This window comes from Microbulbifer donghaiensis, from assembly GCF_900129095.1.
Taxonomy (GTDB): Bacteria; Pseudomonadota; Gammaproteobacteria; order Pseudomonadales; family Cellvibrionaceae; genus Microbulbifer; species Microbulbifer donghaiensis.
Map to the genome: position 1 here is coordinate 749728 of NZ_FQVA01000001.1, position 230686 is coordinate 980413.

At 59.9% G+C, this 230686-nt stretch carries 201 protein-coding genes and 1 pseudogene (1 of these 202 cut by a window edge); 88 read left to right on the top strand and 114 right to left on the bottom strand.

Annotated elements, in window-relative coordinates; translation table 11 throughout:
* The first annotated feature begins 107 nt into the window (after window positions 1-107).
* From BUC36_RS03125 to BUC36_RS03140, 4 genes are all read left to right on the top strand, one after another.
* Window positions 108-1433 carry a TRZ/ATZ family hydrolase gene (locus tag BUC36_RS03125; RefSeq protein WP_073274496.1) on the top strand — a complete coding sequence of 442 codons (1326 nt, stop codon included), beginning with the start codon at window positions 108-110 and terminating at the stop codon, window positions 1431-1433.
* Window positions 1434-1512: 79 nt separating this feature from the next.
* Complete coding sequence (gene ubiG / locus BUC36_RS03130; protein WP_073271342.1) at window positions 1513-2214, top strand: bifunctional 2-polyprenyl-6-hydroxyphenol methylase/3-demethylubiquinol 3-O-methyltransferase UbiG; 702 nt, start codon at window positions 1513-1515, stop codon at window positions 2212-2214.
* A gap of 14 nt (window positions 2215-2228) precedes the next feature.
* Window positions 2229-2891, top strand: a complete 663-nt coding sequence (locus BUC36_RS03135; RefSeq protein WP_084535542.1) for an HAD family hydrolase — start codon at window positions 2229-2231, stop codon at window positions 2889-2891.
* Between the two features lie 75 nt (window positions 2892-2966).
* Window positions 2967-3725 (top strand): YciK family oxidoreductase, encoded by a 759-nt coding sequence (locus BUC36_RS03140; RefSeq protein ID WP_073271346.1) that lies wholly within the window; start codon window positions 2967-2969, stop codon window positions 3723-3725.
* 95 nt (window positions 3726-3820) lie between these two features.
* On the opposite strand, the gene BUC36_RS03145 is transcribed toward BUC36_RS03140, so the two are convergent.
* Complete coding sequence (locus tag BUC36_RS03145) at window positions 3821-4144, bottom strand: hypothetical protein (RefSeq protein WP_073271350.1); 324 nt, start codon at window positions 4142-4144, stop codon at window positions 3821-3823.
* 155 nt (window positions 4145-4299) lie between these two features.
* On the opposite strand from BUC36_RS03145, the gene BUC36_RS03150 reads away from it, so the two are divergent.
* The 5 genes from BUC36_RS03150 (at window position 4300) to BUC36_RS03165 (ending at window position 8358) form a co-directional block, all read left to right on the top strand.
* Window positions 4300-4722 (top strand): hypothetical protein, encoded by a 423-nt coding sequence (locus tag BUC36_RS03150; protein ID WP_073271352.1) that lies wholly within the window; start codon window positions 4300-4302, stop codon window positions 4720-4722.
* Between the two features lie 97 nt (window positions 4723-4819).
* Complete coding sequence (locus BUC36_RS18705; RefSeq protein ID WP_143186867.1) at window positions 4820-5284, top strand: hypothetical protein; 465 nt, start codon at window positions 4820-4822, stop codon at window positions 5282-5284.
* On the top strand, window positions 5242-6396 hold the full coding sequence (locus tag BUC36_RS03155; RefSeq protein ID WP_073271354.1) for a sigma-70 family RNA polymerase sigma factor: 1155 nt from the start codon (window positions 5242-5244) through the stop codon (window positions 6394-6396). The genes BUC36_RS18705 and BUC36_RS03155 overlap by 43 nt, the downstream gene beginning before the upstream one ends.
* Window positions 6397-6494: 98 nt before the next feature.
* Complete coding sequence (locus BUC36_RS03160; RefSeq protein WP_073271356.1) at window positions 6495-7088, top strand: acyloxyacyl hydrolase; 594 nt, start codon at window positions 6495-6497, stop codon at window positions 7086-7088.
* 160 nt (window positions 7089-7248) lie between these two features.
* On the top strand, window positions 7249-8358 hold the full coding sequence (locus BUC36_RS03165) for a glycosyltransferase family 4 protein (RefSeq protein WP_084535544.1): 1110 nt from the start codon (window positions 7249-7251) through the stop codon (window positions 8356-8358).
* Between the two features lie 111 nt (window positions 8359-8469).
* Here the strand turns inward: BUC36_RS03165 and BUC36_RS03170 are convergent, their stop codons facing one another.
* The gene (locus BUC36_RS03170; protein WP_073271362.1) at window positions 8470-9573 is read right to left on the bottom strand and encodes a glycosyltransferase; all 1104 of its coding nucleotides are present in this window, start codon (window positions 9571-9573) and stop codon (window positions 8470-8472) included.
* Between the two features lie 239 nt (window positions 9574-9812).
* Between BUC36_RS03170 and BUC36_RS03175 the strand changes: the two genes are divergently transcribed.
* Together BUC36_RS03175 and BUC36_RS03180 are read left to right on the top strand one after the other, a co-directional pair.
* Entirely contained in the window at window positions 9813-10703 is an 891-nt protein-coding gene (locus BUC36_RS03175; protein WP_073271363.1) for a TraB/GumN family protein, read from the top strand.
* A gap of 147 nt (window positions 10704-10850) precedes the next feature.
* Window positions 10851-12125 carry an OprO/OprP family phosphate-selective porin gene (locus BUC36_RS03180; RefSeq protein WP_073271365.1) on the top strand — a complete coding sequence of 425 codons (1275 nt, stop codon included), beginning with the start codon at window positions 10851-10853 and terminating at the stop codon, window positions 12123-12125.
* Window positions 12126-12281: 156 nt separating this feature from the next.
* On the opposite strand, the gene BUC36_RS03185 is transcribed toward BUC36_RS03180, so the two are convergent.
* Window positions 12282-15848 (bottom strand): indolepyruvate ferredoxin oxidoreductase family protein, encoded by a 3567-nt coding sequence (locus tag BUC36_RS03185; RefSeq protein WP_084535546.1) that lies wholly within the window; start codon window positions 15846-15848, stop codon window positions 12282-12284.
* Between the two features lie 274 nt (window positions 15849-16122).
* Here BUC36_RS03185 and BUC36_RS03190 point away from each other — a divergent pair, with 274 nt between their 5' ends.
* Complete coding sequence (locus tag BUC36_RS03190; RefSeq protein ID WP_020413378.1) at window positions 16123-16593, top strand: Lrp/AsnC family transcriptional regulator; 471 nt, start codon at window positions 16123-16125, stop codon at window positions 16591-16593.
* Between the two features lie 61 nt (window positions 16594-16654).
* Here BUC36_RS03190 and BUC36_RS03195 read toward each other — a convergent pair whose 3' ends face one another.
* A complete protein-coding gene (locus BUC36_RS03195; RefSeq protein WP_073271367.1) occupies window positions 16655-17167 on the bottom strand; it encodes a shikimate kinase in 513 nt (170 codons plus the stop codon).
* 61 nt (window positions 17168-17228) lie between these two features.
* A complete protein-coding gene (locus BUC36_RS03200; protein ID WP_073271369.1) occupies window positions 17229-17951 on the bottom strand; it encodes an acyltransferase in 723 nt (240 codons plus the stop codon).
* Window positions 17952-18059: 108 nt separating this feature from the next.
* Between BUC36_RS03200 and BUC36_RS03205 the strand changes: the two genes are divergently transcribed.
* A complete protein-coding gene (locus BUC36_RS03205; RefSeq protein ID WP_073271371.1) occupies window positions 18060-18677 on the top strand; it encodes a class I SAM-dependent methyltransferase in 618 nt (205 codons plus the stop codon).
* Here the strand turns inward: BUC36_RS03205 and BUC36_RS03210 are convergent.
* The 16 genes from BUC36_RS03210 to BUC36_RS03285 all read right to left on the bottom strand — a co-directional run bounded on the left by BUC36_RS03210 (window position 18606) and on the right by BUC36_RS03285 (window position 39420).
* A complete protein-coding gene (locus BUC36_RS03210) occupies window positions 18606-19721 on the bottom strand; it encodes a prenyltransferase/squalene oxidase repeat-containing protein (RefSeq protein ID WP_073271373.1) in 1116 nt (371 codons plus the stop codon). The genes BUC36_RS03205 and BUC36_RS03210 overlap by 72 nt on opposite strands.
* Window positions 19718-20506, bottom strand: coding sequence for a class I SAM-dependent methyltransferase (locus BUC36_RS03215; RefSeq protein WP_073271375.1), 789 nt, complete (start codon window positions 20504-20506; stop codon window positions 19718-19720). Before BUC36_RS03215 ends, BUC36_RS03210 begins: the two co-directional genes overlap by 4 nt.
* Window positions 20506-21849, bottom strand: a complete 1344-nt coding sequence (locus tag BUC36_RS03220; protein ID WP_073271377.1) for a glycosyltransferase family 4 protein — start codon at window positions 21847-21849, stop codon at window positions 20506-20508. Before BUC36_RS03220 ends, BUC36_RS03215 begins: the two co-directional genes overlap by 1 nt.
* Before the next feature lie 282 nt (window positions 21850-22131).
* Entirely contained in the window at window positions 22132-22974 is an 843-nt protein-coding gene (locus tag BUC36_RS03225; RefSeq protein WP_159435971.1) for an OmpW/AlkL family protein, read from the bottom strand.
* Between the two features lie 322 nt (window positions 22975-23296).
* A complete protein-coding gene (locus BUC36_RS03230) occupies window positions 23297-24682 on the bottom strand; it encodes a glutamine synthetase family protein (RefSeq protein WP_073271381.1) in 1386 nt (461 codons plus the stop codon).
* Between the two features lie 81 nt (window positions 24683-24763).
* Entirely contained in the window at window positions 24764-26113 is a 1350-nt protein-coding gene (locus tag BUC36_RS03235) for an aspartate aminotransferase family protein (protein WP_073274501.1), read from the bottom strand.
* A 676-nt stretch (window positions 26114-26789) separates the two neighbouring features.
* Window positions 26790-28088 (bottom strand): cyanophycinase, encoded by a 1299-nt coding sequence (locus tag BUC36_RS03240; protein WP_073271384.1) that lies wholly within the window; start codon window positions 28086-28088, stop codon window positions 26790-26792.
* 2 nt (window positions 28089-28090) lie between these two features.
* Window positions 28091-29029 carry a GlxA family transcriptional regulator gene (locus tag BUC36_RS03245; RefSeq protein WP_084535550.1) on the bottom strand — a complete coding sequence of 313 codons (939 nt, stop codon included), beginning with the start codon at window positions 29027-29029 and terminating at the stop codon, window positions 28091-28093.
* Window positions 29026-30204 (bottom strand): beta-aspartyl-peptidase, encoded by a 1179-nt coding sequence (gene iadA, locus BUC36_RS03250; protein WP_073271388.1) that lies wholly within the window; start codon window positions 30202-30204, stop codon window positions 29026-29028. Before iadA ends, BUC36_RS03245 begins: the two co-directional genes overlap by 4 nt.
* A gap of 16 nt (window positions 30205-30220) precedes the next feature.
* Complete coding sequence (yfcC, locus tag BUC36_RS03255) at window positions 30221-31738, bottom strand: putative basic amino acid antiporter YfcC (protein ID WP_073274503.1); 1518 nt, start codon at window positions 31736-31738, stop codon at window positions 30221-30223.
* A 98-nt stretch (window positions 31739-31836) separates the two neighbouring features.
* Window positions 31837-34641, bottom strand: a complete 2805-nt coding sequence (locus BUC36_RS03260; RefSeq protein ID WP_073271390.1) for a TonB-dependent receptor plug domain-containing protein — start codon at window positions 34639-34641, stop codon at window positions 31837-31839.
* 617 nt (window positions 34642-35258) lie between these two features.
* Window positions 35259-36623, bottom strand: a complete 1365-nt coding sequence (locus BUC36_RS03265) for a Type 1 glutamine amidotransferase-like domain-containing protein (RefSeq protein ID WP_073271394.1) — start codon at window positions 36621-36623, stop codon at window positions 35259-35261.
* Window positions 36624-36796: 173 nt separating this feature from the next.
* Window positions 36797-37105, bottom strand: coding sequence for a DUF6122 family protein (locus BUC36_RS03270; protein WP_073271396.1), 309 nt, complete (start codon window positions 37103-37105; stop codon window positions 36797-36799).
* A 4-nt stretch (window positions 37106-37109) separates the two neighbouring features.
* The gene (locus BUC36_RS03275) at window positions 37110-37781 is read right to left on the bottom strand and encodes a GntR family transcriptional regulator (RefSeq protein WP_073271397.1); all 672 of its coding nucleotides are present in this window, start codon (window positions 37779-37781) and stop codon (window positions 37110-37112) included.
* Window positions 37778-38884, bottom strand: coding sequence for a patatin-like phospholipase family protein (locus BUC36_RS03280; protein WP_073271399.1), 1107 nt, complete (start codon window positions 38882-38884; stop codon window positions 37778-37780). The genes BUC36_RS03275 and BUC36_RS03280 overlap by 4 nt, the downstream gene beginning before the upstream one ends.
* Window positions 38885-38979: 95 nt before the next feature.
* Window positions 38980-39420, bottom strand: a complete 441-nt coding sequence (locus BUC36_RS03285) for a VOC family protein (protein ID WP_073271403.1) — start codon at window positions 39418-39420, stop codon at window positions 38980-38982.
* A 344-nt stretch (window positions 39421-39764) separates the two neighbouring features.
* Between BUC36_RS03285 and BUC36_RS03290 the strand changes: the two genes are divergently transcribed.
* Both BUC36_RS03290 and BUC36_RS03295 read left to right on the top strand, forming a co-directional pair.
* On the top strand, window positions 39765-40928 hold the full coding sequence (locus BUC36_RS03290; protein ID WP_073271405.1) for a hypothetical protein: 1164 nt from the start codon (window positions 39765-39767) through the stop codon (window positions 40926-40928).
* Between the two features lie 110 nt (window positions 40929-41038).
* Window positions 41039-41746 (top strand): SIMPL domain-containing protein, encoded by a 708-nt coding sequence (locus tag BUC36_RS03295; protein ID WP_073271407.1) that lies wholly within the window; start codon window positions 41039-41041, stop codon window positions 41744-41746.
* Window positions 41747-42017: 271 nt separating this feature from the next.
* Here the strand turns inward: BUC36_RS03295 and BUC36_RS03300 are convergent, their stop codons facing one another.
* Complete coding sequence (locus BUC36_RS03300) at window positions 42018-43340, bottom strand: metal-dependent hydrolase family protein (RefSeq protein ID WP_073271409.1); 1323 nt, start codon at window positions 43338-43340, stop codon at window positions 42018-42020.
* Between the two features lie 108 nt (window positions 43341-43448).
* Between BUC36_RS03300 and BUC36_RS03305 the strand changes: the two genes are divergently transcribed.
* Window positions 43449-44060 (top strand): glutathione S-transferase family protein, encoded by a 612-nt coding sequence (locus BUC36_RS03305; protein WP_073271412.1) that lies wholly within the window; start codon window positions 43449-43451, stop codon window positions 44058-44060.
* Window positions 44061-44116: 56 nt separating this feature from the next.
* Here BUC36_RS03305 and BUC36_RS03310 read toward each other — a convergent pair whose 3' ends face one another.
* From BUC36_RS03310 to BUC36_RS03325, 5 genes and pseudogenes are all read right to left on the bottom strand, one after another.
* Window positions 44117-45448, bottom strand: coding sequence for a mechanosensitive ion channel family protein (locus BUC36_RS03310; protein WP_073271414.1), 1332 nt, complete (start codon window positions 45446-45448; stop codon window positions 44117-44119).
* A gap of 74 nt (window positions 45449-45522) precedes the next feature.
* On the bottom strand, window positions 45523-45831 hold the full coding sequence (locus BUC36_RS19160) for a cation:proton antiporter regulatory subunit (RefSeq protein WP_407661771.1): 309 nt from the start codon (window positions 45829-45831) through the stop codon (window positions 45523-45525).
* A pseudogene (gene rimK, locus BUC36_RS03315) lies at window positions 45814-46737 on the bottom strand (30S ribosomal protein S6--L-glutamate ligase); the annotation flags it as partial. The gene BUC36_RS19160 and the pseudogene rimK, both read right to left, overlap by 18 nt.
* A gap of 250 nt (window positions 46738-46987) precedes the next feature.
* Window positions 46988-49804: a M16 family metallopeptidase gene (locus BUC36_RS03320; protein WP_084535553.1), complete on the bottom strand. Its 2817-nt coding sequence runs from the start codon at window positions 49802-49804 to the stop codon at window positions 46988-46990.
* A 218-nt stretch (window positions 49805-50022) separates the two neighbouring features.
* Window positions 50023-51099: a Glu/Leu/Phe/Val dehydrogenase dimerization domain-containing protein gene (locus tag BUC36_RS03325; protein ID WP_073271418.1), complete on the bottom strand. Its 1077-nt coding sequence runs from the start codon at window positions 51097-51099 to the stop codon at window positions 50023-50025.
* 371 nt (window positions 51100-51470) lie between these two features.
* Here BUC36_RS03325 and BUC36_RS03330 point away from each other — a divergent pair, with 371 nt between their 5' ends.
* From BUC36_RS03330 to ybaK, 4 genes are all read left to right on the top strand, one after another.
* Window positions 51471-53438 carry a VacB/RNase II family 3'-5' exoribonuclease gene (locus tag BUC36_RS03330; protein ID WP_073271420.1) on the top strand — a complete coding sequence of 656 codons (1968 nt, stop codon included), beginning with the start codon at window positions 51471-51473 and terminating at the stop codon, window positions 53436-53438.
* A 130-nt stretch (window positions 53439-53568) separates the two neighbouring features.
* Window positions 53569-55041, top strand: a complete 1473-nt coding sequence (locus tag BUC36_RS03335) for an aminoacyl-histidine dipeptidase (RefSeq protein ID WP_073271423.1) — start codon at window positions 53569-53571, stop codon at window positions 55039-55041.
* A gap of 485 nt (window positions 55042-55526) precedes the next feature.
* Entirely contained in the window at window positions 55527-55907 is a 381-nt protein-coding gene (locus BUC36_RS03340; protein WP_073271425.1) for a VOC family protein, read from the top strand.
* Window positions 55908-56173: 266 nt separating this feature from the next.
* Window positions 56174-56641 (top strand): Cys-tRNA(Pro) deacylase, encoded by a 468-nt coding sequence (gene ybaK / locus BUC36_RS03345; protein WP_073271427.1) that lies wholly within the window; start codon window positions 56174-56176, stop codon window positions 56639-56641.
* A 101-nt stretch (window positions 56642-56742) separates the two neighbouring features.
* Here the strand turns inward: ybaK and BUC36_RS03350 are convergent, their stop codons facing one another.
* Entirely contained in the window at window positions 56743-57645 is a 903-nt protein-coding gene (locus tag BUC36_RS03350; protein ID WP_159435972.1) for a WD40/YVTN/BNR-like repeat-containing protein, read from the bottom strand.
* 387 nt (window positions 57646-58032) lie between these two features.
* On the opposite strand from BUC36_RS03350, the gene BUC36_RS03355 reads away from it, so the two are divergent.
* The 5 genes from BUC36_RS03355 (at window position 58033) to BUC36_RS03375 (ending at window position 63675) form a co-directional block, all read left to right on the top strand.
* Complete coding sequence (locus BUC36_RS03355; protein ID WP_084535815.1) at window positions 58033-60390, top strand: TonB-dependent receptor domain-containing protein; 2358 nt, start codon at window positions 58033-58035, stop codon at window positions 60388-60390.
* Between the two features lie 295 nt (window positions 60391-60685).
* Window positions 60686-61351 (top strand): HAD family hydrolase, encoded by a 666-nt coding sequence (locus tag BUC36_RS03360; protein ID WP_073271433.1) that lies wholly within the window; start codon window positions 60686-60688, stop codon window positions 61349-61351.
* A 91-nt stretch (window positions 61352-61442) separates the two neighbouring features.
* Window positions 61443-62435: a recombination-associated protein RdgC gene (rdgC, locus tag BUC36_RS03365; protein WP_073271435.1), complete on the top strand. Its 993-nt coding sequence runs from the start codon at window positions 61443-61445 to the stop codon at window positions 62433-62435.
* Window positions 62436-62487: 52 nt separating this feature from the next.
* Window positions 62488-62961, top strand: a complete 474-nt coding sequence (locus tag BUC36_RS03370) for a GNAT family N-acetyltransferase (protein WP_084535555.1) — start codon at window positions 62488-62490, stop codon at window positions 62959-62961.
* 165 nt (window positions 62962-63126) lie between these two features.
* Entirely contained in the window at window positions 63127-63675 is a 549-nt protein-coding gene (locus BUC36_RS03375) for a DUF4136 domain-containing protein (RefSeq protein WP_073271436.1), read from the top strand.
* 66 nt (window positions 63676-63741) lie between these two features.
* Here the strand turns inward: BUC36_RS03375 and gndA are convergent, their stop codons facing one another.
* A complete protein-coding gene (gene gndA, locus BUC36_RS03380) occupies window positions 63742-65274 on the bottom strand; it encodes an NADP-dependent phosphogluconate dehydrogenase (RefSeq protein ID WP_073271438.1) in 1533 nt (510 codons plus the stop codon).
* Window positions 65275-65715: 441 nt separating this feature from the next.
* On the opposite strand from gndA, the gene BUC36_RS03385 reads away from it, so the two are divergent.
* The 10 genes from BUC36_RS03385 (at window position 65716) to BUC36_RS03430 (ending at window position 75297) form a co-directional block, all read left to right on the top strand.
* Window positions 65716-66324, top strand: coding sequence for an HAD family hydrolase (locus BUC36_RS03385; RefSeq protein ID WP_073271440.1), 609 nt, complete (start codon window positions 65716-65718; stop codon window positions 66322-66324).
* A gap of 12 nt (window positions 66325-66336) precedes the next feature.
* Window positions 66337-66897 (top strand): sugar O-acetyltransferase, encoded by a 561-nt coding sequence (locus BUC36_RS03390; protein WP_268778194.1) that lies wholly within the window; start codon window positions 66337-66339, stop codon window positions 66895-66897.
* Between the two features lie 85 nt (window positions 66898-66982).
* The gene (locus BUC36_RS03395) at window positions 66983-67444 is read left to right on the top strand and encodes a methyltransferase family protein (RefSeq protein WP_073271442.1); all 462 of its coding nucleotides are present in this window, start codon (window positions 66983-66985) and stop codon (window positions 67442-67444) included.
* A 318-nt stretch (window positions 67445-67762) separates the two neighbouring features.
* Window positions 67763-69496 carry a carbohydrate-binding module family 20 domain-containing protein gene (locus BUC36_RS03400; RefSeq protein ID WP_073271443.1) on the top strand — a complete coding sequence of 578 codons (1734 nt, stop codon included), beginning with the start codon at window positions 67763-67765 and terminating at the stop codon, window positions 69494-69496.
* A 186-nt stretch (window positions 69497-69682) separates the two neighbouring features.
* The gene (locus BUC36_RS03405; RefSeq protein WP_073271445.1) at window positions 69683-70777 is read left to right on the top strand and encodes a PaaI family thioesterase; all 1095 of its coding nucleotides are present in this window, start codon (window positions 69683-69685) and stop codon (window positions 70775-70777) included.
* Between the two features lie 217 nt (window positions 70778-70994).
* Window positions 70995-72596, top strand: coding sequence for an AbgT family transporter (locus BUC36_RS03410; RefSeq protein WP_073271447.1), 1602 nt, complete (start codon window positions 70995-70997; stop codon window positions 72594-72596).
* 115 nt (window positions 72597-72711) lie between these two features.
* A complete protein-coding gene (locus BUC36_RS03415) occupies window positions 72712-73248 on the top strand; it encodes a DUF2058 domain-containing protein (RefSeq protein ID WP_073271450.1) in 537 nt (178 codons plus the stop codon).
* A gap of 12 nt (window positions 73249-73260) precedes the next feature.
* Entirely contained in the window at window positions 73261-73806 is a 546-nt protein-coding gene (locus tag BUC36_RS03420) for a DUF1415 domain-containing protein (RefSeq protein ID WP_073274510.1), read from the top strand.
* An 81-nt stretch (window positions 73807-73887) separates the two neighbouring features.
* On the top strand, window positions 73888-74313 hold the full coding sequence (locus tag BUC36_RS03425; protein ID WP_073271452.1) for an MAPEG family protein: 426 nt from the start codon (window positions 73888-73890) through the stop codon (window positions 74311-74313).
* A gap of 228 nt (window positions 74314-74541) precedes the next feature.
* Entirely contained in the window at window positions 74542-75297 is a 756-nt protein-coding gene (locus BUC36_RS03430; RefSeq protein ID WP_073271454.1) for a transporter, read from the top strand.
* A gap of 88 nt (window positions 75298-75385) precedes the next feature.
* Here BUC36_RS03430 and BUC36_RS03435 read toward each other — a convergent pair whose 3' ends face one another.
* Entirely contained in the window at window positions 75386-76264 is an 879-nt protein-coding gene (locus BUC36_RS03435) for a patatin-like phospholipase family protein (RefSeq protein ID WP_200797175.1), read from the bottom strand.
* A gap of 195 nt (window positions 76265-76459) precedes the next feature.
* Here BUC36_RS03435 and BUC36_RS03440 point away from each other — a divergent pair, with 195 nt between their 5' ends.
* The 4 genes from BUC36_RS03440 (at window position 76460) to BUC36_RS03455 (ending at window position 79368) form a co-directional block, all read left to right on the top strand.
* Complete coding sequence (locus tag BUC36_RS03440; protein ID WP_234994876.1) at window positions 76460-76951, top strand: PH domain-containing protein; 492 nt, start codon at window positions 76460-76462, stop codon at window positions 76949-76951.
* Between the two features lie 87 nt (window positions 76952-77038).
* Window positions 77039-77470, top strand: coding sequence for a hypothetical protein (locus BUC36_RS03445; protein ID WP_143186868.1), 432 nt, complete (start codon window positions 77039-77041; stop codon window positions 77468-77470).
* Window positions 77471-77523: 53 nt separating this feature from the next.
* The gene (locus tag BUC36_RS03450) at window positions 77524-78039 is read left to right on the top strand and encodes a hypothetical protein (protein WP_073271462.1); all 516 of its coding nucleotides are present in this window, start codon (window positions 77524-77526) and stop codon (window positions 78037-78039) included.
* Window positions 78040-78042: 3 nt separating this feature from the next.
* Window positions 78043-79368 carry a tetratricopeptide repeat protein gene (locus BUC36_RS03455; RefSeq protein WP_073271464.1) on the top strand — a complete coding sequence of 442 codons (1326 nt, stop codon included), beginning with the start codon at window positions 78043-78045 and terminating at the stop codon, window positions 79366-79368.
* A 35-nt stretch (window positions 79369-79403) separates the two neighbouring features.
* Here BUC36_RS03455 and BUC36_RS03460 read toward each other — a convergent pair whose 3' ends face one another.
* The 3 genes from BUC36_RS03460 to BUC36_RS03470 are packed head-to-tail and all read right to left on the bottom strand — an operon-like array spanning window position 79404 to window position 82593.
* Window positions 79404-80837, bottom strand: coding sequence for an RtcB family protein (locus tag BUC36_RS03460; RefSeq protein ID WP_073274514.1), 1434 nt, complete (start codon window positions 80835-80837; stop codon window positions 79404-79406).
* 10 nt (window positions 80838-80847) lie between these two features.
* Entirely contained in the window at window positions 80848-81267 is a 420-nt protein-coding gene (locus BUC36_RS03465) for an archease (RefSeq protein ID WP_073271466.1), read from the bottom strand.
* A 27-nt stretch (window positions 81268-81294) separates the two neighbouring features.
* The gene (locus BUC36_RS03470; protein ID WP_073271468.1) at window positions 81295-82593 is read right to left on the bottom strand and encodes a hypothetical protein; all 1299 of its coding nucleotides are present in this window, start codon (window positions 82591-82593) and stop codon (window positions 81295-81297) included.
* A 281-nt stretch (window positions 82594-82874) separates the two neighbouring features.
* On the opposite strand from BUC36_RS03470, the gene BUC36_RS03475 reads away from it, so the two are divergent.
* The 3 genes from BUC36_RS03475 to BUC36_RS03485 all read left to right on the top strand — a co-directional run bounded on the left by BUC36_RS03475 (window position 82875) and on the right by BUC36_RS03485 (window position 85406).
* On the top strand, window positions 82875-83597 hold the full coding sequence (locus tag BUC36_RS03475) for an esterase/lipase family protein (RefSeq protein ID WP_143186869.1): 723 nt from the start codon (window positions 82875-82877) through the stop codon (window positions 83595-83597).
* Between the two features lie 250 nt (window positions 83598-83847).
* Window positions 83848-84852, top strand: a complete 1005-nt coding sequence (locus BUC36_RS03480; RefSeq protein WP_084535559.1) for a mechanosensitive ion channel family protein — start codon at window positions 83848-83850, stop codon at window positions 84850-84852.
* A gap of 86 nt (window positions 84853-84938) precedes the next feature.
* Window positions 84939-85406 carry a GNAT family N-acetyltransferase gene (locus BUC36_RS03485; RefSeq protein ID WP_073271472.1) on the top strand — a complete coding sequence of 156 codons (468 nt, stop codon included), beginning with the start codon at window positions 84939-84941 and terminating at the stop codon, window positions 85404-85406.
* 57 nt (window positions 85407-85463) lie between these two features.
* On the opposite strand, the gene BUC36_RS03490 is transcribed toward BUC36_RS03485, so the two are convergent.
* The 10 genes from BUC36_RS03490 to adk all read right to left on the bottom strand — a co-directional run bounded on the left by BUC36_RS03490 (window position 85464) and on the right by adk (window position 95361).
* Complete coding sequence (locus tag BUC36_RS03490; protein WP_073271474.1) at window positions 85464-85793, bottom strand: DMT family transporter; 330 nt, start codon at window positions 85791-85793, stop codon at window positions 85464-85466.
* Window positions 85794-86027: 234 nt separating this feature from the next.
* On the bottom strand, window positions 86028-87596 hold the full coding sequence (locus BUC36_RS03495; protein ID WP_073271476.1) for an AbgT family transporter: 1569 nt from the start codon (window positions 87594-87596) through the stop codon (window positions 86028-86030).
* An 89-nt stretch (window positions 87597-87685) separates the two neighbouring features.
* A complete protein-coding gene (locus tag BUC36_RS03500; RefSeq protein ID WP_073271478.1) occupies window positions 87686-88693 on the bottom strand; it encodes a tryptophan--tRNA ligase in 1008 nt (335 codons plus the stop codon).
* A gap of 84 nt (window positions 88694-88777) precedes the next feature.
* Complete coding sequence (locus BUC36_RS03505; protein WP_073271480.1) at window positions 88778-89902, bottom strand: tRNA-queuosine alpha-mannosyltransferase domain-containing protein; 1125 nt, start codon at window positions 89900-89902, stop codon at window positions 88778-88780.
* 25 nt (window positions 89903-89927) lie between these two features.
* Window positions 89928-90809 carry an NAD(P)-dependent oxidoreductase gene (locus BUC36_RS03510; RefSeq protein ID WP_073271482.1) on the bottom strand — a complete coding sequence of 294 codons (882 nt, stop codon included), beginning with the start codon at window positions 90807-90809 and terminating at the stop codon, window positions 89928-89930.
* Between the two features lie 6 nt (window positions 90810-90815).
* Entirely contained in the window at window positions 90816-91613 is a 798-nt protein-coding gene (locus BUC36_RS03515) for an undecaprenyl-diphosphate phosphatase (protein WP_073271484.1), read from the bottom strand.
* 3 nt (window positions 91614-91616) lie between these two features.
* The gene (tsaB, locus tag BUC36_RS03520; RefSeq protein WP_234994877.1) at window positions 91617-92303 is read right to left on the bottom strand and encodes a tRNA (adenosine(37)-N6)-threonylcarbamoyltransferase complex dimerization subunit type 1 TsaB; all 687 of its coding nucleotides are present in this window, start codon (window positions 92301-92303) and stop codon (window positions 91617-91619) included.
* A gap of 207 nt (window positions 92304-92510) precedes the next feature.
* Window positions 92511-93266, bottom strand: coding sequence for a hypothetical protein (locus tag BUC36_RS03525; RefSeq protein ID WP_073271487.1), 756 nt, complete (start codon window positions 93264-93266; stop codon window positions 92511-92513).
* 290 nt (window positions 93267-93556) lie between these two features.
* Complete coding sequence (gene hemH / locus BUC36_RS03530) at window positions 93557-94561, bottom strand: ferrochelatase (protein WP_073271489.1); 1005 nt, start codon at window positions 94559-94561, stop codon at window positions 93557-93559.
* Between the two features lie 146 nt (window positions 94562-94707).
* A complete protein-coding gene (gene adk, locus BUC36_RS03535) occupies window positions 94708-95361 on the bottom strand; it encodes an adenylate kinase (RefSeq protein WP_073271491.1) in 654 nt (217 codons plus the stop codon).
* A 262-nt stretch (window positions 95362-95623) separates the two neighbouring features.
* Here adk and BUC36_RS03540 point away from each other — a divergent pair, with 262 nt between their 5' ends.
* Window positions 95624-96619, top strand: coding sequence for a 2-hydroxyacid dehydrogenase (locus BUC36_RS03540; RefSeq protein ID WP_073271493.1), 996 nt, complete (start codon window positions 95624-95626; stop codon window positions 96617-96619).
* Between the two features lie 19 nt (window positions 96620-96638).
* On the opposite strand, the gene mazG is transcribed toward BUC36_RS03540, so the two are convergent.
* The 3 genes from mazG to cysM are packed head-to-tail and all read right to left on the bottom strand — an operon-like array spanning window position 96639 to window position 100654.
* The gene (gene mazG, locus BUC36_RS03545; protein WP_073271494.1) at window positions 96639-97451 is read right to left on the bottom strand and encodes a nucleoside triphosphate pyrophosphohydrolase; all 813 of its coding nucleotides are present in this window, start codon (window positions 97449-97451) and stop codon (window positions 96639-96641) included.
* Window positions 97452-97468: 17 nt separating this feature from the next.
* A complete protein-coding gene (gene relA, locus BUC36_RS03550; RefSeq protein ID WP_073271496.1) occupies window positions 97469-99712 on the bottom strand; it encodes a GTP diphosphokinase in 2244 nt (747 codons plus the stop codon).
* A gap of 48 nt (window positions 99713-99760) precedes the next feature.
* Window positions 99761-100654 (bottom strand): cysteine synthase CysM, encoded by an 894-nt coding sequence (gene cysM, locus BUC36_RS03555; RefSeq protein WP_073271499.1) that lies wholly within the window; start codon window positions 100652-100654, stop codon window positions 99761-99763.
* A 419-nt stretch (window positions 100655-101073) separates the two neighbouring features.
* Between cysM and BUC36_RS03560 the strand changes: the two genes are divergently transcribed.
* Window positions 101074-103932 carry a response regulator gene (locus BUC36_RS03560; RefSeq protein WP_073271501.1) on the top strand — a complete coding sequence of 953 codons (2859 nt, stop codon included), beginning with the start codon at window positions 101074-101076 and terminating at the stop codon, window positions 103930-103932.
* Between the two features lie 56 nt (window positions 103933-103988).
* Here BUC36_RS03560 and acpS read toward each other — a convergent pair whose 3' ends face one another.
* The 9 genes from acpS to BUC36_RS03605 all read right to left on the bottom strand — a co-directional run bounded on the left by acpS (window position 103989) and on the right by BUC36_RS03605 (window position 111863).
* A complete protein-coding gene (gene acpS / locus BUC36_RS03565; RefSeq protein WP_073271503.1) occupies window positions 103989-104372 on the bottom strand; it encodes a holo-ACP synthase in 384 nt (127 codons plus the stop codon).
* Window positions 104362-105120, bottom strand: a complete 759-nt coding sequence (gene recO, locus BUC36_RS03570) for a DNA repair protein RecO (RefSeq protein WP_073271505.1) — start codon at window positions 105118-105120, stop codon at window positions 104362-104364. Before recO ends, acpS begins: the two co-directional genes overlap by 11 nt.
* 6 nt (window positions 105121-105126) lie before the next feature.
* Window positions 105127-105522 (bottom strand): GFA family protein, encoded by a 396-nt coding sequence (locus tag BUC36_RS03575; RefSeq protein ID WP_073271508.1) that lies wholly within the window; start codon window positions 105520-105522, stop codon window positions 105127-105129.
* Between the two features lie 16 nt (window positions 105523-105538).
* Window positions 105539-106438: a GTPase Era gene (gene era, locus BUC36_RS03580; protein ID WP_073271510.1), complete on the bottom strand. Its 900-nt coding sequence runs from the start codon at window positions 106436-106438 to the stop codon at window positions 105539-105541.
* 94 nt (window positions 106439-106532) lie between these two features.
* Window positions 106533-107213 carry a ribonuclease III gene (gene rnc / locus BUC36_RS03585; protein ID WP_073271512.1) on the bottom strand — a complete coding sequence of 227 codons (681 nt, stop codon included), beginning with the start codon at window positions 107211-107213 and terminating at the stop codon, window positions 106533-106535.
* A complete protein-coding gene (locus tag BUC36_RS03590; protein ID WP_073274520.1) occupies window positions 107206-107646 on the bottom strand; it encodes a DUF4845 domain-containing protein in 441 nt (146 codons plus the stop codon). Before BUC36_RS03590 ends, rnc begins: the two co-directional genes overlap by 8 nt.
* A gap of 49 nt (window positions 107647-107695) precedes the next feature.
* Entirely contained in the window at window positions 107696-108463 is a 768-nt protein-coding gene (gene lepB / locus BUC36_RS03595; protein WP_073271514.1) for a signal peptidase I, read from the bottom strand.
* Between the two features lie 50 nt (window positions 108464-108513).
* On the bottom strand, window positions 108514-110319 hold the full coding sequence (gene lepA, locus BUC36_RS03600; RefSeq protein ID WP_073271517.1) for a translation elongation factor 4: 1806 nt from the start codon (window positions 110317-110319) through the stop codon (window positions 108514-108516).
* Window positions 110320-110465: 146 nt separating this feature from the next.
* Window positions 110466-111863, bottom strand: coding sequence for a Do family serine endopeptidase (locus BUC36_RS03605; protein WP_073271518.1), 1398 nt, complete (start codon window positions 111861-111863; stop codon window positions 110466-110468).
* Window positions 111864-112037: 174 nt separating this feature from the next.
* Here BUC36_RS03605 and mpaA point away from each other — a divergent pair, with 174 nt between their 5' ends.
* The gene (mpaA, locus tag BUC36_RS03610) at window positions 112038-112742 is read left to right on the top strand and encodes a murein tripeptide amidase MpaA (RefSeq protein WP_073271520.1); all 705 of its coding nucleotides are present in this window, start codon (window positions 112038-112040) and stop codon (window positions 112740-112742) included.
* Here the strand turns inward: mpaA and ycjG are convergent.
* The 5 genes from ycjG to rpoE form a co-directional block, all read right to left on the bottom strand.
* A complete protein-coding gene (gene ycjG, locus BUC36_RS03615; protein WP_073271521.1) occupies window positions 112730-113677 on the bottom strand; it encodes an L-Ala-D/L-Glu epimerase in 948 nt (315 codons plus the stop codon). The two genes, mpaA and ycjG, sit on opposite strands and share 13 nt — an antisense overlap.
* Window positions 113678-113715: 38 nt before the next feature.
* Window positions 113716-114165, bottom strand: coding sequence for a SoxR reducing system RseC family protein (locus BUC36_RS03620; RefSeq protein ID WP_073271523.1), 450 nt, complete (start codon window positions 114163-114165; stop codon window positions 113716-113718).
* A 14-nt stretch (window positions 114166-114179) separates the two neighbouring features.
* A complete protein-coding gene (locus tag BUC36_RS03625; RefSeq protein ID WP_073271532.1) occupies window positions 114180-115226 on the bottom strand; it encodes a MucB/RseB C-terminal domain-containing protein in 1047 nt (348 codons plus the stop codon).
* A 1-nt stretch (window position 115227) separates the two neighbouring features.
* A complete protein-coding gene (locus tag BUC36_RS03630) occupies window positions 115228-115935 on the bottom strand; it encodes a sigma-E factor negative regulatory protein (protein WP_073271534.1) in 708 nt (235 codons plus the stop codon).
* A gap of 119 nt (window positions 115936-116054) precedes the next feature.
* Window positions 116055-116669 carry an RNA polymerase sigma factor RpoE gene (gene rpoE / locus BUC36_RS03635; RefSeq protein ID WP_073271538.1) on the bottom strand — a complete coding sequence of 205 codons (615 nt, stop codon included), beginning with the start codon at window positions 116667-116669 and terminating at the stop codon, window positions 116055-116057.
* A 180-nt stretch (window positions 116670-116849) separates the two neighbouring features.
* Here rpoE and nadB point away from each other — a divergent pair, with 180 nt between their 5' ends.
* Entirely contained in the window at window positions 116850-118481 is a 1632-nt protein-coding gene (nadB, locus tag BUC36_RS03640; protein WP_073271541.1) for an L-aspartate oxidase, read from the top strand.
* A 33-nt stretch (window positions 118482-118514) separates the two neighbouring features.
* Here nadB and BUC36_RS03645 read toward each other — a convergent pair whose 3' ends face one another.
* Both BUC36_RS03645 and BUC36_RS03650 read right to left on the bottom strand, forming a co-directional pair.
* Window positions 118515-118967, bottom strand: a complete 453-nt coding sequence (locus tag BUC36_RS03645; RefSeq protein WP_143186870.1) for a protein YgfX — start codon at window positions 118965-118967, stop codon at window positions 118515-118517.
* A complete protein-coding gene (locus tag BUC36_RS03650) occupies window positions 118942-119187 on the bottom strand; it encodes an FAD assembly factor SdhE (protein ID WP_073274522.1) in 246 nt (81 codons plus the stop codon). The genes BUC36_RS03645 and BUC36_RS03650 overlap by 26 nt, the downstream gene beginning before the upstream one ends.
* A gap of 160 nt (window positions 119188-119347) precedes the next feature.
* On the opposite strand from BUC36_RS03650, the gene ygfZ reads away from it, so the two are divergent.
* Window positions 119348-120391: a CAF17-like 4Fe-4S cluster assembly/insertion protein YgfZ gene (ygfZ, locus tag BUC36_RS03655; RefSeq protein WP_084535566.1), complete on the top strand. Its 1044-nt coding sequence runs from the start codon at window positions 119348-119350 to the stop codon at window positions 120389-120391.
* Window positions 120392-120447: 56 nt separating this feature from the next.
* On the opposite strand, the gene ung is transcribed toward ygfZ, so the two are convergent.
* Genes ung through BUC36_RS03680 form a run of 5 tightly spaced genes read right to left on the bottom strand, consistent with a single transcriptional unit; the run spans window position 120448 to window position 123819 of the window.
* The gene (gene ung / locus BUC36_RS03660; protein WP_073271547.1) at window positions 120448-121170 is read right to left on the bottom strand and encodes a uracil-DNA glycosylase; all 723 of its coding nucleotides are present in this window, start codon (window positions 121168-121170) and stop codon (window positions 120448-120450) included.
* Window positions 121171-121190: 20 nt separating this feature from the next.
* Entirely contained in the window at window positions 121191-121781 is a 591-nt protein-coding gene (locus BUC36_RS03665) for a uracil-DNA glycosylase family protein (RefSeq protein ID WP_327049681.1), read from the bottom strand.
* A 19-nt stretch (window positions 121782-121800) separates the two neighbouring features.
* A complete protein-coding gene (locus BUC36_RS03670) occupies window positions 121801-122757 on the bottom strand; it encodes an SdiA-regulated/phytase-like domain-containing protein (RefSeq protein WP_073271550.1) in 957 nt (318 codons plus the stop codon).
* Window positions 122758-122767: 10 nt separating this feature from the next.
* Entirely contained in the window at window positions 122768-123250 is a 483-nt protein-coding gene (locus BUC36_RS03675) for a YajQ family cyclic di-GMP-binding protein (protein ID WP_073271555.1), read from the bottom strand.
* A gap of 32 nt (window positions 123251-123282) precedes the next feature.
* Entirely contained in the window at window positions 123283-123819 is a 537-nt protein-coding gene (locus tag BUC36_RS03680) for a YaeQ family protein (protein WP_073271559.1), read from the bottom strand.
* A 99-nt stretch (window positions 123820-123918) separates the two neighbouring features.
* Here BUC36_RS03680 and BUC36_RS03685 point away from each other — a divergent pair, with 99 nt between their 5' ends.
* The 4 genes from BUC36_RS03685 to BUC36_RS03700 are packed head-to-tail and all read left to right on the top strand — an operon-like array spanning window position 123919 to window position 126794.
* On the top strand, window positions 123919-124533 hold the full coding sequence (locus tag BUC36_RS03685; RefSeq protein WP_073271568.1) for a LemA family protein: 615 nt from the start codon (window positions 123919-123921) through the stop codon (window positions 124531-124533).
* A gap of 21 nt (window positions 124534-124554) precedes the next feature.
* Window positions 124555-125307: a TPM domain-containing protein gene (locus BUC36_RS03690; RefSeq protein ID WP_073271571.1), complete on the top strand. Its 753-nt coding sequence runs from the start codon at window positions 124555-124557 to the stop codon at window positions 125305-125307.
* Window positions 125307-125918, top strand: a complete 612-nt coding sequence (locus BUC36_RS03695; protein ID WP_234994879.1) for a TPM domain-containing protein — start codon at window positions 125307-125309, stop codon at window positions 125916-125918. The genes BUC36_RS03690 and BUC36_RS03695 overlap by 1 nt, the downstream gene beginning before the upstream one ends.
* Before the next feature lie 3 nt (window positions 125919-125921).
* Window positions 125922-126794 (top strand): PDZ domain-containing protein, encoded by an 873-nt coding sequence (locus BUC36_RS03700; protein WP_073271578.1) that lies wholly within the window; start codon window positions 125922-125924, stop codon window positions 126792-126794.
* Window positions 126795-126855: 61 nt separating this feature from the next.
* Here the strand turns inward: BUC36_RS03700 and lysS are convergent, their stop codons facing one another.
* From lysS to BUC36_RS03755, 11 genes are all read right to left on the bottom strand, one after another.
* Window positions 126856-128349: a lysine--tRNA ligase gene (gene lysS, locus BUC36_RS03705; RefSeq protein ID WP_073271582.1), complete on the bottom strand. Its 1494-nt coding sequence runs from the start codon at window positions 128347-128349 to the stop codon at window positions 126856-126858.
* Between the two features lie 120 nt (window positions 128350-128469).
* Window positions 128470-129565, bottom strand: a protein-coding gene (gene prfB, locus BUC36_RS03710; RefSeq protein ID WP_143186871.1) for a peptide chain release factor 2 whose coding sequence is annotated in 2 segments (ribosomal slippage) — window positions 128470-129492 and window positions 129494-129565 — 1095 coding nt in all. Because the reading frame shifts where the segments join, the coding sequence is not laid out codon by codon here.
* A gap of 520 nt (window positions 129566-130085) precedes the next feature.
* On the bottom strand, window positions 130086-131138 hold the full coding sequence (locus BUC36_RS03715; protein WP_073274528.1) for a permease: 1053 nt from the start codon (window positions 131136-131138) through the stop codon (window positions 130086-130088).
* A 40-nt stretch (window positions 131139-131178) separates the two neighbouring features.
* On the bottom strand, window positions 131179-131574 hold the full coding sequence (locus BUC36_RS03720; RefSeq protein WP_073271588.1) for a MerR family transcriptional regulator: 396 nt from the start codon (window positions 131572-131574) through the stop codon (window positions 131179-131181).
* A gap of 63 nt (window positions 131575-131637) precedes the next feature.
* Window positions 131638-132084 carry a hypothetical protein gene (locus BUC36_RS18560; RefSeq protein WP_143186872.1) on the bottom strand — a complete coding sequence of 149 codons (447 nt, stop codon included), beginning with the start codon at window positions 132082-132084 and terminating at the stop codon, window positions 131638-131640.
* Between the two features lie 147 nt (window positions 132085-132231).
* Entirely contained in the window at window positions 132232-132693 is a 462-nt protein-coding gene (locus tag BUC36_RS03730; RefSeq protein WP_073271591.1) for a hypothetical protein, read from the bottom strand.
* Between the two features lie 33 nt (window positions 132694-132726).
* Complete coding sequence (locus tag BUC36_RS03735; RefSeq protein WP_073271594.1) at window positions 132727-133365, bottom strand: LysE family translocator; 639 nt, start codon at window positions 133363-133365, stop codon at window positions 132727-132729.
* Window positions 133365-134294 carry a DMT family transporter gene (locus BUC36_RS03740; RefSeq protein WP_073271597.1) on the bottom strand — a complete coding sequence of 310 codons (930 nt, stop codon included), beginning with the start codon at window positions 134292-134294 and terminating at the stop codon, window positions 133365-133367. Before BUC36_RS03740 ends, BUC36_RS03735 begins: the two co-directional genes overlap by 1 nt.
* 174 nt (window positions 134295-134468) lie before the next feature.
* Window positions 134469-136196, bottom strand: a complete 1728-nt coding sequence (gene recJ / locus BUC36_RS03745) for a single-stranded-DNA-specific exonuclease RecJ (RefSeq protein WP_073271600.1) — start codon at window positions 136194-136196, stop codon at window positions 134469-134471.
* A 181-nt stretch (window positions 136197-136377) separates the two neighbouring features.
* Window positions 136378-137784, bottom strand: coding sequence for a threonine synthase (thrC, locus tag BUC36_RS03750; protein WP_073271606.1), 1407 nt, complete (start codon window positions 137782-137784; stop codon window positions 136378-136380).
* A 286-nt stretch (window positions 137785-138070) separates the two neighbouring features.
* Window positions 138071-139378 carry a homoserine dehydrogenase gene (locus BUC36_RS03755; RefSeq protein WP_073274531.1) on the bottom strand — a complete coding sequence of 436 codons (1308 nt, stop codon included), beginning with the start codon at window positions 139376-139378 and terminating at the stop codon, window positions 138071-138073.
* Between the two features lie 430 nt (window positions 139379-139808).
* On the opposite strand from BUC36_RS03755, the gene BUC36_RS03760 reads away from it, so the two are divergent.
* The 3 genes from BUC36_RS03760 to aspA all read left to right on the top strand — a co-directional run bounded on the left by BUC36_RS03760 (window position 139809) and on the right by aspA (window position 143249).
* A complete protein-coding gene (locus tag BUC36_RS03760) occupies window positions 139809-140822 on the top strand; it encodes a type I asparaginase (protein WP_073271610.1) in 1014 nt (337 codons plus the stop codon).
* Between the two features lie 51 nt (window positions 140823-140873).
* Complete coding sequence (locus tag BUC36_RS03765) at window positions 140874-141689, top strand: helix-turn-helix transcriptional regulator (protein WP_073271613.1); 816 nt, start codon at window positions 140874-140876, stop codon at window positions 141687-141689.
* A 93-nt stretch (window positions 141690-141782) separates the two neighbouring features.
* Window positions 141783-143249 carry an aspartate ammonia-lyase gene (aspA, locus tag BUC36_RS03770; protein ID WP_073271616.1) on the top strand — a complete coding sequence of 489 codons (1467 nt, stop codon included), beginning with the start codon at window positions 141783-141785 and terminating at the stop codon, window positions 143247-143249.
* A gap of 305 nt (window positions 143250-143554) precedes the next feature.
* On the opposite strand, the gene BUC36_RS03775 is transcribed toward aspA, so the two are convergent.
* From BUC36_RS03775 to ffh, 8 genes are all read right to left on the bottom strand, one after another.
* Complete coding sequence (locus BUC36_RS03775; protein ID WP_073271620.1) at window positions 143555-144307, bottom strand: DsbC family protein; 753 nt, start codon at window positions 144305-144307, stop codon at window positions 143555-143557.
* A 138-nt stretch (window positions 144308-144445) separates the two neighbouring features.
* Window positions 144446-145858 (bottom strand): serine hydrolase domain-containing protein, encoded by a 1413-nt coding sequence (locus BUC36_RS03780; protein WP_084535574.1) that lies wholly within the window; start codon window positions 145856-145858, stop codon window positions 144446-144448.
* 54 nt (window positions 145859-145912) lie between these two features.
* Entirely contained in the window at window positions 145913-146818 is a 906-nt protein-coding gene (gene xerD, locus BUC36_RS03785) for a site-specific tyrosine recombinase XerD (protein ID WP_073271623.1), read from the bottom strand.
* Window positions 146819-146894: 76 nt separating this feature from the next.
* The gene (gene rplS, locus BUC36_RS03790; RefSeq protein WP_073271626.1) at window positions 146895-147245 is read right to left on the bottom strand and encodes a 50S ribosomal protein L19; all 351 of its coding nucleotides are present in this window, start codon (window positions 147243-147245) and stop codon (window positions 146895-146897) included.
* A gap of 135 nt (window positions 147246-147380) precedes the next feature.
* Window positions 147381-148148 (bottom strand): tRNA (guanosine(37)-N1)-methyltransferase TrmD, encoded by a 768-nt coding sequence (gene trmD, locus BUC36_RS03795; RefSeq protein ID WP_200797177.1) that lies wholly within the window; start codon window positions 148146-148148, stop codon window positions 147381-147383.
* Between the two features lie 2 nt (window positions 148149-148150).
* Window positions 148151-148702 (bottom strand): ribosome maturation factor RimM, encoded by a 552-nt coding sequence (gene rimM, locus BUC36_RS03800; RefSeq protein WP_073271632.1) that lies wholly within the window; start codon window positions 148700-148702, stop codon window positions 148151-148153.
* Between the two features lie 24 nt (window positions 148703-148726).
* Complete coding sequence (gene rpsP, locus BUC36_RS03805; protein ID WP_073271637.1) at window positions 148727-148966, bottom strand: 30S ribosomal protein S16; 240 nt, start codon at window positions 148964-148966, stop codon at window positions 148727-148729.
* 157 nt (window positions 148967-149123) lie between these two features.
* On the bottom strand, window positions 149124-150539 hold the full coding sequence (gene ffh / locus BUC36_RS03810) for a signal recognition particle protein (RefSeq protein ID WP_073271640.1): 1416 nt from the start codon (window positions 150537-150539) through the stop codon (window positions 149124-149126).
* Between the two features lie 203 nt (window positions 150540-150742).
* Between ffh and BUC36_RS03815 the strand changes: the two genes are divergently transcribed.
* The 3 genes from BUC36_RS03815 (at window position 150743) to BUC36_RS03825 (ending at window position 154636) form a co-directional block, all read left to right on the top strand.
* A complete protein-coding gene (locus BUC36_RS03815) occupies window positions 150743-151543 on the top strand; it encodes a cytochrome C assembly family protein (protein WP_073271646.1) in 801 nt (266 codons plus the stop codon).
* An 88-nt stretch (window positions 151544-151631) separates the two neighbouring features.
* Window positions 151632-152915: an HlyC/CorC family transporter gene (locus tag BUC36_RS03820; RefSeq protein ID WP_073271649.1), complete on the top strand. Its 1284-nt coding sequence runs from the start codon at window positions 151632-151634 to the stop codon at window positions 152913-152915.
* Between the two features lie 314 nt (window positions 152916-153229).
* A complete protein-coding gene (locus tag BUC36_RS03825; protein WP_073271652.1) occupies window positions 153230-154636 on the top strand; it encodes an aminotransferase class III-fold pyridoxal phosphate-dependent enzyme in 1407 nt (468 codons plus the stop codon).
* 72 nt (window positions 154637-154708) lie between these two features.
* Here the strand turns inward: BUC36_RS03825 and rnhB are convergent, their stop codons facing one another.
* The 15 genes from rnhB to rpsB all read right to left on the bottom strand — a co-directional run bounded on the left by rnhB (window position 154709) and on the right by rpsB (window position 169975).
* Window positions 154709-155326, bottom strand: coding sequence for a ribonuclease HII (gene rnhB, locus BUC36_RS03830; RefSeq protein ID WP_073271655.1), 618 nt, complete (start codon window positions 155324-155326; stop codon window positions 154709-154711).
* Window positions 155323-156477 (bottom strand): lipid-A-disaccharide synthase, encoded by a 1155-nt coding sequence (gene lpxB, locus BUC36_RS03835; RefSeq protein WP_073274535.1) that lies wholly within the window; start codon window positions 156475-156477, stop codon window positions 155323-155325. The genes rnhB and lpxB overlap by 4 nt, the downstream gene beginning before the upstream one ends.
* A 124-nt stretch (window positions 156478-156601) precedes the next feature.
* The gene (gene lpxA / locus BUC36_RS03840) at window positions 156602-157381 is read right to left on the bottom strand and encodes an acyl-ACP--UDP-N-acetylglucosamine O-acyltransferase (RefSeq protein WP_073271658.1); all 780 of its coding nucleotides are present in this window, start codon (window positions 157379-157381) and stop codon (window positions 156602-156604) included.
* Between the two features lie 122 nt (window positions 157382-157503).
* Window positions 157504-157941 carry a 3-hydroxyacyl-ACP dehydratase FabZ gene (gene fabZ / locus BUC36_RS03845; protein WP_073271661.1) on the bottom strand — a complete coding sequence of 146 codons (438 nt, stop codon included), beginning with the start codon at window positions 157939-157941 and terminating at the stop codon, window positions 157504-157506.
* An 84-nt stretch (window positions 157942-158025) separates the two neighbouring features.
* A complete protein-coding gene (gene lpxD / locus BUC36_RS03850) occupies window positions 158026-159087 on the bottom strand; it encodes a UDP-3-O-(3-hydroxymyristoyl)glucosamine N-acyltransferase (RefSeq protein WP_073271667.1) in 1062 nt (353 codons plus the stop codon).
* 20 nt (window positions 159088-159107) lie between these two features.
* Window positions 159108-159644, bottom strand: coding sequence for an OmpH/Skp family outer membrane protein (locus tag BUC36_RS03855; RefSeq protein ID WP_073271670.1), 537 nt, complete (start codon window positions 159642-159644; stop codon window positions 159108-159110).
* A gap of 51 nt (window positions 159645-159695) precedes the next feature.
* On the bottom strand, window positions 159696-162251 hold the full coding sequence (bamA, locus tag BUC36_RS03860; RefSeq protein WP_073271672.1) for an outer membrane protein assembly factor BamA: 2556 nt from the start codon (window positions 162249-162251) through the stop codon (window positions 159696-159698).
* Window positions 162252-162378: 127 nt separating this feature from the next.
* Window positions 162379-163734, bottom strand: a complete 1356-nt coding sequence (gene rseP, locus BUC36_RS03865; protein ID WP_073271675.1) for an RIP metalloprotease RseP — start codon at window positions 163732-163734, stop codon at window positions 162379-162381.
* A gap of 58 nt (window positions 163735-163792) precedes the next feature.
* Window positions 163793-164980 carry a 1-deoxy-D-xylulose-5-phosphate reductoisomerase gene (gene ispC / locus BUC36_RS03870; protein WP_073271678.1) on the bottom strand — a complete coding sequence of 396 codons (1188 nt, stop codon included), beginning with the start codon at window positions 164978-164980 and terminating at the stop codon, window positions 163793-163795.
* Between the two features lie 73 nt (window positions 164981-165053).
* Entirely contained in the window at window positions 165054-165899 is an 846-nt protein-coding gene (locus tag BUC36_RS03875; RefSeq protein ID WP_073271682.1) for a phosphatidate cytidylyltransferase, read from the bottom strand.
* 141 nt (window positions 165900-166040) lie between these two features.
* Complete coding sequence (gene uppS / locus BUC36_RS03880) at window positions 166041-166793, bottom strand: polyprenyl diphosphate synthase (protein ID WP_073271685.1); 753 nt, start codon at window positions 166791-166793, stop codon at window positions 166041-166043.
* Entirely contained in the window at window positions 166793-167350 is a 558-nt protein-coding gene (gene frr / locus BUC36_RS03885) for a ribosome recycling factor (protein ID WP_073271688.1), read from the bottom strand. The genes uppS and frr overlap by 1 nt, the downstream gene beginning before the upstream one ends.
* Complete coding sequence (gene pyrH, locus BUC36_RS03890; RefSeq protein WP_073271693.1) at window positions 167347-168084, bottom strand: UMP kinase; 738 nt, start codon at window positions 168082-168084, stop codon at window positions 167347-167349. Before pyrH ends, frr begins: the two co-directional genes overlap by 4 nt.
* 167 nt (window positions 168085-168251) lie before the next feature.
* Complete coding sequence (gene tsf, locus BUC36_RS03895) at window positions 168252-169115, bottom strand: translation elongation factor Ts (protein ID WP_073271696.1); 864 nt, start codon at window positions 169113-169115, stop codon at window positions 168252-168254.
* Between the two features lie 113 nt (window positions 169116-169228).
* A complete protein-coding gene (rpsB, locus tag BUC36_RS03900) occupies window positions 169229-169975 on the bottom strand; it encodes a 30S ribosomal protein S2 (RefSeq protein WP_073271699.1) in 747 nt (248 codons plus the stop codon).
* A gap of 336 nt (window positions 169976-170311) precedes the next feature.
* Here rpsB and map point away from each other — a divergent pair, with 336 nt between their 5' ends.
* The 8 genes from map (at window position 170312) to BUC36_RS03940 (ending at window position 181101) form a co-directional block, all read left to right on the top strand.
* Window positions 170312-171082, top strand: a complete 771-nt coding sequence (map, locus tag BUC36_RS03905; protein WP_073271703.1) for a type I methionyl aminopeptidase — start codon at window positions 170312-170314, stop codon at window positions 171080-171082.
* 300 nt (window positions 171083-171382) lie between these two features.
* Window positions 171383-174103 (top strand): [protein-PII] uridylyltransferase, encoded by a 2721-nt coding sequence (locus BUC36_RS03910; RefSeq protein ID WP_073271706.1) that lies wholly within the window; start codon window positions 171383-171385, stop codon window positions 174101-174103.
* 31 nt (window positions 174104-174134) lie between these two features.
* On the top strand, window positions 174135-175313 hold the full coding sequence (gene dapC / locus BUC36_RS03915; protein ID WP_073271709.1) for a succinyldiaminopimelate transaminase: 1179 nt from the start codon (window positions 174135-174137) through the stop codon (window positions 175311-175313).
* A gap of 75 nt (window positions 175314-175388) precedes the next feature.
* Window positions 175389-176057, top strand: a complete 669-nt coding sequence (gene nth, locus BUC36_RS03920; RefSeq protein ID WP_073271712.1) for an endonuclease III — start codon at window positions 175389-175391, stop codon at window positions 176055-176057.
* Window positions 176058-176059: 2 nt separating this feature from the next.
* On the top strand, window positions 176060-176416 hold the full coding sequence (locus BUC36_RS03925) for an ArsC family reductase (RefSeq protein WP_073271716.1): 357 nt from the start codon (window positions 176060-176062) through the stop codon (window positions 176414-176416).
* Between the two features lie 75 nt (window positions 176417-176491).
* Window positions 176492-177523, top strand: a complete 1032-nt coding sequence (dapD, locus tag BUC36_RS03930) for a 2,3,4,5-tetrahydropyridine-2,6-dicarboxylate N-succinyltransferase (RefSeq protein ID WP_073271719.1) — start codon at window positions 176492-176494, stop codon at window positions 177521-177523.
* Between the two features lie 412 nt (window positions 177524-177935).
* Entirely contained in the window at window positions 177936-179066 is a 1131-nt protein-coding gene (dapE, locus tag BUC36_RS03935; RefSeq protein ID WP_073271722.1) for a succinyl-diaminopimelate desuccinylase, read from the top strand.
* A 151-nt stretch (window positions 179067-179217) separates the two neighbouring features.
* Window positions 179218-181101 carry an alpha/beta hydrolase family protein gene (locus tag BUC36_RS03940; RefSeq protein ID WP_073271725.1) on the top strand — a complete coding sequence of 628 codons (1884 nt, stop codon included), beginning with the start codon at window positions 179218-179220 and terminating at the stop codon, window positions 181099-181101.
* Between the two features lie 46 nt (window positions 181102-181147).
* Here the strand turns inward: BUC36_RS03940 and BUC36_RS03945 are convergent, their stop codons facing one another.
* The 3 genes from BUC36_RS03945 to BUC36_RS03955 form a co-directional block, all read right to left on the bottom strand.
* Window positions 181148-181525 carry a hypothetical protein gene (locus BUC36_RS03945; RefSeq protein WP_084535578.1) on the bottom strand — a complete coding sequence of 126 codons (378 nt, stop codon included), beginning with the start codon at window positions 181523-181525 and terminating at the stop codon, window positions 181148-181150.
* 7 nt (window positions 181526-181532) lie between these two features.
* Complete coding sequence (locus BUC36_RS03950) at window positions 181533-182084, bottom strand: flavodoxin (RefSeq protein WP_073274537.1); 552 nt, start codon at window positions 182082-182084, stop codon at window positions 181533-181535.
* A gap of 229 nt (window positions 182085-182313) precedes the next feature.
* Window positions 182314-182790, bottom strand: a complete 477-nt coding sequence (locus BUC36_RS03955; RefSeq protein ID WP_073271732.1) for a Spy/CpxP family protein refolding chaperone — start codon at window positions 182788-182790, stop codon at window positions 182314-182316.
* A 168-nt stretch (window positions 182791-182958) separates the two neighbouring features.
* Here BUC36_RS03955 and BUC36_RS03960 point away from each other — a divergent pair, with 168 nt between their 5' ends.
* The 3 genes from BUC36_RS03960 to BUC36_RS03970 all read left to right on the top strand — a co-directional run bounded on the left by BUC36_RS03960 (window position 182959) and on the right by BUC36_RS03970 (window position 185831).
* Complete coding sequence (locus BUC36_RS03960) at window positions 182959-183666, top strand: response regulator transcription factor (RefSeq protein WP_073271734.1); 708 nt, start codon at window positions 182959-182961, stop codon at window positions 183664-183666.
* 6 nt (window positions 183667-183672) lie between these two features.
* The gene (locus BUC36_RS03965; RefSeq protein ID WP_073271737.1) at window positions 183673-185046 is read left to right on the top strand and encodes an ATP-binding protein; all 1374 of its coding nucleotides are present in this window, start codon (window positions 183673-183675) and stop codon (window positions 185044-185046) included.
* Between the two features lie 101 nt (window positions 185047-185147).
* Window positions 185148-185831 (top strand): SRPBCC family protein, encoded by a 684-nt coding sequence (locus BUC36_RS03970; RefSeq protein ID WP_073271741.1) that lies wholly within the window; start codon window positions 185148-185150, stop codon window positions 185829-185831.
* Between the two features lie 275 nt (window positions 185832-186106).
* On the opposite strand, the gene rluB is transcribed toward BUC36_RS03970, so the two are convergent.
* The 5 genes from rluB to BUC36_RS03995 all read right to left on the bottom strand — a co-directional run bounded on the left by rluB (window position 186107) and on the right by BUC36_RS03995 (window position 190782).
* Window positions 186107-186964 carry a 23S rRNA pseudouridine(2605) synthase RluB gene (gene rluB / locus BUC36_RS03975; RefSeq protein ID WP_073271744.1) on the bottom strand — a complete coding sequence of 286 codons (858 nt, stop codon included), beginning with the start codon at window positions 186962-186964 and terminating at the stop codon, window positions 186107-186109.
* The gene (gene scpB, locus BUC36_RS18565) at window positions 186961-188115 is read right to left on the bottom strand and encodes an SMC-Scp complex subunit ScpB (protein ID WP_084535580.1); all 1155 of its coding nucleotides are present in this window, start codon (window positions 188113-188115) and stop codon (window positions 186961-186963) included. Before scpB ends, rluB begins: the two co-directional genes overlap by 4 nt.
* Before the next feature lie 69 nt (window positions 188116-188184).
* Window positions 188185-189156: a segregation and condensation protein A gene (locus BUC36_RS03985; protein WP_084535582.1), complete on the bottom strand. Its 972-nt coding sequence runs from the start codon at window positions 189154-189156 to the stop codon at window positions 188185-188187.
* Window positions 189157-189225: 69 nt separating this feature from the next.
* A complete protein-coding gene (locus BUC36_RS03990) occupies window positions 189226-189849 on the bottom strand; it encodes an L-threonylcarbamoyladenylate synthase (RefSeq protein WP_073271747.1) in 624 nt (207 codons plus the stop codon).
* Window positions 189850-189885: 36 nt separating this feature from the next.
* Entirely contained in the window at window positions 189886-190782 is an 897-nt protein-coding gene (locus BUC36_RS03995; RefSeq protein ID WP_234994880.1) for a PHP domain-containing protein, read from the bottom strand.
* Between the two features lie 259 nt (window positions 190783-191041).
* On the opposite strand from BUC36_RS03995, the gene BUC36_RS04000 reads away from it, so the two are divergent.
* From BUC36_RS04000 to BUC36_RS04065, 14 genes are all read left to right on the top strand, one after another.
* Window positions 191042-191764, top strand: coding sequence for a VC0807 family protein (locus BUC36_RS04000; RefSeq protein ID WP_073271749.1), 723 nt, complete (start codon window positions 191042-191044; stop codon window positions 191762-191764).
* A 41-nt stretch (window positions 191765-191805) separates the two neighbouring features.
* Window positions 191806-192105, top strand: coding sequence for a YciI family protein (locus tag BUC36_RS04005; protein WP_073271752.1), 300 nt, complete (start codon window positions 191806-191808; stop codon window positions 192103-192105).
* 41 nt (window positions 192106-192146) lie between these two features.
* On the top strand, window positions 192147-192827 hold the full coding sequence (locus BUC36_RS04010; protein WP_073271757.1) for a TIGR04211 family SH3 domain-containing protein: 681 nt from the start codon (window positions 192147-192149) through the stop codon (window positions 192825-192827).
* Between the two features lie 190 nt (window positions 192828-193017).
* Window positions 193018-193602, top strand: coding sequence for a peptidylprolyl isomerase (locus BUC36_RS04015; RefSeq protein ID WP_073271760.1), 585 nt, complete (start codon window positions 193018-193020; stop codon window positions 193600-193602).
* A gap of 3 nt (window positions 193603-193605) precedes the next feature.
* On the top strand, window positions 193606-194364 hold the full coding sequence (locus BUC36_RS04020) for a pyridoxine 5'-phosphate synthase (RefSeq protein ID WP_073274541.1): 759 nt from the start codon (window positions 193606-193608) through the stop codon (window positions 194362-194364).
* Window positions 194364-195233 (top strand): Rossmann-like and DUF2520 domain-containing protein, encoded by an 870-nt coding sequence (locus BUC36_RS04025; RefSeq protein WP_073271763.1) that lies wholly within the window; start codon window positions 194364-194366, stop codon window positions 195231-195233. The genes BUC36_RS04020 and BUC36_RS04025 overlap by 1 nt, the downstream gene beginning before the upstream one ends.
* Window positions 195230-196024 (top strand): 23S rRNA (guanosine(2251)-2'-O)-methyltransferase RlmB, encoded by a 795-nt coding sequence (rlmB, locus tag BUC36_RS04030; protein WP_073271766.1) that lies wholly within the window; start codon window positions 195230-195232, stop codon window positions 196022-196024. Before BUC36_RS04025 ends, rlmB begins: the two co-directional genes overlap by 4 nt.
* 118 nt (window positions 196025-196142) lie before the next feature.
* Window positions 196143-198710, top strand: coding sequence for a S8 family serine peptidase (locus BUC36_RS04035; RefSeq protein ID WP_073271769.1), 2568 nt, complete (start codon window positions 196143-196145; stop codon window positions 198708-198710).
* A 257-nt stretch (window positions 198711-198967) separates the two neighbouring features.
* Entirely contained in the window at window positions 198968-200032 is a 1065-nt protein-coding gene (locus BUC36_RS04040) for an OmpA family protein (protein ID WP_073271772.1), read from the top strand.
* A gap of 964 nt (window positions 200033-200996) precedes the next feature.
* Window positions 200997-202082, top strand: coding sequence for a linear amide C-N hydrolase (locus BUC36_RS04045; protein WP_073271774.1), 1086 nt, complete (start codon window positions 200997-200999; stop codon window positions 202080-202082).
* A 512-nt stretch (window positions 202083-202594) separates the two neighbouring features.
* Window positions 202595-203266 (top strand): TetR/AcrR family transcriptional regulator, encoded by a 672-nt coding sequence (locus BUC36_RS04050; RefSeq protein ID WP_159435973.1) that lies wholly within the window; start codon window positions 202595-202597, stop codon window positions 203264-203266.
* Window positions 203267-203326: 60 nt separating this feature from the next.
* Window positions 203327-206599, top strand: coding sequence for a carboxyl transferase domain-containing protein (locus BUC36_RS04055; protein WP_073271779.1), 3273 nt, complete (start codon window positions 203327-203329; stop codon window positions 206597-206599).
* A gap of 46 nt (window positions 206600-206645) precedes the next feature.
* Entirely contained in the window at window positions 206646-208364 is a 1719-nt protein-coding gene (locus tag BUC36_RS04060; protein WP_073271782.1) for a class I adenylate-forming enzyme family protein, read from the top strand.
* Window positions 208365-209145: 781 nt separating this feature from the next.
* Window positions 209146-211275 (top strand): type IV pilus assembly protein FimV, encoded by a 2130-nt coding sequence (locus BUC36_RS04065; RefSeq protein ID WP_143186874.1) that lies wholly within the window; start codon window positions 209146-209148, stop codon window positions 211273-211275.
* Window positions 211276-211423: 148 nt separating this feature from the next.
* On the opposite strand, the gene guaA is transcribed toward BUC36_RS04065, so the two are convergent.
* Both guaA and guaB read right to left on the bottom strand, forming a co-directional pair.
* Window positions 211424-213001: a glutamine-hydrolyzing GMP synthase gene (guaA, locus tag BUC36_RS04070; RefSeq protein ID WP_073271788.1), complete on the bottom strand. Its 1578-nt coding sequence runs from the start codon at window positions 212999-213001 to the stop codon at window positions 211424-211426.
* A gap of 143 nt (window positions 213002-213144) precedes the next feature.
* Entirely contained in the window at window positions 213145-214632 is a 1488-nt protein-coding gene (gene guaB, locus BUC36_RS04075) for an IMP dehydrogenase (RefSeq protein ID WP_073271790.1), read from the bottom strand.
* 181 nt (window positions 214633-214813) lie between these two features.
* Here guaB and xseA point away from each other — a divergent pair, with 181 nt between their 5' ends.
* The 4 genes from xseA (at window position 214814) to BUC36_RS04095 (ending at window position 223825) form a co-directional block, all read left to right on the top strand.
* The gene (xseA, locus tag BUC36_RS04080) at window positions 214814-216166 is read left to right on the top strand and encodes an exodeoxyribonuclease VII large subunit (protein WP_073271793.1); all 1353 of its coding nucleotides are present in this window, start codon (window positions 214814-214816) and stop codon (window positions 216164-216166) included.
* A gap of 135 nt (window positions 216167-216301) precedes the next feature.
* Window positions 216302-218584 (top strand): MltF family protein, encoded by a 2283-nt coding sequence (locus tag BUC36_RS04085; RefSeq protein WP_073271796.1) that lies wholly within the window; start codon window positions 216302-216304, stop codon window positions 218582-218584.
* 314 nt (window positions 218585-218898) lie between these two features.
* Window positions 218899-221280: an MltF family protein gene (locus BUC36_RS04090; protein WP_159435974.1), complete on the top strand. Its 2382-nt coding sequence runs from the start codon at window positions 218899-218901 to the stop codon at window positions 221278-221280.
* A 271-nt stretch (window positions 221281-221551) separates the two neighbouring features.
* Entirely contained in the window at window positions 221552-223825 is a 2274-nt protein-coding gene (locus BUC36_RS04095) for a transporter substrate-binding domain-containing protein (protein ID WP_084535586.1), read from the top strand.
* Window positions 223826-224031: 206 nt separating this feature from the next.
* Here the strand turns inward: BUC36_RS04095 and BUC36_RS04100 are convergent, their stop codons facing one another.
* The 3 genes from BUC36_RS04100 to BUC36_RS04110 form a co-directional block, all read right to left on the bottom strand.
* Window positions 224032-225012 carry an NAD(P)H-quinone oxidoreductase gene (locus tag BUC36_RS04100; protein ID WP_073271807.1) on the bottom strand — a complete coding sequence of 327 codons (981 nt, stop codon included), beginning with the start codon at window positions 225010-225012 and terminating at the stop codon, window positions 224032-224034.
* Window positions 225013-225069: 57 nt separating this feature from the next.
* Window positions 225070-227346 (bottom strand): aminotransferase class III-fold pyridoxal phosphate-dependent enzyme, encoded by a 2277-nt coding sequence (locus BUC36_RS04105; protein ID WP_159435975.1) that lies wholly within the window; start codon window positions 227344-227346, stop codon window positions 225070-225072.
* A gap of 187 nt (window positions 227347-227533) precedes the next feature.
* On the bottom strand, window positions 227534-228421 hold the full coding sequence (locus tag BUC36_RS04110; protein ID WP_143186875.1) for a LysR substrate-binding domain-containing protein: 888 nt from the start codon (window positions 228419-228421) through the stop codon (window positions 227534-227536).
* 118 nt (window positions 228422-228539) lie between these two features.
* Between BUC36_RS04110 and BUC36_RS04115 the strand changes: the two genes are divergently transcribed.
* A complete protein-coding gene (locus BUC36_RS04115; protein ID WP_073271815.1) occupies window positions 228540-229475 on the top strand; it encodes a dimethylarginine dimethylaminohydrolase family protein in 936 nt (311 codons plus the stop codon).
* Window positions 229468-230686 carry the 5' portion of a Zn-dependent hydrolase gene (locus BUC36_RS04120; protein ID WP_073271818.1) on the top strand. Its footprint extends 104 nt past the window's final position, so the window shows 1219 of its 1323 coding nt (coding positions 1-1219); the start codon lies at window positions 229468-229470; the stop codon falls past the right edge of the window. Before BUC36_RS04115 ends, BUC36_RS04120 begins: the two co-directional genes overlap by 8 nt.

Here is a 230686-nt window from a genome sequence, read left to right on the forward strand (position 1 = left end):
TTATATGCCGCAAACACTGGATCCACTCCCGCCAGGGCCGCCAGTTGCCGGCGGAGTGCTCCACCGCTAAAGTCTACCGCTTCGCAAACAGCCGCCAAGCCACCTCCATGCCCCAAGTCATCGACAAACTGATACGCGCGCGCTGGATAATTCCGGTCGTACCCGCACAAAAAGTGTACAGAAATTGTGCGCTCGCCATCGACGATGGCAGGATCGTCGCCCTGGTTCCAGCTGCCGAGGCGGCCGCACGTTTCGCGCCGCGCGAGGAAGTTCATCTCGACCAGCACGCACTGATTCCGGGGCTGATCAACACCCACAATCACGCGGCGATGACGCTGCTGCGCGGCATCGCCGATGATCGCCCGCTGATGGAGTGGCTGGAGCAGCATATCTGGCCGACAGAGAAGAAATGGGTGAGCCCGGAATTTGCCACAGATGGCAGCCGCCTGGCCGCCGCGGAAATGCTGCGTTCCGGCACTACGACATTCTCCGATCAATACTTTTTTCCCGAAGCCACCGCCCAGGTCGCCAGGGAATCCGGCATGCGCGCCCAGATCGCCTTCCCTGTGATCGACTTCCCCACCCCCTGGAGCCGCAACGGCGACGAGGCATTGCAGAAGGGTCTGGCACTGCGGGACGACTACCGCGCCCACGAGCGCGTCGAGGTAGTGTTCGCTCCCCACGCGCCCTACACGGTCGGCGATGCCACCCTGGAAAAGATTGCGGTCTACGCCGCCGAAGCCCAGGTTCCGGTGCAGATGCACCTGCATGAGACCAGCGGAGAGGTTGAACGCGCCCTCGCCGAAAGCGGTGAACGCCCTACCGAGCGACTACAGCGACTGGGCCTGCTAGGCCCGCAGACCCTGTGCGTGCACATGACCGAGGTAAACGAGCGCGATATAGAGCTGCTGCAGCAAAGCGGCGCCCATGTCGCCCACTGCCCCAAGTCCAACCTAAAGTTGGCATCCGGCTTCTGTCCGGCCGCCAGACTGCTGGATGCCGGCGTGAACGTGTCCCTGGGTACGGACGGTGCCGCCAGCAACAACAGCCTGGACCTGTTCGCCGAGGCCAATACCGCCGCCCTGCTTGCCAAGGCGATCAGCGGAAATGCCGCCGCCCTGCCCGCCCACCAGACACTGGCCATGGCGACGATCAACGGCGCCCGCGCACTGGGTATCGACGAAATTACCGGTAGTCTCGAGGTGGGCAAGAGTGCCGACCTCACCGCTGTCGATCTCGGCGGGCTCGAGCAGCAACCACTGCACGACCCGATCTCGCAACTGATCTACACCGGCGGCGGGCACAATGTTAGCGACGTCTGGGTCGCCGGCAGACAGCTGCTGAAAAGCCGCAAGCTGCAGACACTCAATGAAGCGGAGGTGATTCAGCGGGCCCAGCACTGGCGTGCTAGAATCGCCGGCCATTCTGAGTAATGGCAACAACTCCCGGCAGCAGTGCCGCCCTCAGCTTCCCGAGCTCGGGCAGGAAGCGAATGTAGTAACGGAAAAACACATGAGCAATGTCGATCCGGCGGAAATCGCCAAGTTTGAACAGCTCGCCAGCCGCTGGTGGGACCGCGAGGGCGAGTTCAAGCCGCTGCACGAAATTAACCCCCTGCGCGCCAACTACATCGACCAGCGGGCACCGGTCGCCGGCAAGAAGTTACTCGATGTGGGCTGCGGTGGCGGAATCCTGACCGAAGCCATGGCGCAGCGCGGTGCCGAAGTGACCGGCATCGATATGGGCGAGGCGCCGCTGAACGTCGCCAAGCTGCACGCGCTTGAGAGCGGCGTCAACGTGGAATATCGACGCATTGCCGTGGAGGAACTGGCACAGCAACAGCCCGCCAGCTTCGATATTGTCACCTGCCTGGAAATGCTCGAGCACGTACCCGATCCCGCCTCGGTAATCCGCGCTTGCGCGGAACTGGTTAAGCCGGGTGGCCAGCTGTTTTTCTCCACCATCAACCGCACCGCCAAAGGCTGGCTGCTTGCCGTCGTCGGCGCAGAATACGTGCTGCGACTGCTACCCAAGGGCACGCACGAGTACGGCAAATTTATCCGCCCGTCAGAAATGGGCACCTGGATCCGCCAGGCTGGACTGGATACTCGCGACATCACCGGCATGACCTACAACCCGCTAAGCCGCAGTTACAAACTGAATCCGCGGGACGTAGACGTGAACTACCTGATGCACGCCAGCAAACCGGAATAAGTGACTGCATACACATGAAAGCTGTTTTATTCGATCTGGATGGCACCCTCTTCGATACCGCTCCCGACTTTATCGTGGTCCTGAACCAGCTGCGCCACCAGGAGCTGTTGCCGCCCCTGCCCGACGAAACCATTCGCTCAGTAGTGTCCAACGGCGCGCGCGCGCTGGTAACGCTCGGCTTCGGCAAGGACGAGGGAGATGCGGCCTTTGAGGGGCTGCGGCAGCGACTGCTGGACCTGTATCTCGCGCACCTGGCCGAAAAAACCGTACCCTTCCCCGGCATTGAAACCTTGCTCGACAATCTCGCCGCACACGACATCGCCTGGGGTATCGTCACCAACAAACCGGAAGCCTATACGGTACCGCTGATGCAGGCTTTCACCCGCCTGCCGGCGCCGGGCGCGGTTATCTGCCCCGATCACGTAACCAATCGCAAACCCGACCCGGAACCGGTGCTGCTTGCCTGCAGCCAGATCGGCTGCAATCCGGAAGAAGCCGTATATGTCGGCGATCACGAGCGCGACATCGTTGCCGGCCGCGCCGCGGGCATGCCGACCATTGCCTGCCGCTACGGCTATATCGATGAGGGGGATGATCCAGCCAACTGGGGCGCTGATCACCTGGTGGATACTGCGCATGAAATCTGGCCGCTGCTGCTGAAACACTACCTGAATTAAGCGGACAAACTACTGGCAAAGCGGCCGCAATGCCGGTACGCACAGCGCCGCCCCACGACATCAATTGGAATTTTTATGTCTGAATCTATCGGCAACTACAAAGCCCCCCAGGACCTCCTCAAAGGCAAGGTCATTCTGGTCACCGGCGCCGGCGACGGTATCGGCAAGACTGCGGCCAAAACTTTTGCCGCCCATGGCGCTACCGTGATACTGCTGGGTCGCACCACCCCCAAACTGGAAATGGTCTACGACGAAATCGAGGCGGCCGGCGGCCCGCAACCGGCGATTTTCCCGATGGACCTGAACGAAGCGCGCATCGAAACTTTCGAGCACTTCGCCGAAGCGGTCGACCAGGAGTTCGGGCGCCTGGATGGCCTGCTGCACAATGCCAGTCTGCTCGGCCAGCGCACCCCCATCGCCAATTACCATTTCGGCACCTGGCAGCAGGTGATGCAGGTAAACGTCAACGCCGCATTCGGTCTGACCAAAACCCTGCTGCCACTGCTGGAAAAATCGGAAGCGGGCTCGGTCGTGTTTACCAGCTCCAGCGTGGGGCGCCAAGGCCGCGCCTACTGGGGCGCTTATGCCGTGTCAAAGTTTGCCACCGAAGGCCTGATGCAAGTGCTGGCCGATGAACTGGACGGCGTGTCCAATGTGCGCGCCAACAGCATCAATCCCGGCGCCACGCGTACCAGCATGCGCGCCGCCGCCTATCCCGCCGAGGACCCGCAAACCGTCACCGCGCCCGAAGCGATCATGCCTACCTACCTGTATCTGATGGGTGATGACAGCCGCGGGGTGAGCGGCAAACAATTTAATGCGCAAGGCAATTAGCCCCGCTGATAGCGGAAGCGCACACAGGCCGAATAAGGTAAAAAAATACCCGGAAAGTTTCCGGGTATTTTTCAATGAAGAAGCTGACCAGCGAATTATTCTTCCGCGTGATCGATCTCCTCTTCCACCATTTCCTCGGCTTCATCCGCGACGGCAGCCATGGAATCTGCCGCTTCTTCGGCAGTTTCCATCATTTGCTCCGGAGCATCGGCGAAAACATCACCCTCAACTTCCATCATTTCGTTGCTGGCAACAACGGCCTTGTCCGCAGCCTCTTCCATCACCTCACCGGCTTTTTCCACTGCGGATTCCACTTCCTCGGCGATGGCCGCCTCAGAAGTCACCGGCTCCATGTTTTGGTAATAGAAGTAGCCACCGATAGCGGCGATAACGATAGCGGGAATAATGAGTTTCTTCATTTTCCAACCCCTGAATAGTGTGAATTTATGATTATTGGCACAGGATATTGTTCCACGCTGGTCCGGCTAATAACGTGAGATGCTGCACGTTTTCGTTTGTCGACGCTCGGCTACTGAGGCAAAATCCACCTAACTTAACTAGCGAAACTGACAATATGCGAACTGTATTTTTCTTTTCCCTATTCTCACTCCTTGCAGCAACCGCGACCGCCGATACGGTAACCAGCCAAATCAAAGGCTGCTCAACCATCAAGGCAGATGCCGAACGCCTGCAATGCTACGACGCACTGAGCGACTCCCTGGAACAGCGTGCCAAAGCGAACTTTGGCCAGGAGCAGCAGCAAGTCGTCGAGGAGGCGCCCGAGTCCATCGAGGCGACCATTACCCAGATTGACAAAGCCGCCCACGGCAAGCTGTTGATTACCCTCGACAACGGCCAGGTGTGGCGCCAGAACGACAGCGGCCGCGTGAACTGGAAGAGCGGGGACACGGTCACCGTAGAGCGCGCGCTGTTTGGCTCCTTCCTGATGAAGCCCGTAGAAGGTGGTCGCAGCCTGCGTGTCAAACGGGTTCGGTAAGCCACCCCATATTGTCCCGCGCCGCCACACTCGCAATCGACTCGCAAGCCTCCCAGTTTGAACTGGTGAGAGCCACCGCTGCCCTGGCGGCGCGGTGGTGGCCACAGGCAAGCGCAAACAGAGCCGGGCTCTCGATACAACACTGGAACTGGTTGGTCGCTGGATTCGCTTGCGTCTGCCGGCCCAGCTGCAGTTCCGCGGAAGCGAACTGCGCACTCGCGGCAGCTCTACGCCAAGCCCCCGCCGGCTCGGTTTACAACCATTCAGTGCTGCCATCGGCGTCCTGCGAGCGGCCGAATACATCGACTTTACCTTCGACAGCCGCGCAGCAGCTGAAGCGGCTCGCGCCGCGTTCGCTGTAGACGGCTGGGCGAACAATAAAAACCCATCAGTCAGAGATAGTAAGGCGCAGCTTTCCACCCTCATCTATATTCAAAAAGGAATCAGGCGCCACGTGACTGCCGCCCGTCGAGGGGGCGATCGCGGGCCGTTCACACAGCCAACAAAAGGTTTACTCTCTTGTCCCGAGAAAATTTTTACTCAAGGGATGAAGCATGGCTGAAGGACACAGACGAACCCCTCTCCGGTGAAATTCCTGCGGAGGATGCTTCCGGGCGCGCCAGTGCCAGCGGTACTGAACCAGACGCCCCCGAAGCACCGGCAGCGGAAGAGCCGATGGCGGAAAGCGGCAGCACGCCGATGCAGAACTATCTCAAGCATCTGTATCGGCTGGAATTGCTGACCCCGGAAGAGGAACACACCACCACCTGTCTACTCAGGGACCTGGAAGACAAGCTGATTGCGCTCCTGCAGAAACGCGGCGTCGAACTGGTCGAGTTGCGCAGCGAGGGCGTGGAGCAGCGCGGCAGTACCGGGGCTTACGATCACGGCCTGATCATCGCCCGCGCCGAAGAGCTACTCGCCTCGGACAAACTCCCCCGGCGGGACCGCAGCTCCATGCAGAGCCTGCTGCGCCGCTTTCAGGCGCAGCGCAAGAAACTGATCCAGTGCAACCTGCGACTGGTCATCGCGATTGCCAAGCGCTTCCGCAATCCCTCGGTACCTTTCATTGATCTGATTCAGGAAGGCAACGTGGGATTGATGAAGGCCATAGAGCGCTTCAAGCCGCAAATGGGCTACCGTTTTTCCACCTACGCCTACTGGTGGATACAGCAGGAGATTCAGCTGGCGCTGCGGCGTAACGAGGATCTGGTGCGCCAGCCTGCCAATGTGCAGGACGACCTGCGCGCAATTTATCGCGCCATCGGTGACGTGCGCGCAGACGGGCTACCCGCCTCCGACGAAAACCTGGCGAAGCACACCGGCCTGGATCTGGAGCGTATTCAAAGCCTGTTGAAGCTGCCGGGGCCCACTGGTTCACTGGACGACCCCGTAGCAGACGACCAGAGCAGCACGCGACTGGATTATGCGCCGGCGGATGAGCTCTACAACACCGATGAACTGGTCACCAACCAGGAGCTGGCCCAGCGGCTGCGTGAAGCGGTAGCGCGCCTGCCAGCGCGCCAGCGAACGGTACTGAACCTGCGCTACGGCCTCCTCTCTGATCGCGACTGCTCTTTCCGGGTCATCGGCGAACAGCTCGGACTGAGCCAGGAGCGCGCGCGCCAGCTGCACTCGGACGCACTGCGCCAACTCAAGCGACAGTGGCGCTGATCTTCTCGCCGGTGACAGGCCGCAGGAATTGCGCTTGTCATCGGCAGATATCCCGCTAGGCTTATCCTCTGATTCAAGACTGGATTAAGCGATAAGTCATGGGCAGATTTTTTGCCGCAGCACCTGCTTCCAGGGCAGTCAGGACCGCCCTGCTCGTCCTCACGACGACTCTCTGTAATTTTTTTGTCATATCCGCAGCGCGCGCAGAGCACGAGCTGATTGTCAGTGCGGGCAAGGGCCTCGGTGATGCACTGATCCAGCAGAAATCCATTTCTGCAGCAGAAATGGTTGGCCTCAATTACTCGTATCTATTTTCGGATTTTCAGGGCGGACCCGGCTATTGGCAGTGGTGGGCGCAGGGCAGCTATTCGCGCATGCGCCTCGATTACCGCGGCGAGCAGCAACACCAAAATATATTCGAGCTGAAACCGCTACTGCGATGGTATCCGCAGCGGGATCCCTACGGACTTTTTGGTGAGGTCGGCGTCGGCGCAGCCTACCTGACCAACAAAAGCTTCGGCGACATTGAACTGACGACAAAGCCGAATTTTGCCCTGCACTTTGCCGGCGGCTATCACCTGCGCAACGGATACACCCTGTCTCTGCGCTACAGTCATTTCTCCAATGCCTATACCAACACGCCGAATCCTGGATTTGATTTCGCATCACTAAACGGGCACTTCAACTTCTAGCGACAGGTGCGTACAGTACCCATCGCCTGACTTTTCGCGGTAGTCACACCATCGCGCGCGATCATTTTTGGCATATCCCACATCGCCAAACAGTCACAATTCAATCAAATTTCTGTAACAGCCCCACGACAATATACCCCAATAAAAATATGGGGGTTATATGGACGCTAACCGTTCGGCGCCAGAAACGGACAGCCAGTCGAGCGCCTATTCATCCGCGTCTTCACGCGCGGAAATGAAGCAGTCGCGTGAACAGGATATACGCAGCATCTGCCACCTGGTCGCCAGTCGCGAACACGGTGAGATGGAGCAGCATGTGGCGGATCTTTCCCGCTGGCAGGCGCTCAATACCGACGCCCGGATCTCCGTCATCGCACATCCGCGATATCGGTACACGCTGCACGAACGGGTAAAGTTCATCCCGCTCAATACCGATCGCAGCCGCCATCACCCGACGCTGGTGTGGCGCCTCGCCAACCATATCCGTGCCGGCGAATACCAGATCGCCCATGGACACGGCAGCAAGTCTGCGCAACTACTCGCCGCGGTACAGAAATATACCGAGGCACAGCAGGTCATCACCCGCCACAATGTCCGCCACCCGCGGGACAAGCTGGCCAGCGCCTTTTCGGCGCGTATCGCTGTCAGCCGCTCAACTGTCGCCAACTCGCGGCTGGACTGGAATATCATTCCCAATGGAGTCGATGTCTCCGCAAAGGATAGTGAGGCGTCGCCGGAAGTCCGGTTGCATGCCGCCCCCCGCATTCTGGTCGCGACACGCCTACTGCGGCTAAAAGGCATGGATGCACTGCTGGGAGCACTGGCAAAACTGCCGGAGATTCATCTGACGGTAATCGGCGACGGGCCAGACAAGGTGGAATTGAAGCGCCTCAGCGAAAAACTTGGCCTCACTGATCGTGTCAATTTTGTCGGTTATACCGATGAGATTGCGGCATTTATCCGCGCTGCCGATCTTTTACTGATTCCGTCGCCCGGCGAAACCACGCTCTACACATTGATTGAGGCCTTGCTGAACCGCTGCCCGGTCGCCTCTGCCCACAGTACATACGCCGAGGAATATATTCCGCCCGACTACCTGCTGAATAATCTCGAGCCAGAGCACCTGGCAGAGAAACTGGCGTTCGCCCTTCGGGATGGGAACAAGTTACTGTGTGACTTCGCACCCGTGTTCGCACGTGCGGCAAACGAACTGACGCTGGAACAGATGGCCCGCTCGACCTGGCAGGTCTACCAAAAACTGCAGCCCTGATGGCGTCTTTCCGAAAAATACTTTAGCGCGAAAACCGGTATCGATGGCGGCTGCGCATTAACAGCATCAGATCGGATTGATAGAAGCATTCCGTCATATAGGCGTTTGAGGTCAGACCGTTTCGCACAGTTCGCGATAAACAGCCAGCGTCTTGGCCGCCGAATCCTCGTGGCTGAAACCACGAAAGGCGATCGGCTGGGGGCGCGCTAGAATCTGCAGGCTGGCCTGCACCAGGGCGTCCATATTGTTGCGTGCAACCAGTCCCTGAGGAAAGCACTGCTGCAGCACTTCCGCCGCGCCGCCATCTTCATAGGCGATTACCGGACAATTCATCGCCAGGGCTTCGGCAGCTATGATCGCGCTGCTATCGTTGTCCGCACTGAACTGGTAAGTGATCTGCGAGCTGGCGTACAACTCCCGCATATCGCGTCGCTCACCGAGAAACAGCACCTTGTCGCTCAGCCCCAGGTCCAGTGCCTGCTGCTCCAGTTTTCGCGCATATTTCTCGCCATCCTTACCCGCGGAGCCGACCACGAGCCCGAATACGTCCTCGCGCTGTCTGGACAGCGTTGCAAGCACCTGCAGGAAAGTAGCCTGTTCGTTCTCCGGCGACAGGGATGCCGGCATCAGCAACCAGTTCTTCCCCTCCAATTGCGGATAATGGTTAAGCAGGCGCAATTGCCAGTGACCGGAGATAGGGGCCTGGCGATCAAACTCTCTGGTATTCACACCGCGGTGAACGACCTGCGGCGAAGTGCGCAAATTATGCCCGCAGCGCTCCTGCAGTTGATCGGCCATCCGCCGCGAAGTCGCAATGACACGCTCACCGGAAGCGATGATTCCGTTGTGAGAGTTTCTCGGGTAAATATCCGCTGCACCGGTGACAAGCCGCGGGCGCAACTCTTCCGGCATACCGCGCCAGGCGCGCAGGGTTATCCGGGCGGGGATATACGAATTGACATGAACGACGTCAGCTTGCAGTTCCTGCAGGAGACGGCGCAGCCGCCCCGCCAGCCTCAGGGACCATACAGATTTTTTTTGGAAGGGCATCTGAATATGCTGGCTGCCGCGCAATGTCAGGCGCGCAACCAACTCACCACCACCGGAAATCACGATGGACTCATGCCCCAACCGGACCAACTCATGGGCAAAATCCACTGCCGCCTTGCCCGCAATATCCGCCTCAAGATCAGGCAATATTTGTACGATTTTCAATCAACCACCGTGAACTCAGTGAAATCTGAACTATTCTGCAACCCTTCCACACCCGCGCCCAGTGCATTTCGCACAAAACTCAATTCCGCCATGGGATTTAGCGGCCGAAGCACAGACTCAGTTGGCAACCAAGCTCCCTTTAAGCCCCCTTTAAGCTCCTTGCGGCGCGGCAGTCGGCAGGTAGCCTCGTCAGATGGGTGCTAAGATGATACGTCAGTCGCCACCTTCAGGAAATATGAATGCCAAACCGTTACCTTTTGCAGCCATTACTTGCCTTTTTCCTGTTGTTCGCCGCAGTCGCCAATGCGGCGGAAAACGATCGGGGTATTTTCTGGCGGGCGGACAAGGCGGGCCAAACCATTTTCCTTCTCGGCTCCGTGCACCTGGCCACCGCCGATTTCTACCCGCTGCGCTCGCAAATCGAACGCGCCTACGCCGAGAGTGATGCCCTCGTCGTGGAAGCCGATATCGTTGCCGCAGAGAGCGATATGGCACTTCAACAGCAGATAATGCTGGAATCGCTTTACCAGGGGGATCGCAGCCTGCGCGATGACCTGTCACCCGCCGTGTACCAGCAGCTTCGATCCTGGCTTCAGCAGCGCCGGCTACCGGAACCGGTGTTTGTTCGCCAACGCCCGGCCATCGCCATGATCTCTATCAGCATGGTGGAAATGCAGGCCCTGGGACTGGACCCCCGACTGGGCATCGATCGCCATTTCCTCAAGAAAGCCAAACGTGATGGCAAGCCGATCGTGGAACTCGAAGGTGTACTGCAGCAGTTACAGCTGTTGAATGACCTGGAAAATCCGAGCTTGTTACTGCAGCAGACACTGGAACAATTGGAGGATATGCAGACTTTTGTGCCGCGTATGACCAGCGCCTGGAAACGTGGCGATGGCGAAGCCCTGTACCAACTCATTATCGCCGACAGCCTGCAAGAACACCCCGAATACCGGCCGCTCTACGAGACGCTATTTTTTCGGCGCAACCGCGCAATGGCAGAAAAAATTGCGGGCAGCTCACCCACATACAAATCACTGTTTGTCGTCGTCGGCGCCGGCCATTTACTCGGTGATGAAAGTGTCATTGCCCTGCTGAGAAAGCAGGGGTACGAATTGCAACGGCTGTGATCCCCTTCTTGGCACGCCCCGCAACAAACTGATATTAATTATTTGTTGAATTGGCCGAGCGGCAAGGCGACGCCTCCTGTTATTGCTAAACTCGAAAAGCATCGTTTACCCAAGCAGTGGCAGGGTTGGCATACAGGGAGGTATTCAATGTGCCGCTTCGCTTTAATATGCGCCTTGGTCGGCGCGTCCATTATCCATCCAGCGCTGGCCGACGAGGCGGAAACCAAAGGCGGACTGAAAATCACCTCGGATGACGGCAACTTCTCCGCCGAGTTAGGCGGCCGCATCCACTTTGACACCTACCTATTCGACCGGGATATCGAAGACCCTGTCAGCACTACCGAATTTCGCCGCGCCCGGCTGGCCATGAAAGGCAAATTGTGGGAGTGGGAATACAAGCTGGAACGGGACTTCGCCTCCAGCGGCACCGGCGGAATGCGCGACGTCTATATCGCCACCGAGGTCCTGGGCGGCAAACTGACCATCGGCAACTTCAAGCCCTACCGCTCCATCAACGAGCTGACCAGCTCCAATGAAATCACAATGATGGAGCGTTCCTTCGCCTCAGCCAGCGGTATCTACGCCGATCGTGGACGGCAACAGGGTGTCGGCTGGCTCACGCACTGGGACTGCTATACCTTTGGCGCCATGGCGTTCAACTTGCGCGATCCCGGCGGGCCGCGCAATGAGGGCGTCGGCGCCGCCGGGCGCTTTACCTGGGCGCCGGTCAATGACGAAATCAGTACGCTGCACCTGGGGATTTACGGAAGCTACGAAAACGCCAACCGCAACTCGAATCCGCTGGTGGCAGATGTCAGTTACGCGGGGCGGCGCGGCCCCAGCCAGCTCATATCACTGACGCCGGGCGACCGGGAGTTTTTCTTTGATGATTTCGTCGATGATGAGTTTTTCTTCGGCGAACACGGCGGCAGCGTTGGCACCATAGGGCTGGAACTGGCCGGGACCTATGGTCCGCTGTACGGGCAGGCGGAGTATGTTTATGGGGATTTTGACGGGGACTACTTCCTGTCCGAAGAGGTCTTCGACGATTTCTTCGGCGCGCCACCAACCTTCGACTGCGACCCGGATTTTGGTTGCTTTATCGGCGGCCAGGATGTGCGCACCTGGTATGTCATGGGGAGCTGGGTGATTACCGGTGAACACAAGCCCTACGACAGCAAAAAAGGCGTGTTCAAGTCAGTAAAACCACACAGCGACTGGGGTGCCTGGGAACTCACTGCGCGCTACGAAACCATCGAGAACAAGGATATCCGCAAGCTGGAAGCGAGCAACCTGCGACTCGGGGTCAACTTCTACTTCAACCCGCGAGTGCGCTTTATGTTCAATATTGTATTGGGAGATGATGACTTTACCGGCGACGACACCAACCAAATGGCGTTTCGCGCCCAGGCAAGCTGGTGATGCGGAATGCGGAATGCAGAATGCGGAACAGCGTGTGGCACCCGGGCCTAACCGCCGAGCCGCCCCTTGCGAAACTTGGGCGCGGCCCCCGCTCCAGCGGAATACACGATGCTCATTCGCGTATTCCGCACTCGTCATTCCGCATTCCGCATTTCTTTACCCCACCTGCTGTGCCTTGGCCGGGTCGAAGACCTCTACCGGCGTCACCTCATCCAGGTCTGCCGCTGGATTCTCGAAACGCAGCAGCGCCGCATCGCGCACTTTCTTCACTTTTTCCAGGTTAGCGTCTTTGACCACGCCGTAACCGCGAATTTCATCGGGATAGCTGAGTAGATCAATCGCCGCCGCGTGGTTTTCGGCATTCAGCTCGCCGATTACCCGGTTTACCAGCTGCTCGTATTCACCGATAAGACCCCGCTCCATCTTGCGCTCCGCGGTGTAGCCGAAAATATCCAACGCGGTGCCGCGCAGGAATTTCAGTCGAGCCAGCAGGCCGAACGCCTTGTGCATCCAGCCGCCGAACTTCATCTTGCGCGGGCGCCCCAGGGCCTTGTCGAACGGCGCCAGCAACGGCGGTGCCAGATTGAACTCCAGCTCGAAGTCGCCGGCAAAGTTTTCCTCCAGTGCCTTGGTAAAGCGGCCATCGGTATACAGACGGGCCACCTCGTACTCGTCCTTGTAGGCCAGCAATTTCGCGTAGTAGCGCGCGACCACTTCAGCCAGCGCCTCGCTGCCGGGCACCTTGAGAATTTCCGCGGCCTTGACCTTATCCACCAGGGCGCGGTAGCGCTGCGCCAGCTCGACATTCTGGTAGCCGGTCAAATGCTCGCAACGGTGCGCAACGATCTCTTCCAGAGTGCGCGGCAGTTCAATCACTTCCTCGTCGCTCGCCAGCAGCGCATCCAATGCCACGCGATCAGCTGCCGCCAGACGGCCGGCGGCAAAGCCCTGCAGGTTACCCTCGATCGCCACCCCGTTCAGCTCGATGGCCTGCAGCAGGGATTCCTGCTGCAACGGCAGCAGCCCCTTCTGCCAGGCGTAGCCGAGCATGAAAATGTTTGCCGCCAGTGTATCGCCCAGGGCAGCACTGGTGAGCTTGTGGGCTTCCACCGCCTCCAGCTCTTTGACCGCACCGCTTAGAGTATCCAGTACCGCCTGCGGCGAATGCACATCTTCGCGACCGAGTACCGAAGCAGCCGTCGGGCTCAGGTGGGTGTTCACCACCGCGCGGCTGTGCGTCTCATCCAGCTTGGCCAGACAGGCAGCCAGGTTGCCCGCCGCGATCAGGTCACAGGCCATCAGGGCGTCGGCGCGGCCATCGGAAATGCGCACGGCCTGTAGCGCCTCCGGTTCGGCGGCAAAGCGCACGTGCGAATAGACCGCACCACCCTTCTGCGCCAGACCGGTCTGGTCGAGGGTGCTGCTGGCCTTGCCTTCGATGTGGGCGGCCATTGCCAGCAGCGCGCCGATGGTAACGACACCGGTGCCACCGACGCCGGTGACCAGCAGGTTGTACGGCTCGGCCAGCGCCGGCAGTTGCGGCACCGGCAACTTGTCCGCCTCGGTGCGCAGCACATCGCCAACACCAGCGCGCTTGGCCAGCTTGCCGCCCTTCACGGTAACGAAGGACGGACAGAAACCGTTAACACAGGACATATCCTGGTTGCAGCCGGTCTGGTTGATCCGGCGCTTGTCGCCAAGGGCCGTGTCGACTTTTTCCACCGCAATACAGCTCGACTGCTGCACACAGTCACCGCAGCCCTCACACACCAGCTCGTTGATAAACGGGCGCCCTTCCGCTTTCGGCAGCAGGCCGCGCTTGCGCTTGCGGCGCAGCTCGGTAGCGCAGGTCTGGTCGTAGATAATGACCGTAACGCCTTCGGTTTCGCGCAACTCCTTCATCACCACCGGCAAGTGGTCGCGATGACGAATCGTCACTTCGCTCGGGAAAGTCAGTGCGCCCTTGTACTTGTCCGGGTTATCCATGACCAGCACGACCTTGTTCACACCCTCCGCCAGCACCTGGCGACAGATCATGTCCGGTGCCAGCTCGCCGTCGTGGGGCTGGCCGCCGGTCATGGCCACGGCGTCGTTGAACAGGATCTTGTAGGTGATATTCACCTTCGCCGCGACGGACGCGCGGATGGCGAGAACGCCCGAATGGAAATAGGTGCCGTCACCCAGGTTCACAAAGACATGTTTTTCACGGGTAAATGGTGCCTGGCCAACCCAGTTAACGCCCTCGGCGCCCATCTGGGTAAAGGTATAGGTCTCGCGATCCAGCCATTGCGCCATATAGTGGCAGCCGATACCGGCCAGCGCGCGGCTGCCCTCCGGCACCTTGGTGGAGCGGTTGTGCGGACAGCCTGCACAGAACATCGGCAGGCGCGAAACGCTGGAACCCGCCTGCTGCGAAATGCGCTCCGCCAGCGCATTGAGACGCATCAGGCGGTGCTTGGCGCGCTCGCCCAGTTTGGCATCGCCCAGTACTTTGCCCAGTACCTGAGTCACGATGGCCGGCGACAGTTCGCCATACATCGGCATCAGCGCGCGATCGTGTTCGTCGACCTTGCCGAGAATGCGTGGGAAATGCGGGTCTTTCTGGTGCACGTTGTACAGCTCTTCTTTCAGCTGTACTTCCATCAGGCTGCGCTTCTCTTCCAATACCAGCAGCGTATCCAGCCCCCGGGCAAACTCCTGAATACCGGGCACATCCAGCGGATAGGTCATACCGACCTTGAGAATGCGGATACCGAGCGCTTTCGCCTTCTGTTCGTCGATGCCCATATCCTCGAAGGCCTGCATCAGGTCGAGGTGGGCCTTGCCAGTGGTGACGATCCCCAGAGTCGCGTCGGAGTTTTCCAGCACCACCTTGTTGAGGTTGTTGGCGCGAGCAAAAGCCAAGGCGGCCGGGCGCTTGTAGCGCCACAGGCGTTCTTCCTGCTCCAGGGGATTGTCCTGCTTGCGGATATTCAGGCCGCCCTCCGGGCGCTCAATCTCCGGATAGGCAAACTGTACCCGCTCGGGATCCACGTCGACGGTCGCGGAACTGTCCATATTTTCCGCCAGGGTAATCATCGCCACCCAGCAGCCGCTGAAGCGGGAAAGCTCGAAACCGTAGTGGCCGTAGTCCAGCACTTCCTGCACGGTGGCAGGGTTCAGCACCGGGATATGCATATCGACAAAGGCGAATTCGGACTGCCCCGGGTAGGAAGAGGACTTACAGCCGTGGTCGTCCCCGGCGACGATCAACGCACCGCCTTTCGGCGAGGAGCCGGCCGCATTGGCATGGCGGAAGGCATCACAGGAGCGGTCAACACCGGGGGTCTTGCCGTACCAGATACCGCAGACACCATCCACTTGCGCGCCTTCAAACAGGCCTACCTGCTGCGAGCCCCAGACGGCGGTTGCCGCCAGCTCTTCGTTAACGCCGGGCTGGAAGCGGATATTGTGCTGATCGAGAAGCTTTTTCGCGCGGGATAACTGCTGGTCGTAGCCACCAAGGGGAGATCCGCGGTAACCGGAAATGAACGTGGCAGTATTGAGACCGCGGGACTTATCCATGCGCATCTGGTCGATGGGCAGGCGCACCAGGGCCTGGATCCCGGACAGCAACACGCGGCCCTTCAGGGTGGTGAAGCGATCATCCAGGGAGATCCGCTTTGCCTGGCCGCCTTCCCGGGACTGGGCCGCGCCCTGCGGATTGTTTACTTTCTCACTCATACGCCTACTTCCGGTTGTCTATTCAGCTCGATTCCGAGATCGAGTTATTGGTCGTTATTCTTCCGGCCTGATCGCCATCAGCCGCCGACAGCTTCCGTACCCGGGCCCGCTGGAGCAGCTGGCGGGTAATCACAAGAAGTGTCCAGCCTGCGACGAGCTGGTCAGGTCATACTAGTGCGTTAAGCGCAATAGAGCATTGCTTTATTTACGCATTTGCGCGTAAAATTATGATAAACATCTCGAACAGATTATTTTTTGTAGGATAGGAGTTTATATGAAGCGTTCGACAGACCTGGATGATTTTGACCGCAAGATTCTGCGAGCGCTGCAGGAGAACGCCGATTATTCCATGGCGGAACTCGGAGACAAAGTGGGCCTTTCCCACACTCCCTGCTGGCGCCGGATCAAACGCCTGGAGGCCGAGGGAATTATCCGCGGACGCGTCACCCTGCTCGACCCCCGTAAACTCGACCTCGGGGTCACAGTATACTGCTACGTCACTATACACAACCACGACGAGGAGTCACTGAACAACTTCGAATCGGCAGTGCAGGATGTCCAGGAAGTCGTCGAGTGTTACTCCACCAGTGGCGACAAGGACTACGTACTGCGCGTGGTCGTGGACAGCGTCGAACACTATGAGCAACTGCTGAAGCGCTCGCTGGTACATCTGCCGAACGTGGCCTCGGTCAATTCCACCTTTGCCCTGAAACAGGTGAAGTACACCACCCAGTTGCCACTGTAAGTCCGCCCCTCCAATCACAGGGGCGAATCCCCGATTCGCCCCTGCCGAACCATTCGCCGCTTTAGTCCTGCTCCTGCAATTCCTGCAGTACACGATCCACCACCTGCTGCAGATCGCTGCCATCACAACTTACGGTAATATCCGCGTACTTGCGATACAGCGCCTGGCGCTCGGCGAACAACTCCTCGAACGACTGCCCCGGCGCCATGGCGATGCCGCGGCTTTCATAATTGTGAATGCGCCGGCGCAGCTCGTCCGCAGAACAATCCAGAAAGACGACGGGACCAAAACGCTGGAGATTTGCCATCCCCTCTTCGCTGTATACGGCGCTGCCGCCGGTGGCAATAACGTGATTGGGCAGCTCAGCGTTCGAGAGCACATCCCCCTCAATACGCCGCAGGTTCAGGTAATCGGTCTCGTCCATGATGTCCTGCAGAGTCTTGCCTTCACGCAACTGGATCATCACATCGGTATCGACAAAATCCAGCGCCAGCTCCTTTGCCAGCAATACCCCCAGCGTACTCTTGCCGGCGCCCGGCATACCGATCAGTACAATACTTTTGTTTTGTTTCATTGCGACAGTTTATTACGACAATTCACCGCAGTCAGTTACCGCTGAAACCTTTGTGGCCCTCTCAGTCTCCCCGCCGCGGCAATAGCAAAGCCCGCAGCCAGCCCCGCAGCGAATTGCCGTCCATTAACATGCGGTCCAGTTCATCCAGGTTGTGCGCCTGGCGAAAGGCATCGGCAAACAGCGCTTCGCGGGTGATCATTCTCCGCCCGGGATTGATTTTCTTAATTTCGTGCGCCGGATTCCCGGCCACCACCGTGTTTGCAGGCACATCTTTGGTCACCACACTGCCAGCGCCTACGACAGAATTGTCACCTATGCTGACGCCCTTGCAGATGATTGCACTATCGCCGATCCAGACGTTGTTACCCAGTTTCACCGGCGCCGTACAGCGGAAGGGTCGCGTGCGATTGTAGAGCCCGTGCCAGTCGGAATCGGAAATATAGACGTTGGCGGCAATCATGCAGGCATCACCGATGGTGATGGACTCCGCTGCAGAAATACGCACACCGGGCGAGATCAAGACATAATCACCAATGGTAATAAAGGCATCGCCCCCGCGGTGGCCGAGCGTGGTGAAACGGATGCAGTTATCCGGCGTGGAAATCAGGTGGGGATAATTTCCCAGGACAATGTTGCGACCGAAGACATGCACCGAGCCCGGATCCATAATTTCCGGCTCTACACCTATGGCATCGAACTGAGGCAACAGGAAATAGCGTGTACGCCATTTACGAAAGCGCACGAGCCAATGCTTAAGCCAGTAGGGTCGATGATCCTTGCGCATTTCTCAGATCCGATTTTTATGCAAATTTTCCGCCCTGAAATTCACAATTGCTTTTATCAATGTGGCGGTTTAGTGTTTGGGAAAACTACATATAACGAGCGGTAACATATGTCTATCAAGCTGCCCATCGACATCCACAGTATCAAGGGTTTTCTGGCCGCCCACGAAGGCGAAGCACTTTTTCACCTGGCAGCCGAAGCCAGCGAACTTGGCCCCTGCCTCGAGGTCGGAAGCTACTGCGGCAAATCGAGCATCTATCTCGCCTCCGCCTGCAAGCTGACCGACAACGTACTTTTCGCAGTTGACCACCACCGCGGCTCCGAAGAGCACCAACCCGGAGAGGAATACCACGATCCGGAACTCTTTGACGATAATGCCCAGCAGATGGACAGCTTTCGCACCTTCCGCACAAACATCCGCGCGGCGCAACTGGAAGAGTGGGTAGTACCCGTCGTCGCCCCCTCAGCGGTGGCAGCGCGCTGCTGGAATACGCCACTAGGCCTTGTCTTTATTGACGGCGGCCATTCACTGGAAGCAGCCATGACTGACTACCGCAGCTGGTCCCGCCATATCGTGCCCGGCGGATATCTGGCCATTCACGATATTTTTCCGGACCCGGAAGACGGCGGGCAGGCCCCCTACGACATTTACAAACTAGCCCTGGCTTCCGCTCAGTTCGAGCTGGTGGAGACAGTCGACACTCTCGGCGTCCTGCGCCGGGTCTGACACTAGTCGCACCGAGGTAAAGAGCCCTCTCGCCGGAGTCAAGCCGGCGAGCGCGTCAGCTGCCAGCAACATCGCCCCCACCGTCCAGGTGGTTTTCTCTTCCGGCCATATTGCCTTGTCACGGTACACGTAACCGGTCCAGTAACCGCCATCGCAGTCCTGCCAGCGATGCAATCCGCGGTACAGTTTCGCTGCGCGGCCCGATTCTCCCGCAGCGACCAGGGCCATCGTCAACTCACAGGATTCCGCCACCGTTACCCAGGGCTCGTCGTTGACACAGCGGCAACCAAGCCCCGCCACCACAAATTCATCCCATTTTTTCCGCAGCCGTGCCCGCGCAGCGCTGCCGGCAAACACTCCGGTCAGCACCGGATAGAACCAGTCCATCGAGAAGCGCGCCTTGCTCTCCCATGTGCGATCAAAGCGATGGGGTTTCTCCCTCAGTGCCGCGCCCAGGGCGACTCTTCCGCTAAGCCAATGTGGGCGGGAATACCCGAGAGTGCAGGCGATATTGATCGCACACTCCAGGCTCTTATAGATCGAAGAGCAGCCGGTAATCAGCGCATCTTCTCTCGCTACGTTGTCACTGTCGACTGCCCAGTGGATTTCCCCGTGCTCGGTCTGCAGGCCGAGTACAAACTCCACGGCCTTATCAACCGTCGGCCAGTACCGATGCAGGAAATTCACATCATCGGTAATCAGGTAGTGATGCCAGATACCGGTAGCGACATAGGCTACAAAATTGCTCTCGCGGCGCTCGCGATTGTGCACCGCACCATCCTTGTACGCCGCCCACCAGCTGCCGTCCTGCAGCTGGATATCTGCCAGCCACCGATAGGCCCTTTCTGCCGCGGCAAACTCACCGGCAATACTGAGCCCCATGGCCGCTTCCACATGATCCCAGGGATCTGCGTAGCCGCCTTCGAACCAGGGAATAGAACCATCTTCCAGCTGTTGCGAAAGAATATAATCCGCACTGTTTCGCACAAACCCCAGCGGAAACAGCGCCGCGTCGCCAGAGCGGGTTATCGCCAGATCGTTCAAGACTGCACCTCCACTGCAACCGCTGGAGTGTCGGTTTCGCCCATAACTTCTGTGATTATCTCCGCCGCAACCGGAGACGACTGCGGCTTAACGAAATAGAGCACGATGCTTTTGCCCAAAAATGGATTCAACAGCTTTTCCAGTGCCCGCGTTAAGAACGGCTTTTGCATCAGATCCCAAACCAGCATCCGGTGATAGGCGGCCAACACACGGGACTCCGGCCTGTCCCAGAGCCAGCACTTCAGCCACCAGTAAGGCGAGTGCAAAGCATGCGCCTTGTGTCGGGCAAAGAAGCTGTGGCCGAGTCGTTCAATACTGCTGCGCAATTCGCGCTCTCGGAAAATACGAATATGCCCCCCTTCGACCTGGTGGTACTCATCGCTGAGCTGCCAACAAATCCACTCGGGGAGAAACGTCGGTACGCTTGCGGCAAAAATGCCACCCGGCTTCAGGACGCGGTCGATCTCGGCAAGTACCGCCCGGTAATCCTCTATGTGCTCCAACACCTCGGAGCAGATCACCACATCAAAAGTGCCTTCCGCAAACGGCAGCTGCAACCCATTTGCCACGCTGAACAGCAAGCGCCCACGGGTCTGCTGCTGCTCGGCAAACGGCTGGGCGCGCTCGCAGGCAGTGCGCACATCGGCGATATTCAGGTCGACGGCGACGATATCTATCGCCTCCGAAATCAACAAGTGGATGGCGTGGCGACCCTCGCCACAGCCGAGATCCAGTACTTTCTGCCCCGGCTCCAGCTTCAGCTGCCGCGGATCGACCGTAATCATCAGGCCGCCTCCGCGCCGCTGGCGTCTGCCGTCCGCACAACGGACTTAGGCAGCGCCTTGACTTGCGGTTCGCCGAGAATCCGCCGGTAGTAATCCACCAGCCGCGACGCCGCCAGTCGCCAGGAAAACTGCTGCAGGATGCGCGCCCTGCCCTTTTCCGCCAACTGGGCACGCTGGGCCTCGTCGGTTAGGAGGGTCTGCAGCGCCCGGGCCAATGCCTTGCCGTCACCGGCAGGTACAACAATGCCGGCGTCACCAACGACTTCTGGCAGTGCACCGCCATCGCTGGAGATTACCGGTACCCCACACGCCATCGCCTCACCTGCCGGCAGACCGAAGCCCTCATACAGGGACGGGCATACCACCACACTGGCCTGCGCGTAGTATTCGACCAGTTGCTGGTTCGAAATGCCGGATACAAATTTGACCCGGTCCTGCAACTGCAGCCGACTCAGCAGCTGCTCGGTAGCACCGCCCTCCTGCAGGCGACCCACAACCAGTAATTCAAGGCCCGGGAATTGTTCGCGTAACTCAGCCATGGCGTTCAGCAGGAAACGCAATCCTTTCAGGGGCTGATCCGCCGAGGCGGTTGTCATGACGCGCAGCGGCAGGCGCTCGATATGCGGCTGCGGTCGGAAAACTTCGGTGTCGATGCCGTTGTAAATCAGGTGAATGTCCCGGGGGTCGACTCCGAACTGCTCGATGATATCCCGCTCGGACTGGCGGGATACCGTAACGATATGTCGCAGCTTCCGCGCCACTTTGGTCTGCATGCCCAGAAAGCTGTACCAGCGGCGCACAAGCAACCGGAAACGCCAGTCCGGGGCGGCGTCCAGAGCCAACTGGCGATCACGGGTTATCGGGTGGTGAATGGTTGCGACGACCGGCAGGCCGCTCCGCTCGATGTCCTGCAAGCCGTAACAAAGAGACTGGTTGTCGTGCACGATATCGTAGTGACGTCCGTGCCTGCGCAGGTATTTGGCCACACGGCGACCGAAGGTATAGGGTTCGGCAAACCCACCGGTCAACTTGCCCCACCACTCGATAAAATCTGTCCACGACAACAAGTGCCTGAGCGTCAGGGCTCGGGTTGGATGCTCCACCTCAAACAGGTTGAGCCCAGGCATCTTGATCAGCTTTACGCGGGGATCCAATTCCGGGTAGGGCTGTCCGGAAATCACGTCCACAGAGTGACCGGCATCCACCAGCGCCTTGCTCAGATAGTTAAGGTAGACGCCCTGCCCGCCACAATAAGGATGGCTGCGATAGCCCAGCAGGCATATTTTGAGAGGCCGCGAGCTCGCAACCGATGGACCGTCTGTACAATTCCCCAAGGCGGTCATAGCTTCCCCATTTGCATTGTTTTATCGGGTCCCGTGAATACAAAGTATCCAAACTGCGATGCCACACTTCACGTATTGAGGCGGCCGCGCAGCCACTTGTTTAACTACTCACAGAACCAGAGCTGGCGAAAGCGAAGAATACACTGGCGCGGAAATGACTGCTAGGCAGAATCTGTCCACTCACGGCTTCTTGTGCCGATCGCGACCGACTCACACCGGAAATACAAAAGGCAGGTGGATATCCAGGGTCATCCACCTGCCTCATTTTTTATACCGGACTGATCAAAAGCTGAACCGGTAACCTACGCCGAGATTGACAATCCAGGGATCCATGTCCAATTCGTCGCGGACGCGCACCGGGAGAATCACGCTGTCGCCAAAACCCGGCACAAATGTCTCGGTGTCGTAACCGATAGAAATATCCGGCCGCGCCCGCACATACATGGCGGCGAGATTTACCTGCCAGCCACTGTCGCGACCGAAATTGAAGTCCACGCCAACCTGAGCGGTCCAGTTGAAGTCGCTGCCGAAATCGACCAGCCCGAATCTTTCCCGGCCATCGCGGAATACCGGCCGCAGGAAATCCTCCTCGATATCCACGTAGCTGACACCAAGGCCGACATACGGCTGAATCAGGCAGGTCGGGTTCATCGGGTACCAGTTCGCATAGAGGCTGGTGGTATAGGTATCGAAGTCGCCGATACGTTCAGAGAATGACCCGATAAATTCGCCGCCCGTGCTTGCAGAAGAGAACAGCGTCGCTTCGAGGTTGGCGTCGACGCTGACATTGAGTTCTATCCCAAAATGCTCAATCGGTAGCCAGACACCACTGACATACCAGGTGGTGTCGTCATCCAAATCCACTTTGGTGAAGACGTCAACTGGCACCGCTTCCACTGGATCCGTCGTGGGATCGTCGGTAACGAATACCTGCCGGTGAGAAAGGACATCGTCATCCGGATCCACAAAGGACGCACCGATGCGCACCATAAAGGTACCGGCGGTGTAAATACCTTGAGGCGGGGGCGGTGCAGGGTATCCAGAGGGGCCGGCGAGGGCCGGGTGGGCGGCGAAGCCGGCGTAACCCGCCATTGCCAGAGGGATGAGCAGAGACTTCAATCTCATGGGGTAACTCCTTGTAACGCTGAAAAGCTCCTTCGCCGCAGTCGCGGTTACTTCAGTATAGGCAGGCATTCTCCGTATGCAGTAATGCGTACCAATTAGAGCGCGCAAATAAGGAAAGAATTTCTGACAGAAAGTGGAAGGACAAAAAAAATGCCCGCCATGTGGCGGGCCAGTTTTCTCGAACACACTTTCAGGAGGAGAGTATCAAGCGCGTCACGCGCTTAGATTAGGTATAGCAAAGGATTTCCCCACGCTATTCCCCCTGTCGCCAAAGGCTTCCAAGAGTGGAAGCAAATGGCGCCGAAGCGTTCACAATCAGACATCACACTCGGTGCAGATAGCTCTGGTACTCCACATCCGTCACCCGCGCACCGATCTCCGCCAATTCCTGGCGCTTCAATAACAAGAAGAGCGCGACGAAACGCGGATCCAGATAGTCTTGCCACAGCGGGCTTTGCTCGAAGCGCGCCAGCGCACCACTCCAGGTATTGATCAACTGTTCGCTTTCCACCTGGTAGGCATCACCTTCCACCGGCGCCGGCGGCTCCAGCTTGTTTTCGATACCGTGGCAGACACCGGCGAGTATCGCTGCCAGCACCAGGTAGGGGTTCACATCCGCGCCGGCAATACGGTGCTCGATACGGCGCGCCGCGGAGTCACTGGCCGGAATACGCAACGTCGTCGTGCGGTTGTCGTACCCCCAGCACAAGTTGAGCGGTGCATGCGAGCTTTCCTGGAAGCGGCGATAGGAATTGCTGTGCGGAGCAAACAGCGCCATCGCATCGTTGGCAGTAGCCAGCATGCCGGCGGCCGCGAAGCGCAGCAGGTCCGAACCCTCGTCACTGCCATCATCGAATACGTTCCGGCCACTTTCGTCAATCAGACTCAAGTGTACGTGCATGCCGTTGCCGGCCTGATCGCCAAAGGGCTTGGCCATGGTGCTGACACGCAGACCGTGACTGCGCGCCACCCCTTTCAGCAAGCGCTTGAACAACAGGGTCTGGTCGGCAACCTTGACCGGATCCGCGCTGTGCAGCAGGTTGATTTCGAACTGCCCCGGCGCACACTCGGACAGGACCGAGTCCGCGGGGATGCCCTGCGCCTCACAGGCGGCGCGCACATCGGCAAAGAAGTGCCGCTGTGCATCCAGCTCCGACAGGTCGTAGACGTCGGTGGACGGCACCAGCTCGGAGTCGTTGTCACTGACCGGGCGCGGGCGCGCCAGGTGATCCGCGTCTTCGCGCAGCAGATAGAATTCCAGCTCGGTGGCGCATACCGCCGTGTATCCCAACTCCTTGAGCCGCGCGACAACACGCTGAAGCTGGGTACGCGGATCGGCGTAGAGAGGCGATCCGTCCGGCTCGTGCAGCTGCATATGCAGTTGCGCAGTTTCCTCGCGATGCCAGGGGGCCAGGCAAATCGGCGAAACCGGGATGCAGACACCATCGCTGTCACCACTGGCATAGACCAGCGGACTGTCCACAATGTCCCGCCCCCAGATATCCAGGCTGGCGGCACTGCGCGGCATCTGCAGGCTGCCTTTCAGCAGCTTCTCCGCCGCTTCCGCCGGCAGCCATTTGCCGCGGGGAACGCCGTTGATATCGAACGAAAATCCCTCGATCCACTTGAGATCGGGGTGCTCGTGCAGAAACTTCCGCGATATCTCCAGAAGTTCTGGCTGCGGAATAAACTCATTTTCTTGAGACATAAATTGCCTGAATGTTTTTAGTTTTATGGCGGGAGCGACCAACGGCCGCCCCCGCACACGCGCTGTGCGGCGACTGCGATATTACGCCAATGCCTTGGCCGTGTCGTCCAGAGCGCGACGGGCCTTTTCGACCAGCTCATCCACCTGCTCGGTGGTAATGATCAGCGGCGGAGCGATGATCATAGTGTCGCCGGTAGCGCGCATAACCAGCCCGTTCTTGATACTCATATCGCGGCAGATACCACCGGCGGTGCACTTGTCGTCGAAGCGCGTGCGGCTGCCTTTGTCTTTCACCAGCTCCAGGGCGCCCACCAGGCCGAGGCTGCGGGCCTCACCCACAATCGGGTGTTCCGCCAGCTCCGCCCAGCGCTTGGCGAGATAAGGGCCGGTGTTATCGCGCACGTTCTCGATGATCTTCTCGTTGCGCAGGATATTGATGGTGGCCAGGCCCGCCATACAGGCGGCCGGGTGCGCGGAATAAGTGTAGCCGTGGGTGAATTCACCGCCCTTGGCTTTGATGACGTCGGCCACGCGATCACTGACCATGGTGCCGCCCAGCGGGAAGTATCCGTTGGTTACCGCCTTGGCGAAGGTCATCAGGTCCGGTTGCATGCCATAGTAGTCGGCACCGAACCAAGCACCGGTGCGGCCGAAGCCGAAGATCACTTCATCCATTACCAGCAGGATGTCGTACTGATCGAGGACCTTCTTGACTTCCGGCCAGTAGGTCTCCGGCGGAATGATCACGCCGCCGGCGCCCTGGATCGGCTCGGCGATAAAAGCCGCAACCTTGTCCGGGCCCAGTTCCTGGATCTTTTCATCCAGGCTGCGCGCAGCGTAAACGCCGAATTCTTCCGGCGACATATCAGCGCCTTCACCGAACCAGTAAGGCTGCTGAATGTGCTCGATGTAGTCCAGGGACTGGAACTGCTTGTGCATGCCGCTCATGCCACCGAGGCTGGCACCGCCGATGGTGGAGCCGTGGTAGGCGTTCTTGCGGGAAATAACGATGCGCTTTTCCGGCTGCTCTTTGAGGTCCCAGTAGCGGCGGATAATACGCAGGTTGGTGTCGTTGGCCTCGGAGCCGGAACCGGTGAAGAACACATTGTTCATACCGTCCGGGGTCACTTCCGCCAGCGCATCCGCCAGTTCGATGGAAGGAATGGTCGTGCACTGGAAGAAGCTGTTGTAGAACGGCAACGTGTTCAGCTGCTCATAGATCGCATCGCTGATCTCCTTGCGGCTGTAACCGAGGTTGCAGCACCAGAGACCGGACATGCCGTCGAGCATCTTGTGACCGTCAATGTCGGTGATGTAGGCGCCTTCAGCGCTGGTGATCACCCGGGTACCCTGTTTGCCCAGGTCATGAAAATCGGTAAACGGATGCAGCAGGTGCTCGCGGTCGTGTTGTTGCAGTTGACTCTTGTTCATATATCGCTCCTGGCTTGTAGATGAGATCCGCTCCACCGCACTGTGCGGCGCGCCACCCATGACGTGGGCCCAATCTCTCCAAATTCTGTTACTCGCCTGTCCCTGGCGCTCACCCTGCGGGCGCCTCTTGGCGCCCAAATTTGTATCCCTCAAATTTGTGATTCGCGCCATCCCTGGCGCTCACCCCGCGGGCGCCTTTTGGCGCCCAAATTTGTATCCCTCAAATTTGTGATCACATTTTAGAGGTGTCGGTGGCGAGAGCGCAAGATCTATCGATCCACAGCGACAACACTATAGTCAGGAGCCCTATTTCACCCCCAGATTGGGCCACGGCGCCCGGGCATGGGGGACTTGCGGGTCTACAGCGCAGTAGAGCCCTACTGCCGCACTCGCGGCGGCGCACCGTCGAGGGATGACTGACTAGGGCGGGATAGCACCGGAACTGGGGGGGAGCGGGAGGTGAGCGGACAAGAGTCGATGGGGCTGGCGGAGCCGGCCGGCATCTGGATGACCGCGGCAGCTCCATGAGATTTCCTATAGCGGCAGCACCGCCTGAGTGCGGGGCCGCCGACCACTGCAGGTGCCATGGCCCCGGGCGCGGAGCCAGTACCGGCAGATCGGCATCGACACTGCAGCGGATGGGAAGCGAGCGCGCGGGCGCGCACTCATCGCGGCTTTACGGCTCGACATGCACCTGCGGCTCGACGTGCACCTGTGGTTTGACGTATACCGCCACTGGCTCGACCGACAGGCGCACTTCGCCGATCGAATACTGGTCCTTGGTGCCCGAACCGTAACGCCAGAAACCGCGGCTGTCTTCGGCCTGTACGAAGCGGAAGCGCACGCCCTGGCCAGCCTCATCGAAGGCATAGCGGCGCAGTTCGCGCGATTCGCGGTTATCGAGCAGGGAAAAGCCCAGCAGCTGATCGAGGCGCTGGTTCGGCAGCGCAATGCCTGCTCCCTGCTGCGGCCGGTAACCGAACGCCTCGTTTCCAACGGTTGCGCCCCCGTCCGCCCGCAAGGCCTCTGTTTTCCAGTTGTAGCTGTCGCCGTTACTCAGCACAGACAATCGTATATCAGCGACCGCAAAGCGCGAGCCGTCCCCCGCGAAATCCGCTCCGCGCGCGTCCACCAGGACCAGATTGCCGCTCCCCAGCACCTGCATGTCGCCGCTCTCCCGATCGACCAATATCGCGGTGTCTTCGTCGATACCGAAACCGCGTCGCTCCGCCTCCGGCAACGGGGGCGCCAGTGCCCGCACAAGGCGACCGAGACGGCTCTTCCGATCGAAGTGCTGGTCGACAATACCGGTTTGCAAGAAGCCGAGCCCTGTGCTCAGCATCAACCGGCCGGACTCCTGCGAATGCATGCCCGCGTAGTCACCAGACTGAGGCTGCGTCAACGCGGAGAGGGAGTCCCCGGCGGCGATCATGGTGCGGCTCATGATTGCCGCACCTGCACTGGTTCCGCCTACAATCGCCCCCCGCTCCAGTTGCCGGCGGATTGCCGCCAACATCGGCGTATCCTTGCCATCGGGGCGCAAAAATGTGTCGGTGACACGCGTCTGGTCGCCACCGACAAACCAGATACCGCCAACCTTTGCCAGTCGCTCTGCCTGAATGCGGTCGTACGCACCGCGGGACCAGCGACTCTCATCGACAGAGGTATCCGGATCGTCCTTCACCGCCACCGGTAAAATGTGCACCTTGCCTGTAAAGCCGTACCGCTGCAGGTCTTGCCGAAACGCTTCGGCGTAGTACGCTGGCCGGCCCGAAGCGGCTGGCACTATAGCTACATCGGGGAGCGCCGCAGGTATCGACGCTATAAACCCGCGATACACAGCCGCATTGTCACTGCGCAATGCCCCGCCGACGATCATCAATTTTCCTCGCTCCGCCGCCTGTAGCTGGCTCGCTGCCAGAGCAATCAGAACACCAAAGAGAGCCCGGCCAAGCCCGGCAATACCAATGTGCATTGTTAACCTGCCAATAGATTAATGTTTGTTGGTCCGGATGCCGGGACAGCTTCCGGCACGGCCGTGAATCGCTGACGCTCGGCACGCGGAGGGCGGCCAAAGTGATTGCGAAAAGCGCGGCTGAAATGTGATGCGGAACTGAAGCCACAGCGGTTGCCGATCTCTTCAATACTGCAGTTGCTGTGATGCAGCAATTGCCTGGCTGCAGACAGGCGCAAATCGATATAGAAACGTGCCGGCAACTGCCCGGCGAAACGGCGGAAGATTCGTTCGAGCTTTTTGCTGGTCACGCCGAGGTAAAAAGCTATCTCCGCGGTGGTCAGCGGCTCTGTGAGATTGTTCCGCATCAGTATCTGCGCATCCAACAGTATCGAGCAGTCCTCTACTTCACCGCGCGACCTGCCACCACCGGCACGACCATTTTCGCAACGGTAAGAGAACAATGCATTCAGCATTACCCCCAACGCCGCTTCGTTACAACAGGTCCAGATCCGGCCATCGCCAGTAAATTGCGACGGACTGGGCAGGAGCTGCGGTTCCAGCCGTTGCAGCTCCGCGCCTAGTTCCGCCGGCGCACTGCAGTGGTGTCCCCCCAGTAGCCCGGCTTGCGCGAGCGCGATTACGCCGCTGCCAATGCCGATCAGTTGCCCGCTACGTACGCCGATACGTTGCAACAGAGCGCGCTGACTCGGCTCGAGTGGCGATCCCTGGCGCCCGCCACAGACGACCAGGGTGCGGTCTGTCGGTTCCACCTGCCGCGGCAGCATCTGCGCCCGAACCTGCACGCCATGTTCTGCGGGAACTGCTTCGTCATAGAAACTACAAATCAGCGGAGCTCTCCCCCTGTCTGCGGTAAACCGCTCGCTCAGTACTCCCAGACTGGCCACGGAAAAGCCAGGCAGCAACAGGATGACAACTGAGTCCGCGGGTCTCTGGCTCATGACCCGGCAAACGCCCCCGCATAGCGAAGTCCACCGTCAAAAAATCGCCATTCTCCCCGCGCCATGACGTGGCGAATAACAAAGCTCTGCGGGTCCACTACGGCAAGATCGGCGTCCATCCCGGCTGCGATGCGGCCCTTCTGCCGCAACCCGAGTACGCTGGCGGGATTGGCGGTGACCGCCTGTAACGCCTTGACGAAGTCGATATTTTCCACACTGACGGCCCGCTTGAACTCGCCGAACAAACTGGATACCGAGCCCACTTCGATATCCTGCAACCTGCCCTTCTCGCAGAAATTCGTCATGGAACCCTGGGCGTCCGAAGAGAACGTAATGCGTTCCGCAGGCACGCCGGCTTCCAGTGCCGCCTTCAGTGCAGCACTCGCGCGCAGCTCGCCAGTGGCGAGGATTTCCGGCGTTGTCGACGTGGTAAAATCTATATATCCGCCGGCGCGGGCAAATGCCACGCCGTGTTCCAACAGGGCGTCATTGCGATTGATATGAGTCGGGTAGAACTGACTGATGGGAATATCGGACGCCGCCACCGCGTCAAACAGCGGCTGCAGTCGCCCCTTGCAGGCACCCACGTGAATACTGACCACTCCACTCTTGCCGCTAAGAAGTCCCGCAACCCGCGCATCGGAAGCGACTCGCACCAGCTCATGGATTGAGGGCTGGGAAGAGCGATGATCGGAAATGGCCAGCTCGCCAACACCGATGATATTGTCGACCAGCATGATGTCGGTGCGTACACTGCCGGTCAGCGTATTTACCGGAAACTGGTAGGAACCGCTGTGCATGTAACAACTGAGCCCCTGTGCGTCCAGCGCCCTGGCCTTGCCGTAGAGTTCGTTCAACGTCCGCGTGGTGGCGTCGGTGCCGAGCACACCGACTAGCGTCGTGACAGCGGAGGCAATTGCCTCGCGGGAATCCAGCTCCGGGGTACGCGAAGCAAAACCACCTTCACCGCCCCCACCACTGATATGCGCCAGAGAATCCACCAATCCCGGTAGTAACCAGGCGCCGTCTGCATCGACGGTATCGCCAATATCCGCTGGCAGATCCAGCCCGTGGTCGATTCGGGCTATCTTGTCACCCGCCACCAGTACATCGCAGATACCGAAATCCCGCGGCGCAAAGACATGGGCGTTTTTTATCAGGATAATTTTCGACATAGAAAGCAATTACAACTCAGAAATTGGTAAAGGCGGCAATGACCACTGCCGTCGAGGCAATCAAAAAGAGTCCGGCCTGTAACGGCAATACAAATCTCACCCAAACGCCCCAGTCGAGTCGCGCGGCACCCAGGCACCCCATCAGTGCGGCAGAGGTGGGTACAATGATGTTGGTGAGGCCGTCCCCCAGCTGAAAAGCCAAAACCGCGGTCTGACGGGAGACGCCGACCACATCTGCCAGCGGTGCCATGATGGGCATCGTCAGCGCGGCCTGCCCGGAGCCGGAAGTTACGAAGAAATTGAAGACGGTCTGGAACGCCAGCATAAACCAGGCTGACACAACACCGGAGACACCGGAAAAAGACTCTCCAGCCCAGTGCAGAATAGTATTCAGAATGCTGGCGTCGCTGGGGTCGTCGCCGCCGAGCAACAGCACTATGCCCTTGGCAAAAGCCACCACCATCGCCGCCGGCAACAGTTGTTGAGCACCTTCCTTGAACGCAGCGGCAGCTTTGTTAGCGGTTAAACCGTTGAGGCCGAACAGGATCGCGACTACGGCAATGACGACACCCATGGTAAAAAACTGCGTGGCGATTTCCGGCAGGAAATAATTGCGTTGCACGACGCCCCAGATCATCCAGCCAATGCCAGCGGCGAACAGCAGCAATACCCATCCGTCGCCACGCACCATGGTCTGCAATGAATCAACCGGCATGCGCCTCTCACGAAATACGCCATCCGACATATAAGCGAGTGAGACTTGCGGTCTGCGCTGGACTCGACGCGCGTAGGAGACCGTGAAAACAGTGAGGAACCCGGTGCTGATAAGCCACAGCAGCATACGCGGGCCGCTGCCGGACATTAACGGTACTTCGGCAATTCCCTGGGCAATACTGACCCCAAAAGGATTCATCCAGGAAGTGGCAAAGCCAACCTGAGTGGCGACGTAGGTGACCAGCAACGCGGTAATGCTGTCGTAACCCATAGATACCAATAGCGGCACCAAGAGCAAGGTAAAGGGAATTACCTCCTCCCCCATGCCGAAGACTGCTCCGCCGATGGAAAACAGGCAGCACAGGATAACCAGGTAGAGCGAGCCTGCCCGTCGGTTGCGGGCGATCACCTGAAAAAGGCCGCGCTCTATCGAGCCGCTGGCGAAGATCAAACCAAAGGCACCGCCGGTCAGCAGGATAAAGGCAAAAACGCCGATGGAAGCTCCCCACTTTGTACCGGACACCATCCCCTCAAAAGGGAAGTTGAGCAAACCGATCTCCCCACCCTCGGCAAACAGCGCCATACCCCGGGGTGCCTCCGCTACCTGCCGGTAGGTGGTCGGGTCAATCACACTGCGTTCTACGTCGTTGACCGTATTGACGATGGTGTCGAAGCTGCCGGCGGGAATCAGGAAGTTGAGTGCAAAAGCGCAGATGGCCACACACAGCAGGATCAGGTAGGTGTCCGGCATCACCCATTTGGGTTCAGCGGCGACACCGCCGGCGTCCCGCGGGTCGGCGTTGGGAGTAGAGGATTGCATGGAAGATTCACCCATATTAGTTTTTATCGCCTTCGCAATCGTTCGCGACATCCACCGGGGCGGAAAGCCCCGGCGGATACCATCCTGACGCTACCGCATCAGAATGCATGGCCGTAACGGAGAGTCATGAAGCGCCCCATGGAGTTGTGGTTGAAGTGATCGACGTTGGCACTCGTACCCAGTACCAACGGCGGCTCCTCATCCAGCAGGTTATCGACGCGGAAGCTGAGCCAGCTGCCATTATCGAAGTCGCGACTTACACTCAGGTCAAACACTGTCCATGGATCCACCTCGACTAGCGAGTCGCCCGGCAAACCTACGGCTTCCAGAACCCGCGGGCTCGGATCGTCCATATAGCTGTGGGTGTACCTGGCACCCAGGGTTGCAGACCAGTTCTGGTAACTCCAGCGCAGGGAACTGTTGGCCAGCCAGCGCGGGTAAGTGTACTCACCGGCTTCACTGACAACACCCAGGGCCGCCGACGGCAGCTTGTCAAATTTCTCCAGATAGGTGCCATCCAGCGTAAAGCGGAAACGACCCCAGTTTTCGGTATCGAAATACTGTGTAAACGCCATATCCACGCCGCTGGTTTTCTGCCAGCCGAGGTTGGTCAGCTGGAAATGCGCATCAACGACGAACCCTCCGGCCATCTCCAGCCCAGGCATCCCGGTTGCCAATTCGCCCTCAGCCACTACCGGGAACTCCCCCGCCAGCGCCCGCAGGATAAAGTCGTCCTCCTCGACACCAATCAGGTTTTCGTGCTCGATATTCCAGTAGTCGATGGATATCTCGGTATCGTCAGTCGGTTTGAGCAGGAAGCCGACACCCCAGGTAGTTGCGGTTTCCGGCTTCAGGCCGTCGTTGCCCACCTCTTCGGACAGCAGCGCTTCGCCATCTTCGTCGGCAAGACCGTCACAAGCGGCCGGCGTCACGGAACAATCAACGGTGTAACTGCTCAGCAGAGTGCCGGCACCCACCTGGGCCAGGGACGGGGCGCGGAATGAGGTGGACCAGTTACTACGAAAAATAATCGCGTCGTTGAAGGCGTGGCGCAGCGCGACCTTCGGGTTGGCATCGCCGCCGAAGCTGTCGTAGTGATCGTAGCGCAACGCCAGCTGCAGCTCGGTGTTGGAAGCGAGCGGAACCATCTGCTCCATACATACTGCCCACTGATCGCGCTCGGCGTCGGCAGAGGTGGAGCTGAAGCCCAGAATCGGTTCCGGATTCAAAGTCGTGGAAATCGCATCGCCGGACGGCCTGTCCTGTACGGTTTCACGGCGGAACTCGCCACCGACGGCCACCTGGATGGTGCCGGCGGGCAGCTCGATCCAGCTGCCGGAAATATTGCCGTCGATTGCAATCAGCTCTGACACACCGTTGCGCCGCGCATCGGTGCGCACATACTGATCGACGACTTCCAGCTGATCTGCCTGGCCACCGAAGGGGTTGTACCAAGCGGTAGTCTGGCCGATGGATTCACAGGTCTCCCCGACATAATCCGCATCCGGACGCGCCAGATCCAGCTCCCAGCGATTGACCAGAGTGCCATCGGCACACAGGTTGCCCATACTGGCGTTATAGAAAGTTTCCGAACGGTACAGGCCGGACAGACCGCGCTGCTCCGATTCACTGCGTCCGATATTGGCAGCCAGCTCCCAGTCCCAGCCGGAGAGAGCGCCGCGCAGACCTGTCACCAGACGCACGGACTCGCTCTCGACTTCCACCGCGCGGGGATCCGGGAATTTACCCCAGGCGTAGATCGGATAGCCGTAGAAATCACTGAAAGAATCGGTGGGATAATCCTCGCTGAAAGCCCCCTCTTCGACGATATCCGCCTGCAGCGCTTCCGGCCACAGAGGGCTCTCCGGATCAAAAGGCGCGCGACTGAAATTGGCCGGGGCGCTAGTGCCGCGGGACTGGTTCATCTGCACCATCGCGGTGTTGAACCACTCCACGTTATCCGTCAGCTGGTAACTGAACGTCCCCACCAGACTCGCACTTTCATACTCGTCCTGGGTAGCGACATAGGCGTTGGTGTTGAATTCACAATACTCGCCGAAACTGCCAAAACCGAACTGGTCATCCGGACAGCCGCCGTCGAACGCCACTTCGGTCTGGTCGTAGTACATCGCGAACAGATCGTTGAAACTTGGGTAAATACCCTGCTGGCTGGGACGCACTGAGTTCGCCGAAATATCTCGGTCCCGGTCGTAGAGTGCATTACGGGTAAAAAAGTCGGCTACCAGCATCGTTCGGCTGCGCTCACCCTTATGGCCCCATACCCAGTTCAGGTTGTACTTGCCCTCATCGCTACCGGCAGTTGAGTTTCCGTGGGAGATGGAGATTTCGCTGCCCTCGAAATCCTCGCGCAGCACGAAGTTAACGACCCCGGCCACCGCGTCGGCGCCGTAGGTGGCCGCGGCACCGCTGGGTAGAACTTCCACCCGCTCGATGGCCGCCAACGGAATCGCATTGACGTCGACAAACGACTCCTGCCCCTTGGCAAAGGAACTCACGGACACCCGTCGCCCGTTTACCAGGACCAGGGTCGCCGAGGCCCCGAGCCCCCGCAGAGACACACCTGCAGCGCCTACTGGTGTGTCGCTCGACAGCGGCCCGCCAGTCGCCGTGGAAAAGGTCCCACTGCCGCCGCCAGTCTGGGTCAGCTGCTGCAGGATTTCGATCGGTGACGTCGCGCCAGATGCTTCGATATCTTCACGGCCGATTTGCACGACCTGCACCGCGCCCTCGGTATCCAGCCCCTTGATGTGGGTACCGGTGACCACGACCTGTTCAATAGCCTCCTCCGGCCCCTGCGCACTCTGAGCCACAGCGGCACTGCACACTAATGAGCAGCCAATAGCGAGACGAATCGCCTGGTACAGATGGGTTCTTTTATTCATTGTATTTCCCTTTGCTTTCCGGGTGTCGGACCCTGGCAAGTTGGTAATCAGTAATTACAGACACATCTCGGGTAAACGGACACACGACGGCCGGGCAATGCCACACAGATCAGCAGACTCTAGACATACCAATCCCGTGGAATATTGCAGAGGAAATAAGTGCGGGGAGATTCCGACTTATAGCTTCCTTTCCAATTCACTCAGCGGCTATCGAATATTGCTCATTACTGAGCAGCGCTCGATACCGTTAAGCCCCGGCTACGCCGAGAGAAGGAAGCTACTCGTCAAACCACTCACTGAGGTGGTAGTTGGCGGAGCAGCGCTCGATAGCAATAGTAGTCATTTTGCTTGAGTTCATAGCGCTTTCAGTTGGCTGGTTAAAATTCTTCTTAGCAAACTTCACGCAATTTTTATCACGCTGAAAAAATGCTGTAAAGCCTTTCATCGCATCGCGCAGGAGTCGATGGAAAACGACGGCCAATACCAAATGATCTGCGGCACAGCCAGCGGAACCTGTGACTCCGCGTCAGCATCCCGAGTGAAACCCTGTTCTGCATCCAGCCGCGAACCGGGGATACTGAACCCGGCCCACTCGCCGCCCGCCTGTGACTTCCCCATTACTGGTAGGGTTGATTAATGTAGAAGCTGCCATTTCGCCCATCGATGCCGATGCGCTTCGGCACTACACTGGTCGCGCCAGTGAAGATATTGAACTGCTCATACTCGGACAATTGGTAGCGCAGCACATCTTCATAGATGACCGGCTCACCACAGCTTGCCTGGGAGCGCGACGTCGCCCCATCCTCGGCGAGCACATAGACATGACCGCTGCCATCCACGATTCCGCCGCCGTCTGTCGAGAAGAAAATCGACGTCGCCTCATCCACACCGATACCGCGAATACCTGGCGGCAGGCCGGCCATGAAGACCATCAGCCGCCCCATGCGATCCCGCTCGGCAAAATGCGTATCAATGATCAGGTTCTGCATGGCGGGCGTACTGAGAAAACCCGTGGAAATATTGATGTATTCGTGACACAGATCGGTGACCGCCTCGGAGGAATAGATACCCAGCACGCCATCCGGATCATAGATATGCTCGGACTGCACCGCGGCGCCGGCAGAAGTACCACCGAGCACACCTCCTCGAGCCAGAACCTCGTCTAGCGCCTGCTGCAGCAGCGTGCCCTGCCACTGGTTCAGGTACTCGGACTGGTCCCCGCCGGCGATCCACACAAATTCCGCCGACCGCACCGCCCAGGCGACGTAATCGTCGTCCGCGTATTGCCGCCGGTCGACGATCAGCGTCTCCACCGAATCTGCACCCAGCAACTGTTGCAAATAGTCGTTGTAACCATCGCTGCCGGAGGTGCGCAGTACCACCACATCACCGCCAGCAAGCAGTGGCTTGACCCTGCGGGTAAAAGCCGCATCCACATCGCTGCCCCCGCCCATGACCAGCAGGCCACCCTCGCCCTGCTCCACACAGATATCCGCTTCGCTGCCAGTCAGGTAACGGGTAAGCCCGCCGGGCTTCGCCGGCCGCGCGCCCAGATTGCACAGACCGCCAGAACCGCCGCCGGGGATACCGCGTACATCGAGGCTGTACCAACCCTGGCCCCGATAGCGGATTATTTTTAGCGTGTAGAACCCCGTCCCCTCGACACTGACGGAAGCGCGCTCGGGCACCCTGCCGCTTTCCGCGCTATACAGTTGCCGCGAGGAGTCGTACAGATACCAGTCGAAGTCGTCGCCACCGTGATGATCCAGACTGATGTCCAGGGTGGCGGGCTGTTCGATGTTGAAGTAATACCAATCCTGGTCGCGGCGACTGCCGATAGCACCATCCACTAACTGGCCAGAACAGACCGGGCCATCGGCATCGGGTTCTGAATCATTGGATTCGGATTCCTCGGAGATACAGGCAAACGTAGAATGCCCTACCAGAAGACAGGAAAATACCAGGGCGATTCTAGTGAACATGAAACACTCCTTGATGGGGGCGGCCGCCCTGGACGACGGCCAGTTATTGTTATGTCATCAAAGAGTAACGCGGCGGCGGTTAATTGAATCGCCGCCAGACAACGAAGGGGAAAAATGGTCAAGTCCGCGGCGGAAATTGCACATTTTCAATGGATTCGGCGCAATGCCCCGCCTCAGAAAGCGCAGTCCGTTGCATCCAGCAACATATGAGTAATAAGCCCGATACCCAGATAGCGCAGTGGTGGCCAGGGCAGGAACATCATCGCGCCGTAGAGGGAAATGGGCAGCATCTTGTGCAGCGGATGGAAATTGATACTGCAGCGATTGGGATCATAGACCGGATTGGCAACCAGGTGATCCAGGTCCACCAGGTTGGCGGCCAGCATGATCAGCGCCGCCCTCTTCCAGTCAGAGCGAAAGAAAAACCAGGCAATGGCCACCGGCACCAGCCCGTGCAGGGCAAGATGAATATAACTGAACATTGATTTACAGAAGCTCTTCTGCGGAGATGGAGCCGAGGCCCTCTTCGATATCCTGGCGAATGGCGGTGCGCACGCGCTCCGGCTTGCCGGAGGCAATGGCCTCGAGCAGGTCCTGGTGGCGGTCGGGCAGCTCCTGCACGCCGAAGCGCTGGAACACCAGGTGCTGCAGCGGCGCTGTCTGCAGCCACAGGCTCTCGATCAGCGACAGGATGATATGCGGCTGGCCGAGACGATACAGGGTGAAATGGAATTCGAGGTTGGCGGTGACATACTCCTCGATGTCCTTGTCCGCCAGTGCCGAGGTCACCCGCTCGTCCAGCCTGCGCAGCTGTTCCAGCTGCTCCGCGCCGACAAAGGGCAACGCCTGCTCTGCCGCCTGGCATTCCAGCGCGACCCGGGCCGCACAGATCTCGGCGAGCTTCTCGGGCGTCATGGTCGGTACGGTCACCCGGCGGGTATCCGACAATTCCAGCGCGCGCTCCGAGGTCAGGCGACGCAGGGCTTCGCGCACCGGCATCGGGCTGCAATCCAGGTCCGCGGCCAGGCCGCGGATAGTGATAGCGTGGCCGGGCAGGAACTTTCCGCGCAGAATCGCATCGCGCACCTGGTAGTAGACCCGCTCCTGGGTGGTGCGGTACTCCTCCTGCGGCGTGTTGAATTCCTGTGCCGAACTCATGCGGCGGCCACCCGCTGCAGTTTGTGCGGCACATCATCGGAACCAACCTCGATCAGGTGATCGCCAACGGTACCGCTCTGCCACAACTCGTAGAAGTCTTCCGCGACGCGGCGGCTCATATCCACTACCTTGTTCCAGTACTTCAGGCGCTCGTCGTTACTGAGCCTGTAGAAGTCGTTGCGATCGGGAATCTTGCCGTAGGGCAGGCTCGCCACGAATGCGGGCGACGGCGCCACCAGCAGCGTGTTTTGCATGGCACCGCCCTTGACCCAGCGCCAGGACAGGCTCTTGTCGAACCAGCCGGGCACCATGTAGGGGAAGAAGTGCGGATAGAGCGCCAGCCCTTCCGGGTGCTGGAAGCGCAGGTCGAAGTGGTAATCGGTTATGCCGCCGTCCCGATAATTGCCCAGCGGCGCTCCCTGTGGGTTCTGCACCCCGGCCATGACGAGCGGTATCGAACCGCTGGCCAGTACCGCATCGCAGACATTTGCCGGCGACAATTGAGTATTGACCGTGCGCAGGTTGTCGAAGTGAACCGCCGCCCGCTCGCCGGAATGAAACACTACCCTGTCCCAGAAGGCGCTCAGACTGCGCCGCGTCAGGGCGTTGGCCAGCGCCGAGGCAAACAGGGCCGGCGCCAGCAGCGCGCGCTTTTCACTGGCGAGCGGCCCGCGGCCGCGCACTGTGACGAAATGGCTGTGCCAGACCGGGTTCTCCGCCACCTGGCGCGCACCGTCTTCGCCCAGTACGTCCAGCAGGATCTTCTCGCCGGCTGCGGTGATCTCCACCGGAGTGGGCCTGTCCGAGTCGTAAGACTGATTGATATAGCCGTATTCGAGCCGCTCCAGAGCCCCCAGTGAATCCTGCATCGCATAACACATATTGCGAAAACTGCCGATAGAAGACCCCAGAGTCACCACCGGCTCGCGGCGCTCGCGGAAGAACTCCCCCATCAGCACCCGGTCCAGCTGGCTGATCACCAACCACTTAGGGCCACCGGAAGCGCCGACCAGCGTGGAGAATTGCTCCGGGCGCAGTCCCTCGTCGCGGATGCGGCCGGCCGCGTTGGCGCCGGCCAGTAGAACACAATTGGTTTTTTTCACTGTTGCTCTCTAAACACTCTCAGGCGAGCACGGAGATCGCCCCTCAAATCGTCACTACCAGGTCAACTCTGTGCTCAACCCGCCGCCGGCGATCGCTACCACTCGCCAGTATTTTCCATCGACGCCCACGGCTCCTGCGGCTCCAGGGGCTCGCCCCGCTGCAGCAATTCGATGGAAATACCGTCCGGGGAGCGAACAAATGCCATATGGCCATCGCGGGGCGGGCGATTGATGGTGACGCCCTCGTCCATCAGCCGCTGGCAGATTGTATAGATATTATCCACGCGGTAGGCCAAATGACCAAAATTGCGCCCGCCGCTATAGGTTTCCGGATCCCAGTTGTAGGTCAGTTCCAGGCAGGGCGCCTTGTTTTCACGCGCGCTGTCGGCATCACCCGGCGCAGCGAGAAACACCAATGTAAAGCGCCCCTTGTCATAATCGTTGCGACTGATCTGCTGCAGACCCAGTTTTTCGCAATAAAACTTCAAAGACTCTTCCAGGTCCGCCACGCGAACCATTGTGTGCAGATATTCCACGCTACTACTCCTTCCTCTGGTCACCATCTACAATCGCGGCACAAATTAATTGATTAGCGTTACAGACGCCAGTGTCCTGTTACATACTAAATGCGGTTATCAGCGGGCCGCTAAGTAGCCAGGTGCAAGGCGCATTTGCGCAGGCATAGCCGGCTACGCCAAGTAAATGCAACGCCGCAGATGGCTGCTTAGCGGCCCGCCCGGAGGGAGCTCCCCAAATCGTCCACCGCTGCGTTGCCGCTCTTGAAAAGGGCGCGCCATTCCCTGCGAGCGGCGCCTAACTGTGAACTATTTGGGGTGCTCTGCTAACCGCATTTAGTATGTAACAGGACACAAATAACCAAATGTATCAAAAATACTATCGCCAATTCTTGCAGGCTCCCAGTGGCAGCCCTTCCTCGATGCTGCACATGGCGTGCCACTCCCACCACTACTGGCCGGACATCACCCTGGACGCTGTCCAGCAGTACTGGCGCGATTCGGCGCTGCTCGCCGATGACAAGTGGGGTCCAGTCTTCGAAGAAAAGATTCCCGCCTGGCAGGCAGCGGTGGCCCGCACGCTGAGTTTGCCGGATCCGGAGCGTATTGCTATCGCGCCCAATACTCACGAACTGGTCTATCGCGTAATCAGCGCCTTCGATCTCAATCGCCCGCTGCGAATCCTCACTACCGATGGGGAATTCTACAGTTTTGCCCGCCAGCTGCAGCGGCTGGAAGAACTGCCGAATATCGAAGTGACGCGTATTGCCAAAGAGCCCTATGGCACAATGGCCGAGCGATTCGAACAGGAGTTGCAGCGCAATGATTACCAGCTGGCCTACGCCAGCCTGGTCTTCTTTGACTCCGGCGTCGTGTTTCCAGAACTGCTGCAAATCGCCGAGCGAAAACCTGCGCGCACCGAATTCATCATCGATGGCTACCACGGTTTCTTCGCCCGCCCCATCGACCTTAGCAGGGTTGCCGGCAAGGTGTTCTTCACCGCCGGTTCCTACAAATATCTGGGCGCCGGCGAGGGCATGTGTTTTATGAGCATCCCCGCCAACTGCGACTTGCGACCGCTGAACACGGGCTGGTTTGCCGAAATGGCCGAACTCGAAAACCGTGTCGACCGTGTGGGCTTTGGCGACAACTGGCTGCGCTTCGCCGGCGCGACCATGGACTACTCGCCCCTCTACAAGGGGTTGGCCATTTTCGAACTCTTCGAGCAGGACGGTATTACCGTGGAGAAAATCCACGACTATGTACTGGCAGCCCAGCGGCGATTCCTGAACACCATGGATGAAGCCAACCACCCGCTGTTGAACCGGCACAACCTCATCTGTCACGATCTGGACGACGGTCACGGACACTTTTTCACCTTCGACTGCGGCACCGCGCAGAACGCCGAGAGACTGCAACAGGAACTGAAGTCCAGAGCTGTGCTGAGCGACCGGCGCCAGCAGCTATTGCGTCTCGGCTTTGCAATCTATCACGGTGAAAATGAAACTTATCGCCAGGTGTTCACCTAAGAGGTTGGTGAACTGCCCACTCAGCTGCCGTTCAGAAAGCGGCGGCTAGTATTCCGGCATCGGAGTCAGCGGAATACCCCAGACCCCAAACGACTTATAAGGAAAAAGTCATGAACGTTGTAAAAATTTCGACCATTGCCCTACTCGCCCTGCTGGCCACCGCCTGCGGCGGCGGCGCCCCCGCTGAACGCGGCACGCTGGTGTCCATCTCCGCCAGTGGCGAGGCCAGCAAGGTGCCAGACACTGCGAATATCTCCGCCGGCGTCGTGACCGAAGCGGAGGACAGCGAAAAGGCCATGCGCGATAACGCCGAGCAGATGGACAAACTGCTGAAAGCGATCAAGAAAGCCGGCATCGACGACAAGGACGTACAGACCAGCGGTATCAGCCTGTCCCCCCGCTACGACTATCAGCAGGGGCAGAAACCGCAGATCACCGGCTATATGGCGCGCAACACCGTGAACATCAAGGTGCGCGAAATGGAGAAGCTGGGTGACGTGCTGGACGATCTGGCCGCGGCCGGTGCCAACCAGATCCACGGGCCCAACCTGGAAATCGGCGAACCCGAACCGGTAATGGCAGAGGCGCGCAAACAGGCACTGGCAAAGGCCCAGGCCCGCGCCGAGGACTATGCAAAGTCGCTGGACATGAAGGTACGCCGCATCGTCAGCGTTTCGGAGAGTGGCAGCGTCGGCATACCGCGCCCGATGATGCGTGCCGAAATGGCGGCAGCCAAGGACAGCGTCAGCACGCCAGTCGCACCGGGTGAAACAACCCTGACGGTCAATCTGGACCTGGTTTTTGAACTGGAAGACTGATGGACCATTTCCAAGAAAAATACAAAGGGCCCGCATGCGGGCCCTCAGTTTACTGACAAAGTTATGCAGTCAAAATTTAAGGCAAAGTGCTAGGACGAGCATTTCGAACCGTCGGCGACAGGACGTCGCCGACGGAGCTTACAGGGATGTATTCACAGCGTTTCGAAATGCTCGTCCTAGTGCTTGGCCGCCACCGCACCAGCTCAGAACAGAATGCGGGGTTTATCAACAGTCTGAGGGCCCGCATGCGGGCCCTTTTTTACTGCGCGTATTATTGCGGCCGCTTGAAGACCTTGCCGTCCTTCATCACAAACTGAACCCGCTGCAACTCCGAAATATCCTCGAGCGGGTTGCCGGCTACGGCGATGATGTCCGCTTTCTTGCCCTCGGCAATACTGCCCAGTTCATCCTGCATCTTCAGCAGGCGTGCTGCATTCCAGGTCGCGCTGCGAATCGCGTCGGAAGGCGTCATGCCGCCCTGTACCATCAGTACAAATTCCCGCGCGTTGTCGCCGTGACGGCTCACGCCGGTGTCGGTACCGAAGGCAATATTCACTCCGCGCTTGTAGGCATTGGCAAAGGTCTGCTGGATCAGTGGGCCGATGGTAGCCGCCTTGCTGCGCACCATATCCGGGAAGAAACCTTCCACCGCAGATTTCTGGGTGACCCACTCGCCGGCCATCAGCGTCGGCACATACCAGGTGTTGTTGCGCTTCATCAGCTCCATGGTTTCACCATCCATGTAGGTACCGTGCTCGACGGAATCCACACCGGCGCGGATAGCGCGCTCCATGCCCTCTTTACCGTGGGCGTGGACCGCTACAGTGAAGCCGTAATCCTTTGCCGTGGCGACGATCGCTTCCAGCTCGTCTTTCATGAACTGCGGATTCTGGCCGCTCTTGGCCACGCTCAGCACGCCGCCGGTGGCGGTGATCTTGATCAGGTCCGCACCGTCCTTGTAGCGCTGCCGCACCGCCTGGCGCGCACTTGCCGGCCCATTGACCACGCCTTCGGCGGCACCGGGGCTGCCCATCAGGTCGTGGCGGTAACCGTTAGTGGGGTCGGCATGCCCGCCGGTGGTGGCGATGGACTTTCCCGCAGTGAAGACCCGCGGTCCCTCGACGGTGCCGGCCTCGATGGCATTGCGCAGGCTGATGGTCACATTGTCACTGTCACCGAGATCCCGCACCGTGGTAAACCCGGCCCGCAGGGTGCGGCGCGCGGTATCCACGCCGCGCAGGGTGTAGTCGGCGGGATTCCAGGTAAAGGTCTCGGTATAGGTGCGCGGGCCAAATTCGTAGGTCAGGTGGGTGTGCATGTCCATCAGTCCCGGCAGCACGGTGTAGTTGCGCAGATCCAGCAGCTTTTCCCGGTCCCGCTTGGCAAACCCCTTCTGCACCGACTCTATACGGCCATCGACCACGTGAATTGTACGATTCTCGAGCAACTTGCCACTTTCACTATCGAACATCTTGCCGGCATAAATGGCTGTGGCTTCGGCCAGCGCCTGTACGGAAGCGAGCCCCGCACAGACCGCCAGCAGCCCCGCTGCAGCGCGATTGAGGAAGTTGCCCCGATTGGCATTTGTTGTCATTGTCCCACCCCTGAATTCCAACATAGAGTCAATTCGTTTTTATAAGAAACGGCACAATCTACCGCAATCGCCCCCCAACCCCAAGGGAAGAGTCGAGAGGAAGCCCCGATGAAGATCTACGAATACGCCAGCGCCCCCAACTGCCGCCGGGTGCGTATGTTTTTGGCCGAAAAAGGCGTGGCAATGGACTACGTGCAAGTGGACATCGCCAAAGGCGAAAACCTGACAGCGGAATTCCGCACCAAGGATGTGAATGCAAAGGTGCCGGTACTGGCACTGGAGGATGGCAGCCATATCGCTGAATCCGTGGCCATCCAGCGCTATATTGAAGAGCTGCACCCGGAGCCGCCGCTATTCGGCCGCGACGCAAAGGAAAAAGCACTGGTGGAAATGTGGAACCGCCGCGCCGACTTCAACATGATGTCCAACGTCGGCATGTGCTTCCAGCACACCTCCGGCTTTTTCAGCGACCGCATGAATGTCTTCCCGGAGTTTGGCGAAGACGCCGGCAAGAAAGCGTTGAAGTTCTTCGATGTCCTTGACCAGCACCTGTCCGATCACGAGTTTCTCGCAGGCGACTATTTCTCCGTCGCCGATATCGGCATGCTGTGCTCGATGGACTTCGGCAAGGTGGTAAACCTGCGCCCGGACGCCGAAGAGCACCCGCACCTGACCCGCTGGCGCAAGCAGCTCAGCGCGCGCCCCAGCGCCAAGGCCTGACGACGCCACTTCGTTGCGGGGCGCCCTGCCCCGCTGTCACGAGAACTCCTCGGCGGCTAGGACTGGAGCTCAGGGGTTCGACGCTTTTCCGCGACACTGACCAGCCGCACATCCCTTTGCGGGAAGGGAATCTCGACACCGTGCTTCTGCAGTGTTTCGAGGATGATGAGCAGCAGGTCCCCGCCCACGCGGTTGCGACCATCGTCGATACCCTGCATCCAGAATTCGACAAACATGTTCACACCGTTGTCACCAAAGCTGTCGATCTCACAATCGGGCCGCTCCTCAATGGGGTAATCCTCACCACTCAGCACCTGGGGATGGCTCGCGACAGCTTCCTTGATAATCTCCACCACGGCGCGCACGTCGGTGCTGTAGCTGACAGAGAAATCGACGCGGTAACGCTGCTTCTCGTTCTTATGTGTCCAGTTGGTGAACGTGTTGGAGATAAATTTCTCATTGGGCACCACGATGTCCTTGCCATCGAAGGTCTCGAGCGTGGTGGAGCGCATGTTGAGCTCGGTCACCACGCCGCACTTGCCATCCTCCAATTCTATATAGTCCCCCACCGAGACCGAACGGTCCATCAGGATGATGATGCCGGAGATAAAATTAGAGGCTATGGCCTGCAATCCGAAGCCTATTCCGACACCCACCGCACCGCCAAACACAGCCAGGGCTGTGAGGTTGATACCCATCAACTGCAACATCAGCATGGCGACGATAAAAAACAGCATCACCTCGAATAGCTTCGCCAGCACCTCCTTGGTGCGGATATCCAGTGTTTCCTGCTTGCGGATAATCGTCTGGCCCGTTGAGTTAGACACGCGCCCCAGCCAGAAAAGCAGTGAACCGAAAATCAGGGTTCGAACGATGCCGTAGACAGAAAGCTTGATATTTCCCAATTGGATCGACATTCCGTCGAGCACCGCAACGATATTGTCGAGCACTCCGACAGCGTGGAGGAAAATAATCGGCATACCGACCCAGCGAAACAGCTTCGCCACCAGCTCGTTGGCAATAACCAGCCGCACAAACGAGTTGAACAACAGGATGATCGCAATGGCCACGGCTACCCGCATGACCAGGCCATCGCCGAGCAGTGCCGGCGCGAACGCCAGCGAAAGCTGTAGCAGCAGGATGGCGGTCAAGGGGAAAAGTAGCCGACCGCAGCGGAAGACCAGATGGCGAAGGGGCGTAATTTCCGGCTCGGCGGGAGGCTCGCAGAGCACCGGCACGTAGCGGCAAACCCGGGCTGACAGCACATAGGCCAAACAGTAAACCAGCGCGATCAAACCCAGCTGGCTATAGAATTCCACCCCGGACGCCGACGCCAGGGCCCTATCCGAAGCCGCATTCAATTCTGCAAGCAGGTTCTCGGTCGTCATATTCGCCACCGGCTGTCAGGGCCTCGTTACGACCGCCGGGTTCGTCGGCGGCGGCATGGACGATAGTGCAAGTTTCACTCGACAGTCTCCAGGCCCTGCGGATTCACCGCATCCGCCGGCAGGTTGCCAATATCCGGCTGGCGACGGCGCCGGGTCTTCGCCGGCACCATGCCGCGCATGGCCTCGAGTTTGCCGAAGCACAATAATTTGTCATTGGGCTCCAGTATGCGTTGTGGTTTCGGATTGGGAATTACCTTGGCGCCGCGATAAAGCGTCAGGACGTTGATATCATGTTCATCCGCCCGAATCTCAGCAATGGTGCGGCCCACGAACTTAGATCCTTCGGGAACATAAACTTCGGTGACACCGTAGCCTTTACTCACAGTAAGCCGCTGACGCACGTCGATCTCCGGGAAGTCCACCTGGGCGGCGATATACTCGATCACCGCACCTGCCACATCCAGACCAGTACAGGTTTCTATACCCTCGAGCCCAGGCGACGAGTTCACCTCCATGATCTGCGGACCAGATTTGCCCTCCAGCATATCCACACCGGCCACGCGCAACCCCATTATTTGTGTGGCACGCACCGCGGTATCGATGTATTCCTGCGGAAGATCCACCGGCTCGGCGATACCACCGCGGTGCACATTACTGCGAAATTCCTGTCCCTGGGCGACTCGGCGCATCGCAGCCACCACGCGATCGCCGACGACAAAGGCGCGAATATCTCTGCCCTTGCTCTCGGCAACAAATTTCTGAATCAGCACATTCTGCTTCTGGCTTTGCAGCAACTCGATAATCGCCTCGGCCTGCTTGACCGTCTCCGCCAGCAATACCCCTATGCCCTGGGTCCCTTCGATTAGCTTGATCACCACCGGCGCGCCCCCGACCCGCTCGATAGCGGGCAACACATCTTTCTTGTTATGCACGAACGTCGTGCGGGGAATGCCAATATGGTGGCGGCTCAGCAGCTGCAGGCTGCGCAGTTTGTCGCGGGAATTGTTGATACCGTGTGCGGTGTTTGCGCAGAACACATCCATTTCCTGAAACTGCCTGACGACTGCAGTTCCGTAGTACGTAATAGAGGCGCCGATTCGCGGTAATACGGCATCGAAGTCTTCGATCTGTTTCTGGCGGTAATACAGGTCCGGCGCAGCGCGCTGGAGATCGATTGCGAACTTGATCGTATCCAGCACCTGCACATCGTGACCACGACTTTGCGCAGCCTCCTGCAGTCGCAGTGTGCTGTAGCATTTGGGCGAACGGGAGAGAACGGCAAGTTTCATTGTGGTTACCTTTCCTTATGTATTCTGGCGGCGCACCGGCTGTAATTTTCGCGTCGATGGCGGCGGGACCGGCGCGAAAACCTCAATTTTTGTATTTGTGTTCGGTGTCCACCCGCACGAACGCAGTTGCACACTGCTACACGGGTGACAGCGGCAACACCCAGCCTAGTAGAAAGCGAAAAAAGTGCCAGTTTTAACTCCGGCAGGCATGGAGCGCGCCCCCTCGCGCGCTCACCCGAGGGGCGTCCGCCTATGACTCACTTGGCAAAACGGTGACCGGCCCTATATCCAGCGCCTCTATTTCACCCTGGATTTTGTCGAGATCCCCCACAATCACCCAGGTAAACTGCTCGGGCGCCAGGTATTCCCGCGCGGAGGCCTCCACAGTCTCCTTGGATAGCGCGGCAACCCGCTGCGGATATTCGGCGATATATTCCGGCGGCAACCCCTTCTCTACCTGCCAGGTGATACTGGAGAGCAACTGCCCCTTGGTCTGGAAGCGACCGCTCTGCTTGAGCACTTCGTCATCGCGATAGTCAGCCAGTTCCTTTTCCTGCACCGGCTGGTCGCCGAGATAGCTGCGGTACTCTTTCAGAAGCTCCTTTATCGCCGGCGCCGTTTTATCGGTCTGCACCGGCGCGAACAGGATATAGGGGCGCTGGCCCTCGGTATCCAGGGAAACTGCGCGGGCGCCATAGGACCAGTGCTTATCCTCGCGCAGGTTCATATTCACCCGCGAAGTAAACTTGCCGGCGATAATATCCGTCATCGCATCGAAGGCCTCGGCGCCCTCCGGCTGCCACGGCGGCATCACCAGGCCGGCCATAATGTAGCTCTGCTGTGCACCCGGACGATCGAGCAGATAGACCCTCGCTTTCTGCGGCCGCTCCACCGCCGGCACTTCGATTTTGGCCAGTTCTGTCTTGGGAGCCTTCCAGTCGCCGAGCGTCTGGTTCAGTAAAGACTTGATTTCATCCCTTTTGACATCTCCCACGATCGTTAGCGTGGCATTGTCCGGCCGCACCCAGGTGCTGTGGAACTGCACCAGGTCTGCGCGAGTGACTGCCTCGATACCCTCGACAGTGCCGGAGCCGGTCAGCGGCGATCCATACGGGTGCTCTTTCCCAAACAGCAGCGGCGGCAATTCGCGCAGGGCCAGTCCCTGGGGCTGCGCTTTTTCCTGAGCAATACTATCGATGCGGTTGGATTTCTCTCGCGCCAGGTCCGTTTCAGGAAAAGATGGCTCCATTACCACGCTGGCAAACAGTTTCAGCGACGGCTCCAGTTGCGACTTCAGCGCACTGAAAGTGATGTTGTTGTAATCCAGGCCACTGCCGGCACCAATACTCGCACCGAGCTCTTCCTCGCGGGCACTGAATTCGAGCCCATCCAGATCACCGGCTCCCTCGCTCAGCATTTGCGCCGCCACGGAAGCGAGACCCGGCTTGTCACCATCTGCCGCCGCACCGCTGCGAAACTGCAGGTTCATAAATACCACCGGTGTGTCGTGGCGCTCTGCCAGTACCACGCGCAGGCCATTATCCAGAGTGAACTCGCTCTGCTGGGGCAACTCGAGCTCCACCCTCTTATCGACTTCCGGTAATTTACTGCGGTCGACCCCCGCTGCCGCCGCCGAATATTTCTGTTTTGGTTTGACGATCAGCGTATATCTTTCCGGTTTTAGCCAGCGGCTGGCAACATCCTGCACCTCGAGCGCGGTAACCTTGGCATACTCCTCGAGGCCGCCGATCAGCGCCCCCGGGTCACCGTAGTAAAACTCGGAGCGCGCGAGAATATCGCTCTTGCCACCAAAGCCCCCGGTCTTCTCGAGGCCTTTGACGAGACCAGCAAACTCGCTCTGCTTGATACGGCGTATCTCCTCCGCGCTCACTCCATCCCGGGCAAACTGCCGCAATTCTTCATCCAGCAGCTTCTCGACCTTGTCCAGTGGCTGACCGGGCTTGACGTCCACGATGATGATCAACTGTCCGGCCAGCTGACGCCCGTAATAGAAGGCGCTCACTCCAGTAGCCACCTGCTCATCGCGCACCAGCCGCCGATAGAGCAGCGAATTCTGACGGTTGGCCAATAGCGAGGTGATAAGGTCCAGCGCATTCTCTTCCTCGCTGCCGAGCGCCGGCACGTTCCACACTTTATAGATGCGTGTCTGCGGTACCTGATCGAACATCACTTCGCGCTTGTTTACCTGGACGGGTAGTTCCCAGTTTTTAATGCGCGGTTGCACCTCCGTGCTCGGGATATCGCCGAAATACTGCCGCGCCTTGGCCATGGCCTCTTCAACAGTAATATCACCGGCGATCACCAGTATCGCATTGGCCGGCTGGTAGTAATCTGCAAACCATTTTTTTACGTCTTCGAGGCTGGCGTTGTCGAGGTCATCCATGGAACCGATCGGGGTCCATGAGTAGGGATGAAACGGCGGAAAGGTACTGCTGGCGATGGTGTCAAAGGCCTTACCGTAAGGTGCGTTTTCCCCCTGGCGCTTTTCGTTCTTCACCACGCCACGCTGTTCGTCCAGCACTTCCTGGGTAATAGCGCCACTGAAATGCCCCATGCGGTCCGACTCCATCCACAGCGCCATGTCCAGCGCGCCTTTCGGTACCGTTTCGAAATAATTGGTACGGTCGTTATTGGTGGTGCCGTTCATATCGGTGGCACCGGAGCGCTGGAAAGGCTCGAAATATTCGCCTGGATAGTTTTCCGAACCGTTGAACATGAGGTGCTCGAACAGGTGCGCGAAGCCGGTCTTGCCGGGGACCTCGTCTTTGGAGCCGACCTTGTACCAGATATTGATCGAGACCACCGGCGCCTTGCGGTCCTCGTGCACGATCACCGTAAGGCCGTTATCCAAGACCTCCCGGTGGAATGGAATCTCCAACTCGGGCGCGGGCACATAGGCCTGTTTGTCCGCTGCCGCCGCCCGGCTGCTGGCGGCGGCTTCCCTGTCCACCGACAGTGCTCGGTGAGTATCGTCGCCGGGCTTGCCACAACCGGCGAGCAATAATGAGGCGATAAGAAGAGCGAACGCGGATTGGCGGAGATCCATTTTTTTCCCTTATCAAGATCGGGTCTTAAGAAGGAAATTGTAGGCAACATTTGCCCGGACATGTCGGCTAATTCGCCGATCAAATCCATCGGCGCGACAATCGGGAGGCAAAAAAAATGGGCACCGGAGTGCCCAAATAAATACATCACAGAGAGAAGCGATGATGCGAATCGCTCAGGGGAGAAATACCTGCCAGGGCGTCACGCCCTGCTCAAAATTTATGCAGCTTCTGAGTCAGTTTTTTTTAGCGCGTCTTCGTGACCGAATCGTTCTTCGGCAATACGGTCTGCCACGTGAGCAGTGGTCTCACCGGTTTCGTCGGCACGCTGGAAAACTTCTTTCATGGTGGTTCCGATGGTCTCGATGTGCTCCTTGACCTGGGCCGGGTTGTAATCGCCCTGCTGCTGGTAATACACGTCGATAATGCCGCCGGCGTTAATCACGTAATCCGGAGAGTAGAGAATGCCCTTCTCACGCAATACCGCCGCGTGGCGCTCTTCCGCCAACTGGTTGTTGGCGGCACCGGCGATGGCGCCCACTTTCAGGCGGGAGATGGTGTCGTCGTTCAGAATCGCGCCCATGGCACAGGGGGCGAACAGGTCAACATCCAGGTCGAAAATTTCGTCCGCACCAACAGCGGTCGCACCCAGTTCATTCACGGCGCGGTCGATATTGTCCTGGAAGATATCGGTTACGAAGAGTTCTGCGCCCGCTTCCTTCAGCAGCTTGGCCAGGCGGAAGCCCACATTGCCCACGCCCTGCAGGGAAACCTTGAGGCCGTTCAGGTCGGTCTTGCCCCAGCGGTGTTCAACCGCGGCTTTCAGGCCGACAAAGACACCGTAGGCGGTGGACGGGGACGGGTCGCCACCGTGTTCGGAACCTTCGATCAGGCCGGAAACGAATTTGGTACGCTCGCCGATAATATGCATGTCGGCAACGCTGGTACCGGAATCCTCGGCGGTAATGTAGCGACCACCCAGGGTATTGATGAAGTCGCCCATCGCGCGCAGCAGCTCGGGCGTCTTGTCCTTGCGCGGGTCGCCGATGATCACGGCCTTACCGCCACCCAGCTTCAGGCCGGCCATGGCAGATTTGTAGGTCATACCGCGAGACAGGCGCAGCACGTCGTTCAGTGCCTCGCCATCGTCGGCGTAGGGCCACATGCGGCAGCCGCCCAATGAGGGTCCCAGATTGGTGTTGTGCACCGCAATAATCGCCTTCAGTCCGCTTTTGGCGTCCTGATAGAAAGCCACTTGCTCGTGCTTATCGTAGGCGGGATGGGAAAATATACTCATTTACTGTTCCTCTCCGGGAGACCGGTTCTACAGCTGGGGAACAACCACAGCCCTTATCTGTTTTTATCGGAAGCTAAGATTATATCGTCCCGCGGCAGATAAGGTTTGCATTTTTTGCACGCGAACATCCTAGAAGCGCTAAACCATCACTCAAATTGAGAAAAATTAGGATGCCGGGTCACGCAAGAACATGGCAGGCGGCACAGTCATCAAAAGAGAACAAGAGGACTTTTGCCTCGCCCGTTGTCGCCCGCCGTCCGCGGTGTCACCGTTCGTGACACCCGGTCCCGCAGCCCGTTACATCCAGCCAGATCCGTCTGGTAGAATCCGCGCCCACTATTGACCCTCAGACGACCCGCAGAGATAACTCGATGCTGAATGCCGACGCCCTCAAACAACTCTCTCAACTGAAAACCGATATTCGCTCCAACAAGGAGTTTGCCGAGGGCCGGGTGCGCGGCAGCAACGGCAAGTTCGGCTTCGTGGTACTGGACGACGGTCGCGAGGCCTTCTTGCCACCGGCAGAGATGGAGCGCGTCCTCCCTGGCGATCGCGTGCGCGTCAGTTTGAATGACGAGGAAAAGGGCAAGCTGTCTGCCGAGCTGGACGAGCTGCTGGAAAGCGAACTCAAATACCTGGTGGGCCAGTATGTACAGCGCGGTCAGGGTCACTTCGTACAGCCGAGCCAGAATGGCCTGTCGCGCTGGATCTTCCTGCCGCCCAAGGCCCGCGGCAAGGCGCAGCCGGGCGAGTTTATCGCCTGCAAGATTAACCGCCACCCGTTCAAAGACGGCAAAGCCCAGGCCAAGGTCGAAAGTGTAATCGGCAAGCCGGACATGCCCGGCATCGAGCACGCCTTTGTTGTCGCGCAGCACCAGCTGCCAGAGCAGTTCGGCGAGGCGGCTCTGAAACAAGCACAGGTAATAATGGAAAAGCTGGACGCGGTTACCGCCGAACGCAAAGACCTGTCCGAACTGGGCTTCGCCACTATCGATGCCGAAACCACCCGCGATATGGATGACGCCCTGGCCGTCACCGCCCGCGATGGCGGCTGGACCCTGCATATCGCCATTGCCGACCCGTCCAGCCTGATAGAAGAAGGCAGCGCACTGGACAAAGAGGCCTTCAAGCGCGCCCACAGCCAGTACCTGCCCGGCGAAACCCTGCCCATGCTGCCCCGCGACCTGTGCGAAAACCTCTTCTCCCTGATCGCCGGCGAACTGCGCCCGGTATTGGCAGTGCATGTCGATATCGATAGCGACGGCAGCATTGGCGACAGCCGCTACGAATTCGGCGCAATCCGCTCCCAGCACAAGCTGAGCTACCAACAGGTCGCTAAATTTATCGAGGGCGACGAAAACGCCGTGCCGGAAGAACAGAAGGCACACCTGCGCAACCTGGCCGCCCTCAGTGAAGCCCGCGCCGCCTACCGCGCGAGCCACTCACTGATTATGGAAGACAGGCCCGATTACGAGATCTGTCTCAATCGCCAGCGCAAGATCGAGCGCATCACCAAGCAGGAGCGCAACGCCGCGCAGCGCATGGTGGAAGAGGCCATGCTAGCCACCAATATCTGCATCGGCGGCAAGCTCGCCGAACTGCAGCAGGGCTGCTTCTCCGTACACCTCGGCTTCCGCGACGAGCGCATGGGCGAAGTGAAGAGCCTGCTCAAGGAAATGCTGCCGGAGCACGCGGAGAAAGACCTGCACCAGCTGGGCAACTACCTGGCACTGGTGAAATACCTGGAGACTCACCACGAGTCGCAGATGCAGAACCTCCTGGCAGTCCTGAAGCGCATGCTGCGTCCGGGCCAGCTGGCCAACAAGGCCGGTGCGCACCTCGGGCTCGGCCTCGAGGCCTACGCCACGGTTACCTCGCCGATCCGCAAATACAACGACCTACACAATCACCGCGTACTGCATGCCGCGGCAGAAGCACAACAGGCGCAGGCGCTCAGCGACGAGCAGATCGAAGCGTTACAGGACAGCCTGATCCGCGGCCGCCAGGCCAACCGCGCACTGGAGCAGTGGCTCTATGCCCAGTTTATGCAGGACAAGGTCGCTCAGGAATTTACCGGCAAGATTACCCTCGTTAACGGCGCAGGCCTCGGCGTGCGCCTGGACGACAACGGCATCGACGGCTTCGTGCGCCTGAACGGTGACAAGAAGAATCTGCCGGAATTCGACGGCAAGCACCTGATCCTGAAACACAACGAACGCAGCTATCAGCTGGAGCAGCCGGTCACCGTCAAGGTGGCCGCCGTGGACGTGGACAAACGCCGCATCGCGCTGGAACTGGTGAGCGATCAGGCACTGGCCGACACCGGCACTGCGGAATAGCCTGTACCTGGCCGGGGTGCGCAACGCGCTGCACCCCGGCCACTTCTGACGCTTTCGGCCGGCACCGGCCCGCGGCACAACCGCCACCGGTGACAAGCCACTCTCAAAAAGAACTAACTTGAGGCCCCCGATGAGCAATATCGCCGAACTGAACCCCTCCCCGCTGTGGAAGCACTTCGCCAAACTCTGCGAGATCCCCCGCCCGTCCAAGCACGAGGACAAGGTGGTGGAATATATCGTCGACTTTGCCAGAAACCGCGGCCTCGACGTACAGCTGGACAAAATCGGCAACGTGATCATTAAGAAGCCGGCCACTGCCGGTATGGAAGATCGCAAAATCCTCGCGATGCAAAGCCATGTGGATATGGTGCCGCAGAAGAATGCCGATTCCGACCACGACTTTTTGAACGACCCCATCCGCCCGCAGATCGACGGCGAATGGGTTACCGCCACCGGTACCACGCTCGGCGCCGATAACGGCATCGGCGTGGCTGCCATTCTGGCACTGCTGGAAAGCACCGATATCCCCCACCCGGCACTGGAAGCCCTGCTCACCATCGATGAAGAAGCGGGCATGACCGGTGCCAAGAATCTGCAGCCCGGTTATTTTGACGCTGACTTGCTGCTGAACCTGGACACCGAAGACGAGGGCGAGCTCTACGTGGGCTGTGCCGGCGGTGTGGACGTCAATGCCACCCTGCCCTATTCCGCCGAAACGGTTCCGGCAGATCACAAGGCATTCAAACTGAGTGTACGCGGCCTGCGCGGCGGCCATTCCGGCCTGGATATCGACAAGGGCCGCGGCAATGCCAACAAGATCGCAAATCGCATTATCGATGCGGCGAGCCGTGAAATTGCCGGACTGCGCATCGCCGCACTCGACGGCGGCAGCCTGCGCAATGCGATCCCCCGTGAATCCTTCAGCACCATTACCGTGCCGGCGGACGCGGAAACCAAGCTGGCGGAAATCGTCGCCACCGAGAGCGCGGTCATTGCACGCGAATTCGATAACGAAGCCAAGCTGGAAATCACCCTGGACGCAGCCGATACGCCGACCAGCGTAATGGACCAGTCCGCCCAGCAGAAACTGATCCGCGTGATCCGCTGCTGCCCCAACGGCGTGGAGCGCATGAGCACGGCGCTGGAGGGCATCGCCGACACTTCCAACAACCTGGCGCGCGTGGTCACCGAAGAAGTCGACGGCAAAAACCAGGTGCGCATCCAGTGCCTGGTGCGCAGCCTGTCCGACAGCGCCCGCGACCAGCACGGCCTGAATGTTGCCGCCACCTTCGAGCTGGCCGGCGCCGAAGCCTCCCTGGACAACGCCTACCCGGGCTGGACACCCAACATGCAGTCGCCGCTGCTGGCGCTGATGAAGGATGTGTACAAAGACATGATTGGAGAAGAACCGGAAGTAAAAGTGATCCACGCCGGCCTGGAATGCGGCCTGCTGGCCAAGCCCTACCCCAACTGGGATATGGTCTCGTTCGGCCCGACAATCCGTCGCGCGCACTCGCCGGAAGAGCGGGTACATATTGAGAGTGTCGGCAATTTCTGGGACTACTTTCTGAAGGTGGTTCAGGCGATTCCGGCCAGAACCTGATCCCTGCGCCACCGGCCCCGAGGCAAACACGCTCGGGGCCGCTCCTGTCTCAACGATTCTCCGCCGCGCAATCACACAGCACCAAAGCTCCCACCGCCAAATCCAGCAGAGATTTAATACGAGGTATTGCCGGAGCAGTTAATAAGACATGGGCAAATTGCGCTCCCTCCCCCCATCACTGACGGACTGCGTGCCGTACTACGACTTTATCGGCAAACTTACCTGGGCCATGCCCTCTACTCTGGCCCTTCTTTTCACGGCTTGCGGCCAGCCAGAGAAAAGGTATTTAATGATCGAGTGATGACAGAACAGGTTTCAGTTGAGACCTGTCTACTTCGTCCCAGCCACGCCGCAGGGTCGCTCGCAGCAACTGGAAGACGTACCGCCCTGATGGCGTAGGGATTAATTGAAAGTTCTCTGAAACAGAGCCTGACGATTCGAGAACTTATGTCCTATCAGGAATGATTTTAACGAGGAGAGCAAGCATGTTTAGCCATATTATGATCGGCGCCAATGACATCCACGAGTCCAAGGTTTTCTACGATGCCATCCTGGGAGCCATGGGCCATGAACCGGGTGTGATCGACGAGAAAGGCCGCTGCTTTTATTTCACCAGAAACGGCGTCTTTGCACTCACCAAGCCCATCAATAACGAGCCCGCAAGCCATGGCAATGGCAGCACCATCGGTTTCGCAGCCGAGAGCCCTGCGGCAGCCGACGCTTGGCATGCGGCGGGGCTCGCCAATGGGGGTACCGAATGCGAAGATCCCCCTGGCGTACGCGAGGGTGCCATTGGCAAGCTTTATCTCGCCTATTTGCGTGACCCATCCGGCAACAAGATCTGTGCTCTTCATCGCATAGGCTGACCTGTAATACCGCTGGCAGGCTCGCAAATAAAACTGTTTTACGAGCCTTCCAGCGGTTTCCCTACTAGAGGCCACATCGGAAAAATATACGCAGTCACATACTGGTCATCTTGCCCCTCACTATCTTCTACGCCAAACAGGTCCGATAGCCCGACGAAGTCGTGGCCTAAAGGAATTGAGTCTCTCGCATATCGAGGACGCTGCTCGGCAAACACTGAAATTCACCGGAAGATTCCGCTCAAGCCAATAGAACTAACGAACAAGTAATGACACCGGCAATCAACGTCGCCAGAAAGGCCAAAATCACGCACAAGGTCCACGAATACTCACACGATCCAGCGAGCGAATCTTACGGCTTGGAAGCCGCAGAAAAACTGGGTGTTGATGACGCCCGGGTATTCAAGACGCTGGTGGTACAACTCGACAACGAGGCGCTGGCTGTCGGAGTGGTTCCGGTCGCCGCGATGCTGAGCATGAAACTGATCGCCAAAGCCGCCGGCGCGAAAAAGGCGACCATGGCGAACAGAGCCGACGTGGAGCGGTCGACCGGCTACGTACTGGGCGGGGTCAGCCCAGTCGGGCAAAAGAAGCACCTCAAGACCTTTATCGATGCCTCCGCCAGGGAACACGACACCATTTTTGTCAGTGCTGGCCGCCGGGGTCTGGAACTCGAAATTTGCCCCACCGATCTACAAGCACTGACCAATGGCGACTTTGCCGAAATCGCGCAATAAATCGCGCAATAAAGTCGCGGAGTCCGGCTCCCAACTCTGAGACGTGCACCAAAGCCCTACCGAGAAGTGGGCCTTCGACAGGGATAATCTTTATAGGAAACTCAACGTTTAGGCGACACGCGAAGCACGCCGACCCGACCATCGGCCCCCGCGCCGAGAATCAACTGATCGCCGGCCGCCAGGGTATAAAAGCCCTCCCCGGGTAACGGCTGCCAGGTAACACCATCATTGAAGGAAATATCACTGGCAGTTTTGCCGCTGGCCACACAGGTGCTTTCGATACAGGCCATGGCCGTGCGCAGACCGTGCTGTCCATTGTCCGCTAATTGCCAGCCATCACCGTCGAACATGGCCAGATTGTTGTACCGGCCGGGGCGGTCCTGAAAATCCCCACCCAGTACAAACACGTCGCCGCGCCGGTTCAGGGCCAGCGCATAGCCGCCGGCAGTCTGCGTCTTCTGGTGCAGCGGCACCGAACTGCGCTGCCAGCTCTGACCATAGTCTTCACTCGCGTACACCGATGCCTGGAAACCGCCGGTGGTAAACCAGGCCCCGCCATTGGGGCCGGCGATCAGGGTGTTGCCACTCGCTGCAAAGGCGGCCTCCTTTTCCCGCAACGGCGGAACCCTGTCTCTGCCGATACGGTGCCAGCTACGCCCACCGTCTTTCGTTGCCATGATCACGTAATAGCCATCCACCGGATCTCCCAATATTAGGCCGCGGTTGCGGTCCCAGAAGGCGATGGAATCGAAGAATCCCTGTTCGTCCGGATTTGCGTACAGCAGCTGCCAGCTCTCGCCACCATCTTCGGTCAGGTAGAGGCGTGACTGCTGACCGGTACCGACACCCATGACGATCGCGGTCAGGTCATCGAACAGCTCGATATCGCGAAAATCCGTTAGCGGTTGTGCCTTGACGGAAACGTCCCGCCAGTTAACGCCGCCGTCGGTGCTCCTGAACACGGTATTGTCAGTGCCACTGACCCACAGGCTACTTTCTCCCACCGCACTTCCGCGCAGCGAGGCCTTCATTGATAACTGGGTGATTTGCCAATCAGGTAACGGCATGGCGTTGGCAGTAGACGAGAGCAAGCAAAGCAAAAGAAATAAGCGAAGCACGGCACACCCCTATTTGAATTTTATTGGCTTTATCGGTTGCCCATCATAGCAGGAATGCCAAAAGCAGATGTCCATACAAAACGCACTCCTAACTCAACCCGATTTCACTGGTTTCACCCCCAAGACCGCCCCATCCGCAAAGCCGGTCAATATATTTTCATCCGGCTGTAAAAAACTATTCATCAAATCGAGTCATTGTACGCGCGCAACGATAGAGAGCAGCCCGATGAAGCTGCCGAAACAAGACCATCACACGCAACCATGGACGACCCGATGACCATTACAAAAAAACATTTAGCCTCCGCCATTTCCCTCGCCACTGCCATGACAGCCAATCCGCTGCTCGCACAGCAGGCCACGGACGAAAAACTGGAGGAAGTGCTGGTACTGGGTAGCGGTACCGCATTCAACAGCAGTTCCGTCACCGAGCCGATGCGCAAGCAACAGTCCACCATGACCAGCGTCAATGCACTGATCGACAACCTGCCGGGCGTGTCGGTCAACGAGGGCGATACCTACGGCTTCGACGACTGGTCGACTAACATAACCGTGCGCGGTTTTACCACCAGTCTCGATGAGCAGCAGATAGGCACCACCATCGATGGTATTCCCAACGGCGGCTCCAATTACGGTGGCGGCTCCAAGGCCAATCGGTTTATCGACCCGGCAAATATCGGCGGTATCGAGGTATCCCAGGGCACCGCAGATATCGCCTCGCGCAGCCATGAGGCGCTGGGCGGTACCATTGATTACCGCACCGACGACCCGCTCGATGTGCGCCGCAGCCGTGCGGAGGTTTCAATGGGCGAGTTCGACGCGCAGCGTCTGTACTTCCGCTACGACACCGGTATCTTTGCCGGCAATACCAAGGCGTGGGTCTCCTACTCCACCCAGGAAGCGACCGACTGGATCACCGAAACCGCCGAGAACGAGCGCGAACATATCGCCGCGAAACTGGTCAGCACGTTGGAGCGCGGCACCATCAAGGCTTATGTCTCCTACGATGATATCCATGAGGACAATTACCAGCGCGTCTATACCGATGCCCAGTTCGAGCGCTTCCCGGAAGATGACTTCCTCACCGGCGAGTGGACCGGTATTCCCTACATCGACCAGCTGTACCGCCGCGGCTGGTCGACGCTGCGTGAAAACACCCTCGCCTACGCCCAGTTCGATTTCGACCTGACCGAGAGTTTCAACCTCGAGGGGGGTGTTTACTACCACGGCAACGAAGGCCGCGGAGACTGGGTACCGCCCTATCTGGTGGATGTCACCAATGACGGAACCGATGGCCAGTCGGAATTCCTCGGCGGTGCCACCGCAATGGGCGGCGCCGCCGCCGGCCAGTTCTTCTTTGTCGATGCCGATGGCAATGCGCTGGCACCAAGTACCGGCTGCGAATCCGACATAGTGACCATCTACGGCCAGGCCGAGCCGCAATACGATCCGGCCTGCTACCCGGCCGGTGCCATCCCGGTAATGTCTTACCGCCACACCCATTACGAAAAAGAGCGCAGCGGTTTGACCCTGGACTTCACCCACAATGGTGAAATCGCCGGCCTGCAGAACGAGCTGCGCGGCGGTATCTGGTATGAGGACGCGACCCGCGACGAGCACCGAGACTGGCATAAGATCACCGATGCGACCCGCGGCCACGGTTTCGACTCCAAGCCCTACTGGGTGCAGTACGACCGCAGCTATCCGCAGGAAACCACCAAGTGGTATCTGCAGGACTCACTGACCATCGACGCGGTGACCCTGAGCCTCGGCGCCAAGCAGTTCCTGGTCGATGTGGAGCGCGAAGACCTGTTCGGTGAATCGTCCAACGCGGCCATCGATTCCGACTCCGATGTGCTGCTGTCCGCCGGACTGGTGTGGGAGACGGCACTGGACGGCACGGAAGTGTTTGCCGGTTACGCCGAGAACTTCAAGGCGATCGGCGACAGCATCCTCGAGCGTCCGGATTCCGATCTGGACAATATCGAACCGGAGACGTCCGAATCCATCGAGCTGGGGCTGCGCTATTCCGGCGACACCCTGTCGGCGACGGCCACCTATTTCCAGAACGATTTCGACAACCGGATTATCTTCCTGGATAACAGCACTGCAGCCGGCCCCAACTACCTGATCGGCACCAACGGCTCCTATTTCAATGCCGGCGGTATCGAGTCCGACGGCATCGAACTGCTGGTCAATTACGACATCAACGCGGCATTCAGTCTCTACGCCTCCTATACGATGATCGATGCCACCTATATCGGTACCGGCGACAAGGCGGTGGACGCGGAGCAGGAGCTGGTACCGGGTAACGATGTGGTCGGTATTGCCGACCAGCTGTTCGTCGCCGGCCTCGACTGGAATGGCGAACTGCTCTACGGCGGCATCTCCGCGAAGCTGACCGGTGACCGCTACGTGGATCTGGCCAATACCTGGGTGGCGGATTCCTACGTGGTAGCCGATGCCTACCTGGGGCTGAACCTGGTCGACGTCAACCCGGCCCTGAGTGGTATCAACCTGAACCTGGTGGTGAACAACCTGTTCGATGAGGACTATCTCGGCACCGTCGTGTCCGGCGGCGCCTGGATAGGCGCACCGCGCACCGCTTCGCTGTCCGCGACCGTAGACTTCTAACAACCATTGCTAGGCCCAGTTAGGCAGGCAGGGTCACCCTGCCTGCCATTTTTTTGGCACGCCCCGCGATAAAAAAGCGTATTCCTATCCTCGCGCTGCCGATGCTATTCCCAGTGTCCAGGCGGCCGACAATCCAGCACTTGTGACCATCGACGGTCTGCATTGACGGTAAGTCTTCCCCGCTTACAACGAGATACGGACTGCCAGGGCCGACCACAAATTGATTCCGATGCCCCCCCACCCTTCGATTCGCTAGAATTGCAACAGCCGCTTCTCACGGAAACACAGGTGCAGTTTGCAAATTAAGGCCATTCTCTTCGATCACGACGGAACGCTGGTGGACTCGGATCCCGCTCACTTCAGGATATGGCGGCAGGTGCTCGCGAAGCATGGTGTAGACCTCAGCGAGCAGCAGTACATCGACCATTACGCCGGTTTGCCTACGCGGGCTAACGCGCAGGATATGATTGCCCGTTTCGCGATCCGCTGCACCGTGGAAGTCCTGACACGGGAAAAGACCATCGCCACTGACGATTATTTAACCAGATCTGCATTTCCGCCGATGCCGGACGCGCTGGAAACAGTGCGACACTTTCACGCACTCGGCCTGCGCCTGGCGATCGTTACCGGCTCCGGCCGTGAGGTGGTTGCAGCAACCACGCGGACCTACCGCCTGCAGCCGCTGTTCGACACACTGGTGTCGTCCGATAATGTCGAGCGCAACAAACCACACCCCGACGGCTACCTGCTGGCCACTCAGCGCCTGCGGCTGTCGCCGCAGGAGTGCCTCGCGATCGAGGACACGGAGCACGGCCTGAAGGCAGCGGCGGCGGCCGGCATCCCCTGTCTGGCGGTGCCCAACGCGATGTCCCGCAACCATGACTTCTCCCGCGCAGAGGGCATTTTCGCCGGGCTGGCCGAGTTACACGGCTGGGTGGAGGAGCGATGTTTCCGTCGCTAATTCCGGTTTCAGGCATTTTGCCTAGCCGTCTCCTCACGGATTCCGCATAATTACCGGCCGCTCACAAATAACAGAACAGATGACCTGATGTATGTGGTTTAAGAATCTTCGCGTCTACCGCCTCACCAAAGAATTCGCCCTCACTGCTGAAAAATTAAACGAATTGCTGGAACCGCACGCCTTTGTGCCCTGCGGCAGCCAGGATGCGGCCCGCTACGGCTGGGTGGCGCCGCTCGGACGTCACGGCAGCGAGCTGGTACACGCGGCCAATGGCTACTTCATGGTCTGTGCCAAGAAGCAGGAGAAGGTAATCCCGGCCGCCGTGGTGAACGAGAAGGTCGAGGAACTGGCCCAGGCCATCTCCGAGAAGGAGGCCCGCCAGGTGGGCCGCAAGGAGCGGCAGAACCTGAAGGACGAGGTGCTGTTGGAGATGCGCCCCAAGGCCTTCGCCCGCTCGCGCCTGCAGTACGCCTATATCGCCCCCAAAGACGGCTGGGTGGTGGTGGACGCCTCCTCGGCCTCGGCGGCAGAGGAACTGCTGGAGAACCTGCGCGAGGCGATCAGCAGCCTGGCGGTGGTGCCGCTGGCAGCCAAGAATCTGCCCCAGCAGACCATGACCCACTGGCTCACGGCTCCGGAGGCTCCGGCCCAGTTCGAGTTCGGACACGAGTGCGAACTGCGCGATCCGAAAGACAGCGGCAGCGTGATCCGCTGCAAGAACCAGGACCTGTGCGCGGAGGAGATCCACAACCACCTGGTGGCGGGACTGCAGGTGCATAAACTGGGACTGCTCTGGCGCGGCGGCGTCGAGTTTCTGGTCGACGATCAGCTGTCACTCAAGCGCATCAAGTTCAGCGACGAACTGGTCGAGAAGGCGGACAGCGCGGACGCGGAAAACGCCGCCCAGCGTTTCGACGCGGATTTCTCGGTAATGACGCTGGAAATCTCTGCCCTGCTAAAAGACCTGCTGGCCGCCTTTGGCGGCGCCAACATGGAATCGGCCAGCGTCGAGGAAATCGTCGCCCGCGCCTCCCGCGCCGAGGCCGAGCAGACGGCCAGGGAAGTGGAAGAAGTCGTGTTCTGAATCCGGGCGCCCTGTCCTGACAGAGGCTCCGCAACAATTATCGGTAGGGACAGTGTTCACCGTGAGAATCGAGAACCTGATCGAGCGCCCGGAGGCTATCGAACAGCTGGCGCAATGGCATTATCGCGAGTGGGCGCACCTCTACCCGGAGCAGGGCCTGCAGGACTTTATCGACGACCTGCAGCGCTCCCTGCGCAGCGAGCCGATACCCGCCACCTGGGTAGTGACCGACGGCACGGAGATATGGGGCTCGGCTTCGGTAATCGAGCAGGATATGACCACCAACCGGCACCTGAGCCCCTGGCTCGCCAACGTCTATATCCACCCGGACAAGCGCGGCCAGGGCCTGGGCGGCAAACTGATTGCCGCGGTCATGGAAGAGTGCCGGCAAAATGGACTGGCCGAGCTGTTCCTTTTTACGCCGGGCCAGGAATATTTCTACCAGACATTGGGATGGACCACCCTGAAAAGGGAGCGCTACCAGGGCGAGACCGTTTCCATCATGACCGCGCGCCTGCAGGATTAACGCCCCACCACCGCTCACTGCTGGCCATCACTGGGCGGCGCCCGGTCATCCTGAACTAAGCTCAATCATTGAAGCCATGGCGGGCGTACAGTTTTCCGCCCAGTCACAGGCTCCGCTGCCGCTCATTCGGGCGGCCGAAGACTCACAATGTGTGGAGCAACAAAGATGAGGATCTGGATCGCCACGGCGCTGTTTTTTTCCCTGCTGTTGAGCGCCTGCACTGGGTCGCCTGCATCCTCCGATGCGAGCGGCGGGGCGCGCTGGGGCGAATACCGGACGTTTGGTTTTGTACCGGGAGGCAGTAGCTCCGGTGAGGTGAATTCCATCCTGCGGGCAGAAATAACCCGGCAGCTCAATGCGCGCGGTTTTACCCGCAGCAACAACCCGGATCTCCTCGTAGGTCTGTCGGTGCAGACACAAGAACAGATGAAGATCCGCGGCGTCGCCGGCACAACCGGTGGCGCGGCCGCCCGCTACCAGTTTCTGGAAGACTATTATCGGCAAATGCCGGCCACTCACACGACGGACATCGACAAGTACACCGAGGGTCGCCTGACGATTGATCTTCTCGATGTGCAACAAAAAAGGATGGTATGGCGCGGCCGCACCCAGGGCAGGATTACTCAGGAGATGTACGCGCATCCGCAAAGAACGCTCGCAGCCGCCGTAGACGAGATCCTGAGAAAACTTCCCGCGGCCGCGCGGACCAACTAAGGCCCGGCAGTAGCAAAAACGAACATCCCGGAATTATTCCGGGATGCCGTCAATTTATAACGACAGTCAGATCTCCACCACCGGACGGCCCGGCTCACTCCACTGCACGTGGTATTTCTGCTGCTCGGGACGATCCACCCGCGAGAAAGTGTGCGCTCCGAAGAAGTCGCGCTGGCCCTGCAGCAGGTTGGCCGGCAGGGATTCCATGCGGAAGGCGTCGTAGTAGCTGAGTGCGGAAGACAGTGCCGGAACCGGAATACCGTTCAGCGTGGCGTCGGCCACGGCGCGGCGCCAGCTGCCCTGGTGTTCGGCGATCTGGCCAACGAAGAAGTCATCCAGCAGCAGGTTGGACAGCTTGACGTCGCGCTCATAGGCGTCGCTGATGGACTGCAGGAACACCGCGCGGATAATGCAGCCGGCGCGCCAGATTCGCGCGATCTCGGCAAAATTCAATTGCCAACCCTGTTCGCGCGCGGCCAGCTTCATCAGGTCGAAGCCCTGTGCGTAGACGCAGATCTTGGCGCAGTAGAGCGCGTCGTGCAGTTCGGCGATGGCCTCAGCGCGCTTGGCCGGCGCAACCGGTTCAACTACCGGGCCCTGCAGTTTCTTCGCCGCGCGGGTGCGCAATACCTTGCGGGTCGACAGTGCGCGGGCGTATACCGCTTCGGCGATACTCGGTGCCGGGCAGCCCACTTCCAGGCTGCTGACCGCGGTCCAGAGACCGGTACCCTTCTGGCCGGCGCGGTCGAGGATCACATCCACCAGCGGCTGGTCGGTTTCCGCGTCGACGGTGGCCAGCACTTCTGCACTGATACTGATCAGGTAGCTGTTCAGTGGCCCCTTGTTCCACTCGCGCAGCACCGCGGCGATATCTGCCGGTGACATATCCAGCGCACTGCGCATCACGTGGTAGGCCTCGCAGATCATCTGCATGTCGGCGTACTCGATACCGTTGTGCACCATCTTCACATAGTGGCCGGAGCCGATCGGGCCGATATAGGCCGCACAGGGCTCGCCTTCTTTTACCGGATTACCCGGCTCGAAACGCTCGATGGGCTGACCGCTGACCGGATCCACCTTGGCCGCTATCGCATGCCACACCGGCTCGATGCGGCTCCACGCGTAGCGGTCGCCACTCGGCATCAGGGACGGCCCGAAACGCGCACCGACCTCGCCACCGGAAACCGCGGTGGTAAAGAAGATCAGCTTGCCCTCGTAACGCTTGGCGCGCTCTACCGAGTCGGTCCACAGGCTGTTGCCGGTGTCCACGACGATATCGTCGGCCTTCAGGCCGGCGTCCAGGAGCTTGTTGCAGACATCGTCCACCGGCGCGCCGGCGGGCACGGAGAGAATGATCAGGTGCGGGGCTTTTACCTTGGCCAGCAGCTCAGTGTAGGAATTGCAGGTTTCCACCCGCGCCGGCTGCTCGCCGCGCTCTTTGGCGTCCTGCTCCAGCAGCGCATTCAGGCGGCCCTGATCCAGGTCGAAGGCACAGACCCTGTAGCCGTTGTCGGCCAGGTTCAGGATCAGGTTCTTGCCCATCACTCCGGTGCCGATAAAGCCGATATCGCATAAAGAGTCGCACAGTGAATCAGACATGGATCTCTCCGCAATTTAGTCGTGCTGCTGTCAGGGGGCGCGGAGTATAGCAATCGGGGCCCGAAGGCGGGAGTGCAAATATTCACCAGCTGCGATATTTGGCAGACGAAAGAAAAGTACTCAGGCGCGAAATTCAGGGAATTATCCCGGTTCCAGCCACCTGCAGACTATTTAGTTTTGCAGAGTGATCGCATTCCGAGTTTTTACCCCACCGCTCCCAATGGCGGGAATAGTTCGCTATGCTCGGTCAGAACGGCCGGTCACGGCAAAATTCACCGAACCGCCGACAATTCGTCAACAAGAAGTAAGAAATGAGCAAATTCCTTGAGGACGAAACAATTATGATTGACAGGGATTTGTTAATACCTTTGTCGAATACATTCGCTCCGATCGCGACTGTTAGCATGTCCGTGGGAAATTCGCGCTCGACTTTCAAGTCTTATGCAAACAGACATTGAACTGATCATTTTCGATCTGGGCGGCGTGCTGGTCGAACTCCAGCCCCACCCCTTCCCTCTGGCATGGCTGCCAGACGGACAGACATTCGACAGCGCCGGCTGGTTTAATTCAAAAACGGCGCTGCAGTTCGAGTGCGGGAAGATCTCTCCCGATGATTTTGCCAGGGGACTGCAACAGGAGTTGGACCTTGACGTCAGTACCGCCGAAATTATTGACCAGTTTACCCGCTGGCCTATTGGGCTCTACGAAGGCGCTCACGACTTACTGCTACAGCTGATGAGATCCCATCGCCTGGCCGCGCTCACCAATACCAATGCCCTGCACTGGCCGCGACTGATTGACGAGTTCCATTTGCCGCAGTACTTCAGCAAGATCTTTTCCTCGCACCAGATGGCACTGGCCAAACCGGACCCGCGCGCCTTTCACCATGTGTTGGAGGCGATGGCCGTAGCGCCGGAGCGGGTGCTGTTCTTCGACGACAATCCGACCAACGTGGCCAGCGCCACGCAACTGGGAATTCGTGCCCACCGAGCCTGTTCCCTGAAACAGGTAATAGCCCAATTGCAAGAATCTGCATTGTTGACGGAATAGCGGGAGGAAATAGTGGCCGACTCTGAAAAAGCCAAAATGCTGCGCGGGGACCTCTACAACGCAGCGGACACTGCGTTGGCACAGGATCGCCTGCGGGCGCGCCAGTTGTGCCACGAATACAACCTCTCGGCACCGGGTGCACGCTTAGAGCGAGAGAGCCTGCTGCAACGACTGCTCGGCACAAAACCTGAAAGCTGCACGATAGAGCCGATGTTCCGCTGCGACTACGGCTACAACATTCACCTCGGCGACAACTTTTACGCAAACTTCGACCTGATCATTCTCGATGTCTGTGAAGTGCGCATCGGTGCCAACTGTCTGTGCGGTCCGCGAGTCAGTATTCTGACGGCCACCCACCCCACCGATCCCGATGTGCGCCGCGGCGGCCTGGAGCTCGGACGCCCGATCAGTATCGGCGACAACGTCTGGATCAGTGCCGGTGCGATCATCAATCCCGGAGTCACCATTGGCGATGATGCCATCATCGGATCCGGTGCCGTGGTAACCAGGAACATCGCGGCTGGAAGCACGGTCGGTGGGGTACCGGCAAGGGAGATTCGCCGCCTCGACTGACGATTTCTCGTTGACCTTCCCCCCACGATAATGTCTAACCTCCTGATCAGTACAACGTCAGAGCGAATCTAGACAGGACTGCAAAATGAAAGCGCTGGAAACCCGGATACCGCCACTGCTGCTCTTGCTTCTTTTCGCCGCCGCCATGTACGGCATCGCCACGCTTAAATTGGCCCGCTTTCACAGCGGAATTTTCGGGCTCGCAGTAACAGCCGTGCTCGTCGGCACTGGTTTCGTTTTCTGCTTACTCGCGGTATTTCAATTTCGACGTGCAGCCACCACGGTCAACCCCACAGCACCGGATAAGAGCACCGCACTGATAACCGATGGCATCTTTCGTATCAGCCGCAATCCGATGTATGTGGGATTTCTCGCGTTTTTGCTCGCCTGGGGGCTTTACCTATCCGATGGGCTTGCCCTACTCCTTGGCCTATTCTTCCAGCCCTATCTAACCGCATTTCAGATCGTGCCGGAGGAACGGGCACTGCGTAAACTATTTGGCGACAGCTACTGTACTTACCTATCGAACGTGCGTCGATGGCTGTAACCAAAACGGCAGGACGCCAACAATTCATTAGCCCGAATATGAGGCATTCGACTTGGCACTTTTGAAGAAATAGTTCTCAAATCCTGCGCGCATTTCAACTACTCCTTTGATACGCCCCCTCCGGGGATGATGCCGTATCGCTATTCACCTAATTAGGCTTCATGACATACCTGAACCAAGGGTATGACCAGCGAAGAGTGGCCGTGCGGAGCCTGCATTCGTATCAGAGATAAAACCTGCAAATATCCACGGTGCAGAGAAGGCGGTTGTCGAACCACTCAGAAAATAGAATAAATATGAATAATAAAGGTGATCCAAATGCGACACTTACTCGCAATGATGAGTACACTGCTTCTGCTGTCGGCCTTCAGTGCCGCCAGCAACGCAGTGCCACGGACGGCCTTCGTCCACCTGTTTGAATGGCAGTGGGACGACATTGCCAGCGAATGTGAAAACTTTCTCGGACCCAAGGGGTTCGCTGCGGTGCAGGTATCCCCGCCGCAAAAATCCGTCAGTGGCAGTCAGTGGTGGACGCGCTACCAGCCCGTCAGCTACGCCATCGAAGGTCGCTCCGGCAGCCGCGCGCAGTTTGCCAGTATGGTCAGCCGCTGTAAGGCGGCGGGTGTCGATATCTATGTCGATGCGGTGATCAATCATATGGCGGCCTGGGATCGCAGTTTCCCCGAAGTGCCTTACGGGCCCAACGATTTCCACAACTGCACCGATGACATCAATTACGGCGATGCCTGGTCTATCCAGAATTGTGACCTGGTGGGTCTCAATGACCTGAAGACCGAGTCCGACTATGTGCGCGGTAAAATTGCCGACTACATGAATGACCTGATTGGCCTCGGCGTGGCCGGGTTTCGTATCGATGCCGCCAAACATATGCCCGCTGCGGATATCAATGCGATCAAGAGTCGCCTGAACGGTAATCCCTATATTTTCCAGGAGGTTATCGGCGCGGGCGGCGAGCCCATTCAGGCTGCGGATTACACCTGGGTCGGCGATGTGACGGAATTCAATTTCACCAACACCATAGGGCACTATTTCAAGCTGCGCGGGCCCCTGAAGGAGATCAGTAATATCGGCAGCTGGTCCGGCTGGCTGTCCAGCGACAACGCCATCACCTTCGTCGCCAACCACGACAACCAGCGCCAGAACACCGACAACACCATTACTCACAAAGACGGCAGCAACGCCAACAACATGGCCCATGTGTTCACGCTCGGCTGGCCCTACGGCTACCCGAAAATCATGTCCAGTTACGACTGGAGCGATCACGACCAGGGCCCGCCCGCCCAGGGCGCAAGTTCCTGCGGCAACGGCTGGCTGTGTGAGCATCGCAGCCGGCCCATCGCCAATATGGTCGGTTTCCGCAACAATACCGCGGCCTACTGGGGCGTTACCGACTACTGGGACAATGGCAACCACCAGATGGCCTGGGGCCGCGGCGGCCTGGGCTTCGTGGTGCTGAATATGGAGGGCAGCAACCTGAACCGCTCCTTCCAGACCGGCATGCCGGCGGGTACCTATTGCGACATCATTCACGGCGACTTCGACTACAGCGCGGGCACCTGCAGCGGCCCGACAATCACCGTGGACGGCAGTGGTAATGCCGCATTCAATGTCTACTACCGCAATGCAGCCGCCATTCATGCGGGCGCCAAGGTGGGAGTGCCCTGCCCGGAATGCGGTGGCAATGCCGGAGGTGAAACCGGCGGCGGGTCCGGTGGCAGCAGTGGTGGCGGCAGCTCAGCGGTCGACGTGAGTTTCACCTGCCACAACGGCTACACCTACTGGGGTCAGAGTGTCTATGTGGTGGGCAATACCGGCGAGCTGGGCAGCTGGGATCCCGCCCAGGCGAGAAAGCTCGACCCGGCGGCCTACCCCACCTGGAGCGGCAGCGTCGACATGCCGGCCAATACCGATGTGGAGTGGAAGTGCCTGAAGCGCGAAGAGGCCAACCCCGCCGCCGGCGTGGAGTGGCAGTCCGGTAGCAACAACCAGTTCAACACCTCCACCAACAGCTCTCCCACGGCTGCCTTCTAGGCCCACTTTTCGCCTGGCGGCTGAAGCCGCCAGGCGAACGCCGCCCTGCCGATTTCTCCCGGTTGCCTTAACCGGTACCTTGCACCCATCCAAACTCGCCTCTGCCAACTCTCGCCGCAAGCGCCATAGATCGCCGCCATAGCGCCCCGACACTAACATCCAGACTGGAGTGACCGGAGAGGTGCGATGGCCAGTATCCCCGATGAGCCCTATCGCGGCGCCATAGGAGATCTGCGAGCCCTGCAACAGCCGGGACTGGAGACCTTCAGGCGCTACATATACGGAGACCTGCCCGCTCCGCCAATCTGGCGGCTGACCGGCATGCTGCCGACCGAGGCGGGTCTCGGCAAGGCGACCTACTCGATGCCCGTTACTCCATGGCTGGCAGACGGCACCGGTATCTACTGGGGCGGTATCTATGCGCTCCTCGCCGATGCCCCACTCGCATCAGCTATCTGGACCACCTTGCCCGCCGGCAAGGTGCTGACCACCTCCGAACTGAACATGTGTTTTCTCCGTCCCCTTTCCGAGAGCACCCGCAATATGGTGGCGCGCGCGGCGACGGTGCACTCGGGCAGCCAGGTGGGACTGTCCACAGTGCAGATTACGGATCAGGACGGCCGCACACTGGCGTTTGGCAGTACCCGCTGCCTTATTGCGGACTTTCCGGTCGATCCGCAAGAGAAGTTCGAAGAGCCGGACCTGGGCCCCAGTGATCCGACAGATCCGTTTCTGCGGGATTCTCCCGCATCGAATTTCTGTGACCTGAAAAAGCTTGGCAAGCAGACACCGATAGAACTTCAGCAGGTGACTATCGACGAGGGGCGCACCCACCCAGTCTGGCAGTTGACCGGCTATAGGGCACGGGAGATCGACGATGGCTATTGCAAGTCGACGATCCCCTCTTCCCCCTGGTTCTCGCTCGGCAGCTTTTCCATCTACGGCGGCCTGTTGGCCTGGGCCGCGGACATGACCATGGGGGCGGCGGTCTACTCCACGCTGCCAGCCGGGGACCTCTTCGCCACGCTGGACATGCATATCCGCTTTATCCGCCCGGCAAGCATCGATAGCGGTGACCTCACACTGACCGGCAAGGTCCACCACCGCGGCCGGCAGCTGCGCGTAGCTTCCTGCGATATTGATAACGCCGAGGGCAAGCGCGTGGCAATGACCACGGGTTCAGCGCTGGTGATCCCCGGGGGCGCGCGGATGCTGAGCGAAGGGCAGAAGCCCGAGGAAATTATCGCGAGCGCGACCGCGCGCAAACCCCGCTCCGATTGAGCAACTTCTATCACCAGACACCGCTGTAACCCAGACGAATACACTGGCCGCAGTCACAGTCCAAATTAGAACCGACGTCAGGCAACCATTCAGTAGCCTGGCCTTTTTGTGTATCATCCCCACCCTTTAGCGCATTTTTTAACCAAAACATCCATTAACGGCTGGCCCGGACACAGTGCGGCTGGCCAATACAAGAACGACGCTATAGGAAAGATTGATGACGACAAGCGCCTCTCCCAGCGAACAGTCACAGGTGCCGGCCGAGCAGAGGAAGGGCTTCACGCGCTTCCTGGATACCGTAGAGTGGCTCGGCAATCTGCTGCCTCACCCGATCACCCTGTTTGCCATGTTCGCCATCGGTGTCGTGATCATCAGTGGTATTGCCTCTTATTTCGGCCTGGCCGTGGCGGATCCGCGCCCGCTGGGGGCCGCCGGCCGCGCGCCGGACGGCGTGATCGAGGTATTCAACCTGTTCAGCGGCGAGGGATTGCGGATCATCGTCACCAGTTTGGTGACCAATTTCACCGGCTTTGCGCCGCTGGGCACAGTGCTGGTGGCACTGCTCGGCGTCGGCGTGGCCGAACACTCGGGGCTGCTAAGCGCGGCTGTGCGCGGCCTGGTGATGCAGGCATCCAAGCGCACCGTGACCGTTATCGTGGTCTTCGCCGGCATCCTGTCCAACACCGCCTCTGAGCTGGGCTACGTGGTGCTGATTCCGCTGGCGGCGATGATCTTCCACTCCCTCGGCCGCCACCCGCTGGCGGGTCTGGCCGCGGCCTTCGCCGGGGTCTCCGGTGGCTACAGCGCCAACCTGCTGCTGGGAACCGTGGATCCGCTGCTGTCCGGCATCACCGAATCCGCCGCCCATATGATTGACCCGACCTACACCGTCGGTCCGGAGGTGAACTGGTTCTTCATGATCGCCAGCACCTTCCTAATCACCGCCGTCGGCAGCTGGGTAACCATCGCCATCGTCGAGCCGAAGCTGGGCGTGTACGACCCGAAGGAAGCCGCCGTCGACCTGTCCCAAGACAAGATGGGTGCGCTGACTGCCGCCGAGAAACGCGGCCTGAAATACGCCGGTCTGGCGGTGCTTGGCGTTTGCGCGCTACTGGCGATTTCCATCGTCCCCGAGTGGGGTGTGCTGCGGAATCAGGCGACGGGTGAAGTTGCCGGCTCGCCTTTCCTGAAGGGCATAGTCGCGCTGATCGTGGTCTTTTTTGCCGTGCCGGGCTTCGTCTACGGTCGTGTGATCGGGACCATGCGCAACGATCGCGATGTGATCAATGCGATGTCCAAGAGCATGGGCACCATGGGCATGTACATTGTGTTGGTGTTCTTCGCCGCGCAGTTCGTGGCCTTCTTCAAGATTACCAACCTGGGCACCATCTTCGCGGTGCTGGGTGCCGACGCGCTGCAGAGCATTGGTCTCACCGGCCCGCTGGTATTCCTGTTCTTCATCATGATGTGCGGCTTTGTGAATCTGTCGCTGGGCAGCGCCTCGGCCCAGTGGGCCGTAACCGCGCCCATCTTCGTTCCCATGCTGATGCTGCTGGGCTACGCGCCGGAAGTGATCCAGGCCGCTTACCGCATCGGCGATTCGGTAACCAATATCATCACGCCGATGATGAGCTATTTCGGCCTGATCGTGTCCTTCGCCACACGCTACAAGAAAGACCTGGGCATGGGTACCCTGATTGCCACCATGATCCCCTACTCCATCTTTTTCTTTATCGGCTGGACCGCCTTGTTCTTTATCTGGGTATTCGCACTCGGCATGCCGGTGGGCCCGGGCGCGGCGACTTACTATAGCCCCTGACATCCAATCACCGCCGCGGGCAGCCTGCGGGCTGCCCGCGGCGGTGATTTCCGTTACAGTGCGCCTTTAACTCTGTTCAACTCCCCACGGGGACACTACCTCCGGATTAACCGCCATGAGTTCACTGCAGGATCAACTGCTGAAAGCCGGTCTCGTCGACAGCAAAAAAGCCAAGCAGGTCAGCAAGGAAAAGCGCAAGCAGCAGAAGGTTGCGAAGAAATCCGCACAGCCGCTCGTCGATGAAGCCAAGGCTGCGGCCCAGCAGTCCCGCGCCGAAAAGGCGGCCCGCGACCGCGCCCTGAATGCCGAGCGCGATGCCGCCGCGCAGAAGAAGGCTATCGCTGCCCAGATCAAGCAACTGGTGCAGAGCAACCGCCAGTCGAAAGGTAACGGCGACATTGCCTACAACTTTACCTTCGACAAAAAGATCAAAACCATTTATGTCACTGAAGCCATTCGCGACCATTTGGTGGCGGGCAGACTGGTGATCGTCGGCCTCGACGAGCAGTTTGACCTGGTGCCGCGGGTGATTGCCGACAAGATCGCCGAGCGCAATGCCGACATCGTCGTCAAGACCGCGGTGGACAGCAGCGCGGTGGATGAAGACGATCCCTACGCGGACTACCAGATTCCCGACGATCTGATGTGGTAAGTGGCCGCATTGATGGATCAGGAAATCGTCGACTCGGTACAGCAGTGGCTGCGGGATGTGGTGGTTGGCCTGAACCTGTGCCCTTTTGCGCGCAAGCCCATGCGCGCCGGCCAGATCCGCTACAAGGTGAGCGAGGCGCGGGACGATGAATCGCTGATGGCGGAACTACTGGAGGAGTTTCGGCTGCTGGACAACACCCCGGTAGAGGAACTGGAAACCACCCTGCTGATAGTGCCGCAGCACCTGCAGGAGTTTGCCGATTTCAACCAGTTCCTCGACCTGGCCGAGTGGTTGATAGAGCGCCAGGAATACACGGGCATCTATCAGCTCGCCACCTTTCATCCGGACTACCAATTTGCCGGCACCCGGCCCGACGATGCCGAAAACCTGACCAACCGCACCCCCTATCCGATCCTGCACCTGTTGCGGGAAGCGAGCCTGGCGCGTGCGCTGGAGAATTATCCGGATCCGGAGTCCATACCTGCAAACAACATCCGCCGGGTTGAAGGACTGAGCGAAGAGCAGAAGCGCCTGCTGTTTCCGTATCTGTTCTGCTGACCTTGTTGATCGACTTAGTGCTATAGCGATAAGCAGAATTAGTCAGCCCCAATATCAATAAAACAATAAAAGGATTCTGCCATGCCCTCACCAAGTCCTATCCTGGCGCCGGTCGTTGCCCTGGTCGCCTGGTCGCTGGTCATGTGGCTGTGGATGTACGCGACCCGACTGCCGGCCATTCGCCAAGCACAGTTGAAGCTGGATCCGCAGGCACCCCGCGGCGAGCAGATGAGCACCCTACCCGCCGCTGTGCGCTGGAAGGCAGACAATTACAATCACCTGATGGAGCAGCCCACTCTCTTTTATGCGGTTGCACTCGCCCTGGCACTGATGGGCGAAGGCGATGGCGCGAACCTGCTGTTCGCCTGGGGCTATGTTGTGACACGAGTGCTGCACAGCCTGCTGCAGGCACTGCTCAACAAGATCGAATTGCGTTTCGGTCTTTTTGTGTTGTCGACGCTGATGTTGTTCGGGCTGACGATCAACGCCTCGCTGCACCTGATCTAGCCCGGATATTGCACCAGGCCGCTCGATATTTAAATTAACCGATTGGTTTTACTTAAGTATTTTGAGTTAGCCGCAGCGTACAAAGTGTCACCGGCCGCCGCTGGCCGCGCCCTCGCTTGATCTCAGCGCGATCATCGCGGCCCCTGGTGCAATATCCGGGCTAGGCAGCAGGCAGATATTGTCTAAGCTGGATTTATTTGTCGGCAGAGACACCGGCAAGGTCACATAATGCGACAATCCAGCTTAGCGACCGTGTCAGCAGGATTTTTTCTCGCCTTCCCGGTGAATGCCGAAACACCAGCCTTCGACAGGCCGGGGACCGGCTTCTCAGTAACTACCCTGCCCGCCGGCACCTTTGCCTGGGAACAGGGATTGCCCGATGCGTCCCGGGATAAAAGTACAGGTGTCACCGAAACCCTTTACCGCGCGGACGCGTTGATACGTGCGGGTCTGCTTCCCAACCTCGAACTGCAGATTTCCCACTCTCCCTACAACTATCTGCGCGAGACCGGTCCGGAGCGGACGCGAAAGACCGAAGGTGCCAGTGGCACCGGCTTCAGCCTCAAGTATGCCCTGCCGGATCTGGGCGACACTCTCTCCTGGGCCGTACTAGGGGGCACGACCATCGATACCGGCAATACACCTTTCAGTCCGGACGACACCATCTACAGTTTGGGCACCTCGCTGGAATGGCAACGGCAAGAAGACCGTTCGCTGTCGCTCTATTTCAATATCGACCAGAGCGATAGTGAGTCGACCATTACCATATCCCCTTCCTACAGTGCCACCATCAGTCCATGCACCGGAGCCTATGTCGAGCTGGACTACATACACGTGGAAGGGAATAGCCAAATGCTCATTGGCGGTGGGATCACCCGGATGGTGACAGAAACTGTTCAACTGGATCTGTATTCGAATATCGGGCTCAATTCAAACAGCGCCGATTGGCAGGCAGGTTTTGGTTTTTCGGTGTTCTTTGAATAAATAGCGAATAAGCACTTTCAACCACTACTGCCTTTCACTTGCCGTTACTGAATAGAAACCGCTGAACCGGCGGCAAGCCGGCTCAGGTTCAGTCAGTGACTTCGCCCTGTGTCATTTTACCTTGCAGGTACTCCAGCCCCAGCATCCGACCACACTGATATCCGCGCTCGAGCAACACCAATTCGCGCGTAAACCGCTTAACTGGGAAGTCCGCGGGCGGTGCAATGACAGTCACCCGACAATCCGCTGGTGGAGACTCGATAAAGTCCAGCGCCCGATTGTAGCGCTCGGCCCGATCGAGCACCGCCTCAAACAGACGGGCGTGATCGTGGAAGAATTGCTTCATCAGTTTCGGGGTCGGGCTCACCCGCTTGCGATAGCCCAGCGGTCGCGACAGCACAACAGTGATGTCGCGCGCTCCCTGTTCATAGGCCCTGATCACCGGAATGGAATCCGCCAGGCCGCCATCGGTCATCGGCTCGCCATTGACCCGTGGAAAATCGCGATAAAAAAGCGGAATAGCGCAGGAGGCCGGGAACACCTCGTGCATGTTTTCTTCGGTGACCTCCAGGTAGCGGGCTTCACCGGTGTCGATACTGGTGGTCACTGCATACAGGGGTACGGCATTGTCCAGGTAGCGCTGGACGTTCAGTGGCACTTCATCATAGGAGGCGTGCCACAACCAACCGACATCGCAAAAGTGCCCGCCTCTCAGATAGCGCCGCCAGTCAATAAAATCCGCGCGGCGGGCGTGATCCAGCAGGATTCTGCGACTGCGCCCGTGATCCCCGGCCAGGTAGCTGATCAGGTTGGTCGATCCCGCCGAAACACCAATCGCGAAATCGAAGGGAAAACTTTCCAACTCAATAAATGCGTCCAGCACACCTGCAGCGAAAATGCCGCGCATAGCGCCCCCCTCCACCACCAGGGCGGAGCGATTCTTGTTATCGGCGGTCATTTTTTCCATGCCAGCACCGTAGCCGCAATTACTGTTCCGAAAGCGTCTCGATTGTAAAGTTATCCATCGCTGATTTTCCGGCCAGATTCACTGGCTTTTCCGCCCAACCTTGCACCACCGCAAACTTTGCCGCCAATCCGACGGCCGCGTTATGATGGAGCGCAATCCCGTCGGCCCCGTGATCCCGAGCAAGGTATGCCATCCATGACATTTCAAGCGCCCTGGAGCCGCCAGCTGAAGTGGCTCACCGTGCTGGCGACAGCGATACTGCTGGGTATTCCATTCCTGCTGCTGGCCAAGGCGCCGGCAGCAGAGTCCCGGCTCTATGACATCGCCATACTGTTACCCCCGGCAATCTTCCTATTGAGCGCATTGTTCGCCATCCGCGGCTACCGGATAGAAAGGGACAGCCTGCTGATCCTCCGCCCCGGCTGGCATACTCGCATCCCGCTGAAAGGCCTGGCGAAAGTAGAGGTCGATTCAGAGGCGATGGGAGCCTCCATTCGCCTGTTCGGCAACGGCGGACTGTTCGCTTTCACTGGCCTGTACCGCAATAGTAAATTGGGGCGCTACCGGGCCTTTGCCACCGATACCGCCCGGGCGGTTGTGCTGCGCTACCCGGAGCGCACATTGGTGGTTACGCCGGACAGGCCGGAACAGTTTGCCGCCGCGCTGAAACAAAAAGTAACGCGCTGAGATCCCGCGGCGCTGGATTCCTGATCGCCGCCCAACATGTCTTCTCCGTATGCTTTACTGTTCAAGAAGTAACCGGAGGTAGCCATCTTGAACGACGCCATGCCCGCCAACCTCGTAGCTGCCGCGGACATGGAACACCAGCGGCTGCGCTGCTGGCCTCGCACCCTGCTTCTAGCCAATATCGCCGCCATCTTTTTTATCCCAACCCGCCGCGATGGCCGCTGGCGCGCAAGGCCGGAAGCTGTCGCGTTGCTTGTCGCCTTCGTGGCCGCTGGCGCGGTAATGAACTGGATGTACGCGAAGGTCGGCTACGTCAGGTTGCCGGGAGTGCCACAACTGGTTTTCTGGCTCCCGGTAGTTCTCTGGATACTTGCCAAATTTCACCGAGACGCCTTCTCCGGGGCGTTCAAATACTATGTGTTTTGCTATCTGGTCATCGTCGGGACTTTCCTGGTCGTCGACACATCGGACCTGATTCGTTATCTGCTTGGCGATCACCGGCCACTGCATCTCAACTGAGTTACTCGTCGCACTCTCTGCCCAGGTGCGATTCGAAAGTTTGAGGAAGTACCATGCAAATTACGGCAATCTGGATTTTATTGGGACTCGTATTCCTTTCCACACCACTTCACGCCGAGGAAAAGCGCAAGCCGGACATACTCTTCGGCCCCGGCGTCAGTAGTTCTGTCATTCGTGGCACCCTGAGCGGCAACGAAAGTACGAACTACCAGTTGCGCGCCAAGGCCGGCCAGCTTATCCGTGTCACGCTGTTCACCGACAACGCTGGCAACTTCTTCAACATCTATGCACCGGGCAATGATCCCGGTGACGAAGCCATGTATATCGGCGCCGTCTCGGGCAATAGTTTTTCCGGTGAAGTGCCCGCAGACGGTATCTACACTTTGCAACTGTTCCTGATACGTGGTGAGGCACGCCACAACGCATCAGCCAGCTATACCCTCAAGGTTGAAATTGGCAACAAGCCGAGTGCAGCCGTGCCGCAGGACAAGGTTTTCAGCACCTTCGCACGGTTCGAGGGCCACCGCCTGCCTGCACCAAGCTCCGCTGCTGCGGGCGGAAAAGATTAAACAGTGCTGACAGACCGGCAGGGAAACGCACTACCCGGTGCCACCGCCGAAGCCGCGGAGCTGTACTGTGATGCCGTGGAGGCCTTTAATCTCTATCGCGGCGATCCGTTCGCGTTAGTGGAGCAGGCCATACAGGCAGCGCCGGAATTCGCGCAAGCGCATATCTTCAAGGCCTATCTATACGCTACAGCAACGGAACCGGCTGCGTCACTCGAGGCACAGAGAATCGCCGTCCGCGTCAAATCGATGGCGCTGGACGAACGGGCGGAGTCCCAACTCGCAGCGCTGATGGAACTGATGGCCGGGAACTGGACCCGGGCCGCCGTGACGCTGGACTGTCACAATGCCAAGTATCCACACGACCTGGTCGGCATCCAGTGCGGTCACCTGATGGACTTTTATCGCGCCAGTGCCCGCGACCTGCGCGACCGCATCTCCCGCATACTTCCACATTGGTCAGCCGAGCTGCCCGGCTATTCCATCCTCCTCGGCATGTATGCTTTCGGTTTGGAGGAGTGCGGCGACTACGGGCGCGCCGAGGAATACGGTCGGGGCGCGACAGAACTGCAGCCCTTCGACTGCTGGGCCCATCACGCGGTAACCCATGTAATGGAAATGCAGGGTCGCACTGAAGATGGCATCGACTGGATGGCAGCCCGCGAGCCGTTCTGGGCCGGCGACGACAATTTCTTTCGCGTGCACAACTGGTGGCACAAGGCGCTGTACTACCTGGATCTGCAACAGGATGACCAGGCGCTGGCCATTTACGACGGACCGATTCGCAGCCAACGCAGTAGCATGGCACTGGATCTGGTCGACGCCTCGGCGCTGTTGTGGCGCCTGGCGCTAAGGGGCTGCGACGTATCCGATCGTTGGCAGGAACTGGCCAAGACCTGGGAACAACACGCTGACGGCCGCCATTATCCTTTCAACGACTGGCACGCGGTGATGGCCTTTCTCGGTGCCGGACGCGATGGCGAAGTGGAGAGGATTACCAACACTATTCGCGCCGCCCGCAGTAACGACAGCGAAGTGGCGCACTGGGCCTGGAATCCGGGGCTGCCGCTGATCGAAGGCTTCATCGCATTCTGGCGCGGCGACTACCGCAAAGCCGTAGAGCACCTGCACAGCGCGCGCTTTATCGCCAACAGCTTTGGCGGCAGCCATGCCCAGCGCGACATTATCGACTGGACGCTGACGGAAGCCGCGTTACGCGGGCGCATGAAAGATCTCGCCGAGGCACTGGCCAACGAGCGGCTGGCACTGAAACCCCACAGCCCGATCAACCGCGCCTTCCTGCAGCGGGCGGTCACCGCCGACCGTCACTAGTCGAACTCATTCGGCAGCCGGCGCCAAGACGTCTGTCAGCCCTTGATACAGACGTGCGGCTCGACCCGCGCAACCTTGTGGGCGAGACCGGCCTTTTCCGCCGCATCCACTACCGCGCGCACATCCTTGTAGGCCCCGGGTGCCTCTTCCGCCACACCGCGCATGGACGGGCTGCGGATAATGATGCCGCGATCCGCCAACTCATCCACCACCGAACGTCCCTTCCACAACTTGGTGGCCTGGTGGCGACTCATGGCGCGACCAGCGCCGTGGCAGGCGGAATTGAAGGACAGCTCGGTGCCCTTTTCCGAGCCCGCGAGAATATGAGATTCGGTGCCCATAGACCCCCCGATCAGCACCGGCTGCCCTATGGCGCGCAGCGTCTCGGGGAGATCCGGATTACCCGGGCCGAAGGCGCGGGTGGCACCCTTGCGATGCACGTAAAGTTTGCGCTTTCTTCCGTCGACCAGGTGCGTTTCCACCTTGCAGGTATTGTGGGACACGTCGAAAAGTAAAGTTAAGTCCGCCTTCGGCAGCACGTCGGCAAATACCTGCCGCGTCAGGTGGGTAATAATCTGCCGGTTGGCGAGGGCGCAGTTGATACCCGCGCGCATGGCGCCGAGATACGCCTGCCCCAGTTCCGAATTGATCGGCGCGCAGGCCAGTTCCCGGTCCGGCAGCTCTATGCCGTGCTGGCTGGCGGCCAGGACCATATATTTCAGGAATTCGGTGCCTATCTGGTGCCCGAGGCCGCGGGAGCCGCAGTGGATAAACACGATCACGTCGTTTTCCCGCAAGCCGAACGCGGTGGCAATGCGCTGATCGTAGATCTGCGCCACGCGCTGCACCTCCAGGTAGTGATTGCCGGAACCCAAGGTGCCCATCTCATCCTGTTGCCGCTTGCGCGCGCGGGCGGACACTTCGTCCGGCACCGCCCCCGCCATGCAGCCCTTCTCCTCGATATGCTGCAGGTCCTCCATTTCTCCAAAGCCCTGCTCCACCGCCCAGCGCGCGCCGCCGCGCAGCATCGCAGTCATACCCTTGTCATTCAGGTGAATGCGGCCGGTACTGCCGACACCGACGGGAATCTGCCTGAACAGCGCGTCTGCAAGCTGCTTCTTGACCGGTTCAATCTCATCGATGGTGAGCCCCGTGCGCAGCGCGCGCACGCCGCAGGAAATATCAAAGCCGACACCGCCGGCGGACACCACCCCGCCCTGGTCGGCATCAAAGGCGGCCACACCGCCGATCGGAAAGCCGTAGCCCCAGTGCGCATCGGGCATGGCATAGGCCGCCTGCACGATGCCCGGCAGGCCGGCGACATTGCACAGCTGCTCGAACACCTTGTCGTCCATGGCCCGAATCAGCTCCTCATCGGCGTAGATAATGCCGGGAACGCGCATCTTTCCCGTCGGCTCTATGCGCCAGCTGAATTCGGATTCTCTCTGCAGAGGATATGTTTCGCTCATCTCAATTCGCTCATACATCGATCACGCACTGGGCCAGCCATTCGCCGTTTGCCAGTTGCGCCACTTTCAGCGCCGTGTAAGTCGCGCCCTTCACTTCCACCGCGGGGCTGTGCCTCTCCCGGTTGATCGCTTCACCCCAGGCCTTGCCCAGCAGCCGCCGATCGACGAAACGCACTTCGAAACGCGAAAACAACATCCTGCGCGTCGCCATTTCAAATACCAGTGCGTTCAACCAGTCCACCAGCAGCAGTTCCCGATCTTCTCCCTCGCATTCGATGGTTACGCATTGACTGGACCTTACCCGGTGCAGGTCGGTAACCGTCGCGGTCAGAGCCAGTGCCACTTGTTCGAAGGCCTGCGCCTGCGTTGCGCCGTAGCCGCGCAGGCCCATATCTGCCTCGTGACTGAAATGTTCCCAACGGGCAGTCATGACAGTGAACACCAGCCATTAGCAATGTCAGAAAGCGACATCGAATCCCAGCAGAAGGTAATTTTCCCTCGTTAAATGGCCGGTGTAATAGAGTCCACTCTGATCCTCCGTGTCGAGGAAATCGAAGTTCACCTCGATAATGCCCTTGGCATTGCGCATAAAGTAGTAGGAGGCCGTCAGCGTCAGCGTATTGATGTCGATGCCTTCGTAAATAGTATCGGTGTCGTCCAGGTCGCCGGCATCAGCGTAATTGTAGAGTGCCGAGAGCGCCCACTTTTCATTGGGGATATAGTCGATGCCAAGGAACCCGCCGCCCCAGTCGTAATCGTCACTCTGCTGTGGGAAGTCGTTGTCGGGGCCTGGCTGCAGGAAATCATCCCAGCGATTCCACAGGTACTGGACGAACCACGACGTCTTGCCGGCGATCTCACCGGAGAAGTCCACACCCGACACGCGAATATCGGAATCCCCGTCGCCGATCTCCAGTCCGGCCGGACCGGTGGCGGTGTGCTGCTTGCCGGTGAGGCCGAAGAGCCCAACGGTCACCGGTCCTATCTCGGCACCAAGGCGGCCGAACAGACTCTTGGAGTTGTTATTGTCGAACAGGCGATCCGGGCGACGGTAACCGGGACTGTTGATGTTAAAGCTCTCCTCGATGCCATTGCCGTTGACCAGGCCCAGTCCCAGCGAGAAGGGACCGAAATCCCGGTCCAGCAGCATGCCGCGCTCATAGGTGATGTTGGCCATGCGGTAGACCATGTAGTCCTGAAAGGTCAAACGCAGTTCCCGCGGGAACATCAGGTCGGAGACCTGAAATTGCCCCAGTTGAAAGCCGACCTTGGTACAGAAGACATCGTCGTAGCGAATCCAGGCGTCCTCGATGATCACTGTGCCGTTTTCGCCCTTCTCGGCGAAAATTCCATAGAAGTAATAAGTCAGGTGCTCGCTCAACGGCGCACTCGACAACAACTTGACCAGATAGGGGGACTGAAAGTCGCTGTTGGCATCAATCGTCTCGCCACTGAGCGTGTCGATAAACTCGGCCGAACGTCCCTGGATATACGCTTGGGCGCGAATCGCCAGGGGAACATGATCAGGCAGCGCCAGGCGCGAATCGCCGAGATCGAGCGTTTTCTCGCGCCAATTCGGCAACTTGTAATTGCTGGCGGCAAAGTGCTCGCCAAAAGCATTGAGCTTCGGAAATGCCGAGTGGCAGGCGGAGCAACTCAGCTCATAGGTCCGGGCAAACTCCGGGATTGCCTGTGCACTGAAGGAATATCCGGCCAGCATAATCAGGACAAGCGGGATAATTCGAGGCAGGTTCATGCCGTTAATACTCCGCACAGGTAAAAATTACGTTTCTGTTGAGTTATTGGTGAGTAATGACCCGGCAGGGCCTGTGGATTAATTTCCCTATTCTCGAATTTAGTTCAAAGGCCATGCCTGTAAAGCGCCAGGATCCCCGCCGAAGAATGGAAGTACTTCTCAATCTCCGGGCGGGATTATTTTCCGGCACTCGTTCTTTATTATCCGCCAGCCGCGCCACTTTCCCAGCCGGCTTGCACCTGCGTAGAATGGCTGTCCTTTTGGAGCAATGTGAGTAGTTTATGAAATGGATGAGTCTGTTGCTGTTGAGCTTGCTGCCGATCACGGTCAGCGCCGAAGCGGCCTGCGTTATTCTGCTGCACGGTCTGGGCAAGTCCGACTCCTCGATGAGCAAGCTGGAATCGGCTATTTCGGCGGCAGGATTCACCACCGTCAACGTTGACTACCCGTCCACCGACTATTCCATCGAGCAATTGGCCGGCCGGGCCATCGCGCCGGCACTGGACCAATGCGCGGACCACAGCCAGGTCAATTTTGTCACCCATTCCATGGGGGGCATTCTCGTGCGGCAATACCTGAGCCGCGTATCGATCGACAATCTCAATCGCGTGGTTATGCTCGGGCCGCCAAATCACGGTAGTGAGGTGGTGGACAAACTCGGTGACTTCCCCGGCTTCCGCTTCATATTTGGCGATGCAGGCCTGCAGCTGGGAACCGGGGAGCTCAGCGTGCCCAACAAGCTCGGTGCCGCGGAATTCGATGTCGGCATCATCGCCGGCACCCGCAGTATCAACCTGATACTGTCCCAGATGATTCCCGACAGCGACGACGGCAAGGTTTCGGTGGCCAGTACCAGACTCGAAGGCATGAAGGATCACCTGACAATGCCGGTCACTCACGTATTTATGATGAAGAATGACGCTGTCATTCAGCAGGTACTGTACTACCTGCAGCACGGCAGTTTTTTCCACGCCGCTGCCACAGGTAACGGCACCCAGCAGTAACTGGTCCGCCAGAAATTCCACTGAGTCACCCGGGTCAACGCCGTGTTACCCGGGCCGCCAAACCTGATCGCCCCCATATTCCGCAGAAATACGCCCTGCCCGCCGCGTCTCTCGCGGGCACGAGGCCCCCTTTGGCCCCTTCGCCCAGTCAACCAGATGGGTCGGCTACAGGCTGTGACGCGCGTGGCTAAACTGCATGGAACCGGCAGGAATAGTCAGCCGGGTTAGCCGGCTGTCAGAGACACAACGGATGACGACACAACGTCTGGGGACCACACAGGAAGAAAGCAAGGAAGCGATCAAAGAGCTGCCGGAACAGGTCGACCAGGGCCTGGATACGGCGCTCGACAAAGTGGATAGCTGGATTGCCGATGCAGTACAGCATATTCCCAATATCATCGCCGCACTGCTGGTGGTAATACTGCTTTATCTACTGGGCGTTTTTTTTGCTTACGTGACCAGGCAGCAGCTGACTCGACGTCGGCGGGAGAATCTCGGCGACGTGCTCGGCGGACTGGTCAAATGGGGGATTTTCGGTATCGGCTGCCTGCTGGCGGCTACGATTGTCATGCCGACACTCAAGCCCGGCGACCTCGTCGCGGGACTGGGAGTTGGCTCCGTTGCTTTCGGCTTTGCATTCAAGGATATTTTGCAGAACTGGCTAGCCGGCCTGCTGATCCTGCTCAAGGAGCCCTTCCATATCAATGACCAGATACGTGTCGGTGAATTTGAGGGCACGGTCAAGAAAATCGAGAACCGCGCCACGCTGATCCGCACCTACGACGGTCAGCGCGTGGTCATCCCCAACAGTGATATCTACACCACCGCCGTGGTGGTCAAAACCGCACATCCCCTGCGCCGCAGTGAATACGACGTGGGGATCGGCTACGGAGATGATATCGATCGCGCCTGTGAGGTCCTCGAGAAGGCTGTGCGCAAGGTTGACGGCGTACACCGGAAGCCGCCGGTCGAGGCTCTGCCCTGGGACCTGGCCGCCAGCTGGGTCACCATCCGCGTGCGCTGGTGGACCGAGAGTCGCCAGACCGATGCCAACCATATCGGCTCCGCGGTAGTTCGCGCGATCAAACTGGCGCTGGACGAAGCCCAAATCGACATGCCCTTCGAAACCCAGGTGCAGCTGTTTCACGACCAAACAGAAGACGTGGATGGCGACCGCAGACAGCAGCGCGAGGGCTGGCCAGAACCCGGCGAGGGCGCACCCCGGCCCCGCTGGAAAGCCCAATCCAAGCAGTGAACGAAGCTATTACACTGCGCCAGGGGGTTCCATAAACCACAACGCCGCTTTACCCTCTGGACATCAGATCATACAACCGGTGACCAATGGTACAGTGGCAGTGGCTGGGTTTTGCGGAGCTTTCCCGCGATCAACTCTACGAAATTCTCAGAATCCGCCAGGAAATCTTCACCGTTGAACAGAACTGTGCCTACCAGGACGCCGACGGCAAGGACCAGTTCGCCTGGCATCTCGCCGGCTGGAAAACAGCCACGGAATCTCCCCAACTGCTCGCCTATTTGCGTGTCGTCTTTCCCGGCAAAAAATATGCAGAGCCTTCGATCGGCCGCGTCCTGACCGTCGCCGAAAGTCGTGGCTCGGGGCTTGGCAAGGAACTGATGGCTCGGGCCGTGCGGCTCACCGCGGAGGCGTATCCGGGTATGCCGATACGCATCTCCGCGCAACAGCACCTGAAGGGGTTTTACCGCGAGTTCGGCTTCGAACAGGTATCGGTGCCCTACGATGAAGACGGCATCCCGCATATCGAAATGCTGCGCGCGGCCAGCCCTTGCTGACGAGCATCAGGGAGGGCTTAGCGGCTCATGCACCAACCGGCCTTGTCAGCCGTGGCTTTAATGTGCAACCGTCTTGGAGAAGACATTGATTACCAGCACACCGATAATAATCAGCCCCATTCCCAAAACTGCCGGCAGATCCGGTACCTGTTTGTAAACAAAGGCACTGGTGATGGCCACCAGCACGATCCCCATCCCGGACCAGATCGCATAGGAAACACCGACCGGAATCGTACGCAGTACGAGTGTCAGCATGTAGAAGGCAATACCATAACCAACCACTACGATGAGCGTGGGTATTGGCTTGGTAAACTGTTCTGAAGCTTTCAGTGCCGTAGTGGCCGCGACTTCGGTGATGATAGCGATCGCCAGGTACAGATAACCCATAAATTTCTTCACGTCCCCGTTGAAAAACCGATTGTCCCCGATCAGAAACGCACATGGCAAACTGTCAGCGGCGTTCCGATCAGCTAATGGGAATCCCGCCCCGAAATAATGTCACCGGACAGGAGAGCTCACGCGGAAGCGACTGGGAGGGTTGGGGCTCGGCGAGCAACGCTTCCGGGCAACTGTAGCAGCTGTCGCTGCTACAGATGCAATCCGTCAGCCAAGCCCCTGCATTCAGGGGTAGGTATAGCTGGCCTGCAGGCCCAGCGGAATCCCCAGTGACCAATAGGCCACCAGGAACACAGACCAACAAATCAGGAATACCAGCGAATATGGCAGCATCATCGATACCAGTGTGCCGATACCCGTGCTCTTCACATAGCGCTGGCAGTAAACAACGACCAGTGGGAAATAAGGCATCAGCGGTGTGATGATATTGGTGGAGGAATCTCCCACGCGGTAGGCCGCCTGCGTCAGGTCCGGGGAAAAGCCAATCTGCATCAGCATCGGCACAAAAATTGGCGCGAGCAAAGCCCACTTGGCCGAGGCTGACCCCACAAACAGGTTGACGAAGCCCACCAGCAGGATAATTCCCATCAGGGTGACCGGGCCGGGCAAATTCATCGCCGCCAGTAGATTGCCGCCCTCAACGGACAATAGAGTGCCCAGACCGGAGCGGGCAAACTCAGAAATAAACAGCGCACAGAAAAAGGCCATTACGATGTAGTAGGCCATGGAGCCCATGGTTTTCGACATCGCATCGATGACGTCTTTACTCTTGTGGAAAGTACCGGCGGCGTAACCGAAGACCACGCCGGGAATAATGAACAGCAGGAAGATCAGCGGCACGATGGATTTCATTGCCGGTGCCGTAAACGAGGCCAACTGGCCTTGGGCATCGCGCAGTGCAGATGTTTCCGGCAGCATCCAGGCCACCAGCCCGACGATACCGGCGACCATCACCGCCACCGACAGGTACAGGGCCTTTTTCTCCCGCGCACCCAATTCGCGGATTGCCGGCATATCGTCCGCGTCGCCGTCGATGGCGACGTTCTTCAGGCGCGGCTCGATGACCTTGTCCGTCAACCACCAGCCGAGCAGCGTAATCACCAGGCACGAAGCGGACGTAAAAAACCAGTTGTTCAGCGGGTTCAGCTGCACTTCCGGGTCCACGATTTGCGCTGCAGTCTGGGTAAAACCCTGCAGCAATGGATCTATCGCGGAGGGGACAAAGTTCGCCGAAAAGCCGCCGGAAACCCCGGCAAATGCGGCAGCGATACCGGCCAGAGGATGGCGACCGGCGGCATAGAAAATGACTCCACCGAGCGGGATTACCAGCACGTATCCGGCATCCACCGCCGTGTGACTGACGATTGCTACTAAAATGAGCATCGGCGTCAGCAGCATTTGCGGTGTCACTGCCAGTAGTTTCTTCAGGACGGCATTGATAAAGCCGCTGTGTTCGGCCACACCGACACCGAGCATGGCTACCAGCACGACCCCCAGCGGGGCAAAGCCGGTGAAAGTGGTGACCATACCCGACAGGAATCTGGCCATCTCACTGCCGGATAGCAGGTTGGTCACCTGGATAGCTTCACCGGTGGCCGGGTGCAGTGTTTCAAAAGTAACCCCGGACAGCAGCCACGACAGCACCCAGATGAACACCATCAACACCAGGAAGAGCACGGCGGGATCGGGCAGGCGATTGCCGACGACCTCGATAAAGTTGAGCGCGCGGTTAATCCAGCCGCCCTTGGCGACCCCGCCATTGCCCGAGTCTGGATTCGCTTGGATGTTTTCCATAAATTTATCCCTGTTGTTATTGATTTTATTTCTGATCAGCGCCGGCGGGAGCGGCCCAGTGGCGCTCCCGAGTGGAGATCCTGCGGCGCCTAGCCTATTTTGCGGATGCCAACCGCGTGGCGGAGTGTTTCGATAAACGGCGCCGCGTAGGCGCGGGCTTTCTCTGCGCCCTTCTCCAGTTCCACTTCAATCTGTGCGGGACTGGACAGCAGCTCGTTGTAGCGCTCACGCGCCTCGCCGATCTGGCCATTGATCAGCTCGAACAATTGCTTCTTGGCCTCGCCCCAGGCGATCCCCTCTTCGAACGCCTGGCGCATCTCCGCAGTCTGCTGCTCGGAGGCAAAGGCCTGCCAGATCTGGAATACGGTGGAGGTATCCGGATCCTTCGGCTCACCCGGCTCCAGCAGGTTGGTCTTGATCTTGTTGATATGCTTCTTGAGCTGCTTCTCCGGCAGGAACAGCGGAATGGTATTGCCGTAGCTTTTGCTCATTTTGCGGCCGTCGAGCCCCTGCAGCACCGCCACATGGTCGTCTACCACGGCCTCCGGCAAGGCGAAGTGCTCGCCGTAGTGGTGATTGAAACGCTGGGCGATATCCCGGGCCATTTCAATATGCTGCACCTGATCCTTGCCCACCGGCACCTTGTTGGCATTGAACATCAGGATGTCCGCCGCCATCAGGATCGGGTAACTGTACAGGCCCATGGTGATGCCGAAATCCGAGTCCTCGCCATCGGCGCGGTTGGCATCCACCGCCGCCTTGTAGGCGTGGGCACGATTCATCAGGCCCTTGGCGGTCATGCAGGTGAGCAGCCAGGTGAGTTCGGGGATCTCGTGGATGTCCGACTGGCGGTAGAAGACGACATTGTCGGTATTCAGCCCGAGGGCCAGCCAGGTCGCGGCAATTTCCAGCGTGGACTGGTGTACCTGCTCAGGATCCTGACACTTGATCAGCGCGTGATAATCGGCCAGGAAGTAAAAAGACTGGTTGTTCTCTTCCTGACTCGCGGCAATTGCGGGGCGAATAGCGCCGACGTAGTTGCCCAGGTGGGGGGTGCCGGTGGTGGTGATGCCGGTCAGTACGCGCTGCTTGGTCATAAGTCCTTAGTAATCCGTGCTGCAATTTCTGGAAACTGAAGGGCGAATAATAACCTTTTCGCGCCGGGCGTTGTATGGGCCCGCTTACTCCGGGCGGGCGAAATTCGACCCCCCGCTGGCCAGGTCACTCAACAGCTGCCGATATTCTGCCGCCAGGTTTGGCCAGGTGAGCGCGGAAACGTCGGGCACCTTCAGGCTCTCACCCCGCTCGACCCGCTCGACGCATTTGACCATGGCCTTGCAGAGATTGGCCGCGCAGGACTCGACATCTTCAGGGAAGTGGTAACCGATCCGCCCAAACCACTCGGGATAGGCCAGGTTGTCCGGTACCAGCGGCTGGCAGCCCGCCGCCACTGCCTCCAGGACCGCCAGGCCCTGGAAGTCGTGTCGCGCAGTGGAGAGCACGGCGTGGCTCTCCCGCATTAACCGCCGGTATTCTGCCGACTGCAGCTGGTACCCCCAGGCTCCGAGAGCACCCTGCTTTTGCAACAGCTTGCGGATCTGCGCGAACTCCGCCGGCTGACGCCGGAACTGCTGCCCGACCAAGTGCACAGTGAATGGGCGTTTGTGCTGGGAGAAGCGGCGCAGTGCCGCGAGCAGGATATCCGGGCCCTTGTCGTACTCCCAGCGGTGGTTCCAGATAAAGGTGGGCCTGTTCGAACGCTCCGCCGGCTCGGCAAATGCCAGCGCTTCCAGTGGCACCGGCAGAATTTGCGACTTGCGATCGATTTCCGCGCAGAGCCCCGGGGGCACACAGTCTGGAAAGCGCTTCAGCAGCTCAGCGGCACCCTCGAGTAAAGTGCGGCGGTTATAGTCAGAATTGAACAGCAGCAGGTCACCGGCGAGTGCGGTGTAGATATTCAGCAGCTGTGGTTCTACCGAGGCAAAAGCATCCGCGCTCAACGGGTAGGCAAATTGGTTCTCGTGGAAGTAGACCGCAGTCGGCACCCCGGCGATCTGTGGCACCAGCCCGCGCAGGGCGGTCAGATCCGTCATCGAGGTCGCGACGATAAGGTCCCAGGGCTGGCGCAGCGTCTGCGCCGCTTCCCCCCTGCCCCAGCTCAGGCTATTGCCGCGAATACGCCAGCTGAAGTAGCGCGGCGGCAGCGACAGCACCGTCCACTGCCAGTCCGGGATGGCCGCGACCAAACCGCGACGCCAGCGCTTGTGGCTGTCGGCATCATAGGCGGATAACAGCAGTACCTTCATAAATCAGCCGCTATCCATTGCCCCATCAATCGAAAGAGCGCACATTCATCAGCCGCGCGAACAGGCTGGAAGTATCCCAGCGACTGCCGCCGAGGGCCTGCACCTCGCTGTAGAACTGGTCCACCAGCGCTGTGACCGGTAACAGCGCGCCGTTGCGCTGCGCCTCATTCAGAACGATCGCAAGATCCTTGCGCATCCAGTCAACCGCAAAACCGTGCTCGTACTCACCGGCGAGCATGGTCTTGTAGCGGTTTTCCATCTGCCAGCTCTGTGCGGCGCCCTTGGAGATCACACCGATTACCTGTTCGGCATCCAGCCCCGCCGCGCGGGCAAAATGCAGGCCCTCGGCCAGCCCCTGTACCACGCCGGCGATACAGATCTGGTTGACCATCTTACACAGCTGGCCACTGCCCACCGGGCCGAGCAGATTGACGGCGCGGGCGTAGCAGTCGATCAGCGGCAGTGCGCGCTGGTAGTCGGGCTCGTCACCCCCCACCATCACCGTCAATGCACCGTTCTCCGCGCCCGCCTGACCACCGGACACCGGTGCATCCAGGAAGCCAATGCCCTTGTCCCGGCCGAGGGCCGCCAGCTCCCGCGCCACATCGGCGGAAGCGGTGGTGTGGTCGACGAACAGGCTACCGCTGGCCATACCGGCAAAGGCGCCCTGCTCGCCGGCGACCACTTCACGCAGGTCGTTGTCGTTACCCACACAGGCAAACACAATTTCGGCACCACTGGCCGCCGCGGCGGGGGTCGCAAATGCCTCGCCGGTGTAATCCTGCAACCACTGCTCGGCGCGACTGGCCGTGCGGTTGTAGATACGCACGGTGTGACCGGCCCTGGCCAGGAAGCCGGCCATGGGATAGCCCATTACACCGAGACCGAGAAATGCGACTGTTGCCATGGTGGTTTACCCCCAGATCATCCAGATAAGCGCCGCACCCAGCAGCAGGCGATAAATCGCGAAAGGCGCCATGCCGATACGGCTGATAAATTGCAGAAAAAAATGAATACACAAATAAGCGCTGACAAATGACAGCACTGTGCCCAGCAGTATGTCGCGCCAGGGCACCGTTTCCAGTGACAGCAGATCAAAAGTCAGCAGCATGGCGCTGAGCGCTATCACCGGAATGGACATCAGAAATGAAAACCGGGCGGCCGCCTCGCGTTCCATCCCCAGCATCAGGCCCGCCGTCATGGTAATGCCAGAGCGGGAAGTGCCGGGGATCAGGGCCAGGGCCTGGGCGGCGCCAATCATCAGGGCTTTTTTCCAGTTCAGCTGGGCGAGTGTCTGTTTGCGCGCACCGCGCACATCCGCCCACCACAACAAGATGCCAAAGCCGATGGTGGTAGCGGCAATTACGGCGGCCGAGCGCAGATGCGTTTCGATAAATTCTTTGAAAAAGAGCCCGGCCAGCCCGGCAGGAATGGTCGCCAGCACAATCAGCCAGGCGAGCCGCCCCTCATCGCTGAAGCGACCGTTTACCAGCCCACCGAGCCCATCGCGCAGGAGCGCCCAGATCTCACTGCGGAAATACAGCACCACTGCCAGCAGAGAGCCAAAATGCACCGCCACATCGAATGCCAGCCCCTGGTCCGGCCAGCCCAAGACCTCTTTCGGCAGGATGAGATGTGCCGAGCTGGAGATGGGCAGAAACTCCGTCAACCCTTGAATCAGGGCCAGAATAACTATCTGAAATATTTCCATGGACTACTTCGAGCGGATCTTCTGTCGTTTTTGCCAGGTCACTTCATCGCGCAGATAGAGCGGCTCCAGCTCTTCTGCGGCAACGGCTGCGCCATTCTGCCACAGGGGCAGCGCCAGTTCGGCAATTTCCCGCGCGTGAATTGGCGTATCCATATCACATTGGGCTACCGGCGCGTCGACGAATTCCGGGTAGTGCCAGCCGGGCCCGGCGCCATACGCTGGCTGGGGCAAATCAGATTCCCGCAGTGACTGCACCACGCGATCCGGGTCCTGTACCGCCTCCGCCAGCAGGCTGTCATGCGGCGCACCCGCGGAGTAGATGCCCCAGTAAACCTGCTGCATACGTGCATCCAGCATCGCGACAATGGGTGAATCCCCCCATTCCGGATGGGACCTGCGAGCACCCGCTGCCAGGGCAGCGAGACTGGATACCGGTACGACCGGCTTGTCCGCGGCGAAAGCCAGCCCCTGGGTGAAGCTGATGGCAATGCGCAGACCAGTGAATGAGCCGGGACCGCGACTGACAGCCAGCGCATCCAACTGGCTGAGACTGAGCCCTGAGTCGGCCAATACCTGGTCGACCATCGGCAACAGGCGGCGGGTGTGATCCCGCTCGGCCCGCACGAACTGTTCGCAGACCTGCCCGCCGCTATACAAGGCGACGGAACAGGCTCCGGAAGTAGTATCCAAGGCGAGAATCTTCACAATACACTCAGTCAGCAACTCGGCGAGGGCGAATTGTGTCACGGTCGGCGGATAGAGTCATGCGCAACAGCCATTCGCCATGGCCTGGCGGGACTCATTAGCCAAAAAACGAAAAAGCCCCGGGGTACCGGGGCTTTCCGAGGTTTGCGTGAAGTGCCGCGAAGCGCGCTTCTCCCGCTTATAGCAGCCGAATCACTTCTTCTTCGGCGGACGGCCGCGACGGGCCGACTTCTTGGTCGCACCCTTTTTGGCCGAGGTCTTCTTGGCCGCGGCCTTCTTGGCGGCGGCCTTCTTCGGCCTGCCCGCTTTCTTAGCCGTCACCTTTTTGGCGGCCGCCTTTTTCGGGCGACCCGCTTTCGGGCGAGCGGCTTTCTTCGCGGTCTTTTTCGCCGCCTTCTTCGCCTCGGCCTTGGCTTTGGCTGCCGCCTTCTTCTCTAGCGCCTTGGCCTTGGCAGCAGCCTTCTTCGCCGCCGCTTTCACTTTGGCTTCGACTTTCTTCTCGGCAGCTTTCAATTTCTTAGCGTGAACTGCAGCGCGAGTTTTTTTCCAGCGGGCCTCAAATGCTGCCTTGGCCTTAGCCAAGTCCTTGTCATGCTGAGCCTTCAGTTTCTCGGCCAGGTCGCCAAGTTTCTGCTTGGCATCCTCTTCGACCTGACGAACTGCATCCATCACATTGGCTTTGGCCAGATCCACTTTCGCGGATGCCAGTTTGGCGCGCAATTCTTTTGCCTTGCCATTCGCGCTGCTCAGCGATTGTTTTGCGGCGGCGGTACTGCTTTTCTGTACACGGGCGCGCGCCTTGGCTACGCGGTCCAGCTGTGCATCCAGCGACTTGGTCGCTGCATCCACCGCCTTTTGCGCCTTGGCTACTACCGGAGATTCTCCAGCCGGAGCTTTTGCGCGCACCGCACGTTTGGCTCTTGCTTTCTTTTTCGCTACTCGTGCCATCCCTTGTCTCCTCTCTGAAAATAAGAAGAAGTACATCCGAAAGTGTGCTGGCGGTATTGCCGTATTGCTGCCGATTGAACACCGCATACGACGCAGCGCTTATCGATTCCACAGCAAGCCGCACCGATTAAATCGATGCAACTGTATCAAAGTTAATAAAAAAAACCCGCTTTGCAAGAAAAAACAAGAAAAATGAGAAAGTTTTTACAAAAAAATATGTTTTTTTTGCCAAAAGCCCCCTGCACATCCGTTTTTTGGCGGCGGAAAGGTAATTAATTGACTCCCGGTAATTAGCCCCGCAGCCGGAGCGGGAGTTTTTCCTCGACGATTGCCGCCAGCGCCTCAATATGATCGCGGCGTAAATTCAGTGCGGGGATATAGTGATAGTCCTTGCCACCTGCCTTGAGAAAATTAGCGCGATTCTCTACCGAAATTTCCTCAAGGGTCTCGAGACAGTCAGCCGCAAATGCCGGACAAATTACATCGACACGCGCAATCCCCTTTTTCCCCCACTCGATCAGTGTTTTGTCCGTATAAGGCTGCAGCCATTCCGCTTTGCCAAAACGGGACTGGAAGCTGACCTGCCATTGATCCGCGTTTAACCCCAGCTCTGCAGCCAGATGTTCGGCTGTTTCGCAGCACTGTCGGTAGTAGGGATCTCCCTTTTTAATATTCGCTTTGGGAATGCCGTGGAAAGACAGTAATAACTTATCCGCAGGGCCGCGCTTTTCCCAGTAATCCCGCACCGAATTGGCCAGGGCGCGAATATAAAAGGGGTTCTGATAGTAATCCCGCACCACGTTGATGTCCGGAATATCGCGGCTGTTACGGAAGATTTGCGCCACCTGGTCATAAATCGCGGCGGTAGTGGTGGCAGAATACTGTGGATAGAGCGGAAGAACGGTAAAGGATTCAAAGCCTTCGCGACGGAGCCTGGCGATCACCGATTCGAGCTGTGGCTCGCCGTAGGTTACCGCATGGGTAACGGTAATATCAGGCCGCTGCTCGCGGAGATATTCCTGCAGCAGCTCCGCCTGACGGCGCGTGTAGTAAAGCAGCGGCGAGCCCTCCACCGGCTCTCCATCTGCGCTGCGCCCCCAGATTTCTGCATAGGCTGGGGCGATACGCCGCGGGCGCAAAGGCAGCACCAGGCCGTGCAGAATTGCCAGCCACAGCGGGCGGGGAATCTCCACCACGCGCGGATCGGAAAGAAAATCGCGCAGAAAGCTTCTCACCGCTGGCGCCGTCGGTTCCGACGGCGTGCCCAGATTCATCAAAATAACCGCTGTGGACATACTTGGACCTATGAGAGATTCGACCGGGCAAATATTAACTTTAAGTGGCAGGACTTGCTAAATCGACCGCTACTACCGCCAGCTTCGGCAGACACAAAAAAGGCTCCCGTGTGGGAGCCTCTTTCCGCAAATTCGCTGCCGGTCGATCAACCCAGCGCCGAAAACACCTTTTCGCGGATCTCGTCCATGGAACCGATCCCCAGGACTTTGTTGTATTTCGGTGCAGTCTCCGGTGAGCGCTCCGCCAGCTCACGGTAAAAACCGACCAGCGGTTCTGTCTGCTCATGATAAACCGCCAGGCGGTTGCGCACGGTCTCCTCAGTATCGTCACTGCGCTGGACCAGGGGCTCGCCGGTTACATCATCCACACCCTCCGCTTTGGGGGGATTGTAAATCATGTGATACACGCGGCCGGAACCTTCGTGTACCCGGCGGCCGGACAGGCGCTTGACGATCTCTTCGTCATCCACAGCAATTTCCAGCACGTGGTCGATGGCGATATCGGCATCCAGCAGGGCCTGTGCCTGCGGAATAGTGCGCGGAAAACCATCAAACAGGAATCCGTTGGCGCAGTCTGATTCGGCAATGCGCTCCTTTACCAGGGCGATAATCAGGTCATCCGATACCAATTTGCCAGCAGCCATGATGTCCTTCGCCTGCAGACCCAGCGGCGTGCCCGCTTTCACCGCAGCGCGCAGCATGTCACCGGTGGAGATCTGCGGAATGCCGAACTTCTCTGTAATGAACTGAGCCTGAGTGCCCTTGCCGGCCCCCGGCGCCCCCAAGAGAATAATTCGCATGATCAGATAGCCTCCAATACTGTCGACGTGCCAATGCTCGCCGCGCCAAAAGAGCGCTACCTTACACTCAGACCCCCTGCTTCGGCAAGGTCGCGGAGCGGTTGAGGGCGTGCAAAAGCCGGCACCATTTTGGGCAAAATGGTCACCGAAAAGGGGGACTGCCGCTCGGGTGTACATCTGCCGCAGATCGATCACCCGATTTCGCGCCAACAGCCAGGGGCTATCCTTGTCAGAGCAAAGTTGCCGAAATTATGGCCAACCGATGAAGATCGCCATCTACAACGCGCGCTCCTACGACAAACAGTACTTCGATCGCTACAACCGACAATTCGGCCACGAACTCCACTATATCGACGCCCACCTGGATGCGGACACCGTAATTCTGAGCGAGGGAGCGCCGGTAGTCTGTGTGTTCGTCAACGACCCAGTGCCGGAGCCACTGTTAAAGAAAATGCGCGATCAGGGTACTCGGATGCTGGCCCTGCGCTCCGCCGGATTCAATCACGTAGACATCCGTGCGGCCAACGAACTGGACATCCTCGTCGCCAACGTGCCCGGTTACTCCCCCTTCGCAGTCGCCGAGCATGCGGTCGCCATGATCCTCTGCCTGATTCGCCGCATCGTGCGCGCCCACGCGCGGGTCCGCGAAGGCAACTTTTCCCTGGATGGCTTGATGGGCTTTGATTTACACGGCAAGACCGTGGGCGTGGTGGGCACCGGCAAGATTGGCTCTGTCTTTACCCGAATCATGCACGGGTTTGGCTGCCAGCTGCTGGGCGTCGATCCGGTGGAAAACCGAAATTGCCGCGATTTGGGCCTGCAGTACGTGTCACTGCCGACCCTGTGTCGCCACTCCGATATCATTTCCCTGCACTGCCCACTGCTACCGGAAACCCAATACCTGATCGACGATACCGCCATTGCCGAAATGCGCGATGGAGTCTGCCTGATCAATACGTCACGCGGCGCCGTGATTGATACAGCGGCGGTAATTCGGGCGCTTAAGTCAGGAAAGATTGGTTACCTCGGACTGGACGTGTACGAAGAGGAAGAGGACCTGTTTTTCGAAGACCGCTCGAATACGGTTCTCGGGGACGATGTGTTCGCGCGACTACTGACGTTCAACAATGTCATCATTACCGGCCACCAGGGATACTTCACCCGCGAGGCTATCACCAATATCGCCAAGTGCACGCTCGCCAACGTGGCGGAATTTGAACAGAGCGGGCAGTGCGTGAATCAGCTGCTCGCGCCTTAGCAATCCAGCCAGGCGCCCGCTAGCCTTCGGCACTCTTGGCCTTATCCCAGAGCTGATCCAGTTCCGCAAGGCTGGCGTCCGCCGGTTGGCGCCCCTGCTCTTTCAGTTCCGCCTCCACCGCGTTAAAGCGGCGCTCGAACTTGCGATTACAGTGTCGCAATGCCGTTTCCGGATCGACTTTCAGGTGGCGGGCCGCGTTCACGCAGGAAAACAGCAAGTCCCCCAGTTCCTCGCGCGCGTGTCCGCGATCACCTGCGGCAATGGCCTCGCGCAGTTCACCAATTTCCTCTTCAATCTTGGCCAGCACGCCGTCAATGCTGGGCCAGTCAAACCCCACTCGCGCCGCGCGCTTTTGCAGCTTGGCGGCGCGGGTCAGCGCGGGCAGCCCCAATGCCACACCACCCAGGGTACCGCCTTCACCCTTGGCATCGCGCTCTTCTGCCTTGATGGTCTCCCAGTTCTGCTTGACCTGCTCTTCGCCAATGGCATCCGCGCGGTTATCACCGTAGAGTTCACCGCTGGGGAAGACATGCGGGTGTCGGCGCACCACCTTGCGCACCAGCGTATCGACGATGCGGGGGAAATCGAAGTGTCCGGCTTCCCTGCCCAGCTGGGCATAGTAAATGACCTGGAACAGCAGATCGCCGAGCTCCTCGCGCAGGTGTGCGTAATCCTCGCTTTCGATGGCTTCGGCGACCTCGTAGGCCTCCTCGATCGTCGAAGGCACGATGGTCGCGAAACTCTGTTTCAGGTCCCATGGGCAACCGCCGTCGGGGTTGCGCAGCTCCGCCATCAGGTGCTGCAGGTCTTCCACTGTATAGCTGTCTCGCATGTTGAGTCCTTCCCCTGTCAGTGCAGTATGCGCCGCTTGGCCGAGGCCACATTCGGCAACTGATTGATACGGTGCAACACCCGACTCAGCTCTTCGAAATTATGGATTTCGGCGGTCAGCACCATATCCACCGTGTGCTTGTGTTTGTTGGAGCGGGTCTGCATCGCGGTAATATTGATGCGCTGGCTGTCGAGCATCGTAGTGATGTCCCGCAGCAGGCCATGGCGGTCATAGGCCTCGATCATGATTTCCACCGCGTAGAGTTCCTTGGGTTTCTCGGCCCACTCCACCTGTAGCACCCGATCGAATTCCTCCGCCTGCATACGCAGCATATTGGCGCAGTCCTTGCGGTGGATGGATACACCGCGGCCGAGCGTGATGTAGCCCATGATGTCATCGCCGGGTACAGGGTTACAGCAGCGGGCAATATGGGTCATCAGGTTGCCAACGCCATCGATGTACACATCGGCCTTGCCTTCGCCGCGCGCTACCGGTGCAGTCAGTGAGGGTACCGGCTCCACCCGATCTACTTTCACCATCCGCTGGGCAGCGTTCAACACCTGGCCCACGCCGATATCGCCCGCACCCACCGCCGCATAGAGGTCGTCCAGGGAATGCATATTCAGCTTGGCGGCAAGCTTGCTGAAATCGAAGTCGCTCAGCGCCAGCTGTTTGAATTCACCGTCGAGGATAGTGCGGCCATCGGCCACGTTCTGGTCGCGGGCTTGCTGCTTGAACCAGTGAATGATTTTGGCGCGGGCGCGGGACGTGGTGATATAGCCCATACCGGCCGAGAGCCAGTCGCGACTGGGTGCCTCGCGCTTGCCGGTGAGGATTTCCACCTGGTTGGCCGTTTGCAATTCGTGGTTCAGCGGCACTATGCGCCCGTCCACCTTGGCACCGCGGCAGCGGTGGCCGATCTCCGTGTGGATCTTGTAGGCGAAGTCCAGCGGCGTCGCGCCGCGGGGCAGATCGACCACATGGCCGTCCGGGGTAAAGACATAGATACGGGTATCGACATCACTGGACTGCAGGTCGTCCTCCAGCGGATTGCCGCCCACCTCCTCGTGCCAGTCGAGTACCTGGCGCAGCCAGGAGATCTTCTGTTCGTAGCCGTCCTTGCCCTCGGATTTTTGGTCGGTACCCTTGTAGCGCCAGTGGGCGCAGACCCCGTATTCCGCTTCCTCGTGCATGGCGAAGGTGCGGATCTGCACTTCCAGCACCTTGCGCTCGGGGCCGATGACCGCGGTATGCAGGGAACGGTAGCCGTTCTCCTTTGGCGAGGCGATGTAATCGTCAAACTCGTTGGGGATGTTTCGCCACAAGTTGTGCACGATACCCAGCACGGCGTAACAGTCGCGTACCGTCGGTACTAGAATGCGCACCGCGCGAATGTCGTAAACCTGGGAAAAGCCAATATTCTTGCGGCGCATCTTGCGCCAGATACTGTAGATGTGTTTTGCGCGACCGAAGACATCGCCCTGGATATCTGCACGCTCCAGTTCGCTGCGCAGCAGCTCGAGCACTTCATCGATGTAGTTCTGCCGTGCCAGCCGCTTTTCGTCCAGCAGTTTCGCAATCTGCTTGTAGTCGTTCGGCTCCAGGTAGCGGAATGAAAGATCTTCCAGCTCCCACTTGATATGACCGATACCCAGGCGGTGTGCCAGGGGTGCATAGACGTCGGCCACTTCGCGCGCAACTTTCCTGCGCTTGGCCGGCTCGGCATTCTTGGCCGCACGAATGGCACAGGTGCGTTCGGCGAGCTTGATCAACGCCACGCGCACATCGTCCACCAGTGCCACCAGCATGCGGCGGATATTTTCCGAGTGTTCCTCAACCGCAATACTGCGGTTTTCACCGGTATCGGCGCTGCGGCTGCGAATCGCGGCCATACGCAAGACGCCCCGAATCAGCTTGGCAACGGTCTTGCCAAATTCTTCCTCGACAGTTTTCAGCGTCAGACGCTTTTCCCGTACCGCCCGGTACAACACCGCCGCGCACAACGCCTCAGCGTCTATCTGCAGATCGGCGAGGATTTCGGCCATTTCCAGGCCTGTGGCGAAACTGCTGGCACCCTCAGACCAGATATTCTCCGCGGCGATTGCGCGCTTTTCCGCGTCGGCACTGACCTCTGCAGCGCGCCGCAGGGTGACCAGTGCACCGCCGTCGAGTCCGGCCAGCGTCTGCACGTGGCGGAGCCAGGACTCGAGATCCAATTCGCCGTCGCCACCGACAGAGTGATGTTTTCTTACTTGAACCATTATTTTTTTTCGGCTCGGCGGAGCCCGTCGGCCCCGCTAACGCCTTACTTAGTTGTTATCGAACAGGCCTGAAGACAGATAGCGATCTCCCCGATCGCAAATAATCGCGACAATAGTCGCGTTCTCTAACTCCGCCGACAGGCGCAAGGCACCGGCCACGGCGCCTCCGGAAGAGACACCGCAGAAAATCCCTTCTTCCCGCGCGAGGCGGCGGGTCATATCCTCGGCCTCACGCTGGTCCATATCTATCACTCGATCCACCTCCTCGGGGACGAAGATCTTCGGCAGATAGGCTTCCGGCCAGCGGCGAATACCGGGGATACTGGATCCCTCGGTGGGCTGCAGGCCGACGATCTGGATCTCCGGATTCTGCAGCTTCAGGTAACGGCCGCAACCCATAATGGTACCGGTGGTCCCCATCGAAGACACAAAATGGGTGATCCGACCGCCGGTCTGGTGCCAGATCTCCGGCCCGGTACCCTCAAAATGCGCACGCGGATTATCGTCATTGGCGAACTGGTTCAGGACCAGCCCCCGGCCATCTGCTTGCATTTGCAGTGCCAGGTCCCGCGCTCCCTCCATACCCTCTTCGGCGCTGACGAGGATCAACTCGGCACCGTAGGCAGTCATGGCCGCTTTGCGCTCGTCGGTGGCACTTTCCGGCATGATCAGAATCATGCGGTAGCCCTTGATCGCAGCCGCCATGGCCAGGGCAATACCGGTATTGCCACTGGTGGCTTCGATCAGGGTATCACCGGGCGCGATCTGGCCGCGAGCTTCGGCGCGGCTGATCATCGACAGGGCCGGACGGTCCTTGACCGAACCAGCCGGATTGTTCCCCTCCAGCTTGAGCAGAATCGTGTTACTTGTCTCGCCCTGCAGGCGCTGCAACCGTACCAGCGGCGTATTGCCGACACAGTCGGCAATTGTGGGGTATTCCATAGACCATCCAAATCCAGACCAAAAGCGGTGCGCCATTCTACCTTCCCAGTCACCACCTGCGAACCTTGGTCATATACCGGTTAGTTAGGGCCTGTTAACACTAAGTTCGATAGCCGCGTTGTCGCCCCAATAGGGGCCAGGCAAGGCGCGAGGAGCGTGGTTTAGCAGGCTAAATGAGCGACGAGCAACGCGGCATGGCCCCTTTTGGGGCCCAACCCGAAGGGACGGGGCCGTTTTCCCGCAAGCCTGCGTTGCAGCTCGCTTATGTGGAATGACCACACGGCGCTCACTGCGCCTTGTCTTGCGAAAAAACGGCCTCCGTCGCGGCCATCGAACTTAGTGTTAACAGGCCCTAGTGCGATATTCTGCCAAGGGGAGTAGAATCGGACAAAAATAGTCCAATCAAACATTGCATCGCCATGGCCGCATCCAAGCTCCCGCATCCGGCACAGGATTCGCCGCCCCGCCTCCGCTCGCTGCGCGCGATTCTCTTTCGCTTTACCCTTGCGCCCGCCCTGGTGCTGGCACTGATTCTCGGCGTTGTCTTTACCCTTCAGCAAATGCACGACCGCCGCCAGCTACTGCTGAGCCACGGCCGCGCCAGCGCGGAGCAGCTGGCTGAACTGATCGATCTGAGCGGCGGCCAGCCCACGGAGCTGCGGATGGAGTGGCTGCACCGCAGCCTGCTGACCCTGATGCTGGAAAAGGACATGGTGCGCTCGGTACAGATCTACTCTACCGAGGCGAGTGCGAATTCCCCTCTCGACCCGAAAACCGGGCTGCGATTACTGGACAGCGTTGGGCCGCGCCCGAAGACCTTCATCAGCCGCGAGCTGCTGCAAGGCAATGAGCCTTTTGTGTTTGAGCGGGACAATAGCCTGCAGATACTGCAACCGCTGAAAGCCGACGTCACCACCTGCTGGATCGGCATCGAGCTGCACCGCCCCTACTTTCTCGTCGGCACTTACCAGGTCGTATTGATCGGCCTGGTCGGGCTGATCATCTGCTCCCTCGCGGCGCTGATCTGGTCGGTATTTGTATCCGAGCGTTTTGCCCACAGTCTCACCAGACTCGGGCACACCCTCGAGGCCATTGGCCGCGGCCAGTTCAACAGACGGGCAGAAGCAACCGACACCCGCGAACTCGCCACACTGGCGGAACAGATCAACGAGATGTCGGAGAACCTCTCGATATATCAACGGGAGTACAAATCGAACCTGCTCCAGTCAATGGAGGACCTGCGCCAGTCACTGGACAGCATGGAAGAGCAAAATATCGAACTGGACCTGGCGCGCAAGAAAGCCCTGGAAACAAGCAGGATCAAATCCACCTTCCTCGCCAACACCAGCCACGAAATTCGCACACCGCTGAACGGCATTATCGGTTTCACCAACCTGCTGCTGAAAACCGATATCGATGAGCTGCAACAGGACTACCTGCAAACCATTCTGCGGTCGTCCGAGAATTTGCTCACCACCATCAACGATATCCTGGACTTCTCCCGTATCGAATCCGGCAACCTGGTGCTCGATCACATCCCGATGAACCTCGGCCAATTACTCGAGGAAACCCTGCAGATACTGGCGCCCTTCGCCTATGAACAGCGGCTTGAACTGGTGCCGCTGATCGACGCCCAGCTGCCCAGCGCCCTGGTCGGTGATCCCCTGCGAATCAAGCAGATTCTGACCAACCTGGTGGGCAACGCAGTGCGCAGCTCCGAAGACGGCAATATTCCCGTGCGCATGAGTGTACAGAGCAGCAAAGATGCGGAACTGATGATCCGCATCAGCGTCACCGACCTGGGAAACCGCATGGACGAGCTGAGCCGGCGGGAATTGCACCAGATACTGGTGAGCAACACGCAGCAGCACAACCAGCAAATCAGCAACAACGGCCTGGGGCTGGCCATTGCCCGCAGCCTGGTCGAGCGAATGCGTGGCAGCATCGGTATCGACGAGGCAGCCGGCGGCGGCAATACCTTCTGGGTGCTTCTGCCGCTACAGCTGGAACGCAACCGCTCCTTGCCGGTACGCGATCAGTTCCCGGGCTGCCGCCTGTTGCTCGCCGACCCGAATCGCATGACACGGATGCAGGTGGCGCAACTGCTCAAACTCTGGCAGGTGGAACCGATTGAGCTTGCCGATGCCGACACTTTGCAGCCGGCTATCGAACAAATGTGGCGCCACGATGCGCTGCCCGATGCGGTCATCATCGACACAGCCATCGCCCGGGGCGACTTCGACACCTTTATCGGTACCGTGCAGTCCCTCGTGGACACCTATCAGTGTCGGGTGATCATACAGGGCTCTCCGGTGGAACTGCGTCGCTGCTACGAGCAATTGCGCACTCGCGTTCTGACTTTTCTCCCGAAACCGGTCACCCGCGACAACCTGTTGCGCGCGCTCAAGCGAGCCGCGCCACATCAGACCCAGCAGCGCCCCAGCGGCATCCACCCGGCCCTGCCATGGCCCGCGGTTCCGCGGGTGCTGGCCGTCGATGACCACGAAGCCAATCGACTTCTGGTCAGTGAACTGCTGCGCGCCCAGGGCGTCGAGGCAACCATTGCCGCCAGTGGCGAGGAGGCCCTGGAGCTGTGGCAGCGGGCCAGGGAACAGGGACAGGGCTTCGACCTGATATTTATGGACATCCAGATGCCCGGTATGGATGGAATCGAAGCGACAAAACACATTCGCGAACGGGAAAGCGGCCGGCGCATTCCGATCATTGCATTGACGGCACACGCCGGCGCCGAGGAAAAGGCGCGATTGCTCTCCGCCGGGCTCGACGACTACCTCAGTAAACCGGTCAGCGAGGCTCAACTCTCGCACATGATCAAACGCTGGATGAAAATACTGGCACCGACGCTGCCCGATCAGCAAAGTTTCGAACGCCTGCGCCTGGTGGATATCGGCGAGAGCCTCAATCTCAGCAATGACGATGCCCGCCTCGCACGGGATATGATGCAGATGCTCATCAAGGGACTGATTTCCGACGAACAGGAGTTGAGCCGTCTGCGCAGTACCGGCGACCACAAGGGCATGTTTGAGCTGGCACACCGAATGCACGGTGGCTGCTGTTATTGCGGGGTCCCCCGGCTGCGTGAAGCGACCTCCCGATTGCAGGAAGAGCTGCGCCCACTGCAGAGTCACGATTCGGCAGACATTAACCGACGGAGTGTCGAGGCGGTGCTACAGGAAATTCGCGCGCTGCGGGAATGGGCATCAGAACAGGACCTGGATGCACTGTTCGGACTCGAGACGGCTGAGAAAGAAGCCTGAGCCCGAACGGGCAAACCAGTCCGCCATTATTGCCGAGCCGTCGAACTGAGCCTCGCTCAGCCCTCAAAAATCACGAATGCCAGGGCGAAGTCTTTTTCGTCCGACAGGCTCAGGTGAATCCGCGCCACGCCCATCGCGTCGGCGCGCGCCTTTGCCTCTCCGGACAAAATCACCTGTGGTGCCTCGCCCTTGCGGCGCCGCACCTCGATATGCTGCCAGGATATCCCCCGACCAATACCCGTACCCAGGGCCTTGCCGAGCGCCTCCTTGGCGGCAAAACGCTTGCACAGGTAGGCAGCGCGGTTGGGAATTGCCAGTTCCGCAAACGCGTATCGCTCCCCGACGGAAAGCACCCGTTCGACAAAGCGGTCGCCGAAGCGGCGCCAGGCGGCCTCTATGCGCGTGTAACTGCAGATATCCGTGCCGATACTAACGATCATTGTTGCGGTAAACCTGTCGAAAAAGTTCGCGGCTCTGTAGTGGGCGATCGCCCAGCAGCGGGGCTAAAAGTAGCCGGGTAAGTCTCTTGGCCGGAGACAACAAGGCCGCGGGAAATTCCTCGCCCCCCAAAGCCTGTTCCAGCCCCAGCAGGTCGGCGCCAGAAAACTCACTCGGGGCCACCCTGTCATCGCCGCCGCGAAAAACAGGCACAAAGCCGGTTTCACTCTCCAGCCGGTAAGTCGCTCCGGCAGTCACCGGCCCCTGACTGTGGGCACAGTAATTCAACTGGGGGCAGCCACCCAGCTCCTGCAGCAACTGCAACTCAAATCGCCGCAGCGGGGCCTCCAGCTGTTCTGCACTGCTGCCGTCCAGCAGTGCCAGCTTCTGCAGTAAAGTCTGATAGCAGGCGAACAACTCATATTGAGCCTCCCCTGCAGCCAGCAGGCGCACCAGTAGTTCATTGGCATAGAGGCCGGCGTACACGGCCCGGCCCTTCAGCCAGTTTGCACCGCCTGCGCTCTCCACCGGGCCCAGGGTTTTCAACTCGCCGCGCCCGAGCAGGGACACCAGCAGTGGCGCAAAGGGTTGCAGCGACTGCTGGCGCCGTTGCTTGTCCCGCCGCGCGCCGCGCGCGACACAGCCGACCCTGCCAAACTCGGGGGTCAGCAGTTCCAATATCAGACTGGAGTCGCTATAGGGGCGCGAGTGCAGGATGTAGGCGGGCTGTAAGGGTTGCTGTGGCGCCATGGCTTGTCAGGACAGGTGCTCGATATTGTCCGGCAGCGCCACCCAGGAATGTTGGTGTTCCTCATAGATGGAGACCGGCGGCGCGGGGAAATACGGATCGGCAAAGGCACCCACAGGTACGCCGATCAGCTCCGGTTCCGAATCCAGCTGCAGGTACACCGTGGCACCACAGCGGGGACAGAAGTGAAAGCGAATACTGTTGCCACTGTCCGCCGTGCGGACGTACTCACAGCTCTTACCTTCCACGACCACTCGCTCCGCAGGGAACCTCGCCTGTACACCGAAAACACTGCCGGTGCGCCGCTGACACGCCAGGCAGTGGCATACCGAGATTCGCACCGGTTCACCACTGGCGACCAGCGCAAGTTGTCCGCAGCTGCACTCAGCTTTCCTGGCGATCATGGATTGGCCCAGTGAATTATTCGTCCCGGTAGCCGAGACTGCGCAGAGCGCGCTCGTCATCGGACCAGCCTGACTTCACCTTGACCCACAGGTTGAGCATGACTTTGCTGTCGAACAAGCGCTCCATATCCTCACGCGCCTGGCTGCCGATCTGCTTGATGCGCTCGCCCTTGTTGCCGATGATGATGCGCTTCTGCCCGGAGCGCTCCACCAGAATTGCGGCACTGATATGCAATATGGGACCGTCCTGGTTGAATTCCTCCACCTCGACAGTAACCTGATAGGGCACCTCGGCCCCCAGCTGGCGCATGATTTTTTCGCGCACGATTTCCGCCGCGAGAAAGCGCGAACTGCGGTCGGTAATCTGATCTTCGGGGAAAAAGTGCTGCCCCTCCGGCAGGTGCTGCAGAATCACATTTTCCAGCGTGTCGAGATTGATACCCCGCAGTGCGGAAATAGGAATGACTTCGGCCCGTGGATGGCTGTCGGCCAGTGCCTGTAACTGCGGCAACAGGTCGCCCTTGTCCTCCAGCTGATCCACCTTGTTCACGGCAATGATCAGCGGGCATTTGATCCCCCGCAGCTTATCTGCCACCAGCTGATCACCCTCGGTCCAGCGGGTGCGCTCTACCACGAACACAACCACATCCACGTCGCGAGCGGCACTGGCCGCCGCGCGATTCATGTAGCGGTTGATGGCCTTCTCCTGATTCGAGTGCAGACCCGGAGTATCGACAAAGATGATCTGGTTTGGCCCCTCGGTCTTGATACCGAGCATGTTGTGCCGAGTCGTCTGCGGCTTGCGCGAGGTAATCGCCAGTTTCTGCCCCAGCAGGTGATTCAGCAGTGTCGACTTACCCACATTGGGACGGCCGACGATGGCGACATAACCACAGCGGGAGGGTTGGTCGTTCAATCAATTTCTCCGAAAAGTTGTGCGGGGATCCGCCAAACGCGGCAGGCCTGTCTCGGCTCGATTTCGCGTTTGGACAACCCTGAAAATAATAGCGTCATCCCTGCCCGGTCAGGCGATTGTACGCCTCGGTGGCGGCGGCTTTTTCAGCGTTGCGGCGACTGCTGGCCTCGCCCCGCACCGGCTGCGCCAGACCGCTGACCCGGCACTCGACCACAAACTGTTGGGCGTGCTCGGCACCGGCGATTTCCACCACCTTGTACTCCGGCAGCGGCTTCTGGCGCGCCTGCAGCCATTCCTGCAGGCGGGTCTTGGGATCCTTGGCAGTCTCCAGGGACAGGTTTTGCAGGCGAGAGGCGAACCAGGCCAGTACTCGCTCGCGGGCGGCTTCCAGACCGGCATCGAGGTAAATAGCGCCGATCAGCGCTTCCACCGCGTCGGCGAGAATCGAGGCGCGACGGAAGCCACCGCTCTTCATTTCACCTTCGCCGAGACGCAGGCAGTCGCCGATTTCCATCTCCCGCGCCAGTTTCGCCAGGGTTTCGCCACTGACCAGCTGCGCGCGCAGGCGGCTCAACTGCCCTTCCCGGCCCTCGGGAAACTTTTCGAACAAGGCGGCGCCGATGGTGAAGCCGAGGATTGAATCTCCGAGAAATTCCAACCGCTCGTTATTGCGGCTGCCATGGGAGCGGTGAGTTAGCGCCAGTTCCAGCAGGTCCCGGCGCTCAAAGCGGTGGCCGAGGCGCTGGCACAGGCGCTCGAGAAGAAGATCAGTCACGTTTGCGGTATTGCTCCAGATCTACCAGCGGTTCACAGCAGAGCTCCGGCTTGGCGGTATTGAGCTGCTTGTTAAACTTCATCACGACATCGATGTTATGGATCAAGGGCTGGCGCAGCTCGTAGTCGATACTAACCAGCATGCCTTCGGCACCGCGAATGACCTGTACCGACTTGGTCGGTTCACCGCGGACATTGTTGAGCATGAAGTAGGTTTGCAGATCCCGAACTATCTCGCCGCGATTCATATCCCGGATATTGCCTTTTTCAGCCAGATCCTTCAGGCCATTTTCGACGTGCATGGCGTCCACGTATCCCGGCGCTAATTTAGACGCAAACAGAATAATCAAAGCGAAACCGGAGATATAAAAAATAAGGCTCCAGTAACTCATGCCCCGCTGACCGCGCAGAGAAGAACGGATATTCCCACTCATTGAATCACCCTCGATCATTATTGCTGTAATTTATTCGATCGTAACGCGTTTACTGGATTGTGCCTACACGGCTGAAACTCGGCAAACTGAGCAGCTTGTCCCAGTGCATCCAGATAGCGAAAGCCTTGCCCACCACATCGCGCTCCGGCACAAAGCCCCAGGCGCGGCTGTCCAGGCTGTTATCACGGTTGTCGCCCATCATAAAGTAATGCCCCTCCGGTACCGTCGCACTGAAGTTACTGTAGCGACTGGGCATGATGTCCTTGGCCATCAGGTGGCGGCGACCGTATATCTCCTCCCACAGGACTTCTACCTGCGGATTGGCCGGCGGCAGTGCCTGGATCAGTTCCTGCGGCGCCCGCTCACCATTGATATACAGTACATTGTTCTTCATTTCGACCTTGTCGCCGGGAAGGCCAATGACCCGCTTGATGAAGTAGGTATCGTTCATATGCGGCGGGAAGAACACCATCACGTCGCCGCGCTGGGGCTCACCGACACCCACCACCTTGGTGCGGGACACAGGCAGGCGCAGACCGTAGGCATACTTGTTGACCAGGATAAAATCACCCACCTGCAATGTCGGCACCATAGACGCGGAGGGAATCTGGAAGGGCTCCACGATAAAGGAGCGCAGCACAAATACGATCGCCAGTACCGGAAAGAAGGACTTGGCATATTCCACCACGACCGGTTCTTCCGCCCGCTCCCCGGCTTGCGCCCGGCGCCGGCGCGCGAAAAACAGGCTGTCTACCAGCCAGATAACGCCGGTAATAATAACCAGCCAGAGCAGAATCAGGGGGAAATTAATATCCATTCACTATTCTCTATTGTTCCTTCAAACAAACAGCAGGGCGCGCCGGCGCCCTACTGGTCCACTTTCAATACGGCGAGGAAGGCTTCCTGCGGCACTTCCACGCGGCCAATCTGCTTCATGCGGCGCTTGCCCGCCTTTTGTTTTTCCAGCAGCTTTTTCTTACGCGTCACATCGCCACCATAACATTTGGCGGTGACGTTTTTGCGCAGAGCCTTGACCGTAGTACGCGCAACCACTTGCCCGCCAATGGCCGCCTGAATCGCCACGTCAAACATCTGCCGTGGAATCAATTCTTTCATTTTCTCTGCCATGGCGCGGCCCTTGTGCTGCGCGTTGTCGCGGTGCACGATCAGGGCCAGGGCGTCGACGCGATCGCCATTGATCAGAATATCCAGGCGCACCAGCCTTGCCGGCTCGAAACGCACGAATCCGTAATCCAGTGAGGCGAACCCGCGGCTCACCGACTTGAGGCGATCGAAGAAGTCCATCACCACCTCACTCATGGGCAGTTCATAGCGCAGGGAGACCTGGCTGCCCACATACTGCATGTCCTTCTGGATACCGCGCTTCTCTACACAGAGGGTAATAACATTGCCCAGGTATTCCTGCGGTACCAGAATATTGACCTCCGCGATGGGCTCGCGCATCTCCTCGATGGAACCGATATCCGGCAGTCGCGAGGGGTTGTCCACCAGCGTCACCGAGCCATCGCTCTGCGCAACCTCATAGACTACGGTCGGCGCAGTGGTGATCAGGTCCAGATCGTATTCCCGCTCCAGGCGTTCCTGGATGATCTCCATATGGAGCATGCCGAGAAAACCGCAGCGGAAGCCGAAACCCAGAGCGTCGGAAGTCTCCGGCTCGTAGAACAGCGAGGCGTCGTTCAGTGACAGCTTCTCCAGCGCATCGCGGAAGGCCTCGTAGTCATCAGAACTGACCGGGAACAGACCCGCGTACACCTGCGGTTTCACTTTCTGGAAGCCCGGCAGCATGGATACTTCCTCGGCACCCTTGGCGTGGGTCAGGGTATCACCCACCGGCGCACCGTGAATATCCTTGATGCCTGCCACCACGAAGCCCACTTCACCGGCTCGCAGCACGCCGGTCTCCTTGCGCTTCGGCGTGAAAATACCGACGCTGTCGACCACGTGGGCGCGGGCGATGGATTTGGTCACGATCTTGTCTTTGGTTTTCAGCGTACCCTGAACCACGCGCACCAGCGACACCACCCCCAGGTAACTGTCGAACCAGGAGTCAATGATCAATGCCTGCAGCGGCGCCTCCACGTCGCCCTGCGGCGGCGGTACCAGACGCACCAGGTCTTCCAGCACGTCCTCCACACCGAGGCCGGACTTGGCACTGCAGCGGGTCGCATCGGTGGCGTCGATTCCGATAATGTCCTCGATTTCCTCGGCCACCTTGTCCGGATCCGCCTGCGGCAGGTCCATCTTGTTCAGCACCGGGATAACCTCGAGTCCCTGTTCGATCGCCGTGTAGCAATTGGCAACTGACTGGGCCTCGACGCCCTGCGCGGCGTCAACCACCAGCAGCGCACCCTCACAGGCGGCCAGCGAGCGGGACACCTCGTAGGAGAAGTCCACGTGACCGGGCGTATCAATAAAGTTCAGCTGATAGGTCTTGCCATCGCGCGCGGTGTAGTCGAGCGTCACGCTCTGCGCCTTGATGGTGATACCGCGCTCCCGCTCCAGGTCCATGCTGTCCAGAACCTGCTCGGCCATTTCGCGATCGGACAAGCCACCGCAGACCTGAATAAAGCGGTCCGCCAGAGTGGATTTGCCGTGGTCGATATGGGCAATAATGGAGAAATTGCGGATATGGGAGAGATCTGTGGCCACTGCGGAATAAAAATCCTTGGAAAATCAAAATGTTAGCCGGCAGCGGTGCCGGCTGTGTGGCGCAAGTCTATCAGAACTCGTGTGCGGTGGTGAGTGGTTGGTGTCGAGAGGCCTCACGGCCTCGGTCACCAGCCACTCACTACCGCTTAATCGTCGATTTGAATGGTGCGGAAGGTGGGCTGACCGGAGCGGAAGAACCGGATCGGCAACAACTCGTCGGACGGCAGGCCCTTCAGTACCCTATCGTAGTCCTTCATGTTCGCCACCTCGTCAAAACCGAGCTGCGCAATAATGTCGCCGCTGCGCAATCCCGCCTTGGCACCGGCCTTGCCCGGCGTTACCTGCTTGACCAGCACTCCGCTATCCACGTTCCAGCGCTGCTTGAGGGCCTCGGGAATCTCGCTGACTACCAATCCCAGGCGCCCGCCAACGTCCGTAGAAGGCTTGACTGACACCTGCTGCTCGCCATCATCCAGCCCGGGCAGTGCACCCACCTTGACCTGAAGGCGCTTGGAATTCCCTTTGCGCATCAGCTCCACGGTCACTTCGCTGCCCGGACGGGTCTGGCCAACCACGTGCGGCAGGTCGCCGTGCGTCATGATCTTCTGGCCATCGAAGCGGGTGATGATGTCACCGGCCATGATACCGGCCTCGGCCGCCGGCGCGCCGGCCTCAACCTGTGCCACCAGAGCACCAACCGGCTTGCCCAGACCCATGGCCTCGGCCAGATTGCGGTCGACATCCTGAATGCCAACGCCAAGCCAGCCACGATCGACACGCCCCTTGTCCTTTAGCTGCGCCACCACATCGCGGGCCAGGCTGGCGGGAATCGCAAAGGAGAGACCGATGGAGCCACCGCTGCGCGTGTAGATCTGCGAGTTGATACCGACCACTTCACCTTCAAGGTTGAACAGCGGGCCACCCGAATTACCGGGGTTGATAGCAACGTCAGTCTGGATGAACGGCACGTAGTTCTCGCGGCTTTCGTTGGGGATGCTGCGACCCATGGCGCTGACGATACCGGCGCTGGCGGAGTAGTCGAGACCGAAGGGCGAACCAATGGCGACCACCCATTCACCGACCTTTAACGCCTCCGAGTCACCCCAGCGGATAAACGGCAGATCCTTGACGTCGATCTTGATCAGTGCCAGATCGGAGCGAAGGTCCGTGCCAATGACTTTGGCCTCGAACTCCCGGCGATCGGTCAGTGTGACCGTGACCTCGTCGGCACCGTCTACCACGTGGTTATTGGTGACTATGTAGCCGTCAGCGGAAATGATGAAGCCGGATCCCATGCTCGCCACCGGGCGTTGCTGGCGGCGCCGCGGTTCGAGCAGGTGGCGGAAGATATCCGGAATGTCCTGCTGGTATTGCGGCGGCACACCGCCTTGCGCCACGTCATTGCGATCCACGGTATTGATTTTTACTACCGCGGGGGAATTTTGCTCGATCAGGTCGGTGAGTTCCGGCAGCCCGCGGGCGTAGGCCGAACCTGCAATCAGCAGGCTGAGTATCAAGAAATACTGCGTACAGCGTTTAACCATCGGTTTGTTACCCTTAATGATCCCTTCTAATATGAAATCAGTTGGTCATTGAATCCCCAAATTGGGTCACTCGCGATAAATGCGGGCAGTTCGGGGGACATTCAAGCTACTACTTAGTGGCAATCTGGCCACGAAAGTTCTCCCATATTATGTAAAACAGTGTAAAGGACCCCTATGTCCACACTGCGCCCGCGCGTAGAGCGCGGTCACTTCTGCCACCCACGGTTACAGTACGGCCAATCCGAACTGGGCGCACCACTGTTTTACTTTCCCGCCCAGAGCGGCACCAATCCGGGCATTGTCATGGCGGGCACCCACGGCGACGAGGTCGCAGCAGTAGTGGCACTGTCCTGCGCACTGCGTGCACTGCCCCCGGAGCGGCTGCGCCACCATGTGATACTCGCGGTCAATCCCGACGGCTGCCAGCTGGGAATCAGGGCCAACGCCCGCGGCGTGGATCTGAACCGCAATTTTGCCACCGCGAACTGGGACGGCAGTGGCAGCGTCTACCGCTGGAACAGCGCCGCGGAAGAGCGCGATGTGCGCCTGAGCACCGGCAGTGAGGGCGGCTCGGAAGCGGAAACTCACGCACTCTGCCAGCTGATCGGCGAACTGCAGCCGGCCTGGGCAGTGTCGATTCACGAACCCCTCGCCTGCGTCGAAGACCCGGACAACAGCCCGCTGGGGCAGTGGCTAGGTAAAGGGCTGAATTTGCCGCTGGTAACCGATGTCGGCTACCTGACGCCGGGGTCCTTCGGTACTTGGTGTGCCGAGCGCAAGCTGCCGTGCATCACTGTGGAGTTTCCACCGGTCTCGGCCGACCACGCCAGTGAGGACTATCTGCAGGCGCTGATCGAGCTGCTCACCTACGACCAGTAGACCCGCCCGTCTGCAAAGCGCAGTGGCGGCTCCACATCTTTCGCCAGCCAGGTGGGGCCGTCGAGATCCAGGAATCTGACTTTTTCTCCCAGTGGCCAGGCCGCACGGATTGCCCGGGAGGTACACAGCATGCAGCCGAGCATCAGCTCGAACCCCTGCGCCTTGGCCTCGTCGGCCAGCGCCAGCGCTTCCGTGATTCCACCAGTCTTGTCCAGCTTGATATTCAACATCTCGTAGCGATTGCGCAGGCGCGGCAGATCCTCGCGGGTGTGACAGCTTTCGTCGGCGCAGATAGGCAGCGGGTGGGCGAATGTTTCCAGGAAGGCGTCATCGCTCGCCGGTAATGGCTGCTCCAGCATCGCCACGCCCTGCGCGCTCAATTGGCGGCAGCGCTCCTGCAGCGTCTCGGCAGGCCATGCCTCGTTGGCATCGATCACCAGCTGGGCAGCGGGTGCGGCAGAGCGAACGGCCGCGACCCGCTCCAGCACCTGGCGATCGTCGAGCTTTAGCTTGAGCACTGTTACGCCCCCCGCTACCGCCTGGCGGGCGGCGTCGGCCATCGCCTCCGGCGTATCGATTACCAGCGTCTGTACCGTCGGCAGGGATTGCGGTCCGGCGAATTTCACACCGGCGCGTCTCGCCTCCCAATCGGCCAGGGCGCAATCCAGCGCATTGCGGGCCGCTCCCGCGAACAGGCGGGATTGCAGCTGTTCCCGGGTGAGCCCTTGGGCCACCTCACATAGCAGCGGCTGCAGTTGCTGCAGCACGGACTCCACGCTCTCGCCGTAGCGCGGATAGGGAGTGCATTCACCGACGCCCGTCACCCCGTCGGCGGTGACTTCCACTACTACTACCTGCGCCTCGGTGCGCGCGCCACGGGAAATGACGAAGGCGGTGCGCAGGGGCCAGCTTTCGGCATAGCAGCGCGCCTGCATTGAAGCTCTCCTACAGGTTTCGGAGATATCAGTTTAGGTTAGCGTGGGATACTGGGCTCAATGCGCAGCAACAAGGGGGTGTAGGAGGGATTGGCGACGTGGCGGCGACTGAACCAGCGCACAAACAATGCGCCCGCAATCAGGCCAGCCAGGGCACCGACTATGGCCCCGGTTTCACCTGCCAGCCGGTCGCCGGCCAGCGCTGCCAGCACGAGGGAAACCAGTGGCAGCAGATAGACCAGCAGCGCGCTGCTGGCGAGGGCGTTCTCGGCAATGCCGATGACCGCGGTATCATTGAGGGAAATATTGTCGGGATCCCAGCTATTCAGGGCGACGCGTATCCGCGTAGCGCCGGACAGGTAGTCACCCAATAGGCCGGTGCCACAGCCGGATTTGGCAGAGCAGCCGTGACAGCCGCTGCGCTGAATTGTCTCGACCCAGATAGCACCCTGCTCTATCGCCACTACCCGGCCGCGCTCTTCCACCACGGCGATAACCTCGCTCAGCCGTCCACGGTCACGGCGCTGGCGACGCGCTGCGCAGTGGCATCGGGAATCTCACCAACCACCGTCACGGTGTAGTTGACCCCATCCACTTCGAGGCGATCCATATAGGCGACGGTTGCGCCGCGAATTGCGCGGCCCCGGTAGTCCAGTTCGGGACCGAGCCGCTGCACGAATACGGTAAACACACTGAGACCATCGCTGAACACCAGCATGTCGCCGTCGGAAAGCGGCTTGGCCGACACCGGCTTGAAGCCGTCCGGCAGCCAGCTGACCTGCCAGCGACTCTGTGAGGTGTTGCAGGGGTTATTGTTGTCGATGCGGCGTGCATCTGCGGACTGCGGCTGCAGCTCACTGTCCTGCACCGGGGACAAGTCCAGTTGCACGAACTGATAGCGCTCGAGAACCCGCCCCTGTGCGCCCACCAGCATCGTCTTCAACGGCAAGCCGGTCTCCCGGTCCAGGTTTACTACCAAACCGAGGCGATGATTGTCCCGCGGGCGCGCTTCGATCACGACGGTGTCGCGATCGGCGATCCGCTCCTCGCCGCGCAAAATAAACAGGTAGGCGCGCTGCACATCCTGCTGTCCGGCGCGGCTCCACAGCCCCACGCGGGCCATGGGGCCGGAAGTGCGCTCGCAATTCTTGCTGTTGCCGTGACTGATCAGTTCACGGGGGGCACCGCTCAGGTAGCGCACGCGCTCCACCTGTTCACCCTCACGCACCGCGTGCACAACCTGCAGCGTTTCCAGCATGCCGGCGTGTTCGAAGGTAACCAGGCCGCGGTAATCGAGCTCACTCACCGCCTGGGCCAACTTGCCCAGCCACTGCTCTACTTCAGCGGTGGCGTTTGGAAGAATCTGGTCCTGGGGGGCAACGCCCTGGGGAATAGCCGCCTCGGGAGTCACGTTCTCGGGAGCGACAACCTCACTGCTGCCGCTCTGTGCGTAGACGGCCGGCGCCAGCAGAAACAAAGCCAACAGAAGACTGTTGGCTTTGCGAATCCCGCGGCGCTCCTGGCCTCGACGGTTACCGACCTGCTGCACGCTACATTCCAACCTGTTCACCGTAAGTGGCGCGGGCGAAAGGCACCATGCCCTGGCTGCCGACATGGGCGGCCTGCTCAGAATGCTGGATCATCACCCGGTTGAGGTGGCGCATCAGTTCAGGCGTAGGCATCTGCTGTATAACCGCCTGACCGGACATTCCGGGCTGGGAATTGGGCACCAGGCGGGTGGAAGCGGTGCTTACCGAACGCGTTGAAGGTGCGGGAACATAGAAACCGGTAGGTTGCGGCGAAGACTGCACCACCTGCTGCACTGGGCGCTCGACCTCGGCCACCATCTCGCCACTGGCCTGGACACCCCGATCCACGCTGGACAGCTGCAACTGCTGCACGCCGAAAATCGCGGCGAAGGCCACAGTAGCCGCCACAGCACCTCTGGACAGGGGTCGCCACCAGCGGCTGTTGGCCGCGCCATCTGCCGCCTCTGCGCCACCGCCACCGGACTGATTCAGGGGTTCTTCCCGCTCGATAGCCGCGGAAATACGCGCTGCCAGGCCGCTGTCCACCGGGGCCACCTGTTCACGGCGCATTGCGCTCGCCGCCAGCTGGTAGCGCGACCAGCGCGCACTGACTTCTTCCGAGGCCGCGCCGGCTTTCAGCAAACGCTGCAGTTCCAGCTCGCTGGCCTCGCCGTCCATCAACGCAGACAGCGATTCATTCAGACGATCCTGATGATTCCCGTGTGACATACGGGTCAACCCTCTCTGTGCAATCATTTTTTGGTGCCCGCGGGCACCGCTTGTGGTTATTTCTTATGACCCGGGATCCGGCGGATTGTTTCACCACCGGCAAAAAAATTTCCCGGATCTCAGCCGCGGTCGCCGAGCGTCTCCGGCTCCCCCGCCATCACCGCCTGCACCGTGCGGTCAATGGCCTCACGGGCGCGGAAGATACGCGAACGCACGGTACCCACCGGACAGCCCATGACCTCGGCGATCTCTTCGTAGCTGAGCCCTTCCAACTCGCGCAGGGTCACCGCTGAACGCAGGTCCTCCGGCAGCGCGCGAATGGCTTCGTGAACAGCCGTCTCCAGCTGGTCGCGAAAAAGCTGGTTTTCCGGGGTCTCGTTATCCCGCAGCAGGTCGGCGCCGGAATAGAATTCGGCGTCGTCCAGATCCACGTCCGAGGACGGCGGGCGGCGGCTGCGGGAAACCAGGTGGTTCTTGGCGGTATTGATGGCGATGCGGTACATCCACGTATAGAAAGCACTTTCGCCGCGGAAGTTGGCCAGCGCTCGATAGGCCTTGATAAAGGCCTCCTGGGTCACGTCCTGCACCTCACTGTGGTCCTTGATAAAGCGACTGACCACCGCGACTATCTTGTGCTGGTACTTCAACACCAGCAGGTCAAAGGCGCGCTTGTCGCCTTTCTGCACCCGCTCAACCAGCTGGCGGTCACTTGGTGACGCCTGTTGCGCTGTCATCCCCTACTCCCCTTACTCCCAAAACCAGCAGTCGCGCCGCGGGCGCCACTCCTGTCATCGGAGCGGCTGTCGGCGCTGGCGGTTATTCTGTTGTGTTCAAGACACTGGCAATAGGACATAAGTTCCGGGCTAAATCGACGTAATTCAAGGAGGCGTTATACTACGCACCCCTACACATAAATGAAATGTATGACTGCACAGGCCCCCTCAAACTCTAGACAGTACGACGTACTGGTGATCGGCAGCGGCGCCGCGGGCCTCACGCTGGCCCTGCACCTGGCGGCGCGCTATCGCGTGGCCCTGCTGTCGAAACAGCGACTGCAGGATGGCTCTACCTGGTTTGCCCAGGGCGGTATTGCCGCGGTACTCGATGAGATGGACTCGGCGGAGTCCCATATTGCTGACACATTAGACGCGGGCGCCGGCCTCTGCCACCCGGACGCAGTGCGCTTTACCGTGGAAAACAGCACCGCCGCCATCCAGTGGCTGATCGATCAGGGCGTGGACTTCACCCGCGAGCGGGGCGGGTACCACCTGACCAAGGAGGGCGGACACAGTCACCGCCGTATCATTCACAGTGCCGATGCCACCGGCCGTGCCGTGCACAGCACCCTGATCGACAAAGTGCGCGCGGCAGACAATATCGACTGCTTCGAACACCACGTCGCCCTCGACCTGATTCGCCAGCCCGATCCCAGCAAGGGGCGTTTCCGCTGCGCCGGGGCCTACATCTACAACAAGAAGACCGAGGAAGTGGAACTCTTCCAGGCCAAGGCCGCGGTGCTCGCCACCGGCGGCGCCAGCAAGGCCTACCTGTACACCAGCAACCCGGACGGGGCCAGCGGTGACGGTATCGCCATGGCGTGGCGCGCCGGCTGCCGGGTGGCCAACATGGAATTCAACCAATTCCACCCGACCTGTCTCTACCATCCCAAGGCCAAGGCCTCACTGGTTACCGAGGCACTGCGCGGCGAAGGCGCGCACCTGAAACTGCCGGATGGCAGTCGCTTTATGCACCGCTTCGACAAACGCGGCGAGCTGGCGCCGCGTGATATTGTCGCGCGCGCCATCGACCACGAGATGAAACGTCTCGGTGCCGATTGCCTGTACCTGGATATCTCCCACAAGGACCCGCAGTTCGTCCGCGAGCACTTCCCCACCGTCTACAGCAACTGCCTGCAATACGGTATCGATATCACCAGGGAACCCATTCCCGTGGTCCCCGCAGCGCACTATACCTGTGGCGGGGTAATGGTGGACCAGTTCGGCCGCACCGACCTGGACCAGCTGTATGCCATCGGCGAGACGACCTTCACCGGCCTGCACGGCGCCAATCGCCTGGCCAGCAATTCACTGCTGGAGTGCCTGGTCTTTGCCCGCTCTGCCGCGCTGCATCTCGACGAAACTCTCGACGGGGTGCAGCCGCCGCGCGCGGTACCCGCGTGGGATGCCTCCCGGGTCACCGACTCCGACGAGGATGTCGTGATCTCGCACAACTGGGACGAACTGCGCCGGTTTATGTGGGACTATGTAGGAATCGTGCGGACCCGCAAGCGCCTGCTGCGGGCCGAGCACCGCGTCCGGCTGCTGCAGCAGGAAATCCGCGAGTTCTATGCCAATTACAAGATCACCAGCGACCTGATCGAGCTGCGCAACCTGGCGCTGGTATCGCAACTGATCATCCGCTCGGCACTGGACCGAAGGGAGAGCCGCGGCCTGCACTACTCGCTCGATTACCCCGATCTGCGGGAACTGGCCATGGACACCATACTGGTGCCGGAAAACTTTGCCGACCAGCGGCAGTTCGTCTGATCCACAAGGCGCAGGTGATGCGCTCGCCCGCTGCTAACGCGAATAGCGCAACGCCACCTGCAGGCGGCGCCAGTCATCCCGACCCATTGAATCCCACGCCAGCACCAGGCGCAGTCGACGCCCGTGCAGATCGCAACCGTTGATCACGATCAGCCGCTGCCACAGAACCAGCTCGCCGCGGAATGCAAACTCCCGCGGTTCGCCGCCCGCTGGCTGCCAGAACCAGCGGCGCTCGCGGCTACTGAGGCGGCCCCGGATACGCCGCAGGCGCCGCCATTCGAAGCCCGCATAGAGCCATACCAACAGCGCGGCCGGCACCAACAGGTACAATGGCAGATGGCACCACCAGAGCAACGACAGCGCCTGCAAAACGACCAGAAAAAGAGGGGTGAAAAGGAAGCGGGACGGCGCCACGGCACAGTTCAGCCGGGCGCTGCGTGCGAAATACTGCGGGTAGGTGCTATTCCTGGAGGCCGGTATTGTCACGAATGATCTGCACTATACGCAGCAAATCAGGATCGGCGGGATCCTCACGGCGCAGGAACCAGGCAAACAGATCCTGATCCTGCTCATCCAGCAGCTTGATATAGCGTTGCTTGTCCGTCTCATCCAGAGTTTCATAGACGTTGTCGAGAAACGGCAGCAGCACCAGGTCCAGCTCCAGCATACCGCGGCGGCTGGCCCAAAACAGACGATTGCGATCCATACTTCTTACCCACTTGCCCAACACCGGCGGCTGGCCGGCGGCGGCACTGATGATGCCGCACTTGCTAAAGAGCGCGCAGTATACCCGCTGACCCGGCAAACTTGAAAAGGCCGCCGTCATCCCCAAATAATCCCCCCAAACAACCCGAGGTGGCAGGACTATGGATCAGCAGCAGTGGCAGGAATTTCTCACCGGTGAAGGCGCTATCTGGGAGGGGGACAGGGCCCATTTTCCAGAAACCCAAGCCGACCTGCACCTGATCGACCTGAGCCCCCTCGGTGCAATTTCGATCAGCGGCCCGGACAGCCAGAAATTCCTGCAGGGCCAGCTTACCTGTGACCTGGTCACCCTGCCCGACAATCACAGCACTCCCGGCGCCCACTGCAACCCCAAGGGCCGCATGATCAGTGCCTTCAGCGCACTCAAGCTATCAGACAGCGAGTTTGTTTTCCGGCTGCCCGGCGACCTCGCCACTATTGCCCGCGAGGCGCTGGCGAAATACGCGGTTTTCTTCAAGACAGAACTGAAGGATATCGGCGAAGCCGGTACCGGTGAGAAGCATCGCTGGCTGGGCCTGCAGGGCAAGGGCGCCGCGGGTCGCGCCGCCGAGCTGCTCGGATTGGAGCAGTTGAACCCCGGCGAGGTCCGCGCCTTCGACAGCAGCGGCGCAAGCGCTCTCGCTCAATGCCTGAATGACAACCAGATTGCGCTACTGGTGCCCGCCGCACACGCCAAAAATCTCTGGCAGCAACTGGGCAAGTCAGCCGAAGCCGCCAGCTACGACCGCTGGCAGCAACTGCAGATAGAAGCGGGCATGCCCCAGTTGCATGCGGCGACCAGCGAGCTGTTTATTCCGCAGATGACCAACCTGCACCTGCTGGGCGGTGTCAGCTTCAAGAAGGGCTGCTACACAGGGCAGGAAGTGGTCGCGCGCATGCAGTACCGCGGCGCCTCCAAGCGGCGCCTGTACCGCACCAGATGCACCGCGGGGGAAATCCCCGCGCCGGGACTGGAGGTCTACGCCGACGGCGAGCAGAGCATCGGCAACCTGGTGGAAGCCTGCCGCAGCGAGGATGGCATCGAGCTGTTGGCGGTACTGACGATTGCCAAGGTCGCCGCCGGAGAACAGTTGCGACTGGCGGATGGCCGCGTACTGGAACTGCAGGAACTGCCTTACGATGCGGATGCGGATCCGCTGGCATAACGCGTAGCGCGGGAAGCGGCCTCGCACCGCTGCCAATCGCACAAACTGACTGACGATCAGACTTCTACCGCAACCCGCTGCAGTTCAGAGGCCGCCGGCAATTCCCAGTTGATCGGCGGCTGGCCGTGCTGCTGCAGCCATTGATTCGCCTGGGAAAACGGACGGGTACCAAAGAAACCGCGATGCGCCGATAGAGGCGACGGGTGCGGTGCGCGCAATACCAGGTGGTTATTGCGATCGATAAAGGCGCCCTTCTTCTGCGCGTAACTGCCCCAGAGAATAAACACCAAACCCTCGCGCTGTTCCGCCAGCTTGTGGATCGCCGCATCGGTGAACTGCTCCCAGCCGCGCCCCTGGTGTGCCCCCGCCTTGCTGTCCTCTACCGTCAGTGTCGCATTCAGCAGCAGCACGCCCTGCTCCGCCCATGGCTGCAGGCAGCCGTGATGGGCCGGCGGAATGTCCAGGTCTGAGTGCAGTTCCTTGTAGATATTCTGCAGTGACGGCGGGATGCGCACGCCGGGCAGCACGGAGAAACACAGCCCGTGGGCCTGGCCCGCACCGTGGTATGGATCCTGACCGAGGATAACGACCTTGACCTTGTCGAAGGGGGTCGAGTTAAAGGCATTAAAAATCTGCCCACCAGGGGGGTAAATCCGCTTGCCGGCCTGCTTCTCCGCCTGCAGGAACCCGCGCAGTTCCGCCATATAGGGTTTATGGAATTCGTCGTTGAGGACCCGGTACCAGGAGGGATGGATTTTGATATTGTCAGGATTTTGCATTCGAAGTGTCCGGTAAGGTACTAGTCCTTGAGAATTTTCTTAACCTGCCGTCGCAACTCGGGCACCACCTCCTCCTCAAACCAGGGGCGCTGGCGCAGCCACAGGGTATTGCGCGGACTCGGATGGGGCAGCGGAAAATAGCCCGCCGGCAGCGCATCGCGAAAGTGGCGCACGTTCTCGGTAATGCTGCCGTACCAATGCGGCAGGTAGTGACGCTGGGCATATTGCCCCACCAGCAGAGTGAGCTGCAAATTTGGCAACAGCGCGAGAAGCCGCCGATGCCAGGTTTCCGCGCACTCCGGGCGCGGCGGCAGGTCGCCGCCCTTGCCGCGACCCGGATAACAGAACCCCATCGGTACGATCGCGATACGGGAATCGTCGTAAAAGGTTTCCCTGCCTACTTGTAACCAGTCCCGCAGACGATCGCCCGAAGGGTCATTCCAGGGAATACTGGTGGCGTGCACCCTGGTGCCCGGTGCCTGTCCGATAATCAGCAGGCGGGCGGACTCAGAGGCGCGCAAAACCGGGTTTGGCCCCAGAGGCAGGTGCGCCTCACAGAGTCGGCAGGATCGTATTTCTTCCAGCAGAGTTGGCAGTCGGTCGGCAGTCAAAGTCAATCTCTATCAGTGATCACGGCAGCGACACCTCGCTTTCCCCGAAGCCTTCCGGGAAGGCCAGGTGCAACAGCAGGGCTCGGCGATCACCGGGATCCGCGGCGCGACCGACATTGTTATTGTCCAGCACCACATAAATACCACTTTCGTCTACCGCCAGGCCCTCGCCCTTGCCGTAGCGGGTTTCCCGGTAGACGTTTTCAGGGGCTTCTTCGATTACTCGATACTCGATGCACCACTTCGCCTGCAGATCTGCGAGGGAGCGCCGGCAAACCGCAAACGCGTTGCGCTCCAGCGTGAACAGGTCTCCGTCGTAAAAAGCCAGACCGGTGAGATCCAATGAACGGCCGCGAAAATCGAGGCCCGCGGCAGCCGGCAGCTCAAAAAACTCGGGAAGATTACTGCCCTGGGCGAAGCGCACCAGGCCGCGCCGATCTCGCTCTATGGCGATCCAGAAGTCACCCCCGGCTTTGACCAGTCCCTCGCTGGCGCCATTGAATTTTTGCATGTAACCGCGCTCGCGCGCCGCCTCCGACCAGCGCCGGGACATCCAGGCTGCGCGAAGGGACGGCGCCACCACCGCGATGCGATGATGGCGCTCGCTGACCAGGAAGACACCCTGCTCGTCGCAGGTGATACCCTCAAAATCTGCCGCGGGCGCCGGCTGCAACAGTGTGACCAACCGCGCCTTCAATCCCTCGGACTCCATGGGCGGCGTTTCCAGACCAACCGCCAGCGGCCGGTATTCGAGCTGAGCGCTTCCGGGGCCGATCCTCACTGCGTAAAAGCCCGCTGAGTTTTTATCGGATACTGCCAGCAACTCGCCGTTGCAGAAACTCAACCCGGAGATATCCAGGCCGGCACTGTGATCCAGCCAATAGCTGGCGACAAGCTTTGCAGGAGTGACAGGTACCGCTGCCGCGAGCGGCGGCAGCAGTATGCACAGTGTGGAGAAAAGTAAGCTTTTGAACAAAATTCGCCGGTTAATCGCGGAAGTTATTGAACTGCAGTGGCTGGTCCAGCTCCTTGCCCCGCAACAGGGCGATCACCTGCTGCAAATCGTCGCGCTTCTTGCCGGTTACCCGCACCTGATCCCCCTGGATGGCCGCCTGCACCTTGAGTTTTTCGTCTTTGATCAGCTTAACGATCTTTTTTGACAGTTCCTTGTCCAGGCCGTTTTTCATCGTAATCGAGACTTTGACCTGCTTGCCGGACTGCTCGTATTCCCCCACTTCCATCGCCAGCGGATCGATATCGCACTTGATCAAGGCTGCGCGCAGCATGTCCACCATCTGATCGACCTGGATATCCGCCTCGGCGCGCACCATCAGCGCGAAATCGTTCATTTCCACTTCGGCATCGACGCCCTTGAAATCGAAGCGATTCGTAACCGTACGGTTCACTTGATCTACCGCATTGGTGAGCTGGTGTTTGTCTACTTCAGACACTATGTCAAAGGAAGGCATTGATTTCTCCGTTTGTTATTTCCAGCGATTGTCTATTTCAAAATCTGGGGGATGATTTCCACATTGCGATCGTCGCTACTGAGCCAGAATTGGCCATCCTGGATAGTGGCATTCAGGTCCATATTGCGTTCGGCCATAGCCGCCAGCTGTTCGGTCGCATCGGCGGGCAGCAAGTAAATGCGCAGGTTGTCGAAACGCGCCAGCGCAGCCTCCTGTTTCTGCCACCATATCGGTGCCGTGCGGCGACCGTAACTGTACACCAATACCTGCTTGGCGCGATTGCTCGCCTTGCGTAACCGCTCTTCCGTCGGCAGGCCCACTTCGATCCACAGATCGACCTCGCCACTGAGGCTCATCTGCCACAAATCGGCCTCCTCATCGGAGGACAGGCCGCGGGTGAATTCCAGGGTATCAGCGGCATTGTGGATGAAGGCCAGCAGCCGCACCATCATCCGCTCGTCGGTTTCAGAAGGATGGCGCGCCAGCGTCAGCTGGTGCTCACCGTAGTAGCCCCGGTCCATATCGGCGATCTGCACCCGGGCTTTGAATATAGTTGCCTTTAACGCCATTTCGGCTCCATGTTTGCGCCAGCTCCAGCATCGGGAGGACGGCGGACTATTCTAGGGAGGTTTACTGGAAACACATTTTGAACAACAGGGATCTCCCCCATGAACTCTGTATTTACGGACGGCCGCCGACTCTGGCAGGGCGCCCTGCTCTGCCTGCTGGCATTCGGCCTCAGCGGCTGTGGCATCAACAATATCCCCACTTACGACGAGCAGGTCAAAGCCGCCTGGGCGCAGGTGGAAAACCAGTACCAGCGCCGCGCCGACCTGATCCCCAACCTGGTGAAAGCCGTCAAGGCCTACGCCGCCCACGAGCGCGAAACCCTGGAGGCTGTCACCGAGGCCCGCGCCAAGGTCAGCTCGATGCAGGTAGACGAGAACCTGCTCAACGATCCGGCCAAACTGCAGCAATTTGAGGCCGCCCAGGCCCAGCTTTCCAGTGCCCTCGCCCGCCTGATGGTCGTGGTGGAGCGATATCCTAACCTAAAGGCAGACCAGAATTTCCTCGCCCTGCAGTCACAGCTGGAGGGTACCGAAAACCGTATCGGCGTCGCGCGGCGGGATTATATACAGGCAGTGGAGCGCTACAACCGGGAGATTCGCACCTTCCCCGGACGTATCTGGCACATGGTCCTGTACGGTGACATGCCGCTGCGCGAGACCTTCCAGGCAACCAGCGAGGATGCTGAAAAGGCGCCGGAAGTCGACTTCCAGTAATCTGAGCCTGCGGAGCCAATAATGCACAGCCGCCGGCTAGTTACCCTCACTATCGCCCTCACCGCGCTCCTGTGCGCGCTGGGGGCTATTGCCGATGTGCAGTTTCCGCCGCTGTCTGGTCGCGTGGTGGACAAGGCCAATCTTCTGCGGCCGGAAACAGAGTTCCGCCTGACAGAAATGATGCAGCGCCACGAAAAAGAGACCAGCAACCAGCTGGTGGTTGTCACCCTCCCCGACCTGCAGGGCCTCACCATCGAAGAGTACGGCTACCAACTGGGGCGGCACTGGCAGATCGGCCAGAAGGGCAAGGACAACGGCGCGCTGCTAATAGTCGCGCCCAGTGAGCGCAAAATACGCATCGAAGTGGGCTACGGCCTCGAAGGTGCGCTTACGGACGCACTTTCGGCGAATATCATTCACACCAAGATACTGCCTCAGTTCAGGTCCGGCGATTTCGACGGCGGTGTCACCGCCGGTGTGCAGTCCATCATCGCCGCAATCAAGAACGAATACGTCGCTGAACCCACCGAGGACAGCGGCGACCGACGCATGGCCCTTTTGATCGGTCTGTTTCTGCTGCTGGTAATGCTGCAGTTATTCGGCGCCTCGGTGCTCGGCTCGCCCGGCGGCACCCGCGGCTACCGCCGGGGGCGCTACGGCGGCTACTACGGTGGCGGTGGTTTCGGTGGTGGATTCGGCGGTGGCGGTTTTGGCGGCGGCTTCGGTGGCGGGGGCGGCGGCTTTGGCGGCGGAGGCGCGTCGGGGGGATGGTAATGCTAAACAGCGAGTACCGGCGCCGGGTCGCCGATACCATCAAGGAAGTGGAATCCCGTACCGACGCCGAAGTAGTCACGGTGCTCGCGCGCACCGCCGACAACTACCTGTATATCTCCACCCTGTGGGCCGCATTTCTCGCGCTGCTGCTGGCGCCGCTGATGCAGTTCTTGCCCTGGTGGCTGGAGTACCAGCAGGCCTTCACGCTGCAGTGGATACTCTTCATCGTGTTTGCAGTCCTGTTCCGCTGGCGGCCCCTGACCATGCGCCTGGTCCCCAAGCGAGTAAAGTACTGGCGCGCCGCCAACCTCGCGCGGCGGCAGTTCCTGCAGCAGGAACTGCACAGCACCGAAGGCCGCCTGGGGCTGCTGATCTTTGTCGCCGAAGCGGAGCACTACGTGGAGATACTGGCCGATCGCGGGCTGGCGGAGCACATCACCAACGAGAACTGGCAGGAAATCGTCGAAAACTTTATTCACGAGATCAAACGCGGCAAAACCGGTGAGGCGTTTGTGCACTGCATCGAAAAATGCGGCGACCTGCTGCAACAGGCCGCGCCGGCAACGGCGATCAAGAACGAACTGCCCAACCACTTGATTATTCTGGATTGAGCTATGCACAGAGGAAAACTCGCGGTCATTGCCGGTTCGGCGCTACTGCTGGCACTCGTGACTTATGCCGTCAGCGGCGCCCTGCTGCAGGGCGATATCAAAAACGGCAAGCAAGCCGCACGATCCCAGCTCTCCCGCTTTTTCTCCGGCGCTGACGACCGGCTCGAGCAGCGCATCAGCGCGCTGGAAGCGTCGCTGGAGAATTCCAACCAAATCCAGTCCCAGCTGCTGGACCTGGTTGAAGAGTTGAGAGAGCGGCTGGAGCACTACGGCCCCGCTGTGCCGGCCGGCGAAATTCGCACTGCCGCAGCGGCGGCGACAGAGCGGCAACGGGTCGACCACCCGGAACGCAGGTCGCGCGGCGCCCTGCATAGCAGACACCGCGAAGTGCAGTTGCAGCAGTTGATCGACGCTGGACTCAATCCGCACCGCGCGGAGTTCATCCTGGAGAAACAGGAGCGCTTCCAGTACGAACATATGCAACTCGCTTACGAATATCGTCACATAAGGGACAAGTCCTCTGCCGAAGCCGAACGCCTGCGGGAACAGCTGGAAATTTACAGCCATCCACGCAAGTACTTCGAGCACGAACTGAGTGAACAGGAATTCGAACTCTATCTCGATGCCAATGGCGGCCGCCAGGAAATGCGCATCGACAGGGTTGTCAGCGGTACACCGGCATCCGGTGCCGGCCTGCAAGCGGGCGACAAAATCATTTCCTACAACGGCGAGCGGGTATTCCACATGGGCGATCTGCGCACACAGGTATACAAGGTCGCGCCGGGCAAGACGGTAGCAATCGAAGTGCAGCGGGAAGGGAGTTCGAGCAGGGAAGTTATATACGTGCCCAGCGGGCCACTGGGGATCCAGGGTTAACCGCTCAACACCCCTGCAGCGGCGGCCAGCGGCCGCTACTGCAGGTCGGCAAAAAGCTGGGTTACTCGGCAGACGCCTCCGGGCGCATATGCGGGAACAGCAGCACGTCACGGATTGACGGGGAGTTGGTGAACAGCATCACCAGGCGATCGATACCGATGCCCTCGCCCGCGGTCGGCGGCAGACCGTATTCCAGTGCGCGGATATAGTCGGCGTCGTAGTGCATCGCCTCGTCGTCGCCGGCGTCCTTCTCCGCCACCTGCGCCTTGAAGCGCTCGGCCTGGTCTTCCGCATCGTTCAACTCCGAGAAGCCGTTGGCGATCTCGCGGCCGCCGACGAAGAACTCAAAGCGATCGGTGACGAAGGGGTTGTCGTCATTGCGGCGCGCCAGCGGCGATACTTCGGTCGGGTATTCGGTGATAAAGGTCGGCTGGTCCAGGCGGTGCTCGACGGTCTTCTCGAAAATCTCGATCTGTACCTTGCCCAGACCCCAGCTGTCTTTCAGCGGAATTCCGAGTTTCTCGGCGACGGCGCGGGCGCCTTCGAGGTTATCGATATCGCCGTGGCTCAGGCTCGGATTGTGGCGCAGGATAGAGTCGAACACCGACAGGCGCGCAAACGGCTTGGCGAAGTCGTAGCTGCTGCCCTGGTATTCCACGGTGGTGCTGCCCAGCACGTCTTCACAGATACCGCGCAACATCTCTTCGGTGAGATCCATCAGATCGTTGTAGTCGGCGTAGGCCTGATAGAACTCCAGCATGGTGAACTCGGGGTTGTGACGCGTGGACAGCCCTTCGTTGCGGAAGTTGCGGTTGATTTCGTAGACGCGCTCAAAGCCGCCGACCACCAGGCGCTTCAGATACAGTTCCGGGGCGATGCGCAGGTACATATCGATATCCAGCGCATTGTGGTGCGTGACAAACGGACGCGCGGTGGCGCCACCCGGAATCACCTGCAGCATCGGCGTCTCCACTTCCATAAAGTGGTTGCCGTTCAGGAACTGGCGGATGTACTCGATGATCTGCGAGCGCAGGCGGAATACGTCGCGGGATTCCGGCGTGGCGATCAGGTCGACATAGCGCTGGCGGTAGCGCAGCTCCTGGTCGGCGATGCCGTGGAATTTTTCCGGCAGCGGGCGCAGCGCCTTGGTCAGCAGCGTGTACTCCTCGCAGTTCACGTAGAGGTCGCCCTTGCCGGACTTGTGCAACTGCCCGCGCACACCGACGATATCGCCGATATCCCAGGCACCGTGACGCTCCTTGATGTCCTTCTGTGCCGCCTTGTCCGCGTACAACTGGATGCGACCGGACACGTCCTGAATCACCAAAAACGGACCGCGCTTGGCGAGGATACGGCCGGCCACGCAAGCGCTCTTGCCCAGCGCTTCCAGCTCTTCCTTGGATTTTTCACCGAACTCGGCCTGCAGGTCGGCGGCGAGGTTCTCGCGGCGAAAACTGTTCGGAAAGGCATTGCCCTTCTCGCGCAGCGCAGACAGTTTGGCGCGGCGCTCGGCAATGAGTTTGTTTTCGTCTTGCTGGGTTTGCGTATCAGTCATGATGATTCGTCAATTGTGAAGTTTGTTGAGCTGTAGGAGCCTGTTTACAGGCGAATGGCTACGGAGCTCCGCTCCTTGTCGCCTGCGAGCGGACTCCTACGGGTTCCGGCCAGGGCCTCGTCAGAGGCCCGCTTTGAGGCTCGCCTCGATAAACTGGTCCAGGTCGCCGTCGAGCACCGCCTGGCAGTTGCTGGTCTGCACGCCGGTGCGCAGATCCTTGATGCGCTGGTCATCGAGCACGTAGGAGCGGATCTGGCTGCCCCAGCCAATATCCGACTTGCTCTCTTCCATCGCCTGTTTTTCCGCGTTGCGCTTGAGCATCTCCTGCTCGTACAGCCTGGCGCGCAGCATCTTCCAGGCCTTGTCGCGGTTCTGGTGCTGGGAGCGCTCGCTCTGACAGGCCACCACGATACCGGACTCGATATGGGTCAGGCGCACCGCCGAATCGGTCTTGTTTACGTGCTGACCGCCGGCACCGGAGGCGCGATAGGTGTCCTCGCGCACCTGTGACTTGTCCACCTCGATCTCGATATTGTCGTCGATCTCCGGCGAGACGAAGACCGAGGAGAAGGACGTGTGACGGCGGTTGCCGGAATCGAACGGCGACTTGCGCACCAGGCGGTGCACGCCAGTTTCCGTGCGCAGCCAGCCGAAGGCGTGATCGCCGGCAAAGTGGATAGTGGCACTCTTGATACCGGCCACCTCCCCTGCGGAAACCTCCTCCAGGGTGGTCTTGAAGCCGTGGGCCTCGCCCCAGCGCAGGTACATGCGCAGCAGTATTTCCGCCCAGTCCTGGGCCTCGGTACCGCCGGAACCGGCCTGGATATCCAGGTAGGCGTTATTCTCGTCTGTCTCGCCGGAGAACATGCGGCGGAATTCCAGTACGCCCAGCTGCTGCTGCAGATTTCCGATCTCGGCGGCAACCTCGCTGACGGAGTCCTCGTCGCCCTCTTCCACCGCCATTTCCAGCAGTTCGCGGCAGTCGGTGATGCCGGAATCCAGGTTTTCGATGGTGGTGACGACAGTTTCCAATGAGGAGCGCTCGCGTCCCAGCTCCTGCGCGCGGTTCGGGTCGTCCCAGACGCTCGGCTCGGCCAGCTCCAGTTCGACTTCGGTCAGGCGTTCTTTCTTGCTGGCGTAGTCAAAGATACCCCCTAAGAACGTCGGTGCGCTCTTCGAGGTCTTTCAGTTGATTGAGAAGGGGATTGATTTCCATGAACTCTCGGATTCCGGACATAAGATAAAGCGGCGCGCATTCTACCGCAGCGCACCGTGGGGGTTCCAGTGGCCTACCGCTTAGTGCCCTACAGCTCAGTGGCGCCCCGTAGCGAGATTCGAGGCGGTCCTGCTGCCGGTGGCTATTTGCGGGACGCGGACTAGGCGCCCCCCCTAAATCCATCCCTGGAGGCTTGTCGGCCGGGCTACCCAGCCGTTCCAGGCATTCACGGCGCCTTCGGCCCCTCCGGCCGACAGTCCCGCAAATAGCCACCGGCATCAGGACCTTCGCATCGAACTTCAACGCTCTATTCCGCTATACCACCTCTGGCGGTTAGTGCTCAAAAGCCTGAACTGAAGGCGCTGCTAGCGGGATTCGCTTGCGGGACTGTCTGCGAGAGGGACCTCGCAGACAAGCTTCCAGGGATGGATGCACGGCGTGTCCCGCAAGCGAATCCCGCTAGCAGGGCCGCCAAGAAGCCTGATCGCGCTCTCCCCCCCAATTGCAGAAGAGTGCTTAGTCAACTGCCAAACCAGTTCATCAGCAGCCCGGCGACGATAATCTGCGGCAGCGTCAGCAGTGGCAGCACCAGGGCCAGGCGCCAGGAGCCGGTGGTGTCCTTGATCGACATCAGCTCGGTGTAGTCTGTCGATACCCCTGCCATCAGGAAGGCGAAGGCGTTGCCCGGGGCACTGGCGCGGCTGAAGATATCCGCGGCCAGCGGAGTGGCGCCCTCCGAGCAGACTTCCAGGATCGTGGCCGCCACCAGGGTCGCCCCCAGGCCCAGCAGCGACGGGCCGAACCACTGCTGGAACACCGCCGGATCGACAAACGCGCGCACCAGAACCGCCAGCACTATGCCCACCAGTAGCCAGCGCACCACCATTTGCGAGCCGCGAATGCCCTCCCACAGCAGGCTGCCGATATTGGTCGGCGTCAGTTCGGCGCGATTCCAGAGCTCGCGCACCTCGGTGCGCCAGTCGTAATCCTCCGGCAACTCGACCCGATTGGGATTGGCCGGCAGCCTGCCCCGCTCCACCATGCGGTCGGCCAGATAGCCGGCGATCAGCGCGATTACCGCGGAGCAGAGGATAAACAGCAGCGTCCACCAGAGGCCGATCAGCGCGATCAGGATCACTGTCAGCGACAGCGAATTCCACGGGCTGGCGACCAGGAAGGCCATCACCTGCCCCAGGCTGGCGCCGCGCTTGTACAGCTGCATACCGACCATCAGGATGCCGTGGGAGCAGAGGTCGAAGAACAGCCCCGCCAAAGTCGCGCGAAACAGGCCGCGCTTGCTGCCGCCGCGCCCCAGCACCTCGATGACCAGCTCCTGCGGAATGCGCCCGAGCAGACCGACAAACAGCGCCCCAGCCACCACGCCCCACCACATGGTATGGACCAGCTCCACCACGCCGGTGGACATATGGTGCAGCCACTCCGGCATCGCCGACAGATCCACTGCCCAGTAGCTGAGATAGAGAATTCCCACCAATGACAGACTGATCCACAGCAGCCAGTCGACACGCCCGTGCGGTTCATCGGCGCAGCAGGCCGAGGTGTGTGATTCCACTAGCACCGCCTCCCGCGGCGGCTGGGGCCCACAGCACTTGTCAGTCACGGGGACCTCCCGACAGGTTGTCCAGGATCGCGCACTCCGGCGACTCGTTTCCGGCGCAGCTGTCCGCCAGGCTGCGCAGGCTCGCACGCATTTCGCGCAGGATGCGCAACTGCTCTTCTACGCGCGTAAGCTTTTCCTGCACCAACTGCTTGGCATCGTGGCTGCGGCGCACCGGGTTGCGGTGCAGCTCCAGCAGGTCTCGAACCTCGTCGATGGAAAAGCCGGTAGCGCGGGCGCGCTGAATAAAGCGTAGTGTTTCCAGGTCCCGCTCGCTGTAGTCGCGATAGCCATTCTCCGCTCGCCCGGGAGACAGCAGACCGATGGATTCGTAATAGCGCAGCGCCTTGGCGGTCAACCCCGACCGCTGCGCCGCTTGGGAAACATTCATGAAACCTCCCGCCGCACAGTGTTTTTACAGTGCGAGAGGCTAAAGGTTACCGCGAGAGGAAGGTCAATTGTTATTTTTTGGGCAGTCGCCCTTCTCGTATTGAATCTGATCGGCCGGATCGAATCCCAGCTCCAGCGCCGCATCCAAAGCGTCCTTTTCGATCAGGTGCAATAGGATATCTCCGGTGGGGCCACCACAGACGGCGGCATACATCCGATCGGTACGCACTCCGCAGCTGGACTCCTGCACGATCACGCCGTTACTGGTCAACTTGCCACTGCTCTCTTCGGGGGACATGCCGCCACCCTCACACTGGCGGCTGCCGCTGGCACGGAAAACCCAGATCAGCTCCTCTGCCTGAACTGCCGGTTCCTCGGGCGCGGCCTGCTCTTCTGTGGCAGTTGCCGTTGCCGGTTCGGTTTTCTCCAGTTTTTTCTCCGCCCGCTGCCCGCAGGCGCTCAATCCGACGACCAGGGCCAGCGCCGATAGTAGAAATACATTCCGGTTCACTTGTGCTTCCTCCATAAAGCCAGTCATTTGGGCCCTCAGTGTACGCCCAAAGTCAGTCGATGTGCCCACTGGGCAAATTTCCGCGACGGGCCGATTCCGCTGAATAAAACGCAGCGTCTTCAGAGTGTGCTCGCCGCGAGAGGATGATCAGGTCTTTTTGGCCGGGCACTGCACCGTTCGGTATTCAATCTGCTGCGCCGGGCCGTAACCCACTTCCAGGGCCGCATCCAATGAATTGCCCCTGATCAGGTGCAGCAAGATATCCCCTGAAGGCTCCCCGCAACCGGACGTATAAACGCTGTCGGTACGGAAACCACAGTGGGACTGATGCACGGCGACACCCTTATCCGTCAGTTTGGCACGGCTCTGATCCAGCGACATCTCTTCGCCAACACACTGCTTGACGCGACTGTGTCGAAATACCCAGATCAAAGGTTGCTGATCTGTCGCCCCTTCCGCCTGACCCGCCTGCTCTTCGGTTTGCGCCGCCAGCTGTTTCAGAGCAACTTTCGTGGTTTTTTCCGTCTCATTTTCAACGCGCTGCTGCTCATTGGCTTCGACAGCCAGCGAGACGCTCACCAACAACAGCAGCGTAAGTGTGTGTTTCATGTTCCAGCTTCCTCCATAAAGCTCTTCGCCCGATCAGCCAAAAGCCAGCCAGGCTCCCACCAACAGCATCAGCGTACCGGCGATGCGGTTGATCATGCGCACATTCTCACTGCGCGCCAACAGGCGGCTGAGCGTGCGCCCGCCACCCGCGTAAATCAGCAGGCACAAGGTCTCCAACATCAGAATGATAGCAATGAGCACCGCCAGCTGCGGTGCCAGCGGATAGCTGTCGTTAATAAATGGCGGCAGCAGTGCAATAAAAAACGCCCAGCCCTTGGGGTTCGCCACCGCGGTAACAAACCCCTGCGCCGCCAGCGCGTGACGCCCCGGCGGCGCAACACTGCCGTCGCGATCCTCGGGCGCAACCATCACCATTCGGCCGCGCGCGCGCCACATCTGGATGCCCAGCCACGCCAGATAGGCCCCACCGCAATACTTGAACAACTGAAAGGCCGCCGGGTATTTCAGCATCAGCGCGGCAATACCCAGTACCGCCGCCACAGCCACCAGCGCCACACCGAGTAATTCACCCGCCATCATCCACAGCGTGCGGCGCACCCCCAGGGTCATGCCGAGGGTCAAAGCCAGGGTCATGCACATACCCGGCGTCACCGATACAAAAAAGAAAGTGGGCACGAACAGCGCCAGCACAGACAGGTCGATAATGCCCATCAGTGATGCGTGCCGGTATGGTTGCCATAGTGGCTCACCAACATGCCCGCCAGCATCAGGCCACAACCGAGCAGTTCGCGGCCACTCAACACTTCATTCAGGAACAGCCAGCCTGCCGCCAGTGCAAACACCGCCTCGAGACTCATGATCACAGTCGCGTGCGAGGGCGCAGCGTGGCGCTGCGCCAGCAGTTGGAAAGTGAAGGCGATAGCCGTGGAGAAAATCATCATATAGGCGATGGGCCAAGCGGCCGCGACAGCCGACTGCAAAGTGGGCTGTTCAATAATCAGCGAGGCGACTGCCGACAGCAGTCCACAGACAAGGAACTGCACACAGGCGAGCCGCAACGCATCGAAACGCCGCACCAGGTGATCCGCGGACAGTACCTGCACTGCAAACACGAAAGCACTGGCAAATACCATCAGGTCGCCCACCAGCTGCGATTCCTCGCTAAAGTCAGCCAGCCCGTAAAGCCCCAGCAGCGCCAGACTGATACCCGCCCAGGTCCAGCGATTGGTTTTGTGGCCGAGCGACAGGCCGATAACCGGCACCAGCAACAGGTAAAAACCGGTAATAAAACCAGCGCGGCCGGCGGTGGTGTACAGCAGGCTCGCCTGCTGCAGGGCCGCGCCGAGAAACAACCAGAAGCCGAGTATCGCTCCGCCGGGCAAGCAGGCGCGCCAGCTGTGGGCGACGCGTGCCCCGCCCTCTTCTCCGGGCTGTATCTCTTCAGCAAGCTGCGGCGCGCGGCGGGAAGAGAGCCAGTAGACGATCGGAATCAACAGTAGTCCGCCGAGGAAGAAGCGCCAGGCATTAAACGCCAGCGGCTCGATATGCTCCATGGCGATTTTTTGCGGCACAAATGCCACGCCCCAGAACAGGGCAGCCAGTAACAGCAGGACTTCCGCCTGAGCTTGTTTGCGTTTCATTTAGTCACATCTCAAAAACGGTAAAAAGGTAGTTTCTAATTCGAATGGCACAAAAGGAGGCGCTGACACCGGTGACCGTCCGGCAAATGATTGCCGGTCAGGCTGTTTGCCGGGCGGTTACCGGTGGCGGCGCCGATTCGGAGCCACTTACTCGATGACCCCGACACTACACGCCTACAACGGCTCCAGATAATTAACCAGCAGCTGCAATGATTCACGGCCGCGAAATTCGTTGATGTCGAGTTTATAGGCCAGGCGCACCCGGTCCGCCTGCTGCGGCCACTGATCGGTATCGACGTTGAACGCAATCGCGTCCAGCGCCAGCTGCGGATTTTGCGTCGGCGCCACCACCATCTTCAGGTGGCGCTCACCGACGATGCGCTGCTGCAGCAGCAGGAACTCACCGTCAAACAGCGGCTCCGGGAATGCCTGGCCCCAGGGCGCACAGGCGCGCAGCGTGGCCGCCGTCTGCAGGGTGAAATCCGCCGACTCCAGTTCGCCATCGGAATCGATCACCGCCTGCAGCTGCTTTTCCGTGAGACGGCTGCGCACCGCCACTTCGAAGGCGTCGGTAAAGGCGGCGAGGTTTTCCGCCGGCAGACTTAGCCCAGCCGCCATGGCATGGCCGCCAAACTTACTGATCAGATCCGGGTGTGCCGCGGCTACATCGCTGAGGGCATCGCGAATATGCAGCCCCGGAATCGAGCGCGCCGAGCCCTTGATCAAGCCGTTGTCGCCCTCGGCAAAGGCGATAACCGGCCGGTGGAATTTCTCCTTGATCCGGCTGGCGAGGATACCGACTACGCCCTGATGCCAGTTTTCATCAAAGAGGCACAGGCTCCAGGGAATCTCGCCCTCCAGTTGCAGTTTCTCCAGCGCGGCCATGGCCTCGCGCTGCATCCCCTGCTCTATCGCCTTGCGATCGCGATTCAGCGCGTCCAGTTCCGCCGCCAGTTCGCGGGCCTCGCTCGGATCGCGCGTCAACAGGCAGCGGATACCGGTACCGATATCGTCCAGGCGCCCGGCGGCGTTGATGCGCGGGCCGAGAATAAAACCGATGTCGGTCGTCGACAGCTTGCGCTGATCGCGGCCGGCCACCTCCAGCAGCGCGCTGATACCAGGCCGGCAGCAGCCGGCGCGAATGCGCGCAATACCCTGCTGCACCAGGATGCGGTTGTTGTGGTCCAGCGGCACCAGGTCCGCGACCGTGCCCAGGGCCACCAGATCCAGGTACTCGGCCATATTCACCGGTGCGGTGCCACTATCGGCAAACCAGCCGCTGTCCTCCAGCGCGCTGCGCAGGCGGCTCAGCAGGTAGAAAATCACCCCCACCCCGGCGAGGTTCTTGCTGGGGAAATCGCAGCCGGGCTGGTTCGGGTTCACGATGGCGTCGGCATCCGGCAGCTCGGCGCCCGGCAAATGGTGGTCGGTGACGATCACCGTCATCCCCGCCGCCTTGGCCGCGGCCACGCCATCGATGCTGCTGATACCGTTGTCCACGGTGATCAGCACGTCGGGGCCGAAATCCTTCGCCACCTCGACGATCTCCGGCGTCAGGCCGTAGCCAAAGTCGAAGCGGTTGGGCACCAGGAACTCCACCCCGGGAGCGCCCATGGCACCCAGCGCCAGTACCGCCAGGGTGCTGCTGGTGGCACCGTCAGCGTCGAAGTCGCCGACGATCAGGATCTTCTGCTGGGCGCGCACGGCGCTCACCAGCAGCTCCACCGCTCGCTCCAGGCCCCGCATGGATTGCGGTGCGTGCAGTTTTGCCAGGCGGTGATCCAGCTCGGCCTCGCTGCTCACGCCGCGGCCGAGCAGCACCCGCTGCAGGATTTTCGGTGTGTCAGATGCAAAACGGCCAGTGGAGAAATCCACTGGCCGCCGCTGAATTCTTGTCGTCATTGCTACTCAGCTGTTCAATTGACCCGCCAATCGACATGATTGGCGGGGAGATGCGGCACAGGGATGTGCCGCCGCTGGCCAAAGGCCAGCGCGAGCCCCCGAAATGCCAGTAGATCCACGTATCTGCGCCAGCAATTCGCGGGCGACAATCCAATAAATCAGGATGATTTATTGGATTAAATTAGGTAACGAGTGCCGTCGCCATAAACTCATGTACCTGGGACAGGTCATTGGGCAGGACCTTCATGCGCTCCGCGCGCTCGAACAGGTCCTGCATATGCGCCGGCAGGGGAATCTTCTCCAGGGGCAGCGCGCGGGCCACCGCATCGGGGAATTTTGCCGGATGGGCGGTGGAGAGGCAAACCATCGGTTGTTCGCGCCCCTCTTGCGAACCGAGGCGCACTCTGCGCGCGGCCTCGACGCCGATGGCGGTGTGGGGATCGAGCAGGTACTCGCTGGACTCAAACACCTCGCGGATCACCTCCACGGTGCGCCTGTCGTCCACGCGGCAGGAAGCGAAGACTTCCCGCGCCCGCGCCAGCGCTCCCTCATCCAGGTGCATCGGCGCGCTGCGATCCGCCAGCAGTTCCGCTACCGCCGCACCGTCGCGATCGTACAAATCGAACAGCAGGCGCTCGAAGTTACTCGACACCATGATATCCATACTGGGCGACAGGCTGTGCACCAGCGGCCGCGGCGAGTGATCGTTGTCGCTGATACAGCGGTGCAGGATATCGTTGGCGTTGGTGGCGATCACCAGCTGGTCGATGGGCAGGCCCATCTGCCGCGCCAGGTAGCCGGCATAGATATCGCCGAAATTGCCGGTGGGCACCGAGAAATTCATCGTTTTTTCCGGCGCGCCCAGCCTCAGGGCGGCATAGAAGTAGTAGACGATCTGCGCCATGATGCGCGCCCAGTTGATCGAGTTGACCGCCACCAGGCGGCGGCCATCCGGCAGAAACGACTGGTCGGCAAAACTCGCCTTGACCATGTTCTGGCAATCGTCGAAGTTGCCCTCGAGCGCGATGTTGAACACATTGTCCGACATCACCGTGGTCATCTGGCGGCGCTGCACCTCGGACACTCGCTTGTGCGGGTGCAGGATAAAGATATCGATATTGTCGCAGTGGCGGCAGCCCTCTATCGCGGCGGAGCCGGTATCGCCGGATGTCGCCCCCATCACCACTACGCGCTCGCCGCGCTTTTTCAGCAGGTGGTCGAACAGTTGCCCCAGGAACTGTAATGCGAAGTCCTTGAACGCCAGGGTCGGGCCGTGAAACAGCTCCAGAATCCACTCGTTGGTGTCTGTCTGCACCAGCGGCGCCACCGCGCGGTGGCGGAAAGTGCTGTAGGCACGCCCGATAATACCGCGCAGCTCGTCATCGCTCAGGTCTTCGCCGACAAACGGCTGAATGATGCGAAAAGCCAGCTCCTCGTAATCAAGCCCGGCCATGGCCGCGATTTCCGCACGGGAAAAAGTCGGCAGGGATTCCGGTACATAGAGGCCGCCATCAGTGGCGAGGCCGGTGAGCACGGTATCGGCAAAGGAAAGTGACGGCGCGCGGCCGCGGGTGCTGATGAATTTCACGGTTTTCTTACTAACAGTTAAATAAATTCGTAGCGGGAGCGCCCCGCAGCCACAATCAATCTCGGCCGGTTGCCTCAGGGCGAGGCCCTGACGCCGGGGGCCATCCGGCAAACGATTGCCGATCAGGCTGTTTGTCGGATGGCCACCGGCGGCAGGGCCGATTCAGAGCCACAGATTCCAGGGGCGCCGAGCAAATGATTGCGAAAGGACTGCTTGCCGGATGATCACCGGCGGCAGGGCCGATTCAAAGCTTCTGCTTTCGATTATTCCCTCCGAAAACGAGTAGTTAGCCCAGCGTCTCCACGCGGATCCGCACCACCTCGCCCTCGACGGTGTCCAGCGCCTCTATCTGCGCCACGGCCTCGCGCAGGCGCGCCTCTTTGGCGCGGCTGGTCAGAATAACCACCGGCACCAGCGCCTCGCCTTCCGCCGGCTCGTGTTGAATCAGGGCTTCGATACTGATGCCCTGGTCACTGCAGATTTTTGCCACCTGGGACATAACCCCGGGCTTGTCGTGCGCCGATATACGCAGATAGTAGCTGGTCACCACCTCATCCATCGGCAGCACCTGCGGGCCCGCCTGACTGCCCTCGGCCACGCCGGCCGCGGGCACGCGCTGATCCGGTTTTGCCTCGAGGGTGCGCGCCACATCGACGATATCGGCAATCACCGCCGACGCCGTGGCTTCTGCACCGGCGCCGGCGCCGTAATACAGCGTCGGGCCCACGGCATCGCCATTGACCAGCACCGCGTTCATGACACCGTTCACATTGGCGATCAGGCGGCGCTGTGGAATCAGAGTCGGGTGTACGCGCAACTCGACACCGTGTTCGGTTCGCCGCGCAATACCCAAGTGTTTGATGCGGTAGCCCAGCTCGTCCGCGTAGCGGATGTCCTCACTGGAAACGCCGCTGATACCCTCGGTATACACCTTGTCGAATGCCAGCGGCATCGCAAATGCCAGGGAAGCCATAATCACCAGCTTGTGGGCCGCGTCTATCCCCTCCACATCGAAGGTCGGATCCGCTTCTGCGTAGCCCAGCTCCTGGGCCTGAGCCAGCGCCTCGGCAAAGCTGCGCCCCTTGTCGCGCATCTCCGTGAGAATGTAGTTGCCGGTGCCGTTGATAATGCCGGCCAGCCACTGGATGCGGTTGCCGACCAGGCCCTCGCGCAGGGATTTGATAATCGGGATACCGCCGGCCACGGCAGCTTCGTAGGCGATGGTCACACCCTTTTCCGCCGCCGCCGCAAACAGTTCGTTACCGTGTTCGGCAATCAGGGCCTTGTTGGCGGTAACAATATGTTTGCCATTGTTGATGGCGGCCAGCACCAGTTCGCGGGCCACAGTGGTGCCGCCGATCAACTCAACCAGGATGTCGACATCCGGGTTGTCGGCGACATCGAAGATTTCACGGGTGACGTTCAATTTGCTGGTATCGCAGGCGGCGTTGTCGCGGCGCGCACCCACCTGCACGATTTCCACCGGGCGGCCGCAGCGCGCCGCTATTTCCTCGCCGTTGCGCGCCATCACGTTCACCGTACCGCTGCCAACTGTACCGAGGCCACAAATGCCAATACGCACCGCCCGCCGCAGGTTGTCGGCCGGAAGACGGGGTGCCAGTTCGGTGGTTTCTTCGACGGTTGCGCTCACAACTTCCCTCCGCGCAAAAGATCCTGGACTGTAGCGGCGGGCACTCGGCGCGATGGCGAAAGCCCCGACGCCGGACTCGAGCCAGGCAACAGCGCAATAAGTGTTACTAAAAACGATAAAAGGACGACAACCTTACTGAGACAGAGGGGAAAAAGTCAATAAAATTGCGCGACCGGCGCCCCCTTACCCGGCGCAAGGGACAGTAACCGACCACAGTAATCTGCAGATTCACACAACCACCAGACATTGGCGCTAGTTGATGCTATAAGGGCATCTAACAGCATCAGATAACGACAGCCTGCGAAATTGCGCCCACTGTCGCTTATCGCAAAAAATGTGCCCTCCCAAAACCGGCGCTTTACACAGCAGAACGATGAAGAAAACCCTGATCCTCTACACCGGCGGCACCCTCGGCATGCGGCGCAGCGCGTCGGGCTATATTCCCGATGCGGATCTGGAGACTCTGCTGGACAAACTGCTGACCGGCATTCCGGGACAGTTGCCCGAATACGATTTCCACGCATTTGACCAACTCCTGGACAGCGCCAACATGCAGCCGGCCGACTGGTATCGCATTGCCGCCTGTATCCGTGATCGCTACGACCGCTATGCGGGCTTTGTGGTGCTGCACGGCACCGACACCATGGCCTACACCTCGTCGGCCCTCTCCTTCGCCCTGCAGGGATTGGACAAACCGGTGATCGTCACCGGCTCCCAGATACCGCTGCGGGAAATGCGCAGCGATGCCCACAACAACCTGATCGCCGCCCTCCTGCTGAGCACGGATGAAACACTCGCCGAGGTGTGCCTCTACTTCAACGGGAAACTGCTGCGCGGCAACCGCGCGACCAAGGTCAGTTCCGGCTCGCTGGACGCCTTCGCCACGCCCAACTATCCGCTATTGGGAGAGGTCGGCATCCATGTAGATATCGACCGTTCCGCCCTACTGGCGCCGGCCCTGCGCCGCGATTTTCAGATCCCCGGGTTCGCCGACGGCGGTGTTGTAATACTGAAGCTGTTCCCGGGGATTTCGCCGTTCTTTCTGAGCAAGGTGCTGGAATACTCTCCCCGCGGGCTGGTACTCGAAACCTACGGCACCGGCAATGCGCCCACGGATGATAAATCGTTCACCGGCTGGCTGGAGAAAGCTACCGAGCGCGGCACCATCTGCGTCGCCGTATCCCAGTGCCTGGAAAATCGCGTTGACCTCGGCAAATACGCGGCCGGCTCGGCTCTGCTACGGGCCGGCGTAGTCGGTGGCCTGGATATGACCACCGAGGCCGCTTATTCGAAACTGAATCACCTGCTCGCGATGGACCTGCCACAGCAGGAGGTGAGGGAGCTGATGCAGACCTCCCTGTGCGGGGAATGCACGCTGCTCCACTGAGCGTTACCAGTAATTAATTTTCGCGACGATACCGCACGAAATTACGCCCCTATGAGCAAGGACTTCTCGCAAAACCTCCGCCTGCTTTGCAGCTACTATCGCTCCATCGCGGAAGTGTGTCGGCGCCTGGGTGTGAATCGGGCGCAATTCAACAAGTACCTGAGTGGAGATACCCAGCCCTCCCGTTACACGCTGACAAAAATCTGCGATTTTTTTGGCGTGGAACCTCATGAAATCCTGATGCCGCACGAGCAGTTCGCACAGATTGTCCGCGTCCGCAGTGCGCCCGGCGCGTCCGCCGCACCGGCGCAGCCCTACAGCTCTGACATCGACAAGCTGATGCGCGAGTCGAAGGGTCATGCGGACAAGTATCTCGGTTTTTACTTCGAGTACCACTACTCTATGACCTTCCAGGACCACATCATTCGCAGCCTGCTGCGCATTGAGTCGGATGGCGACGGATACTACTTTCAGCGCTTCGAACGCATGCGTTATCCGGACCGGGAGGAATGGTACAAGTCCCGCTACAAGGGCATGCTGTTTTTTCTTTCCGAGCGCATCTTTTTGATCGGTTATGAAGCGCTGACCCGCAACGAGATAGCCCAGACGATACTCTATCCGACCTACAAGAGCCGCGTGAGCTATCTGTCCGGCCTGAAACTCGGCGTCTCCGCCAGTGATCGCCGCGAACCGGTCTGCACCAAGGTAGTACTGGAATCGCTGGGGCGGAATATCAGCGTCAGAAGCGCGCTCAAGCTGTGCGGGGTATTCGGTCCGGACTCCGAGGAGATCAACCGTAATATCCGCGAGAGCATTCGCGCTACCGCCAACGAGGGGCCGCAGAGTTTTTTCGCCACGCCACTTTAAAAAAGAGCGCCAGCAGCGGACACACCCGTACCGAGATAGCCACAAATTTTTCCCGACAAACCCAATTCCGGGCCAGCCCCAACAGGACGACGTATGACCAACGAATTTCAAACCCTGAAACCCATGCCGGTATTTACCGCCGGAAGCGCCGTGCGGATGGAGCACGACCTCCTCGGCGACCGCGAAGTACCCGCCGATGCCTACTTCGGCATCCAGACCCTGCGCGCGCTGGAGAACTTCCAGATAACGGGTATCACCCTGAATCACTTTCCAAACCTGGTAAAGGCGCTGGCCATGGTCAAGAAAGCAGCCGCCCGCACCAACAGCGAACTTGGATACCTGCAGACAGAACTCGCCGAAGCCATCGGCAGAGCTTGCGATGAGATCATCGCCGGCGAGCTGCACGATCATTTTCTCGTGGATATGATCCAGGGCGGCGCCGGCACTTCCACCAACATGAATGCCAATGAAGTCATTGCCAACCGCGCGCTGGAGCTGCTCGGACACAGCAAAGGCGAATACAAAAACGTCCACCCGAACAACCACGTCAACCTGTCGCAGTCCACCAACGACGTCTACCCGACGTCGATCAACCTGGCCATCCTGCTCAGCTACAGCGATCTGGTGCACTCGATGGAACAGCTGTGCCTCGAGTTCGACAAGAAAGCCGAAGAGTTTGCCAGCGTCATCAAGATGGGCCGCACCCAACTGCAGGATGCCGTGCCCATGACCCTGGGCCAGGAGTTTGCTGCGTTCGCCGCCACCGTGCGTGAGGACGTGGCCCGGGTAAAGGAACTGGTCGTATTGTTCAAAGAGATCAATATGGGCGGCACCGCGATCGGCACCGGTATCAATACCGACCCGGCCTATCGCCAGTTGGTGGTCGACGCCCTGTCGGAAATTTCCGGGATTGAATTCATCTGCGCGGAAAACCTGGTCGAAGCCACCTCAGACATGGGTGCCTTCGTGATGTTCTCCGGCGTCATGAAGCGTATCGCAGTAAAAATCTCCAAGATCTGCAGCGACCTGCGACTGCTGTCCAGTGGTCCGCGAGCCGGCTTCAACGAGATCAACCTGCCACCGATGCAACCCGGTTCCTCGATCATGCCCGGCAAGGTAAACCCGGTTATTCCCGAGGTGGTGAACCAGGTTGCCTATCAGGTGATCGGCAATGACTTGACCATCACCCTCGCGGCAGAGAGTGGGCAGCTGCAACTGAACGTGATGGAGCCGGTGATTGCGTTCAACCTGCTGCAGTCCATGCGCCTGATGACCCAGGCCATGCACACGCTGGCCAACCGCTGCGTGAACGGTATTACCGCCAACGTGGAACACTGCCGCCAAATGGTGGAGAACAGTATCGGCGTGATCACCGCGGTGAGCCCGTTTATCGGTTACGAAAATGCCACCCGCATCGCCAAGCTGGCCCTGCACAGCGGGCGCAGCGTCAAGGAGCTGGTGTTGGAGGAGGAACTGCTAAGCGAGGCGGAACTGAACGATATTCTTCGCCCGGAAAATATGACCCAGCCGCGCAAGGTAGACATCAAAATCCGGGTTTGAACCACCCGGAAAAAGAAGGGACCACTGCCGGCAGCTAGCCCGGATATTGCACCAGGGGCCGCGATGATCGCGCCGAGATCTGTGCATTCAGTGCATTTTTGTGGCGTACATGCATGCTTATTGCACGTATTAGCCGCAAAAATGTGCTGGGCGCACAGAGATCAAGCGAGGGCGCGGCCAGCGGTGCTTGGTAACATTTTGTACCCGAGTGAAAACTTCAAAAAATTTTTACAAACAAAGACTCAAGTGGAATCTCAAGCGGCCCGGTGCAATATCCGGGCTAGCGCTGCCGGCAGATTCTTTCATTAAATACCCAGCGCCTTGATCATAGTTTCCGGCGGCAGGTAGCCGGGCACTACGCTGCCGTCCTGCATCACGATAGTTGGCGTACCGCGCACATCGATCACATCGTTGCCCAGATTGTACTGCTCCGCCACCGGGTTGTTCTTGCACACTTTCAGCGGCACATTCTCGCGATTCTTCAGTGCGGTCAGGGTCTTGTTGCGATCCTCGGCGCACCAGGCGGTGGCAATCTTGCGATAGCCGAGGGAATTCAGTCCCGTACGCGGGAAAGCCAGATAGCGCACTTCGATACCGCGCTTGTTCAGCTCCGGCACGTCGTTGTGGAGTTTGCGGCAGTAACCGCAGTCCACATCGGTAAATACATAGATATGGGCCTTGGTCTCCCCCTTGGGAGAAAACACGATCATATCGTCGACATTCTGCGCATCCATGATCGCAGCCCGTTTGGTGGTGCGGCGCTGTTCGGAGATATTCGCCAGACCGCCACCAGCGTGGACCTGATACAAGTCACCGAAAATAAAATGGCTGCCATCGGCGGAGACGAACAGTGTGTTGGCACCGCCATCCACATCGACTTCGTACAGTCCGCTGATCGGGCTCTCCCGCACCTCACCGTAACTGGCCTTTGGGTTGCCCGCCTCGAGGCGCGCCTTGATGGTTTTCGCGACCTCTGCGTCGACTTCCGCCTGGGCTGTCGCCCCCAGCAGGGCGAACAGTGCGCCGACCAGCATCAGCGGCTTGTTGAAAAGCGTCATTCCCGAAAGCTCCTTAATTTCTTCTCTGGCTTCGACTAATACACCGTAATTCGGTTCCAGCCAGTATGGCACCAATAGGCGACAAGTGTTTCTTACGGCGTGTTTTACAGCATTCGCAACCGGGGTGCCACCCTGCCCCTAGAGCGCGGCAATGATATCGCGGGCAAACGCGGCGATATCGAACTGCTGGCCGCCGGACTCATCGTAGCCGCGACGCACGATGACCAGATCCAGCGATGGCACCACAAAAACATACTGGCCGCGGTGGCCCGCGGCCATGAAACCGTCCTTCGGCAGCTGGAATCGCTCGCCGAGCAGCCACCACTGGGCGCCGTAGCCCCAGCCGGGCTCGCCGCGACTGTTGAGTGCCGGTGGCTGCTGCGGGGCCGGGGTCCGCACATAATCGACCCAATCCGCCGGCAGAACCCGCTCACCGGCCCAGACACCATCGTTCAGGTACAGGATGCCCAGGCGCGCCAGGTCGCGCGCCGTCGTCCAGACCTGGGAGGACATGACAAAGTTGCCCTCCCAGTCAGTTTCCAGCAGCGTATCGCGCATGCCGATGCGGTGGAGCAGTTTCTCGAACGGGTAGCGCAGGTAGTCCGCATCACTGCCGAGGCTCGCGCGCAAACTGCGCACGGCCAACAGGGTATCGTTGTTGGCGTAGCGCCAGCGGCTGCCCGGCAGCGCATCGAGCGGCGCCTCTGTCGCGCGGTCAGTGATGCGGGCGCCGCCGGCATAGATCTGATCCGTACGGCTGCCGGACTGGCCGCTGTAGAGGCCGGAGGACATGTGCAGCAGGTTGGCCAGCGTGATCCCACGGCGCGGATCCAGCGGGCTCTGCCACTCGGGCACCGGCGCCGGCTCGTCCAGTTTCAGCACCCCATCACCGACGGCGATGCCGACAACGGTGGCGGCGATGCTCTTGGCCACCGACCAGGTGCGCTGCGACGTGTGCAGGTCGTAGCCAGCGCGGTAGCGCTCGCCCAGCAGCTCGCTGCTACGGCTTACCACCACCGCCGATGTCTCGGTACCGGCGCCGTACGTCTTGCCGTCAAACGCGCGCGCTATGATTTCCGCCAGATCTGCAGCGCTGGCCGGTTTGGCCTTGTCGCCCAATGGCCAGGGCTTGTCATTGCCCTGCGGCACCGCGGCCAATGTGACCCGAGGCAGCTCGGCGGCCACATCCGCCTCCGCCCCTATGGGCAGCTGAGCGCACCCCAGGTGTGGGCGCCAGGCGCTGACGCGCGGCGGCATCTGCTCACTGTAAGACACGCTCACCATCTTCCGTGCGCGGTCTATTTTTGCCGCCGGCAACTCCGCGAGGATTTCCCGATAGCCCGGGTAGATCCGGTTGAGCTCCAGCGCGGCGATGGATTCCGGCGAGCGCCCCGCGTTGAAGGTGGCGCTGCAGGTAAATGCCGCCTTGTAGCCAGCCACCAGCGCACGCATATGCTCCGGTGTTTCCTGGGCCGCGGCCGGCGCGGACAAGCCCAGGGCGATAGCCGCCGCAGTGGCAGTTCGGGAAATGTGACCCGCTATTCGTTTCATGGCAGAGAATCCTGTTGTTATTGTTCGTCGATCGCACCGAGCGTCGTGAGAGGCCTAGCCCCGGGGGTGGTGATCGCGGTGCAGCGCCTGCAGGCGCGCCTTGGCCACCTGCGTGTAGATCTGGGTCGTGGACAGGTCGGAGTGGCCGAGCAGCAACTGCACCACGCGCAGGTCGGCGCCGTGATTGAGCAGGTGGGTGGCGAAGGCGTGGCGCAATGTGTGCGGCGACAGAGGTTTTTCGATGCCGGCCACTTTGGACCAGTGCTTGATGCGGTACCAAAAGGTCTGCCGGGTCATCGGCCGGCCGGCGCGCCCCGGGAAGCAGGTGTCGCTGTTGCCGGGTGGCAGCAGCTGCGGTCGGGTGGAATGCAGATAGCGCAGCATCCATTCCTGCGCAGCCTCCCCCATGGGTACCAGCCGCTCTTTGCTGCCTTTGCCAAACACCCGCACCACCCCCTGGCGCAGGTTGACCTGCGATACAGTCAGCTCCACCAGCTCGGTCACGCGCAAGCCGCAGGCGTAGAGCAATTCCAGCATTGTCCTGTCGCGCATACCGATGGCCGTCTCGGTGTCCGGAGCCTCCAGCAGCGCCTCCACGTCGGCCTCGGACAGCGACTTGGGCAGTGGCTTGGGCAGCTTCGGGTTTTCGATCAGCGCGACCGGATCTTCCTGGATCAGCCCCTGGCGCAGGCAGTAGCGATAAAAACTGCGCAGCGCGGCGAGGGCGCGGGCTGTGGAGCGGGCCGAGCTGCCGCTCTGGTGCTTGCTGGCGAGATACTGCTGTACCTGGACGCGCCCAATTGACAGCAAGCCATTACCACACTGCTCTTCGCAGAATGTCGTGAAGGCGCGCAGGTCGCGCCCGTAGGCGGCGCGGGTATGTTCGCTGGCACCGCGCTCGGCCCAGAGCATGTCCAGCCAGCGGGTAATCAACGGCTGCTGATCGGCAATAGTGTCCATGGGCGCATTAAACCACAGGCAAAAAAAAGCCGGAGCATCTCTGCCCCGGCTTTTTTGTACTCGATCAAAGAAAAACTTAGTTGAGCTTCTCTTTAATACGGGCAGCCTTACCAGTCAGGCTGCGCAGGTAGTACAGCTTGGCCTGACGCACGTCACCGCGACGCTTGACAGAAACACTGTCAACCAGCGGGCTGTGAGTCTGGAAGGTACGCTCTACGCCAACACCGTGGGAGATCTTGCGCACGGTGAACGAAGAGTTCAGACCGCGGTTGCGCTTGCCGATTACCACGCCTTCGAAGGCCTGCAGACGCTCGCGGTTACCTTCTTTAACCTTAACCTGAACGACAACGGTGTCGCCCGGGGCAAAGGCCGGAACTTCGCTCTTCAGCTGTTCCTGCTCCAGCTGCTGAATGATTTTGTTAGTCATTTGGAATACTCCCAAACATAAGGACTCTAGTTAGAGTCCTACGATTGTGTAGCTTCTCAGCTAGTTCACCGAACTACTTGCGCCTCCCGGCGAATTCGGCCTCACAGGCATCCCTAGATCTCTCCAGAGGCACCCTCAACTCTCTTCGGACTTCCGCTCCTGCCGGATTTCCTCCAGCAGCAGCTTCTGCTCTTTATCCAGTTCCAGCCGCTCCAACAAGTCGGGCCGTCGCTGTTGTGTGCGCGCCAGTGCCTGCTTCAGGCGCCAGCGGCGAATTCTCTCGTGGTTGCCGGACAACAGTACCTCCGGCACCACTCTGCCTAGGAATTGATCCGGGCGGGTGTAGTGGGGGCAATCCAGCAATCCCTGGGCGAAGGAGTCCTCCACCGCCGACTGATCGTGCCCCAGGGCACCGGGAATCAGTCGGGTGACGGCATCCACCATCACCATGGCGGCCAGCTCACCACCACTTAAAACATAGTCGCCGATCGACCATTCTTCGTCGATCAGCATCTCGACGATGCGCTCGTCGATGCCTTCGTAGCGCCCCGCCAGCAACACCAGGTTGCCCGCTTCGGCCAGCACCTCGACACCACCCTGATCCAGCTGTCGCCCCTGGGGCGACAGGTAGATACTGCGCGCAGTCGCACCGTCTTCCTCGGCCCAGGCGCGAGCTGCGCTCAGCGCCTGGTACAGGGGCTCTGCCAGCATCACCATGCCCGGGCCGCCGCCGTAGGGGCGGTCGTCCACCGTGCGGTGGCGGTCGCTGGTGAAATCGCGCGGATTCCAGCAGCGCACTTCCAGCAGGCCGTCCTTGACCGCCCGTCCGCTGATACCGTAATCGGTCAGCGCGGCAAACATCTCCGGGAAGATGCTGATCAGGGCGATGCGCTTGGCAGCCACCACTAAAATTCCGGGTCCCAGTCGACGGTGATGACACCGGCATCCAGGTCGATATCGATGATGAATTCGCCGGGCAGATACGGTATCAGACGCTCGCGTCTGTCCTCACCACCGCGCACCACCATCACATCGTTGGCACCGGTTTCCATCATGCGGGTCACGGTACCTAAATCGTGTTCAGCGCCACCGAAGCGGCTGATCACGCGCAGGCCTTCAAGCTGGTGCCAGTAGAATTCGCCCTCGTCGAGCGCTGGCATCAGGTCCCGGCGCACGGCGATATCCCGCTGGCAGAAGCGCGCCGCCAGATCGCGGTCATCGACGCCCTTGATATGGACGACCAGACCCTTGCCGTGGCCTTTGCCACCGTCGATCTGCAACGGCTCCCAGCCGTTCGGACCCTGCAGCCACCAGTCTGAGAACTGCAGGATATTGTCCATCGGCTCGGTGTAGGAGTGGACCTTGACCCAGCCGCGAACGCCGTAAACCGAGGTTATGCGCCCGACAGTGACCAGTTCATCGGATTTGGATCCGCTGCTGTCGAGGTCTAGGGCCACAGGCGCACCACCAACAGGCTTAAATTAAGCGGATTCTTTCAGCAGTTTGCTGACGCGATCGGAAACCTGCGCGCCCTGGCCTACCCAGTACTCAACACGCTCACGATCTACACGCAGACGCTCTTCCTGACCGCGGGCAACCGGGTTGAAGAAGCCAACGCGCTCAATGAAACGACCGTCGCGGGATTTGCGGCTGTCGGTCACAGTCAGGTGATAAAACGGGCGCTTCTTAGCACCGCCACGAGCCAAACGAATGGTTACCATGTAACTTTCCTGTAGGTTCAACACTGGGCGGCCCCACAGGACCGCCTACAACAACTATGCCGGTAGCTCGCCCGGCTGAAAGGCGGCGTATTCTAATGTACCGCCCGGGGTTTGTATAGCGCTTAATCCGCCCGCGAAATCAGGGCCTTAAGGTCGGCTATTTCTTCTTGAAACCGGGGGGCAGGCCGCCGGGCATACCGCCCATTCCGCCAAGTCCACCCGTGCCGCCCATGCCAGGCATGCCGCCCAGACCGCGCATCATCTTGCCCATACCGCCGCCTTTGAGCTTCTTCATCATTTTGCCCATCTGCTTGTGCTGCTTGAGCAGGCGATTCAGGTCCTGCACCTGGGTGCCGGAACCCGCGGTAATCCGGCGCTTGCGGGAGCCGGTAAGGATGTCCGGGTTGCGGCGCTCGGCTGGCGTCATGGAGCCGATGATGGCGTCCATACGCTTAAATTCCTTGCCCATATCCGCCTGTTGCGCCGCCTGGGCCAGACCGCCCATACCCGGCATTTTCTCGAGCAGCGAGCCGAAGCCGCCCATGTTCTGCATCTGCTGCAGCTGGTCGCGCAAGTCTTCCAGATCGAAGCCCTTGCCCTTCTGCACCTTCTTGACCAGCTTCTCGGCCTTGGCCTTGTCGATCTTCTGCTCCGCCTCCTCGATCAGCGACAGGATGTCGCCCATACCGAGAATGCGCGAGGCGATACGATCGGGGTGGAAGGTCTCCAGCGCGTCGGTTTTCTCACCGACACCGATAAACTTGATCGGCTTGCCGGTCACATGACGCACGGACAACGCCGCACCGCCGCGGGCGTCGCCGTCCGCCTTGGTCAGGATCACGCCGGTCAGCGGCAGCGCTTCGTTGAAGGCGCTGGCGGTATTGACCGCATCCTGACCGATCATAGCGTCGATCACGAACAGGGTCTCCGCCGGGGCCAGCTCACCGTGCAGCTCCCGGATCTCATCCATCAGCTGCTCGTCGATGTGCAGGCGGCCGGCGGTATCGACGATCAGCACGTCGGCGAACTGCTTGCGCGCCGCATCCATCGCGCCCTTGGCGATATCCAGCGGCTTCTGCTCCGGGGTCGACGGGTAGAAGAGCGCGTCCACCTCGCCGGCGAGCGTCTCCAGCTGCTTGATGGCCGCGGGACGATAGACGTCCGCACTCACCACCATCACCTTCTTCTTCTCGCGCGTTTGCAGGTATTTGGCCAGCTTGGCCACACTGGTGGTTTTACCGGCACCCTGCAGGCCCGCCATCAGGATCACTGCCGGCGGCTGCACCGCCAGGTTCAGCGGCTGCGCCGCCTCACCCATCACCTTGACCAGTTCGTCCTGCACAATCTTGACGAATTGCTGCCCCGGGTTCAGCGCACTGCTGACCTTCTGGCCCACCGCCGCGGTGCGCACCTGCTGCACAAAGGCTTTCACCACTGGCAGGGCCACATCCGCCTCCAGCAGTGCCTTGCGCACTTCGCGCAAGGTATCGCGGATATTGTCATCCGTCAGGCGCGCTTTACCGGTGACTTTCTTTAGTGCGGCCGATAAGCGGTCGCTCAGGTTATCGAACATAGATACGTCTCGATCTCTCTGCTTGCGGACAACTGGTCATGGCAGATATCCGCGATATTTGCGGAAGCCAGTCGCGGCTTCCGTTTCCGAGGCGCGGCAGTATAGCCCAGGACGGATCTCAGCCGAAATATCGCCAAGCCTTTCCAGTACAGGCGCGCTGTGACACACTGCCGCCCTATCGTAATGTAGACACGGATTTATCGATGGCGGCATTCGCCCATTGGACGGCAATCGCACTCTACCTGGCCACCACCGCTGTGGCCGCCCTCACCTTTGCCCACAAGCGCCAGCCCAACAACTTCTTACTGCTGGGACTGCTCGGCGGCGCACTGCTGGCCCACGCCATTTCCCTGGCCCACACACTGGTGGCGCCGGCGGGCTACCGCTTCGATTTGCTGGCGATGCTGTCGCTGATCGCCTGGGTGGTCAACCTCCTGCTGCTGATCCTGGCCGCCGGACGCCCGCTCACACTGCTGATACTGATCCTGGCACCGATTGGCGCGCTCACCGAGCTCGCAGCAGTGCACTCCTGGCGCGGCGTACCGCCGCATGAGCAGCTGTCAGCAGGCATCGCCGTGCACGCACTGCTGTCGATCACCGCTTACTCCATGCTGGCCCTGGCCACGTTGCAGGCGATCTATCTCCATTACCTGAACCAGCAGCTACACAATCACCGTCCGGGGGGTATCAGCCGCTTCCTGCCACCGCTGCAGAGCATGGAATCACTGCTGTTCGGGCTGATTGCCTTTGGCCAGCTGCTGCTTACCGCCTCACTGGTGACCGGGTTTCTGTTTGTTGACAACCTCTTCGCGCAGCATCTGGTGCACAAGAGCACCCTGTCGCTGATTGCCTGGGTGCTCTACAGCATCCTGCTCTGGGGCCACTGGAAGCTGGGCTGGCGAGGCAATACTGCCGTGCGCTGGACCCTGGCCGCCTTTGCCGCACTGATGCTGGCGTACTTCGGCAGTAAACTGGTTCTGGAAGTCATTCTCCAGCGCTCCTGAGACAATTGCCCGCCGCAACAGCGGGTAAACTTGCGGCGGCGGGAATTCTGTTTCAATATCCCCGCTTGGTAATAAAAAGAGTTCTCCCTTGAACGAGATACCGCTCGGCCTGCTGTTCAGCCTGCTGGCTCTGCTAATTGTCATTTCCGCCTTCTTCTCCAGCTCCGAAACCAGCATGATGGCGCTGAATCGCTATCGCCTGCGCCACCAGGCCAAGAGCGGCCACCGCGGCGCCCGGCGGGCGATGGAGTTGCTGTCCCGCCCGGACAAGCTGATCGGCGTTATCCTGATTGGCAACAATCTGGTCAATATTCTCGCATCGGTGATAGCCGGCGTGGTGTTTACCCAGCTCTACGGCGATGCGGGCGTCTTCTATGCCACCGCGGTATTGACCATCGTGATCCTGATCTTTGCCGAGGTGACACCGAAGACCATAGCCGCCCTGCACCCGGAAAAGATTGCCTTTCCCGCCTCCCTGGTACTGCGTCCGCTACTGTGGTTGCTGGCACCGGTGGTGTGGCTGGTCAGCAGTATTTCCAATGGCCTGGCACGCCTGGTTGGCGTTGAAGCGACAGCCGGCACCGATGCCGAGCACCTGGCACCCGAGGAATTGCGGACCGTCGTGTTCGAGTCCGGCGCCCTGCTGCCGAGCAAGCACAAAGGCATGCTGCTGAACGTACTCGACCTGGACCAGGCCACCGTGGAAGACATCATGATCCCGCGCAACGAAGTCGTCGGCGTGGATCTCGAGCACAGCGGCGACAAGATCCTGCAACAACTGGCAGAAAGCAGCTACACCCGCCTGCCGGTCTTTAAGGGCGACATCAACCAGGTAGTGGGCATTCTGCACCTGCGCCGCGCGGCGCAGATACTGCGCGACGGCCCGGAGGAGTTCAGCGCGGAGCGCCTCAAGTCCTACACGGATGAACCCTACTTCGTGCCCGAGGCGACCCCCCTGCCCACGCTGCTGATGAACTTCCAGAAAAAGAAGCGCCGCATGGGGCTGGTCGTCGACGAATACGGCGAGGTCATGGGTATCGTGACCCTGGAGGATCTTCTGGAGGAGATTGTCGGCGACTTCACCGCCAGCCCGGTGCCCAGCGAAGATGAGGAAATCGTCGCTGCCGGCGATGGCTGGTACCTGATCGAGGGCGGCACCTCCATTCGCGACATCAACCGCACGCTGCACTGGGAGCTACCCACCGATGGCCCGAAAACCTTCAACGGCCTGGCGATGGAGCATCTCGAGAGTATTCCAGACGGTAATATCAGTTTTTACATACTGAATTACCTGGTGGAAATCGAGGAGGTCTCGGACAAGATGATCACTCAGGCGCGGGTCAAGAAAATGAACTCGGGCAGAAAATCCTAAGCGCCGATAGCCAGCCGGCGCCCCTCCAAATTACGCCAGCCCATCGACAACTGCTTCACCGGCGCAAAGCTCTGCCGGTGGACCGGGCTGGGGCCGAGCTGCCCCGGCGCCTGCAGTTGCGCCCTGGTCGTGTTGGGCCGGCCTGACGTTGTTCTACCTTCTGTGCGCGAAAGCAGTTAAAATCCCATCCGTGCGGCCAGATGTCGCCATCCCTCCTGAAGACACTGCAGCCTGAGATCCGCTCAGGCATCAAAAGCCAGGCAAGCCTTAAACATAACTTTTAGCTTAAAACGCTAGAAATATTGGTGATTGCTATGTCTGAAAAAGTAGACGTTTCCCAATTTGATACGGCCCAGATCGTGGCCGATGACAAACGCCATTTCCATCATCCCTTCCAGCTGATCGATCTGATGCGCGAAGAGGGCGAGGGTGCCCTGCCCTTCTTCAAGGCCGACGGTTGCTACCTGTGGGATACCAATGGCAACAAATACTTCGACGCCGTGGGCGGCATGTGGTGTACCAACGTGGGGGCCAGCCGCGAAGAAATTGCCAGGGTGATGTACGAAGAAACCATGAAAGCCAGCTACATCAACCCCTTCGTGGATATGACTCACCCGAGCGGTGTGGCCCTGGCGAAGAAACTGGCTGAGCTGACTCCCGGCGACCTCAACCACACCCTGTTTACTGTGAGTGGCTCTACCGCCACCGATGACGCCTACCGTCTGGCGGTTGCCTACCACCGCTGCCGCGACAACTTCAACAAAACTCAGGTGCTATCCCGCAACAAGGCCTTCCACGGCTCCACCTTCCTGACCCAGAGTTTCTGCGGCAAGGCCAACGAGAAGCCCGAATACTTCAACTTCCTCACCGACATGGTGCACTTCGTCTCCGCCCCTAACAGCTACCGCGAGGGCGCCGGCAAGACGCCGGAAGAGTTCAAGGCCGAACTGCTGCAAGAATTTGAAGACAAGATCCTGGAAGTGGGTGCCGACAATATCGCCTGTCACTACGCCGAGCCCGTATACGGCGGCGGCGGCTGCTTTGTGCCCCCCGAGGGCTACCACAAGGGCATTATCGACCTCTGCCACAAGTACGACATTCTCTACATCTCTGACGAAGTGGTGACGGCCTTCGGTCGCCTCGGTCACTTCTTCGCCTCCGAAGATCGCTTTGGCATCGTGCCTGACATCATTACCGCGGCTAAGGGCCTGACCTCCGGCTACATCCCCATGGGTGCCTGTATCTTCTCTGATCGCATCTATGATGTCCTGGCCAGTGAAGAGGGTCGCTTCACTATCGTCGGCTCTACCTACACGGCTCACCCGGTAGCAGCGGCGGTAGCCCTGAAGAACATCGAGATCATCGAGCGTGAAAACCTGTTGGAACACGTGCTTGAAATCGGCCCCTACTTCCAGAAACAACTGAATACCCTAAAAGATCTGGACATCGTCGGCGACGTGCGCGGCTCCCACTTTATGCAGTGTGTGGAGTTTGTGAAGAACAAGGAGAGCAAGGAGATCTTCCCGGATGAATTCGATATCGGCAAGCGCGTCTCCCTGCACGCCGATTCCCTGGGCTTGATTGTCCGCCCGCTGATTAACCTCAATATCATGTCACCTGCACTGACCATGACAAAAGAGGAAGTGGACTTCGTCGTGTCTGCCCTGCGCAAAGCCATCGAGTTGACACAGGACGACCTGCGGGAAATGGGCGAACTGTAAGTATCTCTAGCACTGCCCATCGCGAAAAACGGCGCTTATCAAAGCGCCGTTTTTTTGTCTAGCGTATTTATATTAAAGAAATTCCATCGAAAACTGCTTCACCGGCGCAAAGCTCTGCCGATGACTCGGGCTGGGACCAAGCTGCTCCAGCGCCTGCAGATGCGCCTTGGTCGGGTAGCCCTTATGCCCGGCCAGTCCATAGCCCGGATACTGTTGATCCAATACAACCATTTCCCGGTCGCGCGTAACCTTGGCCAGGATTGATGCGGCCGCGATGGCAGCCACCCGGCCGTCGCCCTTCACCACCGTATCGCAGGGGTAGTGCCAATCCGGTTTCTTATTGCCGTCCACCAACACGAACTCCGGCTGAATAGGCAATTGCTCCACCGCGCGGCGCATGGCCAACAGGCTGGCATGCAGAATATTCAGCTGGTCGATTTCCGCCACGGTCGCGCGCGCGACGGCGAAACTGAGCGCGCGTTCCCGGATCAGGTCGAACAGCAGCTCGCGCTTTTTCTCGCTCAATTTTTTCGAATCCGCCAGGCCCTCGATCGGCCGCGCCGGGTCCAGAATCACTGTAGCGGCGACGACATCACCGGCCAGCGGCCCTCGCCCCACCTCGTCGACGCCGGCCAACAGCTCTCCCCGGTAGGGACAAACGTAGGGCGGCAGCTCTCTATTTGCACTCATCGTCTTTCAATCAATTTACAAACGGCATCCGCGGCGCGCTCCGAAGCGTTGCGGCGCAACTGTTGATGCATTGCATCGAACTCGCGCTGCAGCCGGTCGCTCAGCAGCGGGTCATCAAAATACTGCAGCAGTGCGGCGCCGAGATTTTCCGGCGTCGCATCGTCCTGCAAAATCTCCGGCACCAGTTCTCGCTGCGCCAGCAGATTGGGCAGCGATACCCAAGGTGTGTGCAGCATACGGGAAAATATCGCGTAAGAGAGCCTCGCCATCTTGTAGGCAACCACCATCGGCTTTTTCAGCAGCATGGTTTCCAGGGTGGCGGTACCAGAGGCGATCAGCACATTATCGGCGGCAGACAGGGCCAAATGGGAATTGCCCTCCAGCAACGTTACCGGTACGTCCGCAAAACTCTCGAGCTGGTCCTGCAACTCGGCGAGCCGCAACTCGTTGGCCGCCGGCAATACAAATTTGAGTTCCGGGCGCCGCTGGTGACACCAGCGTGCAGCCTGCAAAAACAGCGGCCCCAGCAATCGCACCTCACCGCCGCGACTACCGGGCAACAGCGCAACAACGCGATCGTCTTGCGCAAAACCCAGCTCGCGACGCGCCTCTGTCATATCCACCTGCAGCGGAATTTCGTCCGCCAGCGGATGTCCGACAAACGTCACCGGCACATTGTGCTCGCGATAAAAGCTCGCTTCGAACGGCAGCAGCGTCAGCATGTGGTCGACCGCCCCGGCGATCTTCTTTATGCGGCCGCGACGCCAGGCCCACACCGACGGACTGACATAGTGCATCGTCGCAATCCCGGCCACCTTGAGGGACTTTTCGAGAGAGAGGTTGAAATCGGGGGAATCGATGCCGATAAACAGATCGGGCGGATTGTCGATAAAGTGCTGGCGCAGGGTGCGGCGGATTTTCAGCAATTCCGGCAACCGTTTAAGCGGCTCCACCAGCCCCATCACCGACAGGCGCTCCATGGGAAACAGGGAATGTGCGCCGAGCGCCAGCATTCTGGGGCCAGCGATACCTTCAACCTGCAACTGCGGAAAGCGCTTCTGCAATGCAGCGATCAGGCCGGCACCCAGTATATCGCCGGAGGCCTCGCCGGCGACCACACCAATCCGTAATGGCTTTTCGTTAACTGCCACTCCGCGAAACTCTCTTTTTTTGCCGGAACTGCCGCCCACTGCGATCAATCTCGACCGCAGGCACAAGAATCACTCGCGGTGACTGATGCCACCCGATAGCGAGCGATCCGAATGGTTTGCCAGGCTAGCGGACAATACCGCGCGTGGAGGATTTAAGGGAATCGATCCAGGGCTGCACCACTGCCGACTGCTCCCGAAGCTCTGTCAGCGCCTCCAGAGCTTCCTGCATGGTGAGCCCGCGACGATAAACAATTTTATAGGCCTTGTTGATCAGCGCGATCTCATCGCGCGAGAAGCCGCGGCGGCGCAGGCCTTCGGCGTTGATGGTTTTGGCCTCGGCGGGACTGCCAGCCACCATCACATAGGCGGGTACGTCCTTGCCAATTGCCGCCCCCATACCCGTAAAGGCGTGCTCGCCAATAGTGCAGTACTGGTGCACCAGGCTAAAACCGCTGAGGATGGCCCAATCGCACACAATCACATGCCCGGCCAAAGCGACATTGTTAACGAGGATAGTGTTGTTGCAAATGACACTGTCATGCCCCACATGGGCGTAGGCCATGATCAGGTTGTCGTTGCCGATGGTGGTCTCGCCCCGGTCCTGAACGGTACCGCGGTGGATGGTGACTCCCTCGCGAATCACATTGTTGTCACCGACAACCAGGGTGGTGTCTTCACCCTGGTATTTTTTATCCGGCGTATCCTGGCCGACAGAAGCAAACTGATAGATGCGGTTGTTTTTACCGAGCCTGGTAGGTCCGCTCAGAACCACATGAGAGGCGATTTCACAGCCGTCGCCAATCTCAACCCCCGCCCCCACGACCGAATAGGGACCGATACTCACCCCGGAACCTATCGTTGCCGATTCGTCAACAATGGCGGTGGGGTGGATATTCGTCTGCATTCTGCGCCCTACTCCTCGGATGCCGGAAATTCCGGCTACTTTAAACGCGTATCGAAAATAAAGGAACCGAATTGGTCACAGTACTATCGCATCCGTATTCCTGCCAGCGACGCGACGCCTGATCAAACCTTCTTCACAGCACAGAGCACGTCAGCAGAGGTCGCCAGCTCGCCGTCGACACTCGCCTTGCAGGAAAACTTCCAGATGCCACGACGCTCAGAAACCACCTGTGACTCCAGGTCCAGCCGATCGCCGGGAATCACCTGACGCTTGAAGCGCACGTTATCGATTCCGCCAAACAGGTACAGGAAACCGTCCTCCGGCTTCTGGCCGAGGGTCTTGAATCCGAGAATCCCGGAAACCTGCGCCAAAGCTTCCACAATCATAACGCCAGGGAAAATCGGCACCTCAGGAAAATGGCCGTTGAATACTTCCTCGTTGACAGAGATATTCTTATAGCCCTTGATGTATTTCCCTTCCTCTAATTCTATAACCCTGTCCACCAGCAAGAACGGATAACGGTGCGGCAGATATTGACGAATTTCGCGTACGTCCATCATTCGAAAAGTCCCCAGAAACCACTTCGGGGCGTGAAACGCCCCGAAATCAACAAACCCAATTTGATCGACTCAATGTCGGCTAACTTAATCTTCTGTACCGTCGCGGTGCGGCAGGTCTTCCAGCCGCCTCTCCAATTCCTTCAGGCGGCGCGCCATCTGGTCCAACTGTCCGTAACGCACCGCATTGCGACGCCAGCTGCGGCTTTCGGAGAAGGGCGTGCCACTGGAGTAGGACCCGGCGCTGTCGATGGATTTAGTCACCAGCGTTCGCGCGGTGATGTGCGTACCATCGGCCACGGTGACGTGCCCTACCACGCCGACACCACCGGCCAGCGTGCAGTGTTTACCGATAACGGCGCTGCCAGCTACAGCCGAACAGGCTGCCATGGCTGAGTAGTCACCAATTCGGACATTGTGCGCGATTTGCACCTGATTGTCGATCTTGACCCCGCGACCTATCACGGTATTGCCGAGCGCGCCCCGATCAATACAGGAACAGGCCCCGATTTCCACCTCATCACCAATCTCGACACCACCAAGCTGGTGGATCTTTACCCACTGCCGCTGATAGGGGGCAAACCCGAATCCGTCGGCACCGATCACCGCCTGGCTGTGAATGATGCAATCGCGCCCAACGGCACACCCGTGGTACACGATAGCACCGGGATACAAGCGTGTACCGGCACCAATCTCACTGCCCTCTCCCACCACGCAATTGGCGCCGACTTGGGCCCCGGCGCCGATGCGCGCAAAGGCCTCGATAACGGCGCCTGCAGCGATGCTCGCGGAAGGATCTACTTCGGCATCCGGATGCACCGTCGCGGCCGGATGAACTCCAGGAGCTGGGCGCGGAGCCGCATCAAATATTGCGGTGGCGCAGGCAAAGGCATGGTAGGGATTGGCAACCACCAGCGCTGACACCGGGCACTCATCGGCGAGATCCTCGCTGACGAGCACCCCACAGGCGCGGGTATCGGCCAGGAATCGGCGGTAGTTGGCACTGGCCAGGAATGACACCTGGCCGGAATCGGCACTTTCCAGCGTACTGAGCCCGGTGACCGGCTGTTCAGCATCGGCTCCGGGCGCCAGCCGAAGCTCTGCACCCAGCTGTTGGGCGAGTCGGGCGAGTGTCGGCTTGTCTGTCATTGGGAAAAGCTGTGTGCGATTTATTTGGCAGCGTTCATACGCTTGATCAGCGCAGCAGTCAGATCAGCGTTAGGGCTGACATAGTAGGCAGCGGTTGAATCCAGTACCAGATCCAACTTCTGCTCTTCGATCATTGCCTCCAGTGCGGCCTTGGCCTTGGGCGCCATGGTCTTCTGGATTTCCTGACCCACCTGCGCCTCCATGGAACGCAGTTTCTTCACCGCAGTTTCAAAGTCAGAGCGCTTGAAGTTCATTTTGCGCTGATGCTCGGCCTTCTGCTCATCGGACCAGGTAACACCATTTTTCTGCGCGTCTTCGGCCATTTTCTGCACTTCGGCGCGAATGGACTCGGCACTGCTTTGCAGCTTGGAGTACTCGGAGCTGGTTTTCAGCGCATTGACTTTGGACTTGGCGGCCTCTGTGCTCATGATGGCAGCCTGCAGGTTCAGCACCGCAACCTTGGTCTGCGCCACAGCGGCGCCCGACAACATAATTCCAGCGAGCAGAACTGCGATGATTTTTACATTTTTAAGCACGTCGGATTCTCCATTTTGCATTATTTTTACTTCACGGCCTTCACACTACCCTCAGTGTTTTCCGGGCCGGTCTTAGAAGCTGTTACCCAGTGAGAACTGGAACACTTCCACTTCATCGTCATCATTTTTCTCCAGTGCCTTGGCCAGGCTGAAGGTCAGCGGGCCGAAGCCGGTGATCCAGGTAAGGCCGACACCAGCAGAAACGTTGATGTGCTTCAGGTCGACATCGTAGCAGTTGATCTGCGAAATGCCACAACTGGTGTCAAACACGTTACCCGCATCGATAAAGAAGGCAGACTGCATAGAGCGCTGATCTTTCACGAAGGGAATCGGGAAAATAATTTCCGCACTGCCCTCCACCAGGATATTACCGCCGAACGGATCCGGGTCATTGTCGAAGGTATTGGTGGCCAGCTGCCCGGTCGCCGAATTGAAGTTATAGCAATTTTCGGTAATAGACTCGCCATTAGTGGCGCAGCCCAGGGTTTGGTAAAACTCCGCCGGCGTCGAGCGGGGGCCCAGGGTGTTGCGTTCGAAGCCGCGCACCGAGCCGAAACCACCAGCGTAGAAATTCTCGAAGAACGGCAGAACACTGGTATCGCCGTAACTGTCACCATAACCGAGTCGGGTGCGCAGGCGCAGTGTGAGGTCCCTGGTCAGCGGACGGAAGTACTGCCCGGTATAGATGAGCTTGTAGTACTCGAGGTCGCCGCCGGGCAGCGCGAATTCCAGTGACAGCCGCTGGGAAGTACCGCGAGTGGCGAGAATACCGCGGTTCAGCGTCGAGCGCGCGTAGGAGCCCGTCACACTGAAAATATTAAAGTTATCGCCATTCTGATCGATAAAGCCGTCGAAATTGGTGTTGAGCAAAGCGGGATCCAGCGGCATGCTCAGGTCCAGCGCCTCGCCCGCCTCAAGCGCTTCGGCCACCAGCTCCGAGTCCGCCGGGGTGATCACTGCATCAAGCCCCTCAATCGGCACCGGGCTGGCCTTGATTTCCTGCACCGCGAAATCGCCGGTTTCAATGGAAAGATTGCTGTAACCGATATTCACGCCCACGCGCGAAATTTCAGAAATCGGATAGCCAAAGCTCAGGCTCGCGCCGTAGGTGTCGGTGGTGTAGCTGGCGACGTTAATCTCGGAGTAGTCGCGGGCCTGGTAAAAAATACTGAAACCGCGGCTGACACCGTCCGGCGTGAAATAGGGATCGGTGTAAGAGAAATTGGCCACCGTCTGGTACTTGGAGGTATTTACCGCGAAACCGACGGACTTGCCGGTGCCCAGCCAGTTGTTCTCCTGCACATTCGCGCCGAGCACCAGGCCGCTGCCCTGGGCGTAACCGACGGTACCGCCGATGGTCCCGGAGGGCTGTTCCTCGACGGTGTACTCGACGTCGATCTGGTCAGAGGTACCCGGCACTTCGGTGGTTTCTACCTCAACCCCTTTAAAGTAGCCGAGGCGCTCCAGGCGTACCTTGGACTGTTCGATGCGCGCGGAGGACGCAGAAGCCGCCTCCATCTGGCGCATCTCGCGGCGCAGCACTTCGTCAGAGGTACGGGTATTGCCGCGGAAATTGATACGGCGCACATAGGCGCGCTTGCCCGGATCGATAAAGAAAGTGACCTTTACCGTCTTATCTTCCTCGTTCGGTTCCGGCATGCCGTTGACTTCGGCAAAGGTATAGCCCTCGTTGCCGAGGCGCTTGGTAATGTAATCCGAGGTGGTGGTCATCAGCACCTGGGAGAAAGTCTGGCCTTCCCGCACCAGCAGCAGGCGTCTGATTTCCTCCTCCGACACCACCGGGTCACCCGCCAGATCCACTTCGCTCACCGTGTAGACGTCACCTTCGGTCACGTTCACGGTGATGAACACACTCTGCTTGTCCGGGCTCAGTGACACCTGAGTGGAGTCAATCTTGAACTCCAGGTAGCCGCGGTCGAGGTAATAGGACTCGAGACGCTCCAGGTCGCCGGTCAGTTTCTCGCGGGAGTATTTGTCGTCGCTGCGAAGCCAGGACAACCAGCCGGTCGTCTGCAGTTCGAAGATGTCGGCCAGTTCCTCATCGGAGAAAGCCTTGTTGCCGACGATATTGATATGTTTGATCGCCGCGACAGAACCCTCATCAACCACCACCTTCAGCTCTACCTGGTTGCGCGGCAGTTCCTTGACTTCGGTCTTGACGCTGGCGCCATAGCGGCCCTGCGCCACATACTGACGCTGCAGTTCCTGGGCCAGCCCTTCGAGAGTTGCGCGCTTGAAGATCTGACCCTCGGCGAGGCCGTTCTCCTCCATCCCTTTCAGCAGGTCTTCGGTCTTGATGGCCTTGTTACCGGTGATTTCAATTTTGGAAATCGCCGGGCGCTCACGTACGGTAATTACCAGAACGCCGTTCTCGCGGCCAATCTGAATATCCTGAAAATAGCCGGTGCGGAACAGGGCCCGGGTCGCACCCTGGATCTCAAGACTCTCGATCTGGTCACCCACGCGCACAGGCAGTGCCGCGAACACGGTGCCAGCGGAAACCCGCTGTAGCCCTTCCACGCGGATATCGTTGACCACAAACGACTGCGCCACGGCACTAATCGGCAGAGCCAGGCCGAGGGAGGCCGCTTTCAGGAAATCTTTCATCTACTAATTCCGAGTTTTTATTCGCAATTCCAATGGTGGAGAGACAGTGCAATCAGCTCTCTCTCCCGGCCCCAAGGGCCACTCCCTGCCGGAAGCGACAGAGAAGCATTAAATACCGGGGGCGCACCTACAACCGCAAGATGTCGTTGTACAGCGCCAGCCCCATAATACCCAGCACCAGGGCCATGCCGACCTGCAGGCCGATCATCTGCACCCTCTCCGAAACGGGCGAACCTTTGACCGCCTCAATACCGTAGTAGAGGAGATGACCTCCATCGAGCACCGGAATCGGCAGCAGATTGAGCACGCCGAGACTGATGCTGAGCAGCGCCAGCAGCGACAGGAACGACTGCCAGCCGGCCTCTGCCGAAGTGCCGGCCACTTTAGCAATGGTGATTGGGCCGCTCAAGTTCTTGGTAGAGAGCTGGCCGAACACCAGTTTCTTCAGGCTGTTGAGGGTAAATACGGTCTTGTCCCAGGTCTCCTGCAGCCCTTTGGACAGGGCCCCGACCACGCCGTAATGGTAAGTACGCACTCGCTCTTCCGGCCAGGTCTCGACCACCGGCAAGACACCGATCCGACCTATACGCTCGCCACTATCGAGAGCGACCTCCTCCGGCGTCACCGGCAGCAGCAATCGCTCACCGTCGCGCTCGACTTCCACCCGCAGCTCCTCGCCGGCGCGGGCGCGCACATACTCAGTCCAGCTGTCCCAGCCGTCGAATTCGCGGCCATCGGTGGCGATGATTTCGTCCCCTGCTCGCAGGCCAGCCCGGTCCGCCGCGCTGTCCGGAGTCACCTGGGACAGCGTCATGGTAATGGAGGGCGTCCACAGCTCGAGTCCCACTTCCGTGAGGGGGTCTGGCACTTCCTGCCCCGCGAGCCAGCGATCGATATCCGCCACCATGTGGTATTCGAGATCCGAATCCGGGTAGCGCACGGAAAACTCCATCGCCCCGGTGTCGCCGAGTCGATTGGCCAGACGCCAGTTGAGGGCCTGCCAGGTCGGTGTCTCCTCACCGTCGATGGCGATAATTTCCTGCCCCGGTTCCAGACCGGCGCGGGCGGCGATACTGCCCGGCTCCACTGACTGTACGATCGGTACCGGTCCCGCGGTGCCGCCCATAAACACGCCCCAGAAGAGCACTATCGCCAGCAGAAAGTTGGCTATCGGCCCCGCTGCGGCGATGGCGATGCGCGCCCAGACGCTCTTGCGATTGAAGGCCTGGTCCAGCTGATCCTGTGGTACCGAGCCCTCGCGCTCATCCAGCATCTTCACGTAGCCGCCGAGAGGGATCGCGGAGATGGTGAACTCGGTACCGTGGCGATCGTAGCGGGACAGCAGGCGGCGGCCGAACCCCACCGAGAAGCGCAGCACCTTGACCCCGCACAGGCGTGCGACCAGGAAGTGGCCGAACTCATGGAAGGACACCAGGATACCGAGAGCGACCAGAGCCCAGATTACTGTTTGTACAAAATCCATACTCGCCTACAAATTCTTGCCGTTGCGCGATAGCCAGCCATTGTACGACGCTGTGGCGCTAAAGTGCGCCCAGCACCCGCTGTGCCAGCTGTCGCGCATCGCGATCCGCAGTTTCGACTGCATCCAGTCCGGTCAGTTCAATCGCTTGCGCGCTATTCATGACCCGTTCGATGACTGCCGCAATACTAGTAAACGCCAGCCGCCCCTGTAAGAAGGCCTCCACCGCCACTTCGTTGGCGGCATTCAACACTGTCGGCGCACTGCCGCCGGCATCCATCGCCTCCCGGGCCAGGCGCAGACAGGGAAAGCGCTGCATATCCGGCGCCTCGAAGTCCAACCGCCCCTGGGCGATCAGGTCCAGCGCCGCCACACCGCTGTCGATACGCTCCGGGAAGGCCAGCGCGTGTGCGATCGGCGTGCGCATGTCCGGATTGCCCATCTGCGCCAGCAGCGAGCCGTCCTGGTACTGCACCATTGAGTGCACAATGCTCTGCGGATGCACCACCACGTCAATCTGCTCCGGCCGAGCATTGAACAGCAGGCAGGCCTCTATAAATTCCAGCCCCTTGTTCATCATGGTGGCGGAATCCACCGAAATCTTGCGCCCCATCGACCAGTTTGGGTGGGCGCAGGCCTCATCGGGAGTGACCCGGTGCAATTCACCAACCACACGAGTGCGGAAAGGACCGCCGGATCCGGTCAGCAGGATTTTCTCCACCCCGGCACTCTCGAGATCCTTAAAGGGCTGCGGCAGGCACTGGAAAATCGCGTTGTGCTCGCTGTCGATGGGCAACAATTGCGCACCACTACCTGCCAGAGCGCGCAGGAAAACCGGGCCAGCCATCACCAGCGCTTCCTTGTTGGCGAGCAATACCTTTTTGCCCGCCTCCACGGCAGCCAGCGTCGGGCGCAACCCAGCAGCGCCGACGATTGCGGCCATCACCGTATCCACCTGTGCGTCAGATGCCACCCGGCAGAGCCCGTCGACGCCCCAGAGAACCTCAGTGGGTAAATCTTCGCCGGCGAGCAGTTCCTGCAACTCTGCAGCCCCCTGCTCGCTCGCCACCACGGCATAGCGCGGCGCGAAGCGGCGGCACTGCTGGGCCAGCTCGGCGATGCGCTCGCGCGCGGTCAGAGCAAAAATGGAATAGCGCTGCGGATGTCGCGCCAGCACATCCAGGGTGCTGACGCCAATGGATCCGGTAGAACCGAGAACGGTGACGGATTGCTGTTGCGTGGATTGCATAGGCTCGTGTTACACCTTTCGGGCCTTTGTCTCGGTCGACCCTCTGTTACGGGTATTGCTCGATAGTCGATTCTTACAGGTACTTCGGCAGCTCGCTCGCTAGCGCGGCCATGGTAAATACCGGCAGCGCCGCGGAAAGGCTGTCCAGGCGATCCAGGATGCCGCCGTGCCCCGGCAGAATCTGGCTGCTGTCCTTGATGCCGCGGTGGCGCTTGAACATGCTCTCCACCAGATCGCCGATAACCGATGCCAGTGCGGTGACCAGGATACCGAAGGAGAACAGCAGGGTGTTCTTGAGCGGCAAGCCGAGCAGCATGGATACGCCCAGTGCCAGAATCAGGCAGGCCACGAGCCCGCCGAAGAAGCCCTCCCAGGACTTGCCCGGACTCACTTCACGCGCCAGCTTGTGCTTGCCGAACCTGCGACCGACGAAATAAGCACCGACATCGGCCGCCACCACTACGGCGACCACGAACAATACCAGCCAGGCACCGTGCTCCTGGCCGCGCAGTATCACCATCGACAGCCAGGCCGGGACCAGCACCACCAGGCCGATCAACCCCCGCGCCCAGCGGTTGCCCCACAGCATGGCGCTGGCCGGATAGCTCTGCACCCACAGGAATGCCAGCGCCCACCAGCCACAGGCCACCGCCAGAATCTGGCGCGCGCGGTCGGTATCCGGAGCGGCGAAATCCATTGCGAAGACGTATTGCGCAGTGCCTATCAGCGCTGCGCCGAGAGCAGCCAGAAATACGAAGCGCAGGGCGCGGTTGAGATTGGACAGATTCGCCCACTCCCAGCCGCCGAGCAGAATGACCGCTACGGTGACCAGGGAGAACCATTGGATCGGAAGCAGAAATAGAGCCCCGAGAAACAGAGCCACCAATACCAGCGCAGTAATTATTCTTTGTTTTAGCACCGTAAAACCCTTTTTATCTGACTCTTGCGCCCCGTCCGGCCTCTTTGGGGGCGGATCTAGGGTACAAGATATTGTTGTCCCCGAAAATTTTTCCGTTGCCGCACGCCGATGACTGGCTGCGCGACCGGTAGTGCACAGGCGTCAGGCCTGCGCCGCGATTCCGTCGCCACTGCGGCCGCCGAAACGGCGATCCCTGTCGCGATAGGCCGCTATCGCTGCGTCGAGCGCAGCCTCGTCAAAATCGGGCCAGAGCGTATCCGTAAAATAGAACTCGCTGTAGGCCGCCTGCCACAGGATAAAGTTGCTGATGCGCTGCTCTCCGCTGGAGCGAATCAGCAGGTCAACCGGCGGCAGATCCGCCAGCTGAACGTATTCACCGAGCGCCTGCTCGTCGATGGACTCCGGCGAGCGCTTGCCGGCGGCAACCTCTTCGGCCAGCAGCCGCGCCGCCTGAGCGATATCCCACTGGCCGCCGTAATCGGCCGCGATGACCAGATCGCCGTGCTCGCCACCCCGGGTTATGTCTTCCGCCTCGGCAATTGCCCGCTGCAGGCGCGGAGAAAAGCGATCGCGCCTCCCGACAACCCGCAGGCGCACGCCCTCTTCCCGCATACGCCGGGCCTCTTTGCGCAGATAGGAGTGGAACAGGCTCATCAACAGCTCCACCTCCTTGGGCGGACGCTGCCAGTTTTCACTGGAAAAGGCGAACAGAGTGAGCGCCTCGACACCGCGGTCCCTGCAAGCTGAAAGCAGGTCGCGAATGCGCTCGACGCCGGCCTTGTGGCCGGCGGAGGGGGGCAAGCCGCGGCGGGCTGCCCAGCGCCCATTGCCATCCATAATGATGGCAATATGGCGCGGACCGGAAGCGCTCAATTGGGTACCACCGGCACTCATTAGATTTCCATCAGATCTTTTTCTTTGGCCGCCAGCGCCTTGTCGACTTCGCCAACAAACTGGTCGGTGATCTTCTGGACTTCGTCACCCGCGCGGCGATCGTCGTCTTCGGAAATTTCCTTATCCTTTAACAACGCCTTCACTTCTGCCAGCGCATCGCGACGGATATTGCGGATGGATACGCGCGCGGTTTCCGCCTCGCTCTTGGCCTGACGGATAAAGTTCTTGCGGGTTTCCTCCGTCAGCATTGGCATCGGGATGCGGATTACCGACCCGGCGGTACTCGGGTTCAGGCCCAGATCGGACTTCATGATGGCTTTTTCAATGTCCGGCACCAGGTTCTTTTCCCACGGTGTCACGGACAGGGTTCGCGCATCCTCTACCGTGATGTTTGCCACCTGCGACAGCGGTGTGTCGGAACCGTAGTAGGACACGTAGACACCATCGAGAATGCTCGGGTGGGCGCGGCCGGTACGGATCTTATTGAAGTTACTTGCCAGCGCATCGAGGGCCTTGCCCATGCGTGTTTTAGCGTCTTTCTTGATATCTTCGATCACTGCTTCACTTCCTCTTCAATTAGCGTGCCCTCTTCGCCACCCACAACGATATTGAGCAGCGCGCCGGCCTTATCCATGCGGAATACCCGCACGGGCATATTGTGTTCGCGGCACAGGCAGATTGCGGTTAGATCCATTACCCCGAGTTTCTTGTCCAGGACTTCGTCGTAGGTCAGCTGGTCGTAGCGGGTCGCCGTCGGGTCCAGCACCGGATCCGCGGAGTAGACACCATCCACCTTGGTGGCCTTCAGCACCAGCTCTGCGTCAATCTCGATCCCGCGCAGACAGGCGGCGGAATCGGTGGTAAAGAAGGGGTTGCCGGTGCCCGCAGCAAAAATCAGCACCTCACCCCGCTCCAGGTGGCGAATGGCAGCGCGGCGGTCGTAGTGGTCGACGATACCGCTCATCTGGATCGAGGACATAACCCGGGAGGAGATATTCGATCGCTCCAACGCATCGCGCAGGGCCAGGGCGTTCATTACCGTGGCGAGCATGCCCATATGGTCACCAGTGACGCGGTCCAGGCCCGCGGCATTCAGCGCAGCGCCACGAAAGAGGTTGCCGCCGCCAACGACCAGGCCGACCTGCACACCGATGCCCACCAACTGACCTATCTCCAGCGCCATTTTATCCAGCACTTTGGGGCTGATTCCAAAGCCCTGGTCGCCCATCAGCTCCTCGCCGCTGAGCTTTAACAGGATTCGCTTGTACTTACGGTCTTTGACACCGGGCATCTATGGGTCCTCTCAGGTGTGCGCCTCTGGGGCAAGCAGATGTTGCCGCCGAACATTACAACAATTTCGGTCATTTACACAGAGGGGTGCCCCAGTGCAGCCCTTGCAGAGCCCACCGGAAGCACCCCACTGCGAACGGGCGCCCGAAGACACCCATTTATAGGCGATTAAGAAGAGGACTTAACCTGTGCGGCCACTTCCGCAGCGAAATCCACCTCTTCTTTCTCGATACCTTCGCCCACTTCAAAGCGAACAAAGGAAACCACGTCGGCACCACCGTCCTTGACCAGCTTGCCAATAGTCACATCCGGGTTCTTGACGAACGGCTGCTCAACCAGGCTGTTTTCCTTCAGGAACTTATTGATACGGCCGCCCATCATCTTCTCAACGATCTCGGCAGGCTTGCCTTCCATATCCGGCTGCGCCTTGATGATCTCCTTCTCCTTCTCCAGCACGTCTGCCGGCATATCTTCCGGCTTGTTCACCTGCGGGTTAACCGCGGTAACGTGCATGGCCACGTCTTTGGCCATTTCCACTTCGCCAGCGCTCAGGGCAACCAGCGCAGCGATGCGGTTGTTGGAGTGTACGTAGGCACCAACTACCGGCGCCTCCACCAGCTGTACGCGACGCACGCCGATGTTCTCGCCGATTTTCTGTACCAGCGCCTCGCGAGCGGACTCAAGCTCACCTTCCATCAGGGCGGCAACGTCCTGCTGGCGATCGGCGAAAGCCTTGTCCACCACTTTGGCGACAAAAGCCTGGAAGTTGTCGTCGCGCGCTACGAAGTCGGTCTCGGAGTTGACTTCAACCAGCACACCGTAGCTACCGTCTTCGGCAACTTTGGCGGCCACAACGCCGTCGGCGGCAGTGCGGCCGGCTTTCTTGGCCGCTTTCAGGCCAGAGGCTTTGCGCAGGTCTTCGATCGCTTTTTCGATATCGCCGTCCGCCTCGGTCAGTGCCTTTTTGCACTCCATCATCGGCAGGCCGGTACGCTCGCGCAGTTCTTTTACCATAGACGCGGTAATCGCCATGATTCAATCCTCGGATTCTGTCACTTAAAAATTAGAAAAAAGGGGCCGATTGTGGGGCCCCTTTTCGAGTTCGCAGTGTAACGACTCTGTGTTACACCACTGCGCCCTGCAACTTACTCTGCAGCGGCTTCGTCGTCGCTCGCTTCGACGTACTCGTTCTTGGCCGCACTACCGCCAGCCTCAGCGGCACCGGCAACTACGGCATCCGCTACAGCGGTGGTGTACAGCTTGATCGCACGGATTGCGTCGTCGTTACCGGGAATCACGTAGTCAACGCCAACGGGATCGCTGTTGGTATCAACCACACCGATTACCGGAATACCCAGCTTGTTGGCTTCCTGGATCGCAATGCGCTCGTGCTCTACGTCGATCACGAACAGTGCGTCGGGCAGACCGCCCATATCCTTGATACCACCGATAGAGCGCTCCAGCTTCTCCATAGTACGAGTGCGCATCAGCGCCTCTTTCTTGGTCAGCTTTTCAAAGGTACCGTCCTGAGACTGAGTCTCCAGGTCACGGAAGCGCTTGATGGACGCGCGGATGGTCTTGTAGTTGGTGAGCATACCGCCCAGCCAGCGGTTGCTGACGTAAGGCTGGCCACAGCGCTCGGCCTGCTCCTGGATGGATTTCTGTGCGGCGCGCTTGGTGCCAACAAACAGAATCTTCTTCTTCTGAGCGGCCATCCCCTTGATCACCTGCAGGGCTTCGTTGAAAGCCGGTACAGTGTGCTCCAGGTTGATGATGTGAATCTTGTTGCGGGCGCCAAAGATGAATTGACCCATCTTCGGGTTCCAGTAGCGGGTCTGGTGACCAAAGTGGACACCAGCCTGCAGCATATCGCGCATGCTGACTTGCGGCATAAGTAAAACCTCAATTTTACGGGTTAGTCCTCCACACATCCCATGTATCAACCCCCTGGGGGGCACCCAGACACATGTGCCGATGCGTGTGCGGCATTAGTTACACTCCGGGAGTAGCCCGAAGCGGCGCGCTTTATACCATAATCAGCCCCGCGCTGGAAGAGTACATCCCACGTGCTCGGGGAGATTGTGACGCCCCTGTTGCGTCGCCATGAATTCCCGCAACAACGACACTCCCGGCCCGGCGCCGCGAATTATGCTCCCGGACAAGCAATCCGCTACAATAGCGCGCCTTCGCGGGGCCGCCCGCCTCCAAGCAACAAACTAGGGACACGCATGACCTCAGCCATAAAGACACCGGAACAGATCGCCAAGATGCGCATCGCAGGCCGCCTGGCCGCGGAAGTACTGGAAATGATAGGCGAATATGTGGTTCCCGGCGTCAGCACCGAGGAGCTGGACCGGCGCTGCCACGACCACATAGTCAATGTGCAGAAAGCCATTCCCGCCTGTCTCGGCTACCGCGGCTTCCCCAAATCCATCTGCACGTCGGTCAACGAGGTGGTGTGCCACGGCATCCCGTCCGAGAGCAAGGTGCTGAAGAAAGGCGACATCATCAATATCGACGTCACCGTGATCAAGGACGGCTGGTTCGGCGACACCAGCAAGATGTACTTCGTCGGCGAGTCGACACCCCACGCCGAGCGCCTGGTGCGGGTGACCCAGGAGTGCCTGTACAAGGCCATCGAGATTGTGCGCCCCGGCACCACCCTCGGCGATATCGGCCACGTGATCCAGCAGCACGCAGAGAAGAACTACTACACGGTGGTCCGCGACTTCTGCGGCCACGGCATCGGCGACGTCTTCCACGAGGATCCGCAGGTGCTGCACTACGGCAAGCCCGGCACCGGCGAAGTGCTCAAGGAGGGCATGACCTTTACCATCGAGCCGATGATCAACGCCGGCAAGGCCGCCACCCGCGTGCTCGGCGACGGCTGGACCGCGATCACCAAGGACCGCCGCCTGTCCGCGCAGTGGGAGCACACCATGGCTGTGACCAGCAATGGCGTGGAAGTGCTGACGGCGCGTGCTGAAGAGAATTTTTGAGATTGGCCCCGGGACTCTAACAGAATATCGACGTCTGATGCGAAGGTCCTGATTCCGGGGGCTGTTCGCCAGACCGCTGACTCGGGCCATCCTTGGCCCTCGCCCTTCGGGCGCCTGCGGCGTCCAAAACGGCACTCCTGCCGTTTTGTCACGGCCATGGATGGCCGTGGAGAGCGTACAGGGAAGTATTCACAGCGTGTCTGGCGAACAGCCACCGGAAGCGGGGCCGCCACGGCTTGGCTTACAGGCACCCTCACCTCGGGCTAACTTACAGGCACCACTACTCCTAACGGATACAAAATGCAGCCGGCCAATATCCCCTATTTCCAACGCCCCCTGTTCTTCTTCGACCAGGCCCGCTTCCGCAAAGCGCTGGCGGAGGGCGCCAAGCCGGCACTGGAGATTTTCAAGGACGCCGCTGGTGGCGCCGAGCAGAAGATGACCGAGCGCTTCCGCGAGGGCGAGGATGTCCGCACCCTGGTGCACGAGCGCGCCCTGTTCGTCGACTGCCTGTTGCACTACGCGTGGCACCAGTATGACTGGCCCGAGGGTATCAGCCTGCTGGCCGTGGGCGGCTATGGCCGCGGCGAACTGCACCCCCACTCGGATATCGACCTGCTGATCCTCACCGACGGCACTTCGGCCCCGGACACCGTCGACAACATCGAGCGCCTGGTAGCCTTTCTCTGGGACCTGGGCCTGGATATCGGCCATTCGGTGCGCTCCACCGAACTCTGCCTGGAGCTGGCGGCCGAGGACATTACCGTTGCCACCAACCTGATGGAGTCCCGCACCGTCGTCGGGGACGACGAACTGCGCGAGCGCCTTGCGGAGCGGATGACGCCGGACAAGCTGTGGCCGGCGGAGGAGTTTTTCACCGCCAAATACGCCGAGCAGCGCGAGCGCCACAACAAGCAGCAAGCCGCCGAGTACATCCTCGAACCGAACATTAAAAACGCGCCCGGCGGACTGCGCGATATCCAGACCATCGGCTGGGTGGCCAAGCGTTACTTTCAGGTACGCACACTCAAGCAGTTGCAGGGCAAGGGCTTCTTTACCGAAGAGGAGTTTGCCATCCTGCAGTCCGGCGAGGATTTTCTCTGGCGTGTGCGCTACGGCCTGCACCTGCTGGCGGGTCGCGCCGAAGAGCGGCTGTTGTTCGACTACCAGCGCGAACTGGCGAAACAGTTCGGCTATGTAGACAGCGGCACACAGCTCGCCGTCGAACAGTTCATGCACAACTACTACCGCATCGTCATGGCTCTGCGCGAGCTGAACGACGTGCTGCTGCAGTTCCTCGACGAGGCCATCCTGCAGCGCGGCACCAGCCAGACGGTGACGCCGATCAACGAGCGCTTCCAGTTGCGCGACAACACCATCGAAGTCACCCAGACCCGCGTCTTCACCGAACGGCCGTCAGCGCTGCTGGAGATCTTCGTGCTGATGGCGGAAAACCCGGAGATCGAGGGGGGCCGCGCCTCCACCATCCGCCTGATCCGCGAACACCGCCACCTGATCGACGACCGCTTCCGCGCAGACCCGATCAACGCGGAGCTGTTTATGCAGCTGCTGCGCTCGCGCCGCGGCCTCTCCACCCAGCTGTCGCGCATGACCCGCTACGGCATTCTGGGACGCTACCTGCCGGAGTTCGGCCGCGTCACCGGACAGATGCAGCACGACCTGTTCCACATCTACACCGTCGACGCGCACACCCTGCAGGTAGTGCGCAATATGCGCAGCTTCCGCGGCCCCGAGGCCTGGCAGAAATTTCCGATCGCCGCGGAGATACTCTCCCGCATGCGCAAGCCGGAACTGCTGTATATCGCCGGCCTCTACCACGATATCGCCAAAGGCCGTGGCGGCGACCACTCCAAGCTCGGCGTTGTCGACGCCGACGCTTTCTGCCGCCGCCACCACCTGTCCGGGCGCGACCGGCGCCTGGTGTGCTGGCTGGTGGAAAAGCACCTGCTGATGAGCCAGGTATCGCAGAAACAGGACATTACCGATCCCGAGGTGGTCCACGACTTCGCCCGCGAAGTGGGCGATCGCGAACACCTCGATTACCTCTACGCCCTCACGGTGGCCGACATCAACGCCACCAACCCCGAGCTGTGGAACAGCTGGCGCGCCAGCCTGATGCGCCAGCTCTACCAGTCCACTCAGCGGGCCCTGCGCCGCGGACTGGAAAATCCCATCGACCGCGAAGAGATTATCGAGGAAACCCGCAGCCAGGCGCGCAATATGCTGCGCGCCATGGGGCTGCCCATGTCTTCGGTGGAAAATATCTGGGCGCAGATGGGCGAGGACTACTTCGTGCGCGAGAGCGCCGACAATATCACCTGGCACACCGCCGCGATTCACCAGCTGCACTGCGCCAGCGACAAGGGCGAGCAGAACGACACCCTGGTGTTGACGCGCAACTCCGGGCCCGGAGAGCACGACGGCGCCACCGAGGTGTTCGTCTACACACCGGACCGCGCCAACGTCTTTGCCGCGGTGGTCACCGGCCTGGACATGCTCAACCTGAACATCCACGACGCGCGCCTGTACAGCTCCGCCTCCGGTTACACGCTGGATACCTTTTACGTACTGGACGAGTCGGGCCAGCCGCTGCTGGACGAACCGCACCGGCTGGAACAGATTCGCAACACACTGCAGCGGGAACTGGCGCTGGTCGAGGACTACTCGAAGATCATCCAGCGGCGCACGCCGCGGCGCCTAAAAATGTTCGAATTGGAGACCCGCGCTCACCTGGCCACCGAGCCCGGCGATCAATACAGCACGCTGGAGATCACCAGCGCGGACAGGCCCGGCCTGCTGGCGCGCATCGCGCGCATCTTTATCGCCCACGACCTGCGCCTGTACAACGCCAAGATCTCCACCCTCGGCGAACGGGTCGAGGATATCTTCCACATCACCGATGCCGCCGGGCGACCGCTACTCGATGAGGCCGCCAATCGCGAACTGGAAGAAGCCATCTGTCGCGAGCTCGACGCCCACCAGGTAAAACAGCAGCGATAGCCAGTCGCACAGCCAACTAGAAAAAAAGCCTATGAACCCATATCTGGATCAGCTGCAGCCCTACCCTTTCACCAAGCTGGCGGCATTAAAGAAAGACCTGATTCCGGCAGACAAACCCCATATCGCCCTGTCCATCGGCGAGCCCAAGCACACGCCGCCGACATTCGTGCGCGACGAGCTGATCGAAAACCTGGATAAGCTCGCCGCCTACCCGGCCACCAAGGGCATAGATCCCCTGCGCGAAGCCGTTGCCGCCTGGCTGCGCCAGCGCTTTCAACTCGCAAGCGTCTGCGCGGACACACAGGTACTGCCGGTCAACGGCACCCGCGAGGCGCTGTTCGCTTTCGCGCAGGCGGTAGTTTCGCCGGGCGCCAAGGTACTGATGCCGAATCCCTTCTACCAGATTTACGAGGGCGCCGCGCTGCTCGCCGGCGGCAGCCCGCACTTTATCAACTGCAGCGCCGCGACCGGTTTCAAGCCGGATTTCGCCTCGGTGCCGGAACAGGCCTGGCGCGACTGCGAGCTGCTCTATATCTGCACCCCCGGCAACCCTACCGGAGCCCTGCTCGATGCTGCGGACCTGCAAGAGCTGCTCGAGCTGGCCGACCGCTACGATTTCACCATCGCTTCCGACGAGTGCTATTCGGAGCTCTACTTCGACGAGGACCAGCCACCCATCGGCTTGCTGCAGGTGTGCGAGCAGCTGGGTCGCACAGACTACCGCCGCTGCGTGGTCTTCCACAGTCTGTCCAAGCGCTCCAACCTGCCCGGGCTGCGCTCCGGCTTTGTCGCCGGCGACGCGCAGATACTGGAAAAATTCCTGCTGTATCGCACCTATCACGGCTGCGCCATGCCGCTGCCGACCCAGTATGCGTCCATCGCCGCCTGGCAGGACGAGCAGCACGTGCGGCATAATCGCGCGCTTTACCGCGAAAAATTTGCCGCGGTGCTGGAAATTCTCGACGGCTGCCTGGACGTGGAACAACCGCAGGCGAGCTTTTATCTGTGGCCGCGTGTCGGAGATGGCGAGCAGTTTGCACGCGAACTGTACCGGCAGCAGAACATCACCGTACTGCCGGGCGCATTCCTCGCCCGCGAGGCCGATGGCATCAACCCGGGGCGCGAATACGTGCGCATGGCGCTGGTGGCGACACTGGAAGAGTGTATCGAAGCCGCCGCGCGCATCAGGGAGTTTTGTCGGCAACCATAGTTTTCTGGCAGTGGTGTCTTCAGGATCGCGGACAGTAATTTTCAACGCAGGCGCCGGCAGACCGGCAAAGCGCACATGGCAGTAAAAAACCTACTTAAACAAGAACGAGTCGAATTCATCCTGCGACGCCTGGAGGAACTCTACCCGGAGACGCCGGTACCCCTGGATCACAAAGATCCCTACACGCTGCTGGTCGCGGTACTGCTGTCCGCCCAGTGCACCGATGAGCGAGTCAACCAGGTGACTCCGGCACTGTGGCAACTGGCGGACAATCCGCGGGACATGGCCAGGGTGCCAGTGGAAAAAATCAAGGAAGTGATCCGCCCCTGCGGGCTGTCGCCACAAAAATCCAAAGCCGTCAGCAAGCTGTCGCAGATACTGGTGAATGAATACCACGGCAAGGTGCCGGAAAACATGGCCGCCCTGGAAACACTGCCCGGTGTCGGCCACAAGACTGCCAGCGTGGTCATGGCGCAGGCTTTCGGCCACCCGGCCTTTCCCGTCGACACCCACATTCACCGGCTGGCGCAGCGCTGGGGGCTCACCAGTGGCAAGAACGTGGCGCAGACGGAGAAAGACCTCAAGCGGCTCTTTCCGCGCGACAAATGGAACAAGCTGCACCTGCAGATTATTTTCTACGGCCGCGAGTACTGCAGTGCGCGCGGCTGCGACGGCACCGTGTGCGAGATCTGTACCACCTGCTACCCGAACCGCAAGAACCCGAAAAAAACCAAGAAGGCCTGACTGTGACCAATCCCTCAATCGTCCTCTACGGCATCAAGAACTGCGACACCGTCAAGAAAGCCCGCAAGTGGCTGGAAAAAAACGGGGTCGATTACCGCTTCCACGACTTTCGCGAGGACGGCATGGGAGCCGTGCCGCTCGAGGAGTGGATCAACAGCTTCGGCTGGCAGGAAGTACTGAACCGCCGCTCCACCAGCTGGCGCGCGCTCGCGGACGAGCAGAAAAACACGATGGACGACAAGACCGCACTGGCTACCGCCAGTGACACGCCCACGCTAATCAAGCGACCGGTGACGATTGCCGGCGGCGAGACCCGCTTCGGATTCAAGGAAGCCGAGTTCGCAGAACTTGTGAAGTAACGGTGCAGACCCCGAACGCCTCAAAACAGCCCTGAGCAGTTACGAAAAGCCAGAATTGGCTAGGAGAAAAACCAAATGAGCGAAATTTACAGTATTGGATTCGGTGTCGGCACCTGCAACAGCAAGGGCGAGTGGCTGGAAGTCTATTACCCGCAACCGCTGCTGAAACCGAGCGCGGACATTGCCGCGGCTGTTATCGAGACCCTGAAAATCGACGGCGGCAACCACAGCATCGCACTGAATCCGGTACAACTGCAGCCGCTGGCGGACAAACTTGCCGGCGCCGGTGCGCACGAACAGGCGAAAATCCTGCGGCAGTTCGCCACCAGCCAGCGCCCCCTGGTGGCCGTGGTGCTGGGCAGCGACGACGCGCCGCAGTCGGTACCGGAGGCCTACCTGAAGCTGCACCTGCTGTCCCATCGCCTGGTGAAACCGCACCAGACCAATCTCGACGGCATTTTCGGCAAGCTGGCCAACGTCGCCTGGACCAACCAGGGCGCCATCGACCTGGAGGAACTGCCGCAGCGCCAGCTGGAGGCGCGCCTGAAGGGCGAACAACTGGAAGTGGCCTGCGTGGACAAGTTCCCGAAAATGACCAATTACGTCGTGCCCACCGGCGTGCGCATCGCCCACACCGCGCGGGTGCGCCTGGGCGCCTATCTGGGCGAGGGCACCACCATCATGCACGAGGGCTTCGTCAACTTTAACGCCGGCACCGAGGGGCCCGGCATGATCGAGGGCCGCATCTCCGCCGGCGTCATTGTCGGTGCCGGCTCGGATCTGGGCGGCGGCTGCTCCACCATGGGCACCCTGTCTGGCGGTGGCAACATCGTCATCTCCGTCGGCGACAACTGCCTGCTTGGCGCCAATGCCGGCATCGGCATCCCGCTGGGCGACCGCTGCACCGTAGAGGCCGGCCTGTACATCACTTCCGGCACCAAGGTCGCACTGCTGGACGACGGCGGCAAGCTGGTAGAGCACGTCAAGGCGCGAGACCTGGCCGGCAAGCCGGACCTACTGTTCCGCCGCAATTCCACCAATGGTGCGGTGGAGTGTTTGACCAACAAGAGCGCCATCGAGCTGAACGAGGCGCTGCACAGCAACTGACACTTGCCCGCTCCCGGGCTTTCCTGCAGGGCTTCGTTGCAAGCTCCGTGGCGGCCCTGCTGCCGATGGCTTCTTACGGGACACGCCGTGAATCCATCCCTGGAGGCTTGTCTGCGAGGTCCTTCTCGCAGACAGTCCCGCAAGAAGCCATCGGCAGCAGCCCCTTCGCATCGGACTCTCCAGTATTACCAACCTAATTGAGATGAGGCCGGAAGGAACTGAAGTTAGATGCGAAGGAGCTGATAGCGGTATTCGTTTGCGGGACCGTCGGCGGCCATGGATGGCCGCCGCCGAGCGTACAGGGATGTATTTACAGCGTGTCCCGCAAACGGATACCGGTAGCAGCGCCGCCCCGCAACCAGTTGCAGAGTTCCGATCACAAAGCCCGCTGTGGGCACAAAGGAATACCCCAATGACCCCAACACAACAACTCGCCTGCGACCTGATCCGCCTCAGATCCGTCACTCCGGAAGACGCCGGCTGTATGCCGCTGATGATCGAGCGCCTGGAAAAAATCGGCTTCGAAACTACTATGTTGCGCCGCGGCGACACCGACAACTTCTGGGCCGTGCGCAACGGCAAAAACGAGGGTCCGCTGTTCGCCTTCGCCGGCCACACCGATGTGGTACCCACCGGCCCCGAGGAAAACTGGCAGCACCCGCCCTTCGAGCCGGTTATCGAGGACGGTTACCTGTACGGCCGCGGCGCTGCGGATATGAAAGGCTCCCTGGCCGCCATGGTAGTGGCTTGCGAGGAGTTTGTTGCCGCGCACCCGGAGCACTCGGGGCGTATCGCCTTCCTGATCACCAGCGACGAGGAGGGCCCGGCCCACAACGGCACCGTCAAGGTGGTCGAATGGCTCGAGGAACAGGGTGAGAAGATCGACTGCTGCCTGGTGGGCGAGCCGTCGAGCACCGAGCGCGTCGGCGATGTCATCAAGAACGGCCGCCGCGGCTCTCTCGGCCTCGAGCTGACCGTGTTCGGCGTGCAGGGCCATGTGGCCTACCCGCACCTGGCGGAGAACCCGATCCACACGCTGGCCCCGGCGCTGGCCGAACTGGCCGCTGAGGAGTGGGACAAGGGCAATGATTTTTTCCCGGCCACCAGCTTCCAGGTCTCCAACATCAATGGCGGCACCGGTGCCACCAACGTGATTCCCGGCGACGTCAAGGTAGTCTGCAACTGGCGTTTCTCCACCGAGACGACCGCCGCACAGCTGGAGCAGCGCGCGCGCAAGATTCTCGACAAACACGGCCTCAAATACGAAGCCGACTTCAAACTGTCCGGCCAACCGTTCCTGACCGCCGCGGGCCCACTGGTGGAAGCCGCGCAGGCAGCTATCGAATCCGTTACGGGATTAGCCACCGAACTCTCCACCGCCGGCGGCACCTCGGATGGCCGCTTTATCGCACCCACCGGCGCCCAGGTAGTCGAGCTCGGCCCCGTGAATGCGACCATCCACAAGGTGGACGAATGCGTGAAGGCCGCAGACCTAGACAGCCTGAAGGATATGTACCGGGAGATTCTCAAACGGTTGCTGTAATCCGCTGTAATTGTGCGCTCCTGGCCCGGGGCGCGCTCTTTCGACATAATGAAAAAAATCAAAAAAAACGGGCGTTTCAATGCTTCGGATCTTAGCGACAAGCCTCCTACTCCTTTACTCTTCTACTGTTTTCAGCGCCACTCGCATTCCATTGCAGGATCTGGTTAAACACGAAGATATTCAACAGGTCAAAATCTCGCCCAAAGGAACCCACCTGGCGATACGCAAGCTCTACGAAGGCGAGCGCATTCTGGTCTTTATGTCGCTGAAGCCGCTGGAAATCACCGGCCTGCTGCGTTTTCGCGGCAAGGAAGAAGTGGGAAATTTCTACTGGGCCAATGACGAGCGCGTGGTCGCCGAAGTCATTTCCCGCAAAGCCGCCCTGGAAGCCCCGGTCAACTATGGCTCCCTGTACGCGATCAATTACGATGGCACCATGGGCAAAAATATTTTTGGCTGGGCTGCCGGCGAAAAGCAGACGGGTTCGCGCATCAAGAAAGCGGAGAGCACCTACGCCCACGCCACCATCATCGACGTTCTGCGCGACAAGGATAATGAAATTCTCGTTTCCACCTACCCCTGGGCCAAGGACTGGGAGACCCATGGTGAAGTCCTTCGGATCGATATCTATTCCGGCGTCAGGAGCAAAGTAACCGCCCTGCCCCAGGTAGGCGGGCGTGCCTTTACCGACGGCCGCGGCAATCTGCTGTTCGCCAACGGCACAGACCGCAATGACAATGTCGAACTCTACCGGAAGGCGAAGGTGGGCTGGACCAGGGTTGATAACCCACTTCTGGATCGCGCCACTCCTGTTGGATTCGACGCGGACAGCGGTGAGGCCTACCTTGTGCTGGACCGCAAAGGACAGACGGAACAGCTGATCAAGCTTGACGCCACCGGCAAGTATTCGCCGGTATTCCAGCACGACATATCCGATATAAGCGGCATCATCCACCACCCGCTAACCGACAAGCCGCTGGGCACCTACCTGCACCCCGACTATCCGGAAGAACATTTCTTCGACGAGGGCAACGGTTTTGCGGCCTTTTTCCGCGGCCTGAAAAAGGCTTTTCAGGGCTACCGAATTTCGTTTACCAGCTTCACGGATGACGGCAACAAAGGCGTCCTGAGAGTCCACGGGGACCGATTGCCGGGCGATTATTTCCTGGTGAATTTGCAGTCGAAGAAAGTCGACTTCCTGCTGTCTTCCGCCGAGTGGCTAGACCCGAACCGCCTCAACCCGATGCGCGCCGATTCATTAACGACCGAAGACGGCCTTCGCATCGGTACCTACCTAACATTTCCCAGCGAGCAGACCGCAAAACTGCCGATGGTAGTCCTGCCCCATGGCGGCCCCCATGCACGGGACTACTGGGGCTACGATCGCCAGGCACAGATACTGTCCCAGAATGGCTACCTGGTGTTGCAGGTCAATTTCCGCGGGTCCACCGGCTATGGCGATCACTTCTATTCCGCCGGTCGGCGCCAGTGGGGCGGAAATATTCAGCGGGATATTGCCGATGCGGTCAACTGGGCCGTGGAAAAGGGTTACGCGGACCGCGGCCGCATCTGTATTTTCGGCGGCAGCTTTGGCGGCTACTCTGCGCTGATGAACCCGATCCGCTATCCCGATCTCTACCAATGCGCCATTGGCTATGTCGGTGTCTACGATCTGGAAATGATGTACGAAAAAGGAGATATCCAGCGCCGCGATCGCGGCATCGCCTACCTGAAGCGGGAGTTGAGTGAGAACGAAGACTTCCTGCGCGCGAATTCACCGCTGTACAACACCGACAAGCTCGATCTGCCGCTTTTTGTCATCCACGGTGAACAGGACGAGCGGGTGCCAGTAGAGCATGCGGAGGCACTGCTGGAACAGCTTGAGGAGGACGGCAAGCCGGTTAAAACCCTGATGGTGCCCAACGAGGGGCACGGCTTCTTCAGCGAGGAAAATAACCGGCGTCTTTACACCGAGTTGCTCGGTTTCCTCGACCAGCATATCGGTATTGGCGCCGCAGAAAAGCGCGAAAGATAATGGCAGGCGTTGCGGCCCTAAACGGGCCGCCATGCCAGAATGAGGCTTAGTGCAGGCGCCCCTGCCCGTGATCGCCACCGTGATCGGATTGCGGTAACTCTTCAAATGCGTGGGTCAGTACAAAGTAATAGACCACCTGGGGCTGGCCCTGCACTTCCGCTAGCAGGTCGAAATTGTGCTCGCCTTTCTCCCCGGGAGTGACCTGGACCGAGACTATGTGCTCTGGCTCGATAAACAGTTCCGCCACCGGGCGTTTGCCGCGCATCACCTGCACCAGCAGCGTCCGCACATCCTCCTCACCGAAGCGCCAGTAGTAATCGTCATCATCGTAAATAACGGAATCGGTGGTGCCCGCGCGCACGATGCAGTTCGGATGCTCGGTCAGCCACGGCCAGAATTCCTGAAAAGACAGGGAGCTTTTCATCGGCCCCTCAGTCATCCAGCTCGGCGACGCTGTCGGCACCGCCTTCGAGGCCGAATTCGTCGGCGATCTGCCGGCACCAGCGGTTCAGGCGATCGGCGGTCAGCTCCTCCTGCTGGTCCTCGTCGATGGCGAGGCCGACGAACATCCCCTCGCCCTCTATCTCCGCCTTGGACGCCTCGAACTCGTAGCCTTCGGTGGGCCACAGGCCGACAATGGTCGCCCCGTTGGCCACGATCACGTCATGCAGCATGCCCATTGCGTCGAGGAAGTAGTCGCCGTAGCCGAACTGGTCGCCGAGCCCGAACAGCGCCACTTTCTTGCCGCTGAAGTCGATCTCCTGTACATCTTCCCAGAATTCCTCCCAGTCGGACTGGATCTGGCCGAAATCCCAGGTGGGGATACCGAAGATCAGTTGCTCGTAGTCGGCGATTTCCAGCTGGGTGACGTCGGCGATATCGTGTACATCCACCCGATCCTCGCCCAGGCGGGTGCGGATACGCAGGGCCACCGCCTCGGTGTTGCCCTCGTCACTGCCGTAAAACAAGCCGATTTTGCTCACAATCACTCCTCTTCGCCCACAAGCAGGCTGCTATCTTCACTATCGAGCGGCGGCGTATTCTCCCAGCAATGGCGAGGCGCGGCAAGCTGGGCAAGAGGAGACCGACAGGCCGGCGAGCCGCCCCGCGGACATAAAAAAGCCCCCGCACAGCGGGGGCAAAGGGTTACGAATCTACCGGGCCGTTGGGGTAGAAAGCTGCCCGATCGATCGCACAGGAGTTGGGTCGTTACTACTGCTCTTCCTGCCAGCGCTCGCCGCGCTTATGGCGCCGCTCTTTCCAGCGCTCTTTGCGCTCGGCTTTCAACTGTTCCAGCTTGACCTTCTGTTCATCAGTCAAGATCGCCTCAAACTGCGCTTGCTGCTGGTGCATTTCCTGCATTTTGGCTACCTGCAGCTTGCCCAGCTCGGCACCCAGGCGGTCCAGGGTCGCCTGATCTGCACCGGAATCAATGGCCTCCCGCAGCTGCTCGTGCAACGCGCGCATCTCCTCACGGTGCGCCTTGCGGGCTTCCCGATTGGCCTCGCGGTTGGCCTTGAGCTGCGCCTTCTGGCCCTCGGTCAGGTTCAATTCCTCGGCCAAATGCTCAAACATGGGCCCCTTAAAGTGGTGCGGACCGTGCTCGCCGCCGGCGGCCATGGTCATTCCCGGCACTGCCAGTGCGCCTGCCAATACGAGACTGCTCGCCATTGCTTTCCAGTTTTTCATCGACGCTTCCTCTTGTTTGGTGTCGGTAGCTGCATAGTAGGATCAGCGCGTGTAAATGGGGGCTAACGGCGGTAAACATTTGTTAAGAACGGTTAAAAGCCCATATGCCGGTCGCAATTGGCGCCGGAGCATTGCATATAATGGCTTCACGCAATTCGAGAGCACTTTATGAGCCGCATCCTACTGGTCGATGACGACACTGAACTGACAGATCTGCTGCAGGAATTCCTCACCGGGGAAGGCTTCGAGGTGACGGTCGCCAACGACGGCGGCCGCGGCCTGGAGCTGGCGCAGAGCCAGGGGTTCGACGCCCTGGTCCTGGACGTGATGTTGCCGGTGCACAACGGCTTTGAGCTGTTGCGCAAGCTGCGCGAGGAGGCCTCGCCGACCAGCCGCTCCCTGCCGGTATTGATGCTCACCGCCAAAGGCGACACCGTTGACCGCATCGTGGGTCTCGAAATGGGTGCCGACGACTATTTGCCGAAACCCTGCAACCCGCGGGAGCTCGCTGCGCGCCTGCGCGCCGTGCTGCGCCGCGGGCGCGTAGAGCCGGAGGGGGCGGACGATTCGCTGATCAGCGGCGCGTTGCGCCTGCTGCCGTCGGAACACCAGGGCTACTGGAACGACCAGCTGCTGTCTCTGACCGGCGCCGAATTCGCCGTGCTCAAGGTTCTAGTGCAACACGCCGGCGAAGTGGTGAGCAAGGAAGTGCTGACTGAGTCGGCGCTCGGGCGCAAGTTGATGCCCTACGACCGCTCCATCGACGTGCACGTCAGCAACATCCGCAAAAAGCTCGCCGAACTGGGTGCCAGCCGCGACCTCATCATCAATATCCGCGGCGCCGGCTATATGCTGACGCAGAGCAAGAGCGGCTGATCGCCGATGCGCAGCCTCTTCTGGAAGATGTTTTTTGGCGCCTGGATCACCGCCGTGGTGATGGTGATGGCAGCCATCTATACCACCCACTTCCGGGAATTTGGCGACCCTCGCCACGAAGAGCGCTGGGAAAGCCAGGAGATTTTCCGCGATCTGATGCGAAACCTGGGGCGGACCCGCCGCCACGGGCCAGAACATTTCCGCTTTTGGCTGGAACGGCAGCCGCCGGAAATCCAGGAGCGCATCTTCGTCCTGGATCCCGGCGGGCGCGAACTTCTCGGCCGCCGCATGCCCCGCGATATGGCGCCCCTGTTCGAGGCGCTCAGTTTTCGCAATCGCGAAAGCCACGGCATGGTGGAAAACAAGCCCAGCGTGGGCTTTTTCATGCCCCAGCGGGAAGGCGGCAGCCTGCGGGTAGTCTTTATCGCCGGAAAGAGTAAGGAGGAATTGCTGCTGCGTTTCCTGTGGCGCAACTTCTGGCCGATTCTGCTGCTGTCCATGCTCGCCTCCGGTGCCGCCTGTTACTGGCTGGCACGCTACCTGAGCCGCCCGCTGGACCAACTGCGCGCCGCGACCCGCAGGGTCGCCGCCGGCGAACTCGACTATCGCGTCGCTCCGACCTTATACAGCCGCAGCGACGAGCTGACCGACCTCGCGCGGGACTTCGATTCGATGACCGCGCAACTACAGGAGTCCATGGCGGAGCAGCGCCGGCTGATCAAGGATGTATCCCACGAACTGCGCTCGCCGCTGGCGCGGCTGCAGGTGGCGCTCGGCATCGCGCGCCAGAAGAAGGTACCGGGTCTGGAAACGGAACTGGACAAGATCGGCAAGGCCGCCGACTACCTGGAGGACATCATCGCCGATGTCCTTTCCCTACCGGTCGCGGGTAGGAACCAGCGCCCGCTGGACGATGTCGTGGAAATCAACAGTCTCGTCAGCGCACTGGTGGAGGATCTCAGGGGTGAGGCACGGGAAAAAGACCTGCGCGTTGCGATTGCCCAGAGCGACAGCGAGCTCCTGGTCGCCACCCGCGGTAGCTCTCTCACGGCTGCGCTGGAGAACATTTTGCGCAATGCCATCAAGTACAGCCCCGCCGGTGGCAGCGCAAGCGTGGTGATCAGCGCCACCGCCGAACAGAGCCGCATTCGCGTGATCGACTCCGGCAGCGGCGTGGACGAGGAAGAGCTCGAGGCGATATTCCGCCCCTTCTACCGCACCGACAGTGCCCGCACCAGGGAGAGCGGCGGCTTGGGACTCGGGCTCGCCATCGCCCAGCGCACCATCCTGCATCACCGCGGCAGCATCAGTGCCAGCAATGCGCCCGGGGCGGGCCTGTGTGTCGAAATACACCTGCCTCTGCTCGACATTCCCGATTAGCGCAGCGGCCGGGGGCAAGCATTGCTAATTGGTTGTCGATCACTGATCATTGCAGTCCGGCTGCGGTTTTTGCCTCTAATCAATAACAAAAGGGCCCCGCCATGCGCTGGATACTCTACATTCTGATTTTCCTGGCACTGCTCGTGCTCGCCGGATTTATGTTTCCGCGCGAAGTGACGCTCGAGCGCAGTGTGTATATCACCAAGCCGCCGCAGGCAGTATTTCCCTACGTTAACAATTTCCGCAATTTCAACGACTGGTCGCCCTGGTATCAGCTGGATCCCAATACCCAGTACGAATACAGCGGCCCGAAAGAAGGGCTCGGTGCCGTAATGAGCTGGAGCAGCGACAACCCCAATGTCGGCAGCGGCAGCCAGACGATCACGGCCAGCGAACCCGATTCACTGGTGCGCACCGACCTGGATTTCGGCGCCCAGGGAGTCGCCACCGCGGAATTCCGCCTGCAGCCGCAGGGCAGCGGCACCAACATCACCTGGTGGTTCAGCAGCGATATGGGTGGCGGCCCCATCGCCCGCTGGATGGGATTGCTGGTGAAAAAAATGGTGGGCGGATCCTATGAACAGGGGCTCGCCAAACTTAAAAACCTGGTGGAATCAGACACGGCCTCACCACAGCCGAGCGAGGATATCGACAACGGGTCCGACGATGATTTACCCGGCGACGTCGACGATGAGATGGGCGCAGAGCCGGAGGGCATTGAGTCGGAAATGGATAACCAGACCCTCGAGGAAGAAGGCGAAGAGGTCATCGAGGAAGACCAGTAAAACGGTTCACGCCTCAATAAAAAAAGCCCGCAACCTGCGGGCTCAGACTGTTGATAAACCCCGTATTCCGTTCTGAGCTGGTGCGGTGGCGGCCAAGCACTAGAACGAGCATTTCGAAACGCTATGAATACATCCCTGTAAGCTCCGGCGGCGACGTCCTGTCGCCGACGGTTCGAAATGCTCGCCCTAGCACTTTGCCTTAAATTTTGACTGCGTAACTTTGTCAGCAACCTGAGCCCGCAACCTGCGGGCTTTTTAAATGGGTATCGGCGGCGCTAGGGTTTACCGCGGCGCGATGCCGGTGCCGGCGACTTGCGCAGTTTGCGGCGCTGGCGCTGCAGGTTCTGCTTTTCCTCCTGGGTCAGCGGTCGCTGCCCGAGTTTTGGCAGGCCGGCGGTCACGCACAGGTCATCGATTTCCCGCGGTTCCATCTCGATCCACTGACCGACACGCACATGTGAAGGAATAAACACACTGCCGTAACGCACCCGTTTCAGACGGCTGACGCGCACGCCCTGGGACTCCCACAGGCGGCGCACTTCGCGATTGCGCCCTTCCATCACCACACAGTAAAACCAGCGGTTCTTGCCTTCGCCGCCACTCTCCACGATATCCGTGAAGCGGGCCGCTCCGTCTTCCAGCAGCACACCGGTGACCAGGCGTTTCTTCATCTCATCGTCGACCTCGCCCTGAATACGGACCAGGTACTCGCGATCGATCACTGAGGACGGGTGCATCAGCTTGTTGGCCAGCTCGCCGCTGTTGGTAAACAACAGCAGGCCGCTGGTATTGAAATCCAGGCGGCCGACGGAAATCCAGCGGCCGGAACGCAACCGCGGCAGCCTGTCGTAGACGGTGGGGCGGCCCTCGGGATCGTGCCGCGAGCAGATTTCGCCCACCGGTTTGTTGTACAGAATGACACGGCAGCGATTCTCTTCCGCGGCCGGCAGACGGCGGCCGTCGAATTCGATCAGCTCTTCACCGGTAACCCGCTCACCCAGTTCAGCAACCTTGCCATTCACCGTCACGCGACCGGCTTCGATCGCACGCTCCATCTCGCGCCGCGAACCCAGTCCGGTACGCGCCAATACTTTCTGCAGTTTTTCGCCTGCGGGCGAAATGCCTTCACTCATAGGGTGGTGTTTTCCACTTGCGCTTCTTTCCGGGTTTCGCCATCCGTGTCGGCGTCGTCGGAAATAGCTTCATTACTCGTCGCCATCTCGGCGGTGGAAGTCTCTTCGATGCCGTCAGCCGCATCGTCATCGCCTACGGCAAACAGGCTGCTCGGCGGCAGCCCCGCGGCCAGAGAGGTCTGCGGCTCGGCGTCGCCGGCTTCTGCCGGTTCAACCCCTGCGTCCGCTTCCGTTACGCTGTCGGCGATATCCGCTTCGGCAGCAACGTCAATTTCGTCGGTGGCGATATCGGCTTCGGCCACCTCTTCGATCTCACTTTCAGCGAAATCGGCCGTGGCGATCACTTCTGTTGCAACTTCTTCGGCGAAGTCGTCGGCCGCCGCACTTTCAGATTCCGTATCCGTATTCTGTGCCTGCGCGAGGACTTCTTCCACCGGCTCGTCATCGCCGGGCTCTTCCGGCGCAGAATCTTCTGCCGCGGCGGCGTCGCCGGAGTCTTCATTTGCATCGGAAGCGACCGCTTCCGATTCAGCGGGCGCCGCTTCGGCGCCGTCGCCCTGCTCCGACCCGACCTCACCGCCACCCTGCTGATCCAGATCCAGCATCTGGTTCAGGCTGTCGATATCGCGGATCTCCGCCAGCGTAGGCAGGTCATCCAGGGTGCGCAGATTAAAGTAGTCGAGGAATTCTTTTGTCGTCGCATACAGCGAGGGCTTGCCCGGCACATCGCGCTGGCCAACCACCTTGATCCAGCCCCGCTCCGACAGCGTCTTCACGATATGCGAACTCACCGCCACGCCGCGGATCTCCTCGATGTCGCCGCGGGTAATCGGCTGGCGATAGGCGATGATTGCCAGCGTCTCGAGAATGGCGCGGGAATACTTTTGCGGTTTCTCTTCCCACAAGCGGTTGACCCAGGGCGCCAGGTCCTCGGGCACCTGGAAGCGCCAGCCGCTAGCGACCTGCCTGAGTTCGAAACCGCGCTCGGCACAGCTCTCGGCGATCTGGTCCAGCGCGGTTTTCAGTTCCGCCTTTTCCGGGCGCTCGCCTTCGTCGATCAGCGACAGCAATTTGTCTTCCGACAGCGGCTGGCCTGAAGCCAGCAGCGCACCCTCGACGATGCGGCGCAGTAATTCCGGAGCGATTGTCATTTCTTTACTCTAATCCACCTGTCCCGACTGCTTGGCAGACCGGGGACACAAATTACTCTAAGACTTTTGTCAGGACAGGGCCGGCGCGGCCGCATCCTCCTCGTAATATCCTTGATCTTCTTCGTCCCGATCCTGTTCGGGCTCCTGGCCGGCCGCGCGCACGTGAATCGGGCCGAAGACCTCGTTCTGCACTAGCTCCACCAGCGATTCCTTGACCAGCTCCATCACCGCCAGGAAGGTGACCACCACGCCGAGGCGCCCCTCTTCCACGGTGAACAGGCTGACGAACGGCACAAACTGGCGGTGGCGGATCTTGTCCAGCACCTGGGTCATACGCTCGCGCGTCGACAGCTTCTCCCGCTCGACCTGGTGGCTCTCAAACATGTCCGCACGCCGCAGCACGTCGGCCAGAGCTACCAGCACCTCTTTAAGGTTCACGTCGGGATCCGGGCGGGTGAGATTGCGATCCGGACCCTGAGCCGTAGCCTGGTGGATATCGCGCCCCATTCGTGGAATCTCATCGATATCCTCCGCGGCCGTTTTGAAACGCTCGTATTCCTGCAGGCGGCGGATGAGCGCGGCGCGCGGATCCTCGCCCTCTTCCTCTTCCGCTTCCGGCGGGCGCGGCAGCAGCATGCGCGATTTGATCTCGGCCAGCATCGCGGCCATGACCAGATACTCCGCCGCCAGCTCGAAGCGCATCGACGTCATCATCTCCACGTAACCCATGTACTGGCGCGTGATGTCGGCGACATTGATCTCTAGGATATCCAGATTCTGGCGGCGAATGAGATACAGCAGCAGGTCGAGGGGACCCTCGAAGGCCTCGAGAATCACTTCCAGTGCGTCCGGCGGGATATAGAGATCTGCGGGCAGCTCGGTAAAGGCTTCCCCCTGCACCATCGCGAAGGGCATCTCGCCCTGCCGCGGGGCCGGTGTGGACGCGGATTCCGGCGGCTGCTCCGCGGCATCGGCATCACCGGCCGCAACTTCGGCCAGCACCTGCTCTTCCACCTCGGCTAGTAACTCTTCACTGGACACTCTGCCCCACCCTCGCTCTTCACCGGCCCAACAGGGCAAACGCGCGATTATACATCAGTGCCCGGCATCTCAGCCCAGAATTTCATCAATAGCGCCGCAGCCCTGGCGGATCAGTTCCGGCTCGTCGCCGGTCAGGTCCACCACGGTCGTCGCCTCCAGGCCGCAGAATCCCCCGTCGATGATCAGTTCCACCTGGTGCTCGAGCGTCTCGCGTATGTCATACGGATCCGTGAGCGGCTGCTCATCGCCGGGCATGATCAGGCTGCAGCTCATCAGCGGCTCGCCCACCGCCTCGATCAGGGCCAGAGCGATGGGATTGTCGGGGACGCGCAGTCCGATCGTCTTGCGCTTGGGATGCATCAGGCGTCGCGGCACCTCGGCTGTTGCCGGCATTATGAAGGTGTAGGGGCCCGGGGTGTGATTCTTCAGCAGGCGGAACATCTGATTGTCCACCTTGGCGTAGCTGGCCAGCTCCGACAGGTCGCGGCACATCAGCGTAAAGTTATGGTGCTTGTCCAGCTGGCGCAGCCCGCGGATCCGCTCCACCGCCAGCTTCTCCCCCAGGCGGCAGCCTATTGCGTAGGCGGAATCCGTGGGGAAGACAATCACCCCACCGGCGGCGACGATATCCGCCGCCTGACTGATCAGACGCCCCTGAGGATTATCCGGATGAATCTGGAAAAACTGCGCCACAAGTACTCCCCCCTTGCTTCAAATTCCGACGGGCCTCTAGCCCGTATTGTTGGCGCTAGTTTGCCATAGTTTCCACACCGGCTCGACGCCTTCCGGAAGACGCACACAGCCCAGTTCACGCCACGGCTGGTCCGGCTGATGGAAGTCGCTGCCTACAGAAAACAGAGGGGCCGGCCGGCCGCATTCCTCCGCCACCGCGTCCAGCAGCGCTCGCAACTCGCGCGTCTGCACAGGGTTCTGGCGGCCGCACAGCAGCTCGACCGCCTGTCCACCGGCCTCGAGGAAGTCACTGACCAGGCGGCGCAACAGCGTCCGCGTCAGGCCGTATTTCAAGGGGTGCGCCAGCACCGCTGTGCCACCGGCGGCGCGAATACTGTCGATGGTTTCCTCAAGCTGCGGCCAGTCCACCTTTACGTCTCCGACCTTGCCGGCACCGAGATAGCGCTTGAAGGCGCGTGCCGAGTCTTCCACATGCCCCTCTTCAACCAGCCAGCGCGCAAAGTGCGGCCGCCCGATCACGCCGTCGCCCGCCCACCGGCGGGCGCCCTGCAGGGCACCGGCAAATCCCCGCTTCTCCAGCCGCTCGGCGATGCGCTCCGCGCGCTCACGCCGCAACTGCTCGCGCAAGTTGATGGCCTCGCGCAAAGTGGTGGACGCCGAGTCGACATTGAGTCCGACAATATGCACCGGACGCTTGCCCCAGCGGCTGGAGAACTCGATGCCGGGCAGAACGGAAATGCCCAACTGGTCACCAGTTCGCTGCGCCTCGGGCACGCCGCCCAGGGTATCGTGGTCGGTTAACGCCAAAAGGGTCACGCCCTGGGATTTCGCCCTCGACACCAGCTCTGTAGGGCTTAAAATACCGTCTGACGCGGTGCTGTGGCAGTGCAGATCCACCAGCTCGGTATCCGCATCGTCTGACAGGGCTTTCAACAGGAGGCTCTCGCTCAGATTCACACTCGATCGGGTAGTGACACCCGGTTTTGAACAATTGCCGGCAGCCGCTGTCTCAGGGGCGCCCGGCGGATTCAGGGATAAGGCCCCCAACCGAAGGCTTGTGCACACAGGCCCTGGGGAACCAGAGTTACCGCTGACAGCTGCACCGTCAGCCGGAAGCTATTTTGAATACTAGGGCCGTTTTTGCTTCGGCCCATCAGGAAGCTTCCAGCGGGCATTATCACCGGAACCAGGCATGACCGAAACCAACCCGACCACCTCAGTGTCCGAACAGCAACCGAAAAAAGAGGGCCTGCTGGCCAATCTGCTGCTCAATATCGTGATTCCCACGCTGATCCTGACCAAGCTGTCCGGCGATGACTGGCTGGGCACCAAGTGGGCGATCGTGGTGGCACTGGCGTTCCCGCTGATCTACGGTCTGCGCGACCTTTTGCAGTCGGGCAAGATCAACTTTTTCTCCGCCCTGGGAATCGTCAGCATTCTGCTGACCGGGGGCATCAGCCTGCTGGAGCTGGACGCAAAATATATCGCGATCAAGGAGGCCGCCATTCCCGGCCTGCTCGGCGTAGCCACGGTGGTCTCGCTCTACACCCGCTGGCCGCTGGTGAAGACCCTGATCTACAACGACCGCATTCTCGATACGGGCAAGATTGCCCGGGTGCTGGCCGGCAACGGCAACGAGAGCGCTTTTGAGCGCACGCTGCAGCAGGCCTCCTGGATGATAGCCGGGTCTTTCTTCCTCTCTTCGGCACTGAATTACATCCTGGCCAAGGTGCTGCTGCAGAGCCCGCCGGGCACCGAGGCATTCAACGAAGAGCTCGGCAAGATGACGGCACTGAGTTTCCCGATCATCGCCCTGCCGGCGACCATTATTCTGATGCTGGTACTTTTCTTCCTGTTCCGCCGAATCGGCAAACTGACCGGCTTGAAACTGGAAGAAATCATGGTCCAGCAATAGGCCGACATTTCCGACAAAACCGATAAGAGCATAAGTAACACATGTGGTACGCAATCATCAGTGAGGATGTCAAAGACAGCCTGCCGCTGCGCAAGGGCGCGCGCGCGGACCATCTGGCCCGACTTAACCGCCTTAAAGATGAGGGGCGGTTACTGATCGCGGGCCCGCACCCGGCCATCGATAGCGAGGATCCCGGCGAGGCGGGCTTTACCGGCAGTCTGGTCGTCGCGGAATTTTCTTCCCTCGAAGAGGCCAAAGCCTGGGCGGACGCGGATCCATATGTCGATGCCGGTGTCTACGCTTCCGTAACCGTGAAGCCGTTCAAGCTCGTGCTTCCCTGAATTTGACAACATTATCAACCGATAAAAAAAGCTGTATCACAATGATGAAACAACTGACCGGTCTTACCGCCGCAGCGCTACTCGCCATCAGCGCCCCCGTCAGCGCCCTGGGCGCAGATACCCGCTACGTCACCGACCAGCTGCACGTGCCCATGCGCTCGGGCAAGGGCAATGAATTCCGCATCCTGCACCGCGGACTGGCCAGCGGCACCAAGCTCGCGCTGCTCGAGGACGCCCCCGCAGAGGGTTGGGCCCGCGTGCGCACCCCTGCCGGCGAAGAGGGCTGGGTGCGCCGCCAATACCTGGTTGCTGAACCCGTGGCGGAGATCAAGTTAAAGAAAGCCCAGGCCGACCTGGCGCGCTTTGAGGAAATGGATCTCGGCGGCGAGGTGCGCCGCCTGGAAGCCGAAAACCTGCAACTGAACACCACCCTGTCCGCCGAGCAGGAAAAAACCCAGCAGCTGGCACAGGAACTCAAAGAGCTGAAATCACTTTCCGCGGACGCAGTGGCCCTCAATCAGCGCCACCAGAAACTGTTGCATCAGCACGAACTGCTGAAGCAGGAGCAGGTGATGGCCGAAGCGGAAATCCAGCGCCTGTCCGGCAGCGAGTCGCATAAGTGGTATATGTACGGCGCACTGTCTGTCGGCCTGGGTGCTATCCTCGCGATGATCGCCCCGCATATGCGCCCGCGTCGGCGCCGCTCAGAGTGGGCCAATTAACCACAGTGCCGGCTGCCGGGTTTTCGCGGATCGAAACCGCAGGCTAAACCGCAGGCGGCCCTCAGTGGCCGCCACTGGTAAACAGGGAAGTAAGCCCAGCCGCTGCCGCCTGCGGCGGCAGGGCAGCAGAAACCCGCAAAAATTTCCCGGGATTCAACGCCCGATTAACCGTGGGAATGAGACAAGGACGATGCGTAAACTGATCGCGGTACTGTTAACCGGACTGCTCACACTGCCGGCCCTGGCAGACAATCCCCAAGTCGAGCTGAAGACCGACCTCGGCACCATCCAGATCGAGCTGTTCGAAGAAAAGGCCCCCGCTACGGTAGAGAACTTTCTCGCTTATCTGGACAGCGGTTTTTATAACGGGGTGATTTTTCACCGCGTCATTCCCGACTTTATGGTTCAGACCGGCGGACACACCTTCGACTTCCAGCTGAAGGAAACCCGCGAGCCGGTGACCAATGAATCGGCCAACGGCCTCAAAAACCTGCGCGGCACGCTCGCCATGGCGCGCAAGGACGACCCCGACAGCGCCACCTCACAATTCTTTATCAACCTGAAGCACAACAGCCACCTGGACGCCACTGAAGACAAAGCGGGTTACACCGTCTTCGGCAGAGTGACCCAGGGTATGGACGTGGTGGACAAAATTCTCGCGGAACCCCGCGGCCTCTACCGCGCCTTCCCGCAGGCGCCGAATGTACCGGTGCGCATCCTCACAGCCAAGCGTATCGACGGCGAAACCGTTGCCAGTAAAAGCCAGGGAGATTAAGTGGTGATTGCGCTCAGTGTTAACCTCAACAAAATTGCCCTTATCCGCAACTCTCGCGAGGGCAACTTTCCGGACGTGGTCGCGCACGGCAGCATCTGCCTGGACGCCGGCGCCCAGGGCCTGACGGTGCACCCGCGCCCCGACCAGCGCCATATCCGCCCCGGCGACGTGCGCGCCCTCGCCGAATTGTGCCAGGGCCGCGCCGGCATCGAGTTCAATGTGGAGGGCAATCCCTTCGCCGAGCCACTCGACGACTACCCCGGCCTGATGTCCCTGGTGCTGGAAACCCAGCCGGATCAATGCACGCTAGTCCCGGATAGCAATGAGCAGCTGACCTCTGACCACGGCTTCGACCTGACCCGCGACGGCGCGCGCCTTGAACCGATGATCGCCAGACTCAAAGGCGCCGGCATCCGCGTCAGCCTGTTTATGGACCCGGACCTCGCGCAGATCAGCCTCGCCAAAGAGGTGGGTGCCGACCGCATCGAGCTCTACACCGGCCCCTACGCGGAAGCGGTGGCCCGGCAGAGCAGCGAGGTGGAATCCATTTTCGCCGCCCACTGTGCGGCGGCGGAACACGCGCGCCAGCTCGGCCTCGGTGTCAATGCGGGCCACGACCTGAACCTGATCAACCTGCCCCGCTACCGCACCCTGCCCGGCCTGCAGGAAGTCTCCATCGGCCACGCGCTGACCGTCGACGCGCTCAACATGGGGCTGGATAACGCGGTCAACGCCTATCTCAATTGCCTGTCCGGCAACTGATGCCAACGCTTAATATTATTGGCGCGGGCAAGCTCGGCAAAACCCTCGCGCGCCTCTGGCAACAACAGGGTTTTTTCCAGATACGGTCGCTGTGCAATCGCAGTGCAGAGAGTACCCGGGCTGCGGCGCAGTTTATCGGCGCCGGCACGGCCTGCGGCTCCATTGCCTCTATGGCAGACGCGGACTGCTGGCTGATCGCCTGTGGCGATGGACAAATCGGGGAAGTTGCCGCACAGCTCGCGCCGCGAATTTCGGCTCACCCGGACACCATCGTGTTCCACTGCAGCGGCGCTCTCAGTTCGGAAGTGCTGTCAGTCTGCGGGCCCGCGGCCATTGCCAGCGCGCATCCCGTACACAGCTTTGCCGATCCGCAGTTGTCCGTGCAGACGCTGGCCGGCAGCAGTGTTGCAGTGGAGGGCGACCAAGCGGCCGTGGCCCTACTGCAACGCGCCTTCTCCGCACTCGACTGCAATATCCTGACCATCGAGCCCGAACATAAAACCCTCTATCACGCCGGCTCAGTATTCGCCTGCAACTACCTCACTGCACTGATGGACCTCAGCCTGCGCACCTTTGCCGCGGCCGGCATTGAAGAACAACAGGCATTGCAGCTGCTGAAGCCGATTGTCCTGCAGACCGCGGCCAACAATATGCAGCTGGGCCCGGAGAAGTCCCTGACCGGCCCCATCGCCCGCGGCGACGTCGATACCGTGCGCGCGCAATTGAACGCCCTGCAGAACACGGATGCACAACTGGCGCAGTGCTATCGCCAACTGGGGCTCGCCTGTGTAGAGTTGGCGCGGCGCGGCGCGCTACCAGATGCAGCTGCCGCTCAATTGACCGAACTGCTGAGTGAGCCAACGCGGTGAAAGACTCCCCCCAAGATTCAAAAGAGTACCTGCAAAAGCGCGCCTTCTTCGACAGCCTGCTGACCATCTACGGGCGCAAGCCGGTACTGGAAGCGCTCGAAGACCTGTCGCTACCGGTGCACAAGTTGCACCTCGCCGACAGCAATCGTCGCGACCAGCTGATCGCGCGCATGGAGCAGCTGGCCACCGAGCGCCAGATAGAAATCGCCCGCTGGGACCGCAAGGGCCTGTCGCGGATTTCCAAGAACGCGCGCCAGGACCAGGGGGTTGCGCTGGACCTGGCCCTGCCCCACTACGGCACCACGGAAGCTTTTCTGGCCGAGCAAAGTGCGCGCAAGGAGAAGACAAAATACGAGCTGCTGGCGCTCGACGGCATTACCAACCCGCAGAATCTCGGCATGATCATCCGTTCGGCCTGCGCCGGTGGCATGGACGGAATTATCCTGCCGCGCAAGGGCTGCGCGCAGATAGATCCGCTGGTTATCAAGGCCAGCACCGGCACCCTGTTCAAGATGCGCATCCTGCGCTGTGAGAAACTCGCGTCGGCACTGACTGAGTTCCAGCAACAGGGAGTACGCATCTGCGGACTTTCCTCCCACGCGCAGCAGACACTGTCGGACCTGGGCGGCGACGCACCGACCATATTCGTGCTGGGCAATGAAACCCGCGGCGTCAGCGAGGAAGTCGCCAGACAGTGCACACAGCTGCTGCGTATTCCCATGCACAACAATGTCGAAAGCCTGAACGTCGCCGTTACCGCGGCCCTGATCAGTTTCAGACACCAGCGCTGATTTCCCCGCCGTCCCCCGACGGCGCCGAATTCCCCTGCCCACGCGGAGGGCTGCCGCTCGTCTAGACTGAAAACTGATCAAATTTTCAGCAGCAAAGGAATCTTGCGCGGGCGCAGTCATGAGGTTTTGGACCCGCACACTGGCACTTGCGGCGCTGTGTGCACTGCTCGGTTGCAGCCAAGGGAAAGGCAGTTCGGACCACAGTCAGCCGAGTGACAGTGAAGCCGCTCCAACCCTATTCAGTATTTCCGGCACCGTAACAGCGGCCCGCTTCGCGGGAATTGATGCCGATACCAATGACGGGCAGGCCCCCGCCACCGGCAACAACGATGCACAGTCCGCCCAGGCGGCGGGCAATCCCAGTGTTTTGGGCGGCTTCGTCAGCGCCCAGGGATCCGGCGACTCAGGGCAGCGCTTCGCCAACAGCGCCGACAGCGAAGACTGGTTTCGCATCTCCGCCGCCCCGGGGCAAAGCGTGAATCTGCGCATCCACAAATTCGACGACAAAAGCCCCGCCGCGGTAGACCTGGACCTCTATCTCTACACTCCAGACGATACCAGCAATCCCGTCGCCTCCAGCACCGGCAACAGTGCCAGTGAGTCGATCGCCATTCCATCCCAGCGAGACTTCCTCCTGCGCGTCGTTGCCCAGTCCGGTATCAGCAACTACACACTGAAACTGGATACCGACAACAACGCCACCAACAGCCCCTCGGTCAGCCAGGAGTTCGTCCCGGGGGAACTGCTGATCAAGTGGAAATCCCAACCGTCCGCACAGTGGCTGGACAGCAGAGGGCTGCGGTCGGTGCGCGGAAAAACTCCCCATAGAATTGCCAGCTATCGGCTCTCGCGCAGCGACTCCTCGCCAATTGACGCCGATATGGAATTCCTGCACCTGACTGCCAGCGAGACCTTGCGGAACAAGCTGCGTACCCTGGCAGCGGTCAAGAAACTGCAACGGGCTGACTTGGTGGAATGGGTGGAACCCAACTACCGCTACTACAGCACATTGACACCCAGCGACCGGCAGCATCACCTGCAGTGGCACTACCGCCAGATTCAGCTGCCCCAGGCCTGGGACGTCACCACCGGCAGCGCGGATGTCATTGTCGCCGTGCTCGATACCGGCGTTTTCAGCGCACATCCGGACATTCACGACAAGCTGGTGGCGGGATACGACTTCATCAGTGACTCGGCAGATGCGCGCGACGGCGATGGTATCGACAACGACCCGGAGGACCCCGGGGACAAGGCCTTCCAGGATCGCAGCTCCTGGCACGGAACTCATGTCAGCGGCACTGTCGGTGCGGCCACCGACAATGTAACCGGTGTCAGCGGAGCGGGCTGGCAGACGCGAATCATGCCCCTGCGCGTCATCGGCACTTCCGGCGGCAGCAGCGCCGATATTGCCCAGGCAGTGCGCTATGCCGCTGGCCTCGCCAATGATTCCGGCACGCTGCCGGTCCGACGCGCGGACATTATCAATATGAGTTTTGGCGGTACCGGGCGCTCACAAGCACTGCAGGCGGCGATCGACGACGCCCGCGCCGCCGGTGTGATCGTGGTGGCCGCAGCGGGTAACGACAACGCTGAAACGGAGTTCTATCCCGCGGCCTTCAACGGCGTAGTGGCCGTCAGCGCCACCGACTACAACCGCGACAAGGCCCCCTACTCCAATTTCGGCAGCTGGGTAGACGTGGCGGCGCCCGGCGGCGACATGAGCACCGATGGGAATGGCGACGGCTACGGCGATGGCATACTCAGCACCCACGTCAAAGAGGGCACATCCCCGTCGGCGACCTACAGCTTCCTGCAGGGCACCTCTATGGCAAGCCCCCATGTCGCGGGCGTGTTTGCGCTGATGAAAGGCACCAACCGACAGCTGTCGCCCCAGGATATTGACGCCCTGCTGGCGCAAGGCAGGCTGACTGAGGATATCGGCCAGACCGGCCGGGACAAACTGTTCGGCATGGGACTGATCGACGCCTATAAAGCCGTCCAGGCTGCGTCCGGTCCGATTACGGTACCGGTGGTGTCGGCCCAGCCGGACAGCCTGAACTTTGGCAGCACTCACACGGCGCTCGAGGTGGAAATAAAAAACATCGGCGCCGACGGCGCCCGTATCGACGGCGACCCGGTCGCCGCCGTCGGCTGGATCAAAGCGATAGAGGCACTGGAAACCGACAGCAACGGCTTCGGCCGCTACCGCGTCAGCGTCGACCGAGCAGCCCTGCCGGACGGCAACTACTCCACCCAGCTCCGATTCCCAGTCGACGGATCCGGCGATTTCGAGCTGCCAGTAAACATGAAAGTAGGTGGCGCGGCGAGCGCAGCCGATGCCGGCTATCTCTATGTCCTCCTCCTCAGACCGGAGGCGGACAAGGACGGGGATGGATCCCCGGACATGAAAGTGGTGGCCGTGCAGGCAAAAGTTGCCAGCGGCGGCAAATACAACTTTAACTTCGCCGGCGTACCCGCGGGCGAGTACCTGATTGCCGCCGGCTCGGATATCGATGGCGACGGCAAAATCTGCGGCCCTGGCGAGTCCTGCGCCGTTTTCCCGAGTCAGGATTTCGCCAGCCCCATCACGCTGCGAAAAAGCCTGGAGGGCCAGGACTTTGTCGTCGGTTACGACAATCCGATCGACAGCGGCGCGCAAAAGAACATGACAACGCAGGGTTTGTAGCCCGGCACTCTTCGACTAATTGCCATTTCTTTCCTCCAAGTCGGGGGACTAATAATCAGGCGCTTACCGGCGACAAACTGCGCGCCTGTCTGTTACTTCTTCCTAAACGATTATTTCCGCGACAGATTTGTTGAAACATCTGCTGTATGAACTACATATCTCTGTGCGGAACAAAATACCCGCCCTGAAACGGAATTTGGGAATAACTACCCGCACGACCAGAAAATCCAATAACGCCGAATAAGGATCTATCTCTCATGCGCCTAAAACCTCTACTCCTGTTGCCGGTGGGGCTCATCACTGTGATGCCGGCCAGCGCTGCCGGGCCGGAAGATGGATATCTCGATTTAACGCCGTACATCAGCCGGGTGGATAAGGATCGCAATACCGAGCGCCAGGCCGGCGGTGTGCGCGCTGCCTACGGCTGGGGCTGGGAGGGGCCATGGTATTCGGAGGTACAGGTTTTTGGCGCCATACTGGAAACGGAGGATTTTTTCGAAACCGAGGAATTCACCGACCAGTCCGATTACTACATGTACGGCGCCGGCTTCGACATCGTGTACAACTTCGGTGACAGGGATGGTTATACGCCGTACCTGCTGGCCGGTTTAGGTGCCGTTTACGACGACGTACTGCCGGACAAGGACGACTCCACCAATGCCTTTGTCAATGTCGCCGCCGGTATCACCACCCAGGAGATATCCCGGCGCGGTATCCGCCTGCGCAGCGAGATACGCTTCATGCACGACCGTTTTGAAAGCGGCATGAATGACTGGCAACTGGCCTTCGGCATCAGTATTCCCCTGCGCTGCCCGCCCACCCCACCGCCGACCATCGCCGCTGCACCGCCGCCGCAGGAAGTTCGCGCCCCGGTCGAAGTCCAGACGCTCGACTCCGACGGCGACGGCGTGTTCGACCGCGACGACCGCTGTCCCGATACGCTGCCAGGTGCGCAGGTCGACAGCGACGGCTGCGTGATCGCCAACCAGGTCATCAAGCTGGAGAATATTCAATTCGAAACCAACTCCGCCACGCTGACACCATCGGCGCAGGACGCACTGCTCCAGGTTGTCCGCTCGCTGCGCAACCAGCCGAGCAGCGCAATCGAAATTGCCGGCCACACCGACAGCCAGGGCAATGCCAACTACAACCTGAGACTTTCGCAGAGCAGGGCCAGCGCGGTTCGCGCCTTTATGGTCAGCAATGGAATCAATGCCGCGCGACTGTCGGCCAACGGCTACGGCGAGCAGCAGCCGATCGCCCCCAATGACACACCGAGCGGGCGCGCGCAGAACCGGCGCGTGGAAATGCGCTTCCGTTAATTGACAGATAGCACTCGCTGAGAAAGGGCCCGGCAATGCCGGGTCTTTTCGTTCCCTCCCCTGCACTGCCCCGGTGCAAAAAATCAGTTCTCGATTGGACAAAGTGCAGCTCTTGGTCTACCCAGTCCACAGAATCTGTGGATATCTCTGTGCACAAAGACCAGGGAATTGCCGCCAGAGCCCATGACACCGTTGTGACCCTTTTATGAAGAAAATTTAACCAAGGAAAGAAGTGGTTAAAAATCAATAAGTTACAACATCTAATAAATTGACATTGACAACAAATACCGCTAACTGCCGCGTGTCTTCGGATGAAATTTGGCTGTGGAAAGAGAATTGCGGTAAGGCGGCAAAGTGTGCATGACAGGTGGAGGCGAGTCCCCTTCGCCCGGTGCCGGTTAGCGGTTACTCCCACTTGTTTACCAACGAGCCGCGAGCGCCAGCAACAACGCGGGCCTAACGTTCACCAGACAACGCGAGCATTGCACTAACTTCTCGGATCCAGCACTGCGTATCGCCGAAAGGCAAGATCCCGCCCCTCTGGCAGTTGTCCGATAACCGGAAAATCCTTGGCTCTGTATCGAAAACAATCCTGTTTTAACCGGCTAGAGCGATGGTTACGTCATCTCGCAGATGGATTCCGCCGGTACTGAAGCCGAGTGGGTTGAGATTGCGGGATTTGATCACAGTGCTCCGCGAGAATTATACTGCTCGGAATATACTTATGCGTATAATTCCTTGAGAACAAAGCTGGCCAGGAAGGCGAGTGCGACGGATGACTGCTTTCAGGCCCTCGGTCTCTCAGAAATGAAAGGGCATTGACGCAGGTAAACAGTCATGACTGACCGGAGAAGAGACAACGCCAACCGCAAGCCCGAAAACCTTGCTTGTGGGGCTGGCTGGAATTTCCCGTCATGCATGCTCACCAACCACTGCAAGATCAATCAAAGCCAGGTTAACTAGTATGAAAAAAGTCCTGCTCCCCCTCTGCCTGAGCACAACCGCGGCAATAAGTACCACTCACGCCTGCACCACCTGGGTTGCCGACACGGACTACGGCGTCACAGTGACCCGCAGCGTGGACTGGGATTCCAAACTCGGGGCCATTGCCCATGTCTACCCAAAAGGCACACAACTGGAAACCGTAGCCGTGCCCGGCTATGCCAAGCCCGCCAAGTGGACCAGCAAATATCAAACCCTCGCTATCGAGGAATATGTACTCTTCCAGGGCGTCGCGGTAACCGCCATCAACATGGAGGCCGGACTGAGTGCCAACGGCCAGTACCTGGACGACTCCAAGCCGTTCCTGCAGGAGCATAAGGACTCCGGTGCCAGCGCCGTCGCCCTAATGAATGCAACGACCTATATCGCCAGCAACTTTGCCACCGCCACCGAAGTCAAAGAGGCATTTGAGAAAAACCAGTTCCAGATTGCCTGGGGCGCCGGTCTGGCCGGAGCCCAGCACGGGGCCCACTTCTCTGTCCAGGACAAAGAGGGCAACAAGCTGCTGATTCAATTGAACAGAGGCGGTGAACAGCGTCTGTACTACAACGACGCAGACCTGCGCTCCATGACAAATTCTCCCCTGCAGCAATACCAGCGGGAATATGTGTCCCAACTGGACATGAGCAAACCGGAAACACTCAGCAAGCTCAATGCCGATATTTCTCCCAAAGATCGCAATGCCCGCATGTTGTTCATGTCCGACAAGGTGAAGCTGAAAGGCCAGCAACTGACCTGGGCGCAAACCGAAGGTAAAGTGCTCGGCGTGTTCGACGCTGCCGTACTGGTACCCCAGGACGTGGTTGAAGTGGAAACCGGCGGTATCTACCCGACCTGGGTCAGCTATGTGTACAACCTTGAAACGGGCAGTTTCAAACTGCGCGACCACGACACCTATGACAGCATCCGCTTCAACTTTGCCGATGTCGCCAAGTTCAAAAAGCCCATGTGTGCCGACCTGCCCAAACAGGCCGGTGCCGGAAAAGGCACCGCCCTGTGGAGCAGCTGCGATAAGGTTATTCCCAAACTCACCGTTGCCGATCACTGAGGTCGGACAGCCTCCAAAATGCCGCAGCACAGCCTGCGGCATTATTTGGCAGTGTGGCCGCTACTCGCGTTGCGATGCGCAAAATGTCTCTTTGCGACCTCCTTCCGCATGGCATCCATGCGCAGCCTTGAACTCGCCAATACTGTGCTCACCGTAACGCGGGCGTGGCCACGCACTCGCCGAGCCAAGCACTGCTATCGCTGCAAGGCGCCTCCCCCGCTCATCCAGCCGTTGTCCGATCATCGGAAAATCCTGACTTTGCAATCGAATACAGTCCGCTTTATAGCTGGCAAGGGCGACGGTCAGTTGCACCCGCAGTTGGATTCCAGGCCGGTAGTGGAGCCAGTTCGGCTGAGATTGCGGAATCTGCGCATTACGCGCCCGAAGAATTATACCCATCGGTATATACTTATTAGTATAATTCTCTGAGATCACAGGTGGCCAGGAAGCCGGGTGCGACGAATGACCACTTTCAGGTCTCCGGTTTCCCCGAGAACAGAAAGGACTTTGACGTGAGCAAACAACTACAACGTAGCGGAAAAACCGATAGCGAAGCCGTGGAAATTGGACTGCGTGGCGCAGTGGTGCGCGATCCGAGCCAGCGAGAAGCGCAGCGTCAAAGGGCCCTGATCGCTGCCGCCAGCGTGTTCGCGCGCCAGGGTTACGAAGCCGCGACGATGAATGATATTGCCAAGGAGTTCGGGGTCAGCAAAGGCGTCCTCTACTACCAGTTCCGCAGCAAGCAAGAGCTGATCATGGAAACACGGAGGGCGGCATCCGGCAGGGCTGCTGATCGCCTGGAGGAGATTGTGAAAAGGCCTCTGCCCGCCCTGGAGCGAATGAGGCAGGCCCTGAATGATCTGATCGCAATGAACTTTGATGAGCTTGCGCGGCACGTCATTCTGACCTCCCTGCGGTTTGGATTGGATCAGGAGTACGTGGACCAGATACGCGCGGTTGAACGCCGCTATGAGCAACTTTTGATTGCGCTACTCGAGGAAGGAATGGCTGAGGGTGCTTTCGTGAAAGCCGATTCCAAACTGACGGCATTTACTTTGATAGGCGCAGCCATGGCACCTGCCACGTGGTATCACCCCGATGGGCAACTTAGCGAAGCTGAGATCATTGACGGCCTCACAACACAATTACTTCGCAGTATCACGCCATCGGTGGTTGTCGACTGAGCGGGTAATAGCCGGGAAGTGCCCGGCAGCAAAGACGCGTGACAAGACAGGGGTAAACTGATGGAAAGGATCTTAATTGCCAATCGGGGCGAAATCGCGATTCGCATTGTGCGGGCGGCGCGACAATTAGGTATAGCGACGGTTGCGGTGAGTGCGAAGGACGATGTGAATTCCCTGCACTTCCGCTATGCCGATCAATCGTGTGAATTGCCACGGGAGGGTGCCGCTGCCTACCTCGATCAGCAGGCGCTGATTGACGTTGCCCTAAAGACCGGGTGTACGGCTGTACACCCGGGTTATGGTTTTTTGAGTGAGAATGCTGACTTTGCCCGGCGTTGCGCCGCTGCAGGCATCCGCTTTATCGGACCGGCGCCGGAGATTCTCGACCTGTTTGGCAGCAAGGTAAAGGCATTGCAGCTGGCCAGCGAAGTCGGCGTCCCGGTTATGCCGGGCACATCAGAGCCCACCAGTCTTGAAGCAGCGCGAGCCTTTGCGGAGGAGCATGGTGCCGTCATGCTTAAAGCGCTGGCTGGTGGCGGTGGCCGGGGGATGCGCGTTGTTCTCGATCCGCGCGAGCTGGAAGAGGCCTACGAACGTTGCCGTTCCGAGGCATTGCAGGCATTTGGCAATGGCGACCTGTATGTTGAAAAACTGCTGGTGAAGGCTCGCCATATTGAAGTGCAGGTTGTCGGAGATGGTTCAGGCAAGGTTTGCCATCTTTGGGAGCGCGATTGTACGGTCCAACGCCGCCATCAGAAGTTGCTTGAGATAGCTCCCAGCCCGACCCTGGACAGCAGTCTGCGCGATCGGATTCTCGACGCTGCTCTCCGCCTGGCGTCACACGTCAATTACGACAATATCGGCACCTTTGAATTTCTCGTTTCGGACGACAGTTTCTGGTTCATGGAGGCGAACCCGCGCCTGCAGGTTGAGCATACCGTGACCGAAGAAGTTACCGGGGTAGATCTGGTTCAGACTCAGATCCGCATTGCATCGGGATTTTCCCTGGGGGACCTTGGATTACAGCAGCCTCCTGCGCTCAACGGCTTTGCCATACAGGCAAGAGTCAACCTCGAGGAGATAGCTGCCGATGGAACCACTATACCGAAGGCCGGATTACTCCGGGCGTTTGCACCACCGTCAGGCCCGGGAATCCGGGTGGACACCTATGGTTACAGCGGTTATCAAACCAGCCTCCGCTATGACTCCCTGATTGCCAAAGTAATTGCCCGGGGCACTGATTTTTTACAGGCCATCGGCAAGGTGGCAGGCGCCCTCGGCGAATTCCATATCGCGAATATTCCCACCAACATGCCCCTGCTTCGCGCGGTACTCGGGCATCCGGTGTTTATGAATGGTGACTACAGTACTTCTTTCATCTCTGACTACAGCAAAGAGTTACAGGAGTGCATTGGCAGCCAGACGAATATTACCCCCCCGGTGACTTTGCACAGCGATCAGGATTCCAGTGCACCTTCTGAGGTGGCGGCTGACCTGCCCGAAGACTACGATCCGGCGCATGCGATCTTCACGCCGATGGAAGGCTTCGTACTTTCCGTGGAAGTGGCAGTTGGCGATGAGGTGTGCCAGGGCGATGCCCTGATGGTGATCGAGGCCATGAAAATGGAACACCTGGTGCGGGCGGAGCACGATGGTGTTGTCACTGCAATCTGCGCCAATACCGGCGAGGCCATCAAGGATAAAAGCCTGCTGTTGGTGGTTGAGCCCAGTGATTCCATCGAACGCTCTGGTAGCCGCAGGCAAACTGCCGCAGACGAGGAACAGGACTGGAGCGCGGAAGTCGAGGAGATCAATCAGCGTCTGCGACTGGCCTATGAGATGGGCGGCCCGGACAAGGTTGCCAAGCAAAAAGCGAAAGGCAAACTGACAGCCCGCGAGCGTATTGTTGCCCTGGCGGATGAGGGCAGCTTCACCGAGATCGGTGCCCTGACCGGTTTCAGCGAGTATGACGAAAACGGCAAGCTGATTTCCCTGCAGCCGGCCAACTTTATCGCGGGACTGGCCAGTATCGCCGGGCAACGGGTCACCCTCGGTGTAGACGATTTCACCCTGAGAGCCGGTTCCGGTGATTCCGCTATCCATGAAAAGCAAATCTTCCTTGAGAACTATGCGCGCGAGATGCGCCTGCCGGTAGTGCGCCTGTTGGACGGTGCGTCTGGCGGCGGCAGTGTGAAGCTGGCGATGGAAAAAGGCTTTCACTATGTGCCCGTTAACCCGGGCTGGGATGCCGTGGTTGAAAACCTGTCCCTGGTCCCGGTGATATCTGCCTGCCTCGGCCCAACGGTTGGGCTAGGGGCGGCAAGATTGGTCATGTCCCACTTCGCCATCATGGTGCGCGGAACCAGCCAGGTATTCAGCGCCGGCCCCCCCATCGTCAAGGGCAGTACCGGTGAGGCTGTCAGCGCCGCTGAACTTGGCGGTGCCGATGTCCATGCGGACAACGGCATCGTGGAACGTATCGTTGATTCCGAGGCGGAAGCCTTCGAGGCCATTCGCACCTTCCTCTCCTATCTGCCGAGAAATGTCGATGAACTGCCGGCACGTACTGAGTGTACCGATCCGGTAGATCGTCGCGATGACAGGCTGTTGCAAGCCGTCCCCCACAACGAGAGAAAACCGTACGATGTGCAGGTGATCCTGCAGTCCATTTTCGATCAGGGTTCCCTGTTTACCTACGCCGAATACGGCGGCTCCACCATAACCGCGCTGGCACGTCTCGATGGCTACCCCGTGGGTGTTCTGGCGAGCAATCCTTTCAAGGGCGCGACCATGTCCGTCGAAGGCGCTCAGGCTCTCACCCGCTTTATCGACCTGTGCGAGACTTTCCATTTGCCTATCGTCAGCCTGACCGACCAGGGCGGGGTTTCTATCGGTTCCGCGGCAGAAAAGCTCGGCACCATTCGCCACGGTGTGCGCGCCATTTCCGCCGTCTACCAGGCCAGGGTTCCCCAGGCCGAGGTAATTTTGCGCAGGGTCTTTGGCGTTGGCGGAGCCGGCATGGTGAACCGCCACCGGGCCGCACCCTGCTGGTCGTGGCCATCCGGTACCTGGGGCTCACTGCCGTCCAAGGGCGGTATCGAGGCAGCATTCAACGCCCACCTGAACACCGTAGAAGATCGTGAAGCCGAACTGGAACGTCTCAATAGAGAGATGGAGAACATTGCGTCTCCCTTTAGAACGGCTGAGCACTTCGGTGTCCAGAACATGATCGATCCCCGTGATAGCCGGCCGCTCCTCTGCGAGTGGGTTAAGGATGCCTATTACCGGTTGCCGCAGATGCTGGGCAAACCTGCGTTCGGCACCCGCCCGTGATTGGGCAGGTCATGAAAACTCTGAATAAAAGCCAGGAGCACTAAAAATGAATGAACATCAATTGACTCAGATGCTTCGTGCTGATGAGGAAATTATCACCAAGAAACTGGATTTTTGGGCCAAGGAAGCCGGTGACAGAACCTTCTTTTATTACGGTGAAGACGATGTCGCTTTGACCTACGCGGAGTTTGCCAGGCGCACTGACGACATTGCCGGCAACCTGGCGGCGATGGGCATTGAGAAGGGTGACCACGTGAGTGTGTTTTCGACAAACTCACTGTTATGCACCCTGATGATGTTTGGTATCTGGAAGGCTGGCGCAGTGTACTGCCCGATCAATTTCTCGTTTTCCGGGCGCCTGCTGGCCTATCAGGTGAATGACACCGCGCCGAAGCTGGTTGTCACCGCGCCGGACCTACTCCCAAGGGTGAATGAGATCGCTGAGGAACTCGAAAGCTCACCAGCGGTGGCGGTTTATCAAGCACTCGAGGGCAGTCATGATTACGTTGCCGAGCTGCCGGCTGTTCATCCGTCTCTCAAGGCCGTTACCTGGTCAGAACTTACCAAGGCAGCGAGCCGGCCTGACATTACCGTAAGCTTCGACGACCCGGCCAATCTGGTCTACACCTCCGGCACGACCGGCCCCTCCAAAGGGGTGGTGCAACCCTACCGCTGGATGGCGGGGTACACCTATGGAATGCGGGTACTCATGACATCGGATGATGTCATCTACAATGACCTCCCGCTCTACCATGTGGGTGGCGCCATCGCAAATGTCTGTCGCGCAGCCTGGGCCGGCTGTGAGGTAGCCGTATGGAACCGCTTCAGTCCTAATGATTTCTGGAATCGCATTCATGGGAGAAAGGTGACATCGGCGATTCTTCTCGATGTCATGCTTCCCTGGCTGACGAAAGCCGAGCCGCGCGACGATGACCGTCAGAACACCCTGAACAAGGTCCACATGCAGCCACTGCCGCTGAACCATGCGGAATTTGCACAGCGTTTCGGCATCGATTTTGTACACGCGGGTTTTGGCCAGACCGAGACCGGCATGGGTGCGTTTGTCATACTGAAAGAACTGGAAGAAGGCCAGGGTACACCTGCCGATCAATACCAGGGGTTGAGCCACAGCGAGTTGGAAAAAGTCGCTGAAGAATCTGGCCTGCTCGTCATGGCCGGTGACAAGGCAATTAAAAAAGGCTTGATGGGATACCCTTCCCCATTCGTTGAGGTCTCTGTTCGCAATCAAGACGATGAGGAATGTCGGGCTGGTGAACCGGGACAACTGGCCTATCGTCCCAGACTACCGGGACTGCTGCTCCATTCGTATCTGGGTAAGCCGGAAAAAACGATAGAGGCGTTCAAAAACCTGTGGTTCCACACGGGAGATGCCGCCGTCCTGGATGAGGATGGAATGCTCTATTTCGTTGATCGACTGGGTGACCGGATTCGTGTTCGTGGTGAAAACCTCTCCTCTTTTCAGGTAGAGGACATGCTGCTGCAACTCTCAGGCGTGAAGATTTGCGCTGTCGTCGGCATTCCCAGCGACGAAGGTGATGAAGATGATATCGCGGCATACATAGTGCCGTCAGAGAATGAAGTTTTGACGGAAGATGCCATTCATTCGTACTCGAACGACAACCTGCCCAAGTTTATGCGCCCTCGATATATCCGGATCGTTGACGAGGTACCTCAAACACCAACCAACAAGATCGAGAAGTACAAACTGCGGAACATGATTTTGCAAGAGCTCGGCCGTGCGTAGTTAATAGTACTGTTACAAGTGAGCAAACTGGCCCCGGGAATACCGGAAAGAAATCCAGATATTCCCGGGGTTTTCTTCAATCCCTAACACTTATACTGCATTCCACGATTCTTTGAGTCACAGCCAATGCGATACGATTGCACTTGCTGAGTCACCACATCCCGGACAATAAACGGTTTGCACGGCTCAGAAGAAAACTGAGCCCTCCCTTTTCATTGACGCCTGAAATAGTTTGCTGACAGTAGGGCCCCTGCTGCCTCACCCTGCACGTGAAATTACCCGCCAGAGCCAGACATTGCCCGCTTGTTTACCAGCAACTTCCCTTTAACCCAGTCCTGCTCAGCCTGTCTGCAGCTGCCTCACCGGGCTGGTGCAGCGACCGCTTATCCGCGACATCTTCCGCAACTGTTAGATACCGGTCTGCGCTGCCGGGGCTACATGATATCTGCCAGGGCGGGCTGCGACTGCCGCGCCAGGCTTGGCTGCGAGCTGCAGATACTGCCGTACCTCACGGACGGCTTGAACAATGAGGAAATTGCCGCCGAGACCAGCGCCTGCACGCACAAAGTCAAATCCATCACAATAACAATTCCGCCAACTGGACGTTTCCAAGCGGCTGCGAGTCAGCAACTGGATCAAAAAAACCGGATTTTATTTTGGCAACTCCCGGGCGCACTGCGCGCCTATGTGCTATATACACGCCATATAAGAACAGGTTAACAGGGAAGGTTACCTGAAATCGCCAAATCGCCACGACTACTGGGCCACCGGAGCACGTGTAATGGATCTACACCAAACCCTAACAATAACCTCACGACCCACAACACTGCTAGCGTTCGCCCTGCAAGTCCCCCTGATGCTCGCCAGCGCGCCATCCCTGGCACTGGGCCTGGGCAATGCCTCACTCAAAACAGCCGTCGGCTATCCGCTCGCCGTTGAAATCCCCATACTGGACCGCAGCGCTTCACTGGATGCGAGTCAAGTCAGGGTCCGCCAGGTACTCGGTCGCGGTGCCGAGCAGATGGGCTACGACCTGGCCGCCGATGCCCAGCCCTTTTCGATCAGCGTGAGTGAAATGCCCGGCGGCCTTACCATACAGGTAAAGTCGTCCGCGCCGCTAAATGAGCCCTTTGTCAGCTTTGTGCTGGAGCTGAGCTGGCCCGGCGGCACCCTCTACCGCGACTACAATCTGCTGGTGGACCTGCCGCCGATCACACCCCCAACGGCGACGGCAGCTCCGACCCAACTTGCCAGTCCGGCCGCCCAAACCCCCGCCTCAATTGCGGCAGCCGTGCCGGTCAAATCCGCCAGCCCGGCCGCCCAAAGCCGCGCCCCGGCGGACCCCGCCTATACCGGCAACCAGTGGCGCGTGGAACCCGGCCAAAACCTCTGGCGTATTGCCCGCCGGGTACAGCCCGATAGCAGCATCCCGCTGGATGCAGTAATGGCGGCCATACACGCGCGCAACCCTCACGCCTTCCTCAACGGCGACATGAACCGCCTGCAGGCCGGAGCGTTGCTGGATCTGCCAAGCGCCGCTGATTACTCTGCGCCGCCAGCCACCGCGAGCCGCCCGGCCGCTGCCGCGCCAGCCCCGGTCGAACGCGAGCCATCCCCCGCGACAGCGGATACCCCCTCCCCTGCGGCCCTTGCCGAGGAAACACCCCAGGCCCGCCTGCGCCTATCAGGCAGGCCGACCGAGACCAGCGACAGCCGCGTCGTGCGCCCAGGCGAACAAATTGATGCCATCAAAGAGCAGCTCGACAAGGTCAACCGGGAGAACGAGCAGTTGCGCCAGCAAATCCAGCGCATCGAAGCCAGCGACTACATGGCCGTGATGCAGGAAATGCTGCAACTGCAGGAACAGCGCATCTTGGAGCTGAAAGCGCAAATGGACGCTAGCGCCGCCGCCAAGGTCGAAGCGGACAGCACCGGCACCTCTCCCGGCGGCATCATTGCCGCGGTGCCGCCGGCCGAGCCGGCCCCGGCCACCGCCCGCGACACCGGCCCCAGCTATGCCGCCCTGCTGCTCCTGATTCTGACCGGTATCGCCGGGGGCGTGGCTCTCAGCCAGCTGCTGGACTGGTGGCGGAGGCGCCGCACGGCTACAGAGTATTCGCCAGAGAGCGACGCCTTGAGTTTCGATCCGCTCACCGCCGACTGGGGCGGCGTAACCGGCCGGCCTGCCAGCGCGGCGCCCGCTCCCTGCGATCCGCAGCCCGCCACCGGTCCCGCCGTCTTTATCTTCCCACCGCCTGCCCCGGAGGCCGACGCGGCCAAGACGGAGGAAAGCGGGGTAGTGGCGGCAAGCGGTGAAGAGGAAGGCCAGGAAATTGACGGCAGCCCTGCAACCCCCGGCCCGGACAGCCTTTTCGAGGAGCTGCAGCTGGACGAGTCCTTCGATCAGGACTCCGCCGATCTGCCGGCGCAACGCAACCCAGCCAGCGATGACGATCTGGCGCTGGATTTTGCCGCATTTGACCCGCTGCCTCTGGAGGAATTAGACCCGACTGCCGCCGGACCGGCGCCGGACGCGGCGGAGAACGGCGATGCCGATGTCATAAGCGCCATCAGCGTAGAGCGCGGCATGGCGGCCGCAGGCGATAAAGAGGAACGCCGTGAAAGTGCCGACAGCGCAGCCAGCCCCAGCCCGGTCAGCCTCTTCGGGGAGATGCAGTTGGAGGAGCCCTTCGACCTGGACTTTGCCGATCTATCGGCGCAAAGCAGCACGCCCAACAATGACTATCTAGTGCTGGAGTTTGCCGCAATTGACCAGTTGCCCCTGGACGAAATAGATCCGCTCTCCGGCGCAGCGACGCCCGCCGCACCGGCGCCCGGCACGGCGGAGAGCGACGATGCCGGTGTCGACAATGCCGATGCCAAAAAAGCCATCAGTGAGGCCGTGGTCTGATTGGCCTGCGGCGAACGCGATACAGCACTCGCCATGCTGGAGAGGCAGCGCACCATCGCGCATCTTGTGCGTGAAATGAAGTCGTCCGCCTACGCAAGGAATTACCCGGCCGGGAAAGAGACAAGTCGTTTCCGGCCGGGACAGGGGGTTATTCCCACTCGATAGTGGCCGGCGGCTTACTGGAGACGTCGTAGACCACGCGGGAGATATGCTCTATCTCGTTGATGATGCGGTTGGAGACTTTCTCGATCAGCTCGTAGGGCAGGTGCGCCCAGCGCGCCGTCATAAAGTCCACGGTTTCCACGGCGCGCAACGCAACCACGTATTCGTAGCGACGGCCGTCGCCCACCACGCCCACTGACTTGACCGGCAGGAACACCACAAAGGCCTGGCTGGTCTTGTGATACCAGTCCGCCTTGTGCAGCTCCTCGATAAAGATGGCATCCGCCTCGCGCAAAATGTCGGCGTACTCCTTCTTCACCTCGCCGAGGATTCGCACCCCCAGACCCGGACCCGGGAAGGGATGGCGATAGACCATGTCGTACGGCAGACCCAGTTCCAGACCGATCTTGCGCACCTCGTCCTTGAACAGTTCGCGCAGCGGTTCAACCAACTCGAATTTCATATCTTCCGGCAAACCGCCCACATTGTGGTGCGACTTGATCACATGCGCCTTGCCGGTCTTGGCCGCGGCCGACTCGATCACATCCGGGTAGATGGTGCCCTGCGCCAGGAACTTGACGTCCTGCAGCTTTGCCGCCTCCTGGTCAAAGATCTCGATAAAGGTATTGCCGATGATCTTGCGCTTGGCCTCTGGTTCGTCCTCCGCGGCGAGGCGCGACAGGAACTGCTCCTCGGCATCGGCGCGGATCACGCGCACCCCCATGTTCTCGGCGAACATCTGCATCACCTGGTCGCCTTCGTTCTTGCGCAGCAACCCGTTGTCCACGAACACGCAGGTCAACTGGTCGCCGATTGCCTTGTGTAGCAGCGCCGCCACCACCGAGCTGTCGACACCGCCGGACAGGCCCAGCAGTACCTTGCCGCTTCCCACCTGCTCGCGCACCTTGGCGATGGAATCCTCGATGATATTGGCAGGCGTCCACAGCTTCTCGCAGCCGCACAGTTCAATGACGAAGTGCTCGTAAATGCGCATGCCCTGCAGCGTGTGTGTCACTTCCGGGTGGAACTGTACGCCGTAGAAATTCTTCTCGGCGCAGTACATGCCGGCGATCGGGCAGGAGTCGGTAGACGCCATCAGCTCGAAGCCCTCCGGCATCTTCACGACCTTGTCACCATGGCTCATCCACACGTCGAGCAGCGCATTGCCGCCGTCGTCCAGGTGATCCCTGATATCGTGCAGCAGCTTTGACTCGCCCTCGACTTTTACCTGGGCGTAGCCGAACTCACGGACATTGCTGCCCTGCACTGCGCCACCCAACTGGTGCGCCATGGTCTGCATGCCGTAGCAGATACCGAGCACCGGCACGCCCAGCTCGAAGACCACCTGAGGCGCCCGCGGTGAGCCCTCTTCCGGCACCGACTCGGGGCCACCGGCGAGAATGATCCCCTGCGGGTTGTACTCGCGGATCTCCTCCTCGCTCATGTCGAAGGCGCGGATCTCGGAGAAAACACCGAGTTCGCGCACGCGGCGGGCAATCAGCTGGGTGTACTGGGAGCCGAAGTCGAGAATCAGGATACGGCTGGCGTGGATATCTTGGGACATGGTGCACTCGATAACAGGATGAAAAACGGCAAACGGACCCCGAAGGTCCGTTTGCGGCTTACTACTTAATTATCGTCATTCCGGCACAGGCCGGAGGGACATCAAACAGGATCCCGGCGTCCGCCGGGATGAAACACTAAATGTTAACGGCCACCGACCGGGTAGTTCGGCGCCTCTTTGGTGATCTGCACGTCGTGTACATGGGACTCACCCATGCCGGCTGCCGTCACACGCACGAACTCGGGGCGAGTGCGCATGGCTTCCATATCCACACTGCCGGTATAGCCCATGGCCGAGCGCAAACCGCCCATCATCTGATGCACGATCACGGACAGCGGCCCCTTGTAAGGTACGCGACCCTCGATACCCTCAGGCACCAGTTTCTCGGCACCCTTGCTGGCGTCCTGGAAATAGCGGTCGGAAGAGCCTTGAGTGCGCGCCATGGCGCCCAGCGATCCCATGCCGCGATAGGATTTGTAAGTCCGGCCCTGGTAGAGCTCCACCTCACCCGGCGCCTCTTCGGTGCCGGCAAACATGGAGCCCATCATCACAGAGTGGGCACCGGCCACTATGGCCTTGGAGATATCGCCGGAGTAGCGGATACCACCGTCGGCGATCAGCGGTACACCGGTGCCGTCCAGCGCCTTGGCCACTTCGGCGATAGCGGAGATTTGCGGCACGCCAATACCACTGACGATACGGGTGGTACAGATAGAGCCGGGGCCAATGCCCACCTTGACCGCATCCGCACCAGCTTCAACCAGTGCCCGCGCCGCCTCACCGGTAGCGATATTGCCGCCGATCACGTCCACCTGCGGATGGAGTTCCTTAATACGACGCACCCGCTCGATCACATTGCGAGAGTGACCGTGAGCGGTATCCACCACCAGTACATCCACACCAGCTTCCACCAGCGCCGCAACGCGGTCGTCGGTGTCCGGGCTGGTGCCGACGGAAGCGCCTACGCGCAGGCGGCCATCGGCGTCTTTACAGGAGTTGGGATATTGTTCGGCCTTATTGAAGTCCTTAACGGTAATCAGACCGCGCAGCTCAAAGTCGTTGTTGACTACCAGCACCTTCTCGATGCGGTGTTTGTGCAACAGCTCTTGGACCTGCTCAGGTGCGGCGCCTTCAGGGGCGGTTACCAGACGCTCCTGCGGCGTCATGATGCTGGCAACCGTCGCGTCCAGATTGGTCTGGAAGCGCACGTCGCGACTGGTCACGATACCCACCAGGTTACCCTTGTCCATCACCGGCACGCCGGAGATGTTGTGGTGGGTAGTCAGGGCGATCAGTTCGCGCACGGTGGCATCGGACTCTATGGTGATGGGGTCCTTGACCACGCCGGCCTCGAACTTCTTCACCGCGCGCACCGCCAGCGCCTGGTCCTCGATACTCATGCTTTTATGAATAATGCCGATACCGCCTTCCTGGGCCAGGGCAATGGCCAGGCGCGACTCGGTAACCGTGTCCATGGCGGCGGACACAATTGGGATATTCAGGGTAATGTTACGGGATAGTTTGGTCTTCAGACTTACGTCTTTAGCGGTCACCTCGGAATAGCCGGGCACCAGCAGGACGTCGTCAAAAGTGAGAGCTTCGCGCGCAATGCGCAGACCGGAATCAGACATGGACACTCAAACCTCGAAAGAGCGGGATTGGGTATCGGCGCGATTATAGCCGCAACTTCGCCGACAGCAAAAGGGTATTTTCGGAAAGGGTGCAAGAAATGCCCCTTTTCCAGTAAATCTCTTTACGTCCCACGACGATACTGCAATATTGGCCCGCCAATTCCACCTTTGCGAGATTGAAATGCTATCCAGCCCGCCGAAACCCGGTTCCAACCGCAGCGTCCTGTCGGTCAGCGATCTGAACCGGGAAGTCAAGCACCTGCTGGAGAACAGCGTGCCGCTGTTGTGGGTAGGGGGGGAGATTTCCAACTTCGCTGCGCCCAGCTCCGGGCACTGGTACTTCACCCTCAAAGATGCGCGCGCGCAGGTGCGCTGCGCCATGTTCCGCGGCCGCAACCGGGCGGTCAGTTTCCGCCCGGAGAACGGCCGCGAGGTATTGATCAGAGCCAGAGTCAGCCTTTACGAGGGCCGCGGTGAATTCCAGCTGATCGTGGAACATATGGAAGAGGCTGGTTTCGGCGCCCTGATGCGCCAGCTGGAACAGCTCAAGGCCAGGCTGCAGGCCGAGGGGCTGTTTGATCCGGCGCGGAAGAAACCATTGCCCTTCCTGCCGACCAACATCGGCATAGTCACCTCCCCTACCGGCGCCGCCGTCCGCGACATGATCCAGGTACTGGGGCGACGCTATCCCGCCGCCCGTATCGAGCTGTGGCCGGTACAGGTGCAGGGTCAGGGGGCGGCGCAACAGATTGCCGAGGCCATCACCAAGGCCGGCCGCCACGGACGCCACGACCTGCTGATCGTGGGGCGCGGCGGCGGCTCCCTGGAGGACCTCTGGCCTTTTAATGAAGAGGTGGTGGCCCGTGCCCTGGCCGCCTGCCCTATTCCAACCATCTCCGCCGTGGGGCATGAAACCGACACCACGATAGCCGACTTGGCTGCCGACCTGCGGGCCCCGACCCCTTCCGCGGCGGCGGAAATCGCCAGTGCCAATGCCGCCGAATTGCTGCAGACGCTGGCTACCTACCGGCACCGACTGATCCGCGCGGCACGGCTGCAGCTGCGGCACCTGCGCCAGCAGGTGCAGCTCACCGGCAATCGGCTGCGCCACCCGAAAGAGCAGCTGCTGAATCGCGCACAGAAACTGGACCACCTGGAAATGCGGCTGCTCGGCGCCGGCCGACAGCAGACTCAGTCGCGCCGCAGCCAATTGCTGGCCGCCCTGCGCGCCTTCGCCCACTGCCACCCGGAACGCCGCCTGCAGGAAAGCCGTAAGCGCCTGCAACTCGATCGGCAAAACCTGGTCCGCGCAATCCAGTTGTTGCTGCACAAACGCGCGGACCAGCTCAACCACCGAGCCCAGCTTCTGCACAACGTCAGCCCTCTCGCGGTACTGCAGCGGGGCTACGCCATAGTACGGGACGGACAGGGCCAGGTTGTGAAAAGCACCGGTGAGCTGCAAGTCGACCAGTCGGTTGACGTGCGCCTCGCCGATGGTGAGTTCTCCGCGCGCATCGCGAACATCAAGTCCTGACCCGGTGGCGCGAGAAAACTGAGCTGACGCAGCGCCACACTATAATTCCGGCGTAGATGGCTGACGGAGCGGTCTATGCAGAAATGTCATAGAACTGTTCACACGTACACTTGGATCCTGTTAATCGTATCGGTAATGATTTTTGCTGTTGCCGGTTGCGGCAAGCAGGAGCGCGCTGCTGATGGCGAGGCTGCTGTTGCCGAGAGGCAAGAGACTCGCGAGGAAAGCCGCGCAGAAAGTCGCGCGGAAGAAAAACCTACCGCAAAGCGCGCGAAGCGGGAGGAAGCGCCCGCACCCGACTCTCGCGACGCCTACTACCGCTTCATCAATTACATAGAAACCGGCGATCTCCTGGATATCAGGAAACACGGAACCATCCGATTTGTCAGTCTCTCGGGCGCCTCAGAAGACCAGCTACCGCGTGAAGGGGTCGTCACATTGCGACACTTCGAGCTCGCCAATAAGCTGGCAGATCGACTAAAGCTGAAAGCCAAATGGGTACGCGCGAGAACGCCGGACGAAGCGATCGAGCTACTCATCGCCGGCAAGGCCGATATTCTGGCCTACAACCTCACCATTACCGAACCGCGCAAGGAGTTGATCAACTTCAGCATCCCGGTGCGGCATACCCGGCAGAAACTGATAACCGGTGCATCCGGTCCTGACATCAGCGACCCGGCGCAACTGAAGGATATCGAATTTATCGTGCCCGCCGGTTCAAGCAACTTGCCAACCGCTCAGCGCCTGATAGAGGAACACCCAGAGGCCAACCTGTCCATGCAGCAAGTGGTCGTCTATGGTGACCGGGATATTCTCGTGGACCTGATCAACGAGAAGAATAACCGCGTCGCCATCCTCGACGACTATATCGCCGAGGACTTGAATTCCTACCGCGACGACTTGCGTATTGGCGCAGACGTGACAGACGTGGAAAACATTGCATGGGGCCTGCGCAAGGACTCCAAGCTCCTGCTGACCACGACCAACAACTTTCTGACGCGCAACCTGGTAAAGGCCCAGGACGAGCGGCTCGGGGACTGGAAAGACATCAAGAAATCGGGCGTAGTCCGGCTGCTGACGTACAACGGCCCCACCACCTACTTTCTGTGGAAAGGCCTGCTGATGGGCTTCGATTACGATCTGGCCGTGGCGTTTGCCGAAAAGCATAAACTCCAATTGCAGGTCGTCGTCGTGCCTTACGATGAAAGCCTGGTCGACTGGCTGAAAGCCGGACGGGGAGACTTTGCCGGGGCTTCGATAACGATCACCGAAGAGCGAAAAAAAGATGGGATCAGCTTCACCACCTCCTATATGGAAACTCCGGAGCAAGTGGTCAGCAATAAACAGCGCGCCCCGATCGAAAAAGTACAGGACCTTGCCGGGCGCACTTTAACCTTGCGCGCCTACTCGTCGTTCATGCCAACAGCACAGGCGATCAAGGACAGCGGTATCGATGTAAAGATCAAAGTGGCACCCCCGGGCATGTCCCAGTCGCAGATATTCAATATGGTTGCAGAAGGCCTGCTGGACGCCACCATCGCCGACTCGGACAACGCGAAAATCGAGGCGTCCCTGCAGCCGGATCTGGTTACCGGAACACTACTGGGTGACCCCAAGCCCCAGGGCTGGATGGTGGTAACCAGGAACTGGCACCTGCTGCAAAACCTCAACAAGTTTCTGAAGGACTATCGGGAATCCAAAGAGTACGCGCAAAAATTCAAAGCCTATTTCGAGCCCAACAAGCGCTTTACGCAGAGAGTCCGCGCGCGAATTATTCCGGGACAGGACCTCTCTCCCTTCGACAATCTGGTGAAGGCATCGGCGCTGGATTACGATTTCGACTGGCGACTGGTGACCGCACAGATGTGGCAGGAGAGTAACTTCAACCCAAAAGCCGTATCCCCTGTTGGAGCACAGGGCTTGATGCAGGTTATGCCCGCCACCGCGAGAGAGATGGGCTTCCCCCCGCCGCTGTTTGATCCGGAGCGCGGCATCAAGGCCGGTGTCAAGTATCTTAACTGGGTGCGCAACAGATTCGATCCGACCCTGCCAGTCGCCAACAAACTGTGGTTTATCCTCGCCTCTTATAATGCCGGCTACGGACATCTGCTCGATGCCCAGCGCCTGGCGGAACAGCTCGGCCTGGACCCCAATGTCTGGTTCGACAACGTCGAAGTTGCCATGCTGAAACTTGCGGAGCCCCAGTATTTCAAAAAGGCACGTTATGGCTACGTCCGCGGTTCTGAGCCGGTCCAGTATGTCCGCAATATCAGTAACCTCTACAAGGCTTATGTAGAAGTTGCTACCGGGGAGGTCGCCGTGCGGCCGCCTCTGCGGAAAAAACCCGAGCAAAAGCCCCAGCGTGAACCTCGCATTCCTGAAATCGATTACGGTGACAGGGAGCGCGTGTCGGATTAAACGCCTTGCCATTGAATCGCGGCGAACCTTTCACCGGAACCTAACGACAAACGCCTTTGCGCTCCCGCCCTACTGACACCAGGCGCAGCCGACACCAGCCAGTCTGTACCCAGCGGCAGGACGGAGAGGTGCTGGACATCATGGAATTTAGCTGCCGATGAAACTCATTATCCACAAATCGCACTTAGCGACAGTGGCACCCCGACATTACCATTAGCTGCCAGTGGCAGACTGCCGAGCGCGGGGTGCCAGCCAGTTCTCTTTGAGTGCCTGTCGAGCCCCCACATCTCAGATGTGACACGCAGGAGATGGCCGTGAACAAAAGCCAAACCGAACGTCGACACTGCAGCACCAATTATTATTCTTGCCTCTTCATCACAGTTCTGGCACTCCTTATCGGAGCTTGCGATAGGCAAGAGCGCGAAGAAACTGCCAGGGATGAGCAGGTAGCCGAGGAGCGTCAAACGGAATCAGCCGAGGTCAGCGAGCAACGCACGGAATCTTCTGGCGCGAGCAAAAAATTCAGCAATTATCAAGAGACCGGCGATCTCGCCGATATCGAGAAACGCGGCATTATTCGCTTTGTGCAATTGTACGAGGACCCGAATGGCGCGCTGGCCCGGAGTGCGATTGTCAGCCAAAGCAATACTCAACTGGCTAAACGATTGGCCGCAAAGCTGGGACTGACTCCATATTTCCTGGTTGCTGAGACCCCCCAGCAAGGCATAGAAATGATCATCAACGGCGAGGCCGATGTGTTCGCCGAGAGCCTCGAGGCCACTGAAGAGCGGAGCAAGCTTCTCGGCCTCACCGAACCGCTTCAGAGGACTCAACGAGTATTGGTAACCGGAAAAAAAGGACCGGACATCAGCAGCGTCAAGCAATTGAAAAACGTCGAACTCACCGTACTCAAGGACAGCACATTATCCGAGGCGGCCAAGCAAATTGCGGCTGAAAATGCCTCATCAAATATCACCGTGCGAGAACTCCCGATGGATGAACTTACCGGCGAGCTGCTCGAATCCATCGACGGAAGCGATCCGATTATCACGATCATGGCAGAGCGCACTGCCGAAACCCTGGAAGGCTTTCAGGGTGAGGCGAAAATTGGTGACAAGGTCAGCGACGAGCCGGTGGCTATCGTGTGGGCAGTGCGCAAGGATGCCAATAATCTGCGCACCAGAATCAACAACTTCCTGATCGACACCCTGGTAAAAGCCCCACCGCAAAGGGAAGCAGACTGGAAATCCATCAAGGAGTCCGGCGTCTTGCGCTTCGCCACCTACAATGGGCCCGGCTATTTTATCTGGAAAGGCGTCCTTACAGGCCTCGATTATGAACTCGCGAGCAAATTCGCCGAAGAAAACGATCTGGAGCTGCAGATTATCGCAGTGCCAGATAAAAAGGATCTAACGGATCTACTCAAGACCGGGCAGGCGGATATTGCGGGAGCATCCACTACGATTACTGAAAGCCGCCGCAAGCAGGGAGTGGATTTCACCACTCCAATCCTCGAAACCACTCAGACTGTCCTCAGCAACAAGAAATCACCGCCGATCAATACTCTGCAGGACCTCAATGGTCGAACCCTGACATTACGCTCGGGATCCGCTTTTATCGAAACGGCAAACACGCTGCGCCAGAGTGGCGTTGACGTGAAAGTGGAAGTGGCACCCGAGGACGCCTCCTTCGGAGACATTATCAAAGGCGTCGCCAGCGGCGAGTTCGACGCAACTCTCGAGGACACCAACCTCGCCGCGATACAGGCGGCCCTCTACCCCGAACTGGTCGCCGGCGCGGTCGTCAGCGATCCACTGCCCCAGGCGTGGATGGTCGAGCGGGATAACAACACCCTGCTCGAGAAGGTCGACCAGTTTCTCGAGGAGTTTCTTGGCGTCAAGAAAAACCGGGCAATGGTCGACAACTATTACAAGCCAAACAAGCAACTGCTCAAGAGAGCGGAGGCCCCGGTCATGCCAGGAGGAGAATTATCCCCCTACGACAAGCTGGCCAAGAAGTTCGCCCTGAAGCACAACCTCGACTGGCGTCTGGTCGTCGCTCAAATGTGGCAGGAAAGCAATTTCGACCCGAAAGCAGAATCACATATGGGGGCCCAGGGATTAATGCAGGTAATGCCGCGCACTGCGCAAGAGATGGGATTCGACGGGCCGTTATTCGACCCAGAGCATTCAGTCCACGCCGGCACCAAGTATCTGGACTGGGTAAGGGAACGCTTTGAGGACGAACTGCCGGCGGACGAAAAGCTGTGGTTTGCACTTGCCGCCTATAACGCCGGTATCGGCCACTTGCGCGACGCCAGGTTGCTGGCGAAAAAACTGAACCTGGATCCGAACCAGTGGTTCGACAATGTCGAAGTCGCGATGCTCAAGCTCTCAGAGCCGCGCTACTTCGAGAAGGCGCGATATGGCTACGCCCGCGGGGCAGAGCCCGTGCAGTATGTGAAAAATATCAGCAATCTTTACCGGGCCTATACCGATATGGCCAGTGGCGATATTGCACGGCTCCGTCACCCGCTCCCCGGTTATTTTTCCGAAGCATCGCCCGGCCGCTCGCTTATCACTGGAGTGACAGGACAATTTTGCCCTCAGCAATCAGGGGCCACGCTTTTTCCTCCCAGGCACTCGGTATTGCCATCTTCGCTGCTGCCGACAGCGGCCTCTCCGTGGAGCCAGTGAGCGTCAGGCGCTTGGACATCGCCGGCGATAGCAATTACCCGAGCGCCGAGAATATACGCCAGCGAGAGCCCCCGCGACCCAGCTGTTGCTCGATTCCAGCCCCCTGGCGGTACCGGAGCGCGGACATGCGGTAGTGCGCGGCGATAACGACCAGGTGGTAAACAGTACTGACGCGCTCCGCGCCCTAGCGTAGCGCCCAAAACCCGACCTTCGGGGAAGCGGACAGGGCAGACACTAAAATTCTTGGCGTAGATGGCTGACGGAGCGGTCTATGCTAAGCCGTTACAAAGACCTCCAATTACTAGGCGCGACGCTACTTGCGGTAGTTGTACTGGTATTGGTTACGGCCTGCGGAAAACCGGATCGCAAGGCCGAAGAAGCAGCCCCGGCTGAAGCCGCAATCGCTGCAGGTGAAACCTCAGACCTTCCTTCCGGTCAGAAACAGGTCGAATTTACTAACTACATTGAAACCGGCGACCTGGCCGCCCTGAAAAAGCGCAAAATCATTCGATTTGCCACCTTTTCGAGCCCTCTCGGGAATCCGTTGCCGCGCTCAGCCATCGTTACGCAACGCCATATTGAGCTGGCCATAGCCCTCGCCAGGAGACTCAGGCTGGAACCCATGTGGGTGGATGCAGAATCTCCGAGCCACGCCATATCCCTGGTAGAGGACGGCCACGCGGATATCATTGCCGACAACTTGACCGCCACAAGTGAGCGGGAGAAGCGACTGAATTTCACCCAGCCCCTGATGCATATCGAGCAGAAACTCATCACCGGCCCACGTGGCCCCGCGATCGACAGCCCGCAAAAATTGCACAATGTAAGACTTCTCGTCCTCAAGGGAACAACACACCTGGATACCGCCAAGCGACTGATAAAAGAGAATCCGGGTGCCGGTATCACACTGCAGGAAGTCCCCTATAACGACGACCTGGACGTGCTCATGGATCTTGTCAACGAAAACCCAAATCAAGTCTCCATTCTTGACAGCAATGAAGCGGAGGCCATGCGTGAGTATCGCGACGACATACGTATCGGTGCCAGTGTTTCCGAGAAAGAGAATATTGCCTGGGGGCTACGAAAGGATTCGAAACGCCTGCTGGCTACCGTCAATAACTACCTGACCCGGCATCTGGTCACCGAAAGGGAAGACCGTATTACCGACTGGCGAGAAATCAAAAAGTCCGGCCTGATCCGGTTTTTAACCTACAACGGTCCCACGACCTATTTTCTCTGGAAAGGGGTTTTGATGGGCTTTGACTACGACCTGGCCAAAGCCTTTGCCGACAAGCACAATCTGCAGCTGCAGGTCATCGTGGTTCCCTACGATGAAAACCTGATTGACTGGCTCAAGGCGGGGCGCGGGGACTTCGCCGGCGCGTCGACGACGATCATCGAAGGGCGCAAGGAGCAGGGGATATCCTTTACCGCCTCCTACCTCGAGAGTCCCGAGCGGGTAGTCAGTAATAAAAATCGTCCGCCGATAGACAAAATACAGGATCTCACCGGGCGCACACTGACCCTGCGGGCCTTCTCCTCGTTTATCCCCACGGCCAACACCATCAGGGACAGCGGTATTGACGTCGAGATTAAGATTGCCCCCCCGGGCATGTCCCTGTCGCAAATCTTCAACATGATCGCCGAGGGGTTGCTGGACGCCACTATCGCCGACTCCGGCTCGGCGACAATCGAGGCTTCGCTGCAGCCCAATCTGGATGCCGGGACCCTGCTCGGCGATCCCAAACCCCAAGGTTGGATGGTGGTAACCAAGAACTGGCACCTGCTGCAAAACCTCAGTAAATTTATTGAAGAGTTCCGCAAGACCGAACAGTACCAGCGGAAATACCAGGTGTATTTCGAGCCCGACAAACGCTTCACGCAGCGAGTCAGTGCGCGAGTGATTCCGGGGCAGGATCTCTCCCCCTTCGACGAACTGATCAAGGACTCATCACTTAACTACGATTTCGACTGGCGCCTGGTGGTCGCGCAGATGTGGCAGGAAAGTAACTTCGATCCCAAGGCAGTGTCGCCCGTCGGCGCCCAGGGCCTGATGCAGCTGATGCCAGCCACGGCGGAGGAGATGGGATTTCCGCCGCCGGTGTTCGAACCGGATCGCAATATCCAGGCCGGCGTCAAATATCTCAACTGGGTGCGGGACAGGTTCGACCCGACCCTGCCGACCCTCAACAAGCTCTGGTTTACCCTCGCCGCCTACAACGCCGGTTACGGCCACCTGCTCGACGCCCAGCGACTGGCGGAAGAGCTGGGCCTGGATCCCAACGTCTGGTTCGGCAATGTCGAAGTCGCGATGCTAAAACTGGCTGAGCCGCAGTACTTCAACAAAGCCCGCTACGGCTATGTGCGCGGCTCGGAACCGGTGCAGTATGTGCGCAAGATCAGCAATCTCTATAAGGCCTATGTCGATGTGGCCACCGGCGAAGTCAGCGTCCGCCCACCCCTGCGCAAGCCAGAAATTGTCCCCGCAATGCCGGAACGCGGTACCGGCGGCAGTGAACAGATAACCGAGCAGAATACCCCGTAGCCCGCAAAGCGAGCCTCAGCAAAAAGCGGACAAGATTAGCGGCCGGGCCCAGAGGCGCCATCCGAAGGCCTCATTACCATTTAGCCTGACAGCGCTACCGGAGACAGGTATGCCTGATCGCAATATCAGCAACCTGTAAAAGGCCTGTGCCGGTGCGGCTTCGGGCGAGGTCACCACGACCGATTCGCGCACCACTCCCCAGCTTCCTACGACAGGTTCAATACAATCTTGCCGATATGGTTACTGGACTCCATCAGCCGGTGCGCGTCGGCAACGTTTTCCAGCGGAAAAGTGGCGGCAATGTGCGGGCGAATCTTGCCCTCGGCAATCAACGGCCATACTTTTTCTTCCAGGGCATTGGCTATCGCCGCCTTCACCTGTAGCGACTGCGGTCTCAGGGTGGAGCCGGTAAGGGTCAGGCGCTTCAGCATGACCGGCAACATATTCACCTGCACACTGGCGCCCTGCAGGTAGGCGATATTGACGATGCGTCCGTCCTTGGCCGCAACCTGTATATTGCGATCGATATAGTCGCCCCCCACCATATCCAGGATCACGTCGGCACCGTGACCGCCTGTGGCCTCGCGCACGACTTCGACATAATCTTCGGTCTTGTAGTTGATGGCCTTTTCCGCGCCCAGCGCTTCGCAGGCCGCACACTTTTCGGCGGAGCCGGCAGTGGCAAACACCCGCACGCCGAAATTGTGTGCCAATTGAATCGCGGTGGTACCGATACCGGAGGAGCCGCCGTGCACCAATAATATCTCGCCAGCTTTCAACCCCGCGCGGTCAAAGACATTGCTCCACACGGTAAAGAAGGTCTCCGGCAACGCCGCGGCCTCAACGAGCGACAGGCCCTTCGGTACCGGCAGACACTGACTCGCCGGCACCGCAACGTATTCCGCGTAGCCGCCGCCATTTGCCAGAGCACAGACCGTGTCACCCTCCTTCCAGCGCTCGACACCGTCGCCAACCGCGACGATCTCACCGGCCACTTCCAGTCCCATAATTGGCGACGCACCGGGGGGCGGCGGGTAATACCCCATCCGCTGCACTATATCCGGGCGGTTGACGCCGGCAGCAGCGACTTTAATCAGCACCTCGCCGGCAGCGGGTTGCGGTTTTTCCCGCTCCGCCAACTGCATGACTTCCGGCCCGCCGTGTTCGGGCAAATCGATATAGCGCATTGTTCAAATCCCTGCGTTTGGTTTCGCCAATGCGAGATTCTCGCGCACCCACGCACATCATGCCAGCGCCGCCAGCACGCGATCCAAAGTGCGCACAATACGCTGCACATTTTGCGCCGAGATAATCAGCGGCGGTTTGATTTTTATAATGTTGTTGTCGTAGCCGTTGGTGTTCAGCAGAATGCCCTGCTCCTTCATCATCTCCACCACGGCCTCGGCCAACGCGGCTGCCGGTGCCATGGTACTGCGGTCCTGTACCAGCTCCACACCGATATACAGTCCCTGGCCGCGCACATCGGCAATGCACCCGTAGGTCTGCGCGAGTTGCAGCAGGCCGTCCATCAGTTCTGCACCGCGCGTGCGGCAGTTGGCCATGACTTCCTCGTCCTTCAGTACATCCAGCACCGCGAGGCCCGCGGCGCAGGACACCGGATTGCCGCCAAACGTATTGAAATAGGGCACGCCGTTATTGAACGCCGCCGCTATCTCGGGCGTAGTGATCACGGCGCCCAACGGGTGACCATTGCCGATGGGCTTGCCGAGGGTGACGATATCCGGCACCACGCCCTGGGTTTCAAAACACCACAAGTGATCGCCGACGCGGCCGAAACCGAGCTGCACTTCGTCCGCGACACAAACACCGCCGGCGGCGCGCACATGCTCGTAAACAGTATTCAGGTATCCCTCGGGCAGAACTATCTGGCCGCCGGTGCCAATCTGCGATTCCGCGTAAAAAGCGGCCACACCGCGGCCGTCCGCCTCGAGCTCTTCGATAATCCGCTGCACATCGGCCGCGTACTTGTATCCGGCTTCCGGGTCGTCCCGTTTGTAGGGACCGCGCAGGGTGTCCGGGGTGAGCGTCTTGTGCACATATCCGGGCAGTCCGGGCCGGCCCGGGCGGTCGATACGGTGCGGGCTGATATCGGTACAGACGCTGGAGTTGCCGTGGTAGGCCTTGTCGATCACCAACATCTCCGTATGCCCGGTGTAGGCCTTGGCCATGCGCATCGCCAGGTCGTTGGCCTCACTGCCGGAGTTGACCAGAAAACACACCGACAACGGCTCCGGGAAGCAGTCGGCTAATTGCTGCGCGTATTGCGGCAACTGCTCGTACAGGTAGCGGGAGTTGGTATTCAGTGTCGCCACCTGTTTGCGGATGGCCCCGGCGATACGGGGGTGACAGTGCCCCCACTGGCAGACATTGTTGACGCAATCCAGGTAGGCATCTCCCTCGGCGCTGTACAGGTACTGCAGCGCACCTTGGGTCAGGTGCAGGGGTTCGCGGTAGTGCAAGCCGAGGGATTTGCCCATATGCCGGTCGCGCAGCTTCTGCTGTACCTCCCGGTCGGGTGCGGCGACGGTAAATCCGCACGCCTCCAGCAGCGCGTTCGTCAGCGCCAGTGGATTCGTCGCCAGAAGCCGGTCCAGCAGGTTCCAGACTTCTTCCGCTTTCAACTGCGCGTGCTGGTTGTCCGGCTGGGCAATCAGCGCCTCCGCGGCCTTGCAACCGTAGATCGTCAGGCGGGTGCAGACCAGGTGATAGATAAGTGTTATCTCACGTTCGGTCAGCGGGAATTCCCGGTGGTAGGCCGCCACCAGCACCCGCGCCACGGCGATCGGATCTTCCCCGGTCAGCATCAGGTCGGATAGACAAATCGCGATATTGGTCACCGTGTAGGTGTAAACGGTATCGCCAAAATCAAAAATGCCGGCCAGCTCGTCGGCGGTTTCATCGACCAGGATGCTGTAGCGGTGCGCGTCGTTGTGCACGACACTCTTGCGCAGCTGCACCAGCTCGGGCAGCACTTCGCTTTCGAATTGCAGCAGGAAATACTCGGCCAGGCGGCGCCGGTAGGGATCGGCGATCGCCGCACACAGCGGCTTGCTGGCCAGCGCGTTTTTCAGGTCCCAGGGAATATCCGGGCGATTGGCGGCCGGCTCGTAATATCCCTCCAGCGCCATGTCCATAAGCCCGAGGGTCTGCCCCACCTGCTCGAGCAGCCGGTCGGAAACGGGATTCACCTCCTTGAGCAGGCGGCCGGGCACATAGGTGAGCAGGCGCACCAGGTAGGACTGACCGTTGGCGGATTGCAGGGTGCTGATCCAGTCCCCTGCCCCGTCGCGCACCGGCCGGGGGAACAGGCAGGTATCGACGGCCTCCCCCACTCGCTGCATGACCGAGTTCTGCATCCCGAGCACCGCCGGGTGTTCACTCCGGTCGTGAACCTTGCAGGTGTAGCGGTTGCCGTCGCTGTCGATCAGCAGCAGATTCTGATCCACATAACCGCCCAGCTCACTGATGTGCTGCAACTCCAGTCCATACTGGCTTCGCACAAATGCGGAAATCTCCCGATGTGAAACGCTTGGTGCCTTTTGGGTCATGGTTGCCTCCAACTACCTCGCCGGCCAATAGCCAGGCTGAATGCTGGGCAGCATATCCAGATATTTTATTCACCAAAATCGACCAAATATCACATTTACAGTGAGTTATATTCACCCATCTGTGAGCGCGCGGGCGCTATCAGGCGGTTTCTCTGGACAGCACACCGCCGATCCACTGGCAGAACTCCGCCACGCGGTTCCCCGGGGCCGGCGCTTGCACCTCGGCCAGATAATAGGCCTGCGGCGCCGTCACCTGGTCTTTTAGCAGGCGCACCAGGGAGCCGTTGCGCAGGTCGTGCGCCACTTCAATCGCACCCGCCAGCGCGACACCGAGGCCGGCACGGGCCGCCTGCAGCGCGTGGGAGCTGTCGAAAAAGTGCAGTGCCTTAACCGCGCTCCTGGTGCCGTATTTCCTGTTCCAGGTATCCCAGCTGCCGCTGTCGTCGTGCAGGGGACGAAACTGCTGAAGATCATTCGGACTGCGCAGCGGCCCTGCGCCGTGCACCAGCGACGGGTGCGCCACAGGGAAAAAGTGATCCTCCACCAGCTGGTCGCAGTGATGAAATCCAGAGGTGGGCTTGCCATAACACAGCGCGACATCGATATCCGTAGGCAGGCGCAGCACTCCCGGCGCCAGTGGGCGGAAATGCACCGTCAGCTCGGGAAAGTCCTTGCAGAAGTCGCCGATCGCCCGGGACAGCCAGTTGGCGGCCAGCGCCGGCGTACAGCCCACCAGCAGCGGCGCGACATCGGTATCCGGCTCCAGGTTTTCCGCACCGGTGATCATCACATCCAGCGCCTCGGTTACCGCGCGCAACAGCTTGCGTCCGCTGGTGGTAAGACTCAGGGTTTTGCCGGTGCGATCGAACAGAGCAACGCCCAGCTGCTGCTCCAGCGCGCGCACCTGGTGGCTGATGGCGCCGTGCGTCACGCCCAGTTCCTCGGCGGCCCGCCCCATATGCAGGTGCCGGCCTGCGGCCTCGAAAGCCTTGAGTGCATTCAGTGGCAAAGTGCGTCGCGAGAGCACGGCCTTCCCCTCCTGTGAGTTTTACTCACAATCCTAGCAAGGAATTATCGATTTCGGTGATATTTTTAATCCGGTAACGTCAGCCGCAATTAACTCCCATCACCGTTAGGAGCGGATCATGGCTAACGATGTTTTTTCCATGCGCAGCCGCCGCGAGGGCGGCACCCCCAAACTGAACTACTGGGGCGCCGACTCGGAGACGGGCACTCTGCGCGACGTATTGGTCGGCCCGGTGGACAACCTGACCCGCATTCTGCCCACCAACTCGATGAACAGAAAACTGATCAACGCCGGCATACAGCTGGATGTGCCCCTGGCTCGCGCCCAGTACCAGGGCGTGCTGGACTGCTTCGAAGACGCCGGTGTCAAGGTACATATCACGCCCGCGGATCCGGATCTGCCCCTGCAGCTGTGGGCCCGCGACGGCAGTTTTATGACCCCCTGGGGCATGCTGATCGGCCGCATGGCCCAGTGGTGGCGCACCGGCGAATACGGCCCGGTGATGGATTTCTGCTATCAGAACGACCTGCCGATCTTCGACAAGGTAACCGCCGGCTACTACGAGGGCGGCGATTTCATGATGATCAAACCCGGCTATCTGCTGCTCGGCTACAGTAACGAGCGCAGTCAGGCCCAGGGTGCCGAGCAGATCAAGCGCTGGTTCGAGGCCGAGGGCTGGCAGGTCTGCCTGTACGAGTTCGACCCCTACTTCGTGCACGCCGACTGCACCATCGCCATGCTCAACGACAGCACCGTGGCTCTGTGCCGCGACGTGGTGAACAGGGAAGTACAGGACTGGTTCCGCGAACTGAATATCGAGATAGTCGATGTCCCGTTCGGCTATATCGGCCAGCTGGGTATCAATGTGGTCTCCCTCGGGCAGGACCGGGTGCTGCTGCCGAAACAGAGCAACTTCCTGGCCGATCGCTGCCGCGGGCTCGGCTTCAAGGTCTACGACCCCGATGTCTCGGCCATCACCATGGTCGGCGGCGGCATTCACTGCATGTGTCAGCCCCTGCGCCGCGATTCGCTGGAGGCAAACTCCAATGGATAAACCACTTTCGATCAATGCCGAGCGCCTGTGGCAACGGTTGATGGACATGGGGGCAATCGGGGCCACCAGCAAAGGCGGCTGCAACCGCCAGGCGCTGACCGACGAGGACGCCGCCGGGCGAAAGCTGTTTGCGGACTGGTGCAAGGCGGCGGGTTGCGAGATCCGCCGCGACGCGATCGGTAACCTGTTTGCGGTTCGCCCCGGCACGCGGGCGGATGCACCGGTAGTACTGACCGGCAGCCACCTGGATACCCAGCCCACCGGCGGCAAGTTCGATGGTGTGTTCGGCGTGCTCGCCGGCCTCGAGGTTATCGAGTCACTGAACGATGCGCGCATACAGACCGAGCACCCCATCGCGGTGGTGGCCTGGACCAACGAAGAGGGCTGCCGCTTCGACACGGCGATGATGGGTTCCGCCGTCTGGTCCGGAAATATGGCCTTAGAAGAAGCCTACAACCTCACCGACAGTGACGGGGTGACCGTCCGGCAGGAGCTGGAGCGTCTGCAGCAGTTGGGAGACGACGGCCTGAGCCCACTGCGGGTGCTGGCCGCGATCGAGGCCCATATCGAACAGGGCCCGGTGCTGGAGAGAGAGGGGCTGGAAATCGGCGTAGTCACCGGGGTCCAGCATATGAGTCGCCACCGGGTAGTAATTCGCGGCGTCGAGGCGCACGCCGGCCCCACACCGATGAACCTGCGGCGCGACCCCAGTCGCGCCCTCGCAGAAATCCTACCGCGCCTGTATCGCATGAGTGAACAGTTCGGCGACGACGCCCGCCTGACCATCGGTATCATCACCACCGAACCGGGCTCCAGCAATACGGTTCCCGGGCTGCTGACGTTCACCGCGGATATCCGCCACCCGGATGGCCACCAGTATCGGGCCATGGTGCAGGAGTTTGAACGGATAGTTGACGAAGTTGGCGCAGAACAGGGCCTGCCGATGGACAGCCACTGTTTCTGGCGTGCACCCGGGGTTGAATTCAATAGCCGATGTATCGACGCCGTGCGCCACGCTACGCGCAATTGCGGCTACGGCTTCCGCGAAATAGTTTCCGGCGCGGGGCACGACGCCTGCAATGTAGCGAGTCGCGTTGCCACCTCAATGATCTTTATTCCCTGTCGGGACGGATTGAGTCACAACGAAGCGGAGCACTCGACACCGGAACAGGTCGCAGCCGGCGCGCAGGTATTGTTAAACGCGATCGTGA

Excerpts from the sequence above, each read along its gene's own strand:
- BUC36_RS03240 (WP_073271384.1), bottom strand. The coding sequence starts at position 28,088 with ATGCACATTGGTATTGCCGGGCTTGGCCGGGCTCTCTTTGGTGTTCTG.
- ycjG (WP_073271521.1), bottom strand. The coding sequence starts at position 113,677 with ATGCAGGCGCGCTGCTATGCCGAAAGCTGGCCCCTGCGCACCGCCTTC.
- gndA (WP_073271438.1), bottom strand. The coding sequence starts at position 65,274 with ATGTCTGATTCACTGTGCGACTCTTTATGCGATATCGGCTTTATCGGC.
- BUC36_RS03465 (WP_073271466.1), bottom strand. The coding sequence starts at position 81,267 with ATGACTGCCCGTTGGGAACATTTCAGTCACGAGGCAGATATGGGCCTG.
- BUC36_RS04055 (WP_073271779.1), top strand. The coding sequence starts at position 203,327 with ATGGAAAGGATCTTAATTGCCAATCGGGGCGAAATCGCGATTCGCATT.
- BUC36_RS03235 (WP_073274501.1), bottom strand. The coding sequence starts at position 26,113 with ATGAACAAGAGTCAACTGCAACAACACGACCGCGAGCACCTGCTGCAT.
- guaA (WP_073271788.1), bottom strand. The coding sequence starts at position 213,001 with ATGTCCCAAGATATCCACGCCAGCCGTATCCTGATTCTCGACTTCGGC.
- dapD (WP_073271719.1), top strand. The coding sequence starts at position 176,492 with ATGAGCGAAATTTACAGTATTGGATTCGGTGTCGGCACCTGCAACAGC.
- BUC36_RS03245 (WP_084535550.1), bottom strand. The coding sequence starts at position 29,029 with ATGAGCCAGAGACCCGCGGACTCAGTTGTCATCCTGTTGCTGCCTGGC.
- BUC36_RS03480 (WP_084535559.1), top strand. The coding sequence starts at position 83,848 with ATGACGACACAACGTCTGGGGACCACACAGGAAGAAAGCAAGGAAGCG.
- BUC36_RS03855 (WP_073271670.1), bottom strand. The coding sequence starts at position 159,644 with ATGCAAAATGGAGAATCCGACGTGCTTAAAAATGTAAAAATCATCGCA.
- BUC36_RS03450 (WP_073271462.1), top strand. The coding sequence starts at position 77,524 with ATGCAAATTACGGCAATCTGGATTTTATTGGGACTCGTATTCCTTTCC.
- BUC36_RS03735 (WP_073271594.1), bottom strand. The coding sequence starts at position 133,365 with ATGGGCATTATCGACCTGTCTGTGCTGGCGCTGTTCGTGCCCACTTTC.
- BUC36_RS03270 (WP_073271396.1), bottom strand. The coding sequence starts at position 37,105 with ATGTTCAGTTATATTCATCTTGCCCTGCACGGGCTGGTGCCGGTGGCC.
- BUC36_RS03180 (WP_073271365.1), top strand. The coding sequence starts at position 10,851 with ATGTGCCGCTTCGCTTTAATATGCGCCTTGGTCGGCGCGTCCATTATC.
- BUC36_RS03630 (WP_073271534.1), bottom strand. The coding sequence starts at position 115,935 with ATGTCACACGGGAATCATCAGGATCGTCTGAATGAATCGCTGTCTGCG.
- uppS (WP_073271685.1), bottom strand. The coding sequence starts at position 166,793 with ATGAGTGCCGGTGGTACCCAATTGAGCGCTTCCGGTCCGCGCCATATT.
- BUC36_RS03910 (WP_073271706.1), top strand. The coding sequence starts at position 171,383 with ATGCAGCCGGCCAATATCCCCTATTTCCAACGCCCCCTGTTCTTCTTC.
- BUC36_RS03490 (WP_073271474.1), bottom strand. The coding sequence starts at position 85,793 with ATGGGTTATCTGTACCTGGCGATCGCTATCATCACCGAAGTCGCGGCC.
- BUC36_RS03955 (WP_073271732.1), bottom strand. The coding sequence starts at position 182,790 with ATGAAAAACTGGAAAGCAATGGCGAGCAGTCTCGTATTGGCAGGCGCA.
- BUC36_RS03175 (WP_073271363.1), top strand. The coding sequence starts at position 9,813 with ATGCCAAACCGTTACCTTTTGCAGCCATTACTTGCCTTTTTCCTGTTG.
- BUC36_RS03310 (WP_073271414.1), bottom strand. The coding sequence starts at position 45,448 with ATGACGACCGAGAACCTGCTTGCAGAATTGAATGCGGCTTCGGATAGG.
- BUC36_RS04100 (WP_073271807.1), bottom strand. The coding sequence starts at position 225,012 with ATGCGCTATATCGATTTGCCCGAACACGGCGGGCCGGAAGTCATGCAG.
- BUC36_RS04085 (WP_073271796.1), top strand. The coding sequence starts at position 216,302 with ATGATTTTTGCTGTTGCCGGTTGCGGCAAGCAGGAGCGCGCTGCTGAT.
- rdgC (WP_073271435.1), top strand. The coding sequence starts at position 61,443 with ATGTGGTTTAAGAATCTTCGCGTCTACCGCCTCACCAAAGAATTCGCC.
- xseA (WP_073271793.1), top strand. The coding sequence starts at position 214,814 with ATGCTATCCAGCCCGCCGAAACCCGGTTCCAACCGCAGCGTCCTGTCG.
- bamA (WP_073271672.1), bottom strand. The coding sequence starts at position 162,251 with ATGAAAGATTTCCTGAAAGCGGCCTCCCTCGGCCTGGCTCTGCCGATT.
- BUC36_RS03395 (WP_073271442.1), top strand. The coding sequence starts at position 66,983 with ATGAAAGCGCTGGAAACCCGGATACCGCCACTGCTGCTCTTGCTTCTT.
- BUC36_RS04015 (WP_073271760.1), top strand. The coding sequence starts at position 193,018 with ATGCGTAAACTGATCGCGGTACTGTTAACCGGACTGCTCACACTGCCG.
- BUC36_RS03330 (WP_073271420.1), top strand. The coding sequence starts at position 51,471 with ATGCTGAATGCCGACGCCCTCAAACAACTCTCTCAACTGAAAACCGAT.
- relA (WP_073271496.1), bottom strand. The coding sequence starts at position 99,712 with ATGGTTCAAGTAAGAAAACATCACTCTGTCGGTGGCGACGGCGAATTG.
- BUC36_RS03335 (WP_073271423.1), top strand. The coding sequence starts at position 53,569 with ATGAGCAATATCGCCGAACTGAACCCCTCCCCGCTGTGGAAGCACTTC.
- BUC36_RS03290 (WP_073271405.1), top strand. The coding sequence starts at position 39,765 with ATGTATCAAAAATACTATCGCCAATTCTTGCAGGCTCCCAGTGGCAGC.
- ung (WP_073271547.1), bottom strand. The coding sequence starts at position 121,170 with ATGCAAAATCCTGACAATATCAAAATCCATCCCTCCTGGTACCGGGTC.
- BUC36_RS03475 (WP_143186869.1), top strand. The coding sequence starts at position 82,875 with ATGAAATGGATGAGTCTGTTGCTGTTGAGCTTGCTGCCGATCACGGTC.
- ubiG (WP_073271342.1), top strand. The coding sequence starts at position 1,513 with ATGAGCAATGTCGATCCGGCGGAAATCGCCAAGTTTGAACAGCTCGCC.
- BUC36_RS03265 (WP_073271394.1), bottom strand. The coding sequence starts at position 36,623 with ATGTTCACTAGAATCGCCCTGGTATTTTCCTGTCTTCTGGTAGGGCAT.
- rpsB (WP_073271699.1), bottom strand. The coding sequence starts at position 169,975 with ATGCCGCAAGTCAGCATGCGCGATATGCTGCAGGCTGGTGTCCACTTT.
- aspA (WP_073271616.1), top strand. The coding sequence starts at position 141,783 with ATGACCAACGAATTTCAAACCCTGAAACCCATGCCGGTATTTACCGCC.
- BUC36_RS03690 (WP_073271571.1), top strand. The coding sequence starts at position 124,555 with ATGCACAGCCGCCGGCTAGTTACCCTCACTATCGCCCTCACCGCGCTC.
- BUC36_RS04045 (WP_073271774.1), top strand. The coding sequence starts at position 200,997 with ATGAAAAAAGTCCTGCTCCCCCTCTGCCTGAGCACAACCGCGGCAATA.
- guaB (WP_073271790.1), bottom strand. The coding sequence starts at position 214,632 with ATGTCTGATTCCGGTCTGCGCATTGCGCGCGAAGCTCTCACTTTTGAC.
- BUC36_RS04005 (WP_073271752.1), top strand. The coding sequence starts at position 191,806 with ATGTGGTACGCAATCATCAGTGAGGATGTCAAAGACAGCCTGCCGCTG.
- BUC36_RS04025 (WP_073271763.1), top strand. The coding sequence starts at position 194,364 with ATGCCAACGCTTAATATTATTGGCGCGGGCAAGCTCGGCAAAACCCTC.
- BUC36_RS04115 (WP_073271815.1), top strand. The coding sequence starts at position 228,540 with ATGGCTAACGATGTTTTTTCCATGCGCAGCCGCCGCGAGGGCGGCACC.
- ygfZ (WP_084535566.1), top strand. The coding sequence starts at position 119,348 with ATGGATCAGCAGCAGTGGCAGGAATTTCTCACCGGTGAAGGCGCTATC.
- recJ (WP_073271600.1), bottom strand. The coding sequence starts at position 136,196 with ATGACGACAAGAATTCAGCGGCGGCCAGTGGATTTCTCCACTGGCCGT.
- BUC36_RS03325 (WP_073271418.1), bottom strand. The coding sequence starts at position 51,099 with ATGAGTATATTTTCCCATCCCGCCTACGATAAGCACGAGCAAGTGGCT.
- adk (WP_073271491.1), bottom strand. The coding sequence starts at position 95,361 with ATGCGAATTATTCTCTTGGGGGCGCCGGGGGCCGGCAAGGGCACTCAG.
- BUC36_RS03970 (WP_073271741.1), top strand. The coding sequence starts at position 185,148 with ATGCGCTGGATACTCTACATTCTGATTTTCCTGGCACTGCTCGTGCTC.
- BUC36_RS03300 (WP_073271409.1), bottom strand. The coding sequence starts at position 43,340 with ATGACAACAAATGCCAATCGGGGCAACTTCCTCAATCGCGCTGCAGCG.
- rseP (WP_073271675.1), bottom strand. The coding sequence starts at position 163,734 with ATGGATTTTGTACAAACAGTAATCTGGGCTCTGGTCGCTCTCGGTATC.
- iadA (WP_073271388.1), bottom strand. The coding sequence starts at position 30,204 with ATGTCGAAAATTATCCTGATAAAAAACGCCCATGTCTTTGCGCCGCGG.
- BUC36_RS03425 (WP_073271452.1), top strand. The coding sequence starts at position 73,888 with ATGCCCTCACCAAGTCCTATCCTGGCGCCGGTCGTTGCCCTGGTCGCC.
- lpxD (WP_073271667.1), bottom strand. The coding sequence starts at position 159,087 with ATGACAGACAAGCCGACACTCGCCCGACTCGCCCAACAGCTGGGTGCA.
- BUC36_RS03400 (WP_073271443.1), top strand. The coding sequence starts at position 67,763 with ATGCGACACTTACTCGCAATGATGAGTACACTGCTTCTGCTGTCGGCC.
- BUC36_RS03225 (WP_159435971.1), bottom strand. The coding sequence starts at position 22,974 with ATGAGATTGAAGTCTCTGCTCATCCCTCTGGCAATGGCGGGTTACGCC.
- rplS (WP_073271626.1), bottom strand. The coding sequence starts at position 147,245 with ATGACTAACAAAATCATTCAGCAGCTGGAGCAGGAACAGCTGAAGAGC.
- mazG (WP_073271494.1), bottom strand. The coding sequence starts at position 97,451 with ATGCGAGACAGCTATACAGTGGAAGACCTGCAGCACCTGATGGCGGAG.
- BUC36_RS04000 (WP_073271749.1), top strand. The coding sequence starts at position 191,042 with ATGACCGAAACCAACCCGACCACCTCAGTGTCCGAACAGCAACCGAAA.
- BUC36_RS03765 (WP_073271613.1), top strand. The coding sequence starts at position 140,874 with ATGAGCAAGGACTTCTCGCAAAACCTCCGCCTGCTTTGCAGCTACTAT.
- BUC36_RS03125 (WP_073274496.1), top strand. The coding sequence starts at position 108 with ATGCCCCAAGTCATCGACAAACTGATACGCGCGCGCTGGATAATTCCG.
- BUC36_RS03560 (WP_073271501.1), top strand. The coding sequence starts at position 101,074 with ATGGCCGCATCCAAGCTCCCGCATCCGGCACAGGATTCGCCGCCCCGC.
- BUC36_RS03575 (WP_073271508.1), bottom strand. The coding sequence starts at position 105,522 with ATGATCGCCAGGAAAGCTGAGTGCAGCTGCGGACAACTTGCGCTGGTC.
- BUC36_RS03505 (WP_073271480.1), bottom strand. The coding sequence starts at position 89,902 with ATGAAGGTACTGCTGTTATCCGCCTATGATGCCGACAGCCACAAGCGC.
- BUC36_RS03375 (WP_073271436.1), top strand. The coding sequence starts at position 63,127 with ATGAGGATCTGGATCGCCACGGCGCTGTTTTTTTCCCTGCTGTTGAGC.
- BUC36_RS03440 (WP_234994876.1), top strand. The coding sequence starts at position 76,460 with ATGACATTTCAAGCGCCCTGGAGCCGCCAGCTGAAGTGGCTCACCGTG.
- BUC36_RS03500 (WP_073271478.1), bottom strand. The coding sequence starts at position 88,693 with ATGACCAAGCAGCGCGTACTGACCGGCATCACCACCACCGGCACCCCC.
- BUC36_RS03815 (WP_073271646.1), top strand. The coding sequence starts at position 150,743 with ATGGCGGCATTCGCCCATTGGACGGCAATCGCACTCTACCTGGCCACC.
- BUC36_RS04040 (WP_073271772.1), top strand. The coding sequence starts at position 198,968 with ATGCGCCTAAAACCTCTACTCCTGTTGCCGGTGGGGCTCATCACTGTG.
- BUC36_RS03165 (WP_084535544.1), top strand. The coding sequence starts at position 7,249 with ATGGACGCTAACCGTTCGGCGCCAGAAACGGACAGCCAGTCGAGCGCC.
- BUC36_RS03780 (WP_084535574.1), bottom strand. The coding sequence starts at position 145,858 with ATGAAACGAATAGCGGGTCACATTTCCCGAACTGCCACTGCGGCGGCT.
- fabZ (WP_073271661.1), bottom strand. The coding sequence starts at position 157,941 with ATGATGGACGTACGCGAAATTCGTCAATATCTGCCGCACCGTTATCCG.
- ispC (WP_073271678.1), bottom strand. The coding sequence starts at position 164,980 with ATGCAATCCACGCAACAGCAATCCGTCACCGTTCTCGGTTCTACCGGA.
- scpB (WP_084535580.1), bottom strand. The coding sequence starts at position 188,115 with ATGACAATCGCTCCGGAATTACTGCGCCGCATCGTCGAGGGTGCGCTG.
- BUC36_RS03825 (WP_073271652.1), top strand. The coding sequence starts at position 153,230 with ATGTCTGAAAAAGTAGACGTTTCCCAATTTGATACGGCCCAGATCGTG.
- BUC36_RS04010 (WP_073271757.1), top strand. The coding sequence starts at position 192,147 with ATGATGAAACAACTGACCGGTCTTACCGCCGCAGCGCTACTCGCCATC.
- cysM (WP_073271499.1), bottom strand. The coding sequence starts at position 100,654 with ATGGAATACCCCACAATTGCCGACTGTGTCGGCAATACGCCGCTGGTA.
- BUC36_RS04065 (WP_143186874.1), top strand. The coding sequence starts at position 209,146 with ATGGATCTACACCAAACCCTAACAATAACCTCACGACCCACAACACTG.
- BUC36_RS03485 (WP_073271472.1), top strand. The coding sequence starts at position 84,939 with ATGGTACAGTGGCAGTGGCTGGGTTTTGCGGAGCTTTCCCGCGATCAA.
- lysS (WP_073271582.1), bottom strand. The coding sequence starts at position 128,349 with ATGACTGATACGCAAACCCAGCAAGACGAAAACAAACTCATTGCCGAG.
- BUC36_RS03495 (WP_073271476.1), bottom strand. The coding sequence starts at position 87,596 with ATGGAAAACATCCAAGCGAATCCAGACTCGGGCAATGGCGGGGTCGCC.
- BUC36_RS03410 (WP_073271447.1), top strand. The coding sequence starts at position 70,995 with ATGACGACAAGCGCCTCTCCCAGCGAACAGTCACAGGTGCCGGCCGAG.
- BUC36_RS03320 (WP_084535553.1), bottom strand. The coding sequence starts at position 49,804 with ATGGATCTCCGCCAATCCGCGTTCGCTCTTCTTATCGCCTCATTATTG.
- acpS (WP_073271503.1), bottom strand. The coding sequence starts at position 104,372 with ATGATCGTTAGTATCGGCACGGATATCTGCAGTTACACGCGCATAGAG.
- BUC36_RS03680 (WP_073271559.1), bottom strand. The coding sequence starts at position 123,819 with ATGGCGTTAAAGGCAACTATATTCAAAGCCCGGGTGCAGATCGCCGAT.
- BUC36_RS03685 (WP_073271568.1), top strand. The coding sequence starts at position 123,919 with ATGAACTCTGTATTTACGGACGGCCGCCGACTCTGGCAGGGCGCCCTG.
- BUC36_RS03675 (WP_073271555.1), bottom strand. The coding sequence starts at position 123,250 with ATGCCTTCCTTTGACATAGTGTCTGAAGTAGACAAACACCAGCTCACC.
- BUC36_RS03510 (WP_073271482.1), bottom strand. The coding sequence starts at position 90,809 with ATGGCAACAGTCGCATTTCTCGGTCTCGGTGTAATGGGCTATCCCATG.
- BUC36_RS03140 (WP_073271346.1), top strand. The coding sequence starts at position 2,967 with ATGTCTGAATCTATCGGCAACTACAAAGCCCCCCAGGACCTCCTCAAA.
- nadB (WP_073271541.1), top strand. The coding sequence starts at position 116,850 with ATGAAATGTATGACTGCACAGGCCCCCTCAAACTCTAGACAGTACGAC.
- BUC36_RS03730 (WP_073271591.1), bottom strand. The coding sequence starts at position 132,693 with ATGAAACACACACTTACGCTGCTGTTGTTGGTGAGCGTCTCGCTGGCT.
- BUC36_RS03215 (WP_073271375.1), bottom strand. The coding sequence starts at position 20,506 with ATGATTACGGTCGATCCGCGGCAGCTGAAGCTGGAGCCGGGGCAGAAA.
- dapC (WP_073271709.1), top strand. The coding sequence starts at position 174,135 with ATGAACCCATATCTGGATCAGCTGCAGCCCTACCCTTTCACCAAGCTG.
- tsf (WP_073271696.1), bottom strand. The coding sequence starts at position 169,115 with ATGGCGATTACCGCGTCTATGGTAAAAGAACTGCGCGAGCGTACCGGC.
- lpxA (WP_073271658.1), bottom strand. The coding sequence starts at position 157,381 with ATGCAGACGAATATCCACCCCACCGCCATTGTTGACGAATCGGCAACG.
- BUC36_RS03305 (WP_073271412.1), top strand. The coding sequence starts at position 43,449 with ATGAAGATCTACGAATACGCCAGCGCCCCCAACTGCCGCCGGGTGCGT.
- BUC36_RS03945 (WP_084535578.1), bottom strand. The coding sequence starts at position 181,525 with ATGAAAAGCTCCCTGTCTTTTCAGGAATTCTGGCCGTGGCTGACCGAG.
- BUC36_RS03460 (WP_073274514.1), bottom strand. The coding sequence starts at position 80,837 with ATGAGCGAAACATATCCTCTGCAGAGAGAATCCGAATTCAGCTGGCGC.
- recO (WP_073271505.1), bottom strand. The coding sequence starts at position 105,120 with ATGGCGCCACAGCAACCCTTACAGCCCGCCTACATCCTGCACTCGCGC.
- BUC36_RS03295 (WP_073271407.1), top strand. The coding sequence starts at position 41,039 with ATGAACGTTGTAAAAATTTCGACCATTGCCCTACTCGCCCTGCTGGCC.
- BUC36_RS03260 (WP_073271390.1), bottom strand. The coding sequence starts at position 34,641 with ATGAATAAAAGAACCCATCTGTACCAGGCGATTCGTCTCGCTATTGGC.
- mpaA (WP_073271520.1), top strand. The coding sequence starts at position 112,038 with ATGTCCACACTGCGCCCGCGCGTAGAGCGCGGTCACTTCTGCCACCCA.
- ybaK (WP_073271427.1), top strand. The coding sequence starts at position 56,174 with ATGACACCGGCAATCAACGTCGCCAGAAAGGCCAAAATCACGCACAAG.
- rluB (WP_073271744.1), bottom strand. The coding sequence starts at position 186,964 with ATGAGTGAAGGCATTTCGCCCGCAGGCGAAAAACTGCAGAAAGTATTG.
- BUC36_RS03385 (WP_073271440.1), top strand. The coding sequence starts at position 65,716 with ATGCAAACAGACATTGAACTGATCATTTTCGATCTGGGCGGCGTGCTG.
- BUC36_RS03135 (WP_084535542.1), top strand. The coding sequence starts at position 2,229 with ATGAAAGCTGTTTTATTCGATCTGGATGGCACCCTCTTCGATACCGCT.
- BUC36_RS03695 (WP_234994879.1), top strand. The coding sequence starts at position 125,307 with ATGCTAAACAGCGAGTACCGGCGCCGGGTCGCCGATACCATCAAGGAA.
- rpsP (WP_073271637.1), bottom strand. The coding sequence starts at position 148,966 with ATGGTAACCATTCGTTTGGCTCGTGGCGGTGCTAAGAAGCGCCCGTTT.
- BUC36_RS03275 (WP_073271397.1), bottom strand. The coding sequence starts at position 37,781 with ATGAGTTCGGCACAGGAATTCAACACGCCGCAGGAGGAGTACCGCACC.
- BUC36_RS03150 (WP_073271352.1), top strand. The coding sequence starts at position 4,300 with ATGCGAACTGTATTTTTCTTTTCCCTATTCTCACTCCTTGCAGCAACC.
- BUC36_RS03470 (WP_073271468.1), bottom strand. The coding sequence starts at position 82,593 with ATGAACCTGCCTCGAATTATCCCGCTTGTCCTGATTATGCTGGCCGGA.
- BUC36_RS03515 (WP_073271484.1), bottom strand. The coding sequence starts at position 91,613 with ATGGAAATATTTCAGATAGTTATTCTGGCCCTGATTCAAGGGTTGACG.
- BUC36_RS03420 (WP_073274510.1), top strand. The coding sequence starts at position 73,261 with ATGGATCAGGAAATCGTCGACTCGGTACAGCAGTGGCTGCGGGATGTG.
- BUC36_RS03195 (WP_073271367.1), bottom strand. The coding sequence starts at position 17,167 with ATGAAACAAAACAAAAGTATTGTACTGATCGGTATGCCGGGCGCCGGC.
- BUC36_RS03525 (WP_073271487.1), bottom strand. The coding sequence starts at position 93,266 with ATGGCACGAGTAGCGAAAAAGAAAGCAAGAGCCAAACGTGCGGTGCGC.
- BUC36_RS03430 (WP_073271454.1), top strand. The coding sequence starts at position 74,542 with ATGCGACAATCCAGCTTAGCGACCGTGTCAGCAGGATTTTTTCTCGCC.
- nth (WP_073271712.1), top strand. The coding sequence starts at position 175,389 with ATGGCAGTAAAAAACCTACTTAAACAAGAACGAGTCGAATTCATCCTG.
- pyrH (WP_073271693.1), bottom strand. The coding sequence starts at position 168,084 with ATGCCCGGTGTCAAAGACCGTAAGTACAAGCGAATCCTGTTAAAGCTC.
- BUC36_RS03220 (WP_073271377.1), bottom strand. The coding sequence starts at position 21,849 with ATGACCGCCTTGGGGAATTGTACAGACGGTCCATCGGTTGCGAGCTCG.
- BUC36_RS03340 (WP_073271425.1), top strand. The coding sequence starts at position 55,527 with ATGTTTAGCCATATTATGATCGGCGCCAATGACATCCACGAGTCCAAG.
- hemH (WP_073271489.1), bottom strand. The coding sequence starts at position 94,561 with ATGTCCACAGCGGTTATTTTGATGAATCTGGGCACGCCGTCGGAACCG.
- BUC36_RS03960 (WP_073271734.1), top strand. The coding sequence starts at position 182,959 with ATGAGCCGCATCCTACTGGTCGATGACGACACTGAACTGACAGATCTG.
- BUC36_RS03775 (WP_073271620.1), bottom strand. The coding sequence starts at position 144,307 with ATGACGCTTTTCAACAAGCCGCTGATGCTGGTCGGCGCACTGTTCGCC.
- BUC36_RS03160 (WP_073271356.1), top strand. The coding sequence starts at position 6,495 with ATGGGCAGATTTTTTGCCGCAGCACCTGCTTCCAGGGCAGTCAGGACC.
- BUC36_RS03355 (WP_084535815.1), top strand. The coding sequence starts at position 58,033 with ATGACCATTACAAAAAAACATTTAGCCTCCGCCATTTCCCTCGCCACT.
- BUC36_RS04035 (WP_073271769.1), top strand. The coding sequence starts at position 196,143 with ATGAGGTTTTGGACCCGCACACTGGCACTTGCGGCGCTGTGTGCACTG.
- BUC36_RS03190 (WP_020413378.1), top strand. The coding sequence starts at position 16,123 with ATGAAGCGTTCGACAGACCTGGATGATTTTGACCGCAAGATTCTGCGA.
- BUC36_RS03435 (WP_200797175.1), bottom strand. The coding sequence starts at position 76,264 with ATGGAAAAAATGACCGCCGATAACAAGAATCGCTCCGCCCTGGTGGTG.
- BUC36_RS03965 (WP_073271737.1), top strand. The coding sequence starts at position 183,673 with ATGCGCAGCCTCTTCTGGAAGATGTTTTTTGGCGCCTGGATCACCGCC.
- BUC36_RS03230 (WP_073271381.1), bottom strand. The coding sequence starts at position 24,682 with ATGTCTCAAGAAAATGAGTTTATTCCGCAGCCAGAACTTCTGGAGATA.
- BUC36_RS03740 (WP_073271597.1), bottom strand. The coding sequence starts at position 134,294 with ATGAAACGCAAACAAGCTCAGGCGGAAGTCCTGCTGTTACTGGCTGCC.
- BUC36_RS03650 (WP_073274522.1), bottom strand. The coding sequence starts at position 119,187 with ATGGATCGCAATCGTCTGTTTTGGGCCAGCCGCCGCGGTATGCTGGAG.
- BUC36_RS03605 (WP_073271518.1), bottom strand. The coding sequence starts at position 111,863 with ATGGTTAAACGCTGTACGCAGTATTTCTTGATACTCAGCCTGCTGATT.
- BUC36_RS03760 (WP_073271610.1), top strand. The coding sequence starts at position 139,809 with ATGAAGAAAACCCTGATCCTCTACACCGGCGGCACCCTCGGCATGCGG.
- BUC36_RS04060 (WP_073271782.1), top strand. The coding sequence starts at position 206,646 with ATGAATGAACATCAATTGACTCAGATGCTTCGTGCTGATGAGGAAATT.
- BUC36_RS03720 (WP_073271588.1), bottom strand. The coding sequence starts at position 131,574 with ATGAATGTTTCCCAAGCGGCGCAGCGGTCGGGGTTGACCGCCAAGGCG.
- BUC36_RS03700 (WP_073271578.1), top strand. The coding sequence starts at position 125,922 with ATGCACAGAGGAAAACTCGCGGTCATTGCCGGTTCGGCGCTACTGCTG.
- rnhB (WP_073271655.1), bottom strand. The coding sequence starts at position 155,326 with ATGAGTGCAAATAGAGAGCTGCCGCCCTACGTTTGTCCCTACCGGGGA.
- BUC36_RS03205 (WP_073271371.1), top strand. The coding sequence starts at position 18,060 with ATGTCTATCAAGCTGCCCATCGACATCCACAGTATCAAGGGTTTTCTG.
- rpoE (WP_073271538.1), bottom strand. The coding sequence starts at position 116,669 with ATGACAGCGCAACAGGCGTCACCAAGTGACCGCCAGCTGGTTGAGCGG.
- dapE (WP_073271722.1), top strand. The coding sequence starts at position 177,936 with ATGACCCCAACACAACAACTCGCCTGCGACCTGATCCGCCTCAGATCC.
- xerD (WP_073271623.1), bottom strand. The coding sequence starts at position 146,818 with ATGGACACTATTGCCGATCAGCAGCCGTTGATTACCCGCTGGCTGGAC.
- yfcC (WP_073274503.1), bottom strand. The coding sequence starts at position 31,738 with ATGCAATCCTCTACTCCCAACGCCGACCCGCGGGACGCCGGCGGTGTC.
- BUC36_RS04095 (WP_084535586.1), top strand. The coding sequence starts at position 221,552 with ATGCTAAGCCGTTACAAAGACCTCCAATTACTAGGCGCGACGCTACTT.
- BUC36_RS03540 (WP_073271493.1), top strand. The coding sequence starts at position 95,624 with ATGAAGATCGCCATCTACAACGCGCGCTCCTACGACAAACAGTACTTC.
- lepB (WP_073271514.1), bottom strand. The coding sequence starts at position 108,463 with ATGGATATTAATTTCCCCCTGATTCTGCTCTGGCTGGTTATTATTACC.
- BUC36_RS03200 (WP_073271369.1), bottom strand. The coding sequence starts at position 17,951 with ATGCGCAAGGATCATCGACCCTACTGGCTTAAGCATTGGCTCGTGCGC.
- ffh (WP_073271640.1), bottom strand. The coding sequence starts at position 150,539 with ATGTTCGATAACCTGAGCGACCGCTTATCGGCCGCACTAAAGAAAGTC.
- map (WP_073271703.1), top strand. The coding sequence starts at position 170,312 with ATGACCTCAGCCATAAAGACACCGGAACAGATCGCCAAGATGCGCATC.
- BUC36_RS03405 (WP_073271445.1), top strand. The coding sequence starts at position 69,683 with ATGGCCAGTATCCCCGATGAGCCCTATCGCGGCGCCATAGGAGATCTG.
- BUC36_RS03185 (WP_084535546.1), bottom strand. The coding sequence starts at position 15,848 with ATGAGTGAGAAAGTAAACAATCCGCAGGGCGCGGCCCAGTCCCGGGAA.
- BUC36_RS03590 (WP_073274520.1), bottom strand. The coding sequence starts at position 107,646 with ATGAGTGGGAATATCCGTTCTTCTCTGCGCGGTCAGCGGGGCATGAGT.
- BUC36_RS03145 (WP_073271350.1), bottom strand. The coding sequence starts at position 4,144 with ATGAAGAAACTCATTATTCCCGCTATCGTTATCGCCGCTATCGGTGGC.
- BUC36_RS03415 (WP_073271450.1), top strand. The coding sequence starts at position 72,712 with ATGAGTTCACTGCAGGATCAACTGCTGAAAGCCGGTCTCGTCGACAGC.